Origin of the sequence: Segatella copri (genome assembly GCF_949820605.1) — a bacterium.
Taxonomy (GTDB): Bacteria; Bacteroidota; Bacteroidia; order Bacteroidales; family Bacteroidaceae; genus Prevotella.
This window is the reverse complement of sequence record NZ_CATKVU010000006.1, coordinates 1,198,529-1,429,214: the sequence shown is the minus strand read 5'-3', so window position 1 is coordinate 1,429,214 and position 230,686 is coordinate 1,198,529. Positions and strand designations below refer to the sequence as shown.

Annotated in this window: 203 protein-coding genes, 10 tRNA genes and 2 pseudogenes (2 of these 215 cut by a window edge); 104 read left to right on the top strand and 111 right to left on the bottom strand. The window is 44.5% G+C overall.

Going from position 1 to position 230,686, the window contains the following annotated elements; translation table 11 throughout:
- The 7 genes from ileS to RCO84_RS07125 form a co-directional block, all read left to right on the top strand.
- Positions 1-1,395, top strand: partial view of an isoleucine--tRNA ligase gene (gene ileS / locus RCO84_RS07155; protein ID WP_317584515.1) — the 3' end only. 2,217 nt of this gene lie to the left of the window's left edge; 1,395 of the gene's 3,612 nt are visible here — the last part of the coding sequence; its start codon lies beyond the left edge, outside the window; the stop codon is at positions 1,393-1,395.
- Between the two features lie 111 nt (positions 1,396-1,506).
- Positions 1,507-1,890, top strand: coding sequence for a TraR/DksA family transcriptional regulator (locus tag RCO84_RS07150; protein WP_022120972.1), 384 nt, complete (start codon positions 1,507-1,509; stop codon positions 1,888-1,890).
- A gap of 3 nt (positions 1,891-1,893) precedes the next feature.
- A complete protein-coding gene (locus tag RCO84_RS07145) occupies positions 1,894-2,610 on the top strand; it encodes a lipoprotein signal peptidase (protein WP_287805413.1) in 717 nt (238 codons plus the stop codon).
- Positions 2,611-2,612: 2 nt separating this feature from the next.
- Complete coding sequence (locus RCO84_RS07140; RefSeq protein ID WP_264907915.1) at positions 2,613-3,572, top strand: DUF4296 domain-containing protein; 960 nt, start codon at positions 2,613-2,615, stop codon at positions 3,570-3,572.
- A 16-nt stretch (positions 3,573-3,588) separates the two neighbouring features.
- On the top strand, positions 3,589-3,813 hold the full coding sequence (locus RCO84_RS07135) for a hypothetical protein (protein ID WP_117586629.1): 225 nt from the start codon (positions 3,589-3,591) through the stop codon (positions 3,811-3,813).
- Positions 3,814-3,830: 17 nt separating this feature from the next.
- Positions 3,831-4,682: a carboxylating nicotinate-nucleotide diphosphorylase gene (nadC, locus tag RCO84_RS07130; protein ID WP_089543435.1), complete on the top strand. Its 852-nt coding sequence runs from the start codon at positions 3,831-3,833 to the stop codon at positions 4,680-4,682.
- 24 nt (positions 4,683-4,706) lie between these two features.
- Complete coding sequence (locus RCO84_RS07125; protein WP_317584513.1) at positions 4,707-6,371, top strand: dipeptidase; 1,665 nt, start codon at positions 4,707-4,709, stop codon at positions 6,369-6,371.
- Positions 6,372-6,718: 347 nt separating this feature from the next.
- Here the strand turns inward: RCO84_RS07125 and RCO84_RS07120 are convergent, their stop codons facing one another.
- The 3 genes from RCO84_RS07120 to RCO84_RS07110 all read right to left on the bottom strand — a co-directional run bounded on the left by RCO84_RS07120 (position 6,719) and on the right by RCO84_RS07110 (position 9,424).
- Positions 6,719-7,744, bottom strand: coding sequence for an IS110 family transposase (locus RCO84_RS07120; protein WP_264957586.1), 1,026 nt, complete (start codon positions 7,742-7,744; stop codon positions 6,719-6,721).
- 287 nt (positions 7,745-8,031) lie between these two features.
- Positions 8,032-9,057, bottom strand: a complete 1,026-nt coding sequence (locus RCO84_RS07115) for an IS110 family transposase (RefSeq protein WP_287851789.1) — start codon at positions 9,055-9,057, stop codon at positions 8,032-8,034.
- 193 nt (positions 9,058-9,250) lie between these two features.
- Positions 9,251-9,424 carry a tyrosine-type recombinase/integrase gene (locus RCO84_RS07110; RefSeq protein WP_317584511.1) on the bottom strand — a complete coding sequence of 58 codons (174 nt, stop codon included), beginning with the start codon at positions 9,422-9,424 and terminating at the stop codon, positions 9,251-9,253.
- 287 nt (positions 9,425-9,711) lie between these two features.
- Here RCO84_RS07110 and RCO84_RS07105 point away from each other — a divergent pair, with 287 nt between their 5' ends.
- Genes RCO84_RS07105 through RCO84_RS07095 form a run of 3 tightly spaced genes read left to right on the top strand, consistent with a single transcriptional unit; the run spans position 9,712 to position 12,555 of the window.
- On the top strand, positions 9,712-10,941 hold the full coding sequence (locus tag RCO84_RS07105; protein WP_317584509.1) for a tyrosine-type recombinase/integrase: 1,230 nt from the start codon (positions 9,712-9,714) through the stop codon (positions 10,939-10,941).
- 31 nt (positions 10,942-10,972) lie between these two features.
- Complete coding sequence (locus RCO84_RS07100; protein WP_317584508.1) at positions 10,973-12,196, top strand: site-specific integrase; 1,224 nt, start codon at positions 10,973-10,975, stop codon at positions 12,194-12,196.
- Positions 12,193-12,555, top strand: a complete 363-nt coding sequence (locus RCO84_RS07095) for a hypothetical protein (protein ID WP_317584507.1) — start codon at positions 12,193-12,195, stop codon at positions 12,553-12,555. Before RCO84_RS07100 ends, RCO84_RS07095 begins: the two co-directional genes overlap by 4 nt.
- 237 nt (positions 12,556-12,792) lie before the next feature.
- On the opposite strand, the gene RCO84_RS07090 is transcribed toward RCO84_RS07095, so the two are convergent.
- Positions 12,793-13,101: a helix-turn-helix domain-containing protein gene (locus RCO84_RS07090; RefSeq protein WP_317584506.1), complete on the bottom strand. Its 309-nt coding sequence runs from the start codon at positions 13,099-13,101 to the stop codon at positions 12,793-12,795.
- An 82-nt stretch (positions 13,102-13,183) separates the two neighbouring features.
- Positions 13,184-13,495 carry a helix-turn-helix domain-containing protein gene (locus RCO84_RS07085; protein ID WP_317584505.1) on the bottom strand — a complete coding sequence of 104 codons (312 nt, stop codon included), beginning with the start codon at positions 13,493-13,495 and terminating at the stop codon, positions 13,184-13,186.
- 399 nt (positions 13,496-13,894) lie between these two features.
- Here RCO84_RS07085 and RCO84_RS07080 point away from each other — a divergent pair, with 399 nt between their 5' ends.
- From RCO84_RS07080 to RCO84_RS07070, 3 genes are all read left to right on the top strand, one after another.
- Complete coding sequence (locus RCO84_RS07080) at positions 13,895-14,374, top strand: DUF3408 domain-containing protein (RefSeq protein ID WP_317584504.1); 480 nt, start codon at positions 13,895-13,897, stop codon at positions 14,372-14,374.
- 343 nt (positions 14,375-14,717) lie between these two features.
- Positions 14,718-15,974 carry a C10 family peptidase gene (locus tag RCO84_RS07075; RefSeq protein ID WP_287829945.1) on the top strand — a complete coding sequence of 419 codons (1,257 nt, stop codon included), beginning with the start codon at positions 14,718-14,720 and terminating at the stop codon, positions 15,972-15,974.
- Between the two features lie 9 nt (positions 15,975-15,983).
- The gene (locus tag RCO84_RS07070; RefSeq protein WP_317584501.1) at positions 15,984-16,439 is read left to right on the top strand and encodes a hypothetical protein; all 456 of its coding nucleotides are present in this window, start codon (positions 15,984-15,986) and stop codon (positions 16,437-16,439) included.
- Positions 16,440-16,589: 150 nt separating this feature from the next.
- On the opposite strand, the gene RCO84_RS07065 is transcribed toward RCO84_RS07070, so the two are convergent.
- From RCO84_RS07065 to RCO84_RS07035, 7 genes are all read right to left on the bottom strand, one after another.
- Positions 16,590-17,300 (bottom strand): PD-(D/E)XK nuclease family transposase, encoded by a 711-nt coding sequence (locus RCO84_RS07065; RefSeq protein ID WP_317584500.1) that lies wholly within the window; start codon positions 17,298-17,300, stop codon positions 16,590-16,592.
- Positions 17,225-17,605 (bottom strand): PD-(D/E)XK nuclease family transposase, encoded by a 381-nt coding sequence (locus tag RCO84_RS07060; RefSeq protein WP_317584498.1) that lies wholly within the window; start codon positions 17,603-17,605, stop codon positions 17,225-17,227. Before RCO84_RS07060 ends, RCO84_RS07065 begins: the two co-directional genes overlap by 76 nt.
- Positions 17,606-18,025: 420 nt before the next feature.
- The gene (locus RCO84_RS07055) at positions 18,026-18,286 is read right to left on the bottom strand and encodes a hypothetical protein (protein ID WP_317584496.1); all 261 of its coding nucleotides are present in this window, start codon (positions 18,284-18,286) and stop codon (positions 18,026-18,028) included.
- A 167-nt stretch (positions 18,287-18,453) separates the two neighbouring features.
- The gene (locus tag RCO84_RS07050) at positions 18,454-19,014 is read right to left on the bottom strand and encodes an NADH peroxidase (RefSeq protein WP_153104058.1); all 561 of its coding nucleotides are present in this window, start codon (positions 19,012-19,014) and stop codon (positions 18,454-18,456) included.
- A 45-nt stretch (positions 19,015-19,059) separates the two neighbouring features.
- A complete protein-coding gene (locus RCO84_RS07045; RefSeq protein ID WP_264899461.1) occupies positions 19,060-19,509 on the bottom strand; it encodes a Fur family transcriptional regulator in 450 nt (149 codons plus the stop codon).
- A gap of 273 nt (positions 19,510-19,782) precedes the next feature.
- Positions 19,783-20,382, bottom strand: coding sequence for a LolA-like putative outer membrane lipoprotein chaperone (locus RCO84_RS07040; protein WP_144151441.1), 600 nt, complete (start codon positions 20,380-20,382; stop codon positions 19,783-19,785).
- Positions 20,383-20,560: 178 nt separating this feature from the next.
- Entirely contained in the window at positions 20,561-23,188 is a 2,628-nt protein-coding gene (locus RCO84_RS07035; RefSeq protein WP_317584493.1) for an FtsK/SpoIIIE family DNA translocase, read from the bottom strand.
- Positions 23,189-23,301: 113 nt separating this feature from the next.
- Here RCO84_RS07035 and RCO84_RS07030 point away from each other — a divergent pair, with 113 nt between their 5' ends.
- The 13 genes from RCO84_RS07030 (at position 23,302) to RCO84_RS06970 (ending at position 39,349) form a co-directional block, all read left to right on the top strand.
- Complete coding sequence (locus RCO84_RS07030) at positions 23,302-23,919, top strand: 3'-5' exonuclease (RefSeq protein WP_186292203.1); 618 nt, start codon at positions 23,302-23,304, stop codon at positions 23,917-23,919.
- A 56-nt stretch (positions 23,920-23,975) separates the two neighbouring features.
- On the top strand, positions 23,976-25,157 hold the full coding sequence (locus tag RCO84_RS07025) for a class I SAM-dependent rRNA methyltransferase (protein ID WP_317584491.1): 1,182 nt from the start codon (positions 23,976-23,978) through the stop codon (positions 25,155-25,157).
- Positions 25,158-25,178: 21 nt separating this feature from the next.
- The gene (locus RCO84_RS07020; protein WP_144151434.1) at positions 25,179-26,090 is read left to right on the top strand and encodes an ABC transporter substrate-binding protein; all 912 of its coding nucleotides are present in this window, start codon (positions 25,179-25,181) and stop codon (positions 26,088-26,090) included.
- A gap of 58 nt (positions 26,091-26,148) precedes the next feature.
- Entirely contained in the window at positions 26,149-28,569 is a 2,421-nt protein-coding gene (locus RCO84_RS07015) for a hypothetical protein (RefSeq protein ID WP_317584489.1), read from the top strand.
- Positions 28,570-28,571: 2 nt separating this feature from the next.
- Positions 28,572-30,071 (top strand): replicative DNA helicase, encoded by a 1,500-nt coding sequence (gene dnaB, locus RCO84_RS07010; protein ID WP_022120959.1) that lies wholly within the window; start codon positions 28,572-28,574, stop codon positions 30,069-30,071.
- 458 nt (positions 30,072-30,529) lie between these two features.
- Positions 30,530-32,032, top strand: a complete 1,503-nt coding sequence (locus RCO84_RS07005) for a 2-isopropylmalate synthase (RefSeq protein WP_200757576.1) — start codon at positions 30,530-30,532, stop codon at positions 32,030-32,032.
- Positions 32,033-32,057: 25 nt separating this feature from the next.
- The gene (leuC, locus tag RCO84_RS07000; RefSeq protein ID WP_317584487.1) at positions 32,058-33,452 is read left to right on the top strand and encodes a 3-isopropylmalate dehydratase large subunit; all 1,395 of its coding nucleotides are present in this window, start codon (positions 32,058-32,060) and stop codon (positions 33,450-33,452) included.
- 50 nt (positions 33,453-33,502) lie between these two features.
- Positions 33,503-34,093 carry a 3-isopropylmalate dehydratase small subunit gene (gene leuD, locus RCO84_RS06995; RefSeq protein ID WP_006846819.1) on the top strand — a complete coding sequence of 197 codons (591 nt, stop codon included), beginning with the start codon at positions 33,503-33,505 and terminating at the stop codon, positions 34,091-34,093.
- Positions 34,094-34,095: 2 nt separating this feature from the next.
- The gene (locus RCO84_RS06990) at positions 34,096-35,694 is read left to right on the top strand and encodes an alpha-isopropylmalate synthase regulatory domain-containing protein (RefSeq protein ID WP_317584486.1); all 1,599 of its coding nucleotides are present in this window, start codon (positions 34,096-34,098) and stop codon (positions 35,692-35,694) included.
- Between the two features lie 110 nt (positions 35,695-35,804).
- Complete coding sequence (gene leuB / locus RCO84_RS06985) at positions 35,805-36,866, top strand: 3-isopropylmalate dehydrogenase (protein WP_317584485.1); 1,062 nt, start codon at positions 35,805-35,807, stop codon at positions 36,864-36,866.
- 202 nt (positions 36,867-37,068) lie between these two features.
- Positions 37,069-37,782: a tetratricopeptide repeat protein gene (locus RCO84_RS06980; RefSeq protein ID WP_317584484.1), complete on the top strand. Its 714-nt coding sequence runs from the start codon at positions 37,069-37,071 to the stop codon at positions 37,780-37,782.
- Between the two features lie 45 nt (positions 37,783-37,827).
- Positions 37,828-38,643: a metallophosphoesterase family protein gene (locus RCO84_RS06975; RefSeq protein ID WP_317584483.1), complete on the top strand. Its 816-nt coding sequence runs from the start codon at positions 37,828-37,830 to the stop codon at positions 38,641-38,643.
- On the top strand, positions 38,624-39,349 hold the full coding sequence (locus RCO84_RS06970) for a hypothetical protein (RefSeq protein WP_287829126.1): 726 nt from the start codon (positions 38,624-38,626) through the stop codon (positions 39,347-39,349). The genes RCO84_RS06975 and RCO84_RS06970 overlap by 20 nt, the downstream gene beginning before the upstream one ends.
- On the opposite strand, the gene RCO84_RS06965 is transcribed toward RCO84_RS06970, so the two are convergent.
- The 5 genes from RCO84_RS06965 to RCO84_RS06945 form a co-directional block, all read right to left on the bottom strand.
- Complete coding sequence (locus RCO84_RS06965; RefSeq protein WP_317584482.1) at positions 39,346-40,509, bottom strand: DegT/DnrJ/EryC1/StrS family aminotransferase; 1,164 nt, start codon at positions 40,507-40,509, stop codon at positions 39,346-39,348. The two genes, RCO84_RS06970 and RCO84_RS06965, sit on opposite strands and share 4 nt — an antisense overlap.
- Positions 40,510-41,495: 986 nt before the next feature.
- The gene (locus RCO84_RS06960; protein ID WP_259297321.1) at positions 41,496-41,621 is read right to left on the bottom strand and encodes a hypothetical protein; all 126 of its coding nucleotides are present in this window, start codon (positions 41,619-41,621) and stop codon (positions 41,496-41,498) included.
- A 160-nt stretch (positions 41,622-41,781) separates the two neighbouring features.
- Positions 41,782-42,534: a DUF3800 domain-containing protein gene (locus RCO84_RS06955; protein WP_117726936.1), complete on the bottom strand. Its 753-nt coding sequence runs from the start codon at positions 42,532-42,534 to the stop codon at positions 41,782-41,784.
- A gap of 127 nt (positions 42,535-42,661) precedes the next feature.
- Positions 42,662-43,291 (bottom strand): sugar transferase, encoded by a 630-nt coding sequence (locus RCO84_RS06950; RefSeq protein ID WP_317584480.1) that lies wholly within the window; start codon positions 43,289-43,291, stop codon positions 42,662-42,664.
- Positions 43,288-44,391: an MraY family glycosyltransferase gene (locus tag RCO84_RS06945; RefSeq protein WP_317584479.1), complete on the bottom strand. Its 1,104-nt coding sequence runs from the start codon at positions 44,389-44,391 to the stop codon at positions 43,288-43,290. The genes RCO84_RS06950 and RCO84_RS06945 overlap by 4 nt, the downstream gene beginning before the upstream one ends.
- Before the next feature lie 116 nt (positions 44,392-44,507).
- Between RCO84_RS06945 and RCO84_RS06940 the strand changes: the two genes are divergently transcribed.
- The gene (locus tag RCO84_RS06940; RefSeq protein WP_317584478.1) at positions 44,508-45,683 is read left to right on the top strand and encodes an ATP-binding protein; all 1,176 of its coding nucleotides are present in this window, start codon (positions 44,508-44,510) and stop codon (positions 45,681-45,683) included.
- Between the two features lie 291 nt (positions 45,684-45,974).
- On the opposite strand, the gene RCO84_RS06935 is transcribed toward RCO84_RS06940, so the two are convergent.
- From RCO84_RS06935 to RCO84_RS06880, 12 genes are all read right to left on the bottom strand, one after another.
- A complete protein-coding gene (locus tag RCO84_RS06935; protein ID WP_317584476.1) occupies positions 45,975-47,105 on the bottom strand; it encodes a glycosyltransferase family 4 protein in 1,131 nt (376 codons plus the stop codon).
- Positions 47,106-47,129: 24 nt separating this feature from the next.
- The gene (locus RCO84_RS06930) at positions 47,130-48,239 is read right to left on the bottom strand and encodes a glycosyltransferase (RefSeq protein ID WP_317584474.1); all 1,110 of its coding nucleotides are present in this window, start codon (positions 48,237-48,239) and stop codon (positions 47,130-47,132) included.
- A 14-nt stretch (positions 48,240-48,253) separates the two neighbouring features.
- Entirely contained in the window at positions 48,254-49,129 is an 876-nt protein-coding gene (locus RCO84_RS06925; RefSeq protein ID WP_317584472.1) for a glycosyltransferase family 2 protein, read from the bottom strand.
- Entirely contained in the window at positions 49,126-50,037 is a 912-nt protein-coding gene (locus RCO84_RS06920; RefSeq protein ID WP_317584471.1) for a glycosyltransferase, read from the bottom strand. The genes RCO84_RS06925 and RCO84_RS06920 overlap by 4 nt, the downstream gene beginning before the upstream one ends.
- A 35-nt stretch (positions 50,038-50,072) precedes the next feature.
- A complete protein-coding gene (locus RCO84_RS06915; protein ID WP_317584469.1) occupies positions 50,073-51,251 on the bottom strand; it encodes an O-antigen polymerase in 1,179 nt (392 codons plus the stop codon).
- Positions 51,251-52,522, bottom strand: a complete 1,272-nt coding sequence (locus tag RCO84_RS06910) for an oligosaccharide flippase family protein (RefSeq protein ID WP_317584467.1) — start codon at positions 52,520-52,522, stop codon at positions 51,251-51,253. The genes RCO84_RS06915 and RCO84_RS06910 overlap by 1 nt, the downstream gene beginning before the upstream one ends.
- A complete protein-coding gene (locus tag RCO84_RS06905; RefSeq protein WP_317584465.1) occupies positions 52,503-53,567 on the bottom strand; it encodes a Wzz/FepE/Etk N-terminal domain-containing protein in 1,065 nt (354 codons plus the stop codon). The genes RCO84_RS06910 and RCO84_RS06905 overlap by 20 nt, the downstream gene beginning before the upstream one ends.
- Positions 53,568-53,645: 78 nt before the next feature.
- Positions 53,646-53,864, bottom strand: coding sequence for a hypothetical protein (locus tag RCO84_RS06900; protein ID WP_153085499.1), 219 nt, complete (start codon positions 53,862-53,864; stop codon positions 53,646-53,648).
- A gap of 200 nt (positions 53,865-54,064) precedes the next feature.
- Entirely contained in the window at positions 54,065-56,668 is a 2,604-nt protein-coding gene (locus tag RCO84_RS06895; protein WP_317584462.1) for an SLBB domain-containing protein, read from the bottom strand.
- A gap of 129 nt (positions 56,669-56,797) precedes the next feature.
- Positions 56,798-56,868: transfer RNA gene (locus tag RCO84_RS06890), tRNA-Gly, on the bottom strand.
- A 32-nt stretch (positions 56,869-56,900) separates the two neighbouring features.
- A tRNA-Thr gene (locus tag RCO84_RS06885) sits at positions 56,901-56,973 on the bottom strand.
- Between the two features lie 164 nt (positions 56,974-57,137).
- A complete protein-coding gene (locus RCO84_RS06880; RefSeq protein ID WP_317584461.1) occupies positions 57,138-59,816 on the bottom strand; it encodes an ATP-dependent Clp protease ATP-binding subunit in 2,679 nt (892 codons plus the stop codon).
- Positions 59,817-60,100: 284 nt separating this feature from the next.
- Here RCO84_RS06880 and gyrA point away from each other — a divergent pair, with 284 nt between their 5' ends.
- From gyrA to RCO84_RS06860, 4 genes are all read left to right on the top strand, one after another.
- Positions 60,101-62,737 carry a DNA gyrase subunit A gene (gene gyrA / locus RCO84_RS06875; protein WP_317584460.1) on the top strand — a complete coding sequence of 879 codons (2,637 nt, stop codon included), beginning with the start codon at positions 60,101-60,103 and terminating at the stop codon, positions 62,735-62,737.
- A gap of 54 nt (positions 62,738-62,791) precedes the next feature.
- The gene (locus RCO84_RS06870) at positions 62,792-64,000 is read left to right on the top strand and encodes a hypothetical protein (RefSeq protein ID WP_317584458.1); all 1,209 of its coding nucleotides are present in this window, start codon (positions 62,792-62,794) and stop codon (positions 63,998-64,000) included.
- Between the two features lie 704 nt (positions 64,001-64,704).
- Positions 64,705-64,884: a hypothetical protein gene (locus tag RCO84_RS06865; protein ID WP_287588292.1), complete on the top strand. Its 180-nt coding sequence runs from the start codon at positions 64,705-64,707 to the stop codon at positions 64,882-64,884.
- A gap of 175 nt (positions 64,885-65,059) precedes the next feature.
- Entirely contained in the window at positions 65,060-65,293 is a 234-nt protein-coding gene (locus tag RCO84_RS06860; RefSeq protein ID WP_317584454.1) for a DUF2442 domain-containing protein, read from the top strand.
- A gap of 98 nt (positions 65,294-65,391) precedes the next feature.
- Here the strand turns inward: RCO84_RS06860 and rpiB are convergent, their stop codons facing one another.
- The 21 genes from rpiB to RCO84_RS06755 form a co-directional block, all read right to left on the bottom strand.
- Positions 65,392-65,835 carry a ribose 5-phosphate isomerase B gene (rpiB, locus tag RCO84_RS06855; protein WP_006846783.1) on the bottom strand — a complete coding sequence of 148 codons (444 nt, stop codon included), beginning with the start codon at positions 65,833-65,835 and terminating at the stop codon, positions 65,392-65,394.
- Between the two features lie 156 nt (positions 65,836-65,991).
- The gene (locus tag RCO84_RS06850) at positions 65,992-68,013 is read right to left on the bottom strand and encodes a transketolase family protein (protein WP_317584452.1); all 2,022 of its coding nucleotides are present in this window, start codon (positions 68,011-68,013) and stop codon (positions 65,992-65,994) included.
- A gap of 106 nt (positions 68,014-68,119) precedes the next feature.
- Complete coding sequence (locus tag RCO84_RS06845; protein ID WP_317584450.1) at positions 68,120-69,694, bottom strand: alpha-N-arabinofuranosidase; 1,575 nt, start codon at positions 69,692-69,694, stop codon at positions 68,120-68,122.
- A gap of 79 nt (positions 69,695-69,773) precedes the next feature.
- Positions 69,774-71,366, bottom strand: coding sequence for a xylulokinase (locus RCO84_RS06840; RefSeq protein ID WP_119237337.1), 1,593 nt, complete (start codon positions 71,364-71,366; stop codon positions 69,774-69,776).
- Between the two features lie 81 nt (positions 71,367-71,447).
- Positions 71,448-72,989 (bottom strand): L-arabinose isomerase, encoded by a 1,542-nt coding sequence (gene araA / locus RCO84_RS06835; RefSeq protein WP_153121788.1) that lies wholly within the window; start codon positions 72,987-72,989, stop codon positions 71,448-71,450.
- A gap of 64 nt (positions 72,990-73,053) precedes the next feature.
- Entirely contained in the window at positions 73,054-73,752 is a 699-nt protein-coding gene (locus RCO84_RS06830; RefSeq protein WP_317584448.1) for an L-ribulose-5-phosphate 4-epimerase, read from the bottom strand.
- A 27-nt stretch (positions 73,753-73,779) separates the two neighbouring features.
- Complete coding sequence (locus tag RCO84_RS06825; RefSeq protein ID WP_117727018.1) at positions 73,780-74,460, bottom strand: NUDIX hydrolase; 681 nt, start codon at positions 74,458-74,460, stop codon at positions 73,780-73,782.
- Positions 74,461-74,664: 204 nt separating this feature from the next.
- Complete coding sequence (locus RCO84_RS06820) at positions 74,665-76,389, bottom strand: sodium:solute symporter (protein WP_117586870.1); 1,725 nt, start codon at positions 76,387-76,389, stop codon at positions 74,665-74,667.
- 129 nt (positions 76,390-76,518) lie between these two features.
- Positions 76,519-77,706, bottom strand: coding sequence for an aldose epimerase family protein (locus tag RCO84_RS06815; RefSeq protein ID WP_144151379.1), 1,188 nt, complete (start codon positions 77,704-77,706; stop codon positions 76,519-76,521).
- Between the two features lie 360 nt (positions 77,707-78,066).
- Positions 78,067-79,623 carry an IS1182 family transposase gene (locus RCO84_RS06810; protein ID WP_317583344.1) on the bottom strand — a complete coding sequence of 519 codons (1,557 nt, stop codon included), beginning with the start codon at positions 79,621-79,623 and terminating at the stop codon, positions 78,067-78,069.
- Positions 79,624-79,815: 192 nt separating this feature from the next.
- Entirely contained in the window at positions 79,816-80,976 is a 1,161-nt protein-coding gene (gene galK, locus RCO84_RS06805) for a galactokinase (RefSeq protein WP_144155166.1), read from the bottom strand.
- A 95-nt stretch (positions 80,977-81,071) separates the two neighbouring features.
- Positions 81,072-82,397 carry an MFS transporter gene (locus RCO84_RS06800; protein WP_264899543.1) on the bottom strand — a complete coding sequence of 442 codons (1,326 nt, stop codon included), beginning with the start codon at positions 82,395-82,397 and terminating at the stop codon, positions 81,072-81,074.
- A gap of 252 nt (positions 82,398-82,649) precedes the next feature.
- Positions 82,650-83,735 carry an aldose epimerase family protein gene (locus RCO84_RS06795; protein WP_264899545.1) on the bottom strand — a complete coding sequence of 362 codons (1,086 nt, stop codon included), beginning with the start codon at positions 83,733-83,735 and terminating at the stop codon, positions 82,650-82,652.
- A gap of 111 nt (positions 83,736-83,846) precedes the next feature.
- Positions 83,847-85,085, bottom strand: coding sequence for a bifunctional folylpolyglutamate synthase/dihydrofolate synthase (locus tag RCO84_RS06790; protein ID WP_317584446.1), 1,239 nt, complete (start codon positions 85,083-85,085; stop codon positions 83,847-83,849).
- Between the two features lie 100 nt (positions 85,086-85,185).
- Positions 85,186-86,349 carry a molecular chaperone DnaJ gene (dnaJ, locus tag RCO84_RS06785; protein WP_264899549.1) on the bottom strand — a complete coding sequence of 388 codons (1,164 nt, stop codon included), beginning with the start codon at positions 86,347-86,349 and terminating at the stop codon, positions 85,186-85,188.
- Between the two features lie 84 nt (positions 86,350-86,433).
- A complete protein-coding gene (locus tag RCO84_RS06780; protein WP_022122109.1) occupies positions 86,434-87,054 on the bottom strand; it encodes a nucleotide exchange factor GrpE in 621 nt (206 codons plus the stop codon).
- A gap of 142 nt (positions 87,055-87,196) precedes the next feature.
- Positions 87,197-88,813, bottom strand: coding sequence for an ABC-F family ATP-binding cassette domain-containing protein (locus RCO84_RS06775; RefSeq protein ID WP_317584443.1), 1,617 nt, complete (start codon positions 88,811-88,813; stop codon positions 87,197-87,199).
- A gap of 79 nt (positions 88,814-88,892) precedes the next feature.
- A complete protein-coding gene (locus RCO84_RS06770) occupies positions 88,893-89,597 on the bottom strand; it encodes a hypothetical protein (protein WP_317584441.1) in 705 nt (234 codons plus the stop codon).
- 102 nt (positions 89,598-89,699) lie between these two features.
- Positions 89,700-90,071, bottom strand: coding sequence for a hypothetical protein (locus RCO84_RS06765; protein ID WP_317584440.1), 372 nt, complete (start codon positions 90,069-90,071; stop codon positions 89,700-89,702).
- Positions 90,068-90,583 carry a hypothetical protein gene (locus RCO84_RS06760; RefSeq protein ID WP_317584439.1) on the bottom strand — a complete coding sequence of 172 codons (516 nt, stop codon included), beginning with the start codon at positions 90,581-90,583 and terminating at the stop codon, positions 90,068-90,070. The genes RCO84_RS06765 and RCO84_RS06760 overlap by 4 nt, the downstream gene beginning before the upstream one ends.
- Before the next feature lie 106 nt (positions 90,584-90,689).
- Positions 90,690-90,893, bottom strand: a complete 204-nt coding sequence (locus RCO84_RS06755; RefSeq protein WP_317584437.1) for a hypothetical protein — start codon at positions 90,891-90,893, stop codon at positions 90,690-90,692.
- Between the two features lie 1,013 nt (positions 90,894-91,906).
- Here RCO84_RS06755 and RCO84_RS06750 point away from each other — a divergent pair.
- Both RCO84_RS06750 and RCO84_RS06745 read left to right on the top strand, forming a co-directional pair.
- A complete protein-coding gene (locus RCO84_RS06750) occupies positions 91,907-92,767 on the top strand; it encodes an RluA family pseudouridine synthase (protein WP_317585504.1) in 861 nt (286 codons plus the stop codon).
- Positions 92,768-92,814: 47 nt separating this feature from the next.
- On the top strand, positions 92,815-92,964 hold the full coding sequence (locus RCO84_RS06745) for a sulfate transporter (RefSeq protein WP_117726909.1): 150 nt from the start codon (positions 92,815-92,817) through the stop codon (positions 92,962-92,964).
- A gap of 210 nt (positions 92,965-93,174) precedes the next feature.
- On the opposite strand, the gene RCO84_RS06740 is transcribed toward RCO84_RS06745, so the two are convergent.
- From RCO84_RS06740 to RCO84_RS06720, 5 genes are all read right to left on the bottom strand, one after another.
- A tRNA-Lys gene (locus tag RCO84_RS06740) sits at positions 93,175-93,247 on the bottom strand.
- Positions 93,248-93,257: 10 nt separating this feature from the next.
- A tRNA-Arg gene (locus RCO84_RS06735) sits at positions 93,258-93,334 on the bottom strand.
- Positions 93,335-93,370: 36 nt separating this feature from the next.
- A tRNA-Arg gene (locus RCO84_RS06730) sits at positions 93,371-93,444 on the bottom strand.
- A gap of 15 nt (positions 93,445-93,459) precedes the next feature.
- Positions 93,460-93,532: transfer RNA gene (locus RCO84_RS06725), tRNA-Lys, on the bottom strand.
- A 93-nt stretch (positions 93,533-93,625) separates the two neighbouring features.
- Positions 93,626-95,326, bottom strand: a complete 1,701-nt coding sequence (locus RCO84_RS06720) for a glycoside hydrolase family 10 protein (RefSeq protein ID WP_317584436.1) — start codon at positions 95,324-95,326, stop codon at positions 93,626-93,628.
- Between the two features lie 135 nt (positions 95,327-95,461).
- On the opposite strand from RCO84_RS06720, the gene RCO84_RS06715 reads away from it, so the two are divergent.
- From RCO84_RS06715 to RCO84_RS06665, 11 genes are all read left to right on the top strand, one after another.
- Complete coding sequence (locus RCO84_RS06715) at positions 95,462-96,994, top strand: carbon starvation CstA family protein (protein ID WP_118078939.1); 1,533 nt, start codon at positions 95,462-95,464, stop codon at positions 96,992-96,994.
- A gap of 38 nt (positions 96,995-97,032) precedes the next feature.
- Positions 97,033-97,524 (top strand): outer membrane beta-barrel protein, encoded by a 492-nt coding sequence (locus RCO84_RS06710; protein WP_117586879.1) that lies wholly within the window; start codon positions 97,033-97,035, stop codon positions 97,522-97,524.
- A 9-nt stretch (positions 97,525-97,533) separates the two neighbouring features.
- Positions 97,534-98,145 carry a recombination mediator RecR gene (gene recR, locus RCO84_RS06705; RefSeq protein WP_006846762.1) on the top strand — a complete coding sequence of 204 codons (612 nt, stop codon included), beginning with the start codon at positions 97,534-97,536 and terminating at the stop codon, positions 98,143-98,145.
- 14 nt (positions 98,146-98,159) lie between these two features.
- Positions 98,160-98,594 (top strand): hypothetical protein, encoded by a 435-nt coding sequence (locus RCO84_RS06700; RefSeq protein ID WP_144155377.1) that lies wholly within the window; start codon positions 98,160-98,162, stop codon positions 98,592-98,594.
- A gap of 30 nt (positions 98,595-98,624) precedes the next feature.
- Positions 98,625-99,737 (top strand): glycosyltransferase family 2 protein, encoded by a 1,113-nt coding sequence (locus tag RCO84_RS06695; RefSeq protein WP_118139539.1) that lies wholly within the window; start codon positions 98,625-98,627, stop codon positions 99,735-99,737.
- Positions 99,738-99,795: 58 nt separating this feature from the next.
- The gene (locus tag RCO84_RS06690; protein ID WP_117726905.1) at positions 99,796-100,305 is read left to right on the top strand and encodes a GNAT family N-acetyltransferase; all 510 of its coding nucleotides are present in this window, start codon (positions 99,796-99,798) and stop codon (positions 100,303-100,305) included.
- A gap of 99 nt (positions 100,306-100,404) precedes the next feature.
- A tRNA-Asp gene (locus tag RCO84_RS06685) sits at positions 100,405-100,478 on the top strand.
- A 35-nt stretch (positions 100,479-100,513) separates the two neighbouring features.
- Positions 100,514-100,587 (top strand) — tRNA-Asp (locus tag RCO84_RS06680).
- A gap of 41 nt (positions 100,588-100,628) precedes the next feature.
- A tRNA-Asp gene (locus RCO84_RS06675) sits at positions 100,629-100,702 on the top strand.
- Positions 100,703-100,760: 58 nt separating this feature from the next.
- Positions 100,761-102,197 (top strand): sodium:solute symporter, encoded by a 1,437-nt coding sequence (locus RCO84_RS06670; RefSeq protein ID WP_317584435.1) that lies wholly within the window; start codon positions 100,761-100,763, stop codon positions 102,195-102,197.
- On the top strand, positions 102,197-104,224 hold the full coding sequence (locus RCO84_RS06665; RefSeq protein WP_317584433.1) for a M13 family metallopeptidase: 2,028 nt from the start codon (positions 102,197-102,199) through the stop codon (positions 104,222-104,224). Before RCO84_RS06670 ends, RCO84_RS06665 begins: the two co-directional genes overlap by 1 nt.
- Before the next feature lie 54 nt (positions 104,225-104,278).
- Here the strand turns inward: RCO84_RS06665 and RCO84_RS06660 are convergent, their stop codons facing one another.
- Both RCO84_RS06660 and truA read right to left on the bottom strand, forming a co-directional pair.
- Complete coding sequence (locus tag RCO84_RS06660; protein WP_317584431.1) at positions 104,279-105,196, bottom strand: DMT family transporter; 918 nt, start codon at positions 105,194-105,196, stop codon at positions 104,279-104,281.
- A gap of 81 nt (positions 105,197-105,277) precedes the next feature.
- Entirely contained in the window at positions 105,278-106,021 is a 744-nt protein-coding gene (truA, locus tag RCO84_RS06655; RefSeq protein ID WP_317584428.1) for a tRNA pseudouridine(38-40) synthase TruA, read from the bottom strand.
- A gap of 224 nt (positions 106,022-106,245) precedes the next feature.
- Between truA and dapA the strand changes: the two genes are divergently transcribed.
- The 4 genes from dapA to RCO84_RS06635 all read left to right on the top strand — a co-directional run bounded on the left by dapA (position 106,246) and on the right by RCO84_RS06635 (position 111,014).
- Positions 106,246-107,133, top strand: coding sequence for a 4-hydroxy-tetrahydrodipicolinate synthase (gene dapA, locus RCO84_RS06650; protein ID WP_317584426.1), 888 nt, complete (start codon positions 106,246-106,248; stop codon positions 107,131-107,133).
- A 31-nt stretch (positions 107,134-107,164) separates the two neighbouring features.
- Positions 107,165-108,052 (top strand): AraC family transcriptional regulator, encoded by an 888-nt coding sequence (locus RCO84_RS06645; protein ID WP_144155099.1) that lies wholly within the window; start codon positions 107,165-107,167, stop codon positions 108,050-108,052.
- 136 nt (positions 108,053-108,188) lie between these two features.
- Complete coding sequence (uxaC, locus tag RCO84_RS06640) at positions 108,189-109,592, top strand: glucuronate isomerase (protein WP_117586887.1); 1,404 nt, start codon at positions 108,189-108,191, stop codon at positions 109,590-109,592.
- Positions 109,593-109,697: 105 nt separating this feature from the next.
- On the top strand, positions 109,698-111,014 hold the full coding sequence (locus tag RCO84_RS06635) for a YihY/virulence factor BrkB family protein (RefSeq protein WP_317584424.1): 1,317 nt from the start codon (positions 109,698-109,700) through the stop codon (positions 111,012-111,014).
- 62 nt (positions 111,015-111,076) lie between these two features.
- On the opposite strand, the gene RCO84_RS06630 is transcribed toward RCO84_RS06635, so the two are convergent.
- Positions 111,077-111,673: a phosphoribosyltransferase gene (locus RCO84_RS06630; RefSeq protein WP_317584422.1), complete on the bottom strand. Its 597-nt coding sequence runs from the start codon at positions 111,671-111,673 to the stop codon at positions 111,077-111,079.
- 181 nt (positions 111,674-111,854) lie between these two features.
- Between RCO84_RS06630 and RCO84_RS06625 the strand changes: the two genes are divergently transcribed.
- The 3 genes from RCO84_RS06625 (at position 111,855) to RCO84_RS06615 (ending at position 113,710) form a co-directional block, all read left to right on the top strand.
- Complete coding sequence (locus RCO84_RS06625; RefSeq protein WP_144155107.1) at positions 111,855-112,754, top strand: YitT family protein; 900 nt, start codon at positions 111,855-111,857, stop codon at positions 112,752-112,754.
- Positions 112,755-112,997: 243 nt separating this feature from the next.
- Positions 112,998-113,252 carry a hypothetical protein gene (locus RCO84_RS06620; protein WP_117586890.1) on the top strand — a complete coding sequence of 85 codons (255 nt, stop codon included), beginning with the start codon at positions 112,998-113,000 and terminating at the stop codon, positions 113,250-113,252.
- A complete protein-coding gene (locus RCO84_RS06615; protein WP_117586891.1) occupies positions 113,249-113,710 on the top strand; it encodes a hypothetical protein in 462 nt (153 codons plus the stop codon). Before RCO84_RS06620 ends, RCO84_RS06615 begins: the two co-directional genes overlap by 4 nt.
- A 113-nt stretch (positions 113,711-113,823) precedes the next feature.
- On the opposite strand, the gene RCO84_RS06610 is transcribed toward RCO84_RS06615, so the two are convergent.
- The 11 genes from RCO84_RS06610 to RCO84_RS06560 form a co-directional block, all read right to left on the bottom strand.
- Positions 113,824-114,261, bottom strand: a complete 438-nt coding sequence (locus RCO84_RS06610; RefSeq protein ID WP_317584420.1) for an N-acetylmuramoyl-L-alanine amidase — start codon at positions 114,259-114,261, stop codon at positions 113,824-113,826.
- Between the two features lie 15 nt (positions 114,262-114,276).
- On the bottom strand, positions 114,277-114,366 hold the full coding sequence (locus RCO84_RS06605) for a smalltalk protein (protein WP_022120265.1): 90 nt from the start codon (positions 114,364-114,366) through the stop codon (positions 114,277-114,279).
- Positions 114,367-114,652: 286 nt separating this feature from the next.
- Entirely contained in the window at positions 114,653-115,204 is a 552-nt protein-coding gene (locus tag RCO84_RS06600; protein ID WP_317584419.1) for an HU family DNA-binding protein, read from the bottom strand.
- Between the two features lie 422 nt (positions 115,205-115,626).
- A complete protein-coding gene (locus RCO84_RS06595) occupies positions 115,627-116,376 on the bottom strand; it encodes a hypothetical protein (RefSeq protein WP_317576609.1) in 750 nt (249 codons plus the stop codon).
- A 21-nt stretch (positions 116,377-116,397) separates the two neighbouring features.
- On the bottom strand, positions 116,398-116,640 hold the full coding sequence (locus tag RCO84_RS06590; protein ID WP_287820395.1) for an ankyrin repeat domain-containing protein: 243 nt from the start codon (positions 116,638-116,640) through the stop codon (positions 116,398-116,400).
- 12 nt (positions 116,641-116,652) lie between these two features.
- Entirely contained in the window at positions 116,653-117,315 is a 663-nt protein-coding gene (locus tag RCO84_RS06585; protein ID WP_287820393.1) for a hypothetical protein, read from the bottom strand.
- 21 nt (positions 117,316-117,336) lie between these two features.
- Positions 117,337-118,482 (bottom strand): PDDEXK nuclease domain-containing protein, encoded by a 1,146-nt coding sequence (locus RCO84_RS06580; protein WP_287829968.1) that lies wholly within the window; start codon positions 118,480-118,482, stop codon positions 117,337-117,339.
- A 493-nt stretch (positions 118,483-118,975) separates the two neighbouring features.
- The gene (locus RCO84_RS06575; protein ID WP_317584417.1) at positions 118,976-119,893 is read right to left on the bottom strand and encodes a hypothetical protein; all 918 of its coding nucleotides are present in this window, start codon (positions 119,891-119,893) and stop codon (positions 118,976-118,978) included.
- Positions 119,894-120,017: 124 nt separating this feature from the next.
- Entirely contained in the window at positions 120,018-122,078 is a 2,061-nt protein-coding gene (locus tag RCO84_RS06570) for a hypothetical protein (RefSeq protein WP_317584416.1), read from the bottom strand.
- A gap of 137 nt (positions 122,079-122,215) precedes the next feature.
- The gene (locus RCO84_RS06565; protein ID WP_144154832.1) at positions 122,216-122,905 is read right to left on the bottom strand and encodes a DUF4840 domain-containing protein; all 690 of its coding nucleotides are present in this window, start codon (positions 122,903-122,905) and stop codon (positions 122,216-122,218) included.
- Positions 122,859-123,278, bottom strand: coding sequence for an ORF6N domain-containing protein (locus RCO84_RS06560; protein ID WP_228113700.1), 420 nt, complete (start codon positions 123,276-123,278; stop codon positions 122,859-122,861). The genes RCO84_RS06565 and RCO84_RS06560 overlap by 47 nt, the downstream gene beginning before the upstream one ends.
- Positions 123,279-123,736: 458 nt before the next feature.
- Here RCO84_RS06560 and RCO84_RS06555 point away from each other — a divergent pair, with 458 nt between their 5' ends.
- A complete protein-coding gene (locus RCO84_RS06555; protein ID WP_317584415.1) occupies positions 123,737-124,885 on the top strand; it encodes a hypothetical protein in 1,149 nt (382 codons plus the stop codon).
- Positions 124,886-125,039: 154 nt separating this feature from the next.
- On the opposite strand, the pseudogene RCO84_RS06550 reads toward RCO84_RS06555, so the two are convergent.
- The 7 genes and pseudogenes from RCO84_RS06550 to RCO84_RS06520 all read right to left on the bottom strand — a co-directional run bounded on the left by RCO84_RS06550 (position 125,040) and on the right by RCO84_RS06520 (position 132,333).
- A pseudogene (locus tag RCO84_RS06550) lies at positions 125,040-126,025 on the bottom strand (IS982 family transposase).
- A gap of 1,332 nt (positions 126,026-127,357) precedes the next feature.
- A complete protein-coding gene (locus tag RCO84_RS06545) occupies positions 127,358-127,738 on the bottom strand; it encodes an ORF6N domain-containing protein (protein WP_317584414.1) in 381 nt (126 codons plus the stop codon).
- A gap of 513 nt (positions 127,739-128,251) precedes the next feature.
- Positions 128,252-128,683 (bottom strand): hypothetical protein, encoded by a 432-nt coding sequence (locus RCO84_RS06540; protein ID WP_317584413.1) that lies wholly within the window; start codon positions 128,681-128,683, stop codon positions 128,252-128,254.
- 3 nt (positions 128,684-128,686) lie between these two features.
- On the bottom strand, positions 128,687-129,031 hold the full coding sequence (locus tag RCO84_RS06535) for a hypothetical protein (RefSeq protein ID WP_144154822.1): 345 nt from the start codon (positions 129,029-129,031) through the stop codon (positions 128,687-128,689).
- Between the two features lie 181 nt (positions 129,032-129,212).
- The gene (locus tag RCO84_RS06530; protein WP_006846744.1) at positions 129,213-129,425 is read right to left on the bottom strand and encodes a DUF4248 domain-containing protein; all 213 of its coding nucleotides are present in this window, start codon (positions 129,423-129,425) and stop codon (positions 129,213-129,215) included.
- A 144-nt stretch (positions 129,426-129,569) separates the two neighbouring features.
- Positions 129,570-131,885: a BT4734/BF3469 family protein gene (locus tag RCO84_RS06525; protein ID WP_317584411.1), complete on the bottom strand. Its 2,316-nt coding sequence runs from the start codon at positions 131,883-131,885 to the stop codon at positions 129,570-129,572.
- Positions 131,886-131,898: 13 nt separating this feature from the next.
- Positions 131,899-132,333 carry a hypothetical protein gene (locus tag RCO84_RS06520; RefSeq protein ID WP_287838733.1) on the bottom strand — a complete coding sequence of 145 codons (435 nt, stop codon included), beginning with the start codon at positions 132,331-132,333 and terminating at the stop codon, positions 131,899-131,901.
- Between the two features lie 593 nt (positions 132,334-132,926).
- Here RCO84_RS06520 and RCO84_RS06515 point away from each other — a divergent pair.
- Positions 132,927-133,853 (top strand): Rpn family recombination-promoting nuclease/putative transposase, encoded by a 927-nt coding sequence (locus RCO84_RS06515; protein ID WP_445081695.1) that lies wholly within the window; start codon positions 132,927-132,929, stop codon positions 133,851-133,853.
- Between the two features lie 257 nt (positions 133,854-134,110).
- On the opposite strand, the gene RCO84_RS06510 is transcribed toward RCO84_RS06515, so the two are convergent.
- The gene (locus RCO84_RS06510) at positions 134,111-138,310 is read right to left on the bottom strand and encodes a translocation/assembly module TamB domain-containing protein (RefSeq protein ID WP_317584407.1); all 4,200 of its coding nucleotides are present in this window, start codon (positions 138,308-138,310) and stop codon (positions 134,111-134,113) included.
- Between the two features lie 353 nt (positions 138,311-138,663).
- Here RCO84_RS06510 and RCO84_RS06505 point away from each other — a divergent pair, with 353 nt between their 5' ends.
- The 8 genes from RCO84_RS06505 (at position 138,664) to RCO84_RS06470 (ending at position 146,575) form a co-directional block, all read left to right on the top strand.
- A complete protein-coding gene (locus tag RCO84_RS06505) occupies positions 138,664-140,019 on the top strand; it encodes a Na(+)-translocating NADH-quinone reductase subunit A (protein WP_317584406.1) in 1,356 nt (451 codons plus the stop codon).
- Positions 140,020-140,045: 26 nt separating this feature from the next.
- Positions 140,046-141,203, top strand: coding sequence for an NADH:ubiquinone reductase (Na(+)-transporting) subunit B (locus RCO84_RS06500; RefSeq protein WP_118152608.1), 1,158 nt, complete (start codon positions 140,046-140,048; stop codon positions 141,201-141,203).
- An 18-nt stretch (positions 141,204-141,221) separates the two neighbouring features.
- Entirely contained in the window at positions 141,222-141,824 is a 603-nt protein-coding gene (locus RCO84_RS06495; RefSeq protein WP_118190714.1) for an FMN-binding protein, read from the top strand.
- Positions 141,825-141,836: 12 nt separating this feature from the next.
- Entirely contained in the window at positions 141,837-142,463 is a 627-nt protein-coding gene (locus RCO84_RS06490; RefSeq protein ID WP_317584404.1) for an NADH:ubiquinone reductase (Na(+)-transporting) subunit D, read from the top strand.
- Position 142,464: 1 nt separating this feature from the next.
- Entirely contained in the window at positions 142,465-143,088 is a 624-nt protein-coding gene (gene nqrE, locus RCO84_RS06485; protein ID WP_117664010.1) for an NADH:ubiquinone reductase (Na(+)-transporting) subunit E, read from the top strand.
- 18 nt (positions 143,089-143,106) lie between these two features.
- Entirely contained in the window at positions 143,107-144,381 is a 1,275-nt protein-coding gene (gene nqrF, locus RCO84_RS06480; protein WP_317584403.1) for an NADH:ubiquinone reductase (Na(+)-transporting) subunit F, read from the top strand.
- 135 nt (positions 144,382-144,516) lie between these two features.
- Complete coding sequence (locus RCO84_RS06475; protein ID WP_317584401.1) at positions 144,517-146,106, top strand: capsule assembly Wzi family protein; 1,590 nt, start codon at positions 144,517-144,519, stop codon at positions 146,104-146,106.
- Positions 146,107-146,116: 10 nt separating this feature from the next.
- Positions 146,117-146,575 (top strand): lipocalin-like domain-containing protein, encoded by a 459-nt coding sequence (locus RCO84_RS06470; protein WP_117693612.1) that lies wholly within the window; start codon positions 146,117-146,119, stop codon positions 146,573-146,575.
- 54 nt (positions 146,576-146,629) lie between these two features.
- Here the strand turns inward: RCO84_RS06470 and RCO84_RS06465 are convergent, their stop codons facing one another.
- A complete protein-coding gene (locus RCO84_RS06465) occupies positions 146,630-148,618 on the bottom strand; it encodes a fructose-1,6-bisphosphatase (protein WP_287797622.1) in 1,989 nt (662 codons plus the stop codon).
- Between the two features lie 176 nt (positions 148,619-148,794).
- On the opposite strand from RCO84_RS06465, the gene galE reads away from it, so the two are divergent.
- The 10 genes from galE to RCO84_RS06415 all read left to right on the top strand — a co-directional run bounded on the left by galE (position 148,795) and on the right by RCO84_RS06415 (position 157,951).
- Positions 148,795-149,832 (top strand): UDP-glucose 4-epimerase GalE, encoded by a 1,038-nt coding sequence (galE, locus tag RCO84_RS06460; RefSeq protein WP_144150875.1) that lies wholly within the window; start codon positions 148,795-148,797, stop codon positions 149,830-149,832.
- Between the two features lie 199 nt (positions 149,833-150,031).
- Positions 150,032-150,313, top strand: coding sequence for a T9SS type A sorting domain-containing protein (locus RCO84_RS06455; protein WP_317584400.1), 282 nt, complete (start codon positions 150,032-150,034; stop codon positions 150,311-150,313).
- A gap of 114 nt (positions 150,314-150,427) precedes the next feature.
- Positions 150,428-151,888, top strand: a complete 1,461-nt coding sequence (locus tag RCO84_RS06450; protein ID WP_317584399.1) for a L,D-transpeptidase family protein — start codon at positions 150,428-150,430, stop codon at positions 151,886-151,888.
- Between the two features lie 20 nt (positions 151,889-151,908).
- Positions 151,909-152,451 (top strand): RNA polymerase sigma factor, encoded by a 543-nt coding sequence (locus tag RCO84_RS06445; RefSeq protein WP_317576617.1) that lies wholly within the window; start codon positions 151,909-151,911, stop codon positions 152,449-152,451.
- A 58-nt stretch (positions 152,452-152,509) separates the two neighbouring features.
- Positions 152,510-152,899, top strand: a complete 390-nt coding sequence (locus RCO84_RS06440; RefSeq protein WP_040553691.1) for a hypothetical protein — start codon at positions 152,510-152,512, stop codon at positions 152,897-152,899.
- Between the two features lie 52 nt (positions 152,900-152,951).
- Positions 152,952-153,401 carry a hypothetical protein gene (locus RCO84_RS06435; RefSeq protein ID WP_317584397.1) on the top strand — a complete coding sequence of 150 codons (450 nt, stop codon included), beginning with the start codon at positions 152,952-152,954 and terminating at the stop codon, positions 153,399-153,401.
- 171 nt (positions 153,402-153,572) lie between these two features.
- On the top strand, positions 153,573-155,333 hold the full coding sequence (gene aspS, locus RCO84_RS06430; protein WP_317584395.1) for an aspartate--tRNA ligase: 1,761 nt from the start codon (positions 153,573-153,575) through the stop codon (positions 155,331-155,333).
- Positions 155,334-155,602: 269 nt separating this feature from the next.
- Positions 155,603-155,899 (top strand): winged helix-turn-helix domain-containing protein, encoded by a 297-nt coding sequence (locus RCO84_RS06425; RefSeq protein ID WP_022121836.1) that lies wholly within the window; start codon positions 155,603-155,605, stop codon positions 155,897-155,899.
- Positions 155,900-156,004: 105 nt separating this feature from the next.
- Positions 156,005-156,358: a hypothetical protein gene (locus tag RCO84_RS06420; RefSeq protein WP_117586753.1), complete on the top strand. Its 354-nt coding sequence runs from the start codon at positions 156,005-156,007 to the stop codon at positions 156,356-156,358.
- Positions 156,359-156,463: 105 nt separating this feature from the next.
- Positions 156,464-157,951 (top strand): xylulokinase, encoded by a 1,488-nt coding sequence (locus RCO84_RS06415; protein ID WP_264910119.1) that lies wholly within the window; start codon positions 156,464-156,466, stop codon positions 157,949-157,951.
- A gap of 285 nt (positions 157,952-158,236) precedes the next feature.
- Here RCO84_RS06415 and RCO84_RS06410 read toward each other — a convergent pair whose 3' ends face one another.
- The 3 genes from RCO84_RS06410 to mltG all read right to left on the bottom strand — a co-directional run bounded on the left by RCO84_RS06410 (position 158,237) and on the right by mltG (position 161,089).
- Positions 158,237-159,601 (bottom strand): PFL family protein, encoded by a 1,365-nt coding sequence (locus RCO84_RS06410; protein WP_317584392.1) that lies wholly within the window; start codon positions 159,599-159,601, stop codon positions 158,237-158,239.
- Positions 159,602-159,613: 12 nt separating this feature from the next.
- Positions 159,614-159,886 (bottom strand): ACT domain-containing protein, encoded by a 273-nt coding sequence (locus tag RCO84_RS06405; RefSeq protein WP_144150866.1) that lies wholly within the window; start codon positions 159,884-159,886, stop codon positions 159,614-159,616.
- A 150-nt stretch (positions 159,887-160,036) separates the two neighbouring features.
- Positions 160,037-161,089, bottom strand: a complete 1,053-nt coding sequence (gene mltG, locus RCO84_RS06400; protein WP_264899948.1) for an endolytic transglycosylase MltG — start codon at positions 161,087-161,089, stop codon at positions 160,037-160,039.
- 150 nt (positions 161,090-161,239) lie between these two features.
- Between mltG and RCO84_RS06395 the strand changes: the two are divergent.
- Positions 161,240-161,932, top strand: a pseudogene (locus tag RCO84_RS06395) (carbohydrate-binding module family 20 domain-containing protein); the annotation flags it as partial.
- 102 nt (positions 161,933-162,034) lie between these two features.
- Positions 162,035-162,697, top strand: a complete 663-nt coding sequence (locus tag RCO84_RS06390; RefSeq protein ID WP_317585503.1) for an HAD family hydrolase — start codon at positions 162,035-162,037, stop codon at positions 162,695-162,697.
- A 31-nt stretch (positions 162,698-162,728) separates the two neighbouring features.
- On the opposite strand, the gene RCO84_RS06385 is transcribed toward RCO84_RS06390, so the two are convergent.
- Positions 162,729-163,436, bottom strand: coding sequence for a LytR/AlgR family response regulator transcription factor (locus tag RCO84_RS06385; RefSeq protein ID WP_144150861.1), 708 nt, complete (start codon positions 163,434-163,436; stop codon positions 162,729-162,731).
- Between the two features lie 272 nt (positions 163,437-163,708).
- Between RCO84_RS06385 and RCO84_RS06380 the strand changes: the two genes are divergently transcribed.
- From RCO84_RS06380 to RCO84_RS06335, 10 genes are all read left to right on the top strand, one after another.
- A complete protein-coding gene (locus RCO84_RS06380; RefSeq protein ID WP_264902644.1) occupies positions 163,709-164,788 on the top strand; it encodes a phosphatidylinositol-4-phosphate 5-kinase in 1,080 nt (359 codons plus the stop codon).
- Positions 164,789-164,974: 186 nt separating this feature from the next.
- Positions 164,975-165,418, top strand: coding sequence for a YhcH/YjgK/YiaL family protein (locus RCO84_RS06375; protein WP_317584391.1), 444 nt, complete (start codon positions 164,975-164,977; stop codon positions 165,416-165,418).
- Positions 165,419-165,483: 65 nt separating this feature from the next.
- Positions 165,484-167,583 carry an alpha amylase C-terminal domain-containing protein gene (locus tag RCO84_RS06370; RefSeq protein WP_022121827.1) on the top strand — a complete coding sequence of 700 codons (2,100 nt, stop codon included), beginning with the start codon at positions 165,484-165,486 and terminating at the stop codon, positions 167,581-167,583.
- 11 nt (positions 167,584-167,594) lie between these two features.
- Positions 167,595-168,704 (top strand): DUF6057 family protein, encoded by a 1,110-nt coding sequence (locus tag RCO84_RS06365; protein ID WP_317584390.1) that lies wholly within the window; start codon positions 167,595-167,597, stop codon positions 168,702-168,704.
- Positions 168,705-168,727: 23 nt separating this feature from the next.
- On the top strand, positions 168,728-169,954 hold the full coding sequence (locus RCO84_RS06360) for a tetratricopeptide repeat protein (protein WP_144150857.1): 1,227 nt from the start codon (positions 168,728-168,730) through the stop codon (positions 169,952-169,954).
- 76 nt (positions 169,955-170,030) lie between these two features.
- Positions 170,031-171,350 (top strand): DEAD/DEAH box helicase, encoded by a 1,320-nt coding sequence (locus tag RCO84_RS06355; protein WP_317584388.1) that lies wholly within the window; start codon positions 170,031-170,033, stop codon positions 171,348-171,350.
- Positions 171,351-171,636: 286 nt separating this feature from the next.
- A complete protein-coding gene (gene serC, locus RCO84_RS06350; RefSeq protein ID WP_117727969.1) occupies positions 171,637-172,707 on the top strand; it encodes a 3-phosphoserine/phosphohydroxythreonine transaminase in 1,071 nt (356 codons plus the stop codon).
- Between the two features lie 13 nt (positions 172,708-172,720).
- Complete coding sequence (locus RCO84_RS06345) at positions 172,721-173,638, top strand: NAD(P)-dependent oxidoreductase (RefSeq protein WP_117693652.1); 918 nt, start codon at positions 172,721-172,723, stop codon at positions 173,636-173,638.
- Positions 173,639-173,742: 104 nt separating this feature from the next.
- The gene (locus RCO84_RS06340; RefSeq protein ID WP_317584386.1) at positions 173,743-175,077 is read left to right on the top strand and encodes a DUF1015 domain-containing protein; all 1,335 of its coding nucleotides are present in this window, start codon (positions 173,743-173,745) and stop codon (positions 175,075-175,077) included.
- Positions 175,077-175,664 carry an IMPACT family protein gene (locus RCO84_RS06335; RefSeq protein ID WP_006849028.1) on the top strand — a complete coding sequence of 196 codons (588 nt, stop codon included), beginning with the start codon at positions 175,077-175,079 and terminating at the stop codon, positions 175,662-175,664. Before RCO84_RS06340 ends, RCO84_RS06335 begins: the two co-directional genes overlap by 1 nt.
- A gap of 101 nt (positions 175,665-175,765) precedes the next feature.
- On the opposite strand, the gene uvrB is transcribed toward RCO84_RS06335, so the two are convergent.
- The gene (gene uvrB, locus RCO84_RS06330; protein ID WP_117693657.1) at positions 175,766-177,811 is read right to left on the bottom strand and encodes an excinuclease ABC subunit UvrB; all 2,046 of its coding nucleotides are present in this window, start codon (positions 177,809-177,811) and stop codon (positions 175,766-175,768) included.
- Between the two features lie 158 nt (positions 177,812-177,969).
- Between uvrB and RCO84_RS06325 the strand changes: the two genes are divergently transcribed.
- The 5 genes from RCO84_RS06325 (at position 177,970) to RCO84_RS06305 (ending at position 181,968) form a co-directional block, all read left to right on the top strand.
- Positions 177,970-178,836, top strand: coding sequence for an outer membrane protein assembly factor BamD (locus RCO84_RS06325; RefSeq protein WP_287580501.1), 867 nt, complete (start codon positions 177,970-177,972; stop codon positions 178,834-178,836).
- A gap of 54 nt (positions 178,837-178,890) precedes the next feature.
- Positions 178,891-179,241 carry a DNA-directed RNA polymerase subunit omega gene (locus RCO84_RS06320; RefSeq protein WP_006849031.1) on the top strand — a complete coding sequence of 117 codons (351 nt, stop codon included), beginning with the start codon at positions 178,891-178,893 and terminating at the stop codon, positions 179,239-179,241.
- Positions 179,242-179,255: 14 nt separating this feature from the next.
- On the top strand, positions 179,256-179,723 hold the full coding sequence (locus tag RCO84_RS06315; RefSeq protein ID WP_117727967.1) for a DUF4293 domain-containing protein: 468 nt from the start codon (positions 179,256-179,258) through the stop codon (positions 179,721-179,723).
- A gap of 139 nt (positions 179,724-179,862) precedes the next feature.
- Positions 179,863-180,393, top strand: coding sequence for a 30S ribosomal protein S16 (locus RCO84_RS06310; RefSeq protein ID WP_022121818.1), 531 nt, complete (start codon positions 179,863-179,865; stop codon positions 180,391-180,393).
- 90 nt (positions 180,394-180,483) lie between these two features.
- Positions 180,484-181,968 carry a hypothetical protein gene (locus RCO84_RS06305; RefSeq protein WP_317584383.1) on the top strand — a complete coding sequence of 495 codons (1,485 nt, stop codon included), beginning with the start codon at positions 180,484-180,486 and terminating at the stop codon, positions 181,966-181,968.
- Positions 181,969-182,161: 193 nt separating this feature from the next.
- Here the strand turns inward: RCO84_RS06305 and RCO84_RS06300 are convergent, their stop codons facing one another.
- Positions 182,162-183,175 carry a GGGtGRT protein gene (locus RCO84_RS06300; protein ID WP_089543362.1) on the bottom strand — a complete coding sequence of 338 codons (1,014 nt, stop codon included), beginning with the start codon at positions 183,173-183,175 and terminating at the stop codon, positions 182,162-182,164.
- A 15-nt stretch (positions 183,176-183,190) separates the two neighbouring features.
- Positions 183,191-183,892: an iron-sulfur cluster assembly scaffold protein gene (locus RCO84_RS06295; RefSeq protein ID WP_006849036.1), complete on the bottom strand. Its 702-nt coding sequence runs from the start codon at positions 183,890-183,892 to the stop codon at positions 183,191-183,193.
- A gap of 241 nt (positions 183,893-184,133) precedes the next feature.
- Here RCO84_RS06295 and RCO84_RS06290 point away from each other — a divergent pair, with 241 nt between their 5' ends.
- The 10 genes from RCO84_RS06290 (at position 184,134) to RCO84_RS06245 (ending at position 191,995) form a co-directional block, all read left to right on the top strand.
- Positions 184,134-184,643, top strand: coding sequence for a DMP19 family protein (locus tag RCO84_RS06290; RefSeq protein ID WP_317584381.1), 510 nt, complete (start codon positions 184,134-184,136; stop codon positions 184,641-184,643).
- A 93-nt stretch (positions 184,644-184,736) separates the two neighbouring features.
- Positions 184,737-185,216, top strand: coding sequence for an SsrA-binding protein SmpB (gene smpB / locus RCO84_RS06285; protein WP_006849038.1), 480 nt, complete (start codon positions 184,737-184,739; stop codon positions 185,214-185,216).
- Positions 185,217-185,219: 3 nt separating this feature from the next.
- The gene (gene metH / locus RCO84_RS06280) at positions 185,220-188,003 is read left to right on the top strand and encodes a methionine synthase (protein ID WP_317584380.1); all 2,784 of its coding nucleotides are present in this window, start codon (positions 185,220-185,222) and stop codon (positions 188,001-188,003) included.
- 35 nt (positions 188,004-188,038) lie between these two features.
- The gene (locus RCO84_RS06275; protein WP_317584379.1) at positions 188,039-188,659 is read left to right on the top strand and encodes an HAD family hydrolase; all 621 of its coding nucleotides are present in this window, start codon (positions 188,039-188,041) and stop codon (positions 188,657-188,659) included.
- A 108-nt stretch (positions 188,660-188,767) separates the two neighbouring features.
- Positions 188,768-189,628, top strand: a complete 861-nt coding sequence (gene map, locus RCO84_RS06270) for a type I methionyl aminopeptidase (protein WP_006849041.1) — start codon at positions 188,768-188,770, stop codon at positions 189,626-189,628.
- Positions 189,629-189,644: 16 nt separating this feature from the next.
- Positions 189,645-190,670, top strand: coding sequence for a tRNA (adenosine(37)-N6)-threonylcarbamoyltransferase complex transferase subunit TsaD (gene tsaD, locus RCO84_RS06265; protein WP_117693676.1), 1,026 nt, complete (start codon positions 189,645-189,647; stop codon positions 190,668-190,670).
- A gap of 5 nt (positions 190,671-190,675) precedes the next feature.
- Positions 190,676-191,188, top strand: coding sequence for a CinA family protein (locus tag RCO84_RS06260; protein ID WP_118085826.1), 513 nt, complete (start codon positions 190,676-190,678; stop codon positions 191,186-191,188).
- Positions 191,189-191,335: 147 nt separating this feature from the next.
- Positions 191,336-191,599, top strand: coding sequence for a 50S ribosomal protein L28 (gene rpmB / locus RCO84_RS06255; protein WP_006849044.1), 264 nt, complete (start codon positions 191,336-191,338; stop codon positions 191,597-191,599).
- Positions 191,600-191,604: 5 nt separating this feature from the next.
- On the top strand, positions 191,605-191,793 hold the full coding sequence (rpmG, locus tag RCO84_RS06250; RefSeq protein WP_006849045.1) for a 50S ribosomal protein L33: 189 nt from the start codon (positions 191,605-191,607) through the stop codon (positions 191,791-191,793).
- A gap of 43 nt (positions 191,794-191,836) precedes the next feature.
- Complete coding sequence (locus RCO84_RS06245; RefSeq protein WP_006849046.1) at positions 191,837-191,995, top strand: DUF4295 domain-containing protein; 159 nt, start codon at positions 191,837-191,839, stop codon at positions 191,993-191,995.
- 206 nt (positions 191,996-192,201) lie between these two features.
- Here the strand turns inward: RCO84_RS06245 and hrpB are convergent, their stop codons facing one another.
- The 12 genes from hrpB to RCO84_RS06185 all read right to left on the bottom strand — a co-directional run bounded on the left by hrpB (position 192,202) and on the right by RCO84_RS06185 (position 205,118).
- Positions 192,202-194,778: an ATP-dependent helicase HrpB gene (hrpB, locus tag RCO84_RS06240; protein WP_317584377.1), complete on the bottom strand. Its 2,577-nt coding sequence runs from the start codon at positions 194,776-194,778 to the stop codon at positions 192,202-192,204.
- Positions 194,779-194,809: 31 nt separating this feature from the next.
- Entirely contained in the window at positions 194,810-195,583 is a 774-nt protein-coding gene (locus RCO84_RS06235; protein WP_006846455.1) for a hypothetical protein, read from the bottom strand.
- Between the two features lie 63 nt (positions 195,584-195,646).
- Complete coding sequence (locus RCO84_RS06230) at positions 195,647-196,789, bottom strand: glycosyltransferase family 2 protein (protein WP_317584375.1); 1,143 nt, start codon at positions 196,787-196,789, stop codon at positions 195,647-195,649.
- A gap of 68 nt (positions 196,790-196,857) precedes the next feature.
- On the bottom strand, positions 196,858-198,015 hold the full coding sequence (gene lysA / locus RCO84_RS06225) for a diaminopimelate decarboxylase (protein ID WP_264899900.1): 1,158 nt from the start codon (positions 198,013-198,015) through the stop codon (positions 196,858-196,860).
- Between the two features lie 139 nt (positions 198,016-198,154).
- Positions 198,155-199,477 (bottom strand): aspartate kinase, encoded by a 1,323-nt coding sequence (locus tag RCO84_RS06220; RefSeq protein ID WP_264899898.1) that lies wholly within the window; start codon positions 199,475-199,477, stop codon positions 198,155-198,157.
- A gap of 27 nt (positions 199,478-199,504) precedes the next feature.
- Positions 199,505-200,221 (bottom strand): cell division ATP-binding protein FtsE, encoded by a 717-nt coding sequence (locus RCO84_RS06215; protein ID WP_022121797.1) that lies wholly within the window; start codon positions 200,219-200,221, stop codon positions 199,505-199,507.
- A gap of 31 nt (positions 200,222-200,252) precedes the next feature.
- Positions 200,253-200,900 (bottom strand): bifunctional phosphoribosyl-AMP cyclohydrolase/phosphoribosyl-ATP diphosphatase HisIE, encoded by a 648-nt coding sequence (gene hisIE, locus RCO84_RS06210; RefSeq protein ID WP_006846460.1) that lies wholly within the window; start codon positions 200,898-200,900, stop codon positions 200,253-200,255.
- A 61-nt stretch (positions 200,901-200,961) separates the two neighbouring features.
- Positions 200,962-201,741: an imidazole glycerol phosphate synthase subunit HisF gene (hisF, locus tag RCO84_RS06205; RefSeq protein ID WP_317584372.1), complete on the bottom strand. Its 780-nt coding sequence runs from the start codon at positions 201,739-201,741 to the stop codon at positions 200,962-200,964.
- A 60-nt stretch (positions 201,742-201,801) separates the two neighbouring features.
- Positions 201,802-202,518: a 1-(5-phosphoribosyl)-5-[(5-phosphoribosylamino)methylideneamino]imidazole-4-carboxamide isomerase gene (gene hisA, locus RCO84_RS06200; protein ID WP_288574673.1), complete on the bottom strand. Its 717-nt coding sequence runs from the start codon at positions 202,516-202,518 to the stop codon at positions 201,802-201,804.
- Between the two features lie 16 nt (positions 202,519-202,534).
- Positions 202,535-203,173, bottom strand: coding sequence for an imidazole glycerol phosphate synthase subunit HisH (gene hisH, locus RCO84_RS06195; protein WP_317584369.1), 639 nt, complete (start codon positions 203,171-203,173; stop codon positions 202,535-202,537).
- Between the two features lie 229 nt (positions 203,174-203,402).
- Positions 203,403-203,939 (bottom strand): FHA domain-containing protein, encoded by a 537-nt coding sequence (locus tag RCO84_RS06190; protein WP_006846465.1) that lies wholly within the window; start codon positions 203,937-203,939, stop codon positions 203,403-203,405.
- A gap of 99 nt (positions 203,940-204,038) precedes the next feature.
- Complete coding sequence (locus RCO84_RS06185) at positions 204,039-205,118, bottom strand: SPOR domain-containing protein (RefSeq protein ID WP_445081694.1); 1,080 nt, start codon at positions 205,116-205,118, stop codon at positions 204,039-204,041.
- A gap of 178 nt (positions 205,119-205,296) precedes the next feature.
- Between RCO84_RS06185 and rfbC the strand changes: the two genes are divergently transcribed.
- Positions 205,297-205,851, top strand: coding sequence for a dTDP-4-dehydrorhamnose 3,5-epimerase (gene rfbC, locus RCO84_RS06180; protein ID WP_317584365.1), 555 nt, complete (start codon positions 205,297-205,299; stop codon positions 205,849-205,851).
- Between the two features lie 45 nt (positions 205,852-205,896).
- The gene (locus RCO84_RS06175) at positions 205,897-206,700 is read left to right on the top strand and encodes a DUF4738 domain-containing protein (RefSeq protein ID WP_317584363.1); all 804 of its coding nucleotides are present in this window, start codon (positions 205,897-205,899) and stop codon (positions 206,698-206,700) included.
- 118 nt (positions 206,701-206,818) lie between these two features.
- Here RCO84_RS06175 and RCO84_RS06170 read toward each other — a convergent pair whose 3' ends face one another.
- The 5 genes from RCO84_RS06170 to RCO84_RS06150 form a co-directional block, all read right to left on the bottom strand.
- Complete coding sequence (locus RCO84_RS06170) at positions 206,819-207,967, bottom strand: sodium ion-translocating decarboxylase subunit beta (RefSeq protein ID WP_022121790.1); 1,149 nt, start codon at positions 207,965-207,967, stop codon at positions 206,819-206,821.
- 92 nt (positions 207,968-208,059) lie between these two features.
- The gene (locus tag RCO84_RS06165; RefSeq protein ID WP_287818967.1) at positions 208,060-208,527 is read right to left on the bottom strand and encodes a biotin/lipoyl-containing protein; all 468 of its coding nucleotides are present in this window, start codon (positions 208,525-208,527) and stop codon (positions 208,060-208,062) included.
- A gap of 5 nt (positions 208,528-208,532) precedes the next feature.
- Complete coding sequence (locus RCO84_RS06160; RefSeq protein WP_317584361.1) at positions 208,533-209,561, bottom strand: OadG family protein; 1,029 nt, start codon at positions 209,559-209,561, stop codon at positions 208,533-208,535.
- Between the two features lie 222 nt (positions 209,562-209,783).
- Entirely contained in the window at positions 209,784-211,478 is a 1,695-nt protein-coding gene (locus RCO84_RS06155) for a putative transporter (RefSeq protein WP_264899875.1), read from the bottom strand.
- 242 nt (positions 211,479-211,720) lie between these two features.
- Positions 211,721-212,968, bottom strand: coding sequence for a phosphoglycerate kinase (locus tag RCO84_RS06150; RefSeq protein WP_144150806.1), 1,248 nt, complete (start codon positions 212,966-212,968; stop codon positions 211,721-211,723).
- A gap of 325 nt (positions 212,969-213,293) precedes the next feature.
- Here RCO84_RS06150 and radA point away from each other — a divergent pair, with 325 nt between their 5' ends.
- The 3 genes from radA to RCO84_RS06135 all read left to right on the top strand — a co-directional run bounded on the left by radA (position 213,294) and on the right by RCO84_RS06135 (position 216,677).
- Complete coding sequence (gene radA / locus RCO84_RS06145; protein ID WP_287850889.1) at positions 213,294-214,778, top strand: DNA repair protein RadA; 1,485 nt, start codon at positions 213,294-213,296, stop codon at positions 214,776-214,778.
- A gap of 45 nt (positions 214,779-214,823) precedes the next feature.
- Positions 214,824-215,477 (top strand): 7-cyano-7-deazaguanine synthase QueC, encoded by a 654-nt coding sequence (queC, locus tag RCO84_RS06140; protein ID WP_264899869.1) that lies wholly within the window; start codon positions 214,824-214,826, stop codon positions 215,475-215,477.
- A 75-nt stretch (positions 215,478-215,552) separates the two neighbouring features.
- Positions 215,553-216,677, top strand: coding sequence for a TlpA disulfide reductase family protein (locus RCO84_RS06135; protein ID WP_317576685.1), 1,125 nt, complete (start codon positions 215,553-215,555; stop codon positions 216,675-216,677).
- A 79-nt stretch (positions 216,678-216,756) separates the two neighbouring features.
- Here RCO84_RS06135 and RCO84_RS06130 read toward each other — a convergent pair whose 3' ends face one another.
- The 5 genes from RCO84_RS06130 to RCO84_RS06110 all read right to left on the bottom strand — a co-directional run bounded on the left by RCO84_RS06130 (position 216,757) and on the right by RCO84_RS06110 (position 224,244).
- Positions 216,757-218,160, bottom strand: a complete 1,404-nt coding sequence (locus RCO84_RS06130; RefSeq protein WP_144150800.1) for an HU family DNA-binding protein — start codon at positions 218,158-218,160, stop codon at positions 216,757-216,759.
- The gene (locus RCO84_RS06125; protein ID WP_006846479.1) at positions 218,157-218,447 is read right to left on the bottom strand and encodes an HU family DNA-binding protein; all 291 of its coding nucleotides are present in this window, start codon (positions 218,445-218,447) and stop codon (positions 218,157-218,159) included. Before RCO84_RS06125 ends, RCO84_RS06130 begins: the two co-directional genes overlap by 4 nt.
- 57 nt (positions 218,448-218,504) lie before the next feature.
- Complete coding sequence (gene rimO, locus RCO84_RS06120; RefSeq protein WP_144150798.1) at positions 218,505-219,806, bottom strand: 30S ribosomal protein S12 methylthiotransferase RimO; 1,302 nt, start codon at positions 219,804-219,806, stop codon at positions 218,505-218,507.
- A gap of 3 nt (positions 219,807-219,809) precedes the next feature.
- The gene (gene ftsY / locus RCO84_RS06115; protein WP_144150902.1) at positions 219,810-220,763 is read right to left on the bottom strand and encodes a signal recognition particle-docking protein FtsY; all 954 of its coding nucleotides are present in this window, start codon (positions 220,761-220,763) and stop codon (positions 219,810-219,812) included.
- A 247-nt stretch (positions 220,764-221,010) separates the two neighbouring features.
- A complete protein-coding gene (locus RCO84_RS06110; RefSeq protein WP_317584356.1) occupies positions 221,011-224,244 on the bottom strand; it encodes a S41 family peptidase in 3,234 nt (1,077 codons plus the stop codon).
- A gap of 241 nt (positions 224,245-224,485) precedes the next feature.
- Between RCO84_RS06110 and RCO84_RS06105 the strand changes: the two genes are divergently transcribed.
- A tRNA-Arg gene (locus RCO84_RS06105) sits at positions 224,486-224,560 on the top strand.
- A 208-nt stretch (positions 224,561-224,768) separates the two neighbouring features.
- Here the strand turns inward: RCO84_RS06105 and RCO84_RS06100 are convergent.
- From RCO84_RS06100 to RCO84_RS06085, 4 genes are all read right to left on the bottom strand, one after another.
- Positions 224,769-225,224, bottom strand: a complete 456-nt coding sequence (locus RCO84_RS06100; RefSeq protein ID WP_317584354.1) for a ribonuclease H — start codon at positions 225,222-225,224, stop codon at positions 224,769-224,771.
- A 73-nt stretch (positions 225,225-225,297) separates the two neighbouring features.
- Positions 225,298-225,507 carry a hypothetical protein gene (locus tag RCO84_RS06095; RefSeq protein ID WP_264899592.1) on the bottom strand — a complete coding sequence of 70 codons (210 nt, stop codon included), beginning with the start codon at positions 225,505-225,507 and terminating at the stop codon, positions 225,298-225,300.
- Between the two features lie 394 nt (positions 225,508-225,901).
- On the bottom strand, positions 225,902-229,300 hold the full coding sequence (locus RCO84_RS06090) for a polysaccharide deacetylase family protein (protein ID WP_317584351.1): 3,399 nt from the start codon (positions 229,298-229,300) through the stop codon (positions 225,902-225,904).
- A 42-nt stretch (positions 229,301-229,342) separates the two neighbouring features.
- On the bottom strand, positions 229,343-230,686 hold the 3' portion of the coding sequence (locus RCO84_RS06085; protein WP_144150791.1) for a KUP/HAK/KT family potassium transporter. 639 nt of this gene lie beyond the right edge of the window; 1,344 of the gene's 1,983 nt are visible here — the last part of the coding sequence; its start codon lies off the right edge, out of view — the gene reads right to left on this strand; it ends in the stop codon at positions 229,343-229,345.

Sequence of the window (230,686 nt, the reverse complement as noted above, 5' to 3'; positions counted from 1 at the left end):
AGCGTAGCCTTCAAGAACGTAATCTCTTCTGGTCTCGTTCTCGATGCCAAGGGTAACAAGATGAGTAAGCACGTGGGTAACGTGACTAACCCATTCGAGATGATTGACAAGTATGGTGCCGATCCTGTTCGTTTCTATATGATGACCAACAGCGAGCCTTGGGACAACCTCAAGTTCGACCCTAATGGTGTGGACGAGACCCGTCGTAAGTTCTTCGGTACCTTATATAATACCTACAGCTTCTTCGCCCTCTATGCTAATGTAGATGGTTTCGATGCAGAGGCTGCTCAGGTGCCATTCGAGAAGCGCCCAGAGATTGACCGCTGGATTCTCTCTTCACTCAATACCCTCATCAAGGGCGTTGACAGAGAGTTGGCTGGCTATGATCCAACCCGCGCAGGTCGTCTCATCGATGCTTTCGTCAATGATGACCTCTCTAACTGGTACGTTCGTCTGAACCGTAAACGTTTCTGGGGTAAGGAGATGAGCGAGGATAAGCTGAGTGCTTACCAGACTCTCTATACCTGCCTGATGACAGTGGCTAAGTTGTTGGCTCCATTCGCTCCATTCTATGCTGACGAGTTGTATCACGACTTGGGCGGCGAGTTGGAGAGCGTACACCTCGACAAGTTCCCTGTAGCTGATGAAGCTGCTATCGATGCCGACCTGGAGGAGCGTATGGCCATCGCCCAGAAGATTACTTCTATGGTATTGGCATTGCGCCGCAAGGTGAACATCAAGGTGCGTCAGCCACTGCAGCAGATCATGATTCCTGCAGTAGATGATGTACAGAAGGCACACATCGAGGCAGTAGCCGGACTGTTGAAGAACGAGGTGAACGTGAAGGAGGTTAACTTCATTGAGGGTCAGGGCATTCTCGTAAAGAAGGTGAAGTGTAACTTCAGAGTGATGGGTAAGAAGTTCGGCAAGTTGATGAAGGGTGTTGCTGCCCAGATGTCAGCGCTCGATCAGGACCAGATTGCAGCCTTCGAGAAGGCAGGCAACATCACATTGAATATCGACGGACAGGAAGCCGTGGTAGAGGTAGCCGACGTGGAGATTATCTCAGAGGATATTCCAGGATGGCTCGTATCTAACGAGGGCAATCTGACCGTAGCGCTTGAGGTAGAGTTGACCCCAGAATTGAAGAAGGAGGGAATGGCTCGTGAGTTGATCAACCGTATCCAGAACCTCCGCAAGGAGACTGGTCTGGAGATTACCGACCGCATCAACGTAACTGTGGCTCCTAATGAGGAGACTGACGCAGCCATCGAGGCATTCGCCGACTACATCAAGGGTCAGGTATTGGCAGACAGCATCGAAATCGGCGACAACGCAGGTGTTGAGACCGAGTTTGATGACTTTAAGTTGAACATTCTCGTAGAGAAGAATTAAATAGTTAGGAGTTAGGAGTTAGAAGTTAGGAGCATTTCCAAACTGCTTGCTTCTAACTTTCTAGCCCTTATTCCCTAAAAACATTAACAAATAACATAATAGATAACATCTATGGCTAACGAAAAACTACGTTATAGCGATCAGGAACTCGAGGAGTTCCGCGCTATCATTGATGAGAAATTGAAGGTGGCAAAGCAGACTTATCATGATTGTATGGCTCAGCTGAACCACTCAGACAGTAATGATGTGGTAGATACATCACCAACCTACAAGGCTCTTGAGGAGGGTAGTGAAGCACAAAGCAAGGAAGAAATCATCCAGATGGCTCAGCGTCAGCAGAAGTTCATTAAGGGATTGGAAGCAGCTTTGGTTCGTATCCAGAACAAGACCTATGGTATTGACCGCGAAACAGGCGAGTTGATTCCTAAGGAGCGTTTGCGTGCTGTACCTCATGCCACTTTGAGTGTAGCTTCTAAGGAGGCTAGAAAGAAGTAATAAATGGAGAAAACAAGTAAAATTAAATACGGATGGCTCGTCACGGCAATGGTGGTTGTGCTTCTTGTTATCGATCAGATTATCAAGGTGTACATCAAGACCCATTTTTGCCTTGGCGAGTCTGTTCGTGTTACTGATTGGTTTTATATCGAATTTGTTGAGAACAACGGAATGGCTTGGGGTATGTCGTTTATCGGCAAGTTCTGGCTAAGTCTGTTGCGCCTGGTAGCCATCTGTGCGTTGAGCATTTATCTGCATCGCATCATTAAGCGTGGTACCTATCGCTTGTTATACATCATTTTGGTGGCGCTGGTTCTGACGGGTGCAATCGGCAATATGATTGATTCAATCTTCTACGGACTTATCTTCACCGGTGCTTCACCTTATTATGTATCTTATCTTGTGCCTTTCGGCGAGGGGTATGCACCCGTGCTCATGGGCAAGGTGGTTGATATGTTCCGCTTTCCGTTCTTCACCTATACATGGCCTGAATGGTTCCCTTTCTGGGGTGGACAGCATGGTACATTCTTCGATCCTGTATTCAATTTTGCAGATTCCTGTGTATCAGTCGGCATCATTTCCCTCTTGCTTTTCTGTAGAAAAGAACTGGAAACTCTCGGAGGTGGTGATAAGGAGAAGAAGGTTAAAGATTCTTCTTTTATTGAAACTGCTGAAGAAAAGATAAAGTCTCAATCTCAAGAAAATAAGGAGGACAAGTAATCATGAAGAAAGCTTTTCTTTATCTCTGTTGGATAGTAACCTTTTGTGCAGCCTTTGCTTCTTGCAAGCCTTCGCTGCCAAAAGATGTGCTCTCTAAAGGAAAGATGACGGATATTCTCTTCGATTATCACATCGCTCTTGCTATGGCGCAGAGCGAAGACGGTGGTAGTGAGAAGAATAGTCTGGCTTATCGCGAGGCTGTACTGAAGAAACATGATGTCACCTCGGCAGACTTCGACAGTTCGATGGTTTATTATATGCGCCATACAGAATTGCTGCATGATGTGTATAAGGATTTGGCTGAAAGATTGGATAAAGAGGTGGTTGCATTGGGTGGAAACAGTGCAGGAAATAGTGATTTTGACAATCTTACTGCTGTTGGCGATACTGCCAATATCTGGAAGGATGCTACTTCGATGGTATTCTCGCCTGATGAGGGCTTCAACAGTCGCAGTTTTAAAATTGAAGCTGATACTGCTTTCCATAAGGGTGACCGGTTCCGTCTTGATTTCGAATCGCAGTTTATCTTCCAGGATGGTATGCGTGATGGTATCGCTTTGCTGGCTGTTCAGTTCAAGAACGATAGTGTGGCACAGACTGTAATTCATATTCAGAGTGCTCAGCACTATAGTGTGGAACTCGCTGATAATGACAGCCTTGGAGTCAAATGTATAAAGGGGTACTTTATGTTGAGTGAGGGTGGCTTCAGTTCTGATGCCGGTTCTTTGACGACTCTTAAACTGATGTTTGTCAATAAGATTCGTCTCATCCGTATGCATCCTAAAAAGGTAGCACCGGTTTCTTCTTCTGCAGCATCTTCTGATTCGGCAAAAGTAGATACTGCTCGTAAGACCCGTATACCAGGTCCGAGTGTTCCAGCACGTCCGGATGGAGCTTTGGCGCCTCCGACCAGTGCACCGGTTCCTATGCCTGATAAACCTATTCAGATGACGAGTAATTAGTCTGGATGTTTAAGATATGGCTGAAATGAGAAGATGCGGAGCCCATCAGGTGATATTGCCGGATGGCTCGATATTGCAGCAGGCTGTGGTAGAAATACAAGAGGGCAGGGTGGTGAACTACTTCGAGTTTCGCGAGGAGTTGCCGATGACCGAATGGTTAGGCGGCGAAATCCGGGTGGAACGCGATGAGGAAGGCATCCTCCGTGCCCTGTGGAACGGAAAAGTAATCAATAAACATTAAACATAAACATTAATAATATGTTAAGCGTAGATCAATTAGAAGACAAGTTGATAGACTTGGCATTTGCTGAGGATATCGGTGATGGCGACCACACAACTTTGTGTTGTATCCCAGAAGACGCCATGGGTAAGAGCCACTTGCTTATCAAGGAAGATGGTGTGTTGGCAGGTGTTGAAATGGCAAAGAAGGTATTTGCCCGTTTTGATCCTACCATGAAGGTAGAAGTGTTGCTTCAGGATGGAACCCATGTTAAGAAGGGTGACATTGCAATGATTGTAGAGGGTAAGACCCGTTCTTTGCTCCAGACAGAGCGTTTGATGCTCAATATCATGCAGCGTATGAGTGGCATTGCTACCATGACTGCTAAGTATGTAAAGCGTCTTGAGGGTACAAAGACTCATATCCTTGATACCCGTAAGACAACTCCAGGTCTTCGCATGTTGGAGAAGCAGGCTGTAAAGATTGGTGGTGGTATGAACCACCGTATCGGTCTTTTTGATATGATTCTCTTGAAAGATAACCATATCGATTTCGCCGGTGGCATCGACAATGCTATCGACCGTTGCCATGCTTATCTGAAGGAGAAGGGCCTCGACCTGAAGATTGAAATCGAGGTTCGCAGTTTCGATGAACTTGACCAGGTATTGAAGCATGGTGGTGTAAATCGTATCATGCTCGATAACTTCTCTGTGCCTGATACTAAGAAGGCAGTAGACATCATCGCAGGTAAGTATGAGACTGAGTCTTCTGGCGGTATCACTTACGATACCATCCGCGATTATGCAGAGCAGGGGGTTGATTTCATCTCAGTTGGTGCCTTGACACATAGTGTGAAGGGCTTGGATATGAGTTTCAAGGCTTGCGATTAATATAAATAAAGATATATATTTATTATGAATAAGATTTTCGCTTCAGCCCTGATGGCTGTGGCTATGTTGGGCAGTGTCTCAGAGGCTGAGGCCTGCAGTAACTTCATCGTGGGCAAGAAGGCATCAGTAGATGGTTCGGTGATGTGTTCTTACAGTGCCGACGATTATGGTATGTTCCAGTACCTCTGCCATTATCCTGCGGCTAAGCACGCCAAGGGCGAGATGCGTAAGATTTACGATTGGGATACCAATAAATATCATGGTGAGATTCCGGAGGCTGCCGAGACTTATAATGTGATTGGCAATATGAATGAATGGCAGGTTACCATCGGCGAGACTACCTATGGCGGTCGTGAGGAGATGGTGGATTCTACCGGTATCATGGACTACGGTTCACTCATCTATGTAGCTCTCCAGCGCAGTAAATCGGCACGCGAGGCTATCAAGGTGATGACCACCCTCGCCAATACCTATGGTTATAATTCAGAAGGCGAAACCTTTACCATCTGCGATCCTAAAGAGGCTTGGATCATGGAGATGATGGGTAAGGGTGCCGATTCCAAGGGTGCAGTATGGGTAGCACTCCGCATTCCGGATGATGCCATCTGTGCACATGCCAACCAGAGCCGCATCGGCAAGTTCAATATGAAGGACAAGAAGAATGTGATGTATGCCAAGGATGTGGTATCTTTTGCTCGCAGCAAGGGCTGGTTCAAGGGCAAGGATGCTGATTTCTCTTGGAAGATGGCGTATGCGAAGCCTGATTTCTCAGGTCGCCGTTTCTGCGATGCCCGTGCCTGGGCGATGCTGAACCACTTCTATGATATGAGTCCTTATCTGGATTGGGCACTCGGCAAGAATCCTGATGCGCAGGATATGCCTCTCTGGGTGGTTCCTAACAAGAAGGTGAGCGTACAGGATGTAGAGAATGTGATGCGCGACCATTACGAGGGTACTCCTCTTTCTGTAGCCGACGGTTCTGATATCGGCGGTGGTATCTGGGAGATGCCTTATCGTCCTACACCATTGATGTACAAGGTGGATGGCAAGCAGTATTTCAACGAGCGTCCTGTCAGCACTCAGCAGAGTGGTTTCGTATTCGTGAGCCAGATGCGTTCATGGTTGCCAAGAGAGATTGGTGGCGTGTTCTGGTTTGCCAACGATGATGCCAACATGGCTGCGTTCACTCCTGTATATTGCTCTATGACCGAGCGTCCTGAGTGCTATAATACTCCTGGTGTTGATGCCTTGCATTTCAGTAAGAAGAATGCTTACTGGGTTTGCAATATGACCAGCAACATGGTTTATCCTCGTTACAGCTTGATGTTCCCAACCTTGAAGGAGGTTCGTGATAGCTTGACCAACAGCTATTTCGCTGCTCAGGCAGGTGTAGAGAAGAAGGCTCAGGAGCTTTATGCCCAGAACCCACAGGCTGCCGTGAAGTATCTCAACGACTACAGTGTTGAGAAGGCTCAGCAGATGTTGGCTCGCTGGAACCAGCTTTTCGAGTTCATGGTGGTGAAGTACAATGATATGATTATCAAGCCAACCGATAAGAATGGTACCTTCAAGAAGACTCCATACGGTTTGGGTGCTACTCCAGTTCGTCCTGGTTATCCAGAGAAGTTTGCCAAGCAGCTTGTCAAGCAGAGTGGCGATAAGTTCCTGGTTCCAGAGGAGAAAAAATAAGTTTTTTTGATTCTTGAGAATCAAAGATACCGGAAAGTAAGAAGGGTCTATATGCCACCTGTTCATCGTGGCATATAGACCCTTGTCGTTTTCCCGATTCCTAAGACATAGCCAAATTTTTGAGCAATTTTTTGTGTTAATAAATATAAAAGAGGCGTTTTGAAGCATACAGGCACTAAAATATCGGTAGCAGAAATGGTCAAAAATGATTTTTCTGTTACAAATCAACACGGAACTCGTTCTTTTAATAGCGTGTGGCTAGATTCCTAATTAGTTATCCGTGTTTGTGTCTTTACAAGACTCTAAATGGCAGTAGCACAGACTGCTATAGTTCACTTGTTTCGGACTTATGATATTGCAAGTTTTTCATTGCTGCTCTTTGAATCCAACGGTTCCCATTTTCTGTTCTGCTTACCTATGGCGAACATTCTGAGAACAAGTTTGAACTTAACGGCATTCAATGCCTTGCGTTTAGTGTCTGAATCTTGCTTACCTCCTAATTTACGGTTATAAAATGATTGTAACTCTGCATCATATTGTACAGCAACTGTGGCCGCCATGGATAGATCCGCTTTCGCCTGACCATCACAGCGTGCTGAAGGTCGGGGACGCCATCTCACACTGGTGCCTGAAGTGTGGGAGTGCGGTGCCACGCCGACATAACTGGCATATTGCCTTGCTGTTTCAAATGCGGTAAAGTTTCGGGTAATGACAATGACATTTATGGCATTGACGAAGCCGACTCCTGGTATTGTCAGAAGATTCTTGTAAGTAGCCAAAAGGCTATCGTCTGTAGCCAGCAACTTCTGCTCTTCCAACTCGATGTTATCAATGTCACGGCTGAATTTCTTGATGTAGCCATCATATAACTGGGCATCTTCCTTTGTGGTGCACAGCTGTCTTCTGTTCATGAAGCATGTACGCTGTTCCACCAGGAACTTACGCTCATTCATCAGTGCCTTGAGTCTCTGCATGGTCTTGTCAGGCATTTTATAAGGCTTGACACATTCGGTACCATTATAGCGATAGAGAAAGTCTGCAATCTTGGCAGAGTCAATCTTGTCGCTCTTGTCCTTGGGTTCCATGGGATAATGCTTTACCACATGGGTGGAGAGCATGCAGAACTGATAGTTCCTGGCATTAAGAAACTTCTCCAGTTCCATGGAATAGCTGCCGGTGAACTCCATTCCAAAGAGACAGTTCGAGAGAACCACATGATTCTTCTTGAGCCATGTGCACATTTCGCCAAATCCCTTGCGGGAATTGTTGAATACATCGTGAGAAAAGTCCTTAATTGGGGCTTCTTCACAGAAAATTGATACGTCAATGACATTTTTTGAGATGTCGATGCCGATAAATGATTTATTTTTCATACCTTTGTACCGCATTTTGCAGGAAGGAGCTCTCTATGTCAGGGTAAGCCACATCTTTTAAAAGCTTCCACGGCTAATTCCCTAAACGGCACTTGACCTGGCATTTCAGGCTGGGGAGACTAGATCAGGGAAAGGTCTTTGTCTAAGACAAAATAGTTCACTACCCCCGTCCGGAGTTCCTTCCATTTCAGATGCTCCGGCAAAGGTAGTGAAAAAAACGCAGACAAAAGACTTAGTCGGGAAATAGTTATGCTCTAAGAAGTGCGATAGTTCACTTTTGCTGCATTTTAGTTCTTATATGCATCTGTCTCCACATATGGTGTTCCACGCTTTATCACGGCAAACATACGAAGGACTAGCTTGAACTTGATGGCATTGAGTACGATGCCACCGCATTTTTCCTTTCTCTTGCGTATCCAATAGTCTCTTATTGAAGGATTGTTCCTTATGGCGGAAAGGACAGCTATGGATAAGTCTGCCTTGGCTTCAGAAAAGCCTTTCTTGGAAACACCCGTTTTCTTTCTTACTGAGGTACCAGATTCCTTTTTAAAAGGGGCTATTCCTATGTAACAGGCATATTTGCGAGGATTGCTGATTGCAGTGAAATTTTCCGTCAATACAATGGTTTCCAACGCTATGATGCGACCAATGCCAGGAATGGAGGTCAGCAGATTGTAATTCTTTCTGATGCTTGTATCTTCATTCATGTAGCTGTCAATCTCCTTGTCTATTGCTTTCTGGTTTTCCTGCATGTTCTTCAGCAGGAGTTTCTTGCGTTCAACGGATAAGTCTGTGTCGTATGCGCAGATATCATGAAGCTGTTGCTTGTAAAGAACAGACTGTTTGGTGTTCTGCTTACGCTCAGCCAGCAATCTCTTCAACTTGAAATAGACAGATGAAGGAAGTTTGGAGGGATTGCGAAGAATCTTCTTGTGGTTCTGCTCACAATAGATTGCTATTCTGAAAGCATCCAGTTCATCAGTCTTGATACGGTCTAGAGAGCGCTGGTCATCATCCAAGTCTGGCTCGAAGCGATGCATTTTGCGAGGTTCCACCATACCATAGATATATTCTTTGGATTCCAGCCATAATCTGAAGTTTTGATTATAAAGTCCAGTATATTCCATACAGAACAAAAAGGTAGCAAAGTCTTTTCCTACCTTTGCAACCCAGGAGCCAATCTTTTTGAATCCAGCATCATCATTGCTCACCTGAATATGGGCATTCTTCCAATCGATGGCTTCACCATCATAATAAGCAAGGTCGAGAGTCTTCTTGGAGACATCTACGCCAAAATACAGTTCTTTATCCATATTATTAACATTTTAATATTAAATGGATACAAGAAAACATTTGGCTTGGCGAAGGACTGAGTCAAATGATAGTGATATTCTAGAGCATTTTATAGTTCACCTTAACACCCGTTAACCAATTCGTTTAAACTTGTTTCCGAGTGCAAAGGTAAAAGTGAAGTGCGGGTGACTATGTTTGCTATTATTCTTTTCTTTATGCCGCCATACCAGCAATCAGCCGGATGGCTTCCTGCTTTTTCTGCAGCAGGGAGTGAACATATACCTGGGTGGTGCTGATGTGGGTATGGCCCAGTAGTTGCGATATGGTATAGATATCTACTCCCATGGCAAGTGCCTGGGTGGCAAAGGTATGTCGGTTATTATGCACAATTTAAGCAAAAGCAACGGAAAGTGAATATGAGAGGAATGAACTGCAAGTGGTTGAGAATGAGCAATATTTCATAATTCTGCCAATTGTCTGCAAAGCAAAGCCGAGCAGGATATTGAGTTATTTCAGTTACCAAACCGTTAGCGGTCAGTTACCGAAACCAACACTGCTAACGAGGTGAAAAACAAATAGTTTGTCACCAGTGTTTGTTGCACTGTTCTGCACAACTTTCAATGACGGAGAATGCTTACTGATTGATTATTTTTGCAAACTAAAAAAGTAAGCAGATGAAAGTTGAAAAATTCAAGGTGCTGCTCTACCTCAAAAAGAGCGGATTGGACAAGAACGGTAAGGCTCCCATCATGGGACGCATCACCCTCAACCGAACAATGGCGCAGTTCGGTTGCAAGTTGTCATGTACGCCAAAGTTATGGAATCCACGTGAGAGCAGACTTGACGGCAAGAGCAAGGAGGCTGTGGAAGTGAACGCCAAGATTGACAAGCTGTTGCTGGCAATAAACTCAGCCTACGAGTCACTTGTGGAGCGCAAGACGGATTTTGACGCAAAGGCGATAAAGGATCTGTTTCAATGCAGTGCAGACACTCAGATGACCTTGTTGAAGCAGCTTGACGCCATCATTGCGGACATTGAGTCAAGAATCGGCATCGACTACAAGAAAGGCACGCTGCCAAACTACCAGTACACTCGCCTGACATTGGTATTGTTCGTCAAGAAGCGTTATGGAACTGACGATGTGGCATTCGGTGAGCTTGACGAGCAGTTTATCCGTGAGTACATGGGCTTTTGCTTGGACGAGAGAGGTCTTGCACTTGATACAGTCCGCCACTATCTCGCCATCTTGAAGAAGACCTGCCGAATAGCTTTCAAGGCAGGACACTCCGAGCGTTATCATTTCATGCACTTCAAGCTACCTCAAAAGAAAGAGAATCCACCAAAGGCATTGACACGTGAGGACTTCCTGAAAATTCGTGACCTCGAAATACCAGAGCGAAGAAAATCGTTGGCTTTGACCCGTGACCTTTTTCTTTTCGCTTGCTATACAGGCACGGCTTATGCCGATACGGTTTCCATCACGGAAGAAAACCTCTTTCGTGATGAGGAGGGCAGCCTTTGGCTGAAATACCATAGAAAGAAGAACAAGATGCTTGCACGTGTGAAGCTGCTGCCAGAGGCGCTTGCCATGTTGGAGAAATACAAAGACCCGACAAGACCTACTCTTTTACCGCCACAGGAATTTCGAGTGCTGAGAGGTAACATGAAAAGTCTCCGAGTACTATCTGGCATAAGTATGGATTTGGTCTATCATGTTGGACGGCACAGTTTCGCATCGCTCGTTACGCTCGAAGAAGGTGTTCCAATAGAGACTATCAGCAAAATGCTTGGTCACAACAACATTCAGACCACGCAAATCTATGCACGTGTCACCCCGAAAAAGCTATTTGAGGATATGGACAAGTTCATCGAAGCCAACAAGGACTTCAAGTTTGTCCTGTAATATTATCACAAAAAAAGAAAGGAACATAACAATGAGAAGTACATACAAGCAGTTTTATTATATCAACCGTGGCAGAGTAAAGGCAGACGGAACCACATCTATATTTTGCCGTATCACGATTGACGGCAAAGTGTCAGCCATAGCAACAGGTCTTTACTGTGCTCCCGAAGAATGGGACACGAAAAAAGGTGAAGCCAAGAATGCAAGAGTGAACGGACAACTGCAAGCGTTCAGACTAAGAATTGACGAAGCCTACGAGCAGGCAACAAAGGAAAAGGGCATCGTTACCGCCGAGATTCTGAAGAATGTTATTGTTGATGCAAATACTATCCCGATGACATTGCTTGCCACTGGCGAGGAGGAGCGTGAACGCCTTAGGCTGCGCTCTATCCGTATTAACTCAACATCTTCTTATCGCCAATCTAAGACATCGCAGCTAAACTTGCGAGAGTTCATCGGGTTACGAGGAATGAATGACATTGCATTTGAAGATTTGACTGAGGAATTTGGCAAATCTTATAAGTTGTTCTTGATTGGCAAAGGGTATAGTGCATCCAATACGAACCATAATCTTTGTTGGCTGCAACGCTTGGTTTATATCGCTGTTGACAGAGGTCTGCTGAAATTCAATCCCTTGGAAAATGTCGGATATGAAAAGAAAGGCTCACCAAAGCGTAGACATATATCCAGAAATGACTTGCTGCTCATTATGGAGACTCCTATGGAGGATAAGGCTTTAGAGTTGGCACGCAGAATGTTTGTTTTCTCCAGCCTTACAGGTTTGGCTTATGTCGATTTACGTAACCTGTATCCACACCATATCGGGATGACGGCAGACGGTAGAAAATACATCCGTGAGAAAAGAACAAAGACCAACAACGAAGCGTTCATTCCCTTGCATCCGATAGCTGAACAAATAATGTCGCTATACAATACAGCGGATGATAGCAAACCTGTTTTCCCTCTTTCTTCACGTGATTCCATGTGGTTTGAATTTCATTCACTCGGTGTGGCTTTGGGTATAAATGAGAACCTTACCGCACACGTTGCAAGACATACATTCGGAGTAAACATGGTTACTTCGGGCATATCAATGGAAAGCATCGCCAAGATGATGGGGCATTCCAACCTGCGAAGCACCCAGGTCTATGCCGTCGTCACCGATGACAAGATATCCAAGGACATGGACAAGCTGATGCAGCGCAGAGAAACAAAAGAAACTGACCAGAATAAAAATAAGGAGGACGGGAAATGAACAGAGGAGTTATAACTATCAGCGAGAGCGGAACGGTATCCATGCCGACCGATACAGTATGGATGACCATGCAGGAGATTGCCGACATGTATAATGTATTCGGCTACTATGTGCGCAAGGCTGTCAAGGCTGTATTCAAGGACGGCATTCTGAAAGAGCAGGGTGTACGCCGTCATGTCAGGAAGAACGTCCGCATCAGCTATGATGTGTATAGCCTTGAACTCGTCATTGCGGTAGCCTTCCGTATTGACAGCATTGAGAGCAGAGCCTTTCGGGAGTTCATCATGCAGTCCGTCATCGGCAGACAGACAAGCCGCACTAAACTGGTCTGTATCTTTACAGAGAATGCAATGGCATAGACCTGCCATAAAGCAACGTTCCTTGGAGGCTTTGCGCCTCCAGCCACTTGGGCGAACCACCGCAGTGTTTTAGCATGGTATTAGATTTTATACAGACCATAGGGAGAACACTCGGCAAACACGACCAACTCGGTATAGCCAATAAAACGAGGCGACAACCTATAACAACCACGCTCGGTAAGTTATACGTTGTCGCCTTGTTCATTTCACCCCACTCATCAAGGACATGTATTTCTCCTACAAGCCCTTCATTCTGTACGCCTCACGATAGTTAGCCATCAGAATCTTCTGAATGTCGGACTCGCGGTAGAGTATCTTTCCGCCAAGCTGGATATACGGGATAATACCATTGTTTCGGTAGTCCTGCAGGGTTCTTCGGCTCAGTTGCAGCCTGGCACAAAGCTCCTTGTCCGTCATGAACCGCTCACCGCCAAGCATGGGGCGGTAGTTCATCACGGCACGTTCAAAATTGTCAACCATTCGGTTGAGGTGGTTCACGATGTGGTTCATCCACTCGCTGTTTCTTGTCATTACTTCATTGCTCATAGTTGTCTCATTTTATTGTTGATACTTACGTTAATCGGTTTACTTGCTGCTTTGGATTAAGTGGCTGTTGTATATTGACAGCCTAACCTGTGCGCTTGCGAAAGCGCATGTCCTTTTTCTTGTCCTCCACTACAGCTACGATAGCCATCACGTCCTCCGGCTTGTAGTAGGTCTTGTGGCTGATTTGCGTATAAGCCAAAGTTCCGTTGTCCCGAAGCGTCTGCACTGTCCGTGGGCAGATGTTGAGCGTCTGACACACGTCCTGCGTGTCGAGCCACTTGTTCATGGTCTTGTCCTCACTGCGCTCAAGGATTCTGTCCATGCGCTTCACGAAGTTCTCCAACTGGGCATCAAGATAGTTGAATGCCTCTTCCTCAAATACGATGAATCCCATACTTTTCTTTTTTCTAAGTTAATACTATGTTATATGTCGCAAAGCTCCACGCATATGCAGTGCTCCACGTTTTTGTGAGTGCAAAGATAAGGCACGGCAATCTAAAAACAAGTGTTTTCAATTTCTGTGGCAGTATGTTGCCGGGGTTTGCCGACTTCAACGCCAAAAACAACAAGAAAAACTTGCACGACTGCAACGAATACATGAACTATGATGAGTTGAGAAATACGTTGAAGTTCTCACAACTATCTCGGTATGCAAATAAGCAAGCCACAACTAAATTGCCACGTTACACCCAATCAGTTGCATGGCTGCACTCAGTACACTTACTTTGCACCCGACAATCGGTCAATGGTGCAAACCGTGACCACTATACTAACAAATAAAACAGCATAAGCTATGGCAAGAACAAAAGAAACGAAAATGTCTCCTGAACAGCAGGAGAAAATGACACAGGAGGTGGTGGCTTCGCTTCAATCATCCACTTATGGTAAAGACTATGCCCAAGAACATAGCTCTTTCTTTGAAGAGGTGGAGAACTCCGATTTAGAAGTTGTGACAGAGAATGTGACTGCAACAACCTCCTGTATGGAGGACGAGCTAACGAACGAAGCTCTATCGCCATCGAATCCGCAGAAGCGCATCAGCGGCAAGCAGCGCAAGGCGACATTAGAGGAGTACCAGCAGACCTTTCTCCAAGTTCCAAGGATTGACGACCGCAAGCCAGTCTTCGTCAGTTCCGATGTACGAGACCGTCTTGATCGTGTCGTCCGCATCCTCGGAGGGAGGCGCATGAGCGTATCGGGCATCATCGAGAACATCGTGCACCACCACCTAAGCCTTTATGAAGAGGACTTCGAGGCTTGGCGCAAATTGTGAGAATTAAGGTCTGCGACCTTGGACGTGGATAGCTGAAAGGCAGTAGTTCCAACTAACGTGTTCTGAGAGGGAGCGAGGTTATGTTTTGGGAACCCCAAAACGCCTCGCTCCACCATGAGGGCGGAGAAGTTTTGCTCCCAACGGTCGCAGAAAGTGAGTGTACCAACTGTAAACAGTATATCAATTAACAAACTAATATTGCCGATTCACAGGGTGATATTTCCGTTTCACATTGGGCACTATTGTCATTTACTAAAAATGATTATATCTTTGCAACGTGATTAGTAGTAATGCTCTTCTTGTAAGGGCATTTAAGAGCCAATAAATAAAGTAATAAGTAGAAATGAAAAAGATTTTATCTTTGCTACTATTGGTCGTCGGGATGGCATCATGTAGCAACAATGAAGATTTGTTTGATTCAAATTCAAAAAAAACTGAATCAACTCAGGTGGAAACATTTAAGGTTTCTCCAGAAGAGGCAAAGGAAGAACTTGTTGGTTTTCTGAACAAGATGGGTACTTCTTCCCTAACACGAAGTACAACCAACAAGAATATTGGAGAGGTACAAGCTATTCGTAATAGTTTTATGGATGCTACAACACGTTCAATGTCTGAAGAAGGTGACATTGATACATTGATGTATGCAATTAATTTTGCAGATAACCAAGGTTTCGCTCTTGTTGCCGCAGACAAGAGAACCTCTCCTGTATTAGCTATAATAGATGAAGGGAGTTTTAATGTAGATAGTCTTTCCGAGGACAAGGATGAAGGATTCTTGGCATTTATAGATAATGCTATAAATATGGAAAAGGAAGATATTCAAAACTATTCTGCTCAAACACGTTCGATGCAAACTAATGGTTATGTGGTAAACACAATATATTCACCGATATTGCATACTAAATGGACACAACAGGATGTTTATGGTCAATATTGTCCAAATGGAATCGCTGGATGTACAGTTATAGCAACAGCTCAAATATTGTCATATTTTAAAAATATTGGACATGTAAATTGGGCTTACAATGGAACAATAGGCTCTTCAGACCTTCATTGGGACAAAATAATCTCAGATTGTGATTCTCACGATGGAAAATTGTTGAGTTCTTCTTGTTCCACATCTGCAAATGAAGTCGCTCATCTCGTTAGATATTTAGGAATTGCTTTTGGGGCAAAGTACAACAAAAAATCAACAAGTGTAGGAGAATCAAAAGCAATAGATTGGTTTAACAAATGGGGAGGTTTAAAGGCTAGTTCTTTAAAGGGATATAATGAGTCTGCTATAGTCTCAGCTATCAAAGCTGGAAATCCTGTGTATGCAAGAGGTAATTCTGGCAAGAAAAAAGTTTTTGGTATCCGTGTTGGTTGGAAAGGCGGTCATGCATGGATTTATGATGGAGCAATAATTGCTTCAAAGGATGGCAAATCAAATACTTTTGTACATTGTAACTGGGGATGGGGTGGCTACAAAAATGGCTATTACTTGAGTAACGCTTTTGATACAAAAGCAGGAGCTACGATGTATGATTCGTCAGACACTCAAACTGGAAATACTTCCAATTACAAATATAATCTGGAATATTCTATTATAACAAAATGAGAGTAAGAAATGAAATCTATATTTTTTTCAATTATGTGTTTGCTAACAATATGCTTGAGTTTAGCATCGTGTGGCAATGAGGATGAGAAATTTGAAAACGTCAGTCTTGAAACTAAAGGTGCAACACTTTTGCAACAAAAGGACAATTCTTATTATGCTGAGGTTTCACATTCCGGTGGAGATATTACATTTACTGCAACAGGAAAAAACAAGAGCAACGGATTTCTGTCGTCAATAAAGATAGGAAATGCATTCATTGAAGTTACAGATGCAAATAGGACTGAGCAACTTCCATATACAGTATGTAATGAAGCTTGGGGAAAAGTGGAAATCGTCTCACTTGCTCCACATACCACACACCTTTTACTTAACCCTAACACTTCCAACAATGACATTGATATACAATTCGTTTTCGGAGGAGGATATAAAACATCCAGGGTATTGATAAAACAGTTGGCAAAATAAAATCCTATGAAAGAAATAGGTGGTTTTGATTTTGTGCGAAAACCACCTATTTCTTGTTATCTATCCTTTCAAAACAAAAAAACTCCCTATAAGTTCAGGCGATTTATCACCTGGCTTATAGGGAGAACTTGTATATCGCTCCTTCAAACTTTACTTGGTGTCTAATGAGCTTTTCAATTTCTCAATATGCTCTAATGGCAACTGGGTGGCAGCTGATACCTGATCTGCAGATAAGCCCATAGCAAGAAGGCGTTGGGCTGTGGCAATATTAGCCTTGTTTTCACCCTCAGCTAATCCTTCAGCTCGTCCTTCGGCTCGTCCTTCAGCTCGTCCATTGGCAAGACCTTTGGCTTCACCTTTTGCAACACCTTCATCAATTCCATTCATGTAATAGCTCATTAAGACGCCATAGTAATCATCGGCAGCCTTCAAGCTCTCATCATATTTCTCTTGCTCCTCCTGACTCAGGCAGCGGGAATCCGCCAGTTCAGCAAGTCGCTTGAAAATCTTCTTCTGTGCCGTAAACGGCATTCTCTCTAATGCTTCCATATGCTTTAATACATAAATCCATTTGTCAAAATCACTTTCACATTCTTCTGCCTTCTTGTCAAAGAAAGGAAGAGATAAGTAGATGAAGTGAAGATTGTCGGAAAAGACATCTTGACTTCCTTTTTCATACAGACCAACATCGGTTCTGAATTTCGTCACCGAATTGTCCTTTGGCATGAAGTTCATCAGGCAGACTACATAGACGGGCATCAGGTGATAGAGAGCAGGTTTCTGCTCTATTGTTTTTTTACGCTGCCCGACAATAGCCTTGCTGGCATAATAGATGGAGCGATTGATAAAAATGGCACCCATCTGTTCTGCATCTCGACAATGAAATGATTTCCATTATCGGTTTCACAATAAATATCAAAGATGCAACCACGCAAATCTTTTGAATCTGCCAGTTGCTCTTTATCCTTGAAGGTGACATCCCTGATATGCATTTCGTCAACCAACAAGTCATTCAAGAAACTAATCAGCAAGTCCTTGCTGAATTCTTGTCCGAAGAGGCGTTTGAAGCCCCAATCGGTGAAGGGGTTAATATATTTACCCATGGCAAAATAGTGAGATAATTGATATCTGAGGGCAAATTTACGATTTTTCTCAGAAATCTCCAAGAAAAATAATGAGTTTTTTCAGAAAAACATCTAATGAAGTTCTTCTATACAGTAGCCTTATGTAAATATTGCTTCTCACTTTTCTGCATATCATCCCATCCCTCTTTTCCGCTCCGGATGATCTCTCAGTAAGTGATGACATGGAAAAGGGAGTAATCGACACTATAAAGATTGAAGGAGTTAAGGGCGAAGGTGCTTATAATTATGATCTTTCTGATAATAAATGGCATTTCTGCATCAACAGGCATTCTTTCAGCTATTGTTCGAATCCAATAAGGAACATGATATATAGTTTTAAATTCTCGTCTGAAAGACCGGGAGGCTGAGTAAGGTAATAACTTTCAAAACAAAAAAACTCCCTATAAGTCAGGCGATTTATCGCCTGACTTATAGGGAGAACTTGTATCTTAATAGAGGATGCTATGAAGTCAGCAGAGGCTGAAGCTTCGTGGCATCGAAGCAGGGACAGGCTTTCTGCATGCCCGTCAAATCGCGATGACTCTGAATGGTCTTGGTGCCCCGAAACTCACGGTGAAGGCGGAGGATGAGAAACTTCATCGCCTCCTTCTGGGCTGGCGTACGGGTATCAGAGATGCAACCGCTCGGCGACAAACCGCCCTCGTAACAGATACCGATCGTTCTGGGTATCCTGAGAAATAAGCCAAGGAACTTATTAAGCAAACAGGAGACAAGTTCCTGGTTCCTGAAACAAAGTAGCAATATTTATCATCGCATAAAGAAAGCCGATTCAAGTATATTACTATACAAGAATCGGCTTTCCTGTTTTCTTGACTTACGATACTAAATAATCGTATTATAATTTTTAAAGTTACGTCATTAAAAATCTATTACTTGAAGTATCTCTTGTAGAGACCTGCAAAACCTGCACAGTGGCGGGCTTCATCCTTAGCCATCTCATGAACGGTATCGTGGATAGCATCTGAACCCTGCTCCTTAGCAAGCTTGGCAATGCGGAACTTATCCTCACAAGCACCCTTCTCTGCTGCAATACGAGCCTCGAGATTGCTCTTGGTATCACCCAAAACCTCACCGAGAAGTTCTGCAAAACGAGAAGCGTGATCTGCCTCCTCATAGGCATAACGTTTGTAAGCCTCTGCAATTTCAGGATAGCCTTCACGATCTGCCTGACGTGCCATAGCAAGATACATACCTACCTCGCCACACTCACCATTGAAATGGTCCTTCAAACCCTTGATAACGTCTTCATTAACGCCATCTTTAAATGCCTGACCGAGAACGTGAACGGTAGCAAATGTCATATCGTCATCTACTGCATCTTCCATCTCTTTGAACTTGCTGGCTGGAGCCTTGCAGATAGGGCACTTCTCTGGTGCTTCTGTACCTTCGTAAATGTAACCGCAAACGGTGCAAATAAACTTTTTCTTCATAATGCTTTTGTTTTAAATGTTGTTGTATAATTATTGTTTTTTTAATTAGTGAACAGTCTCTGTGAGAGGTGACTTTACGCCTTTTTTAGCGCATTCTGCACAGATTCCTCTGTAGTAGAGCTGTTCTTCCAATACGATGTTTCCTTCAATTTCCTTTCCTGGTTCCACTGTTGGAGCAGGTTCGCCGAAAAAGTCAATTACCTTGCCACAATTCCTGCAATAGAAGTGAACGTGGCTTTTAATATTTCCATCATAACATACGCGATGTTCATCGATTGTGATCATCTGAGCTGCATTGTGCTCACTCAACATTCTGAGTGTGTTGTAAACAGTTGTCTTGCTCAATGTTGGAATGCTGTCGGCTAATCCTTTGTACACATCCTCGATAGTTGGATGAGTGGGATGCTTGATGAGCCAATCCATAATGGCAATGCGCTGGAGTGATGGTCGGATACCTTTTTCCACGAGTCTTTGATAGGCTTCTGTCTGCTTCATAATTACTTGTTTTTATATTTTGTTGATGCAAAGATAAGCAATTCTTTTGTATCCGCCAAATGTTTTTGCAAAAATTCCAAAGTATTTTTGAATATTTTACAATTGCATAGTTGTTTTAAGATTTGTTGTATTAAAAAGGTAGAGTCTATGATTTGCTTTTGGAAATTATTGATACTAGAACCCTTTTGGAAAAAGTAATTCCCCGTCACGCTACCGGAGTGTTGTGGCGGGGAATCTTATTTGAAAATAAACTTTATACGATATTTCAGGCGATTATCTCAGGTCGATGACTTCAGCTCCTGGACATTCCTTGCTGTTGAAATTGAATGTGCTGTTAGAAACACTCTTGGCTCTGAAGTTACTTACCGTGATGGTACTCCAGGTATTGCCCTGTCGCATCTTGACAACTGATGGAATATGTGTCTTTTTGTTGATGGTGATATACATTTCGGCTACAGAACGTTTCTGGTTATCGGCAACGAGATGTACTACATAGTTACTGCCTGCTGTATTGAGCGTTGACTTATAACCTGTCTTATATATATTAATAAAGGTATAAGGGTTCATGGACATCTGCTGAGCCTGTGTAGGGTTGCTGACATTCACCTCGTTGGTTTTCTTTAGATAAGTCCACTGGGTCTTGCCGTTGAACCAGACGATGGCTTGCGGGGTACGGGCGTTAAACTTGTTGCCTTTGATGGCAATACTGCCGCTTGCTGATCCATACTTAGAACTGCTCATCTTGAAGTTGGCGCTAGCTCCACCTTTGTTGCCAATAACGGCAGCGGTCTTATCAAGTACCTGTTGCGCAGTCTGCGCCATGGCTCCGATGCTCATCATTGCAACGAAAGCCAATGCTAAAATCTTTTTCATTTTTATCTTTTCCTTTCTTTTAAAATTCTATGTTATATTATATCTTCTAAAATTTCATACTTTATCATAAAGCCGTAAAAACGTCTTTTCTCTCTTAGACGTTTTAACGGCTTCAGGGTTTAATAATTTAACCTTTTCCAATATTATCTTCTTTCATACCCTTAGTTCTTTACTAAAATTAAGAGTTTCGAAGTGCCATTAACAGATTATTAAGCTGGTTTTCATCCTGTATCAGTACCTCACGAGGCTTGCTGCCCTGTGCTGCACCTACAATGCCTGCAGCTTCCATCTGGTCCATCAGTCGTCCTGCACGGTTATAGCCGATACTGAACCGGCGCTGGATCATGCTGGTAGAACCCTGCTGCGAAAGAACAATCGCATGGGCTGCCTCTTCGAAGAACGGATCCAGTTCGCGGGCACTGATGCTGCCGCTTCCACCTGCGCTTCCTTCATCATTAGCTGGTTCTGGCAACTCCATAGGTTCGATAGGACCAGGCTGTTCGCAGATATACTCGTTGATGCGCTCGATTTCAGGTGTATCAACAAAGGCGCACTGTACACGTACAGGTTCGTTGCCGCAGAGATAGAGCATATCACCACGACCAATCAGCTGGTTGGCTCCTGTACGGTCAAGAATGGTCTTTGAGTCGATGGCAGATGTAACCTTAAAGGCGATACGGCCAGGGAAGTTAGCCTTGATATTACCCGTGATGATGCTGGTTGTAGGACGCTGGGTGGCAATAATCATGTGGATACCCACGGCACGTGCCAGCTGGGCGATACGGGCGATAGGAAGTTCTACTTCCTTGCCGGCTGTCATGATCAGATCACCGAACTCATCTATAATCACCACGATGTATGGCATATACTCATGTCCATCAGTCAACTTCAACTTGTGGTTGATATACTTCTGGTTGTATTCTTTTATGTTACGGGCTCCTGCCTTTTTGAGCAAGTCGTAACGGCTATCCATCAGTACACACAGACTGTTCAGGGTTCTAACCACCTTGGTTACATCGGTTATGATAGGTTCTTCCTCGTCAGGAACCGCAGCCATAAACTTATTGGCAATACGGGAGTAGACGCTGAACTCTACCTTCTTAGGGTCGATGAGAACCAGTTTGAGTTCGTTTGGATGTTTCTTGTATAATAAAGAGGTGATGATGGCATTCAAACCTACAGATTTACCCTGTCCGGTAGCACCCGCAACAAGCAGGTGAGGAATCTTTGCCAAATCAACCATAAACACTTCGTTGGTAATGGTCTTACCCAAAGCGATAGGTAACTCCATCTTGGTTTCTTGGAATTTCTTTGAGTTTAAAGTACTTTCCATACTAACGATGTTCGCCTTTGCGTTAGGTACCTCAATACCGATGGTTCCCTTACCTGGGATAGGAGCGATGATACGGATGCCGAGAGCTGCCAGACTCAAGGCGATGTCATCTTCCAGATTCTTGATCTTAGAGATACGTACGCCTTCTGCAGGCTGGATTTCGTAGAGTGTGATGGTAGGACCAACCGTAGCACGGATGGTTTTGATCTGTACGCCAAAGTTGCCCAGCACCTCGATGATGCGGTTTTTGTTGGCGCGCTGCTCTTCCTCATCGATGGATACGCCGTCATCCTCATACTTCTTCAGAAGGTTGAGTACCGGATATTTATATCTGGTGAACGGCTCCTTCGGATTGATCGGAGTATTCAGTACTTCTGCATTGCTCAAGGTGTTGCCTGTAGCCTTCTCGTCGGCTGTGGCTACAGAGATGTCCATACCTATATGCTCAGAAGCTGCAGCAGCCTCGGCAGCTTGCTTTTCCAATGCTTCCTGTTCAGCCCGTTTTGTACGGAATTCGCGCTGACGTGCAATGAGTGACATATTCTTGTTCTGCGTGCCGTTGGCTATAGCGATGGTTTCATCTTTTTCTGTATCACTTTCTGTTCCTGTAGCTTCCTGTCTGTCTGCCTCTGGCTCAACAGACGTAGAAGGTATGTCTGGGTTTGCGAAAGTCTGGTCCGGATCCAGATTCAGGTCGATGACTTTGGCAGGTTCTTCTTCCTTATATTCTTCTTTCTCATCCTCTGTGCCAGCACCATATGCTGCGTTGGCGTATGCCTCGTCGATAGCTTCCGTATCTTTCCTGTTCTTTCCATGGTTAGTAATCTCAAATTTCACCTTATTTGATATATAACCGATAGGGTTGAGTGCTTTTCTGATTACCGTAATGGTTTCAGTGGTGAGATAGGTGAGGAATGCTACCGCCACGAAGAAAAGAATGGCCGTAAGTCCTGGAGGACCCATGATGTTCTCTAGATTCTGCACGACAAAGAGTCCGTGCTTTCCGCCCGGATTGAATATGAGGCTTGGCATGATAGGTGCGATGAACTTGGCAAAGGTTACCGACATCCATAGCATGACCACAATCATGCAGAAGAACCATTTCCACAGGTTCAGCTTGTAGGCATGCATCATCTGCAATCCTACCATAATAACAAAGAATGGGAGCATGAAGGCTGGAAATCCGAAATTGATGGCAATGAGCCAATAGGATACAATGGCTCCCCAGGATCCGCAGTAGTTCTGAAACTGTTTTTCCGTGTTGGTCCATTCGCCCGGCTTAAGATTTTCGAGCAAACTCTGGTCATTGGCTCCTGTGTTGAGAAAGGAGATCATAGCGATGATGATAACCACAGCAATGACTACCAAGGCTAATCCTATGAAAAAGTCGGTGATAGTATTGTTGAAAATATACTGTAAACCAATAGCTTCGCTAAAGGTTTTGGTCTTTTTTTCAGTTCTTTTTTTAGCCATTTTATATATTTTTGAATAATTTATCTGCAAAATTAGCGAAAATAATTGAGAAAACAATTCTTTTTCTCATCTTTTTTTTCTAATTTTGCAACTTGTAAAGAATAAAAAGCATAATGAAGATTATTTTCACTAGTTTCGACAAGGCGGCAATCACGAATTTGCCAAGAGTTTTGTTTCCTGGCAAAATCGTAGTCGTTGACAAGCCTGAAGATACAGAAACGGCTGTTAATGACCTACTTAGCCATTATATACTGGGTGTGGATACAGAAACGCGTCCATCATTCAAGCGTGGTCAGGCTTACCATGTTTCGTTGTTGCAGGTGAGTACACATGATACTTGTTATCTCTTCCGCCTGCATCATACGGGCATGACTCCTGCCATCATTCGCTTGCTCGAAGATACCACCGTGCCAAAAGTAGGACTTTCCTGGCACGATGACTTGCTGCAGCTCCATAAGCGAGCTGCTTTTAAGGCTGGCTACTTTATCGAGTTGCAGGATGTTGCAAAGAACTTTGGTATCGCAGACATGAGTCTGCAGAAACTGTATGCTAACCTGTTTCACCAGAAAATCAGCAAGGCGCAACGGTTGAGCAATTGGGAGGCTAGCGATTTGAAGGAATCGCAGGCTCTCTATGCAGCTACAGATGCCTGGTGCTGCATTAATCTGTATGAGGAATTCAAGCGTTTGTCCGCTACAGGCGATTACGAGCTCGATGAACTCAGGGCATGATATAAGGTGGTAAGGAATAGAAATTGATAATCGTAAGAAACTTCATATATTAAAATATGTATAAAAGCGTATATTTAAAGAAAGGTAAGGAAGAATCGCTCAAGCGTTTTCATCCATGGATCTTCTCGGGTGCTATCCAGGCAATGGATGAGGACATAGAGGAGGGCGACATTGTGAGAGTGTTTACCCGTAGTGGTGAATTCATTGCTATAGGTCATTATCAGATCGGTTCTATCGCTGTACGTGTTCTTTCTTTTAGAGATATTGAGATTGATGAGGAGTACTGGTGTGCCAGATTGGATTCGGCATATAAAATGAGACTCGCTTTGGGTATTGCCGGTAATTCATCCAATACTACTTATCGCTTGGTTCATGGTGAGGGTGATAACTTGCCGGGACTTGTTATCGACTGCTATGGTCCTACTGCTGTCATGCAGGCTCACAGTGTGGGTATGCATGTTTGCCGCATGGAGATAGCCAAAGCCTTGAAGAAGGTGATGGGCGAAGCACTGGAGAATATCTACTATAAGAGTGAGACAACCTTACCATATAAGGCTGACCTCAGACAGGAAAATGGCTTTATACTGGGAGGTGATGCTGACGATGTTGCTGTAGAGAATGGACTGAAATTCCATATCGACTGGTTGCGTGGTCAGAAAACGGGTTTCTTCGTAGATCAGCGTGAGAACCGTTCGCTTCTCGAGCATTATGCCAAGGGTAAGAGCGTGCTCAACATGTTCTGCTATACCGGCGGTTTTTCTGTTTATGCGATGAGAGGCGAGGCTAAGGCTGTTCACTCCGTAGACAGCAGTGCCAAGGCGATAGAATTGACCAATGAGAATATTGCGCTCAATTTCCCTGGAGATGCACGCCATGAGGCATTCTGCGAAGATGCCTTCAAGTATCTTGATGAACATGACCAGCAGTATGATCTGATTGTTCTTGATCCTCCTGCTTTTGCCAAGCACCGTGCGGCTTTGCGCAATGCGTTGAAGGGCTATACCCGCCTGAACGTAAAGGGCTTGCAGCGTATTAAGAAGGGCGGCATCCTTTTTACCTTCAGTTGCTCTCAGGTGGTTACGAAGGATCAGTTCCGCAATGCTGTGTTTACTGCTGCAGCGCAGGCTGGAAGAAAGGTTCGCATCTTGCACCAGTTGCACCAGCCTGCCGACCATCCTATCAATATTTATCATCCTGAAGGTGAATATTTGAAGGGATTGGTTCTCTATGTAGAATAACAAATGATTAAAGGATAGATAATGAATAAGTTCAAAACGTTTACAGCCTTGATGCTCTTGCTGGCTATAGGATTTGCAGGATGTGGCAAGTCGGAAGCAGAACGTCATCGCTTGAGCAAGAAGGAAAAGGCTAGATTGGATAGCCTAGACCGTGCTGCGCTGAAGATTGCGGTGATGCCAACAATGGACTGCCTGCCAATCTTTCTGGCATGTGATGACAGTATCTTCGAGCAGCAAGGTGTAGACGTACATTTGCGTAGATATACTGCACAAATGGATTGTGATACTGCTATCGAGCGCAAGCGCGTAGAGGGAGCCGTGACCGATCTGATTCGTGCACATCATATAGAGAAACGGGGTACTGCTTTGACGTACCCTATTTCTACCAATCTCTATTGGCAGTTTATCACCAATAAGCGTTCGCGTATATCCGAACTGAAACAACTGTCAGATAAGATGGTGGCAATGACCCGCTACTCTGCAACTGATTATCTGGCTACTTTAGCAATCGATAGCGGTAAGCCTAAATATGATGCTTATAAGGTTCAAATCAACGATTTGAACATCCGTCTGCGTATGTTGCTTAACAACGAGATGGATGCCATGTTGCTGCCAGAACCTCAAGCTACCAAAGCCCGACTTGAACAGCATGTAAAACTCTTTGACAGCAGAGATAAGAACTTGCAGTTAGGTGTTGTTGCTTTCCGCAAGAAAATACTTTCAGAGCCGCGCCGTAAAGACCAAGTTGCCAAGTTTATCAAGGCGTATAATATTGCTGTTGATAGCATAAACAGTCGTGGGGTACAGCATTATGCAAGTATCATCACAAAATATACGGGTGCCGATGCTAAAACCATCAGTAATCTTCCAAAACTTAAATATGAACATGCTATGGAACCAAGACGTCGTGACCTGGCTGTAGCACAAAAATAAGCGGCTTATGAAAAGAGAAGATTTTAGCTGGACAAAGTTTTCGCATGAAAATGTCACTATGATATCCAGAATAGAGGCAATTCGCAAGATAATTGACCAGGAAGTGGGTTTGGAGCCATGTCTGCCTGGAATAGCGGAAATTGAACAAAGATATGATGCTTTATATCATGATTATATAGATGGCAAACTTAAACATCGGGAACTTTATGATCTTGCTTCAGATTTGGATATGGATATAGACACGCTCTATAGTAAAATGCGCCACGAATGGATTTTGGCTAATGAGTCTACATTTGTTGCACTTTGCAAAAGAGCTCAGAATCTTACAAGTTTTGATGAGGTACAGGAAACCTTTGAAAAATTTGCTACAGATGAAGCTATGCTAAATTTGAGGGTAGACTTGTCTGAAGAACAGATAGACGAGGAAAGACAAAAGATACAAGAGCAGCTTAATGCCTATCGCAATATGGTGTTTTCTTATATTTTGACAACTGATGAATGGGATGAGGATTTTGTCAAGAATATTCTTGATATCATCGCTTCCGATTTGGTCGATCCATACACCATCAATATGATAGTTTCGGCTGTTTCATTGTCATGCTCTGTATTCATGGATGCCCCTAGACTTGCAGTCTTGATGCGCTTAATCAAGTCTGACGACAGTACTTGCAGTGTTCGCCAGCGAGCTTTGGTGGGTTTCGTTTTCTGTGCAATAACCAATTCGGGTGAAAAACAGAAATATTGGGATTCTGCTGCTGGCTTGATCATGGATGATGAATTTTTGGCAGCCTGTGTTGATCTCCAACGCCAGATGCGTCTATGTCTTACAAGTAAAAAGGATAGCAAGGAGATGATGCATTCCGTGGTGAAGACCATGTTCACTTCTTTTACTCAGGATTTGGCCGAAAAGATAGACCAAACGGGTGAATTGGGACTTAATTGCTTCTCAGCAGATGGGGAGAATCCTGATGATGCCCTTAAGGGAGCCTTCGACTATATGTTGAATTCAGAAGATATAGGAGTTGATGTCTATTATCATCAGTTTGCCAACCAGAAGAGCTTCGGTCATTTCCATTCACTCTATAATTGGTTTGTTCCTTTCTATGTCCGTAATTCTACGCTCAAGAATGTTCGGGCTACGATGAAACAGCATCGCAATTTCATCAACAATCTCTTGAGAGGCGCCTCTATGTGTGATACCGATCTGTATAGCATCATTCTTTCATTGAATAATACATCTAAGGAATTTATTGAATCATTGGATGTTACCCCGGAAAATATGGTGTCTGGTCCTGTTTTTTATGACGAAGAAGATGAGGTGGAAAAAGAGCAGAATACCGAAGAGCCAGTAGAGGATGAGACTGATTCTACAGAAGCAAAGGATTCTGAAAATGTCACACTGCTTGATTCGGTAATGGAACATGAAGAGAATCTCTCAGAAGAGGAAAAGAAGAAACGTGCAATCAGGGTTCGTCATCGCTATGTGCAGGACCTCTACCGATTCTATACTCTCTCTCCAATGAGGAAGGCATTTGATAATCCTTTCGAAGTGCAGAAGGAGATTCCTTTCTTTACTACGGGACTGTTTGCTAAACCGGAATATGACAAGTATCGCCTGTCGCTGGCCCGTTTCTCTGCTAAAAGAGGTGACTATGCCTTTGTTAGCAAGATTTTGCGTAATCTGGAAAAATATACCGACGAAGAGCATATGATGCTTGCATTGGCATACAAATCGGAGGAAAAATATGATGAAGCGCTTGAACATCTCTATGTGATTAAGAATACAAGCCCAACTTATAAGGCTGCCACGGAGTTGAAATTAGAAATAGAAGAGGAGATAAAAGACCCGGCGGCTTTAATATCATTGAATTGCCTGATTAAAGAAGAAGCAGATGAGAGTAAGCAATTTAAGCTCAAGCTGAAAAAGACCGATCTCTTATTGAAATTCCATCATTATAAAGAGGCTTTGGAATGGGCTTTCCAGATGGATGAACAGTATCCTAAGGAAGAACAGGTTGAATGCAGACTGGCTTTCTCTTTGCTCTTTACAGAATCGGAAGGCGATAAAAACATTGACCATGCAATGGCTTTAATAGAACCTTATCTGCAAAATAGTGATGATAATGAAATCAGGGAAATGTTGAATTCTGACATGACAGATATGGATAAGGATGATAAGAAACGCATGTTCATGAAAATGTTATCTGCGATGGTGAACAGAGTTTCCAAGCCACAAGACCACAAATGGGAGGCTATGAAATTTTTCTATTATGGACTCTGCGTTCTCGTGAAAAAGGGAGGAACTGCAGCTATCAGATTTTTGGATGAAGCATCTGGTCATGCAGCTTTTTCCCCTAAGGAAGATATAGATGCATTCGGTCTGCTCGAGATGGGAGATTGGCTCGATGATCGTGGTATTGCGCCTATAGAATTGGAATTTATAACAAAAAAAGTTTTCGAGGAAAGGAAAAAACAATAAAGATGGCGGAGAATAATAAAAATAAGAATAAGGTACAGATAGATCCAACCTACGCCCATTTGCAGCCGCAGGCTGTGAATGTGGAGCAGGCGGTACTGGGTGCCTTGATGATAGATTCTGATGCTTTTTCGGTGGTGTCGGAGTTGCTCAAGCCGGATACTTTTTATGACCCGCGTCATAAGAGAATATATCAGGCTATCCAGGTGATGAACATGGAGGAACGGCCTGTGGACATCATGACTCTTGCCGATCAGTTAGCCAAGACTGGCGAACTGGATAAGGTGGGAGGAGCACAATATCTCATGGATATTTCTGCAGGCATGGCTTCGGCTGCCCATGTAGAGTCGCATGCCCGTATCCTGGCGCAGAAATATATGCAGCGCCAGCTGATTCATTATGCCGGCGACATCGAGACGATGGCGTATGAAGAAGGTGTGGATGTGGATGAACTGATGCAGAAAGCTGAAGGTGAACTCTTCCAGCTTTCGCAGAACAATATGAAGCAGGATTATACACAGATTGATCCGGTTGTAAAGGAGGCCGTTGCCATCTTGCAGCGCGCTGCTCAGAACTCGGGTGGTCTTACCGGTATTCCTACAGGTTATCGTGGGTTGGATGATATGACATCAGGTTGGCAACCGTCCGACCTTGTGATTATCGCCGGTCGTCCTGCCATGGGTAAGACTTCCTTTGCATTGAGTATTGCCAAGAATGTGGCGGTAGATTATGATGTGCCTATCGGATTCTTCTCTCTGGAAATGAATAACGTTCAGTTGGTGAACCGACTCATCTCGAATGTTTGCGAGATTTCGGGTAAAAAAATACTGAACGGACAATTGGAACAGCCAGAATGGGAACGGTTGGATAAAAAACTGAGAAAACTTACAGGTGCACCTATTTATATTGATGATACGCCTGGTCTTTCTGTTTTCGAACTCCGTACCAAGGCGCGCCGACTGGTAAGGGAAAAGGGTGTTAAACTGTTGATGATTGACTATCTCCAGCTGATGAATGCCAATGGTATGAAGTTTGGCAGCCGTCAGGAGGAGGTATCTACCATCTCCCGTTCGCTCAAAGGTATTGCCAAAGAGCTGAATATTCCTGTGCTTGCTCTTTCGCAGCTCTCCCGTAATGTAGAGAACCGTGAGGGTTTGGAAGGAAAGCGACCTCAGTTGAGTGACCTCCGTGAATCCGGTGCCATCGAGCAGGATGCCGATATGGTTCTTTTCGTTCACCGCCCGGAATATTATCACATCTATCAGGATGAAAAGGGTAATGACCTTCATGGTATGGCACAGATTATCATTGCCAAGCACCGTAAGGGCTCTGTTGGAGATGTTCTCCTGAACTTCCGTGGAGAATTTACCCGATTCCAGGATCCGCAGGATGCTGCAGCAGCACCTGTCGAAGAAGGTGGTGAGATTGTAGGCTCTAGGATGAATGGCGGAGGGCAGGATGGTAGTCCGCTACCACCGCCGCCTGCAGAGAATCTGCCTTTCTAAGGTTAGAGTTTGTCATTTTTTTCACTCAAAAACTGGCTTTTTCGCCAAATTCTTGCACAGGATTAACGTTTTTAGGTAAAAAATCCATAAGATTATAGGAATTTGTTATCATTTCTATTAAAAAAGTTATAAATTGTTTGCTAGTATCAAATAAAAGTGTTACCTTTGCATGCGAATTTAAGAATATAACATAATAAGATAGATATGAGAACAACATTGTTGAACATTACAAGCATTATTATTCGACTTCGACTGCAGTTTGTGGGCGGAAGTGATAAGGTGTGCGTATAGTTCATCGCATAAGATATTAAAAGCCTTTCTACACTTCCGTCTATGGAGTGGGGGAAGGCTTTTTACTTTATCTGATGCTTCTGCACGGATTGCTATATAAACGTAGTGCGTTCTGAATGTGTAGCTCTTATATATATAATAAGGTGTAAATTTAAAATTTTAATGATATGAGTGACAGATTATACATTTTCGACACGACCCTCCGCGATGGCGAACAGGTTCCGGGATGTCAGTTGAACACAGTTGAGAAGATTCAGGTGGCAAAGCAACTGGAGCAGTTGGGCGTGGATGTAATTGAGGCTGGATTTCCAATATCAAGTCCGGGCGACTTCAATTCAGTGGTAGAAATCTCTAAGGCTGTAACCTGGCCTACTATTTGTGCACTTACCCGTGCCGTAGAAAAAGATATTGATTGTGCTGCTGAGGCTTTGCAGTATGCCAAGCATAAGAGAATCCATACCGGTATCGGTACCAGCGACAGTCATATCAAGTATAAGTTCAATTCTACCCGCGAGGAAATCATCGAACGTGCTGTAGCTGCTGTCAAGTATGCTAAAAAGTATGTTGAGGACGTTGAGTTCTATGCTGAGGATGCAGGCCGTACCGATAATGAGTATCTGGCTCGTGTCGTAGAGGCTGTTGTCAAGGCGGGTGCTACTGTAGTGAACATTCCTGATACTACAGGTTATTGTCTGCCTGATGAATATGGTGACAAAATCAAGTATCTCATGGAGCATGTTGATGGCATTGACAAGGCACGCCTTTCTACCCACTGTCATAACGACCTCGGTATGGCTACTGCCAATACCCTGCAGGGTGTTTTGAATGGTGCACGTCAGGTTGAGGTTACCATCAATGGTATCGGTGAGCGTGCAGGTAATACTTCGCTCGAAGAGATTGCCATGATTCTGAAGTGTCACAAGCATATCAATATTGATACCAACATCAATACCACCAAGATTATTCCTACCTCACGCATGGTGAGCAGCCTGATGAATATGCCTGTCCAGCCAAACAAGGCTATCGTGGGTCGCAATGCATTTGCTCATTCTTCCGGTATCCATCAGGATGGTGTCTTGAAGAATGTTCAGACTTACGAAATCATTGATCCTAAGGAAGTGGGATTGGATGACAATGCTATCGTATTGACAGCCCGTTCTGGTCGTGCTGCATTGAAGTACCGTCTCCATGTCAATGGTGTAGAGATTAATGATGAGGAGAAACTCGACAAGATTTACAAGAAGTTCCTCCAACTGGCTGACAAGAAGAAGGAAGTTACCGATGAGGATGTTTTGATGCTTGCCGGTGCTGATTCTGCTGATAAGCATGGTGTTCAGCTCGACTGGTTGCAGGTTACTACAGGTAAGGGCGTGAAGAGCGTGGCAAGTATCGGTCTTGATATTGCAGGTCAGAAGTTTGAGGCTGCATCATCTGGTAACGGTCCGGTAGATGCTGCTATCAATGCTCTCAAGAAGGTCATCACCAAGGAGATGAACCTCAAGGAGTTCACCATCCAGGCTATCGACAAGGGCTCTGATGATGTGGGCAAGGTTCACATGCAGGTGGAATACGATGGTCATGTATATTATGGCTTCGGTGCAGATACCGACATCGTTACGGCTTCTGTTGAGGCTTACATCGATTGTATCAACAAGTTTAAGATTAGATAAACATATATATATAACAAGAGATATTATGAATACATTATTCGACAAGATTTGGGACAAGCACGTTGTCCAGATTGTTCCGGACGGTCCTACACAGCTTTACATCGACCGTCTCTACTGTCACGAAGTAACATCACCTCAGGCATTCGCTGGTATGCGAGCACGCGGACTCAAGATGTTCCGTCCAGACCAGATTTTCTGTATGCCTGACCACAATACTCCTACTCACGATCAGGATAAGCCAATCGAGGATCCTATCTCAAAGAAGCAGGTAGATACCTTGGCAAAGAACACCGCTGATTTCGGCGTAACTCACTTTGCCATGAACACAAAAGATAATGGTATCATCCACGTAGTAGGTCCAGAGAAGGGTCTTTCTCTTCCTGGTATGACCATCGTCTGCGGCGACTCTCATACTTCTACTCATGGTGCAATGGGTGCCGTAGCTTTCGGTATCGGTACTTCTGAGGTCGAGATGGTGATGGCTTCACAGTGTATTCTCCAGAGTAAGCCAAAGTCTATGCGTATCAGCATCAACGGTAAGCTCAGCAAGGGCGTTACTGCCAAGGACGTTGCTCTCTATCTGATGAGCCAGCTCACTACTTCAGGTGCTACCGGTTACTTCGTTGAGTACAGTGGCGATGTAGTGAAGGATATGTCTATGGAAGGTCGTCTTACCCTCTGTAATCTCTCTATCGAGATGGGTGCCCGTGGTGGTTTCGTAGCTCCTGATGAGACAACATTCGAGTACATCAAGGGTCGTGAATATGCACCTAAGGGTGAAGACTGGGACAAGGCTGTGGCTTACTGGAAGACCTTGAAGAGTGGTGATGATGCAGTCTTCGACAAGGAGTTGACTTTCGAGGCAAAGGATATCGAACCACGCATCACCTACGGTACCAACCCAGGTATGGGTATCGGCATCACCGAAAGCATCCCAACGCTCGATGAGATTCCGGAGGAAGAGCAGGCTGGTTTCAAGAAGAGCCTCAACTACATGGGCTTCCAGCCAGGTGAGAAACTCGAGGGTCATCCTATCGATTATGTATTCTTGGGCGCATGTACCAATGGCCGTATTGAAGACTTCCGTGCTTTCGCTTCTCTTGTTAAAGGAAAAAAGAAGGCAGATGGCGTAACTGCTTGGCTTGTACCAGGCTCATGGTTGGTTGATAAACAAATACGTGAAGAGGGAATTGATAAGATTGTTGAGGCTGCCGGCTTCGAAATCCGTCAGCCTGGATGCTCTGCCTGCCTGGCAATGAACGATGATAAGATTCCTGCAGGCAAGTACTCTGTAAGTACATCCAACCGTAACTTCGAGGGTCGTCAGGGACCAGGTTCCCGCACCATCCTTGCCAGTCCATACGTAGCTGCTGCTGCCGCTATCACTGGTAAGATTACCAACCCAAGAGAGTTTATGTAATTTTAAATTAATAATGTACAATTAATAATGTACAATTGATAAGTACAGTTATGAAACAGAAATTCAATGTAATTACATCAAGCTGCATTCCTCTTCCTTTGGAGAATGTAGATACAGACCAGATCATCCCAGCCCGTTTCCTCAAGGCCATCGATAAGGAGGGTATGGGCGACAACCTCTTCCGCGACTGGCGCTACAATGCCGACGGAACTCCAAAGCCAGACTTCGTGATGAACGACCCATCTTACAGTGGTGTCATCCTCGTAGCTGGCAAAAACTTCGGTTCCGGTTCTTCCCGTGAGCACGCTGCCTGGGCTATCGCAGGTGCAGGCTTCCGTGTAGTCATCAGCTCTTTCTTTGCTGATATCCACAAGAACAACGAATTGAATAACCTCGTATTGCCAGTAGTAGTAAGCGAGGAATTCCTGAAAGAACTCTTCGAGAGCATCGACAAGGATCACAAGACAGAGGTGAAGGTAGATCTTCCTAATCAGACCGTGACCAATCTTGCTACCGGCAAGAGCGAGCACTTCGAAATCAACGGCTACAAGAAACACTGTTTGGAGAATGGTTTGGACGATGTAGACTTCCTCGTTCAGAACCGCGACAAGGTTGAGGCTTGGGAAGCTAAAAACAAGTAATTATGAACGTTAACGCAAAGAGAGATAATTCCCGCATCAAGGAGATTGAGATCATGGACTGCACGCTGCGCGACGGCGAGCAGACCAATGGTGTCAGTTTCCTTCCTCACGAGAAGTTGATGATAGCAAGAATGCTGTTGCACGACATCAATGTAGATCGCATTGAGGTGGCTTCAGCGCGTGTGTCAGAAGGTGAAAAGGATGCTGTCGCTCGAATTTGCCGTTATGCTAAGACTATAGGTAAACTGGATTCCGTTGAGGTATTGGGATTCGTGGATAACAACAAGAGTGTGGATTGGATTGCTGAATGCGGCGGTCATGTCATCAACCTCTTGGCTAAGGGTAGCTACAAGCATTGCACACAGCAACTCAAGATGTCGCCTGAGGAGCATCTCGCTCATATCAGGCAGACCATCGACTATGCTTTGAGCAAGGGATTCACCGTGAATCTCTACTTGGAGGACTGGTCGAGCGGTATGCGCGACAGCCGTGACTATCTCTTCATGATGATGGATGAGTTGGTAAAACTGCCTATCAAGCGCTTCCTGCTTCCTGATACTTTGGGTATTCTGAACCCATTGCAGTGTGTGGAATATATGCGCCAGATGGTGCGCCGTTATCCGAATTCTCACTTCGACTTCCATGCCCATAACGACTACGATCTGGCTGTGAGCAACTCGCTGGCTGCCGTATTGAGCGGCGCCAAGGGTCTTCACGTTACCGTGAATGGTCTGGGTGAGCGTTGTGGCAATGCACCATTGGCAAGTGTTCAGGTGATTCTGAAAGATATGTTCGAGGCAAAGACCAATATTAAGGAAGACCGTCTGAACGATATTTCCCGATTGGTTGAAGGATATAGTGGCATTGCCGTGGCTCCGAATACTCCGGTAGTAGGAGACAACGTCTTTACCCAGGTAGCTGGTGTGCATGCCGATGGTGACAACAAGGACAAGCTTTATTGCAACGACCTGGTACCTGAGCGTTTCGGCAGACATCGTGAGTATGCGTTGGGTAAGAACTCTGGCAAGGCGAATATCGTGCAGAACCTCAATGAACTGGGATTGGAACTGACGCCTGAGCAGACCAAGGCGGTGACCAAGCGAATCACAGAACTCGGTGACCGCAAGGAACTGGTAACCCAGGACGACCTGCCATACATCGTGAGTGATGTGTTGAAGCATGGAGCTCCAGAGGATAAGGTGAAACTGGTAAGTTACATGGTATCAACCTCATACGGTTTGAAGCCTATAGCCAGTGTAAAGGTAGAAATCGATGGCAAGGAGTATGAAGACCAGAGCTCCGGTGATGGTCAGTATGATGCTTTCGTGAAAGCCCTCCGCAATATCTACAAGGTGAAGCTCGGCAAGACCTTCCCTAAGCTCGACAACTATCAGGTAACTATCCCACCTGGTGGCCGTACCGATGCCCTCGTTCAGACAGTCATCACCTGGCGTGAAGGTGACCGTATCTGGCGTACCCGAGGCTTGGATGCCGACCAGACAGAAGCAGCTATCAAGGCAACGCTGAAGATGATTAATATGTACGAGGCAGATAAGAGCGACGAACAGGCTGTTTCGCCTCGAAATCTGGATATGGAATAATATCTCCGAAGATTACGAAATTATCTCCGAAGATTATGAAAATATCTCCGAAGATTACAGAATTATCTCCGAAGGTTATAAACAATTAAACAATTAAAAAATCAAATAAGATGAAATTAAACATTGCAGTTCTCGCCGGTGATGGTATCGGACCAGAGATTATGAAGCAGGGCGTAGCAGTTATGCAGGCCATTGCAGAGAAGTTCAACCACGAGTTTACTTACAGCGAGGCTATCTGCGGCGCTCACGCTATCGACGAGGTAGGTGATCCATTCCCAGAGGAGACCTTCAAGACTTGTATGGATGCTGATGCTGTACTCTTCGCAGCCGTTGGTGACCCACGTTTCGACAACAACCCTACAGCCAAGGTTCGTCCTGAGCAGGGCTTGCTCGCTATGCGTAAGAAGTTGGGCCTCTTCGCCAATGTTCGCCCAGTAGCTACATTCGATTGCCTGCTCCACAAGTCACCATTGAAGGATGAACTCCTGAAGGGTGCTGACTTCGTAGTTATCCGCGAGTTAACTGGCGGTATGTACTTCGGTGAGAAGTATCAGGATAACGATAAGGCATACGATACAGATATCTATACCCGTCCTGAGATTGAGCGCATCCTGAAGGTAGCTTTCGAGTTTGCCATGAAGCGCAACAAGCACTTGACAGTAGTAGATAAGGCAAACGTATTGGCATCTTCTCGTCTCTGGCGTCAGATTGCCAAGGAGATGGAGCCACAGTATCCTGAGGTAAACACCGATTATATGTTCATCGACAACGCTTCTATGCGCGTATTGACTGAGCCTACATTCTTCGATGTTATCGTTACAGAGAATACCTTCGGTGATATCCTGACCGATGAGACTTCTTGCATCACCGGTTCTATGGGCTTGCAGCCATCCAGCTCTCTCGGTGAGCACACACCATTGTTCGAGCCTGTTCATGGTTCATGGCCACAGGCAGCTGGCAAGAACCTGGCTAACCCGGTAGCTCAGATTCTTTCTGCAGCTATGTTGTTGGAGCACTTCGGTTTGAACGAGGAGGGTGCCTTGATTCGCAAGGCTGTAGATGCTTCTCTCGATGCCAATGTCCGCACACCTGAAATTCAGGTTGAGGGTGGTGCTCACTATGGCACAACTGAGGTTGGCGCATGGATCGTTAACTGGATTAAGAATGCTTAATCTGTAAATGGATTTTTCGGCGCTGGGTGAATTTTCTATCCAGATGCTTTCTTGATAAATGCCTTAAGAGGAGTGTTTCTTTCTCTTAAGGCTTTTCTTGTTGGTTGTCCTGTCTTTCTGAAATTTAGTTCTTTTTGTAAACTCAAATAAGTTTTATAGTTTTTTATTTGGCAGTTTGCAAAAGTCTTCTTAACTTTGCACCATGAAAAGTTTTTATACATTATTATTGGCATCGACGGTTTCTTTGTCTGTATCTGCGCAGAACGTAGATGCCGACAAGCCATGTGCTGCTCAGAATAAAACCTTGCGCGATTCACTCTCCAAGGCTACAGAAGTGCTTGCATATCATCCAGACAGTATCGATCTGCGACTGAAAAAGGCTGCTTGGAATATCCAGTTGGAGCAGTGGCAATATGCCAAGGATGATCTTGATAAGGTACTCTTTCTGAACAATACCAATATCGCCGGTTTGTTCTATCGTGCCTTTGTCAATGAGAAGTTGCTCCGTTATAACTTTGCGCGTCTCGATTATCAGAATCTTCTGGTACTTGTTCCTGGCAACTTTCAGGCGCAACTCGGTCTGGCTTTGCTCAATGAGAAAGATAAGCATTATACCGAGGCTTACGATGGCATTAACAGTCTGATAGAGCAATACCCTGACAGTGCGATGGCTTATGCTGCAAGAGGTGGCATGGAGAAGGAGAGGGGTATGCTTGAGCTGGCAGAGTTTGATTACGCCAAGGCGATGGAGTTGGATGCCGGTAATGAGGATTTTGCTTTCAATCATGTAGACATCCTGATTCTGCTTGGAAGAAAAGACGAAGCCTATCGTGATTTGAAGAAACTGCTCGATGCCGGTTGCCAGCCGGGCAGGTTGCAAGGTTTCTATGCAAGGTTGAAAAAGAAGAAAAAGTAGTATTTTGAGTTATAAAAAGGAGTTTTAAAGATTAATAAGACAAAAATGCATAAAATTATTCCCTATATCCTGGCAGTCTGTTGTCTCTGTATGGTGGCATCCTGCGATACCGTCTTCGATGTTCATCCGTATGATGTGCAAATCAACGGCGATAGAAATCTGAATGTTACCAATATTCAGAAAATTGAGGCTGCAGTAAAATCGAAAGATACAATCCGTTTTGCTATGATCAGCGATTCACACCAGTGGTTGGATGATTTGAAGAGTGAGGTTAATGATATCAATCGCCGCAGTGATTCCCTCGATTTCGTGATTCATTGTGGAGACCTTACCGACTTTGGTGCTACCCGTGAGTTTCAGTGGACCCGTGACCATCTTCAGAAGTTGAAGATACCTTTCGTGGCTCTGCTGGGTAATCATGACTGTTTGGGAACAGGTAACCAGTCTTATCAGAAAATCTTTGGTAATCCGGATTTCAGTTTCATCGCCGGTAAGGTAAAGTTTGTCTGTCTCAATACCAATGCCATAGAGTTTGACTATTCCCGCCCTGTACCTAATTTCGATTTCATGGAAGAGCAGGTTAAGGCAGATGCAGATGACTTTTCGCGTACCATTGTCTGTATGCATGCTGCCCCTTATTCAGAGCAGTTTAATAATAATGTAGCTAAGGTCTTCAATTTTTATACGCATCAGTTCCCAGGTTTGATGTTCTGCCTTTGCGGTCATGGTCATCATACCAAGCAAGAAGATATTTATGGCGATGGCACCATCTATTATCAGGTGGCCAATGCCGCTAAGCATCAATACTATATATTCACCATTACTCCAAAAGGTTATCGTTATGAAGTTATTGAGTTTTAAGCATATATTTATTCTGGGAGCTTTGTTTGCTGCAGGTTCTGTACAGGTTCATGCTGCCGGTGAGGTTACCGGGAAAAGTGAGGAGTTGGAACAGAAGGATAGTATCGTTCATGATACTCTGGTGTTGGCGGATGGCAAACTGACCCGATATGACCGCCGCGTCATGCGCTACCGTAAGCATTGGGATTTGCTGATACCTACTAGTGGCATCATTCAGACCTGTGGCAATATGGGTATCATTTCGCTGGGTATCGGATGGGAATATGGTAAGCGCCGCCAGTGGGAAACGCAGCTCTTGTTTGGCTACATCCCGAAGTTCAGTTCTGACGATGAGAAGTTAACTATGACGCTCAAGGAGAATTTCATTCCTTGGCGTCGCAATATCGGTAAGGGCTGGTGGTTTGAACCGCTGGAGTGCAGCCTGTATTTCAATACGGTGTTCGGACATGATTTCTGGACAAAGCAGCCTACCAAGTATGAAAGCGGCTACTATCCGTTTTCTACCCGCATCCGTCCTAATATAGCCTTGGGTGAGCGGTTTAAGTATGATATTCCGCACAATAAACGTAAGCGTATCAAGAGTATCACGTTTTTCTATGAGTTGGGTACAACGGATATCTACTTTATGCGTTTCTACCGTAATGGCAATGCCGGTTTCTGGGATGTCTTCGGCCTCTCTATCGGTGCCAAGGTGCAGTACCTTTAAACCAAGAACTGGTTGATGAGTTTGCTTACTCTGATGATATCTTCATCGTTGAGCGATGAGTTGCAAGGCAGACTCAGTTCTTCGTCAGCTATTCTCTTGGCTATCGGAAATTCCAGATGATTCATTTCCGGATAGCATGGCTGCAGATAGGGTGGGCGGAAGTAATGAATCTTTGTGCCGACCCCATTCTCAGCCAGGAAAGCTTTCAGTTGGTCTCGTTTCGGGGTAAGGAAAGGGAAGACGTGGAAAACATTTTCATGAGCAGGAGAGATGAGTTTCGCAGCGATACATCTGTCCCTGATGCTGTCATCCAGATGCTCCAGGTATAGCTGTACCTGTCTGTATCTCGCTTTCTGTTCGTTCTCAGGATATTGCAGTTTCACATTCAGTACCGCAGCCTGAATCTCATCCATGCGCGAGTTGACGCCCTGGTATCTGAAGATGCCGTCTTCTATCTTTCCATATTCGTGTAGTGACATAATGGCTTCCGCCAATTCCCTGTTATTGGTAGTTACAGCTCCCGCATCTCCCAATGCTCCCAGATTCTTGCTAGGATAAAAACTGTGGGCGGCAGCATCCGAAAGATTTCCGGTATATCTTCTTTTCGATGGTTTTTCAGAAGAATCAGATAGAGTAGTGGAGCATCCGAATCCCTGCGCATTGTCTTCGAAAAGCAAGAGATGATGCTTCTTGCAGATTTCAGCAATCTTCGGAGTCCATGCCAGTTTGCCATAGAGATGAACAATCATGATGGCTTTGGTCTTCGGTGTGATTCGGGCTTCTATCAGTTGGTCATCTATCTGTAATGTATCGATATTGGCATCCACCAATACAGGTGTCAGTCCTACGCTGCTGATGGCAAGTACGGTAGCGAAATAAGTGTTGGCAGGCACAATCACCTCATCACCTTTCTGCAACTTTCCGATAGCCAGTTCGCCCATCAGCATCAGTTTGAGCGCATCCGTCCCGTTAGCGCAGCTGATGCAGTATTCTGTACCGATAAACTGTGCATACGATTTCTCAAACCTTTTTACGGCTTCGCCTTGCAGATACCATCCGCTGTTGACCACCTTGTTGATAGCATCCTTTATCTCCTTCTCGTAAGGCTCATTGATAGCCTTCAGGTCGAGATAAGGAATCTTCTTAACTTCTGTTTCCATTGTTTCTTCTGTGATGATTTATACAAGTGATAAGACTTGTTTCTATAAATAAAAACGGATGTTTTGCGGTATTTATTATATGGGGAGCTATAAAAAAGACAAGAGCAGCTATCTTCTCAGACAACTGCTCTACATTCAATAGGTATTAGTTTTCTTTAAGGTAAAAAGATTGTATTCAGGATAACGTTTGCAAAGGTACTAAAAAAAAATGAAACAAAAAAATAAAATGGCAACAAAATTGCCATCAACTTAAAAAAAAGTTCTAAAACCCTTTGCGGAGTCTTTTCTATTTGTACGAGAAAATAGATTTTTATATAAATAATGCTAAATAAAAAGCTGTAAAATGGAAAAAATGTCACGAAACCGTCTTTTTCCCTTTCACAGCGTTCGATGTCTAAAATCTTTTGATTTGTACGGTTGAAATTACCCAACTGAGCCCTTTGGCCTGTTTCAACCATACAGTTCGCACCAATTTCTTCTGCAACTTTCGAGAATCGAATTTATTTTTCAGTCCTTATCGTTTAAAAGATTCTAAAAACCAATAATTATTATTTAAGAGTTCCCACTATGGGAACTCTCATTTATTCTATTTTTTGTATCTTTGCACCGTGTGACACAGATTAGAACCTTATTACCTACTTTGGAGGCGTCGCGACAAAAACAGTAATGTACGGATCTCTACTTCCGAAAGCCAACGGAGGCGGAGAGAGGAGAGATTATGCCCATAGCAAGAGAGCTATACAGCGCATTCTCAGCTCAGTGTTCACGGTGACAGGGTGACACGATGACACTAGTTTTTCAACATTTCGCCTCGCACGCGGGCAGGCAGGAAAAATCAGGCCGAAAGTTCCTGCCTGCCCGCGCGAGAGTAAATCTTCAGAAATCACTGTCACCAGTGTCATCCGTCATACTGAAGCTGGTTACTTACGATGTGAAAGTTAGTTGCTTACGATGCGAAAGTCAGTTACTTGCGATGCGAAAGTTAGTTACTTACGCCCCGTAATCCACTGGCTTACGATGCGAATTACAAGTGTTAACTCCTTTAAGATCAAACAAGCTATGGAGATAGAAGTTACATCAGGAGCAAACAGAGTCAGACCTGTTACCTTCATTTTTATGTTAATTCTTTAAAAAATCAATAAATAATCATCTATTTATTTGCATATATAAAAGAATTACCATATCTTTGCAATCGGATAAAGGCTTCTTTATTCAGGATTGGGGTGTCCCCGGTCGGGAAAGGGTTACTTCACAGTGACTCTTTTTTTTGTATTATTTTCCTTGTTCTTTTGGGAAAATCTTCATACCATATACCTTTCCGTTTAATTGGAAGATATTCTTTTTCAGTACATCAAAAGCAAGATTCACTCCATTAGGATTCAAAACATGTCGAGTTACCGGATAAGCTATCAAGTCAGCAATCTGAAGTCCAATTATATTTTCAGATTTCCATCTCATGTCGAACTTTTTAAAAACTTTTTTCATTCGATGACTATCCACCCAATATGTTCCTCTGTCTAACAGCTGATTATAATAATTAAGAAGGGATGCATCTTCCTTTTTGCCACGTTTTTCGATAATGGTACAAAGTTCTATGTCAGTCAAATCAAGAGAGTCTAAATAAAACACGACTCTTTCCATGATATACGATAAAGACAACCCATATACATCATTCAGTTTACCATACTGCCTGATATATGGTTCTTTTAATATCGAGCAGCAAACTACGACATATCCATTATCTCCAAGTATATCATTAACACCCTGGAAGAATCGTTTTTTGACATCAAGGTCAAACAAAACCTCGAATCCATTTTGACACTTTCTTATATCCCGACTATGAAAAATAATATTTATATTGTTCCAGATTTCCTTTTTAAGGACATTGATTCGTTCTGTCAACACTTTGTCCTGTTCCTCGGAGACAACAATACCACAAAGTGTAAATATAGGGAATTGTGGGTCAAAACTTGCTAAGTTTTGATCTCCGCATTCATCAAGATACAATATAAATTTATTCGCCATAATTTTTGCCTATTTAAAATGCAAAAATACAACTTTCTTTTCTATTTACAAAGTTTGCTGAGATAAAATAACTTAAAAGATCGCTATGAACAAGTATTCACCCCTTTATTGCATCAGTAGCTCATCATTAGAATATTTTGCCAAACAGGATGTTCATCATAGTTTTGAACAGAATCTTTGCATCAAACCACCAGGATCTGTGTTCCAGGTAGTAGAGGTCAAGACTCAGTCTTCTCAACATCTTCGGCATCGTATCCGTATATCCGTTATACAGGGTGGCATAAGAAGTAGCACCCGGTCGGATCTGATACAGATAAGTATATCGAGGGTCATGCTTGATGATTTGGTCGATATAGTATTTCCGTTCCGGGCGGGGACCGACCAACGACATGTCTCCCTTTAGAATATTCCATAACTGTGGAAGTTCATCTAAATGGTGTGTTCTTATGAATTTTCCTACACGTGTGAGTCGCGTGTCGCCTTCAATCTCTAGTAGATTTGGACCATCTTTTTCTGCATCAGCCTTCATAGATCTGAACTTATAGATGTTGAAAGGTTTCCCGTGCAAACCTATACGTTCTTGCTTGTAGATGATTGGTAATCCGTCTTCCCATTTGATAGCTAAGGAGATAATGACAAATAGGGGAGAGAATAGAACGAGACAAGGTACAGAAACAAGAATATCTGTAGAACGTTTTACGAAACGCTCCATTCTGTTGTTTCTATTCTTGGTTTCTGTTTTGTTTTGTATGGTCATTTCTCTACTTTTTTCTTTAGTTTGATTTTTTGATTGATACCGATGTGTAGCATCGTATAGAGGGCTATATCGATAAGTAAGATACCTGTTAATCCTATATTCATATTGCCAAGTATTACGTTGGTGCCAACGAAAGTTAGGGTTAGTAGGATGATAAAGAATAACGTATAGTGTTGGTTATATCCCATAGCCAATATCTTGTGATGTATGTGGCTTTTGTCTGCATCAAAGATTGGTTTTCTGTTTCTGATGCGATGTAACACTACTCGTACGACATCAAAAGTAGGTATGATGAGCAGACTATATGCTATCAGAACGCGTTTTGGAGACATTGGCATAATATTGGGATTTACGGCAATTGCTTTGACAAATAGGAATGCCAAGAAGAATCCCAACGTTAAGCTGCCCGAATCGCCCATGAATATCTTGGTTCCTTTTTCTACTTTCCCATACATGTTAAAATACAGATATACAACCAGAACGCCTAACAATCCTGCAATCATTACTTCATAAGCAATCAAATCGTATGGTATGAAGCAATAAAAGAAACCCAGCAGAGCTATGATGGAAAGACTTGTTGCCAAACCATCAATGCCGTCTATCAGATTGAGTGCATTATCTATGAACACAAATGTAAAGATTGTGAGAGAAATACCAATACTCGAAGGTATCTTGTAAATACCAAACAAACCATAGAGGTCGTTAATCTGGAGCCCACATATAGGCATGATGCTGGCAGCGAGAATTTGAGCGGCAAATTTCACTTTAGCATTAAGACCGATTAAATCGTCAATGATTCCTACAGAGTAGATAATCGACAGGCTCAAGATAAAACCTACGCTCCACATACTGAGAGAGATTTTGTCTTGAATATTATTTGTAGCTATGATAAGCAATACAGCCACAGCAGAAATCATCATGCTTGGTATGAATGCAATGCCACCCAATCGTGGTATAGGTGCGCTATGCACTTTTCTTAGGGTTGGAATATCATACAACTTTTTTTTCTTGCAGAATTTCAGCACTGATGGAATGAAAAATACACCACATGTCATGCTCAGTATGAATGCTCCTATGATTGGTAATATTTCTGTTAACATATTTATATCTTCATTTTATTATATAAACTGAAAAGGTACGTGAATATTGTATAAAACATAAAAATTGTTTGGCTGTTTCATATAAAAGGAGTATATTTGCAGAAAAATGAGACAAGATGACGCAACTGAATAGAAAATTGCCTTTAGGCATACAGGATTTTGAAGAGATGCGTAGAGATCATTATATCTATGCTGATAAGACTGATATGGTTTGGAAACTGGCTAATGGTACTAAATACAATTACCTGAGCCGTCCACGCCGTTTCGGTAAGTCTCTTTTGTGCTCTACCCTTAAATGTTATTTTGAGGGTAGAAAGGAACTCTTTGAAGGTCTCAAAATTATGGAACTTGAATCGGAGTGGGTAAAACGTCCTGTAATCTATTTCAGTATGAGTTTGGGTGGTTCTTCTGCACAGACGCTTACAGAATATTTGAACAATGTATTGGCTTCATACGAGAAGATATATGGCAGAAATCCGGATGAGCAGTCTTTAGGTAATCGTTTAAATGGTATTATCCAAAGAGCATACGAACAGGCGGGAGTACAGATAGCTATTATAGTAGATGAGTATGATGTTCCTTTGCAGCATACCTATGAAACCAATCATCATGATGCATGCTGTGAGATATATCGTAACTTCTTTACAGGGTTAAAAGACTATGGTTACTGCATCAAGTGCGTCTTTATTACTGGCATTACTAAGTTTACTCAGATAAGTTTGTTTAGTATGCTTAATACATTAACTAATGTCAGTTTTAGGAATGAGTATGCAACAATATGTGGTTTGACTAAAGATGAAATCCAGTTCTATTTTTCAGAACAGCTATCTGAATTGGCAGATAACTATGCTATCACGAAGAGTGCCCTTATGGATACAATGAGTTCTATCTATGATGGCTATCATTTCTCTCGTAGTCTCGTCGGTGTTTACAATCCTTTTAGTGTATGTAATGCCTTGGCTAATCTGCGCCTAAATTCTTATTGGATAGCTTCTGGTTCCAACGAAATGTTGCTCAAGGTCTTGCGTAAATTCATCAACGAGATTCCTGAGCTGGACAATTGTTTGATTGATTCTGATTATTTGGAAATGAGTGATGTCAATATGAATGATCCAAAACTCTTCCTTTATCAGTCCGGTTATCTTACAATCAAAAAGGTAGTAGGTAGCAGTTATATGTTAGGTTATCCTAACCGAGAAGTACGAAATGCGATGTTTGGTATGATTCTTCCGATAATGTTGCATAAGGAGTCTTCGCAAGTAAGCAATGCTATTAAGAATATAGTGAAGTAAAATGCTTTTAGGTAAAAATAATGATTTATTTTTGGACTAATGATCTGGTATTTTCTATCTATCGAACATGAATTGGTACCATCATAGCGCACCAATAGGTACAAAAAGATGTAAAGTTCTGCTTATGTATAATCATAACCGCCTATCTTTGCAGAAGAATGTGTGTCCTGAGACAGAATGAAGTCTGATATTGGCTATATTGGATAGATTTATTAGATTTCATTCTGTCTCAGGACACACTTACAACTGCAAAGATAAGCTAATATTATTAATTTTCATTCACGTTGGCGACTATTTATTTGTCATGAGGGCTTCATTCTGATGAATAATCTTTGTATATTTAGCTATTACTCTTTGGACATCAAATAGGTTTTCGGCTTTTTTACGGCTCTCATCTGAAAAGTCCTGTTTTTCTTGTGGAGAGAGTTGTAGAAATCTTAGCATGGCTTCCGCTAATGCATCAGCATTGCGGGCAGGTACAAGAAAGCCATTTTTGCCTTCAATCACAGCTTCACGACAGCCTGGTATATCTGAAGTAATAATAGGCTTGCCTGATGCGCACGCTTCCATTAGGGCACGATTCATACCTTCGCTATATGACGGCACAGTAATAACAATGCCTTTTCGTTGAAACACCTTGTCCATATCGTGTGTGAAACCGATATATTTTACTATTCCATCTTCTTCGTCTTTACGAAGGCGCTCTTCAGGTACGCTTTTCGGATATTTGGAGTCAAGAGAGCCTAATAACTCAAAGTTCACATTAGGATATAAAACTTTTACCTTGCGGGCTGCTTTCGTAAACTCATCATAACCCTTATCCCACAAAATTCTGCCGATAAACAAAAATGTTGTATCATTAGAGGCATTGTTATATTTCTTATAGTTGTCTATGTTGATGCCTTCACCGCCTTCTAAAAAAACAATTTTTTTAGGGGTACATAAATGCTTTTGTTCAATTAGCCGGCGATTATAGTCATTGAGCACTATTATATGTTCTGCAAATGAAAGTCCAAATTGATAGAAAACTCTTGCTGCACGTAGGACGATACTGTTATTTATGAAAATATATCCTAACCCAGCCATCATAGCAGTAGAGCGACATCCAGCTAGTCTTGCGGCAATTGATCCATATATGTTTGGCTTGATGGTGTATGTAAAAATGTAATCTGGTTTTTCTTTGCGGAAAATATGAAGCATCGTACGAAAGTATTTTATGTCCTTTATTGGGTTCAGAGAAGTGCGCTCCATTTTGATTGGAATGTAATGCACACCATCTGGAATGGTAGTTCTCATTTGTTTGTCTTCTTTTTCTGGAGCAACAAGTACAACTTCATGTCCTTCGCTTTTGAGATGTTTTATAACTTCGCCTCGAAAATTTACCAATCCCCATAAGGTATTATCGCAAAATATAATTTTCATAATTTGATGTTCTTTAGAATTGATTTATTGTTTATCTTTCTTTTGTTTTAGCAACTGTTTGTAGAAATCTACATATTGAGCCGCCATGTTCTTGATGTCAAATTTACTAGCCTGTTTTTGGCATTTTATTCCAATATCTTTGAGCATTTTCTTATCGTTATAAAACTGCAATATTTTTACGGCAAGCTCATGCTCGTCGTTTGGAGAAAATAATAGTTGTTTGTTACCAACAACTTCGGCAAGTCCAGGAACATTTGATGCAATGACAGGTTTGGCGTATGCCATACCTTCCACTGCAGCCAAGCCAAAACCTTCCCAGTGTGATGACATTACACCTAAGTCTGCTATACTCCATAGTTGTGCAATATCTTCTCGCATACCTAAAAAATGAGTTCGTTCAGATACACCTTCTTTCTCAGCTAATTGGCGACAGACTTCTTCACGTTTCCCATATCCGGCAAATAGTATATGAATATTGTCTGGTAGTAATTTCAGGGCGCGAATTAAGCAGTCTTGATTCTTTTGCGTAGAGAAACGTGCAACTTGTAATATTACGAAGTTGGTATCTGACAATTCGCTAACAATGTCTTTGCGATGAATATTCAAGTCTTTTTGACTGCTGACAGATGGTAATCGAACGCCATTTTCAATGACCTTGATAGTGACTTTATGGGGTGTACGTTTGCGCATAAAATCAGCTGTTGCTTCCGAAATACAGATAATGCCATCATACAAGCAATATATACATTTGTCAATTTGTGTAGTTAGCCAATACTTCGCACGTGTATTTGATGTACTGTGCTCTGTAGTTACTAGTATTCCTTTTTTGATGCCACAATGAGCTAGTGCAGCCCAGTATTGTGATGGAAACAAATGGGAGTGTACAACATCTGCATCTTTTATTAGTTGGTGGAGTTTGGCTATGAGGCAAATATTATACGCTTCATGTTTATGGTTGAGAGCAATCACTTCAATCCCATTTTGTTTCAGCTTCTTTTCAAAATTGCTGTTTGACGAATATAGTAGGATAACTTTTACGTCATGTTTCATTTGTTTGATTTCTGGCAAAGTTTCTACTAATAGTCTCTCTGCTCCTCCTATTTCAAGAGTGTTTATTATATGAATAATATTCATTTCTCGTTTTCTAATTATTTGATGATTTTTAAGTCCATTATATGAATAATATATCCGAAAGGTTTGATGATTTTTGACCATCGAGGTATTTTGAACAAATTGTCATATACTTCTTCTGACTTATGACAGGCATGAAAACGCCAAAAGTTGAGCCATGAACGCAACTTGATCTTAAAGGGTACAGAACTATTTGCAAGTTCAGAATAACACAAGCAAGTTCCTTTCCAACTATTCATTCTAATCTTGGTGATTTTTGCGGAGAGGCCATCAGTCAAGTATTCACACAAGTATACATTTTTATTAAAATAATGTGTCTTGTATTTTCTAGCTATACGATTAAACAGTAATGCTTCTGGGCAAAATCGCTCATCATCAAATTCAGGAAATGGATATTTCTTAATAACGGTTGTACGTATAGCTTCTGCAGCATCGCCTTTAATATGATATTTATATCTAAAATCAAGAGCAGAACAATCGATTTCTTTGAAATTTAAATTGCCTCCAACTCGTTCTCCATTTTTGTAAAATCTCATGCCACAGAGTACAGCAATATCTTTGTTGTCACTAATTTTTTTTGATTCTTTTATGATATTTTCTATACTGTGTTCTGGTAACTGGTCATCGCTGTCAACAATGAAGAACCATTCCCCAAGAGCTTTTTGTATCCCAAAGTTTATGGCAACATGTTTGCCATGGTTTTGAGTTTTAAAATAGTGAATGGGAAACAAATCAGAATTAAATCTATGGCATAGTTCCTCTGTATTGTCCGTAGAGCCATCATCAACAATAATCCATTCAAAATCTTGACAAGTCTGCTTTCGCAGGCTTTCATACAGCGCACCTAAGGTATAGGCGCGATTATATGTTGGTGTAAATATTGATATTTTCATACAAATTTTCTTAATAAAACTTTTATTGCCAATATAGAAGTTCGTCCATATAATTTATAGCCTTTTGCAAGTACATGAAAGAATCTTCGTATACGGCATTCTTTTTCAAAACGGAAATAGTCGGAAAATATTTTCTTGTTGTCATCAGAAATATACGTTTCATACTTTTGATACAAACTTTTTAATGCCTGATAGTGTTTGTGAGACATAACTGTTTTGTCCATATCAAAGAATGAATTGTATCTATCTGACAGTTTCTTAGCAGTAGGTCCAGTAACAGTAGATTGGTGTCTACGATATAGCATCAGCCTCTTGTTGAGATAAGATAATTCTCCTAGGGCAGCAGCACAAACTGTCAATACATGATCATGCATTGCTACTATGTCTGGTGCATTTTTACAAATGTCTCGCAGAGCTGCGTTAAACATTAGAGCACAACCCTGTATGCCACTGTTTAGAAACAATGCATCTTTTAGTTTTTTGGGAAAGCAAAGAGTAGCATAGCCGCTAATATCAGATGTTTCCGGTATATATACATAAGAATTAGAATATACAGCCTGTGGTATTGTATTATCTTTTGCTTCAATGAATCTAAGCATCAGTTCTAGTTTGTTCTCTAGCCAGATGTCATCTTGGTCGCAGAAAATACAGAATGGAGCTTTTGAAAATTTTAGAAGGTGCATGAAATTGAGCCCACTTTCATGAAATCTTATCCCGTCCTCAATTATATTGATTCTACTGTCCATTGCTTTCATTTCTTTTAAGATGCTCATGGTGTCATCAGAAGAACCATCGTCATGAATATATAATTTCCAATCGGTCAAAGTTTGGGCTTGTAACGACTGAATTTGAGTTCTTATGTAAGATGCTCCATTGTATGTTGCCATCAAAATATCAATGTTGTTCATTTCTTCAAAATTAAATATTTAAAACCGAATTAGTTTCAAGCCAAATTACCTTTTTGCTTGCTGAAAAGAAAAGGTAAAGAAGCAAAGAATACATACTGTATCGTAATGGAAAAATTTGTAAATATAAATTCTCCGATAAATTCCATCAATACAAATGTTAAAAAAATCGCGTAGAGTATCAATTCTAGTTTTCCTCCAGTTCTACTTTTTTTGTATAAGTACCCATAAAAGATGCCATATATTATTGAAAATAGAAATACTCCAGGAGTACCAAAATCTTCATAAAAGGGATACATATTTGTATATGTATTGGTAATATCTGGTATTGATACAAATTCAAGTATCGTGTCTGTTGGAGCTTCTGTAAGTCCGATAGCATGGCCTATTGCATAGATAATTCGGAATGTATGCATGCCTATTATAGGGGAAGAGCATGGAACTGCATAATAGTCGAATGCAACCATACTGCTGGATAAATAAAGTGCAAGGAAATTAGTAGCTTCCATGTCTTCTCCAACGGCACGCACAGATTGTAATACGAAACTAAATCCAATAAAAATTATCAATCCTATAATCAAATGCTTAACTTTGATTTTTCCTTGTTGAAAACAAAGGTATAACGATGAGAACATTACACCCAAGAAGGAAGTTTTTGCCATAGTTACTGTTGCCAATAAAAGATTCAGTAGAATTATGATGATTTTCATTGTTTTACTTTTGAAATAAAGCAAAGAAAAAAATATCATAACAAAGGAAAGTGATACAAAATAGAGTAATATGCCAAGTTTTGGCATCTCTATATTTTCATCTTGACCAGTGCTCATCATTCTCATGTATCGAAATATATTTTCTGGATCTTCCATAAATGCTTGTTTTATAATTACTGCACAAACTATGGGAATAGAAATACATGTTATGATAGAATAGACCAATAAAATATTCTGGTTCGGCTGTATTTCTTTTGAAATTTTTGAGGCTGGTGGTGCTATATAATCACATGCGATAGATGCAACAACAAATCCTACAATCCATACTGTAAGAATGAATGGAAAATTATTCTTGATAGGATAAAATGTATTTGGTAGGAAATAGTATATAAGTATAGCAATAGCCCATACACCTGGTACTGCTACGTATGGCGAAAATATATCATGCGATATATAATAGCCTATGCCTACTATTAAAATTGCTAAAAGAAAAGTTACAATCAACATTATTTCATATATTTTTTATAGTTATATATCATTAAGATAGCCACGGCAACTTCTGTTGTTGTTACAACAATACTAGCGCCAACGGCTTGAAGGGAAGGTATGAAAATTAACATCATGCAAATTGATGCAATCGCTGCTATGAAATATACATCACGAAAACGATGGCTAGTGTGCTCGTTCCCTAGAGCTATTAGCCCCATTTGCCCATAAACACCTCCAACTCCAATAGCAAATGGAGTAAGTGCGAAAATTTTCAAATAGATATCAAGACCGGAGTAGTCTTCACCAAGTACTGATGGTAGCCAAATACTACTAGTCCAGATTGCTACTCCTACAATTGCCATGACCATTAATACAAGTATGCGTACTTGTCCAAATAAGCGGCGTGCCTCACTGCAATTCTTTGCAGATACAGAACTGATCTTTGGAAAGAATACCTGGTTGAGTGGGGTGTAAACAAGAAAGCACACTGCTCGCATGATACGCTCTGCAGAAGAGTATTTGCCAATGATATCAGTTGTACAATAGAAGCCGAGTACAACAACGATTAGTTGTGTATATATGCTTGTTGAAGCCGATGAGAGAAATAGAGGAAAACTAGTATGTAGCTCACTTTGTATCCCAGTCCATATTGGTGGCACCCAATTTATAAGTCGTTTGTATATTATATATACATTAGAAATAATTGCAGTAAACAGAAATACTGCAGCTTGAAGAAATGCTGCTAGTACATAGTCATTAGGACTCTTCACGAAAATAAATATGAGTGGCAGAAGGGTAACCTTAGATATTGTGTTTATAATAGAAAATAAACGTATTTTACCTATTCCTTGAAAAAACCACATAAATGTAAATACCGAGCCTAGTAGCATTGGAAATGTAGCGATGATTGCTCTAGAGTAGAATTGAAAAGTGGGTACAGTGACAAGCAAAGTACCAAGTATAACTGCTGAAACAGTTAACAATACTGATTTGGCTGCAATTACATTCCAAAAAACACGACTCCGTTCAGCATAGTCATCTTTTACCATTGCTATATGTTTGGTTGCACTGAGATTAAATCCAAAATCAACAATGATAATCAGGTATTGTATAACAGACAGAGCAAATCCAACATAACCATAACCTGTGGCACCGAGTTTTATCATGAGATACGGCATCACAAAAATAGGAAGTAGCTGGTTGATACCTTGTAACATCATAAGATATAAGGTATCAACCAGATCTTGGCGGTTTGTTAAAAATTGTTGTTTAATATTCGTTGGTTGCATGTCCCATTTTTTGATTGAATATATCTTTGACCATATAGAAGGAAAAACTACAGAAAAAGGCTAAAAACGACATTAGAGCTATTGTTATTATTCGTTTTGGTCCAGATGGCTTAGATGGTATTGCTGCAGGTTGTATTGTAACGAATATTGGAGTTCGTTCTTGAAGTTTTGCCTGAGCAAGTTGCATCTGTTGCACTGATTGTTGATACATGTTGTATGCCATCTGCATCTCGTTCTCCAATCGGTCTCTAACCTGTGTAAAAGACATGAGACCAATATCTTCATTGGCATCGCAATAAGCTGAGTACTTTTGTTGTGCTTTAATGTATTGAGCTCTTGACTCAGCAACAATCTTTCTTGTATACTCTACGTCTTTACGAGATTTGTTTGTACGATACTGTGTGATGTATATTTGCAATCTTTTGCGGATCAAATCTGCAATTTGTGCAGAAACATCTGCATCAAGAGTTGTTACGCTTACCGAAATCATATCTGTTTTCTTATCCACACTGCAAAAAAACGAACCAAATAGAGCATCAACAATAGTCTGTTGCTGTTTGGATATATGTGTAGGATTTATATTTGACTTTATAATTTCCTTCTTTAAATTGAACAATTTGCCCCACCACGGTTTAATCTGACAATTTTCAAAATACTCAAAGATGCTTACCTTCTTATGAAGGCGAGATACGGTTATTTCTTGTTTGAGCAATTCGGTAAGGAATATAGTAGATCCTAATACTTTTGGATAAAACTCAGGGTAGATAGCATCTTCTGTTGAACCTGTATTCATTTTTATTCCAGCAATTGCTGCTATTGACCCAAGATTTCCTGATACCGAATTTGCTGATGATTCAGGCAAGAGTATCGTATCTGATTTCCACGTTCTTGGCAGACTGAAAATGTATATGCCAGTCAGTATCATCACACTAAAGGTAAATATTAGGATCGCTAAAAGTTTCTTTTTTAGTAAAGAAACCAGATGAACGAGATTAGCGGATGCTTGATCTGCTGTTTTATAACTATATTCTGTATTTTCACTCATTTTTCTATCTACTTTTATTTTTCTATGCAAAAGTACAACGATTACCCAGATTCTCCGAGTTTTTGGCAAAAAACTATTTTAGAATCTCGGCTTGCCTTTCTTAAAGATTTCTACATTAACTCGATAGCCATATTCGGATGGTTCATCAAGTTCATTAGACTCGTATTCGCGCTGGAGAAATTCTATTGCTTGTGCAATAGCTTCTTTTCTTGTATCACCATGCGTACTGCAAGAACTTGATGGTCTGTCGTTGCCCATCATTTCTAATCTAGCATTTATTAATGTATTTAAGTCCATTTTCTTTATTTTTATGTTATTTCTTGTAAAATTACAACTTTTCTTCGAATCTGCCAAACTTTTGGATGAGAATCTGTTATGCAGTTGTTACCAATTATTGTCTATTCTTTCAGCGAATTTGATACTTCAGTTTCAATTGTTGTTATCCATTCTTTGAAATGAGGACATTTGGTAAGAGTTTCAGTGCCGTCATACTTCACTTACTTACTCATATTGGCAATCGTAGCAATCATGGCGGCGATGCTGCTCATGCTGCTTCCCATACTCATCATTTCGGCGGTACTCATCTTGCGCTTCAGCTTAGTTGGGATGACAATCTCGCTGCCTGGCTGCACTTTGGCACCATGCGAGAGCTTGGCTACCTTACCATTCATATAGATGATGTATGCCTTGCTCTTTAATGCATCTGAGGCAAAACCACCTGCCTGATCGATATAGTAGCTTGCCTTCTTGCCCTTTTCGTAGGCTACTGTATTGGCAAGCATTACGGCACCATTGATCTTTACCGTACCATTGTACTGAGGAATGACCAGACGGTCGCCCTCTCGCAGGATGATGTCGGCATCACTGCCTGGGTTCGCCAGTGCTTCTGGAAGGTCGATACCTACAGGGTATTCGCTAGGTACGTTGAACTTCTCTATGTTGGTACGCTCTACATCCTTAGAGGTCTGCGAGATGGCACTGGCATTGTTGCTGCTCGCGGCAAGCTGCAGAAGGTTCTTCTGCATCTCTTCGCGCTGCATCTTCAATACTGCCTCCATGCGCTGCTTCTCTTGCTCGTTGGCTTTGCGGATGATGCGGGCTCCCTTGAGATATGCCTGGTCGGTAGCTCCACCTGCCTTCTTGAAGAGTTCACTCAGGCGGGCGTTGCGACGGTCTAATGTATAGAGACCGGCAAACATCACTTCACCGGTAATCGATACGTTCTGCTGCTCTACATAAGCCGGACTCTGACGGATCATTACTTCATCAAATGGCATCAGCTTGAAGCCAGGGGTGCCGTCGATAACGAAGCCGTCTTTGAGAGATAGGGTGTAGGTCTTGGCGATAACGCTATCTGGACGTAAAGCCTTGGCATCCGCTACTCTACGGCTTACCATTACATTAACGGTTGAAGCTTTGTCGGTCAAGCCGCCTGCCTGAAGAACGAAGTCTTCGAGGGTCTCATTGTCGGCATATTGATAGACGCCTGGATACTGCACTTCGCCACGGATGGTGAGGGTGCGCTCTACAATCTTTTCCTGTCGGGTAGGGATGAAGAGAACATCGTTTTCCTTCAATGGAATATCTGGAGTCTTGCCGTTCATGATGCCGGCAATGTCTACACTTACTACTTCGAGTGAGCGGTCAGACTTCATGCGGTGCATAACGGCACGGTTGGTGAAGGCTTCCTCTGTTAATCCTTCGGCATGCTCTACCAGGGTGCGTACGCTGTTGATCTGCTCGCCCAGATTGTACATGCCCGGACGGAATACGGCTCCTTTCACCTCTACGGTGTTGGCGTAGCGTGGCAGGATGCTGTCTACACTGATTGAGTCGCCGTCATCGATACGGAAACTGGAGAAGTCGAACTCTTCTATATTATATACGGCACGTTCTCTGCCGGTCTTGCGGTTCAGTCTTACTGATTTCTTGTAGGCATCACCTGTAAAACCGCCGGAATACTTCAGAAGGGAATTGACACTCTCGTTCTTCTTCATTTCGTAAATCATCGGGCGCTTTACCTTTCCGGCGATGGTGACGAGACAATCGTATGGACCTACTACGATGACATCGTTGTCGGCAAGGCGGACATTACCCGTCAGTTTGCCGTTCAGAATATAGTCGTAGATATCAACAACCGTTACCAGTTTGTTGTGTCTGTATACCTTGATGTTTCGCAATGTACCCAGATCGTTGGTTCCGCCAGCCATGTAGAGTGCATGGAATACGGTAGCGAAGGCTGAGAGGGTATAGGTGCCCGGAATCTTAACCTCGCCCATTACGTTTACCATGATGGTCTTGGTCTGTCCTACAGTGAGTTTGATGCGGCTTGAACGATATCTGCTGCCCACGGTATTGCGCAGGCGGGCATTAGCCTGAGCTACGGTTAAGCCTGAAACACTGACCGGTCCATAACCCTCGATGGTTACTTCACCATCTGGCGAAACGGTGCTCTCGATGGTTTTCTGAGAGGCGCCATAGATATCTATAATGACGGCATCGCCAGGCCCCAGACGATAGTTCTGTGGGGTAGCGATGTTCATATTTGGCTCGAAACTGAGGTCTTTGTTATTGAAGATGTCACGGCCGAAAACCTTACTGCGCTTCTGGTTGAGCTCAGCCTGCAGCTGTTTTACCATGGTAGCTGTATCGGGTACCAGGGCGTTCATTTCCTTGCTGAAATCATCATAATCTGGGTTGGTTTCATCATAAGATGAGTTGTAGCTGTCGTTCTGCTTGCTCTGGATGCGATAATTGCTATAGGTTGAAGCCTGCTTCTCTTTGTCCTTGTCCTGGTAATCTTCTCTTTGCTTACCATTGTTGGTCCGCATTCTCTTGTTGCCTGCATTTCCTGCAGCGGTTGTGTTGTAGAGCTCATTCTGCTGCGACATCTTCTGATACTTATTGCGTACACGTCGAATCTGGGAGATGTCTACGCCCTTCTGCATCAGTTTGGTAACAATCTGCGAATTGGCTGTGCCACGCTCATGTTCTTTCACCACAAAGCTCATGACCTGATCATCGGTCATGTGAGAACTCTGTGCGAAAAGTGGTCCTGAAGACAGGACGAGCGCCAGTACAAGTATGATATGTTTCTTCATTATTGTTCTATTATCTTAGTTATATTTATGTAATAACTCGAAAAAAGTGATTTTGTTGCTATAGAAGGCTGAAAAGATGTTAATAAAAACAAGAAACCCAGGGTTCAACCCTGGGTTACTGATGTTCTGAGCGAGATACGGGAGTCGAACCCGCCTCACAGGCTTGGGAAGCCCGTGCACTACCGATGTGCTAATCTCGCGAAGGAAAATACTAACTCCTTTCACAAGAAAGAGCCACGAGCGGGACTCGAACCCGCGACCCACGCATTACGAATGCGTTGCTCTACCAACTGAGCCATCATGGCTTTTTGCCCGAAAGCAGATGCAAAGGTAATGAATATTTTTTGAAATAAGAAATTATTGCCTAAACTTTTCTCGTAGTTAACTCTTATTAACTAAAGTTAGTTGGTTGCTATACCGGGTTCATAATAAAAGAGGGACTATCGCCAGTGGATAGTCCCTCTTCAGATTATAGTTTCTTGAATGTCAATTCTTCTTTTTTCGAATTTTTGCCTACCGAGATGGTGTCGCCTGGCTTCATTGTGCCATCGAGTAACATCTCGCAAACGGAATCTTCGATGTAGGTCTGGATGGCGCGGCGGAGTGGGCGGGCACCAAACTGCACATCGTATCCCTTCTTGGCTACCATCTCCTTTGCCTTTTCGGTAATCTGGAAATGGAATCCCAAGTCTTCTATTCTCTTGACCAGTCCTTCCAGGTCGAGGTCAATAATGCGCTTGATGGCATTGAGATCCAGCTGGTCGAAGGTGATGATGTCATCGAGACGGTTCAGAAACTCTGGAGCAAACTGCTTGCTCAGACTCTTCTGGACGATGCTGCGGGCATACTCCTTGTCTTTCTCATCCATCGCCAATCCGCCTTTTATACCTGCAGAAGTAAAGCCGACGCCTCTGCCGAAATCTTTCAGCTGGCGGGTTCCTGCATTAGAGGTCATGATGATGATGGTGTTGCGGAAGTCGATAAGTCGGCCGTTGCCATCGGTAAGTCTGCCTTCGTCGAGTACCTGTAAGAGCAGGTTGAATACCTTGCTGTTGGCTTTCTCGATTTCGTCGAGCAATACGATGCTGTATGGTTTGCGGCGTACCTTTTCGGTCAGCTGTCCACCTTCGTTATAGCCTACGTATCCTGGAGGTGCACCTACCAGACGTGAGGCGTTGAAACTCTCGGAGAATTCGCTCATGTCTATTCTGATGAGTGAATCTTTCGAACCAAACATTTCCTCGGCAAGTTTCTGGGCAAGATAGGTCTTACCTACACCTGTAGGACCCAGGAACATGAATACGCCAATAGGATGGTTAGGGTCGCGCAAGCCTACACGGTTCCTCAGAATGGTCTTTACCATCTTGTTGATGGCATTATCCTGAGCAATCACCTTGTGCTTCAGGTTGTGTTCCAGCTCTTTCAGACGTTTGCTTTCACCCTCTGCCATGCGTTGGGCCGGTACGCCGGTCATCATGCTGATAACGTTGGCAATGTCTTCGGCTGTCACCTCAACATATTCGCCAATCTCTCCCTGCTGCCATTGCGCCTTCATGTCCTCAATCTCTTTCTCAATCTTGGTCTGGGCATCTCTGCATGAGGCTGCCATCTCGAAGTTCTGGTTTGCTACAGCCTGCTGCTTCTTGCTGATTATCTTTTTCAGTTCTTTTTCCAGCTTGATATATGGAGCTGGAACACTTGCATTATTAATATGTACGCGCGAGCCGACTTCATCTATCACGTCGATAGCCTTGTCTGGGAAGTGGCGGTCGGTGATATAGCGCTCTGTCAGTTTGACACATGTCTCGAGAGCCTCGTCTGTATATCTCACACAGTGATGCTTCTCGTAATGTTCCTTGATGTTGTGCAGTATCAGCAGGGTCTCTTCGCGTGTAGTCGGTTCAACGATAACCTTCTGGAAACGGCGCTCCAAGGCTCCGTCCTTCTCAATGCTCTTACGATACTCATCGAGTGTGGTGGCACCGATACACTGGATGATACCTCTTGCCAGGGCTGGTTTCAGAATGTTGGCGGCATCCATGCTTCCTTCGCCGGAACCGGCGCCTATCATGGTGTGAATTTCATCTATGAAGATGATGATCTCCGGATGGTCCTCCAGTTCCTTGATGACATTCTTGATGCGCTCTTCAAACTGTCCGCGGAATTTGGTTCCTGCAACGATGGCAGTCAGGTCGAGACTAACCAGACGCTTGTTGAAGAACATAGGCGATGTTTCCTGGTTGTTGATGAGCTGTGCCAGTCCTTCTACGATGGCACTCTTTCCTACGCCCGGTTCACCTATTAATACTGGGTTGTTCTTCTTTCTGCGACCCAGAATCTCGAGCACGCGCTGAATCTCCTTCTCTCTGCCCACGACAGGATCCAGTTTTCCATCGGCTGCAGCCTTGGTCAGGTCGAAACTGAATTTGTCGATGGTAGGGGTGCTGCTCTTTTTGCGCGGAGTTCCATTTGAACGGGTAGACAGTCTCATCGGGTTCTGATCCTTTTCCATATCGAATGGCTCTTCGTCAGTTTCCATCATGTCGTTCTGCTCGTTGTAGTCATCTTCTGTTTCTATTCCACCAGCCATCTCCAGGTTCTCTGCTTCTTCCTGCCTGCCAGCATCAGGGGTTTCTGAATCTGGTGTTTGTGGTTCCATTTTGAAATCCTTCGGCTCTTCTGTCTTCTGCTCATCATCCTTGTCAGTAGGGTAGAGCATTTCGATGGCACGGTCGTAGCTTAAACCCAGTTGACTCAGCCAGTTGGCTACAGGGTTCTTGTCATTTCTCAAGATGGCAAGTAGCAGATGTCTTGGCTCTACAATTTTGGAGTGCTCGTAGTTGTTTGCCTCGCGGATAGAGTCTCTGATAATGCTGTCTGTTATCTGGCTGAATGGGATGTGGCTGTTCTCCTTCACGTTATCGGCAGGAGTTTCTTCCACACGCTTTTCCAGTTTGCTGTTAAGGACTCCGCTGAAAGCCATCGGACTGATGTCTGCGCCCTTCAGGAGCTTGTTGACATCGCTGTCGTTCTGGCTAATCAGACTCAGCATCAGATGCTCCACGCTGATTTCTCTTCCCAAGGTGCGTGCTGCTTCTTTGCTACTTCTGTTCAGTATGTCCTGTATATGTGAAAACGGATTTATCATATTTGCTTATATTTTTTAATATCTCAGTGCAAAAGTACACATTATTTTCAATAATAGCAAATGATATGCCAACTTTTTTGCATTGTTAAAATACAAATAATGCTAAAATAATGCGATTTTTCGCCTCTAAAGCGTTTTAGTATCATTTTTTTTTGTATCTTTGTCGGGAATTTCAAAAGGGTAAAACGGCTTAGAACGCAAGGAAATGCCCTTAAACGCGATTTCCGGATGGAAAACAGGCGTTTTGAAAGTAACGAATAAATAATAATACATTAATATAAGAAATGGACGAAAATCAGACAATGGATCATGATAGAATCATGAAGATCAACATTGAGGAGGAGATGAAGTCGAGCTACATCGATTATTCGATGTCTGTTATCGTGGCTCGTGCCCTCCCTGATGTACGCGATGGTTTCAAGCCTGTGCACCGCCGTATTCTTTACGGTATGCTCGGCATTGGAAACACCAGTGACAAACCTTATAAGAAATGTGCGCGTGTTGTTGGTGAGGTGCTCGGTAAGTATCACCCTCACGGCGACTTTTCTGTTTACGGCGCTCTGGTGCGTATGGGACAGGAGTGGAACATGCGTTATACCTTGATTGACGGACAGGGTAACTTCGGTTCTGTTGATGGTGACTCTCCTGCTGCCATGCGTTATACAGAGTGCCGCCTCTCCAAGATGGGTGAGCATATCATGGATGACCTTGACAAGGAAACGGTTGATATGACCAACAACTTCGATGATACCCTGCAGGAACCTACCGTGATGCCTACCAAGATTCCTAATCTTCTGGTAAATGGTGGTAACGGTATTGCAGTAGGTATGGCTACCAATATACCTACCCACAACCTGGGTGAGGTAATTGACGGTTGCTGTGCATATATCGATAATCCTGACATCGACACCGATGGATTGATGCAGTATATCCCTGCTCCTGACTTCCCAACTGGTGCTACCATCTATGGTATACAGGGTGTGAAGGATGCATACGAAACGGGTCGAGGCAGAATCGTGGTTCGTGCCACTGCCGAGATTGAAAGTAGTGAAAACCATGACAAGATTGTTATCACCGAGATTCCTTATGGTGTTAACAAGGAGCAGCTCGTGATGGCTATTGCTGACCTTGCCAAGGAAGGCAGAGTAGATGGCATCGCTAATGTAAACGATGAGTCTGGCCGTCAGGGTATGCGTATCGTTGTTGATGTGAAGCGTGATGCCAATGCTAATGTTCTTCTGAATAAACTCTTTAAGCTGACAGCTCTTCAGAGTTCATTCTCAGTGAATTGCATCGCACTTGTTAATGGCCGTCCACGTCTTTTGAGCTTGAAGGAGTGTGTGAAGTATTTTGTAGAGCATCGTCATGATGTTACGATCCGCCGCACCCAGTTCGAACTGAAGAAGGCTCAGGAGCGTGCTCATATTCTCGAGGGCTTGATCATTGCCTGCGACAACATTGATGAGGTGGTACATATTATCAGAGCCAGCAAGACTCCATCTGATGCCCAGCGCAACTTGGAGAAGCGTTTCGAACTCGATGAACTTCAGAGTAAGGCCATCGTGGATATGCGCCTCAGCCAGTTGACAGGCTTGCGTCTGGAGCAGTTGCACAATGAATTCAACGAGTTGATGAAGACCATCGACTACTTGAACCAGATTCTGAACGATCCTGAGCTCTGCAAGAAGGTAATGAAGGATGAACTCAACGAGGTGAAGGAGAAGTATGGTGACGCACGTCGTACCATGATTAAACCAGATGACCATGAGTTCAATCCAGAAGACTTCTATCCAAACGACCCAGTGGTTATCACCGTGAGTCATCTCGGATATATCAAGCGCACCCCATTGTCAGAGTTCCGTGAGCAGGCTCGTGGTGGAGTAGGTTCTAAGGGAGCCCGTACCCGTGATAAGGACTTCACCGAGTATATCTATCCTGCTACCATGCACCAGACCATGCTGTTCTTCACCAAGAAGGGCCGCTGCTACTGGTTGAAGTGTTACGAGATTCCTGAGGGCGACCGCAACTCCAAGGGCCGTGCCATCCAGAACCTCCTCAACATCGAGAGCGATGACCAGGTGAATGCATTCCTCCGCTTGAAGGGATTGAATGATGCAGAGTTCATCAACAACCATTATGTAGTCTTCGCTACCAAGAATGGTACCGTGAAGAAGACCTGTCTGGAGGCATATTCCCGTCCACGTGCCAACGGTGTGATTGCTATCAACATCGTAGAGGGCGATGAGGTGGTAGATGTTCGTCTGACAAACGGGCATAACGAACTGATTATTGCCAACCGCAATGGTCGTGCTGTCCGTTTCGACGAGAACGAGATTCGTACAATGGGCCGTACATCTACCGGTGTTCGTGGTATGCGTCTCGATGAGGGTGATGATGCCGTAGTAGGTATGATTGTTGTCAACGATCCTGAGAAGGAAACCGTGATGGTAGTGAGCGAGCAGGGTTATGGTAAGCGTTCTGACGTACTCGATTACCGCGTTACCAAGCGAGGCGGTAAGGGTGTGAAAACACTGAGTATTACCGATAAGACCGGTCGACTGGTAGCTATCAAGAACGTAACCGATGATAACGACCTCATGATTATCAACCAGAGTGGTATCGTAATCCGTCTTGCCGTAGCCGATTGCCGTGTCATGGGCCGTGCTACCCAGGGTGTCCGCCTCATCAACCTTGCCAAGAAGAATGATGTCATTGCCAGCGTATGCAAGGTGATGAGTTCTGACCTCGAGGCTTCTGTAGAAGAGGAGAGCCGTTCTGCCTGGGCTAAGAAGAGCGAGGAGATAGAGAATGATACCGTAGGTGCCAAGACTGCTGAAGAGGCTGCTGAGGCTGAGGCTCATCTCGCTGACGAAGCATCTGAAGCTGAGGATACCGATTCGGGCAACGTAAATTTCAAATAAAAGAAAAGACGCGTAAAAAATAAATAACAACAACTTTTAAACTCATTAAGAAAAATGAAAAAGTTTTTAGTAGCTGCAATGATGGTACTAGGTGCCACATCAGCATTCGCAGGCGACAGTGACGCTCTCAAGGCAGTCATGAAGGCTAAGACTTATGCCGAGGCTGAGGCTTTGGTTAAGCAGAATTTGGGTCAGATGGCTAACGATGCAGAGAAGGCCAAGGCTTACAACAAGCTCGTTGATCTCGCTATGAAGCAGTTCAATGACCAGCAGAGCATCCAGCAGACCAATCAGATCATGAAGAAGAACGACCCGGTTGACGAGGCTGCTATGTCTGAGGGCGCTTACAATGCATTGATCAATGCTATTGAGTGCTACAAGTACGACCAGCTTCCTAACGCTAAGGGTAAGGTTGCTCCTAAGTTTAACAACAACGCTAGCCGTGTATGGGGTGCTCGTGTTCAGCTCGTTAATGCGGGTCAGACAGCAGCCCAGAACAGTAAGGCTGATGAGGTATTGAAGTATTGGGGTGCATTCCTCGATACAGACAATGAGCCTCTCTTCGCTTCTGTAGACCAGAAGCAGAAGGATAGCGAGAAGGACTATATCGGTCAGGTTGCTCTCTTTGCAGCCCGTTATGCATACCAGGCTAAGGATGCTGCCCGTTGCGAGAAGTATTGCGACATCGCCATGAAGAGTGAGAAGGAGGCTAAGGATGCCCTCAACCTCAAGCTCTATGTAATGAAGGACGGCTTGAAGACTCACGAGGATTCTCTTGCCTATGTTAACAAGCTCAAGGATATCTTTGCAAAGGACGAGACCAATGAGGTTGTTCTCGATGGTTTGAACTCTATGTACTCTTCATTGAAGATGGAGAAGGAGCAGACTGAACTTTTGGACGCAGCTATTGCAAAGAACCCTAACAACTTTGTAGCTCTTGCCAACAAGGGTATGATGTATATCCAGAAGAACGATGCAGACAACGCTATCAAGTGTTTGAAGCAGGCTCTTGCTGCAAAGGAGGATAACGTAGTTGTTCTTACTTATCTGGGTGCTTGCTACAACAGCAAGGCTGGTAACTTGCAGGATCCTAACGGCCGCAAGGTTGTTTACCAGGAGGCTATCAAGGTTCTCGACAAGGCTAAGCAGCTCGATCCAGAGAAGGCTCAGGCTAATTGGGGTTACACCCGTTACCAGGCTTACTATGGCTACTATGGTCCTAATGCACCTGAGACCAAGAAGGCTGAGGAAGAGAGCAAGTAAAGATTGAACTTCAAATAAGTATTTGATTCTCATAGGGGGATGTCACCTAGTGTGGCATCCTTTTTTTGTTTCTTTGAGATAGGGTTGTTCCGGTAAGATAACAAATAGGAGTGTGTTTTTTGTGGCAAAATGATTGATAAAAACATCAGCGAGTAATGTTGGTTTGCTGTAGGCGCCCATCAGCTGGTCTACGCATGCACAACAGGTGTTGTGCGATCGCATATCAGCTGTTATGCAAGCGCACAACAGCTGTTGTGCGGCCTACGGAGTTAACTTCTCCGATAACCTATACTATCTTTTCCGACAACTTCATCTGTCTTTTCCGACAACTTCTTCCGTATTCTGCGATTGTATCTTACGCATTATCCTTTGGTATCATACGCTTGCGTGTATTTCTATTCCAAGTAGTTTCTGTTCCTCCACCAGGTTAGTGAGTGAACTGGTTGTGGCTAAAGCTCCAAATACTACATGGTCAGCGATGCTGATGATGTATTTGTTCCTAGCCAAAGCACTTTGCTTGGAGTTGCGGGGAAGATGGGAGAGGGAGATTCTGGCATATAAAGAATTTATATCTATAACGATGCAAAAATACGAATAATCCGCTGAAAATCAAAGGAAATACCAGCTTTTTTGTAGATTTGCCCGAAAATATTTGGTATTTTGAAAACTTCTGTGTATTTTTGCACAAAATAAATAGGATAGTTATGGAACCAAAATTAGGAGATATGATGAAGGCAAATCCTTCTTTAACAGGTTTGACCGATTGGATTGAGGGCCAGGTTATTGATGTAGAGCACAATCCTTTTATGGGATTGGTTATTTCCATCAAGGATAATTTGGGCAGAATATTCTTTGGACAGTCTAAATATTTTAAGATAGCATAATGTTTGCATTATTGATGTAACTAATAATAATCTCATTTTTCTTTGCGCTTTCCAAATAAAAGCGTAACTTTGCAAGCGTATTTACGATTTTAAAAGGGAAATATATGGGTGCAGTATATGTTATACAAGGTATATTGATTTATATTTATGCTTTTGACCATCAATAAATAAGGATATGATACTAACAGTTAAAGATGTAGATTATTTAGGAGATTATACTCTTCTTTGTACATTTAATGACGGAGTGGCGAAGAAGGTTGATTTGCAGCCTCTTTTGAAATATCCGGCATTTGCAGAATTGAAGGACAAGAAAAAGTTCGTTCAATTTGGACTAGACCAAACTATCTTCTGGTATAATGGAGCTGATATTGCTCCGGAATATCTCTATGATAATGGTGTTATGGCTTAAAGATTTCTTAGGTTGAAAGACAGTCAGCCTTTCCATAAAAATAGGCTGAGCCATCATGCGATGACTCAGCCTTAATTCTTTTTTATCCATTCAGAACTTTACTGCTGAACAGGAATCTTCTTGACGCGACGCTCGTGACGGCCACCCTCGAATGTTGTGGCAAAGAACTCGTCGAGAATAGCCTCGGCGGTCTTGTTGTCTACAAAACGACCTGGAAGTACCAATACGTTGGCATCGTTGTGCTGACGAACCAAATGAGCAATCTCCTTGCACCATGCCAATCCGGCACGTACACCCTGATGCTTATTCAATGTCATGGCGATACCTTCGCCGCTGCCGCAAATGCCGATACCTGGATATACTTCGCCGCTCTCAATGCCTTTAGCAAGAGCATGACCGAAGTCAGGATAGTCTACACTCGCATCGCTGTATGTACCATAATCCTTTACAGGATAACCCTTCTTTTCCAAATATTCCAATACAAATTGCTTCAATGGAAAACCTGCGTGATCGCATGCAATACCAACTGTCTTTACTTCCATAATACTTAAGTTTTTAAGTGAAGAAACCGGTGTAAACCCTTATCCTTCACAAGGTTAATGTTAAAAGAGTGAAAGGAGTCGGATGCCGGAAATGGAAATCTGCCATCCGGCAAAATCTCCAACTCCAGCTTCCAACTCCTGTTTAGTTTATGCTAATTAAGCCTCTGCCAAGAAAGCCTTTACCTGCTTGTAAACGTTCTCGCCTGTGTAACCGAGCTTCTCATCAAGTACCTTGTAAGGAGCTGAGAAACCGAAACTCTCCATACCCCAAACCTTACCATTAGCGCCTACGAGACCCTGGAGTGTTACAGGAAGACCGGCAGTCATACCGAAGATCTTAGCGTTCTTTGGCAATACGCTCTCCTGATATTCCTTGCTCTGACTGCGGAACAAGCCCTCTGATGGAGCACTTACCACGCGAACCTTGATGCCGTCGGCACGCAAAGCCTCGCAACCAGCCTCCAATGTAGAAACCTCAGAACCGCTAGCTACCAAGATAACGTCTGGATTCTCGTCGCTGCCTGCTACAATGTAAGCACCCTTGGCAGCCTGCTCGTAATCATTACCCTCTGGCAACTTAGCGATGCCCTGACGAGAGAAGATCAAAGCTGTAGGAGTCTCAACATTCTCCATAGCGAGCTTCCAGCAAACTGTAGTCTCGTCAGCATCAGCTGGACGGAATACGCGGACGCTGTCCTTACCTGCGTGGTTCTTTAACTTCTCCATGAGGCGGATCTGTGCCTCCTGTTCAACTGGCTCGTGAGTAGGTCCATCCTCACCAACGCGGAATGCATCGTGAGTCCAGATGAACTTCACTGGAACCTGCATCAGGGCTGCGAGACGTACAGCTGGCTTCATATAATCAGAGAATACGAAGAATGTACCCATTGCTGCAACAACACCACCGTGGAGCATCATACCGATACACATATCAGCCATTGTCAACTCAGCAACACCTGCCTGGAAGAATGCACCTGAGAAGTCACCGCGAACGATGCTCTTGGTTTTCTTCAAGAAACCGTCTGTCTTATCAGAGTTAGAAAGGTCAGCAGAAGCACAGATCATGTTAGGAACCTGCTCTGCCAAAACACCGAGACAAGCAGCAGATGCTGCACGTGTAGCTGAACCAGCCTTCTGCTCAACCTTGCTCCAGTCTACCTTAGGAGCCTTGCCGCTGAACCACTCATCCATCTGAGCAGCCTTCTCAGGGTTAGCCTTGCGCCATTCAGCCTCTGCAGCCTTGCGCTCAGCTACGATCTTCTTCAACTCCTCAGCACGCTTAGCGTAGATTTCCTTTACATCGTCGAAGATAACGAATGGATTCTCAGGATCACCACCGAGGTGCTTGATGGTATTAACGTAAGCGTCGCCACCGAGAGGAGCGCCGTGAGTATTGATGCAAGCCTCGTAGCTTGTGCCGTCTGCGCGGAGAGCACCCTTACCCATTACGGTCTTACCGATGATGAGGGTAGGGCGGTCCTGCTCCTTCTGGGCAGCATCGAGCGCCTCACGAATCTGAGCTACGTCGTTACCGTTGATCTTGATGACATTCCAGCCCCAAGCCTTGTACTTCATCTCTGTATCCTCGTTCATTACAACGCCACACTCTGTAGAGAGCTGGATGTCGTTAGAATCGTAGAACATGATGAGATTGTTCAGACCGAGGTTACCGGCGATACGACCAACACCCTGAGAAATCTCTTCCTCTACAGCACCATCAGAGATGTATGCGTAGATCTTGTGCTGCATCATGGTTGAACCCAGACGAGCCTCGAGGAACTTCTCTGCAACAGCTGCACCAGCTGCGAGGGCATGACCCTGACCGAGAGGACCAGATGAGTTCTCGATACCACGCTGAAGGTCGAGCTCTGGGTGACCAGGAGTTACAGAACCCCACTGGCGGAACTGCTTGAGGTCTTCCATAGAGAAGAAACCACGCAAAGCCAAACCAGCATAGAGCATAGGGCTCATGTGTCCTGGGTCGAGGAAGAAACGGTCACGACCTGTCCATGTTGGATCTGCTGGATCATAAACCAGGTACTCAGAGAAGAGCACGTTGATGAAGTCAGAACCACCCATAGCACCACCTGGGTGACCGGAATTTGCCTTTTCTACCATTGAAGCAGCCAAGATACGGATGTTATCAGCTGCATGATTCATTACTTTAATGTCGTTCATAATTTTATATTTGTTATTGTTGTTATTTCTGCTGAAATATTCTTGTTTTTCTAGCTCTGAAGGCTACTCAAAAGAAGGATACTTCCTTTTTTTGCCTTCAAAGATACTATTTTATTTTCAAAACTACGATAGATTTTGCAGGAATTTTTACCTTAAGGGTGTTTTTCTTTACTTTTGCATCCTTAAAAACTGCAGGCTTCACTACATCCGGGTGTGCAAAGTCGTTGTAATCGCTCACCTTGTTGCAGGAAATAATCTGTCCTGTTACAGTTTTTGGAGCAGCTGCACCATCCAGATTAAACTCTACCTGCTGAGCCTTGTCAAGACTGACATTGGCAAGAGCAACCACAATGGTTCCATCTACCTTCTTGGCAGCTGAAGTAGATACCAGTGGAATCTTTCTTCCATCTCTTGCGTGATCATCGCCGCGAACATCCATAGAGTCGCACTTTACATCCATTGGGAGATAGGTTGCCTCCTGGAAGTCCTTGTACATGTTGAATACATGATAGGTTGGAGTCAGAACCATGTGACCTGTTCCCTTTGTATCTGTCAGGATCATTGACTGGAGTACGTTGACAATCTGTGCGATATTGGTCATCTTCACACGCTCTGTATGGCGGTGGAATACATTCAGCGAGAGTGCAGCAACGAAGGCATCGCGCATACAGTTCTGCTGATAGAGGTGGCCCTTGATAGTGCCAGGCTCCTCATCCCACCAGGTTCCCCATTCGTCAACGAGGAGGGCTACCTGCTTCTTTGGATCAGCCTTGTCCATGATAGCCTCGTGCTTCTTGATGACATCTTCTATGCCGAGCGCCTTGCCCATGGTCCAGTAGTAATCCTCATTGTTGAACTTGGTGGCAGAACCCTTGCTGCCTGTCCAGCCTGTTACTGTATAATAATGTAGAGAGATGGCGTTGGCACGGTTGCCGATACGGTCCATCAATACCTTAGTCCAGTTATAATCGTAATCGCTCGCTCCAGATGCAATCTTATAGAGTTGGTTTCCGTCATAGTTGCGGCAATAAACAGAGTAGCGGCGGAAGAGATCTGAATAATACTCAGGACGCATGTTGCCACCGCAGCCCCAACTCTCGTTACCAACACCGAGGTATTTTACCTTCCAAGCCTTGTCGCGGCCGTTCTGTCGGCGGAGTTTTGCCATAGGAGTATCTCCATCGCTGGTCATATATTCCACCCACTTTGCTAATTCCTCAACAGTGCCTGAACCCACGTTACCGCTGATGTAAGGCTCGCAACCCAACATCTCGCAGAGATTCAGAAACTCGTGTGTACCGAAAGAGTTGTCCTCAATGGTTCCACCCCAGTTGTTGTTCTGCATCTTTGGTCGCTTCTCACGTGGACCGATACCATCCATCCAGTGATACTCGTCAGCGAAGCATCCTCCAGGCCATCTTAATACAGGCACTTTCAGGTCCTTGAGGGCTTGGAGCACGTCGTTGCGGTAGCCCTGAGTGTTAGGAATCTTAGAATGAGGACCTACCCAAAGACCACCATAGATACAACTTCCGAGATGCTCGGCAAACTGGCCATAAATCTCTTTATTGATTTTCTGTGTTCCCTGGTTGGCATGGATTGTTCCTGTTACATCCTGAGCTTGAACTGAGAATGCAACTGCTGTTGAAAGCAATGTGGTAGCGAAAAGTTTCTTCATCATTGTTCTTATTAATTGTTGTCGATTTTAAGTATAATACGTTTGTGGAGGAGGAATCCCCACAAACGTATTTATCGTTTATTTACTTTTTGTTCTCAACTGCTGCCTTTTCGATAGCAAGACCAGCCTTGTAGGTTTCAATATATTTATCAAAACCGGCTACGTCTTCGGCAGTAGGTGCAATTTCTACACCAGTATTGCCTGCAAATACCTTCTTGTCGAGATAATCTGCCAGGCTCAACTTCTCTTCGTTGTTAACGAGATAACCTGCGAGCAGGGCGATACCCCATGCACCACCTTCGCCTGCTGTCTCCATGACAGAGATAGGGGAGTTAATGGCTGCAGCGAGGATGCGCTGACCTACACCCTTGGTCTTGAACAAACCGCCATGACCTGTGATGCGATCTACCTGTACCTTCTCGTCCTTGAACAATACATCGTTACCAATCTTCAGTACAGCTACTGAAGCATAGAGGTTGGCACGCATGAAGTTGGCAAGGTTGAAGTGGTCGTTGGCAGAACGTACGAACATAGGGCGACCTTCTGCAAGACCTGTTACAGGCTCACCAGAGATATAGTTGTAAGCAATCAATCCTCCGCAATCAGCATCGCCTTCAAGAGCGTGGTTGTAGAGCTTGCCGAATACCTCGTTCATATCTACTGGAACACCGAGCAACTCCTGATATTGCTTGAACAAACCTACCCATGCATTGAGGTCGGAAGTACAGTTGTTGCAGTGAACCATTGCTACAGGGCTGCCGTCTGGAGTAGTTACCATATCAATGACTTCGTAAGGTTTGCTCAAGGCTTTCTCCAATACAATCATAGAGAAAGAAGATGTACCTGCACTGACGTTACCTGTGCGCTGACGTACAGCGTTGGTAGCTACCATACCAGTACCTGCATCACCTTCTGGAGGACAGAGTGGGGTGCCAGCCTGGAGTGTGCCTGATGGGTCGAGTTTCTTTGCACCTTCCTCGGTCAATACACCAGCATCTTCGCCTGCATTCAGTACCTCAGGGAGAATGTCGAGAATCTTCCAGCCCAGGTTCTTAGGCTCGATGAGCTTATCGAACTTAGCTACCATCTCGGCATCGTAGTTGTTGGTGTTAGAGTCGATAGGGAGCATACCTGATGCATCGCCTACGCCCAAAACCTTCTTGCCTGTGAGCTGCCAGTGGATATAACCGGCGAGAGTGGTAAGGAAGTCAATCTTGTTGATGTGGTCCTCACCATTCAGGATAGCCTGATATACGTGAGAGATACTCCAACGCAATGGGATGTTGAAGTGGAAGAGTTCTGAAAGTTCAGCTGCAGCCTTGGCTGTATTGGTGTTACGCCATGTGCGGAAAGGAACGAGAATGTTCTCATCCTTGCCGAAAGCCATGTAGCCGTGCATCATCGCAGAAATACCGATGGCAGCCAACTGCTTGATTTCGCAGTCGTACTCAGCCTTCACGTTCTTGCGGAGGTCGGCATAACAATCCTGCAAACCTTTCCAGATTGTGTCGATGCTGTAAGTCCAGAGACCATCAACCAACTGGTTTTCCCACTCAAAGCTACCCTGTGCGATAGGGTTGTTGTCGGTGTCGATCAAGACAGCCTTGATTCGGGTAGAGCCAAACTCGATACCGAGAATGGCCTTACCTGATTCTATAATAGTTTTTGCGCTCATTATTGATTCTTTCTTTAATGTAAGGAACAAAGAGAAAAGCAATGGAATTCTTCACTCTTCGTTCTTTACTCTTCACTTAAATTATCTCAACGCCTTGTTGAGCATGTAGTAAATCTCGTTGTTGCGGAGCTGCTGCTTGAAGCTGCTGATAGTTGTGTTCTTGTCGATGTTGACGAACTCAATACCGAGAATCTCGCAGAAGTCTTCCCAGTACTCAGCAGTGATATCGTAAGAGAATGCACTGTGGTGAGTACCACCAGCGAGGATCCAAGCACCTGCACCAATCTCGAAGGTTGGCTGTGGAACCCAGAGAGCTGAAGCTACAGGGAGCTTAGGCATTGCCTTTGGCTCGATGCACTCTACCTCACTTGCGATGAGACGGAAACGATTGCCGAGGTCAACTACAGTTGCCTTAACACCCTTACCAGTCTTAGATGTGAATACCAAACGGGCAGTCTGCTGCTTGCGGATACCGATGCCGAGGAAGTGAACCTCGAGCTTTGGCTTGTCTGAAGCAATCAATGGGCATACCTCGAGCATGTGGCTTTGGAGGCTAGATGTGCGGTCGGCAGCGAAGTTGAGTGTGTAGTCCTCGAGGAATGAGCAACCCTTCTCCAAGCCCTGGTTCATTACCCAGAGTGTGCGGTAGAGGCAAGCTGTCTTCCAGTCACCCTCAGCACCGAAACCATAACCCTCTGCCATCAGGCGCTGTGAAGCCAAACCAGGAATCTGGTCGAAACCGCAGAAGTTTGGATCATCGATGTCTGCATCGCCGAGGTCATCGAAGTTGGTTGTGAATGCTACTGCGTTCTCATCTTTCAATACGCGACGGAGAGCGATTTCAGCCTTAGCTGCGTTCTTCACCTTCTCCCAATATACTTCCTCGCCAGACTCATCAATCTTGATGGTGTACTCCTTCTTGTACTCCTCAACGAGAGCATCAGCTTCTGCATCAGTAACCTTCTTGTAGTACTCCATGAGTGAAGATACTGGGTAGTAATCTACATGGTAACCCAAGCGCTGCTCGAACTCTACACGGTCGCCATCTGTTACGGCAACGTTGTTCATGTTCATACCGAACATCAAGCAGCGTACGTTGTGAGCATCAGCAACACCTGCAGCTACGCGAGCCCATGTTGCAATCTGCTTCTGAGCCTCTTCGCTCTTCCAGTAACCTACAACTACCTTTCTAGGGATGCGCATACGGGTGCAGATGTGACCGAACTCGATGTCGCCGTGGGCTGACTGGTTGAGGTTCATGAAATCCATATCGATAGAATCCCAAGGGAGTTCTGCATTGTACTGAGTGTGGAAGTGGAGGAGAGGCTTCTCGAGAGCCTGCAAGCCCTTGATCCACATCTTAGCTGGAGAGAAGGTGTGCATCCATGTGATGATACCTACGCACTTCTCATCGTTGTTGGCAGCCTTCATCACAGCCTCTACTTCTGCAGAAGAGTTAGCTGTGCCCTTGTAAACTACCTTGATTGGGATGATGCCACTGTTGTTCAGACCATCTACCATGTCCTTTGAGTGACCATCAACTATCTTAACTGTTTCGCCTCCGTAAAGAAGCTGTGCACCAGTTACAAACCATACCTCTAAATTTTCAAATGCTTTAATCATGATTGTTTGTTGTATTAATTGTTATTGTTATGTGATTTATTATCTTTATTTGAAACACTGTTGATTAGTGCTTTTTCTGTCCGTAGTAAGCGTTAGGGCCGTGCTTGCGGTTGAAGTGCTTCTCTACGAGCAATGGGTTCATGGTGGTGTTTGGATTCACAGAGAATGAGATGAAAGCCATCTTTGCTACCTGTTCAGCTACTACTGCGTGATAAACAGCCTGGTCTGCATCCTTACCCCATGTAAAAGGACCATGGTTCTTAACCAATACGCCAGGAGTATGAACTGGGTTGATGTTATCTTTCTTGAAACGGTCAACGATGACAACACCTGTGTTGTGCTCATATTTTGCCATCATATCCTCTGTCATCGCATCAGTGCAAGGGATGCAATCGTGGAAGTAATCAGCATGAGTTGTACCAATGTTAGGGATGTCCAAGCCAGCCTGTGCCCAAGCGGTAGCATAAGTAGAGTGAGTATGAACTACGCCACCCAACTCTGGGAATGCGCGGTAGAGAACCAGGTGGGTTGGTGTATCAGATGATGGATTCAGATCGCCTTCTACTACCTTACCTGTTTCCAAGTCTACCACTACCATATCGCTAGCCTTCATGGTGTCATAATCGACGCCTGATGGTTTGATGACAACCAGACCTTTCTCGCGGTCGATGCCACTCACATTACCCCATGTAAAGAGCACGAGGTTGTGCTTAACGAGATCAAGGTTCGCCTTGAACACTTTTTCTTTTAATTCTTCTAACATAATATCTTTTGTTTTAAGTTGTTTATTCTATTTCAAGTTGAACGATGGGTCTTCCTCGTATGCTTTCTTGTTGAAGCGGTAGAGGGCGGCACCTCGTTTTGAGTTTACTTTATCGATGAGTTCTGTCTTCTCGATGAAGTCGATATCCTTCACGCGCTTGCGGAAGTTGCGCTTATCAATCTCTTCGCCTATTACTGCCTCGAATACATGCTGAAGCTGTGTCAGCGTAAAGAGGTCTGGGAGGAGTTTGAAGCTTAATGGCTCATGATTGATGCGGCGGCGTATCTGTGCGATAGCGTTGCGGATCATGAGTTTGTGGTCTGAGTAAAGTTCTGGAAGTTCGTTCAGACTAACCCATTCCAATCCGTGTTCTACACGGAGGCTGTCGTCATAGTCTTTCACATTGATGAGAGCACAATAGGCGATAGAGATAACTCGCTCACCTGGGTCACGGTCGATGCGCCCGAAAGCTCCTACTTGTCTTATATAGAGGTTTTTCATTCCAGTAAGTTCCAGGATGACTCTGTTGGCTGCATCTTCGAGATTTTCTGTTGCACCAACGAAACCACCATAGAGTGACCATTCGCCTCTTCCCGGGTCCATCTTGCGTTTGCCTATCAGTACCTGGAGGTTACTACCGTCGAAACCGAAAATGATACAATCGACGGATACTAATACTTTGGAGTATTCATTATAAAACTGGGTCATGGTCTTTCTGCTGTTTTGATGTAATGATTCAATGTATGTATTGTTGTGTTCTTTTGCTTGCTCTTCATAGAGCAGCTTCGAGAGGAAAATCAAGGAGTAAGAAGGAGAAGAGAGGATCGCGGATTTTTTCAACAGAAACAGTTTTGTCTGATCTTTGAGAAAATTCCAGACTCCTCGCTTCTTACTCCTGACGTGAATAAAATTTTACCAGAAGTATGCGTAGAATGCTGCGCAGAGGCCGATTACTACGAGGGTACCGATAATATCGAAGGCACCCCAGCTCTCACGGATAGACTTCTTGAAGTCGGATGTGAAGGTGATTGCCTCTACCTGCTCCTTGCTTGGAGCTGGGGTGAAGCAGCTTACTACTACCATGAAGATGATGAGGAATACGAGCAACCAGCACTCGAATACGAGCCAGTTGGTCTGCCAGAACCATGCGGTGTAATCCCAGAATGCACCATCCATTGTTGCCTTACCTGTGTCAGTAATGACGTTGGTAACGAGGCGGAGCATACCGATGAGGAAACCTGTAATCATGGTATATTCACCTGCCTTTGGAGTAATCTTCTTGAAGAAGATACCCATTGCAAATACGGCTACCATGGCTGGCGCCAAGAGTGACTGGATACCCTGGAGATAGTTGTACAAAGTATCCATCTTCATCATAATTGGCAACCATGCGAAACCCAGAACCACAACTACTACGGTAGCGATACGGCCAACGAGTACGTAGTGAGCCTCAGACATTCCCTTCTTCAATGGTTTGTAGAAGTCCTCGGTGAAGAGGGTAGCACAGCTATTGAAGAATGCTGCCAATGAAGCAACGAGTGCGCAGATGAAACCGATGGTTACGATACCCTTGATACCTGCAGGAAGAACGGTCTTTACCATGATGGCGAAGGCTGCATCAGTCTCATTCATCTGGATGGCACCCTTCTGAGCCAAGGCTGCTGCAATCATACCTGGGATGAGGAACATGAAGCAAGGGAGTACCTTGAAGAAACCAGCTGCGATAGTACCGCGGCGGGCACGCTTCATAACCTCTACGTTGCTCTCGCCAGGAACCTGACCCAATACACGCTGAACGATGTGCTGGTCAGTACACCAGTACCAGAAACCGATGATGGTTGCACCGATGAATACTACGAAACCAGGATACTCCTGATACATAGAGTCACCTGCCTCCCAGTGGAACATGTGGGTTGTACCGTAGCCGTTGTTCAACTTGCCGCAGTAATCCATCATGTCGGCCCAACCAGCAGCGATGCTGCCACCGCCAAGGGTAGAGAGACCGAGGAAGAGTACGAGGAAAGAACCGATGACGAGGATAGGAGTCTGGATAGTTGACAATGTCATCACACCCTTCATACCACCGAATACGGTGAAGATGGTGGTAAGGATGATCAAGCCGATGGCACCAACCCAGAAGTTCAAGCCCCAAAGATATTCGAAGAAGATACCACCTGTAAGGGCTGTAACGCTCACCTTAGTAAGGATGTAAGCTACGAGGGTGATGATAGAGAGCCATGAACCTGTGCGCTGGGTATAGCGGAACTTTAGGAAGTCTGGCATGGTGATGATCTTACCCATCTTGTTGATGAGCAACTGGTAGAAAGGTACGAACAGCCAACCCAAGATGAGGATCATCCAGCCCTGCATCTCCCAGTGTGCCATACCGACACCACTCTTGGCACCTGTACCAGCCAAACCAACGAGGTGCTCAGAACCAATGTTGGCAGCAAAGATAGCCATACCGATTACATACCATGGCTCACCCTTACCGAAGAGGTAGGCAGAAGAGTCTTCACCTTTCTGAGCCTTTCTGTCTTTCACGATTGCGTGCCAGACAGCCCAAATTACGCCGATAACACCAATGGCGAGTATAGCCCAATCAAGCCATACGAATTCTGTTGAATTCCAATTCATAATTACTATAAGATTGTTTGTTTATTATTATTTGTTTATTCTTTTCTTTTATTGGATGCTTTATTCCGTAGGCGTTCCGGCGGATTTGCTATCCGCCGGTAAGCAAGTTGTCATTAGCTTTGCCTTTCCTTATTTCTTTACGCTGAATTTGTAAGCGAGGTGAGAATAGTATTTCTCTCCTGGCTTCAATGTAGCGTCAGTCCAATCCTTTACGCCCTGAGCAATCTTGGTTGGAGAATCAGGATATTTCTGGCTCTCGAAGCAAACGCTTACGTGTTTAGGATACTTGATGCCATGCTTGCAGGCAATACCCGTGCCTTGGAAGTTACCGGTGTAAACCTGAATGCCTGGCTCGTTGGTAAATACTTCAAGAAGGATACCGCTCTTTGGTGAGTAGAGGCTTGCGCAAACTGTTTTGTCATCGCCCTTACCATTCTTATATGTGTTCAAACACCAGTTGTGGTCGTAACCTGTGGCATTCTTTATCTGATCAAAGTTATAATCAACCTTCTTGCCGATTTCTGCAGGTTTACGGAAATCCATAGGGGTTCCCTCGACACTCTTGATTTCACCAGTTGGGATGTAAAGTGAATCTGCAGGTGTGAACTTATCTGCATTGATGTACATTATCTGATCGAAACCTTCCTTAGATGGATCGCCATTCAAGTTGAAGTAACTGTGGTTGGTCATATTGACAACGGTCTCTTTGTCTGTTGTAGCGCCAAACTCGATGTCGAGTGTGTTGTCACTCTTGACAGTATATTTAGCTGTTGCTGTTACGTTGCCAGGGAAACCATTCTCGCCATCCTTCGCATTGATAGTGAAGGTAACGGATGAGTCGTTCTTCTCTGTAATGTCGTAAACCTGGTTCAACCATCCTGTAGCACCACCACCATGCAGGCAGTTGCCATTATCATTTGCCTTCAACTGGTATGTTGAACCAGCAAGTGAAAGTTTAGCATCCTTGATACGGTTGGCATAACGTCCTACAGAAGAACCATAATCTGAAGGAGAGTTAAGGGTGTCAGCATACTGATGGATATTATCGTAACCAAGAACCACATCTGTTGGCTTTCCGTCCTTGTCTGGAACGGAAATGGAAACGACACGTCCACCATAATTGGTGAGGCAAACTTCCATGCCGTTTGCATTCTTGAGAGTTACTAACTCAGTCTTCTTGCCCAATACTGTTGAATCGAAATCTGCTGGATTCAAACCAGATTGTGTGAGACTTGCATTGCTGCTTGTTGAACAAGCTGAGAGGGTAGCGATAGCCGCAAAACCAACTCCCATAAATAGGGTCTTAAATGTACTCATTTTTAGGCTGTTTTTTATTGTCTATTCATTTTGGGTGTAAAATTACAATTTTATTTCGAATCTGCAAGAGTTTTCCCTAACTTTTTTTCTTCTAAAGTGTCTTTTTAACACTATTTGTATGAAAACTCCTGTTTTTGACTTATTTGGGACAAAAAAAGAGGGTGTGTCATAAGTCTGTGACGCACCCTTTTTTTTGTGTGTTTCTGTATCTTCTAGTTGAATCGTAGTCTTTCTTCACAAAGGGAATCTTATTATATTGTATAGAAACTTTACTTTTCTTGTTTTATCGATAACAAAACAGCCCCAAAGCTCACAAAAGGGCATAATTGTCCCAGACGGTAAAACTGTCCAAATTGAGTTTTATCGTTTTATCCCCAAATATTTCTTCAAATTGAATCCTATACCGAACAACCCTATGTCCATGTAAACTTTGTCCTTTCCGAAATGCCTGAATCGCTTATAATGCATATCTGCCTTCATCTGCCCAAATACAGCTTCCGGCTCTATCGGTCGCTGGCTTCTGTGTTTCAAGCCCTCTTCAGACGTTAGTAGCAGGAAGGCTTCCTTTTTATATGCATTCAGTTTATGGTTGACATATATGGTTCTGTTGCCTTTGGATTTCTTGCAGAGACTTCCAAGCGGACATCCATCACATCGTTGTGCTCTATATAATGTAATGACAGACACATAGCCGGAGTCACTTTTCGTTTGCCGTTGTCCACAAGGTTCCATGTGTTGTCCCATGGGGCAGACATAATAGTCATCATCCCTGTTGTAGTAGAAGTTCGCTTGGTTGAAGGCATCCTCCTTGAAAGGCTTATGCTGTTCCTTGTGAAACCAGTTGTACTTTACATAACCCATCATCTCTTCCATCTCTAGGTACTCGTAGTTCTCCTCCGAACCATACCCTGAGTCTGCGGTGACGCTCTTGGATTGCTTTCCATATCTTTTCTTGTACTTATCCAAAAAAGGCTTGAAGGTCAGGGTGTCTGTTGGATTGGGATAAAGGGCGAAATTCGTCCAATATTGATTCTCTGTCGCAATTTGAAGGTTATAGGCAGGCTTTGTCTGCCCATTGTTCATGGCATCTTCCTTGAGGCGCATGAAGGTCGCATCGGGATCAGTCTTGGAGTAACTGTTTCTCTCGCCCAGTATATCCAGTGATTTTTCATACTCGCGCAGTTTGTCCGAGGCTTTGAACAAGTGATCTATCTGAGTATTTAGCTTTTGCTTCTCTCTTCCTGTAAGCTTTGCCTTAGGAAGGTTCTTAGCTTGCCTCTCACACAAACGTGCACTTCTCTCTACATCCTTGGCGGAAGTGGCTGGCTCGCTGTCTTCTTCCTTAATGTCACTCCCGCCATTCAGGCGAATTTGTTCTTTTATCTGAGCCAATGCAGCAGAGGTCTTTTCCAAGAGCTTAGCCCTGTTCTTTTCCACAGTCTTCTTCCATACAAACGTGTACTTGTTTGCTTTCGACTCTATCTTAGTGCCATCAACATATTGTTCCTCCAGACTAATCACGCCCTTTTCAGCCAATATGGAGACGACTGCATCAAAATAAAAGTCGATGCATTTAATCATATGATGGGATCTAAAGCGGTTGATTGTTGCGAAAGATAATTGCTTACCTCCACAAATCCACATATAGCGAACATCGTATTTAAGTGCGTCCGCTATGCCACGACAGGAATAAACGCCATTGATATAGGCAAAAACAACTAAACTTAGAAGCATCTTCGGACTGTAAGGAGGAGCACCAATCCCATCATAGGTATCCATGAGAGGGTTGATGTCCATACTGCGAACAATACGATCCACCATACGAACTTTGCTGTCTTTTGGCACATAATCATCGAAAGAGTTAGGAAAAAAGCTCAATTCGTGCCGAGTTTCAGATTTTATTTGTATCTTTGCCATACTTAAAGAAGTTTTCTGCAAAGATACAAATCTTTTGCGGAAAGGCAAAGCCCGAGCTTGTGAAAGTTTGGGCTTTGTTGTAAATAAAAATGTTTTTTAAAGATTTCGTATCTGTGAAAAGGCAAAAAATAAAAAGGGGTGCGCCACAGACTTATGACACACCCTCTCCTTATATTATATATAATGTATATATTAGCAAACCTTGTGAGAACCCTCAGAGATGATTACAGGGTAAATCTCTGGAGCATGACCATATTTAGCAGTGAACTTAGCTGTAACGTCCTCAACGAACTTGTCGTAGATATCGTCCTTTACCAAGTTGATGGTGCAGCCACCAAAGCCTCCACCCATGATTCGGCTACCAGTAACACCATTCTCCTTAGCCACTTCAGTCAAGAAGTCGAGTTCCTCGCAGCTTACCTCGTATTCCTTGCTCAAGCCGTGGTGAGTCTCGTACATCTTCTGACCTACAGTCTCGTAGTCACCCTTCACAAGAGCATCGCAGACAGCCAATACGCGGTCCTTCTCGCCCAATACGTAGTGAGCGCGGCTGTAATCCTCTTCGCCTATCTCAGCGCGAACCTCTTCCAACTGCTCCCATGTGCAATCACGGAGAGTTTCGAACTTTGCTTCTGGGTGCTTTGCTGCAATGTGCTTAACGACATTTTCGCAAGAGTTGCGGCGGTCGTTGTATGGAGAACCTGCCAACTCGTGCTTTACCTTAGAGTTTACCAGGCAGAGTTTATAGCCTTTAGGCTCGAATGGGAAGTATTCAAATTCGCGGCTGTTGCAATTGAGGCGCATCAACTTACCTTCCTTACCGAAAACAGAAGCGAACTGGTCCATGATACCGCAGTTAACACCTACATACTTGTGCTCAGTAGCCTGACCTGCAAGAACAAGATCCCATTTAGAAACCTTGTTGTCACCAAAGAGGTCGTTCAAAGCAAAAGCAAAACAGCTTTCAAGAGCAGCTGATGAAGACATACCAGCACCGAGAGGCACATCACCATAGAATGCTGCATTGAAACCCTTCACGTCAACGCCCAAAGCCTTCATCTCCTGGCAAACACCGTAGATGTAACGTGCCCATGAAGCGCGTGGACCTTCAGGATCATTAACCTTGAATTCTACACGGTCCTTCAAGTCGATAGAGTAGAGCATGACGGTATCTGTTCCGTTAGGACGGATTTCTGCCATGATACCCTTATCTACTGCACCTGGGAAAACAAATCCACCATTATAATCGGTATGCTCGCCAATCAAGTTAATACGACCAGGTGACATGTATATGTTACCTGTTTTACCATCGAAATGCTTGATGAAGCGGCTTCTTACTTTTTCTATATCCATAATTAGTTATGTTTTTGTTGTGTTGTTACTAAAGATTTATTATAAGATTTAGCCCCAAGACTATATATGCCTTAGGACTAATTTATTTCGTGTTATTAATCAACAGGAATATCCTTGTTGATGTTCTTGCAACCAGCTACAGCATAGAAGAACATGTATGCCATACAGATGAGAGGCACAATGTAGCTGGCCATATAGCCAGCGTTGTCTGCGATGAAGTTCTGTACCAATGGCATCAATCCGCCACCTACTACCATCATCATGAAGATACCTGAAGCCTGGGCTGTATACTTGCCAAGACCCTCAGTAGCAAGGTTGAAGATAGAAGACCACATGATAGAAGTGCAGAGACCGCAGAGTACCAGGAACATGGCAGCGATAGGCACTGTTACCATCTGGAATGATGTACCTGTAAACACAGGCATTTCTACTGTTGTTGACTTGCCGAGAAGTACGGCGAGGATGATAAAGACCATACCTGCACCATTGGCGATAATCATCATCATGCGGCTAGATACCTTGTCAGCAATAAAACTGGAGCAAAGACGACCAACAAGCATCAGAAGCCAGTATGTACCTGCAACGAAACCACCGATAGCTGCTGCATTTGCCAAGGCTGTACCATTGATGAAACCACCACCATTTGCTGTTGTATCAGAAATGTAGAAGTTCAATGTTCCAGGAATGCCTACCTCAACACCTACATAAACGAAGATTGCAATAACGCCGAGGTTGAAGTGGCGGAAAGCCCATGGTGAATGCTCGAATACAGTCTTGTCTGTAGTCTTACCCATCTCTGGATCCTGGATAGGGATGAAGTTCAAGATAACGAATGCTGCTGCGAATACGGCAAGGGCAATGTAAAGTACGAGATTCACATCTACCATTTTGGTATTAGCAGTAACTGTACCGATAAGGGCACCTACGAGCATTGGGGTTAAAGTTCCGGATAAACTGTTCAATGTACCACCGATGAGGTTCAACTGGTTACCGCGGTTACCACCACCACCGATGAGGTTCAACATTGGGTTTACAACAGTATTCAAAATACAAACTGCGAAACCTGAGATGAACGCACCGAAGAGGTAAACGGCGAAGCCTGAGATGTCGGCACCGAACTTACCGGAAAGGAACTGGATGAGCACGCCTACGAATCCGGTAGCGATACCGGTGAGGGCAGTCTTCTTGTAACCGATCTTGGTGAGCAACTTACCTGCAGGGATACCCATGAAGAGGTAAGCCAGGAAGTTCATGGCGTTACCCAACATACCGATCATGTTAGCACTTCCGCTGTCAGCGAATACATTTTTCCAAATGACTCCGATAGGAGCAGCCAAATTCGTTACGAACGAAATCATGGCGTAGAGGAACATCATCGTGATAATGGCGATGATATTGCCATTTTTACTTTGGTTTTCCATTTTTTTTGATAGTTGATATTGTTATTTGTTATTATTATTTGCGAAAAGCTTGTTTATACTCTTTTTGAAGAGGTTATTGATTCTCTTTTATGGTAAAGAGGTTGTTACTCTTTTCTTCTAAGAGGTTGTTTCTTCTTTAAAGACGTTAAGACTTCTCTTTAAGATTGTTGTCGCGCTGGATGGATTTTGTCATTCAAGCGCGAAAATGGAGCAAGTGCTGTTTAGAGTACCTGCTCCATGATTTATTCTGATTTATTTGTCAATTCCAAACTTATAGATAGTCTTCTGGGTGTATGTTTCACCCGGATTTAATCTACAACTTGGGAAATAGGTGTGATTTGGAGTGTCTGGGAACTTCTGTGCCTCGAAGCAGACAGCACTGCGACGTGGGAATGTTGCACCAAACTGTCCTGAGATACCTTCAAGGAAATTACCTGTGTACATCTGCAAACCTGGTTCTGTGGTATAAACCTCCATGGTACGGCAGCTTACAGGGTCTTTTATACGGGCAGCGAAACTCAACTCACCTTCTTCTGTCTTGTTCAATACAAAGTTGTGGTCATAGCCCTGACCATTCTTGATCTGCTCGTTGTCTGCATTGATGTCCTGACCAATTGGCTTTGGTGTACGGAAATCGAATGGTGTGCCCTCAACCTTCAAAATCTCACCTGTAGGGATAGAATACTCATCGATAGGGAGATAGTAGTTTGCGTTTACCTCACAGATGATATTGTCAACTGTTGGGGTAGGATTAGCAATACCCTGGATTGAGAAGAATGCGTGATGTGTCAGGTTGCAGATGGTTGTCTTGTTGGTTGTAGCCTGATACTTGATAACGAATTCATTGTTGTCGGTCAATGTGTAAGCTACCCAAACTGTCAACTCACCAGTGAAGCCTTCTTCACCATAAGGGCTCGTGTATTTCAACACGACAGCGTTATCACTCATGCGGGTTGCATCCCAAACTTTGGTGTGGAAACCTGTAGGTCCACCATGCAGGTGGTTGCGACCATTGTTGCATGCCAAGTGATACTCCTTGCCGTGAAGTATGAACTTGCCTTCTTTAATACGGTTGCCATAACGACCGATGAGCACACTCAAGAATGGCTCTGGTGAGTTGATGACGTCCTGTATGTTGTCATGACCCTGGATGAGGTTGGCATAGTTGCCATCCTTGTCAGGCATCATGATGGCTACGACTGCTCCACCATAGTTAGTCACTGCAACTTCGTTGCCTTGCTTGTTTCTTAACACGAAGAGATCAGTCTTCTTGCCATTCACTGTGGTCTGAAAATCTTCTCTTTTCAAACCACACTTATTTGCTGGTTCTGTATTCATAATATCTCATTTTTTTTAGTTACCTTACTTTGGTTTAAGTAATGTACTGCAAAGTAACTAAAAAAAAACGAGTATTACAAATATTTTATGAACTTTTTGATTTAAAAAATCCTAAAACGATTCTGATAGCAAATCGGCAACGACGTAACTTGATCCGCCAATAAAGATAAAATCATCTTTTTTCGCGTTTGCTTTTGCTTTGTTAAATGCCTGTGCGATAGTTTGATAGCATGTTCCGTTTAAGCCGTGCTTTTGTGCGTATCCGTATAATTTGTCTACAGGAATCGCTCTTTTGGTTGATGGCTGCGTCCAATAGAAAATCGTGCTTTCTTTTGGCAACTTTTCTAATAGTCCCATTACATGTTCTACATCTTTGTCGTCAACCATTCCGAAGACAATATGTTTCGTATCGGCTTTGGCGGATGCAATCTGAGGTTCCAGATACTCCCATCCGGCAAGGTTATGTCCCGTATCACAGATGGTGAGAGGATGCTCGTTGAGTTTTTCCCATCTGCCACGTAAGCCTGTCAGCTCGCATACATGTTCGAAGCCGTTCTTTATGTTTTCATCTTTGATTTCTATTCCTTCTTCCTTCAGGCATTCTACGGCTGCGGATATGGTGCAGAAGTTCTTTTTCTGATAGTTGCCTTTCAGTTCAAAGTTCATGTCTGCGTTAGTTGCATGTGCAAAATGGATAGAAGAATTCTGCTCATAGGCTTTCTTGATGAACACAGGTTGGGTCTCTTCGTTCCATTCGCCAATGACGACAGGAATCTGAGGTTTGATGATACCCGCCTTTTCGCCTGCAATCTCGCCGAGTGTATTCCCGAGGAATTGGGTGTGGTCAAAACTGATGTTCGTGATAACGGATAGGATAGGAGTGATGATGTTGGTACTGTCCAGTCTTCCTCCCAATCCAACTTCAATGACGGCAAAGTCTACCTTTTGTTCTGCAAAATACTGAAATGCCATCATGGTGGTCAGTTCAAAGAACGAAGGATGTAGCAGTTCGAAGAATTTCCGGTTGTTTTCTACAAAGTCGATTACATACTCTTCGCTTACCATCTCACCATTTACGCGAATGCGTTCTCTGAAATCTACAAGATGTGGAGATGTGAACAGGCCGACCTTATAGCCCTGGCTCTGCAGGATTGCAGCAAGGGTATGGGATGATGAACCTTTTCCGTTGGTTCCTGCAATGTGGATACATTTATATTGGTTATGAGGATGTCCAAAGTGTTCGTCCATTTTATACATCGTATCAAGCCCAGGTTTGTATGCCTTGGCTCCAATCTTTTCAAAAACCGGCGTGCTGGTGAAAAGATATTCAACAGTTTCTTGATAATTCATGTTATATGTTATACCTTATTATATATACAGATAATCCCCGAAAAGAGCGAACCGTTCTTTCGAAGATAGTTCGCCCTCTTCGGGGATTGCTCTTTACTGTTTATTTTTTAAAGAGATTCTTGAAACTTTCAAAGAGAGATTTCTTCTCTGCATTATCTGCTTTGAAATTATCACATTCCTTGAATTTCACAACAAGATTCTTTTCTTCTTTGGTCAGAGAGGTAGGGATGAAAACGGTAATATTGACGATAATATCACCACGACCATAACCATATCCCTTAATAGCCGGCATACCTTTGCCACGCAAACGGATCTGTTTGCCTGGTTGTGTGCCAGGTTCTATTTTGATCTTCGTCTTACCATCCAAGGTAGGGACTTCTACCTCGCCACCCAAAGTGGCAGTTGCAAAGTCAAGAACAAGATTATGGTATAAGTCCTGACCAACACGCTCGAAATCATTGTTCTTTTCTACGCTTACCATTACCTGTAGGTTTCCGTAGAGACCATTGTGCTTGCCTTGGTTACCCTTTCCTTCAACGGTAACAACCATATCGTTGTCGACACCTGCAGGGATATTGATTTCTACGAGTTCCTCGCCCTTCACGATTCCGTCGCCACCGCATTCCTTACATTTGTTCTTGATGATAGTTCCCTCACCGCCACACTTTGTACATGCAGCCTGAGTTTGCATCATGCCGAACATGCTGCGTACCGTTTTTAAGACATAGCCGCTTCCATGACATTCCGGACATGTTTCTGGCTGGGCACCACCTTCGCAACCTGTTCCGTGACATGCAGAGCAAGTTACATCCTTGCGAATCTTGAAGCGTTTGGTAACACCTGTTGCTGCTTCCTGAAGAGTCAGTTTTACTCTTACGCGAAGGTCGCCACCCTGGTAAACCCGCTTCTGTGAGCCGCCACCGAAACCGCCGCCACCAAAGCCGCTGAAACCGCCGTGTCCGCCAAAGATATCTCCAAACATAGAGAAGATGTCGTTCATGTCCATGCTGGCACCACCGCCGAATCCGCCGAATCCACCTTGTGGGCCGTCGAAACCAAACTGGTCATACTGCTGGCGCTTCTGGGCATCGTGGAGAACTTCGTAAGCTTCGGCAGCTTCCTTGAATTTCTCTTCCGCCTCTTTGTTGCCAGGGTTGCGGTCTGGATGATACTTGATGGCTATCTTTCGATACGCCTTCTTTATTTCGTCTTCTGATGCCGACTTGTCTACGCCCAGCACCTCATAATAGTCTCTCTTAGCCATTTGCTTATTTCAAATATTGAATTTTCTTGCAGAATTCTAATGGAATGTTCTGGATTTTGAAAAATAATTCTTGATATTTCTTTCTTACTGACCTACAGCTACCTTGGCATGGCGAATCACCTTGTCGTTCATCGTATAACCTGTCTGGACGCAGTCAATGATCTTTCCCTTCTTGTCATCGCCCATTCCCGGAACCATAGCAATAGCCTCGTGGAAATCTACATCGAAATCCTTGTCGTTGGTTTCAATCTTCTTTACGCCAAGACCTTCGAGTGTCTTTACGAACTTGTTGAAAATCATCTGGACACCTTCCTTGATAGCCTTAGGGTCTTCGCTCTTGTCAGCGATGGCACGCTCAAAGTCGTCGAGAATAGGCAGAATAGCAGCTACAGTCTTCTCGCCGCCATTCAAAATCAGTTCTGCTTTCTCTTTGAGGGTACGCTTGCGGTAATTCTCAAACTCAGCAGTCTTATAGAGCAACTGTTTCTTGAGTTCCTCTACCTCTTGCTGTGCTTTTGTTAAAGGATCAATCTCTTCTGCCTTCTTGTCAGCAGCGTCTGTATTGTTGTCACCTTCTTCTGCCTTGTTGTCAGTATTCTGATTTTCCTCAGTATTTTCATTTTGAGTTGTCTGCTCATTATTTTCATTCTGAACAGTCTCCTGAACGTTTCCGTCCTCTATATTGATTTCTTTTTCTTTTGACATAGTCTTAAATTTTTTAAACATGATAATTCTTGTTATTGGTTGTTTGACAAAAAGTGTGCCAACCCGATTCTCATCGAATTGGCACTATTAAATTATAAGATAATTTGTGGTTGCTGTTTAAAACAGCAGAATAACTTTCTGTTTAGAATCCGTACATCTTAGCCTTCTGCTCCTTGATAGCTTCATCGTAGATATACTCATCATAAGACATGAGCTTGTCGATGGTGCCTGATGGAGTGAGCTCGATGATACGGTTTGCCACGGTGTTGATGAATTCGTGGTCGTGGCTAGAGAAGAGGATATTGCCCTTGAAACCTACCAGGTTGTTGTTGAATGCCTGAATACTCTCCAGGTCCAAGTGGTTGGTTGGTGTATCAAGAATCAGGCAGTTGGCGTTCTGCAACTGCATGCGTGCAATCATACATCTCATTTTTTCACCTCCGGAGAGGACATTTACCTTCTTCAGTACTTCTTCGCCGCTGAAGAGCATTCTTCCGAGGTAGCCCTTCATGGCAACTTCGTTACCTGGACCATACTGGCTCAACCAGTCTACCAGGTTCTTGTCGCTCTGGAAGAATTCTGTATTATCGAGTGGGAGATAAGCTGTTGTGATAGTAACACCCCACTTGTAGTCACCTGCGTCAGCCTTTCGGTTGCCGTTGATGATTTCGAAGAGTGCTGTCATCGCCTTAGGGTTGTGAGAGAGGAATACTACCTTCTCGCCCTTTTCTATGTTGAAGTTTACATGGTCGAAGAGCACTGTTCCGTCTTCGTCGCATGCTTTCAGTCCCTCTACCTCCAGAATCTGGTTACCTGGCTCACGGTCCATCTGGAAGATGATGCCTGGGTATTTACGGCTTGATGGACGGATTTCTTCAACGTTCAGTTTCTCCAGCATCTTCTTGCGGGATGTAGTCTGCTTACTCTTGGCAACGTTAGCTGAGAATCGGCGGATGAATTCTTCCAACTGCTTCTTCTTCTCTTCAGCCTTCATCTTCTGGTTCTGAGCCTGGCGGAGAGCCAACTGAGAACTCTCGTACCAGAAAGAGTAGTTACCTGCAAACATCGTAATCTTACCGAAGTCGATATCTACGGTCTGGGTACTTACAGCATCGAGGAAGTGACGGTCGTGAGATACTACGAGTACGGTCTGTTCAATGTTGCTGAGATAGTCTTCCAACCACTCAACTGTGTCGAGGTCGAGGTCGTTGGTAGGCTCATCGAGAAGGAGGTTGTCTGGGTTGCCGAAGAGTGCCTTTGCCAGCATCACGCGCACCTTCTCTGTATTAGAGAGTTCTCCAACGAGTTTGTCGTGGCGTTCTTCCTTTACACCGAGGTTCTGCAGAAGTTGTGCGGCATTACTTTCTGCCTCCCAACCATTCATTTCTGCAAACTTGAGCTCCAGCTCAGCAGCGAGGTTACCATCTTCTTCTGTCATCTCTGGCTTAGCATAGAGGCGCTCGCGCTCCTTCATGTTTTCCCATAATGGCTGATGGCCCATCAGAACGGTATCCATCACGCGGAAATCGTCATATTTGAAGTGGTCCTGTTCCAAGACAGAAAGTCGCTCGCCTGGTCCCATTTCTACTGTACCCTTGTTTGGTTCAAGGTCGCCGCTGATAGCGCGGAGAAAAGTAGATTTTCCGGCACCGTTAGCACCGATGATACCATAAATATTACCATGAGTGAACTTGAGGTTTACATCCTTGTAAAGCACTCTCTTTCCGAATTGGATCGCAAGATTTTGTACTGTAATCATCTTAATTTTATAAGTCCCTTATTATCAATTATTTATAAATTCTTGTTTTCTGTTGCTTGCATATTGCTGACAAATGCGTTTAGTATAGCTTGTCGCCGTAAAGCGAACCCATGCCATCAATTTGGTTGTTTGAGTTGAACTCAACTTTACCGCATCTTACGGTATCGTAGTAGAATCCATTGCTCCTTATTACATAGAAGTAAAGCATTGGCTTCATATATACATAGTAGAATGTGGATGGAGTAGAGCTGGCTGCATCGCTTCTAGTGCATGATATTGTGTTGTATGTCAGGAATGTCTTGTTCCAGTGCTGACTTCCGTGACTAACTGAATACTGAGCATAGTATGACTTGCCGACCAAATCATTAGTCTTTGTGCATGGAGTGTCTTCTGATTTAGTGAAGCTCATTGTTTCCGTTTTCTTTCCTTCCCATCTGTCGTTATATGTAATGGTCATAGAAAGCTTGTTTGAGCTTAAGCTGTTCACTACATATTTCGTTTCGTTGCCGAAGTACTTGTTGCTTACGGTAATCGTGTCCCCTTTGATGCTGTAATCTCCTTCATCAAGAAACTTGTTTGAGATAAGAGAAGCGTTGTGCTTGTCAGACGAGAATGAAACGAAGTAGTAGTTGCCGCCTCTCCATACTCCGACAATATTATTGTCGTGGATCTTGTAGTTAGGCTGCTCTGCTCCTGGAGTTGTTCCGTCATCATCGCTACTGCTGCATGACGTGAATGATACTCCTGCAAGAAGTACCATTGCTGCTAGTAATGCCTTCTTCATAATCCTTATATATGTTACTGTAATCATATATACGTTATAACTGTCTGAATTCAATATTTTATTAATCTTAATTTCCGTTTGCTTGCGTATTGCTTGCAAAATTTATATTATTGTCACAACGTAAATCCCTGCGCAAAATCTTTCTGCGTAGAATTTGTTCTTTCTAAGCTCATCAACAAGTTTTCTGACGCAAGAGCTTTCTGTTTCTATTAAGGCAAAGCCTAAGCCGATATACCCCATCTTTTCTATTGCTATTCTAGAGTTTACAAGTTTGTTTACGGCCTCGTCACCTTGGTACATAAAGTATCCGTAGAAGTCTGCGTCTGGTCTTATGTCATCAAATTGTTTCCCGCTGATTATTAACTTGGAACTCGCTTCCGATTCTTCGAAAAAGCGCGCTACATCTTCGCAAGCTCTTGCTAGATCGAATCTATTGTAGATTTTCCCGTCAAGGATTTCTTTAGCTGTTTTCATATATCACTACTAATTTCTATTTTCTTGTTTTCTTTCTCTTCGTAGTTTGAGAAGTATTGCACCTGCATCTCATGCTTGATGTTGTCTATGCTTAGATATATAGACCTCTTCGAGCCTTTGGATGGGTTGTAGTGCCACATATACATATCAATTCCTTCCCATTTCATGTCCCCGTTTTCCCCTTCAGGGTACTTCTGTTTGTATTGCTTGAGAAGTGTGAAGTATGCGTCCTCCAGTTCGCTTTGAGTCCTATTTTCGAAAATGAACTTTACTTGCGTGATAGAGTCGTTGCTAGTGTCGTAATGCACTTCTTCTCTTACGTTAGTAAAACCCGCAAATTTTACCTTGAACTTTTTTACTCCAGAAACCGTTTCGTAAGGTTTGTATCCCCTTGTCGCAAGGAAAGCTGCGTATTTCTTGCTGGTTGTATATATGTCTCTTCCCATTACTACTTGCGAATAAGAAGCACTGGAGAATAATGCTGCTGTTAATATGATTAATATTCTCTTCATAATATCAACATTTATTGTCGTAATCATCTTAATTTTATAAGTCCTTTATTATCAATTATTCATAAATTCTTGTTTATTGTCGCTTGCATATTGCTCGCGAATGTACCTACGTTGTTCTGTAACGTGGGTCGTTTTCGTCAACTTCCTCCCAAGTCGTAGGTACACCATCAAACTTTTCTTTTTCTTTGTTTTCGGGTGCGTATTTTTCCCTTAGCGCATGAACGTCGTTTGTCATTCTCCATACCTTGAAGAACAATATGATGTTCAATATTGCGCACACGAACACTATTATATAAATAAAACCTTCCATAATCGTAATGTTTAAATATTATACTTATATTCCCCGTAGACCGCAAAAATCTTCTTAAGAAGATGAATCTCACTATCTTTGTTCTGAACCGTTGATGATTTGACGAGCAGGGCGTTCTTCTCTTTTTTAACGAAAGCTCTTCGCGCTCCTTTGCCCGTTCTGTTCCTGCAGTTCTGTTCTGGCTATTGTCTTCTACGTTTCCGGAGTTTATGAGCTGAGTCATTGGTAAACCGTGTTTAAGTACCTCTTTTATGGATTCTTCCAACTTTCGATGCGCTTCGTCACTAAGATGAACTACCATGTTTTCATTCATGCTTCCGTTCCCAAACTTCAGCCAGCTATAATTAACTCCAAGAGAATAACTTTGAAAAATCGAGTTGTTAGTCTAGACTTTTCAAGAAACGCTCACCCTGCGGAGTACGAAGCCAAATAGCAAACCCCAGTGCAGGTACCAATATAATGGAAAATATAATTGTTAAACCTTCTCCCATAATTTTATTTTTTTATTAATACCTTATTAGCAATATATGCAAAAAGCCAAGTAAGGAATAAACCAATAATTATACTGGTAATATTGAAGATTTTTAAATCGCCATCAGAATATATCGTGACGGCATTACCTGCAACCATGACCAAGAAACATGTCTTGGCAAGGTCGTAGAAAAACTTTCCGAGACATTCTCGGGCAGTTTTGTTTCTTTCTTTATCTTCTCTTTGCGTCATTGCAATTTCTGTAATTCAGCTGCAAAATTACAAAAAAATATTTGAAACACAATGATTTATTGGCAAAAGTTACTAATTTTTAGTTAAAAACATGGTGGCTTTTTGTTATTTTGCAGAAAAGTCTTACTTTTGTAGGCTGAAACGGAGAAAATGCAGCATTGATTCTGTGTTTTTCATGTTAAGAAAATGATATCGGTAACAATATGAGACAACAAAATAGAAAAGGAAATTTTAATAAGCATACCAATAATGCTTATGGCTACGGAAACCCAAATGAATATGAGCATTACATGGTAGAAAAACCTGCTCCGTTGCTGGAATGGCTGATGGAGAATGTGAAGGGACCTAGCAAGACTAAGGTGAAGCAGACTCTGCAGGGTAGGGGAATCAAGGTAAATGGCAAAACCATTACCCAGTTTGATTATGCCCTGAAACCAGGTATGAAGGTGAGTGTGAGCAAGACAAAGAAGAATCAGGAGGTATTTAAAAGCAGATACCTTAAGATTGTTTATGAAGACAGATATCTGATTGTTGTCGAGAAAAACATCGGTATATTGAGTATGGCTGCCGGTCATTCTACTCTGAATGTGAAAACGGTACTTGATGATTATTTTCATAAGACTCGCCAGAACTGCCAGGCGCATGTAGTACACCGACTTGACCGTGATACATCGGGCTTGATGATTTATGCCAAGGATAAGCAGACGGAACTGGCTTTGGAGGATGATTGGCATCATAATGTGTACGACCGCAGATATGTGGCTCTGGTTTCCGGAGAGATGGAAGATGATGAAGGTACCGTTGCTAATTGGCTGAAAGATAACAAGGCTTATATTACTTACAGTAGTGATACGGATAATGGCGGCAAGTATGCTGTTACCCATTTCCATACATTAGAGCGTACCACCGCTCATTCTCTGGTGGAGTTCAAACTCGAAACGGGCCGTAAGAATCAGATTCGTGTTCATACAGCTGATATGGGGCATCCGGTGTGTGGTGACATCAAGTATGGTAATGGTGATGATCCATGCCAGCGCTTGTGCCTGCATGCCTATGTGCTGTGTTTCTATCATCCCGTAACGCATCAGCCTATGGAATTTGAAACTCCGATACCGGCTGAATTCCGCAGGGCATTAAAGAATGATCGTTAATAGGGTGATGAATACTGATTGGTAGTTTATATATATAATAATGTGATATGAATGATTTTGGATATTATGCGCTGGCATTGGTAGTCCTTGTTGTAGGACTGTTTGTCTTAAAGAAGGTGGCTACCTGCATGATTAAAGCAATGGTAGCTGTTGTTATGATAGCCGTGCTGGCAGTTCTTTACTGGCTCTTCTGTTGATAGTAGAGTTGTGTAATGATGGCGGGATAAGATTTTAGATATTTTTGATTGGTAAATTGGTTGCGGTTGTCTGGGTGTAAACTTTGGATGGCTGCAACTTTTTTATTGTGATATTTAAAGAGATATAAAGTGATATTTAAAGGTGGTGTTAAATGGTAGGGAGAAATATAAAACAAAAAAGAGCATTTCTGTTAAGAAATGCTCTTTTTGTACACCCTTAGGGATTCGAACCCTAGACCCACTGATTAAGAGTCAGTTGCTCTACCAACTGAGCTAAGGGTGCAACTATTTGTTGGTGACTCCGCAAGGATTCAAACCTTGAACCTCTTGATCCGTAGTCAAGTGCTCTATTCAGTTGAGCTACGGAGCCAAAACCATTTGTTTCAGTGAAGCTTTGATAGGAGAGTGACTCCGCAAGGATTCAAACCTTGAACCTCTTGATCCGTAGTCAAGTGCTCTATTCAGTTGAGCTACGGAGCCAATTCTTATCTTTTGTACACCCTTAGGGATTCGAACCCTAGACCCACTGATTAAGAGTCAGTTGCTCTACCAACTGAGCTAAGGGTGCAACATTTAAAAGCCTCATTTCTGAATTGCGAGTGCAAAGGTACTACTATTTTTTGATTCCACCAAATTTTTTCGCAACTTTTTTCGAAAAAAATCAATTTTTCTTCATCTTGAAGGTTCCTAATGTATGTCTATACCCCTTCTTGTTGATGCTTACCACGCGGTAGATACCCTCCTTTAAGTTTCTAACATCTAGTGTGTTATCTTTTGTATGGAGGTACAGAATATCGCATCCTTGCAGGGTTTCGACCATCAGAACGTCAAAAACGAGATTTTTGGTGGTTTCTGCTAGATATACCTTCTTTCCGTCACATTCGAGTAATTTCGCAGCTCCTGTGCTTTGGGCAAAAAGTTGAATCTCTTCCTCTTTTTCTTGGGTTGGCTGGCTTTCGATGCCATATCCGTCCATTGAAGTTACGGCAACAAACAGACGTTTTGCATCAGGATTTTCTATTTTGAACGAATTTCCTATGATTCGTGCGGCAACCAGGTTGCGTGCATCGGTGATGTCAACCGGATATTTCTTGCTCGCGTATACATTATTATATATATAAGGGGTTGCGATTTTAGTGCTATCCGTATAGTTTGAAGGATTGCTCCAGGAAACTGATAACTTGTTGTCGGTGGTGATTACCGATAATTGCTGTGGCTGTTCCGGTTGGTTCTTGCTTGCCCAAGTCATCGGCGGAACCAATGAAGGGTATGGATTGAAACGTTGGGTAAAGTCGAGGATACCCTGTTTGTTGTCCAGGAGGAACTTGTTTCTGAAGAATGCATATCCCATTCCGAGGTTTCGGATGTGATACATTTCTGCCGTCACGTCATTGATGTTCCACTTTCCTTCTTTCGGATCGAGAAAGTAGATGCCCAGTCCTGGAACCACAATCTTGCCATGGCTCTGTTCCTGCCAGTCGATGGCAAACGGATAGAAGTGTTCGTTCTTGAAATACATCATAGGGAAGAGCTCGTCCATCAGACCGCTCTTGAGCCAGCCCTGTGCATCCTGGCAGACCTTCGTGTATGCATTCCAGCCAAAGCTCCGGTATCTGCTCAGGTCATCATACTTTCCTACAGGTGAGCAGCTCATTTTTACCCAAGGTTTTTCAGCCTTCACTGCATCGTGAATCTTTCTTACGATGTTGGTGATATACCGGCGTCCCTGTTCCCGGCTCACTTTGATGTTCCAGGTTTCAGGGTAACGGATGTAGTCGAGGTGAATACCGTCTACATTATATTTATGTGTAATTTCCCTGCAGATGTTTGCCAGATAATCACCTGTCCGGCTGTTTTCCGGATCCATGTATCCGTCTGCTCCAATCTTCTTGATGAGTTTCGGCATCTTCTGTCTGAGGGTTTTGCAGCCGAGTGCGTTCCATTTTCCTACAGGGATGGTTACCACCCAGGCATGCAGTTCCATACCGCGCTTATGGCATTCGTCGATGGCAAACTGCAGGGCATCATAGCCCGGACTTCTGCCCGGAAATCCTGACAGACATCCATCCCAAGGTTCGTATGCCGACGGATAAATCATGGTACCTCTTACGCGGGTCTGTATCAGTACGGTATTGATTTTAGCCTGCTGTAACCGGTCCAGTATATCCGCCAGTTCCTTTTTCTGCTTTTCGGCAGAATAAGAAGACTGGGCATAAGAGTGTGGCCAGTCGATACCTCCTATGGTTGTCAGCCATACAGCTCTTACTTCATGTTTCGGCACCTGGTTATTAAACACGATACTCTGGGCTTTTGCGGCCAAAACAGAGCATAAAACGATAAAAAATATCTTAAATCTCTTCATAATCTTACAATTTGGCAACAAAGATACCAATATTTTTTTTTATTTCAAATAAAAATATTACTTTTGCGGTTGAAATATTAAAATAAAGTGCATTTTGCACCGAAAAGAGAGAAAATTTTAAGCAATAAAAGCAAAATGGTCAGTTTCGTTATTAGTTTGGTCGCCCTTGTATTGGGTTACCTTCTTTATGGAAAGTTTGTGGCGCATGTGTTCGGTCCTGATGACCGCCCTACGCCTGCAGTGACCAAAGCCGATGGGGTCGACTTTATGGTACTGCCTAGTTGGAAAATCTTCATGATTCAGTTCCTCAACATTGCAGGAACGGGTCCTATCTTCGGTGCCATTATGGGTGCCTGGTACGGACCGGTGGCTTATCTGTGGATTATCTTCGGGTGTATCTTCGCAGGAGCCATGCATGATTACATGAGCGGTATGCTCAGTATCCGTAACGGTGGAGCTGGTTTGCCGGAATTGGTAGGTAAGTATTTGGGTGGACGCACCAAGAAAGTGATGTTGGTCTTTTCGGTACTTTTGCTGATGATGGTGGGAGCTGTGTTTGTATACAGTCCGGCTATCATTATGAGTGGCATTTGTAATACGGATGCATTCTGGGGCAGCCAGATGTTTTGGATTGTGGTGATTTTCGTTTATTACGTCATTGCTACATTACTGCCTATCGATAAGATTATCGGTAAGGTTTATCCGCTCTTTGCCTTCTCGCTTCTCTTTATGGCGGGTGCTCTGATGATAGGTCTCTTTGTGAAGTGGCCTTCATTGCCTGAACTTTGGAGCAATTTGCAGAGTTGCAATCTCAATGAGAATCCGGCTTGGTTGGGAACGGAGTCTTTTGTACAGAAGAGTCCGATTTTCCCTTGCCTCTTTATCACGATAGCCTGTGGCGCCATCAGTGGTTTCCATGCTACGCAGAGTCCGCTCATGGCCCGATGCATGAAGAATGAGAAGATGGGTCGCCCTATTTTCTATGGAGCCATGATTACAGAAGGTGTCGTTGCCTTGATATGGGCTACGGTTTCCATGTATTTCTTCTACTATGGTGGATGGCGTGAATGCGTAAGTCCTGAGGCGGCTCAGCAGTTTATAGCTCAGTTTGATGGCGGCAAGTCGCTTATCCAGAACTTCGATGCGCCTACCGTTGTGAAGATAGTATGTTCCAGCTGGTTGGGTGTGGCTGGTGGAATCCTGGCTCTGTTGGGTGTTGTTGCAGCGCCTATTACCAGTGGCGATACGGCTTTGAGAAGTGCCCGTCTGATTATCGCCGAGTTTATCGGTTTGGAGCAGCGCTCTATGCGCAAGCGTCTTTATATCTGCGTTCCGTTGTTTGCTCTTACGGTGGGCATTCTGGTTTGGCAGATGGAGAATCCTGATGGTTTCAATATCATCTGGCAGTATTTCGGCTGGGCTAACCAGACGCTTTCTGTGTTCACTCTCTGGACATTGACGGTTTATCTGGTACAGCAGAAGAAGCCTTTTGTGATGACGCTGGTTCCTGCCTTGTTTATGACCGTGATATGTTCAACCTTCCTGCTCATTTCGCCAACAGCTTTGGCTTTGGGTGAGAGCCTGGCTTATACGGGCAGTGTCATCATTCTGGTGATAGCCTTGGTATGGTTCCTGGGTTGGTATCGCAGTTATCAGAAGAAACAATAGATTTATATATAAGTATTAATCAATATACGTAAATTTATATGATGCGAATGAAAAAATTAGCTATTGCAGCATTGGCACTTGTCGTTTCGACAGCTGCCCATGCTCAGTTTGAAAGTGGAAAACAGTATATAGGTGCGTCGATGACGGGCTTAAACTTGAGTTATAATGGCTCTCAGGACCTCAATCTCGGTATTCAGGCTAAGGCTGGATACTTCGTAGAAGACGATTGGATGCTGTTGGGGCAGGTAGAATATAATCATTCTGGTCTTGAAGGCGTGAAGGATTATTTCTCTGTCGGTGCCCAGGCACGTTATTATATCGAGCAGAATGGTCTGTATCTGGGTGGCGGCGTAAAGTTGGCTCATTCCGGAGGTTATAATGATTTCATGCCAGGGGTAGAGGTAGGTTATGCTTTCTTCCTCGGCAAGTCGGTTACCCTCGAGCCAGCTATCTACTACGATCAGAGTTTCAAGAAGCATGTAGATTATTCTACCGTAGGTTTGAAACTGGGTATTGGTATTTATCTCTAAACTGCTAAGATGCAACAACAGTTTTCTTCGACTTTGTTGGAAAAGGCAGTGGCGGAGTTTTCTAAATTGCCAGGTATAGGGCGCAAAACAGCTTTGCGCCTTGTACTTTTTATGCTCAAGCGTAAGAGTGAGGATGTGGAACTCTTTGCTGATACCATTTCCAGGATGCGGCGTGAAGTGAAATACTGCAGAGTTTGTCATAATATCAGCGATACTGATGTCTGTCCGATCTGTTCTGATTCCCGGCGCGATGCTTCTACCATCTGTGTTGTCGAGAATGTGCAGGATGTACTGGCGATAGAAAACACGCAGCAGTTTCACGGACTCTATCATGTCTTGGGCGGCATCATTTCGCCGATGGATGGTATCGGTCCTTCGGATATAGAGATAGAATCGCTGGTTCAGCGTGTGGCTGAAGGTGGGGTGAAGGAGGTGATTTTTGCTCTCAGTAGTACGATGGAGGGTGATACTACCAACTTCTATATTTCCCGTAAACTTGCTGATTATCCTGTTAAACTCTCTGTTATCGCCCGTGGTATCTCGGTGGGTGATGAATTGGAGTATACAGATGAGGTTACCCTCGGACGGAGTATTCTGAACAGAACTCCATTTGGACAATAATAAAAGACAACAAAATGAAAATCAAACAAGTACAACGAATATTGATGACCAATTTCCTCTTTGTCCTGTTGGTAGGATTCCTGCTGGTCTTGCTCTATGAGACAGAAATTCTGGAACCTACTAATCTGGCAGGGGATGTCACGTTGGTCTATGTGATTACCGTAGCGATGGAGTTTCTTACCATTGCCGTTATTCCTTTGGCGCTCAAACTCTTCAGTTTCAAGGCTATTCACCGTCAGTTGGTAACCCGTAAGGGAGATGCACTTCTTCCTCTGGGCACAGCCCGTCTGAATATGCTCTGTTTGCCAATGCTGATTAATACGTTTATGTATTATCAGACGATGGCGCCTGCTTTTGGATATATGGCTATCATCCTTTTTCTCTGTCTCTTCTTTGTTTATCCTTCTGTCGGAAGATGTGAGGACGAAACAACAGAGGCGGAAGGTTAAACTCTCAGTATCTAATATTTGCTATTCGATATGAAACTTAGTGTTATCATAGTAAGCTATAATGTGAAGTACTATCTTGCCCAGTGTCTGCGTTCGGTAGAGAAAGCTATCGGCGTGTTGGAGTGTGGGCAGCAGGGTGATGCAAGTGGCGATACGGCAGAGATTATCGTGGTTGATAATCATTCTCAGGATGGAACGGTGGAATATCTCGAACAGTGTTTCCCGGCTTCCCGATATCCTAATCTCCATGTTGTAGCCTGTACGCATAATAACGGATTTGCCCGTGCCAACAATCTTGCTATCCGCAAGAGCGAGAGTGATCTGGTTCTTTTGCTGAATCCGGATACCATTATCGGCGAGCATGTTCTCAAGGATGCTGTCAGTTTTATGCGTTCTCATCCTGATGCCGGTGCTCTGGGTGTAAGGATGTTGGGAGCCAATGGCAAACCAGCTCCTGAGAGTAGGAGAGGATTGCCTTCTCCGATGGTGGCTTTCTATAAGATGATGGGGTTGTGCAGCCGGTTTCCTCAGCATCGCAGTTTCGGTCATTATTACATGGGTTATCTTCCATGGGATAAGCCGGCAAAGATAGAGGTTGTGAGCGGTGCTTTCTGTATGATTCGTCGTGAAGCCTTGCTGAAGGTGGGGTTACTGGATGAGGATTTCTTCATGTATGGCGAGGATATTGATCTTTCTTACCGTATCTTGAAGGGTGGTTATCAGAACTATTATCTGCCTGTAGATATCCTGCATTACAAAGGTGAAAGTACTCAGAAGTCGAGCTTCCGCTATGTTCATGTGTTTTACGAGGCGATGCTTATCTTCTTCCGTAAACATTATTCGGGTATGTCGCATCTTTTGAGTATTCCTATCAAATTTGCCATCTATGCCCGTGCCTCTGTAGCCTTTACGCAGATGATGACTGCGAGAATCAGAAAGAGTCTGGGATTCTTTTCTCCTTCTCATGTCGACCTGTCAAACCAGGTATTGTTTGATGCTGACGAGATGAGCTATGAAGAGATGCTGCATCAGCTTGCGCAGCGATCTGACGAGAATATCAAACTGGCTACCTATACGAAGGACATCGGTAAGGTGATTACGGATAGGGAGGTGATGGATAAGGATGAATTTGGTTATTTATAAGGATAGATTTATTTCTATATTATAAGGTACGCGCGTACATTATTATTAAGTGTAGTTTATGAAAGAACCGAATATTCGATTACGTGCTTTAGAGTTGGAAGATCTAGATTTTCTCTACCATATAGAGAATGATGATCGGCTTTGGGAACTGGGTGTTTCCAATGTTCCATATTCGCGCCGGGTGCTGCTCGACTATATAACCAGTGCTTCGGCAGATATTTATGTAGACAATCAGGTGCGCCTGATAGTAGAGAATGAGCAGAATGAGCAGGTGGGCATCCTGGATCTTACAGATTTTGATCCCCGTCATCACCGTGCCGAACTCGGAATTGTCATCAAAAAGGAGTTTCAGGGGCAGGGTTACGCGAAGGCTTCTGTGTCACGCTTGTTGCAATATGCTCGGAATATACTTCATCTTCAGCAGATTTATGCTATTGTAGGTATCAGAAACCAAAAAGCGGCTAAAATGCTGCAATCTGTTGGATTTGAGGGGAATAATGTCCTGAAACAATGGCTTTGTGGCCCAGTTGGATATGAGGATGCGATGTTTTTTCAATATTTTCTGTAAAAAAGTTGCATAAAAATTTGGTAGAACCAAAAAAAAGTAGTACCTTTGCACTCGCAAATGAAAAATGAGCGCTAAGCCATTCAATTTGATTTCATGATTGGTGCGTTAGTTCAGTTGGTTAGAATGCCTGCCTGTCACGCAGGAGGTCACGAGTTCGAGTCTCGTACGCACCGCTCAAAATCATCTTGCTGGTTTGCCAAAATAGTTTGGTGCGTTAGTTCAGTTGGTTAGAATGCCTGCCTGTCACGCAGGAGGTCACGAGTTCGAGTCTCGTACGCACCGCTAATTTCATTTTAACATTTCGACTCCTCCATAATAATAATGGTGCGTTAGTTCAGTTGGTTAGAATGCCTGCCTGTCACGCAGGAGGTCACGAGTTCGAGTCTCGTACGCACCGCAGAAACCTTCGAGAGTGATCTCGGAGGTTTTTTGTTTTTATATAAATTTAAAAGAATATGGCTATCGTTATCACAGTTCTGGCATACTTCTGTGTGCTTCTGCTCTTCAGTCATCTTACTGCCCGTAAAATGGCAAGTAATGAAACTTTCTATCGTGCCAACCGCCGTTCGCCTTGGTATATGGTTGCTTTCGGTATGGTGGGTGCGTCTATTTCGGGCATCACTTTCGTCAGTGTGCCGGGCATGGTGATGAGAACGGATATGACCTACCTTCAGATGTGCATCGGTTTCATCCTGGGTTATTTCCTGGTTGCCTTTCTTTTGCTTCCTATCTATTACCGCTATAATCTCACTACGATTTACGGTTATCTGCAGCAGCGGTTGGGGGAACGTTCGTATAAGACTGGAGCTTCGTTCTTCCTCTTGTCCAAGATGACGGGTGCGGCGGTCCGTTTCTTTGTCGTCTGTATCCTCTTGCAGCGTTTCGTGCTCGATGGGATTGGTGTTCCGTTCTGGGTTACGGTTCCTGTCATGGTACTGCTTATCTGGCTTTATACGCGCAAGGGTGGCATCAAGACGCTGGTGTGGACGGATACCTTTCAGACGCTCTGTATGTTTGCTGCGCTCATCCTCATTATCTGTCAGGTGATGTCGGCGTTGGGCATGACTCCTTCTGAAGCGATCACTGCGATTGCTAACGACAGTCATTCCCGTATTTTTGTCTTTGATGACTGGATGTCGAAACAGAATTTCTGGAAACAGTTCCTCAGCGGTGTCTTTGTAGTGATTGTGATGACCGGTCTTGATCAGGACATGATGCAGAAGAATCTTACCTGCAAGTCGCTCCGTGAGGCCCAGAAGGATGTTTGCAGCTATGGTTTTGCCTTTGTGCCTGCCAATCTGCTTTTCCTGAGTCTGGGTGTGTTGCTGGTGATGCTGGCTCAGAAACAGGGAGTGGCTTTGCCTGATGCTCCTGATGATCTGTTGCCGATGTTTGCGGCTTCGGGGGCGATGGGAAACCTGGTAGTGGTACTGTTCACCATCGGTATCGTGGCGGCGAGCTTTTCGAGTGCCGATTCTGCTTTGACCGCCATTACTACGAGTCTCTGTGTGGATATATTGGGCAGGAAAGAGGATATGAAGCTCCGCAAGCGTATGCATCTGCTGGTGGCTTTCGTCTTCATGCTCTTCATCATTGCTTTCAAGGCGATTAATTCTACGAGCGTGATAGATGCCATCTACATCCTCTGCTCTTATACTTACGGTCCGCTGTTGGGTTTGTTTACCTTCAGTCTGCTCACCAAGCGTCAGGTAAACGACCGCTGGTCGCCATGGGTCTGCATCGCCAGTCCGCTCATCTGCTTCGCCATCGATACCCTTACCTCGCAGTATGTGGGCTATAAGTTCGGTTATGAGCTTCTGATGCTGAATGGCGCTCTGACATTTGCAGGTCTCGCCCTTATAAAAAAAGAAACAGTTAAATACAAACAATAATGAGAACAAAAGTATTATTCGCAGCATTGTTGCTCAGTGCAACAACTGCTTTTGCCCAGCAGGAGAAGTTGGGCTCCGGTATTGACAAGACCAACATGGACTTGACCATCAAGCCGGGTAATGATTTCTATCGCTATGCCGCAGGCAACTGGATGAAGAATCATCCACTCGATGCCGAGCATACCGACAATGGTGCTTTCACCGACCTCTTTGAGCAGAACCAGAAGCGCATCCAGGACATCATCCTTGAATATGCTTCCAAGCCACAGCAGAAGGGGTCACTCGGACAGAAGATCGGTTCGCTCTACAACCTCCGTATGGACAGTGTTCGCCTGAACAAGGAGGGATGGGCACCTATCAAGCCAACTCTCGACCGCATTGCAGCCATCAAGGACCGCAGAGAGTATCAGCTCGTTACCGCTCAGCTCGATTTCCGTGGCGAGAGTACCATGATGTATGGCATCGGTGTGGGCGCCGACCTTCGTGATGCCGCCAACAACCTCGTTGAGGTAGACCAGAGTGGTCTTGGTCTTGGTGTACGCGATTACTATGTAAACGATGACGAGCAGACCAAGAAGATTCGTGATGCATACAAGGCTTATATGAAGAAGCTCTTCCAGATGGTAGGCAACGACGAGGCTACCGCCCAGAAGAAGATGGAGGCTGTGATGGCTATCGAGACCCGCATTGCTAAGGCAAGCTATAGCCAGGTACAGCTCCGCGACATCGACAAGAACTATCACAAGATGACCTACAACCAGCTCGTGCTCGATTATCCTGGCATCGACTGGGGCAATGTGTTCCTGGCATCCGGTTTCCCTGCTTTCAAGGAAATTTGCGTGGGTCAGCCTGAACCAATCCACGAGGTTGAGAAGATTCTCGCAGAGACCTCTCTGGATGATCTGAAGACATACGCAGAGATCAAGGTGATTTCTGGTGCAACCAGCGTATTGAGCGATGATTTCCGTGCCGTATCCTTTGAGTTGAGCAAGGTAATGAGCGGTGTTCAGCAGGACCGTCCTCGCTGGAAGCGTGCCGTAAGTACCGTGAGCGGAGTGTTGGGCGAGGCTATCGGAAAGATTTACGTAGAGAAGTACTTCCCGGAGAGTAGCAAGAAGCGTATGCTCGACCTGGTTCACAATCTCCAGACTGCGCTTTCACAGCGCATCGACGAGGCTACATGGATGAGTGCTGCTACCAAGGCACAGGCTAAGGATAAGTTGGAGAACTTCATCATCAAGATCGGCTATCCTGACAAGTGGAAGGACTATAGCGGATTGCAGGTAGATGACAGCCTTTCTCTCTACGAGAATATGGCAAATATCTCTGAGTTCTTTACAAAGGATGAAATCGCCCGCAAGGTGAACAAGCCGGTAGATAAGACTGAGTGGGGAATGACTCCTCAGACTATCAATGCTTATTATAACCCAACTACCAACGAGATCTGCTTCCCTGCAGCTATTCTCCAGCCTCCATTCTTCGACCCAACAGCCGATGATGCGATGAACTATGGTGGTATCGGTGGTGTAATCGGTCATGAGATGAGTCATGGCTTTGACGATCAGGGCAGCCAGTTTGACAAGACCGGTAACCAGCACAACTGGTGGACTGTTGCTGACAAGAAGAACTTCGAGTCTCGCACCAAGATCCTGGTTGACCATTTCAACAAGATTGAGTTGGCTGGCAAGAAGGTAAACGGCCAGATGACCCTGGGTGAGAACATCGGTGACAATGGTGGTTTGAACATCGCTTTCCGTGCACTTCAGAATGTGATGAAGACAGAGAAGTTGGGTGTGAAGGATGGATTTACTCCAGAACAGCGCTTCTTCCTGGCATGGGCACGTGTATGGGCAGGCAATGCCCGTCCTGAGTACCTGCAGTATCTGATGACCGTGGATGTTCACTCTCCAAACGAGGCTCGTGTAAACGGTGCCCTCCCAATGGTGGATTCATGGTATAAGGCATTCGACATCAAGAAGGGCGACAAGCTCTTTGTTCCTAAGAACAAGCGTGCACATATCTGGTAAAAAAATAAAAAAGTCTTGCAGGCACATTGGCTTGCAAGACTTTTTTTATGACGATTATTTTGTTCCGAAATAGAGGAAGAGCATTCCGAGTAAGACGAGGAGCAGATCTACGAACTTCGCCTTGAGATTCTTCTCATGGAAGATGGCTGCACCGAAGAGGAAGCTGACGATAACCGAACCGCGGCGAATCATGCTCACGATACTGATCATGGCGCCAGGCAGACTCAGAGCGTAGAAATAAACGAAGTCGGCTGCCGAAAGGAAGATACTGATGAAGATGATACTCCAGTGCCAGTGGAATGGGGTAGAATTCTTCTTGGTAGGCCACCATATCATCAGCAGCATGGCTCCCATGAGAAAACACTGGTAGATGTTGTACCAGCTCTGCACAATCATTCTGTCTAATCCTACACCACCATTCTCTGGTGGAGCCATCAGATACTTGTCGTAGAGACCGCTTATTGCACCGAGAACGGCAGCCAGCACGATGAAGTAAATCCATTTGTTGTGCTTGAAGTCGATACCCTCTTTCTTGCCGCTGCGCGAAAGCATGGCAAAGGAGATGATGGCAAGTATGACACCAATCCACTGATACGGATTCAGTACCTCGCCATAAACCAGCAGGGCACCCACGAGTGTCATTACCGGTCGGGTGGCGTTGATAGGTCCCACGATGGTGAGCGGCAGGTGTTTCATGCCGAAATAGCCGAAGATCCAGCTGCTCAATACGATGAAACTCTTGAGCACGATGTACTTGTGAACTTCCCATCCGCCTTCTGCTACATGAAACATCGTTCCATCCAGCGAATTTCCTGTATAGCTCATCACGATGAACGGCAGGAAGATGAGCGATGAGAAGAGCGTGTTCAGAAAGAGCACGGGAATCACTGCGTTACCTGAAAGCGCCTTCTTCTTGAAGGCATCATAAAATCCCAGCAGCGCTGCTGAGAGAAATGCTAATACTAACCACATTTTTATGAATGTTAAATGTTGAATGTTAAATGTTGAATGTTGAATGTTGAATGAGGCTCGCGCCCTTGTGTTTCTAATCATTTAATCTTTGAAATCATACCCTACCTCTTCCAGGAACAATGCGTTACCCGGCATGCTTTCGCCTGCATCGCTGCGGCTTCCGTTGTGCAGGATATCGAGAAACTGTTCCATCGATATCTTTTCTCTGCCTACATCGATGAGTGTTCCCACTACGGCTCTCACCATGTTTCTCAGGAAACGGTTGGCGGTAATCTCAAAATACCAGGTGGTAGGAGAGGTCTGTATCCATCGGGCGGCTGTTACATGGCAGATGGTGGTCTTGTTGTCGCCACCCGCCTTGCAGAACGCCGCATAGTCTTCGTGATGCAGAAAATGCTGAGCCGCCTCGTTCATCTTCTCGAAATTCAGTGGATAGTTCATCTGTAGTGAATAATGGCGCTCAAACGGATCTTTCTGCGTATGTATATAATAATGGTATGTGCGCGAGATGGCAGAGAAGCGGGCATGCAGCTCCGGGGCTACCTCCCTTAATTCGTATACGGCGATGTCGCGGGGCAGGATGCGGTTCAGGCGGTATACCAGCTGGTCGGGTTCCATCGGAATCCTGTCGGTATCGAAGTGGGCTGCCATGTGTCGGGCATGTACGCCGGTATCGGTCCTTCCTGCTCCCACCACCTCCATTTCCTTTCTCATAAGTATGGAGAGGGCGCGCTGCAACTCCTGCTGCACCGAATTGGCATTGGGCTGAATCTGCCAGCCGTGGTAGTTGGTGCCGTCGTAACCGAAGAATATGAAATATCTCATGATGATCTTTGAACTTTTTTGTTTTTTTGCTATGAACTTTGAGCTTTGATTTGTTCTACGTTCTTTGCTTAATTCGGGTGCAAAGTTACTAAAAAAACGTGAAATATGGTATAATAATACAGATTTTTTTCAAAAATGGTACAATCTTGAAAGAAAAGTTCATTTTTATTTTGCAAATTGACAATAATTATGTACTTTTGCCAACGTTTTTGATATTATAGATTATGGCACAGAACATATTCAAGGGTTTAGGTGTTGCCCTTATTACTCCTTTCAACACCGATGGCTCGGTTGATTATCAGTCGCTCAAGCGATTGGTAGAGTTTCAAATTGACAATGGTGCAGACTTCCTTTGCATCCTTGCCACAACTGGTGAGGCTCCATGTCTTACACAGGAAGAGAAAGATAAAATCACAGAATTGGTGAAAGACGTGAACAAGGGTCGCATCAAGATATTGAAATATTGTGGCGGTAATAATACTGCTGCTGTCGTTGAAGAAATCAAGAACACCGACTGGAGTGGCATCGATGGCATCCTCAGTATCTGTCCTTACTACAACAAACCTTCTCAGGAAGGTCTCTATCAGCACTTCAAGGCCATCGCCCAGGTTAGTCCGCTGCCTATCGTGCTCTACAATGTTCCTGGCAGAACCGGTATCAACATGAAGCCTGAAACAACCTGCCGTATCGCCCGCGACTTCCCTAATGTGGTAGCCGTGAAGGAGGCTAGTGGCAGCCTGGAGCAGGTAGATGAGATTATCAAGAACAAGCCTGATAATTTTGATGTTATCAGCGGCGATGATGCGCTTACCTTCTCAATGATTGTCAGTGGTGCTGCCGGCGTTATCTCTGTTATCGGCAATGCCCTGCCTAAGGCTTTCAGCCGTATGATCCGTCTCGAGTTCCGTGGCGAATATGAACCAGCGCGTAAGATTCATCATTCTTTTACCGAGCTCTACAGTCTGCTCTTCGTTGACGGTAACCCTGCCGGCGTAAAGGCGCTCCTCAATGATATGGGCTTCATCGAGAATGAGCTCCGTCTGCCTCTGGTTCCTACCCGTATTGCAACCAAGCAGAAGATGAGCGATATTCTGAAGACTTTGAATATCTAAAATAGTGATTAGTTGTTAATCATTTAGTACCATGGTAGATGATAGAAGAATCATACACGAGATAACACCGCTGATGGGTAAGGATGTGCTCTATATTGCAGACCGACACAAGAAGGAGTTTACTTATCCTATCCATAACCATTCGGTGTACGAGTTGAACTTTGTTGAGAATGCAAAGGGAGTAAGAAGAATCGTTGGAGATTCGCAGGAGGTGATAGGCGACTATGATCTCTGTCTCATCACATCGCCCGATCTGGAGCATGTATGGGAGCAGAACGAATGCCACAGCGATGACATCCGTGAGATTACCGTCCAGTTTGATTTCTCCATGAGTGATGAAACGCTCTTCGGAAGAAATCCCTACGCCAGTATTACCCGTATGATGCAGGAAGCGAAGAAGGGACTCTCATTCCCGATGCAGGCAATCATGAAGGTATACGGAATGCTCGATACTTTAAGTTCCGTAAAAGACGGTTTCTATGCCGTACAGCAGTTCCTGACCATTCTCTACGAACTGTCACGCTGCGAAAATGCCCGCACCCTGGCTTCAAGCAGTTATGCCAAGGTAACGGTAGAAGACGATAGCCGGCGCATTCTGAAGGTGAAGAATTTCATCTCCAAGAACTATATGGATGAACTCCGTCTGCCGGAGCTTGCCTCGCTGGCAGGCATGAGCAGCAGTGCGTTCAGCCGTTTCTTCAAGCTTCATACCGGCAGAAATATCTCTGAGTATATCATCGACCTGCGTCTGGGGTATGCTGCCCGCATGCTGGTAGATACCGCCAAGAGTATCAGCGAGATAGGCTTTGATTGCGGATTCAACAATCTCAGCAACTTCAACCGCATCTTCAAGAAAAAGAAAGGATGCTCGCCAAGCGAGTTCCGTGAAAGCTATCATAAGACAAGAATCATTGTATAATACAGCCAACGTAATCGTTTAAGTGAAATTATCAAAAATATTTCGCTTAAACGATTCTTTTTTCCGATATTTGTTGTATCTTTGCGCTACAATTCATAGTGAATAAATAAACATTTAAAAACTACGATAACGAATTATGAAGCAATTTATGGATGAAAACTTCCTGCTCGACACTAAGACTGCACAGGATCTTTTCCACAATCATGCGGCTAAAATGCCAATTATCGATTATCACTGCCACCTCATCCCTGAGATGGTAGCCAATGATCACAAGTTTAAGAGTATTACAGAACTTTGGCTCGGCGGCGACCACTACAAGTGGCGTGCTATGCGTACCAACGGTGTAGATGAGCGCTTCTGCACAGGTACTGATACCAGCGACTGGGAGAAGTTCGAGAAGTGGGCTGAAACAGTGCCTTATACTTTCCGTAACCCTCTCTATCACTGGACTCATCTGGAGCTCAAGACTGCTTTCGGTATTGATAAGCAGCTCAGCCCTAAGACTGCCCGTGAAATCTACGATGAGTGTAACGAGAAGTTGCAGTTGCCTGAGTTCAGCGCTCGTGGTTTGATGCGTCATTATAACGTAGAGTGCGTTTGTACTACAGACGACCCAATCGATGACCTGCGTTACCACAAGCAGACACGTGAGAGCGGTTTCGAAATCAAGATGATTCCTGCTTGGCGTCCTGACAAGGCTATGAACATCGAGAAGCCAGATTTCGCTGACTATATGAACAAGCTCGGTGAGGTAGCAGGTGTTAACCTCGTTACATTCCAGGATATGGTTGATGCTTTGCAGAAGCGTCACGACTTCTTTACTGAGAACGGCTGTAAGTTGAGCGACCACGGTATCGAGGAGTTCTACGATGAGCCATACACAGATTCTCAGATTGAGACTATCTTCGCCAAGGCTATGCGTGGCCAGCAGCTTTCTGCTCTCGAAATCCGTCAGTACAAGCATGCATTCCTCAAGGTTTGCGCTGAGATGGATCACGCTGCCGACTGGACACAGCAGTACCACTATGGTGCTATCCGCGACAACAATACGCTGATGTACAACAAGCTCGGTGCTGATACCGGTTTCGATTCTATCGGTGAGTTCACTACAGCCAAGGCTATGAGCAGCTTCCTCAATGAGCTCAACATGGAGGGTAAGCTCACACGTACTATCCTCTATACATTGAACCCATGTGCCAACGAGGTAATCGCTACTATGCTCGGTAACTTCCAGGATGGTTCTTGCCCAGGTAAGATTCAGTTTGGTTCTGGCTGGTGGTTCAACGATCAGCTCGATGGTATGACCCGCCAGATGAACGCACTCTCTGTATTGGGTCTCCTGAGCCGTTTCGTAGGTATGTTGACCGACTCACGTTCATTCCTCAGCTACCCACGTCACGAGTACTTCCGTCGTTTGCTCTGCAACCTTCTCGGCAATGATGTTGAGAAGGGCTTGCTTCCTAACGACATGGAGAGCCTCTCTCGTATGGTAGAGGATATCTCTTACAACAATGCTCGCAACTACTTCAAGTTCTATTAATCCATAGAACTGTAGCAATTTATACTAAGACAAATCCCTTCACGGCATCCCGGTGGTGTTGTGGAGGGATTTGATGTTTTATCGTGAAACCAATACTTTAAACTTATGGGGGTAATAAACAGAATACTAGGTTTTTACGAAGATATCAGAGAGTTCAATTCTTCTAATATCAAAGACTTTCGGGGCAGACTCAAGTCTTGGATCAAGATGGGTATGCTTGCCGGTCGCATCTTCTATCTCAAGGATATGTGGGCGAGGGATGTGGCAGCTTTGACTTTTGCCTCCTTCATGGCTCTGATACCTTTCATGGCTATGATGTTTGTCATAGCCCGTGGTTTCGGCTATGCCTCTCTGCTCGAATCCTGGCTCTCTACCACCTTCGAGGCACAGCCCGTTGTAGCGCAGACCATCGTTAACTTCGTTCACAATTATATCGAGAATACGCAGAGCAACTATATCATCGGTACGGGTATCGTAATGTTTCTCTATACCATCGTTTCGCTGATGCAGAAGATAGAGCTTACCTTCGATGACATCTGGCATACGGGCGAGCGTTCGTGGAAGCAGATTGTTACCGAATATCCTACCATTCTGTTTGGTCTGGGACTGCTGATACTCTTTGCTTCGAGCATCAATGTATGGACGGTGAATATGGTGGATAATGTAGACAGGATAGCGGATATCGGTGATACCATTCCTTCGTTCATCCTTCATCTGGCGGCTTTTGTTCCGATGTTCCTGTTCTTCGTGTTCTGCTATTATGTCATCCCGAATACCTATATCCGGGTTCGCAGTACCCTGGTTCCATCGTTCCTGGCGGGTGTCTGCATGACGGCACTTCAGTATGGATATATCTATCTGCAGGTTTTCCTTTCTAGCTACAATGTCATCTATGGTTCGCTGGCAGCCATTCCGCTTTTCCTGTTATGGCTTCAGATTTCGTGGGCTATCGTAGTGTTTGGCGCCTTGCTTTGTCATACCAACCAGAACATCCATTATTATGATGGTGATTTGCAGTACGATCATCTGAAACTGGTGCAGCGCATCAAGGTTTGTGGGGTAGTAATGCATCTGGTATGTCGTCGGTTCAATCAGGGCGAACAGGCGTATACTCCGAAAGAAATTCATGATTTAACGAAGATACCTCAACAGATTGTCAACCAGTCGGTTAAGGAGTTGTTATGTGCCCGTTTGCTGGTAGAAATCCGGAATGGTAAGAAAAGCAGTTTTGAGGAATCGGTGGTTCTTCATCCGATAGAGAAGATAGAGCATCTTACCTATGGTGTGATGATAGAGCGCCTCTTCAGTTATGGCGAGGATATCTCAAGCCTTGCCGCATTGGAGTCGGATATGGCGATGTGGAAGGATATCGACATCGTGAATGCAGAGTTCATAGAAAAGGGAAAGCAAATCGCTTTCTGATGAAAAACGGTGTTTTTTAGGCACGGTAATACGTGCCTAAAAAACTATTAATTTATAGTATCTTATTTCTGGTCATAGCCGTCAGAAATCTTTTTTCCCAGTGCTAGCGCCAGTTCAACCTTGGCACCATATCCTTCCAGCTGGTCGGCAAACTTGGCTACCGAATTGCCGGATGCGATGATGTCATCAAAGAGAATAATCTTTTTGCCCTGGAAGAAAGCCTCGTCAATATGGAGTTCATCTACAGGATCGCCATCTTCATCTACATCATGTGTGTAGCTGAAGGCAGGGTAGGCGTTGGTCATGCCCGTAGCCTTGCATATCTCCTCGCTGAACTCCTTGAAACGGCGCTTGGTATGCGCCTCAAGAGCAGCAGGAATGCAGACCAGGGTAAACTGTGCTGCCTCTTTGCCCAAAAGACTCTTCAGCTTGTCTGATACCATTTTGATAGCCTTCTTCAGGGCTTCCTGATGGTCCATCTCCGTAGTGAGCTCAGAGTTACCTTTAAAGTTGGCGATAAGGTCACGTTTTTCCCATTCCTCTGCTGTGAGTTCAAAAGTACCGAAGGCGCTGAATGCAGCGTAGTCGACAAGCCATTTGTAGTGCAGTCCGTTTTTCAGGACTGGCCACGAGTTGATTTCATTTTCGTAATTAGCCATAGACTAGAATTTTTTGATAATTAATAATGCATAGTTTCTGCAAAAATAGGAAATCTTTTCGAATTAAGGTGCCGGTTTCATAAAAAAGATTTGTTTTTTAAGTAATATTTCACGTAGCTGTTCTTTTTTTACTTATTTTTTAGTACCTTTGCACCGCATTTTAAGAAATACTTATATTTATATGACGAGAAAAACAAAACTTCATGAAATCCGCGACTACGTTATCATTGCCCTGGCGATGATAGAAGGTAGTATCGGTTTGAACATCTTCCTGCTTCCCAATCATATCACGATGGGTGGTGTAGGAGGTATCGCTTCTATCCTTTACTGGGGATTTGGCATCCCGGCATCTGTATCTTATCTGGCGCTCAATGTGTTCCTGCTTCTCATCGCATTCCGCATTCTGGGCTATAAGTTCTGTCTGAAGACCATCTATGGTGTTGGTATCTTTGCCTTAACTACCCGTCTGATAGAGACGCATACGGTAGGCATGACGCCGCTGCTTCACGACCAGCCGTTCATGGCAACGGTCATCGGTGCGTTCTTCATGGGCAGCAGTGCCGGTCTGGGTCTTTCCTGCAATGGTTCTACGGGTGGTTCTGATACCGTAGCGGCGATGATCAACAAGTACTGGAACATTTCCCTGGGTCATGCCATCATGATTTGCGACCTGTGTATCATCACCAGTTCTTATCTGGTATTGCGCAATTGGGAGATGGTGATTTACGGTTATGTCTGCCTTTTTGTGCAGTCGCTCTGTGTAGATCATGTGGTGAATGCGTTGCGCCGTTCGGTTCAGTTCTTCATCATCAGCGACAAATATCTGGAGCTCAGTGCAGCCATCAATACCGCCGCCGACCGAGGTTGTACGGTGATGGATGGTCATGGCTGTTACAGTGGCAAGGATGTCCACATGCTGTTTGTATTGGCGCGTCAGCGTGAGTCTCAGAAGATATTCCGTCTTATCGACGAGATAGATCCTACCGCCTTTGTCAGCCAGAGTGCCGTCATCGGTGTTTATGGCGAAGGTTTCGACCGTTTCAAGGTAGGCAAGAAGATAGGTTTGCCGAAGAAGAAATAGATAAACAGAAAAAGGGTGTGTCATAACTGCATGACACACCCTTTTTTGGTAATTTTCTATGAATAACACTTATTTTTCTTCTGTCGTTGCGTATATTTGAGAGATTTGTACGATTAGCAGGGATTCGGGAAAAATTCCGTTATATGAGGAAAAAAAGTAAAATAATGCATTTTTTTTCAAATTCATTTGGCACTTTCAATAAAAAAATGTAGTTTTGCAATTGCTAAATAGAAAAAGATTATTATGGCAACAATTACATTAAGACCAGATGTATATGACAAAGCGGCAATCTTTGCAAGAAAAGATAAACTTAATATTGAGGATTGGGTAAATAAAATCCTGCAAAAAATTGTTGTTGATATATCTGAAAAGGAAGATATGAAAGCTCCTGCTGAGTCAAAAATGTTCAGTTGGGAAGAAATGGGCGGCATGTTCGCTTCAGATAAAAGTGATAAAGAACTGCGTGATGAGTATCTGGAAGAAAAATATGGGATATGAAAATCTTTTGTGATACCAATATTATAACGGAATTTTTAGAAAAAAGACTTCTGTTTGATGCTGTGGCTAAAATTCTTACCTTGGCATCTACTAGTCATACTTTGTTCTTGTCTGAAGGAGGATTCTACACCATCACTTTTCTCGTGGATAAACAATTACGAAGAATGAGTATCTACAATCCTGAACGTTTAGTACAGGAAAGGAAAATTCTGCTCCGCATTCTTGACACTTTCCAAATTTCGTCTGCTTCAAGATTTGGACTGAAACAAGGAGTAGAGGATGAAAACTTTAGAGATTTAGAAGATAGTTATCAATATCAGGCGGCTATTAATTGTGGTGCTGACATTTTGTTGACTATCAATGTTAAAGACTTCGTTGGTGTCTCAGATAATAAACGAATCAAAATAATGACTCCCCAGTCTTTTGTTGATGAGTTTCTTTCTAATACGCCTAGCTGACTTACGAGTCTGCGTTTATGTTCTTAAAACAGAAAAAGGGTGTGTCATAACTGCATGACACACCCTTTTTTAGTAATTTTCTAAGTATAGACATCTATATCCTCTGGCTTCGGCTAGATGTGGAAATCTACCTGCTTCAGCCATCGCTTGACATCAAACGACGGACAGTCTTTGTGAACGTTCGGCAAATCGCGGTGGCCCAGTATCTCTGCATCAGGATAGGAGAGGCAGAGGCTCTCCAGAAGCGAATACAGAGCCTGATTCTGGGCTGGAGTGCGCGTATCGGCAGACTTGCCGTTCTTGTCGAGACCTCCCTCATAACAGATGCCGATGCTGTGGGCATTGTAATGACGGGCATGGGCTCCTACCTCTGATTCCGGGCGACCCGGATATACCACACCATCCTTCGTGATGTAATAATGATATCCGATACTCTTGAAACCGCGGGCAAGATGGCAGGCCTCCAACTGCTCGAATGTGAAATCCTGTGTCACTCTCGTGGCAGAACAGTGAATCACGATGAGTGAAATGCTACGATGTTTCTGTGTCATGGCAACCTCCCTTTTTTAGCAGTTCTGTACACAGAATGAGCTGGCTACAGCTGTTAATACCGTGATGAGGAAATTGATGATGGTTTTCCAATTTACTTTTTTCATTTTGCTTTGTTTTTTAATGATTAATACTAAGTGGATAATGATAGTCACATGCTTGTTTTAGTGGTTGGAATTTAGTTTCAGTAAGCGTTTCTGGAAGAAGAAGGGCGGGGGAGTAACTGCCAGCCCGGATACCCGTAAAAGGCAGGTTCTTGGGTCATTATGATTTGCTGTTTATCCGTAATCGTCAGGATGAAAACCAGCCGCTTTGTGCCTTCGGAATATCCCTGTCGCCGGTCAGTTCACTCCTTCCTTCTTCTGTCGTTTCGCATATTTGAGAGACGGATCACTACTCCAGACCGTCTCCGTTGTCGCCTGTTCCGTCGGTGCTGCCGCCTTGTGATGTACCGCCTTGTGATGTTCCGCCGCCCGCAGTGGTTCCGCCGCCCTGTGTGGTATCGCCAGTGGTGGTGTCGCCTGCAGCGCTCTCGCTAGAGTTGAGGAGATCCATGGCGTTCTTGGCGTTGGCATCGAGAGAGAGCTGGGTGTTGCTGAGCTTGCCGGTAGCACGGGCTCTGAGGCGGTAGCCTTCTACAAACTTGGCGAGGCTCCACTCCTTGATGCTGGCGGCTCCCATCTTGTTGATGATGCCGATGGAGAAGATGGCGAGGTTGTCTATCTTCACAGCCTTGTTCTGGAGCACGAGCTCCTTCACGCAGCTCACCATATCGGTGAGAAGGCCCTTGATGGCACCCTTCGAGAACGGGGTGTTGTGGCTCGCCATGTGTTCGGCGAGTTCATCGATACCGATGGTTTCTGTTACTACTGGTCGCGCATAATACTTGCCATACGCTTCCTTGATAGTCTTGTTCTTGTTCTTCGCTAATTTGATGAGAATCATACTTTTAAAAATTTAGTTTTAGTAAAAAGCAGTCTGTGTCTCCGCTGAGACCGTTGCTGCATCAACCTCTCTGATTGACGATACAAAGGTACAACATTCCCGAACCCCCAACTATGCGATTTGTGCGATTTGCAGGGATTCGGGAAAAAAAGGTTGAAAAAAGTGGTATTTTTTATAGAAAATTACGCTAAAATCTGCAGAATAGCTTAAAATGAGCGATTTATGAGTGTTTCACCTCAATGGAGTTAATGATTTGGCAACAGTGCTATTTTCTGCAATGTGCATAGGATTGCTTGTCAAACAACTCTTATCGTTTGCAAAACTACTAATAAAATTTGGATTATTCTATAAATCCATATAATTTTTTTTTGCTATCCCCTAAATATAATGATTTTTTGGGGCTCTTTTTCTGTTTCTTCTAACTATTTCATGTGCCTTTCTGAATAGGGAGTGAATTGTAATGCAAAGCGTTTATGTGCTGCTTTAAGATATGAGTCGTAGACATGGTTAGAATGGTTATATTTATAAGGTACAATTTTCCCTTTTCTTAAGCGGACAATACGCCCTTGTTCGTCTATTCGATAGAAGAAAGTATGATAGTAGTTGTCCAAGCATGGATTTTTGTCTTCGTCAAGCCAAGAATTTTCTTCAAATACCTCTAATTTAAGAAGATTACTTTGCTCGTTATATACCCATTTACTTCTTTGAATATCCTCTGTAGGAATATGCCGTTTGCTATTGAAACTGAACTTTATAAATGTGGGGGTAATTTCGTTTATGCCTAAATATAATGCATCTGCAATTTTTCCATCATGCCCATAAGTAACAAGAAATGTTTCATTTGTTTTCCATTCAAAACCAATGCTCTTTATGTTAAAGGCACAGACAAGAACTTGGGCGTATGGTTGACTAACACCTACAAGCCTAACCTCTCGATTTTGTGCTTCCTTATGATGATAGAAAATGTCTCCGAGAAGTTCTTTTGCTAGAGTGTCTTTTAGTAGGACACCACTGTCTGGCGAAGCTTGTTGTAAAGTGTAGAAATAAGAATTTATGCTATCTATTTTTTCTACAAGATTCAAAAAACTTACATACCTTGGTTGACACAGACAAGAGGATAGCCCCATTGTTATGACCAAGACTATAACGATATTCAATAAGGAATGTCTCATAATAACTTTTTACTTTGATATTTAGAACTTAGATTTTTTATCTGTAAGAATATTAATCATTTCCATATCTTTAATTTGCTTTGCGAAATCTAAAGGAGTCATCTCCTTTTTATCTTGATGATCAATATCAATGCCTTTATTCACTAAATCAATAGCAATTGCATTTTCACAAGATACAATAGCTTCTTGTAGAAGATTTCTACCATACGCATTGCTATAATTTATATTTCTTTCAAGTATATTTTTTCGTTCATAGATTCTCATTTCAAGAACATTTTATTTATGATAAATCTGTATGCTTTTAACATCTGCGATACCCTCAAACATAATGGTTTCGTCATCGACTTTATTGATTTTATTTACGTATTGTCTTCCATTTATGTCATTGAGATATAAGGAATCATTTTGCAAACAATAGGTATATCTGTATAGGGTATCAGCTTGTGAGTATAATTCCACCGTACTATCATTGAAAAATTCAATCTCAGGATAATTGATCTGTCTTTCTCCACCATTCAAAGTCCAATGACCAACCAAATCCTCATTAGTGCAAAATTCGGTATTGTCTATTTTCGGAGCACTGATTGTACTAATTGAAAATAACAACCTAAGAATTAATATTGGTACTATCGGACATAGATAATAAAGCCAAGTTGCTCTTAAGTTCTTTGAAAGTTGAAACATAAATCTCAACAAAGGGAACAAGTAGATAGGATACAAGCAGATGGTTATAAGCATACCATAACGACATATTTTGTCTACATCAGAGCGAACAGGGGCATCAAAGAAGAATATAGAAACATAGCATCCCAAGGGCCATAATATCAGCGAAAATGCCATAAGTATAAAGAACACCTTCTGTAAAATAGTGGGTGTTCCTCCTAATATGCGAGCTATCAGCCCATCATTAGGTTCTTGTTTTATTTCTTCTTTGTTCATGCAAAAACAGTTCCGTTACTTTTAGTTATCTTTCAACCCCTTTTCCAATTCCTCGATAGTCGGCATAGATGATTTGAAGTCTTTCGGGAAGAGTTTGGAGAGCTGATATTCCGATATACCCATTGGTTCCTTGTATGACTCCAAGGCATATTTAGCCACTACGTTGTCCTTGTCCTTACAGATAAGCAAGCCAATGGTAGGATTGTCTATGTCGGTCTTGAACTGATGGTTGATGGCCGACACATAGAAACTTAGTTGTCCCAAGAATGATGGATGGAACGACTGGGCTTTTAGCTCTATGACTACATAGGCATGGAGGTGGGCATTGTAAAACAGCAAGTCTGGGAAGAACTCCTGCTGACCTACCTCCAAACGAAACTGTCTGCCCATATAAGAGAATCCCTTTCCTAGTTCCAAAAGAAAACGTGTTACATTATTCACCAATTCTTCCTCAATGTCATGCTCGTCATATTTCTCCCTTAAGTTAAGGAAATCCAACTGATAAGGGTCTTTGGTTATCTGTTGCGCCAAGTCGCTTTGTATAGCAGGAAGCGTAGCCTGGAAGTTGGTGATAGCCTTGCCGTCACGCTCATAAAGGTCTGTGTCAAGCCAGTTGAGCAGAACGTCACGCCCCCAATTGTTCTCCCAAGTCTTTCTTACAAAGAACAAAGCCTTATCCATATTGCCCTTGCACTTATCTATGATACGACGATGGTGGTCCCAAGGAATAAGAAAAAGCAATTTGAAATCGTCCGCAGTTTGCGGACGATTTTTACTTTGTGCTACAACTCGCTGAATATCTGTAACATACAAGTCCTCTATAAAATTGTCCGCAAGCTGCGGACAATTTGCCTGTAATGGTGCATAGAGCTTATAAAAGTAGCTCATGTACTTCAAGTTAGTTGGTGAGAATCCTTTCACCCCTGACATTTCGTTCTTCAAATCCTGACTGAGATTTTTGTAAAATCCAGAGCCATAAGTATTAGTATATTGCTTAGCTTCAATGTCTCGTCCCAACTTCCAATAGAAGTCCAACAAGTAGCCATTGGTGGCACATGACGCTTTGAGGCGATGGCTGTAGAATCGTTCCTTGAGTTCCACAAGCCAGTCCTTGTAGTCGCAATCATCATGAAGGACTACTGCTAAGTCTATATTTTTCTTTGCCATAATTCTAAAACCATTTAACGCTACAAATATAAAATTTTATCGTGATAATCGGTTAAAAATAAATGATTTTTTGAGATAAGTGGCATCTATTTAGACAAATTAAAATTTGTTTGAAGATATTTTACGTTAACCTATATTATATCACTAATATCTATATGCCTCGATTTTCCATCTTCATTAATTTATAAAATCCATCCTTTATTCTATAATAGAGCACAAGACTTTATCCTTTAGTAATTTCTCGTATAACACAGATATGGTGTTTTCATATATTGAATAATCACTTTTACATTGTGCTTTAGAATTAATGCAAAAACACAATGTTAATATAAATAGTATTTTCATTTTCATCTTCGTATTCTTGAAATGTTGCGTATTGATTACTCTCTATTGATTCTTTCCACCAATTCTATAGTTGCATTTGTGACATCTTATATATTCTGCGGCACAGGAGAAATGATGTAGATTCAATTATAATAGAAGAACATGCCCATTATTGTTTTTCCAGCCATTTTTTAACACACCTTATAGCTCTGATTTGTTCGCTTTCGCTAAACTTAGAATCGTCTTTCGGTTCATTTCCTTGCAGAACAGCTTCATAAAGAACAAGAAAATAAAAATCGGAAGAGTTTATCATTCGTTCCATAATTAGTGGAACTATTTGTTTTCCCATTGATTTGAGAGGAATGAACTCAGGCAATTTTGCATATGAATGTATGCTTGCACTGTATAGTGTCTTAGGATTATGGTCTATTGCAAAATTCCATTTATCCACTAAATTTGCAAAACGATTTCTTATGCTGTCTGGAACTTGTGAAGCCAATTCTTTTATTTTCTCTTTCTCTGTATTTGTTAGAAAGTCTCTCGTTGATAGGCTGTCTTGTTTGTTGTCAGCATTGGAATTCCAAATACTCTCTGGTTCATGTACAGTTTGCAATGGTACTTTAACAATAGAGTCAGAAGCCACTTTCTCATAGTCATTTGGTGAGTGATTGGTTTGCTCTACAAAGGTTTTAAATAGAAAATTTCTTCCCCAACCATTACCAAATATAACATCTAATGGTTCCCCTGTATCTTTCCATATTCTGACTCTTGCTGCAAATCCAAAATCAAATTTAACGGCAGTACTATCATATGTAAAAGTTACAGTATAGAACTTTCTTCCTATCTGTTTTCTTATTTGAGGGCGGCTGTCTCCGTAATCCTCCTTTTTGAAAACTTGAACATCCGATACGTTAGCCTCTTTAAAAAATGGAACATACGCAGGACCAAAGGTCAAAGCCACGTTTCTTGCGCTATTTACAAGAGTACTATTGTCTAAGACCTCTGGTCGCTTGCATGAACTCAAGAATAGTGTACATAATACCGCTATTCCCCAAACTACAATCATTATAGATGGTATTTTTTTCATAATTCGTAATTTTTAATACTTATATATGTGTGAAAATATAATTATAATTGACTGTTTGAATGCAATTTTTAATATGCATTTCGCATGAACATGTTACCAATGACTTGATTATGTCTTTGCCTTCCTATTTTAAGATTGCACTTTCACTATTTTGATGTTTGTAATCTGGTGACTTTGATGTCTTCTTGCCATAGTCAAAACTATAAACAATTTTCAGATTTGCATACTGATTATAACTACGACTTTGATCTATTTGTTTGAAAGAATAATATGATGCAGATAATTCATTTACAATGTTATTCTTCATCATGAATAAATTGTTTGCATTAGCTTCGATAGCCCAATTCCCATGATTCCACATTGCCGATAGTTGATACCGCCAAAATGTCTTTCTTTTAATTTGGCTGTCTATCAAATCTCTTGACGGTGACGCTATGGATGCACTAAAAGAAAAATCCCGAACATAGTAGTTTATCATAGCAGTCCCAGAGAATGCGGACAAATTACGATGCTCTGCTCCTCCTCGAACAAAATGTTTAACCCATTGACCGGATAACTTCATATTAAGTGTACCAGAAGGTTTATAGGTTATAGACATATCTGCACTGGGACGATGATAGATACAGTCATCTCTAAAAGTGCTAATAAGATGCCCGTCTCGAATATAGTAATCCGAAATAATCGAATGATTCTGGTAAAAGTATGACACTCCCGTTTGTAAAGCGAATTTGTTAAGGTTCAAGGTATGGCTTAATCGTGGATTCAAAAGAATGGAATTATCCATGTTAGAATTACCTTTGAGAATGATGATAGGATCTATCTGCTGTTCTACATTGTTAATCGTATTTATTCTCGGATAGGTGTTTCCCAAAGCGAACATAAATTGAAGTTGCTGTACTTTATCTATCCTATAAGTAGCTCTTGCTTGAAGTCTAGGAGTAAGATGATTGATTGACTTCATCCCCTCCAAACGATATGTTAGAAATGACAGTCCTGGATTAATATCAAAGAAAAAACTCCCTAAACGTTGGGAATAGTCTGCAAAAAGGATGGTTTCGGACGAATGCAAATTTTGATTATATGCAGAAGTCCCAACGTATTCGGAATCACTAATTCTCATGAACTCGTATAAACTGAAAGCCAATCTATTTCTATGACTGAACGCCATAGAATAATTTGCATTCGCTTTGATGTAATAATAATCTTCCTTGACAAGTGAACGAAAAGACACATTATCATCGTTATAGAGACGGTCATAATCGTTTCGAGAATAATATCCATCAAAAACATAATCCAACGATTTTGTGTTAGAAAATGTGTGCAATCCGTAAAAATAGACACTTGGACGATAAGATTTGTTTCTAGTGTTAATGTCCAAAATGCTACCGTTCTTGATTGCAGCAGCAGTTTTCCAATACTCCGTCATTCCATTATTGACACCGTTTTTTGAGGCATTCCATGCCATACCACCTCTAAGCATCCAAATATATTTTCTTCCTCGGTTGCTGATTGATGCCTGTACATATTCTTCCATTTGCCTATTGTCAGCATTATTGTAATGCTGCAGTCTATTCAATTGATAATCAGGGAAAATAAAAGTCTCATTCTCGTCCATAGACGATTTTGGATTTTCCAAAGAATATCCAGCCCAAAGGTTAAAACTTTTGGTTCCTGTGACAAATTTCGAAATAAGATTGTAATCACCATAGAGATAGCCTACATTCTGAGACGCATCAAGTTGCGTGTAGCCACCATTGTTGAGTGGTTTCATTATTATGTTTATAGCATATGCATCTTTTGCATATTTACCATTCGGCACATCAAAATATTCCACTCGAGAAACGTCCTTCGGTCTTAAAGACTGTACCTCTCGAAAATCAACTTCACGCCCATCTATATAGAGAGTCGCAGCCCCATTGGGAGTTGTCACACTTCCAGTCGAACGCTCAACAGACACTCCCGGAATCATGAGATTGCTCAACAGGTCATAACCAGTTACAGCATGTTTACGTTGCTCTTTTGTAGGAATAGCAAGGATATGATCACCTTCTCTTGTAAGATAAGATGACTTTACAACAACTTCACCAAGTTCTTTGCCTTGAATAAAAGTTTTAGTTGTATCTGGTTTTTGTGCATAAGTTACGTGTAGGCACAAACTCATTATGATGACTAACAATGCTTTCATCTATTAATTTTTTATTGTTTTTATACTTATAATCAATATGCCTTCTTCTGTACTTAAAAGACAATACCTTTAACTCTTTAACAACTATTACCAAAACTTTTGCATGAAAATAACGTAACAGACAACGTTCGTCTCATTCATTTCGAGATTGGATCTGTTTTGCCCATAATACTAAGAAAGCACTCTCCCCCTAAATAGCCATCAATTTCTTGGACAATTACATTGTCAACAATAATTGATTTGAGTTCCAGTTGGATCCTTCCTGGAGAGATAGGACGCTTGTCTGCATCAAAAACAAATTGCGAAGGACATTTAAAGTTGAAAAGCACAAGATGCTGCTTTCCGCCATAGTTCAGTGTCACAGGTACTTTGCTATCGCTATATATGATTTTCCCCATTTTGCTCGCTTCTCCTGTTTCTTCGTCTGAGCTTGCAAAAGAATAAGGTATCGAAATATCATAATCGGGCAACAGCTTGACTGCTTCTGCCAATTTAGTATCTTTTATAACAAAACTTATCCAGCTGATTGGGACTTGCTGTAAGGTGACAGTCCGGTTTTCGTACCCTCCAAAAGTGTAGTGGATGATAGGTTGACCATTTTCTGTGACCTCACCCTTCCATAAACTTTTATAATCCAACTGTTCTTGCGATGCATTATAGATTACAGGAATGAATATACTGCTGTATTGTCCTTTAAGCTCATTACTCAGCTCCTCAATTACACTTTGACGCTGGAAGTAAGAATCCACATAAGTAGGATCCTCATGACATCCGCTTAAACTAATCATGGCTGAAATAGCCACAATGACCATTGATATCTTTTTCATTGCTATTGTTTTTATTATATAACGGCGAGACTATATTGTTATGTATGATAGCTAAAAATGATTCGGTAACACTTTCAATGCGCTTGTCTGTTTCTTGCAAGTGTTGTTGCATTTCCAGTTGATGGTACTCCATTGTTGAAAGACGTTGGAAAACTTCTGCATTTGTCACCATGAAACGTCTCATTGCAACAAATGCATCCATAATTCGTATGCTTACACGAATTGCGGTTTCACTTCTAAGAACAGTGGAGAGCATAGCCACTCCCTGCTCCGTGAAAGCATATGAACGAACTGTTGAGTGCTTCAAACTATTGAACCGGTCGCAATTTGCGACCAGTTCTCCTTTATCTTGATGTTCTATATTATCCGCCATATTTCTATCTTTATTTTTAAGGTCGCAAATTGTGACCTTAAACGTGTTGTTACTTATTATTGTATTCAAAGGTAATGCTTTTAGCCTTTAAGCCACTATTGCACAACCCCTTTCTTTGGAAAGAACGTAAAATTAATAGTTTTATTGCTGTGATTGCATTTTTAGTAATCGCTTAACTCGTTGTACCGTACTTACTCCTTTACCACTCAACTTCGCCACATACCTAATGGCTATGTCGTTAATCCTACCCTTACCCCCTGTTTTAGGGTGCATGGGTAGTTTTTTTAAAAAAAAGGAGAAGAGTATGGCTGATACTGCAAGAGAAACGGTTTGACTATGTTAAACTTGGGTTAACTTTAAAGTTTTTTTTAGGAACTTGGCTTTTTTTACAAAAAAAATCGTAAATTTGCAGCGAGAAAATAAAAACTTGAAGAATAAACAACATAAAAAATGAACTTATGAAGAAATTCTCGTTGATAGTGATGAGCTGCATAATAGCTTGCGGACTGCTCGCCAACCACAGCATCGTGAAGGGCGGAGAAATGTCGCCTAAGGTAGAAGACACGGTATCGATTGCCAAGAAAATCACTGATAGTCAATGGCTATCGAACAACTCCGACACGTTGGAAGTGGACACAGCTGGCGAAGACTCGGTGGTGAATGTGGTGGCCTACTTCTGCAAGGGCGACACCTGCGAATACTGGATATATGAGAATGAGTGGAAGGTGGACGGCAAGGACACGGTGAAGACGCTCGGCGTATCCACCCAGGTGCGCCTCGTGGTAAACGATTCCACCAGCAAGGGCTATAAGATGAGCTACACCTTCCTGGACGTAAAGGCCGATTCGGTGGGCGACAACTTCCGGGACAAGATGATGGCCATGGTAGCGGAGCGCACCGCCAAGAGCGTGATAGGCACCACCGTCAACTTTGAGACCGATGAATATGGTAGCATCACCAAGATTACCAATCTCTCGCAAATCAAGAAGCAGGCAAAGGCTCTCTTCAAGGCGAGCATGAAGGACATCGCCTCCATGCCCATCATGCAAGAAATGAAGAAGGCGATAGGTCTTGACTTCATGAAGATAGGCAACCAGGCTAACACCGACGAGGTGGTGGAGGGCTACCTGGAGGAGCTGAAACTGCTCTTCGCCTGCCACGGAAGCCAATATGCCGTGGGCGAACATCACGAGCACGAGGATGCCACCAAGGATAGCTACGCCAACGACACTTATATCAATGCCAGCCTAGAGAAGAATGGCAACTACACAATCTCCTGCGAGGTGGTCAGCGTGATACCAAAGGAGACCGTGAAGAAGGTGATGGGCGGACTGATGGGGGCCATCACGGAAGGACTGAAGGGCAAGAAGACCGAGGACGGCAAGGAACATGATGGCGACATCAAGGACTTGGACGACGAGTTTAAGAAGGAGATAGAAAAGGCAGTTGACCAAGATGTCCAGACCTCGGAGTATCTCAGTGTGACCTGCTTCGAGGATGGCTGGCCTAGCAGCGTGTTGAAGCAAAATAAATCTGTGATGGCTGGCCGTGGCAAGCTGAAGCAGAAACTCATCGAGGCTTGCCGATTCGCACAGCGCGAGAAATGATGAACTATTTCGACCTGTACAGATTGAATACAAGGTGAAGGATGCCATCTTTATTGTATTAACAGACTCTGTTGGTAATGAGCCAGAGGGTGAGACCGCAAAATTTTATGTGTTGAAAAGTGAAAAATATACGACTTATAACCCGTTGGCGGAATTAATTTAGCGCATACTTAACCCTGCCAATCGGTCTGTTGTTTACATAATTAATATATTGCAAGACTGTAAATGCGCTAATTTTCCCGATGATTCGGGTAAACAGTCCTGGTGTTTGCTTAGCATAGTTTCGGAAGAGCATGAAGTGATCACAAAGTTGAGAGAAATTTGTCTCGATTCTCTTCCTCGCCTTAGCATAAGGCTTAAATGTTGGTCGCCAATTCTTCATGTTCAAGCGATATGGAACTTCCAACTTGATGCCTACAGAAGAAAACAAGTCTTGCTGTAGTTCCGCACTGAGGTAAGCACGATCGCCAAGAATGCAACAGTCATGGAATTGAAACTTTACATCTTTAAGAAAATGAATGTCATGAACATTAGCTGGACTCAGGTCATACGAGTGGATAACTCCACTTAACCCACAGACAGCGTGGAGTTTATAACCAAAGTAGTATATCTTCTGAGTAGCGCAATAGCCAAATGCAGGAGAGTTTGTTACGTCTGTTCCTTTCATCTTGCAACGCAAGCCTCTGGACAAGCGACACACCTCTATTGGTTTAGAATCTATGCAGAAATATTCTTCTGCACCATCCATCTTTGACGCTATGCGCTTACGAATCTTCTCACATAGTTCCGCAGTGAGCTTTCGCCTGTCATTGAACTGGCGTCGAGAAATCAGATTTGGCATATCTGCCTTATACTCCTTCAGCCTATCGAACAAGTTGTTTTCACTGTCGATGCTAAGATGCTCGGCTGTCAAGCTCAAAGCAACAACTTCGAGGTCTGAAAAACGTGGTACGACTCCTGGGCGAGGAATATTTCCTAGCTCATTAACTAAATTTTTGGAGAATTCCTTGCATATCTCAAGAATTTTTACGAAATTTGCATACAAGTTGTGCATAGCGTGAAATATATAACTTTATAATTGGACACTACAAAGTTACTAAAAATCAACGAGATGCACAACTTTTTTCTCCATAAAAATATACTAATTTTCAGGCGGTTTTTTAATTCCGCCAACAGGTACGACTTATAAAAAACGTGGATAGCGTTTTTGCTACTCACGTTTTTTATAAGTCACAACATATTACACTTTTGATTATTTATTCAAAAATTCTAAACAAACCATACATTATAGACGCAAAACCAGCAACATATCCGTTAAGATAATTAATATAGTTTATTGTAAAACTCGGTGGGAAATTACGCCTGTCTTTGTATGTGATATTTAGGAATGTAATACCAAAGGATATTGCACAAATACTATCATATCTTTTAAATAAGATGGTTGTTATTCCTAAGCATATCATCAAAATTGAAAAAATCAAGTAAGTGCCATTTTTTATGGCACTTACCGACTTTTTGTGCTTAATAACAGAAAACATTATTGCAATTCCTGTTATAGACGCTAATATTCCCCAAAGACAAATATAGTTCATATTGTTTTGATTTTATGTTATAACTAAAAAACGACTGGATATTGAATTTATTGCATAGAATTGTAGTATTAATCAAAAAACGCACAATAATATGTCTATCAATGTTTTTCCATTGTCTCACCAAGTAGGGACTATTGGGCGACACACATGTTCAAGTCGTACATGCTTTTCCGCCAAAGGTGCGTCTCTGCAATCCTGCTCTCCATCCTGCTTCTGTCGCGCCATTCAAATAGGCCGATTACTATGGTACATCCTACTACGATGGTGGCTATCGTTATGCCCAACGCCATCCATCGGCAGATATGCCCGGTCTGTTTCCTGCGTTCCATGTTGTTACTATTTTTGAAATTACTGATTCATTTTAATACTGTTTTACACGTTTGAGCCGACAAGGATAAGGCGCAGAACACCACAATAAAGAATTTGTGCAGTATTTATAACAACTTTTATGTTATATGGATACTTGGCTAATAGGACTGACTAATTCTTTACTTGTTTTTTTGCATAAACTTTGTGTTGATTTTTTAATACTGTCAAAAACAAAAAGGGCTGACTCCCTAAAGTGAAATCAGCCCCAATTTTACACAATATGCCATTTGGAATAGGCATAACATTATGTTCTACAAACTTAATAAACCATATAAGAGAAAACCGATACCTGCTACGTATCCTTGAAGTGATGATATATAGGCATTAGTCCTCTTTGAAACTGGATTCTGTTTGTTATCATAATAGGTGTAGCAAGAGCAGATAATACCTAAATATATTGAAGTATAGGCATCATATTTCTGAAACACAATGTTCAATATCCCCAATGTTATACCACACAAAATCCATACATGGCAAAAATACCAAAATACGTTTCTATTTCTACTTTTTTTTAGGAGAAAGAGAATAAATGTACAACTAATAAGAAGTACACACCCCCACAATAAATGTACCATACATTATTCATTTTTATTCTGACTTTTGTTATTTTCTTGCTCTTTTTTTCTATAACTATATCAGTTAGCCTTTCTATACCTGATTGTTTCAGTTTACGTCCTTGGTCAATTGAAACATGAAATCGTTTAATATTACGTTTTACTTGCTCATTAAGACGCTTTGTTTCAACGCCATAAAGTGTGGCAAGGTCACGGTCAAGCATAACTTGTTGTCCTCTAATGATTTTTATTAGAGGCTCTATATTGTCAACAACAACCACCTGGTCACGATTTGTGACCAGTTCGCCGTTTCCTGTCTTTTCCGTTATGTCTGCCATATTTCTATCTTTATTTTTGAGGTCACAATATTGTGACCTTAAACGTGTTGTTACTTATTATTGCATTCGAAGGTAGTGCTTTTAGCCTTTAAGCCACTATTGCACAACCCCTTTCTTTGAAAAGAACGTAAAATTAATAGTTTTATTGCTGTGATTGTAGTTTTATTAACTTTAATCATAATCTTAAATTTTTAAAAATTAATAATGTGTAAGAACTCTTTGCTCTCCTCGGACTCTTTGCCTCTGCAGCGACTTTTTATCTCACTGCAAAGGTAGGCATAATATGGACAAGATTTTTGATATGGAAAGTATGGACTGTGGTATGGAAAAAATAAGGAAGCCTTGTCGGGGCTTCCTTATATGGAGAGTGCTGTATGTGTCTGTATGACTGGTTGTTGATGAATTATTCTTTGTTGTCCAACAGCTCGCTGATTCCTTTGTAGAAAGATGATTTTTGGAAACAGCGTTTCACTCATTAAAAGTTTCTTCTATAAATGGTAGTTCTACAATTATTTAATCACATTTGACATAATAGATTGCACCATCATGCCTAATCATAATAAATATAGTCATATTCTTGGGAAATACTATTATATTATCGGCGCTAGGAAACCATATATCACTAAAATAATTATATAAATCTATTGTACGGAATACATCTATTGTTTTAAACTCATCCCAATTAATACAGATAACATCACAACATAAATTCAAATCTGCAAATAATTCTAATAATGAAAAGTGGTCTTCAAGTGCATTATACTTTTCTATAAAAGAACCATTTGATTGAAAATTATCAAAAACAGACTCATGTAAATCATATACTTTAATATTCTTTCGAAAATGTTGGTAGCATATATTACAGTCTGTTTGATTCAATTTTTGAAACGAGGGAAATAACTCTCCCGTTTCTTTTTCAAATAAATCAATTTTAAAGTTTTCCATATTTTATTTCTTTATAAGCTCAGCACCACTAATACCACCTGCATTTCGTTTGCCTTTTGTGAAATCCCAAGTCTCACTACCTGCATACTGGGTGCGGCGTGGGTCAGAACCGTAAGAGGCGAAGTCACCAATTATCTTGACATTGGCAAGCTGGAATTTTTTACCAGTGTCTGTGCCGTATGTATTGGTATGCGCCATCTGTCCGCCAGCCTTGCGACGCTGTGGGTCGTAGGTGTAGCAGGTCTCAGCACCGTTGCAATACTTCAAAGAAGCAAAATGTGAATATTTTTTGCCTCTTCCTGTTGATTTTACAGGAGGTTTATATCCTTGTCTTGATGATACATACATATGTTCTTATTTTGGTGTTATAATTAAAAGAACGAAGATTGATAAAGTTTATTGCTTAGGATTACATCATTTTACAAATGAAAACACTATATGCTTGTGTCGGAAAGGTATATATTCATTAAACTCACCCTGGAAGGGATATGCATAGTGTGTTGTATGCATTCCCTTCCAGGGTGATTTTTTATGGTTCATCCAGAAATTCGATGATTTCTGCTACTTGTTGCCGGGTGTAGAAGTGGGAAAACTTGCCGGCGTAGCCCGAACAGAGGCTCTGCTTGAGCTCGGGACACCGGTTGATCCATCTCACCAGCCGGTTGAGCGCTACCCTGGGGGTAGCGGTGGGAAAGTAGAGCATGGCGAGCTCCGCCTTCCCGTAACTTCTGTCTTCTATCATATTTTGTTCTTTTTAGTCTGTTTTTGTCAGTTGCTTCTTTCTTCTGCCTGGTAGAATAAAATCTCTCCGAATCATAAGAAAATCCCTCCGAAAGATACGGAAATCTCTCCGAAAGATAAAAAAATATCTCCGAAGCAGAAATTCCTAAAATGGGAGATCCCCGGGCGGAATATTCTCGCTGCCATCCATCTTCTGGTTGTTCTCTATCTCGTCAGGACGCATCTCTATCACCTTCCAGCCGTTGCCCGTCTTGCGGTGAATCTTCTTGAATCCCAGTGCCTCCATGAACATCGAAATATCCTTGTTCGACATCGACTGGCGGAAGGCTGGGTTCGTGCAGATGCGCTCCATCACGTCACTCGCCGTAACAAACTTGCAGAACTCGGACAGCGTATCGGCATCAGGAACACGGTAGAACTTGTTGATGCGCTCGGCTATGTAGTTGTTTACACGGAAATAAAGATTGTGGTGCTGTATCTCCTCGTTCTCCTCCTTCGTAAACCAGTAAACCCAGTCGCAAGGCTCACCCCTCCGGCGCTTCTCTATCACCTCCTGAGCCAGTGCCACTGCCTGGGAGTAGATGCCCTCGTAATTGAAGGGGAAGTCGATGGGACTCTTGATCTTCTCGATTCGCCAGATGAGGAAACGGCGGTTCTCGTCATCATCTATGATATGAATCTCATTGCTCGTGGCACAGAACCCCGCATTGTTCTGCAGAATGCAGTCCCACTCGGCATAAGGGATTCGCATGCTGATGTTGCGCTTCGTGATGTTGCTCTTGAAGGAATCCAGGTTCTTGCCGCGCAGACAGCTGAACTCATCGAGACATACTATCGCCTTGCTGGCACACATCTGCAGGAAATCCTTGTTCTTGTAGTCGCCCGTAGAATCGTTGGCGAAATACTTGCGCAGATGGGGCGGCAGGAGATGGTCGAAAAACGTGGTCTTGAAGATGCCGCCCTTGCCTACGAAAACCATGATAGACTGGTTGGTGACATCGGGCCGCACCCAGCAAACCACCATGTTGACCAGCCATTTCCTGAAGGCATAGGCAAAATCCTCCTCCGTATGGCGGTAACCGCCTGTCTGCATCACGGTTACCCGATGGGCTAATTCTGCGATATGGTCAGTCTTTCGGTCCCATTTCGGCAGACTCTTCAGATATTCCTCCATGGGGTTGAATTCGGGACTGAAGTTACTTCTGATTACCGTATCCAGCTTTTTCTGGGTGGTGCAGATGTTATCCAGTTCCATCTTCACGAACAGGGAATTGCTCACCCGGGTATCCACTTCGGTCCAGTCGAGATAGAGTTTTTCTCCGGTGTTGATGGCGCGCACTTCATACTGGTTGCTCAGCGTGTTGTGGTGCATTTCATATCGGGCTCCCAGCCATCCCAGCAGTGCTCTCATGCTGGTATAGCGTTTCTGCTCATCATCTCCCTGCTGTCTTATCTTCCAGGTTCCAAGCCGCTCGGTATGCTTGTAAATCTCCCGTGCCACCCGCTCGGTATCGGCATATTCGCCGCCAAACTTATCAGCCATGTGTTTCACAGCCTCCTCCTTTTCGGCTCCGAAACAGAGGCAGAATGTGGCGTATCTCACTACGTAGCTGTTGTGATGATGCTCCTCAAACCGCTCTTCCCAGCTCTCAGCCAGTTTGTCTACATACTGCAGAATCTCTTCGGTGGTGAGCGTCTTCGGTGGCGCCTCGTCTTCCTGTTTGCGCGGGCTTTTCTTTCTGGGTTTTTCAGCCTCCGTCTGTCTTTTCCTGTTCTGTTCCTCCTGTTGCTTTGTGGCTTTTTCGAAGTTCTCCACCTCCTCCCGGGTGATGGGGAGAACTTCGGCATTCCAGTTGAAGTAAGCCTCGGGGTCGTAAGCCAGTCCGCAGCTTCTCACCATGTCCTGGCATTGCTTGTCGCTGCTGATACCCAGCAGTTTATCGTACATGCTCATGGCTTTCCTGATGGCGAGCAGGTGGAGTTCGGTGGCAGTGAGATTGCATCCTTCAGGACGCATATATCTGAGCAGGATGCGGAATCCCTTGCCCGAGACGGTGATGTAGAAGACCATGGTGAAGCGCTGTTTCAGGGCTTTTTTCTTAAGATCTGCGATGTCTTCGGGGGGCACGTCATCATAATCGAGCATCAGCCAGAAGGTTTCCTTCCTGAAGTCGGTCAGCTTCTTGGCATTACCTTTGAACTGCACGCTGGGTGTGATGCAGGGTAGCCGGTGCTTGATGTCCTCTGCCGTTCTCTTGTCCACCTTCATCATCGCCCTGTAGCCTTCGGTATTGGCTTTTACCGGTGCCGAATGCATGATGTTGTACTCCAGCACCGCTCTGTTAGGGAGCGGGTTGCTGGCAGAGGAAAACAGGTTAGTGAAAAATGAGGGCAAGGCCTCTTTCTCCTCTTCTGTTTCCGGGTTCTTTCCGGTCTCGTTTGTGGGTTTAATCTTTTTCATTTCTTTTTGGATTTTATGAGTTTGAATCTTTTAATAATTTTCCAAGTTTTTTAGTTATTTTCTTGTAGGAAAGGGTTTCTCTCCAGTAGCTCCATGCTCTGTTATGTTCGCTCCAGTATACCGAACCTTTGTTCTGTTCCCATATGCCCACTTCATCGCAATAATACTGGAATCTTGTTTTATGATGGACATTTTCTTCATGAACCCAGGTTTTACCTTCGAAGGCATCATCATCATCTTTTTTCATGAGAATGGTTTTGATGGCTCTATCCATAGCGAATATGTACTCTGGTATGAGCGTCATGTTATCAATCCTCTTATCGATATTGGACTTTCCACCAGTTTCTTTACGAATCATAGTTGGTGATACGCCACATGTCTTTGCGATAGCCAGCTTAAATCTGACTTCATCTTCAAGTTCTGTCATAAATTTCTGCAAATCTTTCATTGTTTTATTCTTTGTTGTTAATATGTTGCGAAGGTAAACAAAATGTTTTATTTAGGCGGAGAGCTCTATAGAGCTCGCTTTTTACAAAGAATAACCTAGGTTAAAGTTTTTAACGCAGCATTTTTGCGCCCCTTTTTGGGGGTATTTTGAAGATGATGTTTGGTTTTGTATTGCCTGGCGGAAGAAAAAGCTGAAAAATGACGAGGTGAAGGGTGAAGGGTATATTTTAAACTCTATATTATATTCTTTATTTTATGGATTTTGCGATTTTTGACCCTAGGGTCTTTTTTTCGGTTTTTACCCTTACCCTTCACGCGTATATATATAAAAGAGTTTTCAACCCTTCACCCTTCACCTTTTTGCTTAATATTTTGTGGGTCAGTGAGTTAAGGGTGAAGGGTGGTGAAGGGAGGTGAAGGGAAAAGTAAAAAGACTTTCCACTCCTCAATGTAAAAAACAGCCCTAAAAATTTGGAAGTTACAAATATTCAGCGTATCTTTGCAGAAGATTGTGCGGCGCTCGGCAATCAGAAAGCAAGCTTTCATTGCGCTCGCTGGCATAATCTTTGCAGTACAAATAAAAACATAATGCGTATGAAACAGGTAGAAGAAAGATACATCAGCTTGCTGACCGACTTCGGTTTCAAGCGAATTTTTGGAACAGCAATGAACAAGGATTTGCTCATTTGCTTCCTCAACAGCTTGTTTAATGGCAGACAGGTTGTGAAGGACGTATCGTATCTGAACCCGGAGCACGTGGGAGATGTCTATACCGACCGCAGAGCCATCTTTGATGTATATTGCGAGGGAGAAAACGGCGAGAAGTTCATCGTAGAAATGCAGAATGCCTACCAGACGTATTTCAAGAATCGCGCCCTTTTCTACTCAACCTTTCCTATCCGTGAACAGGCACTAAAGGGGAGTGAATGGGATTTCAGACTCAATCATGTCTATACCGTAGCCCTGCTCAACTTCAGCATGAACGAGGACGCCTTCGACAAGGAGAAAATCCGCCATCATGTGCAGTTGTGCGACACAGCTACCCACAAAGTGTTTTACGACAAGCTCGAATATATTTATGTAGAGATTTCCAAGTTCAACAAACCCCTGGAAGAACTGGATACGCTCTACGAGAAGTGGCTCTATGCACTGAAGAATCTCTATAAGCTTACCCAGCGCCCGAAGGAGCTGTGCGACAAGGTTTTCGACCGCCTCTTCGAGGAAGCCGAGATTGCCAAGTTTACTCCGCAGGAAATGAGGGAGTACGAGACCAGCAAGATGGCATATCGTGACATCAAGAATTCCGTAGACACTGCCAAGCGTGAAGGTATAGCTGAGGGTATGGAAAAGGGAATGAAGGAAGGTATGGAAAAAGGTCTTGCGGAAGGTATGGAAAAGGGGATGAACCAGAAAGCCCTGGAAATAGCTAAGAATATGCTGGCAATGGGACTTTCTGCCGAACAGGTTGCCAAGGCTACCCAGCTGCCTTTAGATATCATCAAGAATCTGAGCAATTCATAAAAAACAGAAAGCGGAGATGTAGATTACGAATATCACCATATAATCAAGGGTCTATATGCCACCTTTTCATCGTGGCATATAGACCACTCAACATTCAAAATCTCTAACATTATCGGAATTTCTATATTCTGTTTCCTGATTTTGGAAAAGTGTACGAGTTCGTACACAATCTTAACTGGACTCATATTAGGCGACTGCTATCTGAAAATAAAAAGAGGGTGAGTCATCTGGTTATGCCCCACCCTCTTTTTGGCTTTTTATTTCTTTTTCTTCTTCTTCTTTTTGATGCCGAAGAAATCGCGGAGGCCGTTGAAGTCTTTCTTCATGATGAGGCCGAGACCCTGCGTGTTCAGACTGTTGCGCGTAAAATAGCGGTCGTTGGTCTGATTGTACATGCGTATGGCGAGGTTGCCGTTAGGGAAGATGAGGTAGCGGAGGTCAAAATCACCGATGAAACTCTGCGTGGCATTCGGATTGTCGCGATAACCGAACTGGCCATTGAAGAGTAACCGGTTATTGAGCAGCTTGCCGCTCAGAATGCCCTCATATTCGGCATTGTTGAAACCTTCATCGCCCGTAGATATGTTGGCACCGAAATTCCAGTTGTTGCTCTTCACCACGTTAGAAAGTACGGTGTTCAGCTGCTGCGAGATGGTGCCGCTCAGCAGGCTCTGCATCGCCAGCGAAGTCTGACTCTGCTGTTCACCGTCCTCGCTCACCTGGTTGTTGTTGGTCTGGGCGTAGAACCGGCCGATGCCCAAGAGATAGAGCACCTGCTGGTTCATCTCTTCCTGCGAATTGATGATAGAGTAGATCATCTGCTTCGCATCGCTGTTAACCGTAGGCAGGTCCATAGAGAAATCTACCTTAGGCGATTGAGGCGTGCCGGTGATGTCCATCAGGCAGTCTACGCGGATGTTGTTGCCCGAGAACGAACGGCCTATGCGCAGGTCGCTCAGCGGCACTCCGTTTACGGTATATTTAGCCCGCAGATTGAGTGGGGCGTTGTATGGATTGCCACCGAAGGCGATGGTGCCGCCCGGCATAAACTCGAACTCCTTCTTGATGAGATTCTGGATGGTGAGCTTGTAGGTGCCGTGGTCTACCACATAGTTGCCAAACATGTCGAACGAGCCCTTGTTGAAGTAGTTGGCGCGAATTACGCCATCTCCGTTCAGGGTGATGTAATCGCCCGACTGCTCGTCCATGATCAGCTTGAGCGTGAGGTTCTGGTTGGTGTTTACGAGGAAGTTGATGCGCATATCCGATTCGAAATCGATGTCATCCTCTCTCTGTTTCGTAGTTGGAGCCCCGTTCAGGCTGTCCATGATATCCGGCACAATCTCATGCCAGTGGATAAAGCTCTTGTCGCTGATGGCGTCCGGACTTGCCACATTATATACAAAGATGCTGCCCGGTTCGGGCTCGGCGTTGATATCGATGACGGTTTCGCCGCTCTTGCCGTGGATGCCTACCTCGCCCGTGGCATAGATGGTGCCATAGAAGGTGTTGTCGCCAAACTCGCGGGTATCGAAGCCCAGGAAGTTGTGCGCCTTGATATCGAGGTCGTAGCTCAGCCTGGTGAGGTGCTGGTGGTGGATGCCTCCGCTCAGGATGGCTATGTTGCGGTTGCGGTCGAAGATGGTATCATTCTCTATGAGGATATCATCTGGGATAGCGTGGGCACGGAGCGCATCGAAGGTATAATCGGTGTTGAGCTGCTTGAGGTGCACCTTGCCGTGAGCGGTAAGGTCGCCCACGAGATTGATGTTTTTCAAATCGCCCACCACATTGAGATGGCCATCGCCCCAGGCTTCTACCTGGTTCATGAAACTGCCGCAGAAATTCTCGAGGAATTTCATGCTGGTGCCCTGGGCATCGATACCCAGGTCGATATAGTTGCGCTTAGGCGAGACGTATCCGTTGATGAGCGTCTGATGCTCCGGACCATCATCGGCAACTGCATGAATATCAATCTGTTCGAGCTCCTTGTTGAAGTTGACACCAGCATGGAGCACACCGAGCGGTCCGTTTTCGAAGGTAAACTCCTTCACGTCTAGCTGGGCGTAGGCATCAGGGTCGTTGAAGAGGCTCTTGATGATAGCCTTGCCCGAAGCCTTGCCGGTGAAATCTACCGAATGGAAATTGATGAGGTTCAGCACGTATGCCACATCCACATCCTTCAGGTCGGCAACGATAGAATCGGTCTTCTCGGGTGTAGCAAGACCGGAAACGATGACGTGCTGCTGGTCGTGGCTCACGGCGAAATGGTCTACCAGCAGGCGGTTCTTGCTGTAGATGATGTCGGCAGGATGAACCTCCCACGGCGTGCCGTCGATTCTGATTTCAGACGGGTGTATGGTTACGTGGGCGGTAGAAACATGATCTTCGTTCTTGAAGAACTGCGCCCTCGTATCGATGATGCCCTGGATAGGGAGCTTAGCCGAATGGTTGTTGTAGAAGAGCTTGGCGAAGAGCTGGTTGTCGGCAGCGGCTGCCTTTACGTGGATGGCCGGTCCGTTATCGCCCCATTTGCCCTGTCTGATCTGCGCATCTACCTTGAGCGAATCGTTGATGGTATGCAGTCGCACTTTGGCTCCATGATAGTCTTTGCCGCCATAGCTGAAGTCAGGCACGCTGGCATAGATATTGACGGTTTTCTCGGCATCGTTCATGAATCCATCGGCAAAGACGGGCTGCTCTATCTTCAGCGGAATGCCCAGCATGCGCTGCAGTATCTCGGTAGAGGTGATTTCTGCCTGGAAGGTGAAATGGTTCTTCGCACTCCTGTCTACCTTGCCGATGCCCGGAAGGGTAGGCAGTTTGCTGGCTACCAGATTGGTGAAGCTCTTGGTGAGAGTAGCGTAATCGTACTCTCCGTCAACATGGATGCTGGCGAACGGGGCTTCGAGGTCGAAATAGCTGTCCTTGCCCTGGTTCTTGGCACTTACGGTGATGCCATCGAGACTGTAGGTCTTGTCGGCTACCTTCAGCCCCAGGATGGTTGGCAGCAGATGCTGTACATGGGCAGTAGCTGCATACTGTTTGTGCGGGATGGAGTAGGAGCCTTCTACCTGGATGTTGGCGTTAGGGTCGGCGATGGATGCAAGTCCTTCGAGCAATCCCCGGTTATAGCTGCCGTCTATCTGAATGTTGCGGTAGCTGTACTTGTTGAAATCGAAGCGCGGAATGCTGCCCTTGGCATAGAAATGCTGCTTGTTGCCGTGAGCCGAAAGCGATGCTGCCAGGATGCCGAACTGCCCGTTGTCGAGGATGCGGCCCAGGTTGATGCCCTGGGTGTTGATGCTAGCCTTGAGCTCGGAGCCAGCCTTTTCGGCATTGATGGCTACTTCGCCCACACCGGTCTTCAGCTGGCCGCGGGTGCCTACGTTCTTGCCTGCACCATATACTTCACCTATATAATATATGTCGCCCAGGCGCAGCACTTCTTTCGGAATGCTGATGCGTTTGCCCAGATTTCTGGAAACCTCTCCGATGCCATCGCCTGATATCTTGAGGGCTGAGATGTTTGCCTTCCAGCGCAGAAGGCGGTCCCAATCGCTCACACGGCCGTTAGCCTTGAGCAGCAGACTGCCGCTCTGAGTCTTGAATTCGAGGTTATGGATGCGGGCAGATGTACTGGTGCCCGAAAACTGGAGATGAAGCTGCAGGGCATCCTTGAACTTGCGGAGTTCAGGTACGAAGCAGGCAATATCGGCAAGCGTGATGACGGACGGCTTGATGCCGCCCTGAAACTGGAGTGTAGGCTTTACGATATGCTTGTTCTCGATGCGGTAGGTAGCGCGCAGGTCATCAAACTGCAATTGCGAATGAGGGAGCTCGATGCTGAAGTCTCTGAGCAGGGCTTGCTGCTGGTCGGCATCGAGTTTGAATCTCAGATTTCTGAGTTGAAGTCCTGATTTATCTTTCAGCGCTATCTTCTTGACAGCCAAATGGATATCCTTGTCGGTGAGATGGCCCAGGATAATGTGGGCAGAGAGGTCGGTGATGCCTAGATGCTGCGGCGAAAAGACGCCCGGCTTAGGCGCAATATCGCGCTGGCTGTAGGCAACGGCACCATGACGGATAATCAGGCTTCCGATGTGCAGGTCGAGCGGAGTATGGCGGGTGGTATCTTTCGAAGCCAGCGAATCGAGCACGAACTGGATGTTCATCGGGCTCTTGGCATCCTGCTTGTAGATGTTGGCGTTGAGACCGAATAGCTGGGCAGATGAAACCGAAATCTTGCCATCCTTCAAAGGCAGGAAATCGAGCTTTGCCGATACGCGCGAAGCACAGATCATGCTGTCGCCCTTCTGGTCGAGCATCATCACGTCATCTATGATAATGCGGTTGAAGAAGCCCAGATTCACCTTTCCGATACTTACCTGAGTGCCGAATTTCTGAGCCAGTGCACCGGCTACTTCAGAGCCGATGAAGGCCTGTACTGGTGGCACGTGCAACAGTACGACAAGCAAGAAATAGACAGCAGCCAGCGTCCATATAATGCTATTGATGATATGTTTTAAATGTTTCAGAGTTGCTTTCTCTAGTTTACAAAAATGTTACTAATTTGAATTTTGCGACAAAATTACTGAAAAATCGGCATAAAATCGAATAATTCACACAATTTTTCTTTTTTATATCACTTTTTTTCACTATTTTTGCAGCACGTTTAGAAGTTTCAGCATAGAAGTAGATAAAATATATGTTTTATGGCAGATGGCCAGTATAGCGTCTTGATGAGGGCGCTGAAGCATGTATCTTGAAGTGATTAATAAGTTTATATATAATATTTTTTAATGTAGTTATGGCAAATGTAATTAAGTTACGTAAAGGCTTGGACATTAACCTTACGGGTAAGGCTTCCAAGGATGTAACGCTCCAGGTGGCTCAGGCTGGCGAATATGCGCTGGTTCCTGCGGCTTTCGTGGGTGTGACTCCTAAGGTAGTGGTACGCGAGGGCGATCATGTCAATGCCGGAGATGCCTTGTTTGTGAACAAGGCTTGCCCGGAGGTGAAGTTTGCCTCGCCAGTGAGCGGAGAAGTAACCGCCATTGAGAGAGGTGAGCGCCGAAAGGTGCTCTGCGTGAAGGTGAAGGCCGACGCAGTACAGACCTCTACGGATTTTGGTAAGAAAAACGTTGATGCGTTAGACGGTGAGGCTGTCAAGCAGGCGCTGCTTGAGGCTGGTCTCTTCGGATACATCAACCAGTTGCCTTATGCTGTGTCCACAACTCCCGACACCAAGCCTAAGGCAATTTTCGTTTCTGCCCTCCGCGACATGCCGCTTGCAGCCGACTTTGAGGTAGAACTCGAAGGCAACGAAGAGGCTTTCCAGACGGGTTTGACAGCCTTGAGCAAGATTGCGAAAACTTATCTTGGTGTTGGCGTTGACCAGCACAGCAATGCGCTCGGCGAGGCTAAGAACGTAGAACTCAATGTATTCGACGGTCCTTGTCCGGCAGGTAATGTAGGCGTACAGGTGAACAACATCGACCCTGTAAACAAAGGCGAGGTGGTTTGGACAGTAGATCCAGCATCGGTTATCTTCTTCGGAAGACTCTTCCTGACAGGTAAGGTTGATTTGCACAAGACTGTAGCTGTGGCTGGTAGTGAAATCAAGACTCCTGGCTATGCTGAAGTATTGGTAGGTACACCTTTGAGCAGTTTTGTAGCCAATCAGCTGAAAGCTGCTGATCATGTGCGACTTATCAATGGTAATCCTCTTACCGGCGTGAAGACGACTACAGCCGATTTTGTAGGTGGTCATACATCAGAGATTACAGCCATCCCAGAGGGTGATGACAACGACGAGATGCTGGGTTGGATTCTTCCACGTACCGATCAGTTCTCTACATCGCGTTCATATCTCTCCTGGCTCTTCGGCAAGAAGAAGGAGTATAATCTCGATGCCCGCGTGAAGGGTGGCGAGCGCCACATGATCATGAGCGGCGAGTATGACAAGGTGCTCCCGATGGACATCTATGGTGAGTATCTCATCAAGGCAATCATCGCCGGCGATATCGACAAGCAGGAGCAGCTCGGTATCTACGAGGTAAGTCCTGAAGATTTTGCTGTGGCTGAGTTCGTGGATTCATCTAAGCTCGAATTGCAGAAGATTGTACGCGAGGGCTTGAATACCCTGCGCAAGGAGAACGCTTAGTTTTAGTACTATTAATTATTTAAATAATGAGTGCATTAAGAAATTATCTCAATAAGATAAAGCCTAACTTCCAGAAGGGAGGTAAGCTGCATGCCTTCGAGAGCGTGTTTGACGGTTTTGAGAGCTTCCTGTACGTGCCAAATACGACAGCGAAGAGCGGAGCCAGCATCCACGATTCCATCGACTCGAAGCGCATCATGAGCTTTGTGGTAATCGCCCTGATTCCTGCTTTGCTCTTCGGTATGTATAATGTGGGATACCAGAATTTCAAGGCTGCAGGTACACTGGATACTGCCAGCTTCATCGAGGTCTTCGGCTTCGGATTCCTGGCTGTCCTCCCTAAGTTGCTGGTTAGCTACATCGTGGGTCTCGGCATCGAGTTTGCCTGGGCTCAGTGGAAGCACGAGGAAATCCAGGAGGGTTACCTCGTCAGCGGTATCATCATCCCGTTGATTATTCCTATCTCTACACCGCTGTGGATGCTCGCCCTGGCGTGCGCCTTCGCAGTTATCTTCTGCAAGGAGATCTTCGGTGGTACCGGTATGAACATCTTCAATGTGGCTGTGGGTGCCCGTATGTTCCTCTTCTTCTCATATCCATTGGCTATGAGTGGTGATAAGGTCTGGGTGGCTAAGGATGCTATCTTCGGTCTGGGTAACACCCTGCCTGATGGCTTCACTGCTGCTACTCCTCTCGGTCAGCTGGCTCAGGGCAGCATGCCTTCAGCTAGTCTCTGCGATTCTATCATCGGTTTCATTCCTGGCTGTATCGGTGAGACTTCAGTCATCGCCATCGCCATCGGTGCCATCATCCTTCTCTGGACAGGCATCGCATCCTGGAAGACCATGGGCTCAGTATTCGCAGGCGGCATCGTGATGGCGCTTATCTTCCAGGCTCTCGGCATGACACCTATCGCCTGGTATGAGCACATCGTTCTCGGTGGTTTCTGCTTCGGTGCCGTATTCATGGCTACCGACCCTGTAACCTCTGCCCGTACTGAGAAGGGTAAGTACTTCTACGGATTCTTCATCGGTGCCATCGCCGTTATCGTACGTGTGATGAACCCAGGTTATCCAGAGGGTATGATGCTCGCTATCTTCTTCGGCAACATGTTTGCTCCACTCATCGACTATTGTGTAGTTCAGGGCAACATCTCACGCCGTGCTAAACGTGCTATTAAATAATGTAGGAGGAATGTAGATATGAAGACAAATTCAAATAGCTATACTATTATCTATTCGGTTATCATCGTGGTAATCGTGGCATTCCTGCTCGCATTCGTGTCTTCTTCGCTGAAGACAAAACAGGATGCCAACGTGGCTCTTGATACTCAGAAGCAGATTCTGAACTCTCTGAACCTGCGCGACCTTGACAACGCTACTGCGGCTGCCAAATATAAAGAGGTGGTGAAGGACGAGAAGGAGAAGGACGGCATGAAGTATTACGAGTGCGAGATTGATGGTCAGAAGAAGACTGTTTACTCTGTAAAGGGTATGGGTCTCTGGGGCGGCATTTCAGGCTTCATCGCCGTGGATGCCGACAACAACACCATCTATGGCGTATATTTCAACCACGAAGGCGAGACAGCCGGACTGGGTGCTGAAATCAAGGACAACCTGAAGTGGCAGCAGAAATTCCAGGGCAAGAAGATTCACAAGGATGGAGTAGAGGGCATCGCTCTGGGCGTTGAGAAAGACGCTCCTGCCAGCGACCCTAACAATGTGGATGCCGTTACCGGTGCTACATTGACATCTAATGGTGTGGATGCAATGCTCAAGGAAGGTCTTGCTAAATTCATTAAATAATTAAGCGATATTATGGCATTATTTAGTAAACAAAATAAGGAGGCATTCATCAAGCCACTGAACGGCGACAACCCTATTCTCGTCCAGGTGCTTGGTATCTGTAGTTCCCTGGCTGTTACTTCCCAGCTGAAGCCAGCCATTGTGATGGGACTTGCCGTTACTATCATCACGGCATTCTCTAACGTGATTATTTCCATCATCCGCAACACCATCCCTCAGCGCATCCGTATCATCGTCCAGCTGGTGGTAGTTGCTGCCCTGGTTACCATCGTGAGCCAGGTGCTGAAGGCTTTCGCCTACGACGTGAGCGTGCAGCTCTCAGTGTACGTGGGTCTGATCATTACCAACTGTATCCTGATGGGTCGCTTGGAGGCGTTCGCCATGATGAATAAGCCTTGGCCTTCATTCCTCGATGGTGTAGGTAATGGTTTGGGTTACGCCCTCATCCTCGTGATTATGGGTGCTGTTCGTGAGTTCCTGGGCCGTGGCTCATTGCTCGGTTTCCAGCTGATTCCAGAGGGAGCTTACAACTTCGGATATGTTAACAACGGTATGATGACCATGCCAGCCATGGCATTGATTCTCGTTGGATGTGTAATCTGGGTACATCGTGCCTATATTTATAAGGAGGAGAAGTAAGATGGAGCACGCAATAAGTTTGTTTTTCCGTTCGATTTTTGTCGATAACATGATCTTCGCCTATTTCCTGGGTATGTGTTCATACTTGGCAGTATCCAAGAACGTGAAGACCTCTTTGGGCCTGGGTTTGGCAGTAACCTTCGTGTTGCTCATCACCGTGCCTGTAGATTACCTGTTGCAGACCAAGGTGCTCAGCGCCGATGGAATCCTGGGTGTTGACCTCACTTACCTGAGCTTCATCCTCTTCATCGCCGTCATCGCCGGTATCGTGCAGCTGGTAGAGATGATTGTAGAGAAGTTCTCACCATCGCTCTATGCAGCGCTGGGTATCTTCCTGCCATTGATTGCCGTAAACTGTGCCATCATGGGTGCATCGCTCTTCATGCAGCAGCGCATCCTGATGGATCCTGCCAATACTCAGGCTATCACCTCAGTATGGGATAGCATCGTTTATGCCGTAGGTTCCGGTCTGGGTTGGACTCTCGCCATCGTGCTGATGGGAGCCATCCGCGAGAAGATGCAGTATTGCGACGTGCCAAAGCCATTGCAGGGACTCGGCATCACATTTATCACAGTAGGCCTCATGGCAATGGCTATGCTTTGCTTCTCAGGCTTGAAAATCTAAAATAGGAGGACTATAGATATGGGTAATACATCATTTATATTGGCTAGTATCGGAGTTTTCCTCGTGGTGATTCTCCTGCTGGTTATCATCCTGCTCGTGGCTAAGAAGTATCTGAGCCCTAGCGGAAATGTAAATATCGAAATCAATGGCGACAATACCATCAACGTGCCTCAGGGCAGCAGTTTGATGACTACGCTGAATGAGAACGGCATCTTCCTGCCTTCTGCCTGCGGTGGTAAGGCAAGCTGTGGCCAGTGTAAGGTTCAGGTGCTAGAGGGTGGCGGCGAGATTCTCGATTCTGAGAAGCCTCACTTCACCCGCAAGCAGATTAAGGACCACTGGCGCCTGGGATGCCAGTGCAAGGTGAAGGGCGAACTGAAGATTAAGGTGCCTGAGAGTGTGATGGGCGTGAAAGAGTGGGAGTGCGAGGTTATCTCCAACAAGAACGTTTCATCATTTATCAAGGAGTTCAAGGTGGCTTTGCCTCCAGGCGAGCACATGGACTTCATTCCGGGTTCTTACGCTCAGATCAAGATTCCTGCATACGACTGCATCGATTACGACAAGGACTTCGACAAGGCTCTCATTGGCGAGGAGTACATCGGAGCATGGAAGAAGTTCAACATCTTCTCTCTCAAGGCTCACAATCCAGAGCCTACCGTTCGTGCTTACTCTATGGCGAACTATCCTGACGAGGGTGACATCATCACCCTGACCGTACGTATCGCCACAACACCATTCCTGCCACGTCCACAGGTAGGTTTCCAGAACGTACCAACAGGTATCGCTTCTTCTTACATCTTCTCTCTGAAACCAGGCGACAAGGTAATGATGAGTGGTCCTTACGGAGACTTCCATCCTAACTTCACATCAGGCAAGGAGATGATCTGGATTGGTGGTGGTGCCGGTATGGCTCCATTGCGTGCGCAGATTATGCACATGACCAAGACTTTACACACTACAGATCGTGAGCTTCACTTCTTCTATGGAGCGCGTGCATTGGGTGAGGCATTCTTCCTTGAGGACTTCTGGGAGCTTGAGAAGGAATTCCCTAACTTCCACTTCCATCTTTCATTGGACCGCAAGGACCCAGTGGCAGATGCTCAGGGCGTGAAGTACTACGAGGGATTTGCTGTTAACTGCATCCGTGATACCTACTTGAAGAATCATGAGGCACCAGAGGATTGCGAGTACTATCTCTGCGGACCTCCAATGCTGATCAAGACGGTAACAGATTATCTGGATTCTCTCGGAGTAGATCCTGAGAGCATCATGTACGATAACTTCGGATAAAACGATAATTCAATCAAAAGAGCAATGCTTGTTCTCAAAAAATGAGAGGCAAGTGTTGCTCTTTTTTTATTTTTCTGAATATATACAATATAATAGAGATAATTACGTTTTTATCTTGAAAGTATAGATTTAATTATGAATAAGATAAAAGTAGGTGTATGTTTTGCCCTTTGCAGTCTGGCAGCCCCATCTATGGCACAGTATATGTGGCAGGAGGGGGATGGCACGGAGAAGATAAATCTTCGGGAAGATATACAATATGGTGTTGAGATGCAGGGGTCGTTTTCGAAAGGTAAAACCCCATTGTGGCTTAACGCAAACAAACATGGATTAAGTTCTTTAGAGAAGAATAACGGCTATCTCAGAGGTAGTCTGGTTCGTCCGCTTTCTGCAGATTCTGCCCGCCGCTGGGCTGTAGGATATGGAGTAGATGTGGCAGTACCGGTAAACTATACCAGCCATGTAGTGGTGCAGCAGGCTTATGTGGAGGCCCGCTGGCTTTATGGTGTGCTGACTGCAGGTGCCAAGGAATATCCGATGGAGCTAAAAAACCAGTCGCTCTCCAGTGGTAGCCAGTGTCTGGGTATCAATGCCCGTCCGATACCTCAGGTTCGTCTGGCGCTTCCTGAATATTGGACGCTTCCGTTTGGTAGAGGCTGGCTGCAACTGAAAGGTCATCTGGCTTATGGTATGACTACGGATGATGGCTGGCAGCATGATTTTACGAAACGGCAGACTAAATATTGTGATCACATGCTCTATCACAGCAAAGCAGGTTTCCTGCGTATCGGAAACGAGAATGCTTTCTGTCCGCTCAGCATAGAAATGGGTTTGGAAATGGTTGCTCAGTTTGGTGGCAATGCATATCGTCCAATAGGTGACAGTATGGTACAGATTCCTACCGAGAAAAATCTGAAAGGCTTCTGGCATGCGCTGTCGGCAACGGGCTCTGATGCAGGTGAAGGGGCTTATGCCAATGTTGCCGGCAACCAGTTGGGCAGTTGGCTGATGCGTATCAATTATGACACTGACAGTTGGAAAGCTGCCATCTATGCCGATCATTATTTCGAAGATCACAGCCAGATGTTTCTCCTTGACTATAATGGATATGGTGAGGGCGCAGACTGGAATAAGAAAGTAAAACGCCGTTTCTTCATGTATTCGCTGAAGGACATCATGCTAGGCTTCGAACTGAATCTGAAGTATTCGCGCTGGCTGAAAAATGTGGTGCTGGAGTATCTCTATACCAAATATCAGAGTGGTCCGTACAATCATGACCGTACATCGGGTATCGCAGACCATATAGCGGGTACTGATGATTATTACAACCACAGCATCTATCCTGGATGGCAGCATTGGGGCCAGGTGATAGGAAATCCACTCTACCGTTCGCCTATTTATAATAACGACGGATGTATTGATATCAGAAACAACCGTTTCATAGCTTATCATCTGGGTTTTGATGGTCAGCCTACACAGCGGTTGGGCTATCGTATATTAGGCACCTATCAGAAAGGTTGGGGTACATATAGCAACCCGTTTACAAAAAAGCATCATAATGTAAGTTTTCTGGTAGAGGGTCATTACGATTTTCCACATCAATGGCAGTTGAAGGCAGGCTATGCGATGGATTTCGGTAGCGAAAAGATGCTGGGACATAATGCCGGTATGCAGATAACCATCAGTAAAAGAGGTTTGCTGACGAAAAGAAATAACAATCGATAAGATAGAAAATATGAAAAAGATAATAGGGGTGCTTTCCCTTGCTGTTATGATGCTCACTCTAAGCTCATGTGAGGTAGAAACAAGCCAGAATGGTGATTTGGATGGTTTCTGGCATCTGGAGCAAGTAGATACTTTAGCTACAGGGGGTACTTGTAACTTTGCAGATAAACGCGTGTTCTGGGGCTGCCAGTATAAGTTGATTCAGGTTGCTGATTATGATCGCTTCGAGGCTGGTAGAGGATTTTATCTGCGTTTTGAGCAAACCTCCGACAGTTTGCTGATTACATCTGTTTATCGTAATAAATGGCATGAAGATTATGGAGGCGATGTACTTTTAACAGAAATGAATGATTCTTTGCGTAGCTGTGGCATCAATCATCTGAATGAGCATTTTGCCAAGGAGGTAATGACCGGAGGTAAGATGCAACTGAAGAGTAAGACCCTGAGATTGCGGTTCAGAAAATTCTAAAAAAAAGCCCTCGATGCATGTAGCACCGGGGGCTTTTGGGGTATGCTCGGTTTCTTACTTCTTCCTTTCTGATTCCTTGATGAAACCATGTCGGTAAGCATAGAGAAGCTCCTTCAGGTCTTCTATCTGCTTACGGAGTTCGCAACCTATATCTGTGTCGGCTACCAGCATTCGGCGGTTCGACATTTCTACAATCTGTGTGGTACTCTTGATGTCGGTACCTTGCTTGATGGCATCTTCCATACTCGTAAATGGCTCGTGCTGGACCAGCTGAAATCCGCGGGAGTGATATACTAAGGTGTAGCCGGCAATGCCAGTCTCGTTGTGGTAGGCTTTAGAGAAACCTCCATCGATAACCATCAGCTTGCCGTTTGCCTTGATAGGGTTCTCGCCCTTGGTTGTGCGAACGGGCACGTGTCCATTGATGATATGGCGGTTAGGACCGGTTACCCCAAACTCATCCATAATATGGTCGATAACCTGTTCGTTATCGCGCAACAGGAAGTAGTATCCCTTCTCTTCTTTATGAGTCTCCTTATCGGTAATGAAATAGCGCTCGAAGGTGGCCATCTTACTCTTGTCGAAGAGCGGACTGTCGGGACCGCACCATAGGTAGATGAAATAATCGATGGCATATTCCTTTTCATTCGGATCAGAATCTGATTGGAAAGCTGTACGTATCTGCATGCCTGTATGATGCATTAAGGCTCTGCCGCTGAATTTCTTGCCAGGATATATTTCTACCTCTTTTAATGAACCATCTTCGTTGAGCGGACAGGAAGCATGGAAAAGCAGGTTGTAGTTGAAGATAGCGTACATGCAACCATGCTGCAGCATAACCTTGATATGCTTGTGCAGCTTCTCGCAGACCATAAACGAATGATGCAGTTTCTGGATCAGAATTTCCTCTTCTTCAGATAGTTTGTCTGGATTGTCCGGATCGATGGTAGGGAAGTGGCATGAGGTCATGTCATACTCTTTTCCGTCAATCTCTACCTTGCCTTTCCTGTAATCGATATGGTCAAAAAGACAACGGTCTTTCATCTTCCATTCCGGATGCTTCTTGAAAAGCTGGCTCTCTAATTTAAACTGGATGACAGCTATAGCCTTGTGCATCTGAGAGGTGAGCCGCTGGGTCTTTTCATCCATTGCTGCTGCACCTCCGCTGAGCTTAGGCAGAAATTCTTTGCAATCATCCTCCTTGTAGGTTTCCATCGCAAAAGTAGCGAGTGGTACGAGGTTGATGCCATAGCCTTCTTCCAATGTCGAGAGGTTGGCGTATCGCAGGGAGAGACGGATCACATTACAGATGCAGGCATCATTGCCGGCAGCTGCTCCCATCCATAGTACATCGTGATTACCCCACTGGATGTCCCAACTGTGGTAGCGGCACATCTTGTCCAAGATGATGTGGGCTCCTGGACCTCTATCGTAGATATCGCCCAGAATATGGAGCTGGTCGATAGCCAGGCGCTGGATGACGTTGGCTATAGCGATGATGAAATCATCGGCTCTGCCTGTGCTGATAATCGTATCAACAATAACATTGACATAGGCTGTTTTGTCATGATCTTCGGTGTGCTCGTGCAAAAGCTCCTGGATAATATACGAGAAATCGCATGGCAGCGATTTGCGCACTTTGCTTCGGGTATATTTGCTGGAAACATCACGGCATACAGCCACCAACTGGTGCAGGGTGATGTGATACCAGTCGTTGATGTCAGGTTCGTTCTGCTTGACGAGTTCCAGTTTCTGCTCAGGATAGTAAATAAGAGAGCAGAGTTCTCGCTTATCCTGTTCGCGAAGGGTATTGCCAAAGAGTTCGTTCACCTTACGCTTGATATTTCCTGATGCATTTTTCAGTACATGCAGGAAGGCCTCATACTCACCATGGATGTCGGCAAGGAAATGTTCGGTACCCTTTGGCAGGTTGAGGATGGCTTGCAGGTTGATAATCTCGGTGCTCGCCTCTGCTATAGTAGGGAACGACTGAGAGAGCAATTGCAAATATCTCATGTCTTGTTCTATATTATAATATTTCATGTTTTTTTCCATTTTCTTAGAGCCTTTTTACTATTTATCTTTTGCAAAGATAGTATAAATAATAGATAAAACAAAGGAAAAAGTGTTTTTTTTGAAAAATCTTTCTGTTTTTTCAGATTTTTGCAGTACTTTTGCAGAAGAAATAAAATAATTCTTCAAACTAACTATATTTGATTATGAAACAAACTATTCTTGTTACTGGTGGTACAGGCTTCATAGGTAGCCATACTACAGTAGAGTTGCAGCAGGCAGGCTACAATGTTGTTATCGTAGATGACCTCTCAAACTCAAAGATTGAAGTACTCGATGGTATCGAAAAGATTACTGGTATCCGCCCTGCTTTTGAACAGGTTGACTTGCGCGACAAGGCTGCTACCGAGGCTGTATTCCAGAAATATCCTGATATTGAGGGTATCATTCACTTTGCTGCAAGCAAGGCAGTAGGCGAGAGCGTACAGAAACCATTGTTGTATTATCGTAACAATATCGTATCGCTCATCAATCTCCTGGAACTTATGCCAAAGTATCAGGTAAAGGGTATCATCTTCTCTTCTTCTTGTACCGTTTATGGTCAGCCGAAGCCTGAGAATTTACCTGTAACAGAAGAGGCTCCTCATCAGAAGGCTACTTCACCTTATGGCAATACTAAGGAGATTAATGAGCAGATCATAGCTGATTATATCCATAGTGGTGCAGCCATCAAGAGCATTGTATTGAGATATTTCAATCCTATAGGTGCACATCCTTCTGCTGAGATTGGTGAGTTGCCAAATGGTGTGCCAAACAATCTGATTCCATACGTTACTCAGACAGCTATGGGTATCCGCAAGGAACTCACTATCTTTGGTAATGATTATGATACTCCTGATGGAACCTGTATCCGCGACTATATTTATGTTGTAGATTTGGCTAAGGCACATGTAGCTGCTATGGCACGTGTTCTTGATAAGGAGACTGAGCCTATCGAATATTTCAATATCGGTACAGGTAATGGAAACTCAACTCTCGAAATTGTTGAAACTTTTGAAAAAGCTACAGGTGTGAAACTGAATTGGAAGTATGGTCCACGAAGAGAGGGCGATATTGAGAAAATTTGGGGTGATTGCACCAAGGCGAACAAGGTACTCGGCTGGAAGGCTGAGGCTAAGCTTGAAGATGTGTTGGCTTCTGCTTGGAAATGGCAGCAGAAACTTCGCGCTGATGGCATCATGTAAAGTGTTGGTTGTTTTAGAAAATAATGTGAATTGGCTTCTTTTTTCCTCTGAAAGGTTAAAAAAGCTAATTTTTGGGAAACTTATCGTCGGGAAGACGGTAAGTTTCCTTTTTTTTATATATCTTTGCAGAAAGAACTATTGGTTTAACGAAACTTGAAAATATATGAAACGGACTTTACTTTCAATATTAACAATTGCAATGTTAGCACTTTCTGTTCCTTCGGATGCTATGGCCAACGAGGGAAACATAGAATGGGCAGACCTTGATGTGGCAGATATCAACTTGAACTATGCTGGGGGCGTGATGCATATCACAGGCGCTAGCGGGCAAGTGGTGAGAATATATAATGTGGCAGGTATTACTATCAAGACCTTCCGCGTAGAAGGTAATGACAAGCGCGTAAACTTGCCATTGGCTGATGGTATCTATATTGTAAAGGTGGGGAATACCTTTACGCGCAAAATTTGCGTAAAGCATTAATAGTACCATAGAGGGCTTAGAATGCCGTTTAACTTTAATCAGAAAGTGAAAGTCTTTCATTTTTCGTTACTTATTATTTCTTGCTGTTTGATGTTCTGTTCTTGCCACGACAGGGTGCCAAACAGCAATTTCCAATTATCGTTAGATGATTATCAGGACTTACGTTCTTCTGCCTATGCTATCAATTCGAGGGCGGTAAGGAATCTGATAGACAGCATCATGCGAAATGATAAAGACCGACATGCTGCTGATTTGCATACCCGTCGATATTACCAGAATAAAGGTAGTCTGCTTTGGATTACACGTCATGGGGTAAATAGTCAGGCTGACTCCCTGGTGACTTGCCTGCGTACTGTAGCGGATATGGGATTTGATAAACGTCGGTTCTATGTGGATGCTATTGCCCGAGATATTGACAGGTTACGAGATTTAAATCTAGATTCAGCTGATAATCAGATAAATCAAGTGATAGCCCGACTGGAGTATCGCTTGACCAAAGCTTACTTCAGATATACGATGGGGCAGAATTTTGGATTTATGAATCCTAGTTTTGTTTTCAATCGTTTAGATACTCTTGCTCCCAATCCTTATGATAGTAGCAAGAGACTCGTTAGGTTCAGAGGTCTGTTTGATGTAAAAATGGCTCATGCAGATGATGCGTTCTATCAGAAGGCTATGCAAATGGTTAGATGCGACTCGGTGGCTTCCTTCCTGAAAGAAGTACAGCCAAAGAATCCTTTCTATTATCAACTGCTGGAAAAATTGAAGGCTGGAGGACTGAGCAAGGCGATGAGAATCAAAATCCTCTGCAACATGGAACGTTGCCGCTGGAGACAGTATGATAGTCCCTGGCAACACGAAAAATATGTGGTTGTCAATATACCATCGTTCCATCTGATGGCTATTGATCATCAGGATACGCTCTCGATGCGCATAGGATGTGGAGCCAGTAAAACCAAAACCCCGATATTGAACAGTCATATCAAACGTATGGAGTTGAATCCTCAATGGTTTGTTCCCCGTAGTATCGTTCTCCATGATATGATACACCGGGTGGGGAATCATGGCTACTTTCGCGCGCGTAACTACTATGTAAGGGAAGTGGCAACAGGTAAGGAGGTTGACTTAAACAGAGTAACTCGATCTATGCTTATTTCTGGTGCTTATGGCATCGCCCAGCGGGGCGGAAAGGGGAATGCTCTGGGAAGAATCATCTTCCGTTTTGATAATAATTTCTCGGTCTTCCTGCATGATACTAACAGTAAGGGCGTGTTTGGACAAGAGGATAGAGGAGTATCGCATGGATGTATCAGAATAGAAAAACCATACGATTTCGCTGTCTTTCTATTGGCTGACAAAAACGAGAAACTGAAGGAAAAGATATACTATTCGATGACAGCAGATTCGCTAGCCAATAAAAAACTTGTTGTGAATAACGTAAAGGTTAATCCTCAAGTTCCTCTCTTCATAACCTATTATACACTCTATCCGTTAGCAGGAGGCAGAATAGCTGATTATTCTGATGTGTATGGATTTGATGCGGTAATATTCGATATGTTGAGAAAATATCTATAAACAACACATTTGTAAAAGCAATGATAAACGATAAAGAACTCTTGGCGATGATTAGGGATCCTAAGACCCAACGCGAAGGCTTTGCTGTACTGGTAAGTCAGTATAGCGAGCCGTTGTATTGGAAGGTTCGCCATATTGTTTTAGATCATGATGATGCTGATGATGTGTTGCAGAATACCTTTGTTAAGGCTTGGACCAATCTGGATTCGTTTCAGGGAAAGTCTTCGCTCTCAACATGGCTTTACCGTATAGCAATTAACGAAGCGCTTGATTTCTTGAGACGCAAGAAGCAGATGGTAAATGTCAGTACCGAAGACGAGCCGGGCTTGGCTTCACGTCTTCTTGCTGATGACTATTTTGATGGTGACCAGATTCAGGCAGAACTGCAAGAGGCTGTAGCCCTACTGCCTGATGTTCAGCGCACAGTTTTCACTCTAAAATATTATGATAATATGAAATATTCAGAGATGAGTAAGGTGCTGTCAACAAGTGAAGGAGCTTTGAAGGCATCCTATCATCTTGCTGTGAAAAAAATAACCGATTTTTTCAATCGTAAGGATTAAACCTTTTCGGTTAGTTTTCGTCTATATTAATAAAGTATAAAAGAAAGGAATGAGGAATATGTTAAAAGAAGACAATATATTGAATAGCCGTTTTGGTAAGAAAAACCATTTCCAGGTGCCGGCTGGTTATTTCGACCAGCTGACGGATAGGGTGATGGCAAATTTGCCGGAGCAGGAACCCCGCATCATTCACATGCAGCCTAGCTTATGGCAGCGTATGCCGATTCGAAAGATTGCGGCGGCTGTTGCTGTTTTGGCTGTGATGGGAGGTGGCTCGGTACTGGCGCTGAAATATACGGGAAGCAGTAAGCCTGCTATGGCACATGTGGACCATATGGTTCAGAAAGCTGCTGTGAATAATAATGAAGATGCTACTTTTAATGAGATGGCCGATTATACGATGATGGATAATGAAACTATCTATGCATCGCTGATTGCAGAAAATTAATGGTTGGTATTTCTTTTTGTCTACAGATAAAGATTTTAAAAAAAAATAGGGTATGAGAAAGATAATGCAACATAGGTTTCTTGCGCTTTTAGCTATGCTGATGATTAGCCTAGTTTCACTTGCTTCACAGCCTCAGGGTAGAAAATATCATGATGGATTTGATCCTGAAAGGTTTCAGGCAGAACTAGAACAGTTTATTACGACTAATGCCTGTCTTACGCCGAGAGAAGCTGCTAAATTCTTTCCGGTATATAGACAGATGGGTAAGAAAATGCGTATGATATTCGATGAAATGCGCCGATTCCGTCATGTGAATCCGAATGATAATGAGGCATGTGCCGAAGCAATCAGAAGACAGGATGAGTTGGATATTCAGCTGAAACAGTTGCAGCAAGAGTATCATTCTAGATTTATGACCATCTTACCACCTAATAAGGTGTTCAGTGTCATCAAGGCAGAGGAACGGTTCCATCGGCAGGCATTCAGACGGATGAAGAAATAAATCTCTAAAAAAGTAGAGATAAAACTATTTAATATGTATTTATGTGACTTTTGGTCACATTAATAGGGTCGCGAAGATATTTTTAATAATATTTTCGTGATTTTATTTTGTCCTTTCCGTTATTTATTGTACTTTTGCACTTTGGAAAATAATAATATAATATAATAAGGTATGTACAGAAGTAATACGTGTGGAGAGTTACGTCTCTCTGATGCCGGCAAAGAAGTGACACTTGCCGGTTGGGTACAGCGCTCAAGAAAGATGGGTGGTATGACATTCGTCGATTTGCGCGACCGTTATGGTATCACACAGTTGGTCTTCAATGAGGCTGATAACAAAGACTTGTGTGATGCAGCTAACAAGCTAGGTCGTGAATTCTGCATTCAAATAAAGGGTGTAGTAAGTGAACGACAGAGCAAGAATCCTAAAATGGATACTGGTGACATAGAAATCCTGGTGAAGGAACTCAATGTCCTCTCTCAGAGTCAGACCCCTCCTTTCACTATCGAAGATAATACTGATGGTGGTGATGATATCCGTATGAAGTATCGTTATCTTGATTTGCGTCGTCCTGCAGTGCGCAAAAATCTGGAGTTGCGTCATCGTATGTGCATCTTGATTCGTAACTTCCTCGATGCACAGAACTTCATGGAGGTTGAAACTCCTGTTCTTATTGGTAGTACACCAGAGGGAGCCCGCGACTTTGTTGTTCCTTCCCGTATGAATCCAGGTCAGTTCTACGCTCTTCCACAGAGTCCTCAGACTTTAAAGCAGCTCTTGATGGTTGCTGGCTTCGACCGCTATTTCCAGATTGCCAAGTGCTTCCGTGATGAGGATCTTCGTGCTGACCGTCAGCCAGAGTTTACACAGATTGACTGTGAAATGAGTTTTGTTGACCAGGATGATGTCATCAACCTTTTCGAGGAAATGGCTCGCCATTTGTTTAAGGAGATTCGTGGTGTAGAACTTCCTAAGTTGGAGCAGATGACCTGGCACGATGCTATGCGCCGTTTCGGTAGTGATAAGCCAGACTTGCGCTTCGGTATGGAATTTGTTGAGTTGAAAGATGCTTTCACAGGTAAGGGTAATTTCTCTGTATTCGATGAGGCTAAGTATATTGGTGGTATCTGTGTTCCAGGTTGTGCTGATTATAGCCGTAAGCAGTTGAACGAATTGACCGATTTTGTTAAGCGTCCTCAGGTCGGTGCCAAAGGATTGGTTTATATTAAGTACAATGTAGATGGTACCGTGAAGAGTAGCATAGATAAGTTCTATTCTCCAGAGGAACTTGCTGAAATCAAGGCCGTAATGGGAGCCAAGGATGGTGACCTCGTTTTGATTTTGAGCGGTGATAATGCTAACAAGACACGCATTCAGCTTTGCTCTTTGCGTTTGGAAATGGGTGACCGTCTTGGTCTTCGTGATAAGAACGTATTCAAGTGTCTTTGGATTATCGACTTCCCTCTCTTTGAGTGGAGCGATGAGGAACAGCGCCTGATGGCTACGCACCATCCATTCACTATGCCAAATCCTGATGACATCCCATTGCTCGATGAGCATCCTGAGCAGGTTCGTGCCAAGGCATACGACTTTGTTTGCAATGGTATCGAAGTAGGTGGAGGTTCTCTCCGTATCCATGATACTCAGTTGCAGGAGAAGATGTTCGAGGTTCTCGGCTTTACTCCAGAGCGTGCTGAGGTCCAGTTCGGTTTCTTGATGAATGCTTTCAAGTATGGTGCACCACCTCACGCAGGTCTTGCTTTCGGTTTGGACCGTTTCGTCAGCATTATGGCTGGTCTCGACAGTATTCGCGATTGTATCGCCTTCCCAAAGAACAACTCCGGTCGAGATGTTATGCTCGATGCTCCTTCTGAACTTGACCCTAAGCAGTTGGATGAATTGGAAATCAAACTTGATTTGAAGGCTGAATAAAAATAGAGAAACGAAGGTATTAACTCCATAAAAGAGTATGCGTAAAATGCCTTGAGAAAAATTCAATGATTTATAATAAGTAATTGATTTTTAGTAAATAAAGTGCTGCGCTTCTTGACGTAAATCAAGAAATGCAGCACTTTTGTTTATAAGTAGTAGTTTTTTCTATTTTTCTAACACTATTTCGAAATAAAAGTTATAAATTTGCAGCAGATATTAAGGTTGAGCTGACGAAATGAGGCTCAATAGAATCATAAAATTCTTAAAACATGGTAGAAAAGAAAGCGACAACTAAGACTGCTGCAAAGAAGCCAGCAGCAAAGAAGGCTCCAGTAGCAAAGAAGGCTCCTGCAGCAAAGAAGGACGTTCTTTACTTGAACGCAGAGAACGCAGGTTTTAGAGCTGGTGATGTATATCAGGCATTGGCAGCTTCAGAAAAGGCTCTCACAGTAGCAGAAATTGCTAAGGCTGCTAAGATCAGTACAGAGGATGTAATCCTTGGTATCGGTTGGCTCTTCAAAGAGGGTAAGATTAAGGATGAGGACAACAAGGTTGCTCTCGCTTAAATAAGGTTTATTTTTCAAAGAGCCGCGGTTGCTTGTAAGTGAGTAACCGCGGTTTTTTCTTTTGTGTCTTCTCTCTTGAAAGAGGACGAATGTTATGATTATTATATGAAACTTGATCAGGAGATATTCAATGTTCTTTTGGCTGCGGGTGCAAAAGGGTTGAAAGTAGAAAAAATAGCTCGCCATGTATATAATTCCTGTAATTCGATTTTTACACCTCTGAATTACAAGGATGTTCATAGCTATGTTACGCAATATCTCACCAGATGCGCTAAAGACCCACAATCGCTTATAGAAAAAGGTAAAGGGTATGGTGTATATCATGTTAATTTTGATTCAAAGGCCGTACAGCAACTGATGCTCAATTTTTCTTCTTCTGTATTAGAAAATAGTAATGAAGAAGAGAGTAAGGCTGATGATAGTGCTCCTCAAAGTCTTTTTGATGAGAATATGTTCTAAATTATTTTTTTTTGTGAGGGGAATGTTGTAGTATGTTCGTATAATATATATAGACTTTATAAAAACTGATAAAAGTTAAACAATAAACATATAAACGAATAAACTATGGCTAGTAGATATTTATTAGGTTTTGACGTAGGCTCAAGTTCTGTAAAGGCTTCGCTTACTGATGTTGACAATGGAGAAATCGTAGCTGCTGCATTCTATCCGGATCATGAAGCACCCATTATGGCTGTAAAGACCGGTTGGGCAGAGCAGGATCCTCAGATGTGGTGGGATAATGCTAAGCTGGCGCTCAGGAAAATCATGGCAGAATCTGGTGCCAAGGGTGAAGATATCCTTGCTATTGGTATCTCGTACCAGATGCATGGCTTGGTTTGTGTTGATAAGAATCAGCAAGTTTTGCGTCCTAGTATCATCTGGTGCGACTCTCGTGCCGTACCTTATGGCGAGAAGGCTTTTCATGATTTAGGTGAGGACTTCTGCTTGCGTAATCTGCTCAATTCTCCTGGAAACTTTACTGCATCTAAACTTGCTTGGGTAAAGGATAATGAACCGGAACTGTTTGATAAGATTGATAAGATTATGCTTCCTGGTGATTATCTGGCAATGAAACTTTCAGGTGAAGTTAAGACTACTATCAGTGGTCTTTCTGAAGGTATGATGTGGGACTTCAACCAGAAAAAGCCTGCTAAATTCCTGCTTGATTACTTTGGCTTCGATGAAAGCATTCTGGCTGATATTGTTCCTACATTCTCTGTACAGAGTGTAGTAAGTAAAGCGGCAGCTGAAGAACTTGGTCTGAAAGAAGGTACACCAATATCTTATCGTGCGGGTGACCAGCCAAATAATGCTGTGAGTCTGAATGTGTTCAATCCGGGTGAAATTGCAAGTACTGCAGGTACATCAGGAGTTGTATATGGTGTATTGGGTGATGTTAACTATGATCCAAAGAGCCGTGTCAATACTTTTGCTCATGCTAATTATACTACAGACCTTGACCGTCTTGGTGTATTGTTGTGTATCAATGGAACTGGTATCTTGAATGCGTGGGTTCATCGAAATTTCACTCCAGATGTAAGCTATGCGGATATGAATGATCTTGCAGCTTCTGTGCCAATAGGTAGTGATGGTGTTAAGATTATCCCATTTGGTAATGGAGCTGAGCGTGTATTAGAGAATAAGGAAGTTGGGTGTTCTATTCGTGGCATCAGTTTTAATAAGCATAATCGTGCTCATGTTGTTCGTGCAGCACAAGAGGGTATCGTCTTCAGTTTCTGCTATGGAATGGAAATCATGCAGCAGATGGGTATGGATATCAAGAATATTCATGCAGGTAAGGCTAATATGTTCCTCAGTCCGTTGTTCCGAGATACCTTGGCGGGTGTGAGTGGTGCTACTATCGAACTTTATGAGACAGATGGTAGTGCAGGTGCTGCTAAGGGTGCTGGTATTGGTGCCGGTATCTATAAGGATCATAATGAGGCTTTTGCTTCATTGAAGAAACTTGCAGTCATAGATCCTGATGAGGCTAACCGTTCTGCTTATCTCGAGGCTTATTCTGCATGGAAAGAAGAGATGAAAAAACTTTAAACGTTTGTAATTTACTTTAGACAATTTTTTTTATAATATCAGATAAAGGGTGAGAGAAGTCTCACCCTTTATTATTTTTCCCGATTCTTTTGACTTTTGGGGGAGCTTCCGCTTATTTAAGGACTGGATTTAAATATCTGTAGTTGATTTTTTTGAGTATCTATCCACCTATGTTTTGCCATGATGAACCGCTTTAGAAGATAGATAAGTGATTATACAATGAAAAAATCCCCCAGCCCGCTTGAGAATGCAGGATGGGGGATTGGTATTTTGAATCAAAACAGTTTAATTCTTGAAACTGTGGATTGGAGCCGGAATACGACCAGCACGGTTTACGAATGCCTCGCAACTGAATGGGTTTACCGGCATGATTGGAGCATGACCGAGCAAACCGCCAAAATCTACATTGTCGCCTATCTTCATGCCCACAACTGGGATGATACGTACGGCAGTAGTCTTCTGGTTAACCATACCGATGGCAGCCTCGTCGGCAATGACACCGGAAATGGTGGTGGCTGGAGTATCGCCAGGGATGGCAATCATATCCAAACCTACTGAGCAGACACAAGTCATCGCCTCAAGCTTCTCGATGGTCAGCGCACCAGCCTCTACAGCGTTGATCATGCCCTGGTCTTCGCTGACAGGGATGAAGGCACCGCTCAAACCACCTACATAAGAAGAAGCCATGATACCGCCCTTCTTAACCTGGTCGTTCAGGAGTGCAAGAGCTGCTGTGGTACCAGGAGCACCGGCATGTTCAAGACCTATGAGCTCTAGAATATCGGCTACACTATCACCGATAGCTGGGGTAGGAGCCAATGAAAGGTCGATGATGCCGAAAGGTACGTTCAGACGGTGTGAAGCCTCCTTGGCTACCAACTGACCTACACGGGTAATCTTGAAGGCGGTGCGCTTGATGGTTTCGCAAAGAACCTCGAAGCTCTCGCCCTTTACCTTCTCCAATGCATACTTTACAACGCCAGGACCGCTGACACCGACACTCACTACCGCATCGGCCTCTGAAACACCATGGAAGGCACCAGCCATGAACGGATTGTCGTCTGGCGCATTGCAGAGAACAACGAGCTTGGCGCAACCCAGAGAACCTCTGTCCTTGGTTGCCTCGGCTGTATCCTTTACGATTTCGCCCATCAGTCGGACTGCATCCATGTTGATACCGGTCTTGGTAGAACTCACATTAACTGAGCTGCAGACGAAATCGGTTTGTGCCATCGCCTGAGGGATAGAACGGATAAGGAGCTCATCGCTCTTGCTCATACCCTTGCTTACGATGGCAGAATAGCCGCCCAGGAAGTTGATGCCGAGTTCCTTGGCACACTGGTCGAGGGTCTTGGCAATCTTCACGTAATCGTCGGTAGTCTTGCAGGTAGAACCGCCTACCAGCGAGATAGGAGTGATGGAGATACGCTTGTTGACGATAGGCACACCAAACTCCTTGGAGATTTCTTCGCCGGTCTTCACCAGGTTCTTTGCCAGACGTGTAATCTTATTATGAATGTTCTGACAGAGCTCATCGAGATCAGTAGATGCGCAATCCAAAAGGTTGATACCCATGGTGATGGTACGCACATCGAAATTCTCCTGCTCTATCATCTTATTGGTTTCGATAACCTCAGATATATTGATCATATTGTTTGCTTTTTAAATTCTGTGCATCATATTGAAAATTTCCTCGCGCTGGCATTTGATCTGCACGCCCATAGCCTTACCAACATTGGTGAGTTCATCGGCTACTTCCTCGAAAGTTTTCTGCATCTTGCTCATGTCTACGATCATCATCATGTTGAAATACTCCTGTACGATGGTCTGAGAGATATCCAAGATGTTGATACTGTTCTCTGCCAAATAGGTACATACCTTGGCGATGATACCAACGGTATCCTTGCCCACTACTGTAATAATCGTTCTGTTCATGTATTTATTCCTTATTTTAAATTGGTAAGTTTCCGGCTGCAAATTTACAACTATTTTGTTAGACTGCCAAATAAAAAGTCAGAAAACTTGTAAAATCACTAACGCTTTGCAAGTTTTCTGACACATTTTTACCTTTCTTGTTTCCTTATCTTACTTGATACCTCTTTCGTTGAGTGCCTTGGAATATTTGGCTGCATTCTGCAGGTGCTCATCGTAAGTGCGGGCAAAATTATGAGTGCCGCTGAAATCCTCCTTGGCACACATGTAGAGGTAATCGTGATGCACATGGTTGAGGACGGCATCGATACCTGCTACGCTCGGAATACGGATAGGACCCGGTGGCAAACCTGGGTTCTTGTAGGTATTATACGGGCTCTTGATAGACAGGAGGTTGTTGTAGATGCGCTTGAGGTCGAATCGCTGCCAGGCATATTTAATGGTAGGATCGGCCTGCAATGGCATTCCCTCTGGATATTCGGCATTGCGAAGCATCAGACGGTTATAATACATGCCGGCTATCATCGGTTTTTCGCCGTTGTTGGCTGTTTCTTCGTCCACGATGCTGGCAAGGGTGATGATCTCAATCGGTGTCAGCTTCATAGCCTTTGCCTTTTCAGTGCGCTCAAAGTTCCAGAACTTGTCGCTTTCTTTCTTCATGCGCTCCAGAAATTTATCTACTGAGATGTTCCAGTAGAGATCGTAGGTGTTAGGTATGAACATGCAGGCGATGGTGGCTGTATCGTAACCATATTTCTGGCAGACACTCTCGTCGCGCAGGGCATGGTAGAGGTCGTTGCTGCCAAACATCATCTTCTTGCCAATCTCATCAGAGAGTTTGTCGAGCGTGCGTACCGATGGGATGGTGAGGCTTACCGGTTCCTGCAAACCGTTCTTCATGTGGCGCCATGTCTTGAGGGCACCGTCGCCTGGAGCAATGGCGTATCTACCTGTGCGGATATGATCGGCATAGCCGGAATGGAGGGTCAGGGTCTTGAATGCCTGGAACGGAATGCTCTTGGCAAATGGGCGGAGCTTGTTGTATACAGAGTCAATGTTATCATCGCTGTCGATGTAAACATACTCGGTCTTGCTGCTCTTCGAGAAGGAAGAGAAACAGTAGATGTAGCCTACGATGGCGATGACTGCGATGCAGCCTATAGCACCATACAGATAGAGCTTAGAAAATGATTTTTTCTTTTTCATATTCTTCTTGTTTGTTATTTTTCGGGTGCAAAAGTACAGTAAAAATAGGAAATAGCAAAGTATAGAAATTTAAAATAGGTTAATTGTCATCTTTCTTTATCCGTTGTGTCTGCTTTTTTGTTACCTTTGCACTTAACATTGAGAATCAACATGTGTATCGGTGCTTTCGGGCACATTATTATAAAAAGAATTATGAAAATGAAGTTTTCGATATCGTATGCAGCCAAGTGGGGTCATGCCCTGCATGTAGAATTAACTTTTGCCGCCGCTGATGGATATCAAGATACGATGGACTTGCCGATGAACACCCGCGACGGGTATCACTGGGAGGTGGAAATGGCGTCAAGGCAGAACCGCCATCACCCTTTCGTAGCTGTGGCTTACTGCTACTGCGTGAAAGATGCTGAGGGAAAGGTGCTGCGTAGGGAATCGCTCGCTTCTGCTCGCCAATATGTTTTTGATGAGAGTAAGAATTTCTATTTTCAGGACTATTGGCTGGAGGAGGACAATCCTTACGTGGAAAAAAATGCCTTCGTATTGCAGCAGGTAAAGTTTACTGATGTCAAGCCAGCGCGTCTGCCTCTCTTCGACCGTACTATCATCTTCAAGATTCATGCCCCGAAACTCTATGAGGGTGAGGCTGTAGCTCTATTGGGAAATCATCCTACGCTGGGCAAATGGAATCCGGCTCATTTCCTGAAGATGCAGAACAATCATGGCAAGGACTGGGAAATATCTGTGAATGTGCAGGCTATCGATGAGCCGATAGAATATAAATATGTGGTGATTGATGCACAGACCCAGAAACTGAAGAGATGGGAATTTGGGGATAACAGAATCTTTGGCATTTCGGGTAATGAACAGGCTGGTGGACAGGGAATTCCTCAGGGTGAAATCCGCGTATACCATCAGGATGTTTATGTGTTACACGGCGGTGACTTCCGTATCAAGAGGGTTCCGGTTCATGCCCAGTTCAATTTCGATACCTATATCTTCGATCTTGACGGAACCCTGATTTCTTCTCTCCACGACCTGGCTGCAAGCTGCAATTATGCGCTGAAGCTGAACGGAATGCCTGAACGTACGCTGGAGGAAGTACGCATGTTTGTAGGAAACGGGGTGAAGAAACTGATGGAACGTGCCGTGCCGGGAGGATTGGAGAATGAGAAGTTTGAGAAAACCCTGCAGGATTTCCGCAAGCATTATATGGTGCACAATATGGATAATACGAAACCTTATCCGGACGTAATGGAGATGCTGGAGGAACTGAAGAATAGGGGAAAGAACATTGCGGTGGTAAGCAATAAGTTTTATGCAGCTACCCAGGAAATCTGCCGCCATTTCTTCGGCGACCTGATAGATGTGGCGATAGGAGAGCGGGAGAATATCAAGAAAAAACCGGCTCCAGATACCGTAAATGAAGCCTTGCGACAGCTGCATGCGGATAGAGAAAGGGCGGTATATATCGGCGACAGCGACGTGGATGTGATGACGGCAAAGAACAGTGGAATGCCTTGTATCTCTGTTCTTTGGGGATTCAGAGATCACGATTTTCTGTTGGCACATGGAGCTTCTATCCTAGTATCATCACCCTTGCAGATATTGTAAGAAAGGTAGGATAAAACTATCTGGAAGACTATCATAGAGAATGGTCTTCCAGATATTTCTTGATAAATTCAAAGTAGGTTTCTGATATCGGAATGCTCTGGTCGCCATAGGTAATGTGCTGCTGGTCTACCGTATCAAACTTTGTCATGTTGGCAAGGAACGAACGGTGTACACGCTTGAATTTCTCTCTTGGTAGCCTTTCTTCCAACTGTTTGAGGTTGCCCAGGGTTCTGATGTTAGGCCTGCCCTCAAGATGGAAACGGATGTAGTCTTTGTCGCAGTCAACAAACAGAATATCATCTATCGGGATTCTTACGCATTTGTAATCTCGTTTTACCACTAGAAAACCGTCGCGCTTGATAGGGTTGTAGTTATCGTCCTGCATGTAGCTTTCGAAGACTTTCTGGCATGATCCCATAAAGTCATCGTAGGTGATGGGCTTGAGCAGATAGTCGAATGCATTCACTTTGTAGGCTTCGATGGCATACTCCTTGAATGCGGTGGTGAAGACAATCTTCACGTTCTTGGGTACAACCTTTGCAAATTCCAGACCGCTGATCTGCTGCATGTGGATGGCGAGAAAAAGTATGTCGAGATGGTTGTGATGGATGCCGTCTACAGCATCTATCGCACTTTTGTAGGCTCCGATCAAATGTAGGGTCGGAGTTTTCTCTATATACTGTTCCAGGAGTTGCATAGCTTCCGAATCTTCATCTATGATGGCGCAATTTAAAATCATAATTTTACTGTTTTAGTGATTTTATTCTCGATTTTCGTAAAAACGAAAATTGTGTTTGTTTATTGTGTCAAGCTGCAGATTTTTTCAGATAAAAAACTATTTTCATGATTTTACCTTAAATTTGTTTAATCTATTTGGCTATTTGAGGAAAAAGCGCTAACTTTGGAGATTGATAAGTCAGACTATAACTGTAGAATATGAAATACAATAAGAAACAACATACCAAATTGTCCTGTCGGAGCAAGTGTTTTTTCCTTGCCTTGACTTTGGCTATGGCATCGGTTGATGCCTCAGCCCAGAAGATTTCGCTAGGCTCTTGCATCACCCGTGACGGAGGTCAGTTTAAAGGCGAAATGGTGAGCGGAAAGCCGCAGGGAAAAGGTACTACCATCTATAAGAATGGGGATACCTACGAAGGCTCTTATATGAAAGGTAAGCGCGAAGGTTATGGCGTTTATACCTTCAGTGATGGCGAAAAGTATGAGGGACAGTGGATGCAGGACCAGCAGCATGGTAAAGGCACCTACTATTTTCAGAACAACAACAAATATGTAGGTCTCTGGTTCCGCGATTACCAGCATGGTCATGGCGTCATGTTCTATTATAATGGTGATAAATATGACGGCGACTGGTATAAGGACAAGCGTCAAGGACGCGGCGTTTATACTTATGCCAATGGCGCACAGTATAAAGGCCAGTGGATGAACGATATGAAGAATGGAAACGGCTTCTTCAACTGGGGAGACGGAACTACTTATGACGGTCAGTGGCTAGACAACCAGCGCTCTGGAAAAGGTACTTTCAAATATGCTGATGGCGATGTGTATATCGGAGACTGGAAGGATGATATCCAGGACGGAAAGGGTATATATAAATTTCATAATGGCGACATTTATGAAGGCGATTATGTGCAGGGAGAACGCACGGGTATAGGCATCTTCCGCTCTGCAAAGGGCGACAAGTATAACGGACAGTTTAAGGATGGCCTGCGTACCGGTCAGGGTACCTTCATCTGGAAGAATGGCGATATCTATGTAGGCGACTGGATGGATGATCTGCAGAACGGCAGGGGCAAACTGACCAAGAAGAACGGCGACGTGTTTGAAGGTGAATTCAAGAACGGTCTGGTTGATGGTAATGTCGTGATTCATTATGCTGATGGCAGAAGATTCAAGGGTGCCTATCACAAAGGTAAGCGTCAGGGACCTTGCATAGAAGAAGATAAAAACGGTAAGCGTTTCGAAGGAACCTACCGTAACGACGTGCGTGACGGAAGATTTGTAGAAAAAGACCGCAACGGACAGGTTACAGCCAAGGGAACCTACGAAAACGGCAAACGATTTGAAGACTAATCTCTTCAGAAAATTAGATAAATACAAAGAAATTATAAATAACGAGATAGAGAACCTTTATATTTTAAATAATGAGAAAAAGAACATATTATATATTATAATGTTGAATATTGAATGTTCAATGTTCTGTTTTCAAATCTCAAAGTTAAAAGTAAATGTTCAAATCTCAAAGCTTAAACTAGAATTATGGTAGTAGATACTTTAGACAATCTGGAGAAATACGTTTCTCTCAATCCGCTCTTCGCTGATGTAGTGAAGTTTATCAAGGAAAATGACCTCTCTAAATTGGAGGACGGTAAGCATTTTATCAAGGAGAGTAACCTCTTTGTTAACATAACGACAGCTCACGGAAAAAACGAGGAAGATGCTGTTTTTGAAACACATCGCAAGATGATAGATATTCAGATACCTCTTGACAACGAGGAGACTTATGGCTATACTCCTCTTGCTGATCTTCCTGAAGTGGAATATAACGAGGCTAAGGATGTAACCAAGTATCCTGGTGTGAAAGCGCAGATGCTCGTTACCTGCAAGCCAGGTCAGTTTGCTATCTTCTGGCCACAAGATGGTCATCAGCCATGCATCTGTAGTGGTGATATCCACAAGGCTATCTTCAAGATTAAGAATTAAAGAAGAAATCTTCAAGATAAAATTAAAGAAGAATAATATAGAGTAACCATCTAAAATCATGATATATGGCAACAGAAAAGAAAACTACAGCCCAGAAGGCTGCAACTAAAAAGGCAACTGCAAAGAAACCAGTTGCAAAAAAGGCAGCGAAGGCTGTGGTAAAGCATATCGGACTCGTGAAGAACGACCCATATCTGGCAGACTATGAGGATGCCATCAAGGGTCGACACGACCATGCACTCTGGAAACTCGGTCAGCTGACTAATAACGGCAAACAGACATTGAGCGATTTTGCCAATGGATACGAGTATTTCGGACTGCATAAGACTGCCCGTGGATGGGTGTTCCGTGAGTGGGCACCTAATGCTACAGACATCTATCTGATCGGTGACTTCAACAACTGGCAAGAAACCGAAAAGTATCGTGCCAAAAGAATAAAGAATACCGGCAACTGGGAACTCAAACTTCCGGAGAAAGCGATGAAACATGGCGATCTCTTCAAGATGAAAGTTCATTGGGAAGGTGGTGAAGGTGAGCGTATTCCAGCATGGGCACAGCGCGTAGTACAGGACGACCAGACCAAGATTTTCTCTGCTCAGGTTTGGAATCCGGAACCATATAAATGGAAGAAGAAAACCTTCAGACCAAATGTGGCACCTCTGCTCATCTATGAATGTCATATCGGTATGGCACAGGATGCTGAGAAGGTTGGCACTTACACAGAATTTAAGGAGAATGTGTTGCCACGTATCATCAAGGATGGTTACAACTGCATTCAGATTATGGCTATCCAGGAGCATCCGTATTATGGCTCCTTCGGCTATCATGTAAGCAGTTTCTTTGCTGCAAGTAGCCGCTTCGGAACTCCTGAAGAGTTGAAGGATCTCATTGATACAGCTCACCAGAATGGTATTGCCGTCATCATGGACATCGTTCACTCTCATGCCGTAAAGAACGAGGTGGAAGGACTGGGTAATCTCGCTGGCGATCCTAACCAGTATTTCTATCCTGGCGACCGTCATGAGCATCCGGCTTGGGACAGTCTCTGCTTCGACTATGGAAAGGATGAAGTCATCCATTTCCTGTTGAGCAACTGCAAGTATTGGCTCAATGAGTTCCATTTTGACGGATTCCGTTTTGATGGTGTAACATCCATGCTCTATTACAGTCATGGTCTGGGTGAGGCATTCTGCAACTACGGCGATTATTTCAATGGTCACGAGGATGATAATGCCATCTGCTATCTTACCCTTGCCAACTGTCTGATTCATGAGGTTAACAAGCATGCCATTACGATTGCCGAAGAGGTGAGCGGAATGCCGGGACTGGCAGCCAAATTTGAGGATGGCGGTTATGGTTTCGATTATCGCATGGCGATGAATATTCCAGATTATTGGATCAAGACCATCAAGGAACTGAAGGATGAGGACTGGAAACCATCCAGCATCTTCTGGGAGGTAAAGAACCGCCGTTCGGATGAGAAGACCATCTCTTACTGTGAGAGTCATGACCAGGCATTGGTGGGCGATAAAACCATCATCTTCCGTCTGATAGATGCCGATATGTACTGGCATTTCAAGAAGGGCGATGAAAACGAAATGGCTCATCGTGGTATTGCTCTGCATAAGATGATCCGTCTGGTTACCGCCTCTACAATCAATGGCGGTTATCTCAACTTCATGGGTAATGAGTTCGGTCACCCAGAGTGGATCGATTTCCCTCGCGAGGGTAATGGCTGGAGCCATAAATATGCCCGCAGACAGTGGAATCTGGTAGATAATCATGAACTCTGCTACCACTATCTTGGAGATTTCGACCGAGAAATGCTCAAGACAATTACAAGCGAAAAGAATTTTAACAAGACACCAGTTGTAGAAATCTGGCATAATGATGGCGATCAGGTTCTCGCCTTTATGCGTGGCGATCTGCTCTTCGTGTTTAACTTCTCGCCAACCCGCTCTTTCACCGACTATGGCTTCCTGGTTCCAACCGGTTCCTACAGCGTAGTGCTTGATTCTGACAGCAAGGATTTCGGCGGTAATGGCTTGAATGATGACACGATGACGCATCTGACTAATTACGATCCACTTTATGTGAAAGACCGTAAGGAGTGGCTGAAACTTTATCTGCCAGCTCGTACAGCTTTGGTGCTGAAGAAAAATTAATAGATTGATTTATGAAAAATAAAAGGAGTAGTACTGCGAAGATGCAAATCGCCTGTGCTATCATCTTTATCACATTTACCTACGTCTACCTGGCATTTTACCAGGCAGACGTACTGGCAGTGGCTCAGCATGTTTTCTCAGGTGGTTTGACCAACTACAGTTACACGCTGGCTCCACTGCTTATCACGCTCGTACTCTATCTGCTGCAAGTGGGAGTGTACGCGGTAACCCGTGTGAAACGCCGTTTCCACGGGCTTACTTATTTCCCTTCGTTCCTCATCCTGACGATGATTACCGATATCCCCGTTGATATCGACCGTTATCATTCGCTGGGGGCGTGGTGGATTATCCTGCCACTCTGTCTGATTCTCTGGGGCGGATTGATATGGATAGCCCGCCAGTTGGAGCCGATAGAAACAGAGCCTCACAGTAACGGCTGGTTCTCCCGCTATATGTGGGTGAATCTGCTCCAGATGCTGGTGATGATATTGCTTGTCAACTTTGTTGCTAGCAATGATCGGCTGTTTCATGAACGTATGCGCATGGAACATCTGATGAAAGAAAAACAGTATGAAAAAGCTTTGGAAGTAGGTGAAAAATCTCTGAAAACAGATTCTTCGCTGACGATGCTCCGTATAGCCTGTCTCAACGAAACAGGCGAGCTGGGCAGCCGTCTCTTTACTTATCCGCTGGTAGGTGGAAGTAAGGCGATGATGCCGGATAGCGTAACCGTGAAGGCTATGATGTGGAAGGCGCCAAAATGGATGCAGAAACCTTCGGCATGGATGGTTAAACATCATCTCAAGTATCGTCTGCCTGTTGACTATCAGCTTTGTGCACTCTTGCTGGACAAGCAACTAGACAAGTTCGTAGCAGAGGTGCAGAAACATTACAAAGTAACTTCGGGGAAACTGCCTGTTCATTATAAGGAAGCGTTGGTTCTTTATACGCATCGCCGCAGTAATCCAAGTATCGTTTATCACGATAATGTGATGGATACAGACTTTGATGATTTCCAGCAGATGGATCACAAATATGCTAATGAGACAGAAAAGCAGAATGCTCTTCGGGATACTTATGGAAATACCTACTGGTATTATTATGAGTATGGAAACAAGTGAAAGTTTTAATTTAGGAGGTTAATATGAAAATACAGATATTCAGAAACTTATGGGTTTTACAGATAGCTTTTCTTCTGTTGGCGCCATTAGGGTTGCAGGCACAGAAGAAGGAGATTTCTGCAGCCAAAGATCTGGTAAAGGCTGGCAAGGATTTGGCGAAGGCCGAATCCAGTATGCGCAAACTCCTGACGGATTCTGCCAACCGGAATAACAAGAAAATTTGGAATATTCTCTTCGATGCTGTGAAGAAGCAGTATGAACAGGGTAATGAGAAACTCTACCTCAAACAGGCGTATGATACAGCCCAACTCTTCAATGCAACCCGACAGCTCTTCGTTATAGCCCAAGGACTTGATTCCGTTGAGATGATTCCTAACAAGAAAGGAAAATGTGAGTTTGATTTCCGCAAGTCTCATTCTGAATATTTGAACAGGATACGTCCGAACCTCTATAACGGAGGAACCTGGTTTATCAGGAAGCAGAAATACAAGGAGGCTTATCAGTTCTTTGACCAGTACATAGAGTGCAGTACTGCACCGATGTTCCAATCTTATAAGTATGCTCAGAAAGACAAATATATTTCTTCGGCAGCTTATTGGGCTGTATATGCCGGATATAAGATGAAAGATACCAAAGCTACGCTTCATCATTCTTATGAGGCGCTGAAAGATACGGCTCATTATAACTATATGTTACAGTATCTGGCAGAGACTTACAAACTGGAGAAGGATACTGCGCGCTATCTCTCTACCTTGAAGGAAGGTTTTGAACGGGATCCGAAATTCCCGTTCTTCTTCCCGCGTCTGGTAGAGTATTATTCGCAGGAAAACCAACTCGATTCTGCACTCGCCGTAGCAGATAAGGCGCTGGCGATAGCTCCCGACAATGATATCTATCTCTTTACCAAGGGAACCGTTCTCCTGAATATGGGTGATTTCAAGCAATGCATCGAAGTGAGCAAAAAGGCACTTGCTGTGAACGATTCTTTGGCTGGTGCTTATTATAATATAGGTTTGGCTTATTTCAATCAGGCTGTTGAAATGGATAAGAATTCGCAGCAATCCCGCAAAACTCATCAGGAGATAGACGGACTTTACAAGAGTGCGATGCCTTATCTGCAGAAGTACAGAACGATGGCGCCTGATATGCAGGACCAGTGGGCTTTGCCGCTATATACCATCTATCTGAACCTGAATATGGGTAAGGAGTTTGATGAGATTGACAAACTGCTCAATCAGAAAAAGAAATAATGCCTCATGATGAGAAATTTATGAAAACTTCTCTTGAAAAGAAAACTTCTCTTTAGAAATTGATTATTAGAAATTTATGATAGACAGAATTTTAGATAAACTGGGCATTGAGCTCAATGATATGCAGCAGGATTCCATGCAGGCAATCTTGCACGGGAACAAGGATGTGGTGATACTTTCGCCAACAGGTAGTGGCAAGACACTGGCTTATCTTTTGCCTCTTACCCAACTTATAGATGCTACTGATGACGAGGCACAGGCGGTGGTGGTAACTCCTGGTCGGGAACTCGCTTTGCAGTCGGCTAACGTATTGAAGAATATGGGCAGCGGTTTGCGTGCGATGGCTTGCTATGGTGGTCGTGCTACGATGGATGAGCATCGCGTGATGAAACAGGTTCGTCCTCAGATTGTATTTGGAACTCCAGGTCGTCTCAATGATCATCTGGATAAGGGAAATCTTTCTCCATATCACATCAAATACCTGATTATTGATGAGTTTGACAAGTGTCTGGAGATGGGTTTCCAGGACGAAATGAGCCGACTGATCAAGTCTTTGCCTGGCTTGCGTCGACATTTCCTGCTTTCTGCTACCGAGGCAGAGGAGATTCCTCATTTCGTACACATGGGTAGGGTAGAAAAGATAGATTACCGTGTGGATGAAGATCAGGTTCCTGACCGTGTACATATTTATAAGGTGGAAAGTCCGGTAAAGGATAAACTGGAGAGCCTGGCACTTTTGCTTCGTAGCCTGGGCGACCAGAGTACTATTGTTTTCCTCAATTACCGTGATAGTGTAGAGCGTACCAACAAATATCTGGTAGAACAAGGTTTTTCTACATCTTTCTTCCATGGTGGATTGGAACAGAAGGAGCGAGAGGCTTCTCTCTACCGTTTTAGCAACGGAAGTGCCAATATTCTGGTGAGTACGGATCTGGCTTCGCGCGGACTTGATATTCCAGATATAGATAATATCATCCATTATCACATGCCGGAGAGCGAAGATGGTTATATCCATCGTGTAGGACGTACGGCACGATGGGAAGCCCAGGGAAAGGCTTTCTTCCTGTTAGGTCCTGAAGAGCATATTCCGGAATATGTGGATGCTGAAATTGAGGATTACGAGATGCCTGCTGCTGATCAGCTTCCTGCGCCAGCTAAACCTAAGATGGCTACTATATATATAGGTAAAGGCAAAAAGGATAAAATCAGCAAGGGTGACATCTTAGGCTTCCTTTGCAAGAAGGGTGGGCTGCAGTCGGCTGAAATCGGTAAGATTGATGTTAATGACCGTTATGCTTATGCTGCCATTTCCCGAACGAAGTTGCGCAGCGTACTGAATAATGTAAAGGACGAAAAGATAAAAGGCGTCAAAACGATAGTGGAAGAGGTAAGGTAGTTGACAAACTGCTATTATCTTTTCTCTGTTGCTTGCTAATGTATAATAAATGTAAAAATAGACATAAATATGCAGTTATTATACTAAAATGACTAACAAAATGAAAGAAATCTGCGCAAAACGCTAAAAATGTGCAGAAAAGTTTGGTAGTTTCAAATAAAAAGTGTAATTTCGCAGTCGTAAATACAATCCAAAGGTTTACTATGTATCCTATATGGGTGTATTGTGCACTTATTTTTCCTACTAACAGGATTATATCGTATAAAACTTAAATAATTATACAAAGATGAAGAAGTACAATTTTAACGCAGGTCCATCAATGCTTCCACGCGAAGTGATTGAGAACACAGCAAAGCAGATTTTGGATTTTAATGGTTCAGGTCTTTCATTGATGGAAATCAGCCACCGTGCTAAGGATTTCCAGCCAGTAGTTGATGAGGCAGTCTCCTTATTCAAGGAGCTTCTTGACATTCCTGAGGGTTATTCCGTAATCTTCCTTGGTGGTGGTGCGTCATTGCAGTTTATGCAGATTCCAGCAAACTTCCTCATCAAGAAGGCTGCCTACATTAATTCTGGCACTTGGGCTAAGAAGGCAATGAAAGAGGCGAAGCATTTTGGTGAGGTCGTGGAGATCGCATCATCGTCCGACGCCAATTTCACTTTCTATCCACAGGTTCCTAACACAGTACCAGCCGATTGTGATTACTTGCATTTGACAAGCAACAATACTATATATGGTACTGAACTCCGTGTAGATCCTGATGTAAACGTACCATTGATTTCTGATATGTCTTCAGATATCATGAGCCGTCCAGTAGATGTTTCTAAGTATACTGCCATCTATGCAGGTGCTCAGAAGAATCTTTCTATGGCAGGTGTTACCGTTATCATCGTAAAGGATGATATGCTCGGCAAGGCTCCTCGCGAGCTTCCTACAATGCTCGATTATCGTACTCACGTAGAGAAGGGCAGTATGTTTAATACTCCTCCTGTTGTTCCTATCTATACTTTGATGGAGAATCTCCGCTGGTTGAAGGCTAACGGTGGTGTTGAGGCAGCTGATAAGCGTGCTCACGAACGTGCTGAAGTTCTTTATGCTGAAATCGACCGCAACAAACTCTTCAAGGGTACTGTTGAAGAAGCATCCCGTTCTTTGATGAACATCTGCTTCGTGATGAACGATGAGTACAAGGAGTTGGAGAAGCCATTCCTCGACTTCGCTACAGAGCGTGGCATGGTAGGTATCAAGGGTCACCGCTCAGTGGGTGGTTTCCGTGCCAGCTGCTACAATGCACAGACCATGGAGGGTGTTCAGGCACTCGTCAAGGCCATGCAGGATTTTGAAGCACAACATTAATTTTTGAATTTGTATGAAAGTATTAGTTGCAACAGAAAAACCATTTGCAGCAGCTGCTGTAGATGGAATCAAAAAAGAAATAGAAGGAGCGGGCAACGAACTTGTCTTGCTCGAAAAGTATACAGAGAAAGCTCAGCTTCTCGATGCAGTGAAGGATGTGGACGCGATGATTATCCGCTCTGACAAGGCTGATGCCGAGGTGCTCGATGCAGCAAAGAACTTGAAGATTATCGTTCGTGCTGGTGCAGGTTATGATAACATCGACCTTGCTGCTGCTACTGCTCATAATGTAGTGGCTGAGAATACTCCTGGTCAGAACTCTAACGCAGTAGCTGAGTTGGTATTCGGTCTGCTGGTTTTCACCGTTCGTAATTTCTACAACGGCAAGGCTGGTTCTGAGTTGAAGGGTAAGAAATTGGGTATTCTTGCTTTCGGTAATGTTGGTCGAAATGTGGCTCGCATTGCCAAGGGATTTGGCATGGAAGTAGCTGCTTACGATGCATTCTGCCCAGCTGATGTTATCGAGGCTGCCGGTGTGCATGCTGTAAAGTCACAGGATGAGTTGTTCCAGACTTGTGACATCGTTTCTCTTCATATCCCTGCTACTCCAGAGACTATCAAGAGCATCGACTACAAGACTGTAAACCAGTTGCCTAAGGGTGGCATCCTCATCAATACAGCGCGTAAGGAGGTTATCAATGAGCCTGAGCTCCTGAAACTTCTTGCTGAGCGAGAGGACTTGAAGTTCATCACTGATATCAAGCCTGATGCCGATGCAGACTTTGCCAAGTTCGAGGGTCGCTACTTCTCAACTCCTAAGAAGATGGGTGCACAGACTGCTGAAGCAAATATCAATGCCGGTATTGCAGCAGCTAAGCAGATTAATGCGTTCTTTAAGGATGGATGCACTAAGTTCCAGGTAAATAAGTAATTATTCTTCCCATACATATAGCTCATGAAGGGTGCTTTTTCACAGAAGCACTCTTGATGGGCTTTTCATGTTTTTATTAAACTAGTCAATTTAAACAAAATATTATGGCAATAGTAAAACCTTTTAAGGGAGTAAGACCTCCTAAAAATCTCGTCGAGCAGGTTGAGTCTCGTCCTTACGATGTTCTCAATTCAGAGGAAGCACGTGCCGAGGCAGGCGATAACGAGAAGAGCCTTTATCATATTATTAAACCTGAAATCAATTTCGAACCAGGTACTTCTGAGTACGATCCTCGCGTTTATGAAAGCGCTGCAGAGAACTTCAGAAAGTTCCAGGAGAATGGCTGGTTAAAACAGGATGATAAGGAACAGTATTATATCTATGCACAGACGATGAACGGCAAGACTCAGTATGGTCTTGTGGTAGGTGCGTATGTAAACGACTATATGACGGGTGTCATCAAGAAACATGAGCTGACACGCCGCGATAAGGAAGAAGATCGTATGAAGCATGTGCGTGTATGCAATGCCAATATCGAACCAGTATTCTTCGCTTGTCCTGATAATGAGGTGCTTAACGAACTTCTGATGCGTTATGCAGCAACAACACCGGAATATGATTTCATTGCTCCAATTGATGGTTTCCGTCATCAGTTCTGGGTTGTAAGCGATGATCAGGATATTGCCACAATTACAACGGAATTTGCCAAGATGCCTAGCCTTTATATTGCTGACGGTCATCACCGTTCTGCAGCTGCAGCTCAGGTAGGTGCAGAAAAAGCTAAGCAGAATCCTAATCATACAGGTAAGGAGGAATATAACTACTTTATGGCAGTTTGTTTCCAGGCAAGTCAGCTTACCATTCTCGATTATAACCGAGTTGTGAAGGATTTGAACGGTCTGACTTCTGATCAGTTCCTCGATGCTCTGACAAAGAATTTCGAGGTGATAGATATTGATGCAATCAATGTGAATGTATCTGGTGATGATGAGGGTATACCTTGCTATGAAAAGATGGCTATTGATGATGCTATCAGCCAGTTTGGCTTGGATATTCTGAAACCAGCTGCTCTCCATTCTTTTCTCCTCTATCTGGATGGTAAATGGTACGGTTTGTTTGCCAAGCCAGGAACCTATGATGATGCTGATCCAATCGGCGTGCTCGATGTGGATATTTCATCTCGCCTGATTCTTGATGAAATTCTGGGTATCAAGGATTTACGTTCTGATAAGCGCATCGACTTTGTTGGTGGTCTTCGCGGTCTCGGTGAGTTGAAACGTCGTGTGGATAGCGGTGAGATGAAGATGGCACTTGCTTTGCATCCGGTTTCTATGCAGCAGATTATGGACATCGCTGACAGTGGTAAGATTATGCCACCTAAGGCAACATGGTTTGAACCTAAGTTGCGTAGCGGTTTGATTATTCACAAATTGGATTAATGATAGACGAATTTAAGACTATATCAGATACGATAGGCGAGGGATATTACACCGAGAAAAGGAGTAAGTTTCTCGCCTTTGCTCACCATGTTACAACTGTTGACGAGGTGAAGGAAATTGTTGCCGGGTACCGTAAGAAATATTACGATGCCCGACATTGTTGTTATGCATATATGCTAGGTCCTGAACGGACAGAGTTCCGTGCCAATGATGATGGCGAACCTTCTTCTACGGCAGGAAAACCAATCCTTGGTCAAATCACGAAATCAGAATTGACGGATATTTTAATTGTCGTCATCCGATATTTCGGAGGCGTGAAATTGGGAACCAGCGGACTCATTGTTGCCTATCGTGAAGCTGCCATTGATGCTTTGGCTCATTGTGAGGAGGTTACGCAACAGATAGAGGAAATCGTAACCTATGATTTTACTTATCCGATGATGAATGATGTGATGAGGATAGTCAAAGATATGAATCCGCGTATCCTGGATCAGACTTTCGATAATACTTGCAGCATCAAACTTTCTATCAGAAAGAGCGAGGCTGAGCAGTTGCGTTCCCGTCTGAAAAAGCTGTCGTTTGAATAGCAGATAACTGACAGACAGATGAATAACTGCTGGGTAAATAAAAAGAGGGTGAATCATTAATTTATGATACACCCTCTTTTTGATGGTTATTTCTTTTGAATTTATCCCTTTTCTTCCAATTCCTTCTGCAATCGGATGATTTCATCGCGATATTGGGCAGCTTGCATGAAGTCGAGGTCTTTGGCAGCTTGCTTCATCAATGCCGTAGTATTGGCAATGCTCTTCTCCAATTCTTCCTTGCTCATACTGCGAACAATAGGGTCGGCAACGAAGGCTGCACTTTCCGGTTCCACGTAGACGCGAGGCTTAGAACCCTCTGCTCCCATCGGAACAATCTTTGCTCCTTCTTCCTTGCTGGTAGGCAGAGCTGAGGTTATTGCTTTCACAATCTGTTTTGGAGTAATGCCATGGTCGGCATTGTATTTCAACTGGATGCTTCGGCGGCGGGCTGTTTCATCTATCGTTTTCTGCATGCTGTCTGTGATGTTGTCTGCATACATGATTACCTTGCCGTTCACATTTCGGGCTGCACGGCCTGCCGTCTGGGTCAGAGAACGGTGACTGCGCAGGAAACCTTCCTTATCTGCATCGAGAATAGCTACGAGCGAAACTTCCGGCAAGTCGAGTCCTTCTCGTAACAGGTTGACACCCACCAGTACATCGTATACTCCTGCACGGAGATCGTTCATGATCTTTACTCGGTCTAAGGTTGCCACATCACTGTGGATATAGGCAGCCTTTACGTTGTGGTTGAGCAGGAACTCGGTGAGTTCTTCTGCCATACGCTTTGTAAGAGTCGTAATCAGAACTCGCTCGTTGCGGTGTGTTCTTGTTAATATTTCGTCCAGAAGATCATCTATCTGATTCTCACTTGGACGGACTTCGATTTCCGGGTCCAGGAGTCCTGTAGGACGAATCAACTGTTCTACAACCACGCCTTCGGCTTCTCTCAATTCATAGTCTGCCGGAGTTGCACTTACGTAGATGGCCTGCGGAATGAGATCGTGAAATTCCTCGAATTTCAGCGGACGGTTATCGAAGGCTGCAGGCAAACGGAAGCCATATTCTACCAGGTTCTTCTTTCGTGCCCGGTCGCCTCCATACATGGCTCCAATCTGCGGGATGCTCACATGGCTCTCGTCAACCACCAGCAGGAAATCTTTAGGGAAGAAATCGAGCAGGCAATATGGGCGTTCGCCTTCGTGTCTGCCATCAAAATATCGGGAATAGTTCTCGATGCCCGAACAGTGGCCCAATTCCTTGATCATTTCCATATCATATTCTACACGTTCCTTGATGCGCTGTGCCTTGATTCCATCTCCAATACTCTTGAAGAATTCTACCTGTTTAACCAGGTCGTCCTGAATTCTGCGAATGGCACTTTCCTGCTGTTCTTTTGTTGTTACGAAAAGGTTGGCTGGATAAATCTCGTAATCTTCGAACGAGGCAAGGCGGTGATAAGTGAGCGAATCCACTTCTTCGATACTGTCAATCTCATCGTCCCACCATGTTACGCGCAAAACATGATCGCTGTAAGCCATAAAGATGTCAACCGTTTCGCCTTTCACTCTAAAGTTGCCACGTTGCAGTTCTATGTCATTTCTAACGTAAAGTGCATCAACGAGTTTTCTCAGAAATTCATTTCTGTCGAGTCGCTGCCCGCGATGAATCTTGATGATGTTCTCCTGCATCGCCACAGGTCCGCCCATACCATAGATGCACGATACGGATGAGACAACGATGACATCCTTTCTGCCCGAGAGAAGGGCAGAAACAGCACCGAGTCGCAACTTGTCTATTTCATCATTGATGGCGAGGTCTTTTTCTATATATGTATCAGTCGTTGGCAGATAAGCTTCCGGCTGATAATAGTCGTAGTATGAAACATAATATTCTACAGCGTTCTCAGGGAAGAAACCCTTCATCTCCTGATACAGTTGGGCGGCAAGAGTCTTGTTGTGGCTCAAGATGAGCGTAGGCTTCCCCACGTTGGCAATCACGTTTGCCACCGTAAAGGTTTTACCCGAGCCGGTTACACCCAACAACACCTGTGCAGGGTCTCCTTCAAGCACCCCCTCTGTGAGTTGCCTGATGGCTTGCGGCTGGTCGCCAGTTGGCTTATATTTTGATGTAATCTTAAAATCCATTTTCTTCCTGATTTCTTCTCAAAAGTTCTGTTTCAAGGTGCAAAATTACAAAAAAAACGCCATTAATCGTTATAAAGATTAATTTTTTACGAAAAAATGTATCTTTTCTTTTGATAATAAGTAAATTATGAGTAACTTTGCAGTTCAAAATGAGAATTATGAAGAAATTGACTCTTATTGCATCGTGTGTTGCATTGCTCTTTTCGAGCTGTGCCCACGAATATAACCAGGTATTGAAATCAGGCGATTATACTTATAAGTATGAGTACGCCAAGCAGAGCTATGCCCAGGGCAAGTATTCCCGTGCCATTCCTCTTCTGCAGGAACTGGTAACGATGAAGAAAGGTTCTACCGAGGGTGAGGAATGTTTGTACATGCTGGCTATGGCCGAGTATGGTATGAAGGATTATGAGACTGCTGCAGAGTATTTCAAGAAGTATTACTCTTCTTATCCTAAAGGTAAGTTTGCTGAAAATGCAAAGTACTTTGTGGGAGAGAGTCTGTATCAGAATGCTCCAGAGCCTCGTCTTGACCAGAGTACCACGATTACAGCCATCGCAGCCTTTCAGGAGTTCCTGGATCTTTATCCGGATGCCCGACTCAAGCAGCAGGCTACAAACCGCCTTTTTGCTCTTCAGGACCTCTTGGTTGAGAAGGAGTATAAGAGTGCCAAGCTCTATTTTGATATGGGCACCTATTTCGGCAACTGTACCAGCGGAGGCAATAATTATGAGGCTTGTATCGTAACTGCACAAAATGCGCTTAAGGATTATCCTTACAGCAACCGACGCGAGGAGTTTGCATCGCTCATCATGAAAGGCAAATATGAACTGGCAAAGATGAGTGTCGAGAAAAAGCAGCTGGAGCGCTATCAGGATGCGGAGGATGAGTGTTATGGCTTTATCAACGAATATCCTGATTCAAAGGACCGTGCACTTGCCGAGAAGTATATTGAGAAGTGCAAGCAGTACGAGAAAGAGCATCCGGAGTCAGCTCTCGACCAGCTTGGCAATAATGCCAATTAAAAAAGCATATATATAATAAGGTAAAAACAATATAATAATAATAGTACTATAATTATGGATTTCAAAAAATCAAAGGCACCAGTAAACACAGTAACTCGCAACATTATGGATCTCTGCGATGATACCCATAATATCTACGAGAGCGTAGCTATCATTGCAAAGCGCGCTAATCAGATTTCTATCGAAATCAAGCAGGAGTTGAGTAAGAAACTTCAGGAGTTTGCTTCTTACAACGATTCTTTGGAGGAAGTTTTTGAGAACCGCGAACAGATTGAAATCTCTCGCTACTACGAGAAGTTGCCAAAGCCAACTTTGCTCGCTACAGAAGAGTTTATTGAGAATAATATTTATTGGCGCGATCCTACCAAGACATCTGCACCAATGGTTCACGAGAGCGAAATTTAATATTCCAGAGCTATATGATACAGCGTAAACAGACATTATTTCTGCTCTTTGCTGTCATCGCCATTGCTATCTGTCTTTTCCTTCCTGTCGCCAGCATCGCAGCTAAGACGATGGGAGGAGACACTATGGTTTATAATCTCGGAGTGGTAGGGGAGGCAGGAATGCAGATTTCAACTACTTGCGTTCCTCTGTTCCTTCTGCTCGCCGTTTCAGCCATCATAGCATTGGTAAACATCTTTTTGTACAAGAATCTGAAGCTTCAGAAATCACTCTGTTCACTTGCCATGCTTTTTGCAGGTTTATGGTATGTAGATTATATCGTGATGTTCATGGGCTTGATTCCTGTTCCTGAAGCAGAAGGAACGATGAAGTTTCAGTTTGCCGCTTGCCTTCCTTTGGTAGCAATCATATTCGAATGGATGGCAATGAAAGGTGTGAACGATGACATCAAACTCTTGAGAGCAGCAGACCGAATCAGATAAAAAATGCTAAAAAAGCATTTGAATATCGATAAAAGTTTGCTCAATTCAAATAAAAGTAGTAATTTTGCACCCGCTGTCACGAGATGGCAGCATAAAATTCAAACCTCATTATAAATTAAATTAAAATTAAGATTTAAAAATGGCAACAAAAATCAGATTGCAGCGCGGCGGTCGTAAAAGCTATGCTTTCTACAGCATCGTAATCGCTGACGTTAGAGCACCACGTGATGGTAAATTTACTGAGAAGATTGGTACTTTCAACCCTAATACCAATCCAGCTACTGTAGATTTGAATTTCGAGCGCGCACTCTACTGGGTAGAGACTGGTGCACAGCCAACAGACACAGTTCGCAACATCCTCAAGGGCGAGGGCGTTTACTTGATGAAGCACCTCAAGGGTGGCGTTAAGAAGGGCGCATTCGACGATGCTGAGGCTCAGAAGCGTTTCGACGCTTGGAAGAATAGCAAGGACGCTAAGATTTCTGCTGTTCGCGAGGGCGATGCTAAGGCAAAGAAGGAAGCTGCTGCTAAGGAGCTCGAGGCTGAAAAGAAGATGAACGAAGCAATCGCTAAGAAGGTAGCTGATAAGAAGGCTGCTGCAGCTGCTGCTGAGGCAGAGGCTAAGGCTGCTGAGGAAGCTCCTGCAGAGGAGGCTCCAGCTGAGGCTTAATCTTCGACAGAATCTTCTTTTGAGATTTTAAAGTATAAAGGTTGAATTTCTCTTTCAGGAAATCCAACCTTTTTTTTGTTTCTTTTGATTATGGGTGATAAAAAGGAAAACAGTTATTCGCATATTCTGAAATATACAGGATTGTTTGGCAGTGTGCAAGGATTGGGAATTCTTGTAGGAGTTTTGCGCAATAAATTTACGGCGCTCTTCCTCGGACCTTCTGGAATGGGACTGCTGTCTCTTTTTAGCTCAACGATTTCTGTTCTCAGTTCTGCATGTAATTTCGGCATTCCCACAAGTGGTGTTACATTTATTTCTGAAAAGGAACATACTGCAGATGAATCGCAGTCCGAAAAGGCTGATATCGCCGGGGCGGTTCTTCTTGTCCGCACCTATAGTCTGCTTGCTGCATTTTTCGGAGCCATCATCTGTGTGCTGCTGGGTCCGTTACTCAATGGGTTTACTTTTTCCTGGGGCAATCATACGCTACATTTCATTCTTCTGGCACCAACCATTTTCTTCACGATTCTGGCTGGAGGTGAAACAGCCATTCTGAAAGCTACCGGACAGTTGCGTGCGTTGGCGATGCAGGCAAGTCTTCTGGCTATTCTTCTGCTTTTGGTTTCGGTTCCAGTTTATTGGATATTTGGTGAGAGAGGTATTCTGCCCGTTCTGTTCATTTTGGCATTTATGCAATGGGCTCTGAATTTTCGATATTCCCTACGAGTTGTACGGTGGGGCGTAAATATGCGAAAAATGACGCTAGTTGCAGGTTTCCCACTTTTGCGGCTTGGCGGGGCATTTGTACTTTCGGGTTTGATGAATAGCGGATGCGAATTTCTGATTCGTGCCTTTTTGAACCAACAAGGCGATCTGGAAATTGTCGGACTTTTCAATGCCGGTATAACGATTGTCTTTGTTTATGCGGGAATGGTGTTCTCGGTCATGGATCAGGATTTTTATCCCCGTCTCTCTGGCATTTCGGGTTCCAGAAAAAACGAGGAGTCTGTAAAAGAACGCAATCTCTGTGTGAACCGCCAGCTTGAAATGAATGTCCTGTTGCTGGGGCCTATCGTTGCAGCTATCATTTTAGGTCTGCCTCTCATTATTCCGATATTATACAATGCCCAGTTTATGGGGATGCTTCAGATGACTCAGCTTGCTTCTGTTGCCATGTTGTTCAAGGCGGTTTATCTTCCGATAGAATATCTCCCGCTGTCAAGGGGAGATTCCAAACTATTTCTCATTCAGGAAAGTTTTTGTGTTATCTTGCTGATAATCTGTGAAATAGCTGGTTATCAGTTAGATGGATTGAGAGGAGTAGGAGGGGGTATTGCCGTGGCTTATGCCATAGAGACCATTGCCGTCTTGATTTTCAGCAGAGCCGTTTATGGTTATTGTTTATCCGCTCTTGGTTTCAGATTCTGTATCTTTCAACTTCTGATTCTGATCCTGGTGTTGTTCCTGGTTTTCATGATCAGTTATCGTGATTGGCTTTATTGGCTGATTGGCGTTATCATTGTACTCATGAGTACATCGTTTAGTTTTAGGAAAATTAGAAAACTGATTAGATAAGAATAGAAATACTGTAGGATAAATTATTTTCTCCGAAAGATAGAAGAATATCTCCGAAAGATAAAAAAATATCTTTCGGAGATAATTTTTTATTCCAGTAGGATATAGGATTATTCCAGTAGGATAAATAAAGAAAAAGCCTTGAGAATCAGTTGATTCTCAAGGCTTTTATATGTTTTGTATCTCAAAGAAATTACTTCTTGTTGATAGCGAGGTCGATAGCTACAGCGATAGCAACAGTAGCACCTACCATAGGGTTGTTACCCATACCGAGGAAGCCCATCATCTCTACGTGAGCAGGAACTGAAGAAGAACCTGCGAACTGAGCGTCTGAGTGCATACGACCCATTGTATCAGTCATACCGTAAGAAGCAGGACCTGCAGCCATGTTATCTGGGTGCAAAGTACGACCTGTACCACCACCAGAAGCTACTGAGAAGTATGGCTTACCAGCAGCAATACGCTCCTTCTTGTATGTACCAGCTACTGGGTGCTGGAAACGTGTAGGGTTTGTAGAGTTACCTGTGATTGATACGTCTACATCCTCGCTCCAGTTGATAGCAACACCCTCGCGAACGTCGTCAGCGCCATAGCAGTTAACCTTAGCACGTGGACCGTCGCTGTAAGCGATGCGGTTAACAACCTTCAACTCACCTGTATAGTAGTCGAACTTTGTCTGTACGTATGTGAAACCGTTGATGCGGCTGATGATCTGAGCAGCATCCTTACCAAGACCGTTCAAGATAACGCGCAATGGGTTCTTGCGAACCTTGTTAGCCATCTCAGCAATCTTGATAGCACCCTCAGCAGCAGCGAAAGACTCGTGACCAGCCAAGAAAGCGAAGCACTGAGTCTCCTCACGGAGCAAACGAGCAGCCAAGTTACCGTGACCGAGACCAACCTTACGGTCGTCAGCTACAGAACCAGGGATGCAGAAAGCCTGCAAACCGATACCGATAGCCTCAGCTGCGTCAGCAGCAGTCTTAGCACCTTTCTTGATAGCGATAGCAGCACCAGCTACATACGCCCACTTAGCGTTCTCGAAGCAGATACGCTGAGTATCTTCACACATCTGATAAGGGTCAACACCTGCGTCTTCGCAGATTTGATTAGCCTCTTCCAAGCTCTGAATACCGTTAGCATTAAGAGCAGCAAGAACCTGCTTCTCGCGACGTTCCTGACTTTCGTAACTTACTTTTCTAATCATATCTGTATCTCCTTATTATTCTTTACGTGGATCAATTGCTTTAACAACACCCTGCTCAGCAGTTGTACGACCGTAGCTACCTGTGAACTTCTTGACAGCCTCGTTAGCGTCCATACCGTTCTTGATAGCTTCCATCATCTTGCCGAGGTGAACATACTCATAACCACAAACCTGGCTGTCCTTATCGAGGAACTGCTTTGTGATGTAACCCTCTGTCAACTCGAGGTAACGTGTACCCTTAGCTACAGTACCATAGAGAGTACCAGTCTGTGAACGAAGACCCTTACCCAAGTCCTCAAGACCTGCACCGATAACGAGACCGCCCTCAGAGAAAGCGCTCTGGCTACGACCGTAAACAATCTGGAGGAAGAGCTCGCGCATAGCTGTATTGATAGCATCGCATACGAGGTCAGTGTTCAAAGCCTCAAGAATAGTCTTGCCTGGGAGAATCTCAGAAGCCATAGCAGCTGAGTGAGTCATACCAGTACAACCGATAGTCTCAACAAGAGCCTCCTGAATAACGCCTTCCTTGATGTTCAAAGAGAGCTTGCAAGCACCCTGCTGAGGAGCACACCAACCCACACCGTGAGTATAACCAGAGATGTCTTTGATCTCTTTTGCCTGAATCCATTTTCCCTCTTCAGGAATTGGAGCTGGTCCGTGGTTAGGACCCTTAGCGACAACGCACATGTTGTCTACTTCTTTAGAATAGATCATATTCGCTAAATTTTATATTAATGAATATTATAAGTATAAAGTTCTGTACTTAATTCATATTGTTTTGCTGAAACATCGGTGCCATCACCTCAATTCCGAGCACAAAAGTACAAAAAAAATCCGGAAAATACCTAAAATTGGGTATTCTTTTTAACTCTTTAACCTAATATTTAGATTTTTTCTTGGGTTTATGCACAATTTCATGTATCTTTGCAAACTGAAAATTGCAATTTTGTAGATTATGATCGAAGTAAAGATAAACGATGCCAAGCTTCAGCATGCTGCCGAGGCGGGCATGGATGAATTTGTAAAGGCTTTCGTGGACGCTATCCGCGAAGCGATTGGTGGTGAACTGACTGCCGAAACCATGGCGCAGCTCAACAGCGACCAGATTACTCTTCTGGCTTGGAATATCCTGCATGAGGAGATGATGGATGGCGGAATGGTTCAGCTCATACATAACGGTTACGGTGCTTTCCTCTGGAAGAACCCTACCGACAAGGCGTTTAAAAACTGGGGATTGACAGATCTCGCCAAACTCATCAAGAAGAGTCATTTCCTGTATAAGACAAATCATGAGGAGATTGAGCGCGATCTGACCGATGAGGAGTTTATGGCGCTCTACGAAAAATTTCCTGAGTTTGATGATTTTGACGATGAGTTCGTTGAGAACGAAGAAGAGTGGACCAGCAAGGTTGCCTTCTACATCGATGATCATATCGACAATTTCTGCGAAATTGTCAAAAGTTAATAGTTGATAGTTAATAGCGGCTTCGCCGTATAGCAGGCTTGCCCTATAAACTATAAACTTTAAACTATAAACTTATAATACATTATTATATATATGAACAAGCAAGAACAGGAACTCCGTAAGAAGAGTCCGATACAGATACGCAACAAGAAGGCTTCGTTCGAGTACTTCTTCGTTGATACTTATACCGCAGGCATTGTGCTTACGGGAACAGAGATAAAGTCTATCCGTGGCGGAAAGGCTTCGCTGGTAGATTGTTATTGCGATTTCTATCAGGGCGAACTTTGGGTCAAGGGAATGAACATCTCTCCTTATTTCTATGGTTCTTTCAGCAATCATGAGGCTCGCCGCGACCGCAAGCTTCTTCTCACCAAGCGCGAATTGCGCCGTCTTGAAGAGGACAGCAAGCAGCCTGGTTTCACCATTGTTCCCACCCTCATCTTTATCGATAATCACGGTAGAGCCAAGGTGGATATAGCCCTCTGTAAGGGAAAGAAGGAGTATGACAAGCGCCAGACTCTGAAAGAAAAGGAAGACAGAAGGGAGATGGATAGAGCAATCAAGCACTTTTAGACAATGAAGAATTTAAGAGAGATTGTAAAGGAGAAGATTCTGATTCTCGATGGTGCCATGGGTACTGAGATTCAGAAGTATAATCTTACAGAAGAAGACTTCAGAGGAGAGCGGTTCCGCGATTTGCCGGGTATGATGAAAGGCAACAACGACATGCTCAACATCACTCGTCCTGATGTGATATCTGATATTTACCGACGCTACCTGGAGGCTGGCGCCGATATTATTACCGCGAATACTTTTTCGTGCCAGCGCATTTCGCAGACTGATTATCACCTGGAGAACTGCGCCCGCGAAATGGCATTCGAGGGTGCCCGACTGGCACGTATCGAATGCGATAAGTTTTCTACGCCTGATAAACCACGCTTCGTTGCAGGAGATGTGGGACCAACCAACAAGACTTGCTCCATGAGTCCGGACGTCAGCAATCCTGCCGCCCGCGAGATTACCTACGATGAGCTTTTCACCGATGTATGCGAACAGGTGGACGGACTTATCGAAGGCGGTGCTGACGTGATTCTCATCGAAACCATCTTTGATACACTCAACTGCAAGGCGATGATAGATGCGGCGCTCACCATGATGAAGAAACATGGAGTAGAGTTGCCTGTCATGATCAGTCTTACGGTGAGTGATCTGGCGGGCAGAACGCTCAGTGGCCAGACTGTAGATGCTTTCCTTGCTTCGCTTTCTCCTTATCCTATCTTCTCTGTCGGCATGAACTGTGCCTTTGGTGCTCCTCAGATGAAACCTTTCATCGAGCACATGGCTCAGGTTGCACCTTATTATATTAGTGCGCATCCTAATGCCGGTTTGCCTAACGAAATGGGCGAATATGACGAGACAGCCGAATCGATGGCTCCGCAAATAGCCGAATTCATCGATGAAGGCATCGTGAACATCATAGGCGGATGCTGCGGTACAAGTCCTGAATTCATCGCTCATTACGCCCGTATCGCTGAGGGTAAGAAACCGCATCAAGTGGTGGAGAAACCTAAGTATATGTGGCTCTCGGGATTAGACCTTCTGCAGGTCGATGACTCCGTACATTTGCCGGTTGACGCCAGTCGGTTTGTCAATGTGGGCGAACGCTGTAACGTAGCTGGTAGCAGGAAGTTCCTGCGCTTGATTAACGAAAAGAATTATGAAGAAGCCATCGGTATTGCCAGAAAGCAAGTGGCTGATGGAGCAGCTGTCGTTGACGTGAATATGGACGATGGTTTGCTCGATGCGAAAGCCGAGATGGTTAATTTCCTGAATATGATTGCAGCCGAACCAGACATTGCGAAGGTTCCGGTGATGATCGACTCTTCCAAATGGGACGTCATAGTGGCTGGCTTGAAGTGCTGCCAGGGCAAGTGTATTGTCAATTCCATCAGTTTGAAGGAGGGTGAGGAAGTATTCCTTTCTCATGCCCGCGATGTGTTGCGCTATGGTGCAGCCGTTGTTGTGATGTGTTTTGATGAGGTTGGTCAGGCTACCACTTTCGAGCGCCGCATCGAGATAGCAGAACGTGCTTATCATCTTCTGGTAAACAAGTTGGGCATGAATCCGCTCGATATCATCTTCGACCCGAACGTACTTGCCATAGCTACCGGTATGGAGGAGCATGATAATTATGCTGTTGAGTTCATCCGTGCAACGGAGTGGATTCATCAGAATCTGCCTGGCGCACATGTCAGCGGAGGTGTCAGTAACCTCTCGTTCTCATTCCGTGGCAATACTTATATCCGTGAGGCTATCCATTGTGTTTTCCTGCATCATGCCCAGCAGGTAGGTATGGACTTTGGTATTGTAAATGCCAAAGCCAGAATGGATTACAATAAAATTCCTGAAGAACAGCTTCAGCTCATCGAGGATGTGGTGCTGAATAGGAGAAAAGGTGCAGCTGATGAACTTATCGAGCTTGCGGCAGAGATAAAAGCCCAGGCTGATGCTGCCAAGGCTGCAGCTAAGGCAGGCGGTGTTGCTCCCAAGAAATCGGCTGCTCCTGAATGGCGAAAGGAGAGTGTGGAAGAACGTCTGAAGTATGCGCTGAGAAAAGGAATCACCGATTTCCTGCAGCAGGATATTGACGAAGCACTTGCCAAATATCCTCATGCAGTAAACGTGATTGAGGGTCCTCTGATGGACGGCATGAACCTGGTAGGCGAACTTTTTGGAAAAGGCGAAATGTTCTTGCCGCAGGTTGTCAAGACGGCTCGCACGATGAAATCGGCAGTTTCTATCCTTCAGCCTCATATCGAGGCAGAAAAACAGGGTGGAGCAACAACTGCCGGCAAGATTCTGATGGCAACCGTGAAGGGCGATGTTCATGATATCGGAAAGAACATCGTCTGCGTGGTTATGTCATGTAACAATTACGAAATCATCGACTTAGGTGTGATGGTTCCAGCCGAACAGATTGTACAGAAAGCTATCGATGAAAAGGTAGATGCAATCGGTTTGAGCGGACTTATCACCCCTTCGCTTGAAGAAATGGTTCATGTGGCCCGAGAAATGCAGAAGGCTGGTTTGCGCATTCCTATCATGGTAGGTGGGGCAACGACGAGCGAACTGCATGTGGCTCTGAAGATTGCGCCTGAATATGACGGACCGGTCATCTGGGTGAAGGACGCATCGCTCAATGCCGGAATCTGTGCCCGATTCCTCAACGAGGTAGAAGGTCCTAAGTTTGAGACGGAACTGAAGGAGCGCTACGAGAAACTTCGCCAGGACTATCACGAAGAGCAGGCTAAGATAGCCTCGCTCTCAGAGGCTAGAAAGAACAAGCTGGAGCTGTTCTGACAAGATAAAGAATACAACGTTTTTAGGATACTTATATGATTAAAACTGTGATTTTTGATATGGGTGGTGTCATCATCACCCTCGACGAGAATGAGGCAGGCAAACGTTTCATTGAGTTGGGTATGAAGGAGTTTGCGAAGAAGATGGACCCTTATAAACAGGTTGGCTTAAACGGTCAGCTGGAAGAGGGCAAGATTTCCGAGGAGGAATATCGTCGGGAAGTGTGCAAGAAGATTGGCCGCGAGGTAACCTTCGAGGAACTGCAGCATTGCTGGCTGGGCTACATGAAGGAAATTCCAGAACGCAATCTGGTTACTCTCCGCAATCTTAAGAAGCAGGGCTACCATGTAATCTTGCTCAGCAATACCAACCCTTATGTATCAGCCTGGGTAGACAGCGAGGCGTTCTCCGGCGACGGTCATCCTATCGGCGATTATTTCGATGCGATGTACCGTTCTTATGAGGTGAAGTATATGAAGCCGGATGAGAATTTCTTCCGTTATGTCCTTTCTCAGGAGCAGATCATGCCAGAGGAGTGTCTGTTTATTGATGATGGCCCCCGTAACTGCTGTGCAGCCTCAGAACTGGGACTGTTTACTTATTGTCCACAGAATGGAGAAGACTGGTGCGATAAGATTTACGAGCATTTGAAGTAATTATTTGTGGTGATTATTTGCACTAAAATGCAAATAATTGCCATTTTATTTTGTGCTCTGCAATAAAAAATGTACTTTTGCAGTCGCAAATATTAAATACATAATACAATGATTAAGAAGAAAAGATGGCATTGCTTGCCAGGTCAGCCTCTTACAGAGCTCGATAAGCAGGTAATGTTTTGGGAAAACAAGGGTAAACTTGTTCCTACCCGTGACTTGATTAAAACTCCAGAACAGATAGAAGGCATCCGCAAGAGTGGTGTCGTAAACACCGGTTGTCTTGATGCGGTAGCCGAGATGATCCGTCCGGGAATCAACACCCAGGAGATTGATGATCTCTGCATGCAGTATTGCAAGGATCATAATGCCATTCCTGCGTGTCTCAATTACGAAGGCTATCCTAAGAGCGTTTGTACCTCTATCAACGAAGTGGTTTGCCATGGTATTCCTAAGGAAGAGGATGTGCTCGAAGAGGGCGATATCATCAATGTGGACATGACAACCATCGTAGATGGCTATTACGCTGACGCCAGCCGTATGTTCATCGTTGGCGGCAAGACTACTCCTGAAAAGGAGCAGCTGGTTCGCGTAGCCAAGGAATGCCTGGAAATCGGTATGGAGGTTGCCAAGCCATACTCGTTCGTAGGTGATATCGGTCATGCTATCGAGAAGCATTGCAAGAAGTATGGTTATGGTGTGGTTCGCGATCTTTGCGGTCATGGCGTAGGTTGCCAGTTCCATGAAGAGCCTGAGGTTCTTCACTATGGTCATAGAGGCACTGGCATGCTGCTCGTTCCGGGCATGGTATTCACCATCGAGCCAATGATCAACATGGGCACCTGGCAGGTATTCCTCGATGCGGACGATCCGTACGGTTGGGAAGTAATCACCGGTGATGAGAAGCCATCTGCGCAGTGGGAGCACACGCTTGTGATGACAGAGACAGGTGTGGAGGTTTTGACATATTAACGTTAAATGTTAAGAAATGAAGGATATATATATATTAGGTATAGAGAGCAGCTGCGACGATACCTCTGCAGCAGTGCTCAAGAATGGTGTGCTGCTGAGCAATGTAACCGCCTCCCAGGAGGTTCACAAGGCTTATGGCGGTGTTGTTCCGGAGTTGGCTTCCCGTGCCCACCAGCAGAATGTGGTTCCGGTCGTTGACCAGGCCATCGCGCGTGCCGGCATCAAGAAGGAAGATCTTTCTGCCGTAGCCTTCACCCGTGGTCCGGGTCTGATGGGCTCGCTTCTCGTGGGTGTAAGCTTTGCCAAGGGATTCGCCCGTTCGCTCAATATTCCGATGATAGATGTAAACCATCTGCAGGGTCATGTGATGGCTCATTTCATCAAGGAGAGCGATGATGACCAGAGTGCACCTCCATTCCCGTTCATCTGTCTTCTCGTGAGCGGTGGAAATTCGCAGATCGTAAAGGTGAATGCCTACAACGATATGGAGGTACTGGGACAGACCATCGACGATGCGGCTGGCGAGGCTATTGACAAGTGCGCCAAGGTGCTGGAGTGGGGGTATCCTGGTGGTCCTGTCGTAGATAAGTATGCACGCCAGGGCAATCCGAAGGCATTCAGTTTCTCTGAGCCTCATATTCCGGGATTGAACTACAGTTTCTCCGGTTTTAAGACCAGTTTCCTCTACAGCTTGCGCAAATGGGTGGCTGCTGATCCTGATTTTGTTGAGAAGAACAAGTACGATCTGGCTGCCAGCATAGAGTTTACCATCGTTGATATTCTGATGAAGAAACTCCGCATGGCTGTCAAGCAGACCGGCATCAAGCATGTGGCTGTAGCTGGAGGTGTGAGTGCCAATAATGGTTTGCGCAACGCTTTCCGCGATCATGCCAAGCGCTTCGGTTGGACTATCTACATCCCTAAGTTCAGCTATACTACCGATAATGCGGCGATGATAGGCTGCGTGGGAACCTTCAAGTATCGTGATGGCGAGTTTGCAACCATCGACTTGCCTGCCTATAGTAAAGTAACATTTAAGTAAGAAATATGGAATTTGAAACAAAGATATTAAGCAAGGGCATCCAGGAGATGCTCTACAACAGTGACAAGACAGTAGGCACAGCAGAGAGCTGCACAGGCGGTCGTATCGCCGAGGCGCTGATTTCTGTGCCAGGTGCCAGCAATTACTTCAAGGGTGGTGTAGTAAGCTACACCAACGAGGTAAAGGAGAATCTTTTGGGCGTGAGCCATGAGGTTCTGGAGGAGCAGACTGCCGTTTGCGAAGAAGTGGCTAGGGAGATGGTGCTCGGCACAATCAAGACCCTGAATGTAGACTTCGCCATTTCAGCAACGGGTGTGGCTGGTCCGACGGGTGGAACTCCAGCCATTCCTGTGGGCACAATCTATGTAGGTTATGGCGATAAGAACGATGTTCGCGTAGTAAAACTCACCGAAGATTTCGGACGCGACATCAACCTTGCAATTGCCACAAATACAGCGCTTAAAGGCATGCTCGAATTCTTGAAAGAACATGCTGAAGAACTTAAAAAAGAGGCTTAAATTGCTAATTTAAGGCTATCAAATATTAATAATCCTTAAAAGACAGCGTTCTTTTAGGGATTATTTTGTTATTACCAAATTATTTTGTAATTTTGCACTCTGTTTGGAATAGGTATCAATTAACGAATTACAAAATTAAAGATAGAAATGTCTAAGATTTGTCAAATTACAGGTAAGAAGGCACAGTTAGGTTGCAATGTGTCTCACTCAAAGCACCGTACAAAGAGAAGCTTTGATGTTAACCTCTTCAGCAAGAAATTCTACTATGTAGAAGAGGGTTGCTGGATCAGCCTCAAGATCAGTGCTGCTGGTCTTCGTCTTATTAATAAGGTAGGTCTCGATGCTGCTTTGAATCAGGCAGTAAAGAAGGGTTACGTAGATTGGAAGGACATTAAAGTTATAGGAGAATAAATATCATGGCAAAGAAAGCAAAAGGTAATAGAGTACAGGTTATCCTCGAGTGCACTGAACACAAGAACAGTGGTATGCCAGGTACAAGCCGTTACGTGACTACAAAGAATCGTAAGAACACTCCTGAGCGTCTTGAGTTGATGAAGTACAACCCAATCCTTAAGAAGATGACTCTTCACAAGGAGATTAAGTAAGCTTAGCTTACAAGTTTAATAATTTTATCAATTTAAATAGACTATGGCAAAGAAAGCGGTCGCTACCCTCCACGAAGGTAACATGGATGGTCGCGCATATACAAAGGTTATCAAGATGGTTAAGAGCCCTAAGACTGGTGCATACGTTTTCGATGAGAAGATGGTACCAAACGAGGCTGTTAAGGATTTCTTCAAGGATTAATTTCCTTGCAGATGATGCATCGTTGAATTAAGATTACATCAAAATTCAAATATAAAGATAAAGGTCGCTACCCAGATAGGAGAGCGACCTTTTTTTTCTTCTTTTTCTTTTCTAAGGTCAAGAAAACAGCTTTTGGCCTTTTACAATACTACTTGAAGCTTCTTTTATCGTCTCTTACGAATCTTCTTAGCGTTTGCTTCCTCTTATCATCGTTTGACACCTCTCACGGCCTGGCTCTCTAACGGGTTTTCAGGCCAGAAATGCTTAGGGTATCGGCGCTTCAGTTCTTTGCGGACTTCGAAGTAAGTGCCTTGCCAAAAACTTGCGAGATCCTGAGTAAGCTGAACGGGCTTGAAACCGGGAGATAACAACTCAAGTAGAAGGGGCTGTCTGCCAGCATCGACAGTTGGTGTTGATGTCATTCCGAAACACTCCTGAAGCCGAACACTCAGAACCGGAGCTTCGGTTCCCTGGCGGTAATCGATGCGGATATTGCTGCCCGATGGCACACGGATGTGGGTGGGAGCAAGGCGGTCTATCTCCTGCTGAAGCTCATAAGGAAGGATGTTCCATAAGATTTCGCACAGGTTGAGTTTCTTCAGCTCAGTAACAGAAGTCTTCATCTTACCACCTTCTTCGAGATAGAAAGGGAGCCACGCTCGGGCTGTTGGCAGGAGATGCTCCGTTGACAGGTCGGGAATCTCCAGTTCCGGATGCCATTCAGCTACTTGCGCCACGCGCTGTTGCAGACGATGAACCGATTCGTTCCAATCGAACATGCTGAGTCCGTCTTTTCTGGCAGCTTCGCAGATAATATTAGAAACAGTCTCTCGGTTGGCATTTTGTATCGGCTTGCTGTCTATGATGAGCGCTCCTATCCGTGTTTCCTGCTGCATCTTTACCTCCAGCGTTTTACTGTTCCAGGAAATATTTTCACAGGTTTGTGCCGGCAAGTTCTTCCAGTTGACGGGGGCTGAGAGAAATACCCTTCCTTTCCGTCCCTGCCCAGAATTGGATGATGAGGTTGAAGCGAGGTTGAGTGATGCGATGGCAAGCCATTCGTTTGCTGCCATGCTGTCGCACGGGTCGATGAAAATCGTGTTGCCATTCGACATCTTGAAGTTACCCGCATGGTCGGTGGCATGGGCGATGCGCTCAGGGTAGGCTAGGGCGATGAGATGGCCCACTTCCTCTGCATCAATTGGCTCGTTGTCTTCCCTGATACGCAGCATCTTCCTGTATTCCTGTGCAATCTGAGCGATACGTGCCCAGCGCCCCAGATTCTTCTTGCAGCGTGCGGAGCGGAGGAGTGAAAGGCGGAGCGTCATGTCTGAATCTTCATTTTCGCCCATCGGGTCTTTCTCTTCCAGCAGAGCAGCAATGTCGCAGGCAAGGGCTTGGCTCGCCGGAGAATCGCTGCTGATCATCATCTTGGCAATGCGCGGATGACAAGGAAGTTGAGCTATTCTGCTGCCTTCTGCAGTGATGCTGCCACTGAGAGCGTGAGCATCATGATCTGGAGTGAGGGCATTGAGCGACATAAGAAGTTGCTGTGCCAATACGAGGTTGCCCTTGGGAGGAAGGGTGAGCCAAGGCAGCAGTTCCGGTTTGTTTTCGCCGAAAGCTGCAATGTCGAGAACCATGGAAGAGAGATCTGCATCCAGTATTTCGGGCAGCCGTTGTTCTGGCATCAGATGTTCCGAGGTCTGTGTCCAAAGCCGGTAACATACGCCTGATGTTATTCTGCCCGCACGCCCCCTTCGTTGCGTAGCCATGTCCTGACTAATACGAACGGTTTCGAGATGGCTCAAGCCTGTACGGGCATCATATACCAGTTTTCGGCATAGTCCGGAATCCACAACGATTCGTACCCCCTCGATGGTGAGAGAAGTTTCGGCGATAGGGGTGGCCAATACGATTTTCCGTTCACCTGGTTTGGAAGGAGCGATTGCGAGTCGCTGCTTTTCAGGCGAGAGGTTACCGTATAGCGGGTAAAGAGTGGCTGAGGGCAGGACAGAGCAAAGCAGTTCTTCGCATTTCATGATTTCTCCCTGTCCCGGCAGAAAGGCAAGAATGTCGCCTTCCTGGTTTCTGAAAGCCTGACAGATAGTGGCTGCCATTTCCTGCGCTACCTGATATCTGTCGATGTCGTGGTCTGCATAAATGGTTTCTATCGGAAACATTCTGCCTTTACTCTCGATAAGCGGAGCCTGAAGTGCCTGGCAGATGATAGAAGCATCGATTGTTGCTGACATGATAATGAGCTTCAGGTCGGGGCGGATGATTTCCTGTGTTTGTCGGGCCAGCGCTAACGCCAGATCGGAATTGATGCTGCGCTCATGAAACTCATCAAAGATGAGGCACGAAACGCCTTCGAGTGTAGCATCATTGACCAGCATTCGGGTGAGAATGCCCTCGGTAAGGACTTCGATGCGTGTATCATCCGAAACCTTGCTTTCGAATCTTACCCGATAGCCGATGGTTTTTCCCACGGGTTCTCCCAGAATCTGTGCCATCCGTTCGGCTATCTGGCGAGCAGCCAGGCGGCGCGGTTCGAGCATCAGAATCTTACCCTGATTTTTAAGATGATTATGGATGAAACCTTCCAATGCCTGATCACTCATGCCCCGCAGAATGGTGAGCGGGAGGAGGGTAGATTTACCGGCTCCAGGAGGAGCTGTAATAACAAGGTTAGCCGACTCCATCAATGCTTCATTGACAGAGTCGGCTATCTGGTAAGCTGGCAGATGACCAGCCTGCTGTTCTATTCTATCTAAGTTCATTTCTTCTTATTTCACAAACTTCAGATTTCTTTTATTTCACAAATTTCAGAATCTCTTTACTCTTTCTGCCCTTTTTGGCAGGAATCGGCATGAAGCCTTCTGTGAGTCCTGTTTTATCTGTCATGGTCTGGAAAACGGAGGCGGCATAGGAAGAGAGTTTCTTCTCTGCCAGTTCTTGCTTGATAGCATCCTCATCATAATCATCAGCATAGAGCAGAGTGTGTAAATCGTCAAGATATTTTTGCGGAATATTCTGATGCGGCATGCGGCTTTTTATCTGCATAATCTGTGCGATGATAGCCTGTTTGGTTTGGGCAGCGATGGCTTCTGCCTTTTGCTGCTCGAAGACTGCCAGCGTCTCCTCATCCGTCTCCTGCCAGTTTTGCATCATGGCTTCAGTGTTGGTAAGATGACTGTAGCCTGCATAGCGAATCAGGGCGATGCGCTTGTTCCAACCTTTCTTTTCCAGATAGTTTTTCTCCATAGGGGTAGTAGCTACTATGAGGTTGGCTTTGGCGTACATGGCTTTCTGATACATAGACTGTTGCAGTGAACGCTTCAAGTAAGGGTTCTTGCAGTTTCTCTCAGAAATATCGCCTAGTGGACAAACGATGTAGGGAATGTCCATCTGCTTTGCTTTCTTTGCTATCTGGGCTCCCTGCCATGTCCATGCTCCTATAATCAACACAATGTCGGCATCAACCAGACTGTTGGTGATGTCGAGCTGCTTATTCAAGGCTTCGATGTATGGAAGATACATCTTCAGCAACTTCTTATGGTTGGAAATGAACAAATATACTTTCATCGTTCTGTCGGTTATTTTTAACTGTTATTATTCTGATAGACTGTTACTTCCTTTTTACTCTGTTTAGAGTTTATGAGAAGTGAAATCGTTTTTGTCAGCCCGCCAATAGCGCAATTTGGTAGCCAGATTTCTCCAGATGATTCCATATTCGAAGAATGGCAGTTTGAACATTGCTATTCCGTCATCAAAGTGTCTGATGGCCTTGTTGGCTATCAGCATTCTCAAGATGAACAGCAGGAGGAAACTGAAACCTGCGCATCCTGTAAGAATCCAATTCTTCATGAGGATAGAGTAGGCTGCAACGGCCAGTGTTGCTATCAGACTGAGATGTGGCATGAGATGGTCGAAGAACATGAGGGTACGCATGGAACCGGCTCTTTCCAGACTCTTGCGTGAAGCCTGCAGATAGAGGTGGGCATTGTGCCAGCTCTTGCTCGATGGTGCTTCACGGATGAGCCATGCATCGCAATCCAGTTCTGTAGCAGTATCTCCGCAAAGTGCATACTTGTTGACGAGAAAATCGTATTCGCCGCGAACATATTCCAGGTTGCCCTGATAGCCCTGTTCCTTCATGAAGTCGCTCTTGCGAAAAGCTACATTTGGCATGTGACTGCGATAGCCGTAGGTCTGTTGGGCACGGCGCAAAACATAGTAAGCCTTGCGGATGCTGTCGAAACGGCGTACGCTCTTGGTTTCCTCATCAAGGGCTACATATCCCAATACCAGATGGTTTGGGTCCTGACATTGACGGGCCATGGTTTGCAGCCACTTGTCGTTGCTTGGGCGGCAATTAGGTTCTGTCAAAATAATCCATTCATGTTTGGCTGCCTTCACACCCAGTGTAATCTGCAATTTCTTGCGGCTCATGTAGCGTGAACTCTCAGGAATGTAAGTATAATACAGATGAGGGTTCTCGGCTGCTGTTCGCTTCAGAAAATCCTGTGTCTCGCCATCTGTACTCTGGCAGACTACGATTACCTGATAGTCGGCAGCGTACTGCTGGCGCAGGAACATAGGGAGATTCCTCTCCAATTCAGTAAGATTATCGTGTGCGGTAATGAGTATACTGACAGGAGGTTGATTCTCTGCCGTTTCTGTCTTTTGAAAGCGCAACGAGCGCAGAAATGGATTTATCAGCGATCCGAGAACCGCCAATAAAACCACCACTGCGCCTGCTATTATAGTAGTTGTACTAATGATCATCATTTTCTTTTTCTCGTAATATAGAAAGCTAGAGAAAGGAGAATCCTATAAACTCTTAACTTTCAACTATATTAAAAGTCTTCTGTAATATAACCCTTTGGTAACAGGCGACAGTTATACTGGCTCGCCATGATCTCACCATAGGCTCCGGCTGAGCGGAGGGCGATGAGGTCGCCACGATGGGCTTTGTTGATGTCGACAGCCTTGCCGAAGACATCGCTTGATTCGCAGATAGGACCTACTACGTCGTAAGTTTCTATAGGTTCATCGCTTGAGATGTTCTCAATCTTATGGTAAGCCTGATAGAGAGCTGGACGGATAAGGTCGGTCATTCCTGCATCCACAATGGCAAACTGCTTGGCTGTGCCCTGCTTGATGTAGAGTGTCTTGGTGATGAGAGAACCCATCTGACCCACTACAGCGCGACCCAACTCGAAGTGAAGCTTCTGACCATTGCGCAACTTCAGTTTCTTTGCGTATGTATCGAAATAATCCTTGAAATTAGGGATTGGCTGGCGGTTTGGATGATTGTAATCAATGCCCAGTCCGCCGCCCACATTGATGTTCTTCACAACGATGTGATGTGCTTCAAGCTGGTTCTGAAGTTCGTTGATACGGTTGCAGAGTGCCTCGAAATCACCCATATCGAGAATCTGGCTTCCGATGTGGAAGTGCAGTCCGAGGAACTGGATGTTCTTCATCTTGGCAGCCTCTTCGATTACGGCTTCCATGTCGCGCATGGCAATTCCGAACTTGTTTTCTGCCAGACCTGTTGTGATGTTAGCGTGCGTATGGGCGCCGACATCCGGATTGATGCGGAAACAAACCTGCGCTATCTTATTCTGTTTTTCAGCCAGCTCATTGATGATTTCCAACTCCGGAATGCTTTCTACATTGAAGCAGAAGATGCCTTTCTCCAATCCGAGGTTGATTTCCCAATCGCTTTTGCCTACACCAGCATAAACAATCTTGCTGGCTGGAAAACCGGCTTTGATGGCTGCCTGAATCTCTCCTCCGCTCACACAGTCGGCTCCTAAACCAGCCTGACAGATGATATTGAGCACCTTAGGGTTGGCATTTGCCTTTACGGCATAGTGCACTTCAAATCCCTCGTGCTTGCCAGCCTCTTCATTGATGGTTTTCAATGTCTGGCGCAACACATTGGTGTCGTAATAGTAGAACGGAGTCTGTATCTCCTGAAACTTATCTATCGGAAATGTACCTTTCATTTCACTTAATCTTAAATTAATACCTTATTATAGTTAAATCAGAATATCCAATTTATTGTAAATCAGAATATCCAACGAAGAGTGGATAGGAAGCATTACATACGAATTCTTCACTTTTCACTCTTCGTTTTCATTTGCATTACTTCTTCTCGAACAATACGTTGCTCAAGTTCTGCAATGCCTGCTTCTTATCTTTCTCTCTGATGAGGAATGAGATGTTGTAGTTAGACCCACCATAAGAAATCATGCGTACAGGAATGTTCTTCATCGCATCGGTAGCGATGGTCTCGAAGCCAACGTTGCTCCAGTCCAAATCACCTACAACGCAGATGATGCACATATCAGAATCTACAGTTACTGTACCATATTTCTTCAGCTCGTTTACGATGTCGTTAAGATGAGAATCGTTATCAATACTCATGCTGACACCCACCTCAGAAGTGGCAATCATATCAATTGGAGTCTGATAGCTCTCGAAGATTTCGAATACCTTGCGTAGGAAACCTGTAGCGAGCAACATGCGGCTACTCTTGATTTTGATGGCTGTGATGTTGTCCTTGGCAGCAACAGCCTTGATCTTGCCGCGTACGATGACATTGTCGATGATTGTACCGTCGGCCTTAGGATCCATGGTGTTCTTCAAGCGTACAGGGATGCCTGCATACTTAGCTGGCTGAACACAGGTAGGGTGGAGAATCTTGGCACCGAAGTAAGCCAACTCAGCAGCCTCCTCGAAGTTCAACTGGCGGACAGCTTCAGTGTGCTCTACGACACGAGGGTCGTTGTTGTGCATTCCGTCGATATCGGTCCAGATCTGAATTTCGTCAGCTGTGAGAGCTGCACCGATAAGAGATGCGGTGTAGTCGCTACCGCCACGCTGCAGATTGTCAACCTCGCCGTATGCGTTGCGGCAGATGAATCCCTGAGTGATGTAAATCTGATAGCCCTGGTTCTGCTCCATGATAGCAGCCAACTTTTCCTTGATGTACTGAGGATCCGGTTCTGCGTTCTTGTCAGTGCGCATAAAGTCTAATGCATTGAGCAATACGGCCTTTACACCCTGTTCCTTCAAGTAGTTTACAACCATGTTGGTGCTCATCATCTCGCCCTGAGCCACGATGCTCTTCTCCTCGAAAGAAGTGAAGAGGTCTTTGGTGAATGAGCGGAGATAGTTGAATTCGCCCTGCAAGAACTCACGAGTCGTATTTTTCATCTCCTCGGTAGAGTAGAGTTCTTCTACATGCTGCATGTATTTTTTCTCCAAGTTGTTGATTACCTCGTTGGCACCCTCTGGATTCTTTTTGTAAAGATAGTCAGAGATCTCAACGAGAGAGTTTGTTGTACCGCTCATCGCAGACAATACGATGAAAGTTGGTTCACCTGATTCTGTAACCAATGAGGCTACTCCCTTCATGCGCTCTGGTGAGCCTACAGAAGTACCTCCGAATTTCATTACCTTCATAGTCGTAATTTTATTTAATTATTTCACTTAATTATCTTCTCCATCCTCTGTGAGGTCGATGTGGTTGTACTCGTTGGTTACGTCGTAGAGCACACCTTCCTTACAGCGGTAAACGATGCCTGGGAATTTGTCGAGCATCGGGATGTTATGGGTTGTCATCACAACAGCTGTGCCTTGTTTGGTGATGTCTTTCAGCAGACTCACGATGTTGCTGGCAGTCTCTGGGTCGAGATTGCCTGTAGGCTCATCGGCGATGATGATTTTTGGATTATTGAGAATGGCGCGGGCGATGGCTACACGCTGCTGCTCACCACCTGAGAGCTCATGAGGCATCTTGTCGATTTTATCAATCATGCCTACTTCGTTGAGCACCTCTTCGATACGCTTTTCTCGGTCTTTTTTGTTTTTCCAGCCTGTTGCCTTGAGTACGAATTCAAAGTTCTTGCGAACGGTGCGGTCGTGTAGCAGCTGGAAATCCTGAAAGATGATTCCCAATTCCTTACGCAGAGCCGGAATCTCCTTTCGCCTGATAGTTTTGAGGTCTCTGCCGAGAATTTCTGCTTTTTCGGTTTCGCCCTCTACAAGGTCTAGTTCGCAATAAAGTGTCTTTAATAGCGAACTTTTACCAGAGCCGACTTTTCCAATAAGGTAGGCGAATTCTCCTTCGTCAATATGGAAATTGATGTTTTGGAGCACGCACTTGTCGGCCTGATATATGCTGACGTTCTGATAATCTATTAACATCTTCTATTTTTTTCTCCTTAATGTTAGTTTGTTATTTCATTTCGCCCTTGCTCTTGGCAACGCGGCGTTTCTTATCCCATTCCGGATCGTGACGCATCTGAAGTTCTTTCACTACATCTTCTATTCTCAAGCCTTTGCTTGTGAGCAGTACGATGAGGTGATAGAGAAGGTCTGAACTCTCGTAAATGAGTTTCTCGTTGTTGCCGTTTGTGGCTTCGATAATGGTTTCAACAGCTTCTTCTCCAACCTTTTGTGCCATTTTATTAACGCCTTTCTTGAAGAGGCTGGTAGTGTAACTTCCCTCTGGCATTTCTTCGTGGCGCTTGTTGATGAAGTCCTGAAGCTCTGAGAGGAAGAGGATAGGGTTGAGTGTATTCTCTTCTGCCCAGCAGGTGTCTGTACCTTTGTGGCAGGTTGGACCGTCTGGGTGAACCTTAACCAGCAAGGTGTCGTTATCGCAGTCGTTCTGAATGCTAACGAGATTCAGGAAGTTGCCTGATGTTTCACCTTTTGTCCAGAGGCAGTTGCGTGAACGGCTCCAGAATGTTACCTTTTTGGTTGCTATTGTCTTATCGTATGCTTCCTGGTTCATGAAACCAAGCATCAAGACGTTCTTTGTAACTGCGTCTTGGATGATGGCAGGAACCAGTCCGCCTAATTTTTCGAAATCTATTTCCATTTTATCTTGTTTTTATTTTCTTACATTATTATATTCACGTGTCTCAGTATCCTTACGTGTTCTATATTCTCACGTTGATTCCTTCTTCTCTCAGGTATTTCTTGAGGTCAGGAATGGCAATCTCGCCAAAGTGGAACACGCTGGCTGCCAGGGCAGCATCTGCCTTGCCTTGGGTGAACGCATCGCGGAAATGCTCCATCTTTCCAGCACCTCCTGAGGCGATGACAGGAATGCTTACTTCTTCGGCAAGACGGGCGAGGGCCTCGTTTGCGAATCCCTGTTTCACACCGTCATGATCCATACTGGTAAAGAGAATTTCACCGGCACCCCGGTCGGCTACTTCCTTAGCCCAGTCAAACAATCCTAGTTCCACCCGTTCTCTTCCGCCTTTTACATAACAGTGCCAGCCGTCAGAATCGAGACGTGCATCAATGGCGCATACGCAAACCTGTGAGCCATAATGGTTGGCAATTTCATCGATGAGCTCCGGATGTCGGATGGCAGCACTGTTGATGCTTACCTTGTCTGCTCCTGCGTTGAGCAGGCGGTCAACATCCTTGAGTTCGTTGATTCCACCTCCCACAGTAAATGGGATATTGATTTCGGCAGCCACACGGGTTACCATATCCGTAAAGGTTTTGCGCTCTTCGAAACTCGCTGTAATATCGAGGAATACGAGCTCATCGGCTCCAGCATCGCTATAAGCTTTTCCCAGTTCTACCGGGTCACCAGCGCTGCGAAGGTTTACGAAATTGGTTCCCTTTACCGTCTCGCCGTTCTTTACATCAAGACAAGGAACGATTCGTTTAGCTAATCCTTTGTTACTTTGAACTTTGACCATTGAACTTTGAACTTTATGATTACTTAACTCCTAACTATAAACTTTTTGACTGTCAACTATTTAACTATTAACTAGTTTCTTAACATCGATTTTCCCTTCGTAGAAAGCTTTTCCAAATACTACGGCAGGAATTCCTGCAGTTTCCAATGCTTCGATGTCTTCGTTGCAACTCACTCCGCCTGAGGCGATAAGATGCAGTTGAGGATAGGCAGCCATTACTTCTTTGTAGAGTTCTATGGCAGGTCCCTGCAGCGTTCCGTCTTTGCTGATTTCTGTGCAGAGAACATAGCGTACTCCTTTATCGATGTACTTTTTCAGGAAAGGAAGGAGATCTTCAGAAGAATCTTCTTTCCATCCGTTGATAGAAATCTTTCCGTTTCTTACGTCGGCTCCCAGAATCAGGCGGTCAGCTCCATACTTGTCCAACCATTGCATGAAGAGATCCGGATTAGTGACGGCAATGCTGCCCACTGTAACCATGCTTGCTCCCGCAGCAAAAGCTTTCTCAATATCTTCTTCGGTCTTGATTCCGCCACCGAAATCAACCACGAGAGAGGTTTCTGTGGTGATGGCCTTCAACACCGCATCATTTACGATGTGCTTTGACTTGGCTCCATCGAGGTCTACTACATGAAGGCGTTTGAAGCCCATCTGCTCAAACAGTTTTGCAACATCGGCAGGATTGTCATTGTAAACCTTCTTCTGGTCGTAATCGCCTTTGGTAAGACGAACACACTGGCCATTTATCAAGTCGATAGCTGGAATTAATTCTATCATATTAGTATTTCCTCTTTTATTTTATCTCTAAAAAGTTCTTTAAAATCTGTTCTCCCACCTTTCCGCTCTTTTCCGGATGGAACTGGCAGGTATAGAAATTATCTTTGTGGAGCGATGCACTATAAGGAAGAATGTATTCTGCCTTGGCAATGGTCTCCTCGCAGAGTGGCACATAATAACTATGTACGAAATAGGAGTAGGGATGAAGCAGCGCATCAGCGGTAGACTTGTCTGAGTCAGAATCTATTCTGTTTCCGAACCCCTTATAAAGGTCAGTCTTCAAATCATAGATTTCATTCCATCCCATAGCAGGCACCTTGTCTTCGTGTTTCTGAGGCTGGAATCGCTTTACATCTACATCAAAGATTCCGATGCAATCTACGTCACCTTCTTCCGAATGGCGGCACAAGAGTTGCTGTCCTACACAAATGCCCAGGACGGGTTGCTTCAAGTTCTTGATTACTTGATCAAGCTGATGAGCCTTCAGATATTCCATTGCTTCTCTTGCCTGGCCTTGTCCTGGGAAAAGGACGCAGTCAGCCTTCTGGAGCATTTCTGCATCATCTGTAAGTACAGGTTCGATGCCTAAACGCTTCATGGCGTTGACTACGGAATAGATATTTCCGGCATTATATTTTACGATTGCTACATCCATAACCTAACGTAATTCATTTCTATTTCTTATTTTTCGATGCAAAGGTACACATTTTCTTTTAATTTAAAGAAAATAAAAACAAAAAGATTACGAAATATAGTAGATTTCTTTCAGAAAGTTAGAAATATGGCGTGTTTTTACGTTTTCGTTAAGTGAAAAAGGAGCAATTGGATGTAAACCAACATCCAATTGCTCCTTTTGGAGTGTTTATTTTGATAATCGAAACTTCTTAGTTTTCTTCTTCACTGTCTGCTGTGCGTAGAATGATAGAAGTTGCTCCGATGGTGAACAGGGTTCCGTCTTCGATAACGCGGCGTTCTCTGTCGCCCAGAATTTCATTGTCAACGAAAGTTCCTGTATAACTTGGTCCATCACGGAGTACATATTTCAATTTGCCTTTCTTGTCGCGGCTAACGTTAATTACGCAATGGTTCATGTCAACGCTTGGGTCTACGGTTTCGATAGGGCAGTTGATTCCGCTGTTCTTCATGTAGCGGCCGATGATGTTGTCGCCTAACTGGAGCGGGATGACCTGTTTGTAAGCGAATACGTTCTCGATGACAACGATAGAACCGTATCCCTTCTCGTTGGCATTCTCGTCAAGTTTTTCCTCCTTTCGGGTTTCGCGGAGCTTGGAAACTCCCATTCGGATGCCAAACTGCTTATTGCAATTAGGACAAACGAAAACGAGACTCTGACCTGCCTGATACTTGGTCTCATCGAAGGTGATAAAATTATCGCATTTAGGACAACGTACTCTTTTCATATTCTTTTTCTTACTTTTCTGTCTTTATTATAATAATGTGTTGTAGAAGTTTCCGATACTCCTTGCTCTTTGTTCTAGCTATAAACTCTTAACTATCAACTATTCTTTCACTTTCGTAATCCAGCCGTCAGTAAAAGCATCATAGTTGTGTAAACGGTTGAGAGCAGTATAAGCTTCGCCCTCGGTAGAGTATGTTCCATATATAACTTTCACATTATTATCCGTAATCAACACCCTAGCTTCCTTGAATCCTTTGTTTTGGAGGAGTTCAGCATAGCAGGCAGCATTGCGCTTGGTAACACGACTTGCCAAAACGATGCTGTAGTAAGAAGAAACTGTTTGCAATTCGTTGTCCTGAGCCATGTTGACAGACTTGGCAGGAATGCTCTCTTCTGCCTGTGATTCTGTACTAAGAACCAGTTCTTGAGGTTGCGCAACCTTATTAATCTCCTTAGGCATGATGCGGTTCAGCATGCCTGTGTCGATTTGGCTCTTCTGAACGGTTGGGGTTCCCAATGGAGAAGAGTAGGTGAAGAATACAATGAGAGCGATGCAGGCTGCTGCAATATTGCGCAACCAGCTCTTCTTGATGCTGATGAATTCGGCATTTGATTCTTCTTCTTCTTCGTTAACGAACACAGAATTGTTGACAGAGAGTCCACTCTCCATCTTCTGGTTACTATCCTGATTCTTGACTTCGCTTTCTGTACGATTGTTTTCTACTGTCTTTGCTGGCATTTCAATGATTGAAGCAGCAGAATCTTCAGTCTTCTGAACCTCTTCTGCAGAAATCTGCGCGAGTGGGAGCATGTTTAAGCCGCCCAAGCCATACAACTCAGGGGTAAGAATGCCCGCCTCGCATGGTTCGAAGGTATAATTTCCGTCTTCGTTCAATATGATGGTGCCAATATCATTCAGTTCAAATTTTCCTGAATTCTCCAGAGACTGGCGCATCTCTGTTACCTCGTCAGCAATGCAGTTCAAAGCTTCCGGATAGCTGATGTCGTATGCTTCAACATACGAAAGTGCAAGGAGAGAATCGTTCATCTGGAGCTGTGGGTTAAAGCCAATAGTTCTCAGCGGTGGCAAAAACATGCTGTCTCTGCCATCGTAACGCGCATCTACATGATGAGCCATGAAGCCACCAAATCCTGGGACAATCACGCAATCGTTGCTCAAAAGTAGGATCTCTATATGTCTTTCTAGTCTATTCACGTTTGCAAAGGTAGTGATTTTTTCGGAAATGACCAACAGAAAATAGAGAAAATTTTCGATGAAATCATAAAAAGTCTAATTTGTTTTGTCGTTTCGGGAAAAAGTATTACCTTTGTGCCTAAAATAAATAAGGTATAAATCTATGAAATATACAGAGACAGAAATTGAAGGAGTCTGGCTGATAGAACCTCGGGTATTTGATGATGCTCGCGGCTATTTCTTTGAAGCATGGAAGCAGGCTGACTTTGATGCTCACGTTGGAGGGCATGTGGAGTTTGTGCAAGACAATGAATCGATGTCGGCTCGTGGTGTGCTCAGAGGTTTGCATTATCAGAAAGGTGAATTCTCGCAGGCTAAGTTGGTGCGTGTCATCAAAGGCCGCGTGCTGGATGTAGCTGTTGACTTGAGAAAGGGCAGTAAGACTTTCGGTAAATATGTAATGGTTGAACTGAGTGGAGAGAACAAACGTCAGTTTTTCATTCCTCGCGGTTTTGCCCATGGTTTCCTGGTACTGAGTGACGAAGCCATCTTTACTTATAAAGTAGATAATGTTTATGCTCCTGATTACGAAACCAGTATTCATTGGGATGATCCTACTATCGGAATAAAATGGCCTATTGAAGGAGTTGAGGTGCTTACGTCAGAAAAAGACAGAACCAAGGCAAAGTCTTTCGAGGAGGCTGATTATTTCGAGTAGAATTGGCATCAGCTTTTACCGATTAATTTATTTAAAGAACTCATCATGAAAAAGATAGTTAATTTATGGCTGCTCAGTTGTATCTTGACTCTTGTTGCTTGTGGGCATAAGGCCGAAAAGCAACAGGAAGTGAAGGAAGATACTGCGGCTAAGAAGATGTTGCAAGGCATTTGGCTGAACGATGACGATGAGGATGATGTGGCGTTCCGCGTAAAAGGCGATACGATTTATTATCCTGATTCAACCAGTCAGCCTGTCTACTTCTACATTGCTGGCGATACGCTTGTAATGAAGGGTGCTAATATGGCAAAATATCCGATCGTAAAACAGGCTGAGCATATTTTCCAGTTTAAGGTGCAGAATGGGGATGTGGTTAAGCTGGTTAAGACGGAAGATAAGTCTTATTTGCAGCAGTTCATCCACAACCATGTTTCCGTGGCGCTGAATCAGAATACGCTGATTAAACGTGATACGGTTGTTGTAAGGGGCGATGGGAAATATCATCTCTACGTACAGGTTAACCCAACAAGTTATAAGGTCTACAAGAGTTCTTATAATGATGATGGTGTTGAGGTAGACAATGTTTATTATGATAATATTGTGAACTTGCATGTTTATCATGGTGCCAACTGTCTGTTCTCTCGTGATTTTCATAAGAAGGATTTCGATAAGCAGGTTCCTTCTTCTTTTCTGGACCAGTCTATACTGAGCGACATCGTATTCAATAAGATAGATGAATCTGGCATTCATTATCTTGCTGTTCTGGCAATGCCTGACAGCAGTTTGAGTTATCAGGTTGAGGTTATCATTTCCTTTGAAGGAAAAATGAGAATGCGGGTTAAGAGCTAAAAAAGAAATAAAAAAGTCGCCCTGAAAGGGAAAGCATTGGATGTAAGATGCTTTTGTCCTTTCAGGGCGATTCTTTTTTATGTGCTTATCCTGGAGGGATAGCTTGGTGGCTCAACTTTTAATTGAAGAATCCCAGCAAAGCTCCGGCTGCAACGGCAGAACCGATGACTCCCGCAACGTTTGGTCCCATGGCGTGCATGAGAAGGAAGTTGTGGCGGTCGTATTCCAGACCTAGGTTGTTTGAGATGCGTGCACTCATTGGTACGGCACTCACTCCGGCGTTTCCAATAAGTGGGTTCAGTTTCTTGCCTTTTGGCAAGAAGAGATTCATCAGCTTGACGAATAAGATTCCGCTTGCCGATGCGATGATGAAAGCAAGAGCACCGAGAGCAAAGATTTTGATGGTGTTTAATGTCAGAAACTCTGAAGCCTGGGTAGAACAGCCTACGGTCAGGCCGAGGAGGATAACGACAATATCATTCAAGCTGCTGCTTGCTGTCTTGGCGAGTCGGGTTGTCTTTCCACTCTCTTTCAGAAGATTTCCGAAGAACAGCATTCCTAATAATGGCAAACCAGATGGAACGATGAAGGTGGTGAGAAGCAGACCGATGATAGGGAAGAGAATCTTTTCGGTCTGTGAAACCTGACGTGCCGGTTTCATCTTGATGACGCGCTCTTTCTTGGTTGTAAGCAGTCGCATCAAAGGTGGCTGGATTACAGGCACCAGTGCCATGTAAGAGTAGGCGCAAACCGCAATGGCTCCCATGAGGTTCGGACTCAGTTTGCTGCTCAGGAAGATGGCGGTTGGTCCGTCTGCTCCTCCTATAATGGCAATGCCAGCTGCCTGGTTAGGTTCGAATCCCAGAGCCAGTGCAATCATGTAGGCGCCGAAGATTCCAAATTGGGCAGCGGCTCCAATCAGGATGAGCTTCGGGTTGGAAATGAGCGCAGAGAAGTCGGTCATGGCTCCAATGCCCAGGAATACGAGTGGCGGGTACCAGCCCTGTTTCACTCCCTGGTAGAAGATGTTCAGAACGGAGTTGTCTTCGTATAAACCGATTTCGAGTCCTGCATCGGCACGGAATGGGATGTTTCCAAGAATGATTCCCAATCCGATAGGAACCAGGAGCAGCGGCTCAAAATCTTTCTTGATGGCGAGCCAGATAAAGAGTGCTCCCACCAGAATCATGATGAGGTTTCCTGCCGAGGCGTTGGCAAAGCCCGTAAAGGTAAGAAACTCATTGAAGTTTTGTATGATGAAATCCATAATTTACTTTGAACTTTGAAAGTTGAACATTGAACTTTATGATTAGTCTTTTGATTGGAAGAGTAATCATTAGCTTTTGTCTAAACAGTTTATTACGCGATTGTAACAAGCGTGTCTCCTTCCATTACTGCGTCTCCCTTGTTCACGTTGATGCTGGTAATGGTTCCTGAAGTTTCTGCATCGATGTTGTTCTGCATCTTCATGGCTTCTAGAACGACAACAGTATCGCCTGTGTTCACCTTGTCACCGACTTTCACCTTGATTTCGTTGATAGTACCAGGCAGAGGGGCTACCACTGGCTTGCCAGAGGCAGCGGCTGCCGCTGGTTTGTTGGTTGTTGAGAAACTTGCATTTGTTGCAGAAGAAGAACTGTCGAATTCTTCACTCTTCACTCTTCGCTCTTCACTTAACTTAACTTTCTGCTTACTGCTCTTAACCGGCTGTTTCATTTCCACTTCGAATGGAATTCCATTCACGGTTACATTGGCGATATTGCCTTCAATATCCTGTATTTCAACGACGTAATCTACGCCTTTAACCTTATATTCGTACTTTGCCATAGTTTCTATATTTTAACGTTGTTATTGTTGTTGTTGAATTTCGGAGCATTCCATCTGGTCTGTTTTGGCTTGATGGTGATAATGCCTGATTCTACATCGTGAACATCTTCCAGATATTCCTGTAGTGCAAGGGAGATGACTGCCATGTAAATCTCCTTATCAATACCCTTGGTTTCTAAACCATCTTTTAGAATCACGTTAGTCTTATGACTGAGGTCTTGAGTAACCTCGATGGTCTTCTTTCCTGTCTTATATAATAAGGTGGCGTGCTTCTCAGTAGCACGGGCGATGCGCTGTTTATGTTTCATGTAGGCTCCGAAAACCCAGAACACGATGAAGAGGAGAGTAAGGCAGGCAAATACGATTCCCATTGAAAGTACGGCGATTCCTATTCCGTATGGGTCGCTTTTCTTCAATTGCTGGGCTTTACTCAAACCTGTGTTTTGAGGCAGATAGCCTGGAGTTACTGATCCGGCAATGGCTTTCTCCCATGTCTTGAAGTCTTTACTCAGTTCAAAACTCTCATCGGCAGCCAACACTGGCACACTTACGGAGTCTATCAGGTCAACGGCATTTCCGTCATAGAGTGCTATCCAGTTGGGCATCTTTTCCTGTAGAATAAGATTGAGATGAAAAGGTCCCGAGTTGGAAGAATTCTTTGCCTTCCAATGTTGTCCGTTCCTGCCATCCTGGTACCAGGAACTGCTGTCGAAGATAACGATGCTCTTCTTGCCTCCCAGTGTGGTTCGTGGTTCATTGTTAGGCAATGGACACATCAGCTGTCGGCGAGCTTCAGGCGACATTTTCTTGTCGAGAACCCTTCGGTCGGTGGTTAGGAACATACCACGCACATTATACGTGGTAAAGGAGGAATTGCTCAATTCCACCCATGGTTTGTGCTGCCCGTACTCATCTACAAGATTGGTACGGTTGTAGGTCATCACCTCCGTAATACGGATACTTTTGGCTCCTTGACTCCAAGCGGGCAAGGACGTGATGACTAGCATGGTTATCAGAAATCCCAATTTCTTCATACGCTTACTAACGTTTATAGGGTTATTGTTTCATATTTCGAAAAAATCTGCATCATATAGGAACGATAGCTGTTCCTAGTAGATTCATTAGGTTTGTTTCTTGTGTTCAAAGGTACGAAGAATTTCTGAAAAGACAACAAAAAGGTGCACAAATTTTTATCTTTGTGCACCTCTTTTGTAATTTATAACTATTTTCAGTAGTTTTGTTAACTTTTGTAAACCTTACGCTCCGCAGAAGAACAGCACCACTATCTGGGCTGTAAAGATACGGAGGAACATGCTCAATGGATAAACCGTAGAGTATCCTACAGCTGGAGCCTCCTTTGAGCAAGAAGCATTTGCATAAGCCAATGCAGGAGGGTCTGTGTAAGTACCGGCGAGCATACCCATGATGGTGAAGTAGTTGAACTTAAACTTCAGGCGGGCAATCGTACCGATGCTGAGGATAGGAATAATGGTGATGAGGAAACCGCATCCCACATATTTCAAACCGTCACCCTGTACTACTGTGTCCCAGAATCCGGCTCCAGCCTTGATTCCCACACTCGCCAGGAAGAGTACAAGTCCTATTTCTCGCAGCATCATATTAGCTGAAGTCGTCGTATAAGTTACCAGTTTCATGCGATAGCCGAAACGGCCGATGAGGATGGCGATGATAAGCGGACCTCCGGCAATACCCAACTTCAAAGGCACCGGCATTCCCGGAATGGCAAATGGGAGAGAACCGAAGATAATACCTACCATAATGCCTACGAAGATAGTGGCAATGTTAGGCGCATTGAGGCGCTTTACAGAGTTACCCATGATTTCAGCCACACGGTTCACATTCTCTTCAGGACCTACAACCAGAATCTTATCACCTACGTGGAAGTGGTGGTTTCTGCCTGCAAAGATGTCCATTCCCTGACGGGAAATACGGGTTACGTTAACGCCGTATACGCTGGAGAAGTGCATCTTACCCAAGGTCTTACCGTTCATTTCCGGACGGGTAACGATAATACGGCGAGAAACAAAATGCTGTACTTCATCCTTCTCGCGGTCCCATTCAGCTTCAACCTCTGGTCCGATAAAAGCCTTGATGGCTTCAGCATCAGCCTCTGCACATACAACGAGCAATTCGTCTCCAACCTCAAACTTAGTCTTGCTGTTAGGAATGCTCACCTCGCCATTGTGGAGCAGTCGTGAACATACAATGTCACGGTTCAAGAACTCAGAAACTTCTCTCAGCGTTCTGCCTGTAATATAAGCATTTTCCACGCGCAAGTGCATGTTATGGGCCTTAGCGTGTGGGTTGGCAGCATCTTCTTCGTTAAGCTGTGCTTCCTCATCAGCAGTATTAATCTTACAGATGTACTTGATAAGGATAGTAGCACCAATAATGCCCACCACACCAAGAGGATAAGCACAAGCATAACCATTGGCAATACTTGGAGCACCATTAGGGAAGACGCTGAGCAAAGCCTCGTTGGCAGCACCAAGACCCGGAGTATTGGTAACTGCACCATAGAGTGTACCTACCATCATAGGCAGGTTGTTAGGGTTGCTCGTATCAAAGAAGAGATAATAGCAACCAAACATCACGAGGATGTTGAGTAAAATAGCGCTAGCCGAAAGCATGTTGAGCGTAACACCACCTTTCTTGAAACTCTCGAAGAAGCCAGGTCCTACCTGGAGACCAATCATGAAGACGAAGAGGATCAAGCCGAAGTCTTGCACGAATGTGAGAATTTCCTTTGGACCGGTGAAGCCAACGTGGCCAGCCAAAATACCTGCGAAGAGAACGAAGGTGACACCTAACGAAATGCCGCCAATCTTTATCTTTCCGAGGTAAACACCAATAGCTATCACGATAGCGTAGAGTAGGGCGATGTGAGCCACCGACTCGGTATTGGTGAAGAGATTAACAATCCAATCCATGTATTCGTTTTAAAATCAGAAAATTATATTCCTGTAGTTTACCAAATTATTTTAGAATTTATGTTTTCTGTTGCTTGTTTTAAATGAAAGATACAGTTCTGTTTATAGAGAGAATCTGTAGATTATTAGGGGATTCAGTTAAAACTGAAAATTGGAGGACATCACATAGGATGCCCTCCAACCTATTTTTTCTTGTAAAAAATCAAGCTCTTTTTGCAAATGGCTTTCTTTTAAACATGAGATTACTTCTCGATAGCTGCTACACCTGGCAATACCTTACCCTCGATAGCCTCAAGGAGAGCACCACCACCTGTAGAGATGTAAGAAACCTGATCAGCCAAACCGAACTTGTTGATGCAAGCTACAGAGTCACCACCACCGATGAGTGAGAATGCACCTTCCTTAGTAGCCTCAGCGATTGCGTCAGCAATAGCCTTAGAACCACCAGCGAAGTTGTCGAACTCGAATACACCTGCCGGACCGTTCCAGAGGATAGTCTTAGCTCCCTTGATGGCAGCTGCGAAAGCCTTGCGAGTCTCAGGACCTGCGTCCATACCCTCCCAACCGTCAGGGATGTTGTTAGATGGGCAAACCTGAGTATTGCAGTCGTTCTTGAAGTCATCACCGCAGATAGAGTCTGTGCCGAGTACGAGGTTTACACCGTTCTCCTTAGCCTTCTTGATTACGTCGAGAGCAACGTCGAGCTTGTCATCCTCGCAGATAGACATACCGATCTTTCCACCGAGAGCCTTAGAGAAGGTATAAGTCATACCACCGCAGAGAATCAGGTTGTCAACCTTAGTCAACAGGTTCTCGATGATACCGATCTTAGTAGAAACCTTAGAACCACCCATGATAGCTGTGAATGGGCGCTTGATGTTGCTGAGAACTGCGTCAACAGCCTTAACTTCCTTCTCCATCAAGAAGCCGAGCATCTTGTGATCCTTGTCGAAAGAATCAGCGATGACAGCTGTAGAAGCGTGCTTGCGGTGAGCTGTACCGAATGCGTCCATTACATATACGTCAGCGTAAGAAGCCAACTTAGCAGCGAACTTCTTCTGACGCTCCTTCATCTCAGCCTTAGCAGCATCGAATTCTGGAGTACCCTTCTCAACGCCAACTGGCTTGCCTTCCTCTTCAGGATAGAAGCGGAGGTTCTCGAGCAAGAGAGCCTCACCTGGCTTCAAGGCAGCTGCCTCAGCATCAGCGTTACCGCAGTCCTTAGCGAACTTAACGTCTACACCGAGAGCGTCTGATACGTTCTTAACAATCTGAGAGAGAGAAAGCTCTGGTTTAACCTTGCCCTTTGGCTTACCCATGTGGCTCATCATGATGAGCGCACCGCCGTCTGCAAGTACCTTCTTCAATGTAGGAAGGGCACCGCGGATACGAGTGTCGTCTGTTACATTACCATTTTCATCCAATGGCACGTTGAAGTCAACGCGCACGATTGCCTTGTGACCGGCAAAGTTAAAATCTTCAATTTTCATTTTACCTAAATTTTATTTAGTTTATGTACTAATTTTATTGTTCTAAACCTTTCTGCTGGTTTCAAAAACCGAAGGCAAAGATACAAATTATATTTGAATCAGCAAAATATAGTAGCGGTTTTTATGATTTTTAGTAGATGAAATCGCCTGTTTGCTATATCGGGTTTGCAAAATTCGTGTTTTGTGCTTTCTTCTGCTAGATTTGTTAAACAAAATGGAGAGAAATGAAATATATTCTTAACAAAATACTTTTTTTTTGGATTTCTCGATAATAAATAGTACCTTTGTGCGCAGTTAAAACGTTATTACATATAAATGAGATAAAATGGCGAAAGATAAGATTGCTTTTGTGTGCAGCAATTGCGGACAGGAAAGTGCCAAATGGATGGGCAAATGTCCTAGCTGCGGACAATGGAATACATTTAAGGAGATTCGTATTGCTGCCGATTCCGGATCGCAGGCTGCGAAGAATGCCGGAATGACCATGCGTCATGGTGGAGCTGCCACGATGTTTGGTGGGCAGCACAGCGAGCATGATGCTGCGCCGATGAAGCTTCGCGATATTTCTGCGATTGATGAACCGCGCATCGATATGAGGGACGAAGAGCTGAACCGTGTGCTGGGTGGCGGAATGGTTCCTGGCAGCATTACGCTCTTGGGCGGTGAACCGGGAATCGGTAAGAGTACGCTCACCTTGCAGACTATTCTGAACATGACTGACCGCCGCATCCTGTATGTGAGCGGAGAGGAGAGTGCCCATCAAATCAAGCTCCGTGCCGACCGGTTGGCTAAAGGACAGGCGATGCTCAGAGAAGGTTCTTCTGCTGACACACAGAAAACGGCTTCTCTTTCATCAGAAGGAGCCTTTGATCATATTACGGTTCTCTGCGAAACGCAGTTGGAGAAAATCTTCAGTCATATCCAGGAAGTGGCTCCACAGCTGATAGTTATAGATTCTATACAAACTATCGCTACAGAAGAAGTAGACAGTTCGCCGGGTTCTGTTTCCCAAGTTCGTGAGTGTGCAGCCTCCCTGCTCCGATTTGCCAAGACGAGTGGCATTCCGGTTATTCTGATAGGACATATTAATAAGGAGGGAACGCTTGCCGGACCAAAAATTCTGGAGCACATCGTAGATACGGTGATTCAGTTTGAGGGCGACCAGCATTATATGTACCGCATCTTGAGAAGCATCAAAAACCGATTCGGAAGTACTTCTGAGTTGGGAATCTACGAGATGATGCAAGGCGGACTCCGACAGGTGAGCAATCCTTCAGAGTTGCTTCTTACCGAAGATCATGACGGGCTTTCGGGTGTTGCCATCAGCGCAGCCATCGAGGGAGTCCGTCCGTTCCTGGTAGAGACGCAGGCTTTGGTTTCAACAGCTGCCTATGGAACTCCGCAGCGTTCGGCAACGGGTTTTGACCAGCGCCGTTTGAACATGCTTCTGGCGGTTCTAGAGAAACGAGTGGGCTTCAAGCTGATGGCGAAAGATGTGTTCCTGAACATTGCGGGAGGCTTGCGAGTGACGGACCCTGCGATGGATCTGAGTGTACTGGCTGCGGTATTGAGCAGCAATGTGGATACAGCGATAGAGCAGGGCTGGTGTATGTGTGGGGAGGTAGGTCTGAGCGGTGAAGTCCGTCCGGTGAGTCGCATCGAGCAGCGTATTGCTGAGGCCGAGAAACTCGGATTCCAGCACATCATCATCCCGAAATACAACAATCATGGTTTCGACCATAAGAAATATAAGATAGAAATTCATCCCGTTAGGAAGGTGGAAGAAGCATTCCGCTGCCTGTTCGGGTGAAGTAAAAAGTAATCATACAGTTCAAAGTTCAAAATTCAAAGTAAAATGAAGGATTCAGTAATCATTGTGAGTGGCGGCATGGATAGCATCACGCTGCTCTACGATAAGAAAGACGAGATTGCACTCGGCATTAGTTTTAACTATGGAAGTAATCATAACGAGCGTGAAATTCCTTTCGCCAAGATACATTGTGAGCGTTTGGGAATCAAGCATATTACGATAGATTTGGGTTTCATGCATCAGTATTTCAAGAGTTCTCTTCTTGAAGGTGCCGATGCAATTCCTGAGGGTCATTATGCTGATGATAATATGAAGAGTACGGTGGTTCCTTTCCGTAATGGAATCATGCTGAGCATTGCCATCGGCATTGCTGAGAGTAATAATCTGAAGAAAGTTTTCATCGCGAACCATGGTGGCGATCATACGATTTATCCAGACTGCCGTCCGGAGTTTATCAAGGCGATAGATGAGGCTGCTGAAGCAGGAACGTTCGTTGATGTGCGCGTTGTGGCTCCTTATACGAATATTACCAAAGGGCAGATTGCGGAGATAGGTAAGAAGTTGGGCATTGACTATGCTGAAACCTGGAGCTGCTATAAGGGCGGTGAAAAGCATTGTGGCAAATGCGGAACCTGCGTTGAGCGCAAGGAGGCTTTGGCCGAGGCGGGTATTGAGGATACTACTGAGTATGAAGAATAAGGATGAAGATGAATCAGACGTTCTTCGTCCCTAGATATAATAAGGTGTAATCAGAATAAATATAATAAAAGAAAAATGAAAACAGCGATTTTATCTGCGGCGTTGATGCTTGCATCAACTGTTGCGATGGCTCAGAAGAGCAACTTCCAGTTGAAGGTGGATTTGAAGAATTTCAATTCCGATTCTGTACTTGTTTACAAGGGCAGAAATGTTAAGATGGATACGGTTTTGGTGAAGAATGGCAAGTTTACCTATTCTGCAAACCTTGATAAGGCTGCCGGATACGTTTTCCTTTCACCTGAAGCTTATCGTGGTGCAGGTCAATTTATGTTCAACCTGCCTTGTGTTCCTGGAGAGAAGGCTGAAGTTAAGGGCGATGCAAAGACCCGCTTTGATATTTCGGGTTCTAAGTTCTATCAGCAGTATCATGAAGTAGATGTTCTGCTGGAGAATGCTAATAAGGAGTTGAGAGATTACGAAGCTTCCCTGAACCAGAGAATCAAGAATGGTGAGCCCCAGCAGACCATCATGACAGAGTATGAGCAGAAGGCTCCTGCCCTGCAAAAGGCAAAGGACGATAAGATTTTCGATTTCGTAAAACAACATCCTGATTATGAGGCTTGTGCTACTATTTTCGAGCAGTTTGATGATGTCAGCAAGATGGAGAAACTGCAGAGCTTGCTCTCTGAGAATGTGAAGAACGGCAGAATGAAGGCTTTCTACCAGCCAATGATTGATATGGCTAAGAAGCGTGCTGAGGCTGAGGAGAAGGCTAAGAAGGTGCAGGCTGCCGGTGTTGAGGCTCCTGACTTCACGCTGAAGGATATTAAAGGAAATGATTTCAAACTTTCCAGCCTTCGTGGTAAGATTGTAGTTCTCGACTTCTGGGGTTCATGGTGCGGATGGTGCATCAAGGGAATGCCTAAGATGAAGGAGTATTACGAGAAGTACAAGGGTAAGTTTGAAATTCTTGGTGTAGATTGTAATGATACAGAGGCTAAGTGGAAGGCTGCTGTTGAGAAGCACCAGTTGCCATGGATTCATGTTTACAATCCGAAGGACAGTAAGGTTCTCAGCGATTACGCTGTTCAGGGTTTCCCTACAAAAATTGTGATTGATGCTAACGGTAAGATAATCAAGACCATCGTTGGTGAGGATCCTGCTTTCTATACTTTGCTTGATGAAGTGTTGGGCAAGTAATGTTACATAAAACAATGTCGCCCTGTAAGTGCAAAATTACATTTGCTCTTACAGGGCGATTTTTTGTTTGTTCAGTATTTTATTTCTTTTTCTTCTTCAATTCCAGTTTCGGAATCTTGATTTTCTGTCCGGCCTTTACGGTGCTTGTACCATTCAGGGCTTCTACGTAGCATTCCATTCCGGAACCTAAATAGCGGGTGCTGATCTGTTCGAGGGTCTGACCGGCGCCAACCGTAACGGTCTGGGCAACTCCTGTGATTCGGTAAGCTCCCGTGCGTACGCGAGCATCCTTATCATACTGGGATGATGCTATTTTCGAAGTAGCCTTTTCTTCGGCTTTATCTTTAGCCTTTTCTTTCGCTTCAGCCTTAGCTTTTACTTCAGTCTGCTTAGCTTTTTCAGCGCTAGCACTTTCCTCATCCGAATTTTCAGCCAGTTTTACTGCTTCTGCAGTTTTAGCCATACGGATGCTGTCTTCCATCGCTTTCTGGCGGAGTTTCTGTTTCTGAGAGAGTGGGGCGGCAGCTGGTTTGGCTGGGACTTTCTTGGCTGGAGCCTGGTGATACTGGTTTAGCTGCATGGCTAGATGATCACGCTGGGCAGTCATCTGACCATAGTTGAAGGCAAACCATCCCATTCCGCCAATCAAAGCTACTACGATGAGACAGACTGCAACGACCAGATAGCGAGGAATAACAATATGATGAGAATTGGAAGATACTTCTTCCTCCTCTTCTTCTTCAGATTCATCTGATGCAGGTACTGCAGGTTCAACAACTGCTTTCAGGGCTTGCTGTTGCTGGGCTAATTCAAGTTTCTCTTGCTCCAGTCTTTCTTGCTCCAGCCTTTCTTGCTCCAGTCTTTCCTGCTCCAGCCTTTCCTGTTCCAGCCTTTCCTGCTCTTGCTTTTCTTTTTCAAGCTTTTCTTTCTGTATTCTTTCCTGCTCCAGTTGGGCTTGTTTTAATTTTTCCAGTTTAGCTTGTTCTATAGCAATTTGCTTTGCCAGTTCGTCTTCGGCTTCTTTTTCCTTTTCAGATCCGATTACGACAACCTCCGGATTTGGAGTTGCAGTTTTTTCTTCGTCCAGAAAATCGATTACTTGTGCAGGAGCTTCGTCTGTCTGTTCTTCTCCAAACTTCTCATCTATTTCATCGAAATCTACGCCGTCATTTACCACCACCGTTTCAAATTGGGCGAATGGCTTGTTCACGATTTCTTTCAGGATGTTGTCAGGCGTGAAGGTGAGTTTGTCTCTGCCTTCAATGGTGAAGCGTTCGCCCGTGTTCACATTGATGCTTTCACGGTCTCTCGTGGCCTGTACCTTAAAGGTGCCCAGCCATTTTATCTTCACCTGCTTGTCGGCATCGAGTCCCTGGTTGCACACATCAAACATCTTCCGGATGAAGAGTTCTGCTTCCACCTGGCTCAGCCCGCTCTTATCAGCCAGCAGTGTTCCGAGTGTATTTAAACTGAATTTGCTCATTGCTCATCCCCTCCATTCTTTAGTTTTTCCTTGACCGAGGCAACCGGTCGGAAACCCAACACCAACTTAGGCGGCACCAGCTGGCGCTTCTTGGTAGTAGGATTAACCACCACTCGCTCCATGCGCTTCTTCACTTCGAAGGTGCCAAAATTGGGGATAGAGACAGCTTCTCCATCCTCAAACTCGGCAATCATAGCGTCTATCGCCTTGCGCACCAACTTCTGGGTGTCTTCCTGCGAATAGCCGGTTTGCTGAGCCAGTTCAGCGATGTATTCCTTATTGTTCATATTTATTTAATATGTAGTCAAAATTTCTAAAACTCCAGGCTATGGGGGAGAGAATGATTATTTCACCACCTTGCCATAGAGGTCAAATTCCTCGCTTGCAGTAATTTCTACCTGATAGAAACTACCCACGCGCAGACGCTTCTCATCGGCACGGATCAGAACCTCTGGGTCTACTTCAGGAGAACAGAACTCTGTTCGTCCGATGTAGTAATCGCCTTCCTTGCGGTCGATGATAACGGTCATGGTTTTGCCCACCTTATCAGCCTCAACCTCAGAGCTGATGTCTTGCTGCAGAATCATCAGTTCGTCCAGTCGGCGCTGTTTTACTTCGGCAGGCACATTGTCTTCGTAGTGGGTGGCACTGTAGGTTCCTTCTTCCTCAGAGTAGGAAAAGGCGCCCATGCGCTCAAATCTCTGTTCGCGTACGAAGTCAAGGAGCTCGTGGAAATCCTCATCTGTCTCACCTGGGAAACCAACCATCAGCGTAGTGCGAATGTGAATGCCTGGCACGCGTTCGCGGATGACCTTCAGCAGATTGATGGTTTCCTGCTTCGTTACGTGGCGATGCATGCTGGTGAGCATGTGGTCGCTGATGTGCTGGAGGGCAATGTCGAGATATTTGCATACGTTTGGCTTCTCGCGCATCACGTCCAGAAGATCCATAGGGAACTGATTTGGATAAGCATAATGCAGGCGAATCCATTTCACGCCCGGAATATCAGCCATCTCGCTGATGAGTTCGGTAATATGATGCTTGCCGTCAATATCTACACCGTAGTAGGTGAGTTCCTGAGCGATAATCTGAAACTCCTTCACGCCTTCTGCCACCAGTTCGCGCACCTCCTGCAGAATCTCTTCCTTAGGACGGGAAACGTGCTTGCCGGTGATGATAGGAATGGCGCAGTAGGCACAGTGGCGGTTGCAGCCCTCAGCTATCTTGATGTAGGCATAATGGCGCGGAGTGGTGAGATGACGCTGGCCGTTGCAGGATGAAACTTCCGCCTTGCCGAGTTCCTGCAGAAGCTGCTTGTAGTTGAATTTGCCGTAGAACTTATCCACTTCGGGCATTTCTTCTTCCAGTTCCTTCTGATAGCGCTGCGAGAGGCAGCCCATTACGTAGAGTTTTCTGAGTCGGCCTTCTTCCTTAGCCTGGATAAACTCCAGGATGGTGTCGATGCTTTCCTGCTTTGCATCCTCGATGAATCCGCACGTATTGATGACGGCTATCTCGCCCTGAGGGCGCTTGGAATCGTGAACGCAATGGTAGCCGTTTGCCTCAAACTGCTTCATCAGCAACTCGCTGTCTACGAGATTCTTCGAGCAGCCCAGGGTAATAATATCTATCTGATTTTTCTTCATTTTCTAATTTTTAAAGAGCGAGTCTACGAATTCAGTCTTGTTGAAGAGCTGCAGATCTTCCATACCTTCGCCCAGTCCGATGTATTTTACAGGCACCTTGAGCTGGTCGCTGATGCCGATGACAACGCCGCCCTTAGCGGTTCCGTCGAGCTTGGTGATGGCGAGCGAGGAGATGTTGGTAACGGCAGAGAACTGCTTAGCCTGCTCGAATGCATTCTGTCCGGTACTTCCGTCGAGCACGAGCATTACCTCGTCTGGTGCTTCAGGCATTACCTTCTTCATCACTTCCTTTATTTTCTTGAGCTCATTCATCAGGTTCACCTTGTTGTGCAGTCGGCCTGCCGTATCGATGAGCACCACGTCGGCGCCGTTTGCCTTGGCGCTCTGCAGGGTGTCGAACGCCACGCTTGCCGGGTCGCTTCCCATCTGCTGTTTCACTACAGGCACACCCACGCGCTCGCCCCAGATGCAAATCTGCTCTACGGCAGCGGCACGGAAGGTGTCGGCAGCTCCCAGCATAACCTTCTTGCCAGCCTTCTTAAACTGGTAAGCCAGCTTGCCGATGGTGGTTGTCTTGCCCACGCCGTTTACGCCTACTACGAGGATAACGTAAGGCTTATGGTCGGCAGGGAGATCCCAGTCTGCCAGGTCATCGCTGTGATTCTCGGAGAGGAGAATGGCGATTTCCTCGCGCAGAATGCGGTTGAGCTCGTTGGTTGAAACATATTTATCGCGGGCCACACGTTCTTCGATGCGGCGGATAATCTTGACAGTGGTTTCTACACCTACATCTGAGGTGATGAGTACCTCTTCGAGATCGTCGAGCACATCATCGTCGACGGTAGACTTTCCGGCAACGGCGCGCGCCAGTTTGCCAAACACACTCTCCTTGGTTTTTTCAAGTCCCTTATCGAGAGTTTCCTTCTTTTTGTTGCTGAATAATCCGAATAATCCCATAATCTTGTTTTTTATCTTCTGCAAAGATACTCATTTTTTTTTATTTTATGGCTTTTTCACTTGCTTTTTCGTCCTTTTCAAGAAAAAAAGTAAAGATTTAGAGGGTTTTTATGTCATGACAGAAGGGTTTTCGCCGATATTGTGGGGGTTAATAAGGTTTAATAAATAATGTTGTCAGATACAAAAACAATTCGCCCTGCAAAGGACAAAAGCGGTTCTGCTTTTGGACCCTTGCAGGGCGTTCTGTTTATTTCTTCATCATTTCCTTTACAGCTCTTTCGAGCTGGGTATCATGGCCATTGATGAAATCTTCCGGACTGTTGTAAACCTCGATGTCTGGGTTCAGCTGGGTGTTCTCGCCGAACACGCCACGCATGTCGCGGCAGCCTACCTGAGGAATACCGAATACCAGCGTGTTGTCCATCAGCGTTTCCCACCATACGGCTGTCATGGTTCCTGCTACAGGAGCACCGATCAGCTTGCCGATTCCGAGTTCCTTGTAAACCCATGGGAAACCGTGGCCGTTGCTGTAATCGTTCTCGCAGATCATAACGCAAGATGGCTTCACCCATTTGTTGAACGGATCGCGGCCAACTACCTTACCGTGAGGCACAAACTCCTGATACTGCTTGCCGTTGAGCAGGGTGCATAGATCATCGTGTAACCAGCCGCCACCATTATGGCGCTCGTCTACGATTACAGCGTCTCTGTTTCGATTCTTGTCGCTCAGCAGTTCGCTGTAAACGGTGCGGAAACTCTCCGAATCCATCGCCTTAACGTGAACATAAGCGATGCGTCCGCCCGAAATGCTGTCAACGAAAGCGCGGTTGCGGTCTACCCATCGCTTGTAGAGCAGGTTGTTGAGTTTGCCCTGAGAGATAGCCTTCACTGTAACCTCCATCTTCTTGCCCTTGGCGTTTCTGATGCCGAGGCGTACATTCTTGCCAACCTTTCCGTCGAGCAATGGGAAGTAGTCCATTCCGGCTTTAATCTCCTCGCCGTCGATGCTCTCGATGATGCTGCCGGCTGTAACGCCCGTATTCTTCACATCGAAAGGACCACGCTTGATAATCTCCTGAATCTTCAGGCCGTCGCCCTGGTACTGAGGGTCGAAGAATACTCCCAGGTTGGCGGTGGCAAGCGCACTGTTGCCTGCGTAGTAGCGGGCTCCTGTATGCGAAGCGTTCAGCTCGCCAAGCATTTCGCTCAACATCTCCTGAAAGTCGAAATTGTTGTTGATGTAAGGCAGGAACTTCTCATAGGTTTTGCGGTAACCTTCCCAGTCAACACCATGAAGCTTAGGGTCGTAGAACTTGTCTTTCACCTGTCGCCATATGTGGTCGAAGAGATACTGGCGCTCCTCGGCTGGCTTATAGTTGAAGTTAGCCTCAAAGCTGATGTCCTTGGTGCTGAATCCGCTCAGATCCACCTTCTTGATGCTGCTTCCGTTGCAGATAAAGAGGTTCTTCACATCCTTGTCGGTCTGCAGGTTGCCCTGTCCTACGCCCTTCATCACGAGCTTGGTAGAGCCATCCTTCAGGTCGTGCTGCCAGAGGTCGTAATCATCCTCGAAGGCTGCCTGGTAGTAGAGCTTGTCGCCGTCTTTAGAGAGCACAGCATCGCCCATGTGCGAAGAGTTTGCGGTGAGGCGTACGATTCTGTCGCGGCAGTTTTCGATGTCCAGCTCCAGTGGCTTCACTTTTTCCACCTCTATCTTTCCGGTCTTTTTCTGCTTTTCGTCAGCCTTCTTTTTAGCCTCTTCCTTCTTCTCGTCTTCCTTCTTCTCCTTTTCGTCCTTGTTGGCGTCAGCCAGTTCTATTTCTTCCTTGCTCATGTTGAAGCGGTTGTAGGCGTCCAGGTCGAAGAACATGATGTAGGCATCGTCTTCAGCTCCCCAGCTTCCATGACTGCGGTAGCCGGCTCTGTCGCTCTGGAAGAGCATTGCCTTGCCGTCGAGCACCCATTTGCCGTTGCTGTCGCTGTAGCCGGAATTGGTCAGGTTGTGAACCTCTTTGCCGTCAGCCTTTACCAGCGCAATATCCTGGTTGTTCCAGCCGCCGTTGCCGATATAGGTTGAAAGGAGCCATTTGCTGTCTGGCGACCATTCGAAAGCGATGTCTCCATCGCTGTAAGAGTAGACGTATTTGCCGTCGAGCACGGTGCGGATTTCCTTCGATTTCAGATTGACGATGCGGAGTGCAGCGCGGTCTTCGAAGAAAGCCACTTCCATGCCGTCAGGAGAGTATTGGGGATACTGCGATGTAATGCCTGTTTTCACCAGCTGCTCTTCCTCGATGTCGGTAGCGTAGGTGAAGTTCTTCTCTTTCTCGTTCTTGATCTTAGACTGGTAAATCTGCCATACGCCGTTGCGCTCGGCTGCATAGACCAGGGCTCTGCCGTCTGGCGAGAAACTCAGGTTGCGCTCCTGCTGCGGTGTGTCGGTAATGCGCTTGGTAGTGGTGTATTCTACTGAAGTTACGTATACGTCGCCATGCATCACGAAAGCCACTTCCTTGGCGTCTGGCGAAACGGAAATCTCTGTAGCTCCCCAGCTTTTAATCTGACGTACGAGGCTTGGAGTGTCATTATCTGTTGTAATGGAGATGTTCACCTTCTGAGGCTCTCCACCTTCTTTCACGGTGTAGATTTCGCCATCATATCCGTAGCAGAGCAGGTCGGCGCTGGATGCAGTGAGGAATCTTACCGGATTGCCTTTGTGGTGGGTAATCTGCTTGTCGCTTGAACTGTTGAGGCTGCGGCGGTAGATATTGAATGTGCCGTCCTGCTCGCTCAGATAGAAGAATGATTTCTCGTCTGATGTCCATACTGGCGAGCGGTCTTCGCCGGCAAAGGTAGTCTGCTTGGCAAACTTACCGTTGCTCTTCAGCCAGATGTCGCGTGCGATAGGTGATTTCTGGTGTTTGCGCCAAGGGTCTTCGTATCCCTTTTTGTCGTGGTAGAGAATGTCGCCGTTCTTGGCGATGCTGATATCCTCCATGGTGAGGGTAGAGAAGAGTTCCGGTCTTCCGCCCTTGGTGCTTACCTTATATACTTGTGGAAATGTGTTGTCGCCGAAGATGATGCTCTGGGCTGTAGGCTGCAGACTGGCTGAGTAGAGCACATGGTCGTTGTCTGCAAAGGCGATAGGTGTTTCGCTGCCGCTATTAGTGGTGAGTCGGGTAGGAGCACCGCCTTTTGCATCGATTACGAAGATGTCGAGACTTCCTTCGCGGTTAGACTGGAAGGCAATTTTCTTGCTGTCAGGGCTCCATACAGGGTGCGAATCGAAGGCTGCATGAGTTGTGAGCTGTCGTGCTTCACCGCCGTTGACAGAAACACTGTAGAGGTCGCCTTTATAAGCGAAGGCAATGGCAGTGCCATCGGGCGAGATGGCTGGGTAGCGCATCCAGAGCGGATGTTCTTCTGCGCTGGCAGAGAGTGCTGCTGAGAGCAGGGCTGCTGAAAAGATTAACTTTTTCATTTGCGTATGTTTTATGTTTGAATATGCGTTATAAAAATCTCTTCTCTTTCGGGGTCAGAATGCTGTTTCTTGCTCCTAACGGATGCAAAGGTAGTTATTTTTTGTGATATTTAAGCATAAAAAAAGAAAAAAGTGAGAAAAAGTTTGGTGTATTCAAAAAATATATGTACCTTTGCAGCCGCAAATAAGAAAAGTGGCTGATTGCGTTATTGGTTAGCTGGTTTGCGATTTGAAAAGTGTTGGTTCCGTAGCTCAGTTGGATTAGAGCAACAGCCTTCTAAGCTGTGGGTCTTGGGTTCGAACCCCAACGGAATCACTATAAAAGCAAAATGAAACTTATTTGTACAAAATTAGCATGGGAGAACAATGGTAGTAAGTTGCTTATTTATAGGCACTTACCTCTGTTGTTCTATTTTGTTTTTAAATATATTTTATCACTTATTCCTCTTTTATGTACTCTTTTTGTAAATAGCTGTTAATCAATATGTTATGAATTTGACGTGTTGAGAAATCATCCATGTGTGTTACAAATGTGTTATCAATTTGTTTTTCTGATGAAACTCCTTCCTTGTCTTAGCCATTGCTTCTGTAGCCCTATCGTGGGTCTCTATCAGCAGTGGACTCTTGTGATATTGCACGATTTTGACTCCAACTGAGTTGTGCCTTTTCTTTTCCTTGATGCATTGGACAATCAAGTCCGGATTTGCTGATTTAGCCGTTGGAGCCTTGTCAAAGTTCTGAATATAGGCGGCATTGGTCAGGAAGAGAATGTCGGAACTTTCCGGTATTTCCTGCATAACCTTCACCATAAGGGTTAGCATCATGCGGAACTCAGTGGTGTGTAGGTCGCTGATTACATCACAGCTGATGATGTTGCCGTTATGCTCAATCACAACAGCAGCACCACCAGCTCGCTCTTTATGGCCATAATCACATGAGCCACCTATCCAAACGTAATATGTATATGTATCTTGTGTCATAATTATTTATCATCCAATCTCTATATACATCTCGAATTATAGAGATAATCCCATACTTCTTGAGCAGGTCTTTTCAATCTGATGATGGGATCAATGAAAAATAACTTTCCATTTCGTCGCAAAGAACATTGTCACTAAGATTCGAAATATCCGTTATTGCCAAATATTCATTACCATAGAAATACTTGCCTTCCTTAGTTAATCCCAATTCATTTCGGAGATAGTCGTCTATCATTTTGGGGGTAGGAACTCTAAACATAGATGATATGTTCTTTTGCTGCAAGACGATTCTGATTCCTTTGATATCTTCTGAAATTCCGATGAACCTGTACTGGTACCAGGAAATAACATGTTGTGTATCAGATGCTCGTGGATAATATCCTCCGGATGAGATTGTTCTAAAGGAGCCTTGGAAAATGGAGATTTCATCTTTGTGAAGACACTTCCGTCCTTGCTCAAAAAGACAATACTTTCCCCTGTTGGAATCATCCGTCGATTGCCGAATTTATCCCAATCTGCCATATTTCATCTCCACGCCCTCCTTATCATACTGCTAGCGCTTGCCGGTTGGTGGCTCAGTAAATGTGATGCGAACTACAGCCGTGCGTGAAAGGGAACGTGCGATGCTCTGGTCGAAAGCATGGCTAGGATCCCTGTAAGAGTGATTTTTGGCTGTTTCATATTTTTACATTTCCCGTTCTCTTCAGTACGCCCCACTGCTGCAGTTCTCCCTTGATGGCCTTGAAATAACTCTTGAAAATCACATAGTACATGATCCAGCGATAGAAGAAGCGCTGCGGTATAATCCATAACAACGTCCACAACGATTCCCTTTCCACGATGAAGGCCATGATGGATACGCTTGCATCTACAATCAGGAAAATCAGATAGTAGATAAATATCTGCCAGGCATTGCCCGAGAACAGTCCTGCCAGCATCAGAACGTCGGCTATCGGCGAGAACGTAGGGATGATGTACTGGAACACGAGCATATTTGGCAAAGCCCACAAGCCGAATCCTTTATAACGGCTGCGGAAGAGGTTGCGACGATGTTTCCAGAAAGTCTGCATCACACCGAAACACCAGCGGGTGCGCTGCTTTACAAACTGTCTGATATTTTCGGGTGCTTCGGTCATCGCTACAGCATGGTTTTCGTTCTCGATAACATAGCCTGCCTCGATGATGCGCATCGTCAGGTCGCAGTCTTCAGCAAGAGTGTCGGTTGTGAAATATCCGGCTTTCTCCATGGCTTCCTTGCGGAACGCTCCGATGGCACCAGGCACCACGGTGATGGCGTTGATGGCAGAGTAGGCCATTCTGTCGAAGTTCTGAGAGGTGATATACTCTATTGCCTGCCAGTTGGTGAGCATGTTGCGGCAGTTGCCCACCTTCACGTTGCCGGCAACGGCTCCCACACGTTTCTCCTTGTCGGCAGCAAAGTGTCTCATCAGCTTGCTCAGGGCATCATGGCGCAGTTGCGTATCAGCATCTATACATACTACGAAGTCGGCATCTGTGTGGCTCAATCCGAAGTTCAGGGCTGCCGCCTTGCCTCCATTAGGCTTGGTGAAGATTGCCACCTTCGGATGATTGCCGAATTTCTCTTTTAGTCTTGCAAGAGTATGGTCTTTGCTTCCATCGTCCACGGCTACGATATCGAACAACGGGTAATCTTGCTCAATCAGATTGTAAATCGTGTTTACTACGTTTACCTCCTCGTTATAGGCTGGTACAATAATGGAAACCTTAGGCATGTTCTCCTTGCCGAGATTATCATAATTGCGTCTGCGTTCTATTCGTTTTTCCTTGATGACAAGACCATACATGAATATGAGTCGCATAAATCCGAGGACGAGGAATACGAGGAAGAGTGCGGTGATGAAATCGCTCAGATGGTAGATGAATTCTGCCAGTGTGAGGTTCATCTGCATTGCATAGTAAGCCTTTCCTTTCTGTATCGTAGGCATCAGCGTCTCGCGTTTCATCCCCAGATATTCCTCCAGCGAGATGAAGCGATAGCCTTCTTTCTGCAGGGTGGTGATGATGCGCGGCAGGGCCTGTATGGTTGCCTTGCGGGTGACACCGCCAGCATCGTGGAGCAGGATGATGTGACCGTCTTCATGGTGTACGCCATCGGTAACACGCTGGTAAATCTGGTCGGCTGTTACGCCCGGCTTCCAATCGTTAGGGTCGATGCTTTCGCCAACCATCAGGTAGTTGCGGCGTGAAGCAAGAATCATCGGCTCTATTTCCTCATGCTGGGTTGGGTCGCTGTCGGCGTTGTATGGGGCACGAAACAGAATGGTGCTATGCCCGGTTATGCTCTCTATCAGCATTCGCGTGAGCTTCAGCTCTGCATAGGTGCGGTCGTCGGAGTTCTCTATCACGTTGTGATGGGTAAAGGTGTGGTTGCCGATGGTGTGCCCGGCTTCATACACCTTCCTCACAAGGGGCAGGTTCTTCTCCATCTGCAGACCTACCATGAAGAATGCTGCAGGTACGTGGTGTTCCTTCAGAATACTGAGCACCTGGGGAGTCCATTTGCTGTCGGGACCATCATCGAAGGTGATAACGAGGTCTTTGGCGTGGCAGCGACCGATTTTTGTTACAGTATAATTGGATGGCAGTTTGCGGTATATTTCATTGGCAACAAGTCCGTCATCCTTGTCTTTCACGATGGATATATAGCCCGGCTGCGGTTCCGACTCCACCTGCAGCACCTCTCCGTTGCCCACGAAATTCACATCGTCCAGACTTCTTATCTGGAGCAGTTTCTGCAGGTTCCAGTTGGATGTGTTTTCGTAACTCATGTCCTTGCCGTAGAAGTTCCATATACGGGAATCTTCTGTGCCCAGTCGCCACACGCTGAATCCGGCAAGATGGTATTCTGCCCCAAAGCGCATGATATTATAGGAGGTGGCAGCATCAGTGAGATAAACCTGATGGAGCTTGTTGTTGTCATCTATATATGAGAAGTTCAGATTGTATGAATCTTCGTTGAAGTCTATCGGAGCACCAGCGTTCAAAGCAGAGGCTACGGCTTGGTTGAAGGTTACGGTTTCTCCCTGTTTGTCCTCGCACCAGTCGTAGCCATAGGCTGCCAGTCCCAGAACGAGTTTATCGTTGGGAATATTGCGTGCCGCCCAGTCGGTGGCACGTTCTACAAACTGCTGCGAGCATACATCGCCCGGCTTGCTTGCTGAGTTGTGCTCGTCGTACGCCATCAGGAAGAGATAGTCGTTGCACTTGGCGAGCTGCTCCATGTCGTAGTCTTCATTGAATGGAGCTACATCCTGAGTAACATAGAGTCCTTCCTTATGGAAGACTGCCGACAGTTCGCTCACAAAGGTGGTGAGCAGGGCGTTGTCGTTTATCTGCAGGTCTTCCAGGTCGATGTTGATTCCGCAAAAATTGTACTTACGGCAGGCATTGAGAAGTTTTTCCGTAAACAGTTTTCTCCTGCCTGCATCCTTCATGATACTGCCGATGGCTTCGCTTCTGAAGTCTTCGCCATAGTTGTTGGTAAGCATCGCCATTACGGGCACGCCTGCCTTCTGCGCCAGGCGAAGGGCTTTCTTATCTACCTGAGTATTGAGCACTCCGGTTTTCGGATTGATGAACAGCCATTCGCCCATGAGCAGGTTGATGTGACTGATGTTGCGCTTCAGTGAAAGCAGTGATCGCTTGTCCCAGTTTACATACCATGCAGCTCGGATTCCCATGCGCGGATCGTTCCACTCTCTGAAATATTTCTCGGTGAGTTGGTCCCTTTTTCCTGTAAAACGGGTCTTTCTTATCGAGGCCTCGGCATAGTTGTTGTGCATCTTCTTCTCATGGAAGAAGCGGCGGAACGACTTGTATTCCTTTGCCGTCTCATTGTTGCGCATGAGTGGCTTTTCTGCGGTCATCACCTTGTGATAGTCGTGCACGAAAGGAATCTTCGGACTGCCTTCCAATGCGAATAAAGTTAGAAATACGATGATGAACAATACGATGATTGCCCCGATAACTCTCATGCTCCACTGGAACTTTTTCCAGCGAGAACGTGAGTCTGTTTGAAAAATCTGCTTATCCATATCCTGAATATATTTTGAAACATTCTGTCCTTTTGTTTTATGCTATAAATCCATTATCTGGTCATCCGTCTTCTGGACGATACGTCTGCTGCTTCTGTTACGATGGTTGATGATGAGCGGCACACGTTCCACTGCTACCATAGATGTGTCGAGACCCAATGCCTTCGGCTCGTCAATGCCAATCTTGCTGATGAGAGCGTAGATGCTCATCAGTAAATTCTGTTGACGGTTACAAGAACTCTCCGGGTAATAAACGCGGTGGATAATGATGAATCGGAAGTCACCAGAAATTCCGTTTTTCCGCAGAGAAGGATATGTACTTCTCAAATCTACCTTACCATCGGCCACCAGGTCTTCCACAACTTGTCGCAAATAGAGACTTACCCGAGGTTCTATGCGGAAACCTATGTGCATAGTTACACTGTAGAGAGTGTCAGGCACCAGGGTTTCGCAACTGTATTCCAGCGTGTCAGGAGTGTCCACAAACTCCATGTTTATAAGCCAGTAATGGTCAGCTCGTTTCGGCTGCTTGTTGATGATGGAGTAGAGCAGTTTATCATCCACGGTGCCTTCCTTATCGGCATGATTTACGTAGACAAGATTGGATGCGTATTTAGGGATGCTCTCGTCGGTCTTGATGTCGGAGATAATCTTGTAATACTCATCCAGCGGTTTAGAGCTGATGTATTGGCGGCGTATCTTCATGGCGCGAACCCACACATACATCATCAGAAACAGGATTCCGCCTATAAGCATCGTACACCATCCTCCTGCGAGAAACTTTGATAGATTGGCTGCAAGGAAGACTCCTTCGATGGAGCAGTATGCGCCCATAAACATCAGCGTGAAGAGGCGAGCTACCCCCTTGGTTCTCAGGTAGAAACCAAGCAGCAGGGTAGTCATCAGCATCGTGATGGTAATGGCGAGACCATAGGCTGCCTCCATGTGCGAGGAGTCGCGAAACAGCAGGATGATGAGAACCACACCGATGTACATGGCAAGGTTAATCATCGGGATAAACAGCTGTCCCTTTACATGGGTAGGGTGCTTGATTCGCATGCGCGGCCAGAAATGCAGGTTCATAGCTTCGCTCAGTATGGAGAAAGTTCCACTGATGAGTGCCTGACTCGCCACGATGGCTGCACCCGTGGCCATGATGACGGCGAAAATCAGCATGCTCTGCGGCATGATGGAGTAGAACGGATTGACTGACAAAGCTTTATCCACATGGTTCAGTATCCATGCTCCCTGTCCCAGATAGTTGAGAATGAGCATGGTCTTTACAAACGCCCAGCTGATAGTGATGTTCTTTCTGCCACAGTGACCCAGGTCGGAATAAAGCGCCTCTGCACCAGTAGTACAGAGGAAAACCGCTCCTAGAATCAA

Coding starts and splice junctions, on each gene's coding strand:
- RCO84_RS06715 (WP_118078939.1), top strand. CDS start 95,462: ATGGTCAGTTTCGTTATTAGTTTGGTCGCCCTTGTATTGGGTTACCTT.
- RCO84_RS06630 (WP_317584422.1), bottom strand. CDS start 111,673: ATGGCTAATTACGAAAATGAAATCAACTCGTGGCCAGTCCTGAAAAAC.
- RCO84_RS06750 (WP_317585504.1), top strand. CDS start 91,907: ATGGTAGAAAAACCTGCTCCGTTGCTGGAATGGCTGATGGAGAATGTG.
- RCO84_RS06865 (WP_287588292.1), top strand. CDS start 64,705: ATGGAACCAAAATTAGGAGATATGATGAAGGCAAATCCTTCTTTAACA.
- RCO84_RS06505 (WP_317584406.1), top strand. CDS start 138,664: ATGGCAAATGTAATTAAGTTACGTAAAGGCTTGGACATTAACCTTACG.
- RCO84_RS07065 (WP_317584500.1), bottom strand. CDS start 17,300: ATGGGTGCCATTTTTATCAATCGCTCCATCTATTATGCCAGCAAGGCT.
- RCO84_RS06440 (WP_040553691.1), top strand. CDS start 152,510: ATGTTAAAAGAAGACAATATATTGAATAGCCGTTTTGGTAAGAAAAAC.
- RCO84_RS06220 (WP_264899898.1), bottom strand. CDS start 199,477: ATGAAGGTAATGAAATTCGGAGGTACTTCTGTAGGCTCACCAGAGCGC.
- RCO84_RS06540 (WP_317584413.1), bottom strand. CDS start 128,683: ATGGAAAACTTTAAAATTGATTTATTTGAAAAAGAAACGGGAGAGTTA.
- RCO84_RS06980 (WP_317584484.1), top strand. CDS start 37,069: ATGAAAAGTTTTTATACATTATTATTGGCATCGACGGTTTCTTTGTCT.
- RCO84_RS06810 (WP_317583344.1), bottom strand. CDS start 79,623: ATGGCAAAGATACAAATAAAATCTGAAACTCGGCACGAATTGAGCTTT.
- RCO84_RS06820 (WP_117586870.1), bottom strand. CDS start 76,389: ATGAATTGGAATTCAACAGAATTCGTATGGCTTGATTGGGCTATACTC.
- araA (WP_153121788.1), bottom strand. CDS start 72,989: ATGATTAAAGCATTTGAAAATTTAGAGGTATGGTTTGTAACTGGTGCA.
- rimO (WP_144150798.1), bottom strand. CDS start 219,806: ATGAAGAAAAATCAGATAGATATTATTACCCTGGGCTGCTCGAAGAAT.
- RCO84_RS06950 (WP_317584480.1), bottom strand. CDS start 43,291: ATGACCATACAAAACAAAACAGAAACCAAGAATAGAAACAACAGAATG.
- RCO84_RS07140 (WP_264907915.1), top strand. CDS start 2,613: ATGAAGAAAGCTTTTCTTTATCTCTGTTGGATAGTAACCTTTTGTGCA.
- RCO84_RS06155 (WP_264899875.1), bottom strand. CDS start 211,478: ATGGATTGGATTGTTAATCTCTTCACCAATACCGAGTCGGTGGCTCAC.
- RCO84_RS06825 (WP_117727018.1), bottom strand. CDS start 74,460: ATGACCCAGTTTTATAATGAATACTCCAAAGTATTAGTATCCGTCGAT.
- RCO84_RS06775 (WP_317584443.1), bottom strand. CDS start 88,813: ATGATTACAGTACAAAATCTTGCGATCCAATTCGGAAAGAGAGTGCTT.
- rpiB (WP_006846783.1), bottom strand. CDS start 65,835: ATGGAAGTAAAGACAGTTGGTATTGCATGCGATCACGCAGGTTTTCCA.
- hisH (WP_317584369.1), bottom strand. CDS start 203,173: ATGGATGTAGCAATCGTAAAATATAATGCCGGAAATATCTATTCCGTA.
- leuD (WP_006846819.1), top strand. CDS start 33,503: ATGAAACAGAAATTCAATGTAATTACATCAAGCTGCATTCCTCTTCCT.
- RCO84_RS06860 (WP_317584454.1), top strand. CDS start 65,060: ATGATACTAACAGTTAAAGATGTAGATTATTTAGGAGATTATACTCTT.
- serC (WP_117727969.1), top strand. CDS start 171,637: ATGAAGAAGTACAATTTTAACGCAGGTCCATCAATGCTTCCACGCGAA.
- RCO84_RS06625 (WP_144155107.1), top strand. CDS start 111,855: ATGACGAGAAAAACAAAACTTCATGAAATCCGCGACTACGTTATCATT.
- RCO84_RS07100 (WP_317584508.1), top strand. CDS start 10,973: ATGAGAAGTACATACAAGCAGTTTTATTATATCAACCGTGGCAGAGTA.
- RCO84_RS06975 (WP_317584483.1), top strand. CDS start 37,828: ATGCATAAAATTATTCCCTATATCCTGGCAGTCTGTTGTCTCTGTATG.
- RCO84_RS06710 (WP_117586879.1), top strand. CDS start 97,033: ATGATGCGAATGAAAAAATTAGCTATTGCAGCATTGGCACTTGTCGTT.
- RCO84_RS06960 (WP_259297321.1), bottom strand. CDS start 41,621: ATGAAGGTAACAGGTCTGACTCTGTTTGCTCCTGATGTAACTTCTATC.
- RCO84_RS06555 (WP_317584415.1), top strand. CDS start 123,737: ATGAAGAAATTCTCGTTGATAGTGATGAGCTGCATAATAGCTTGCGGA.
- RCO84_RS07090 (WP_317584506.1), bottom strand. CDS start 13,101: ATGAGCAATGAAGTAATGACAAGAAACAGCGAGTGGATGAACCACATC.
- ftsY (WP_144150902.1), bottom strand. CDS start 220,763: ATGGGATTATTCGGATTATTCAGCAACAAAAAGAAGGAAACTCTCGAT.
- RCO84_RS06415 (WP_264910119.1), top strand. CDS start 156,464: ATGGCTAGTAGATATTTATTAGGTTTTGACGTAGGCTCAAGTTCTGTA.
- mltG (WP_264899948.1), bottom strand. CDS start 161,089: ATGAAAAAGAAAAAATCATTTTCTAAGCTCTATCTGTATGGTGCTATA.
- gyrA (WP_317584460.1), top strand. CDS start 60,101: ATGGACGAAAATCAGACAATGGATCATGATAGAATCATGAAGATCAAC.
- RCO84_RS06260 (WP_118085826.1), top strand. CDS start 190,676: ATGGAATTTGAAACAAAGATATTAAGCAAGGGCATCCAGGAGATGCTC.
- rpmB (WP_006849044.1), top strand. CDS start 191,336: ATGTCTAAGATTTGTCAAATTACAGGTAAGAAGGCACAGTTAGGTTGC.
- radA (WP_287850889.1), top strand. CDS start 213,294: ATGGCGAAAGATAAGATTGCTTTTGTGTGCAGCAATTGCGGACAGGAA.
- RCO84_RS06615 (WP_117586891.1), top strand. CDS start 113,249: ATGAAAATCTTTTGTGATACCAATATTATAACGGAATTTTTAGAAAAA.
- RCO84_RS06905 (WP_317584465.1), bottom strand. CDS start 53,567: ATGAGTGAAAATACAGAATATAGTTATAAAACAGCAGATCAAGCATCC.
- RCO84_RS06215 (WP_022121797.1), bottom strand. CDS start 200,221: ATGTTAATAGATTATCAGAACGTCAGCATATATCAGGCCGACAAGTGC.
- RCO84_RS06570 (WP_317584416.1), bottom strand. CDS start 122,078: ATGAAAGCATTGTTAGTCATCATAATGAGTTTGTGCCTACACGTAACT.
- RCO84_RS06410 (WP_317584392.1), bottom strand. CDS start 159,601: ATGATCAATATATCTGAGGTTATCGAAACCAATAAGATGATAGAGCAG.
- RCO84_RS06130 (WP_144150800.1), bottom strand. CDS start 218,160: ATGAGCAAATTCAGTTTAAATACACTCGGAACACTGCTGGCTGATAAG.
- RCO84_RS06580 (WP_287829968.1), bottom strand. CDS start 118,482: ATGGCAAAGAAAAATATAGACTTAGCAGTAGTCCTTCATGATGATTGC.
- RCO84_RS06385 (WP_144150861.1), bottom strand. CDS start 163,436: ATGATTTTAAATTGCGCCATCATAGATGAAGATTCGGAAGCTATGCAA.
- RCO84_RS07075 (WP_287829945.1), top strand. CDS start 14,718: ATGAAAAAGATTTTATCTTTGCTACTATTGGTCGTCGGGATGGCATCA.
- RCO84_RS06915 (WP_317584469.1), bottom strand. CDS start 51,251: ATGTTGATTGTAACTTTTCTTTTAGCAATTTTAATAGTAGGCATAGGC.
- nadC (WP_089543435.1), top strand. CDS start 3,831: ATGTTAAGCGTAGATCAATTAGAAGACAAGTTGATAGACTTGGCATTT.
- smpB (WP_006849038.1), top strand. CDS start 184,737: ATGAACAAGCAAGAACAGGAACTCCGTAAGAAGAGTCCGATACAGATA.
- hisA (WP_288574673.1), bottom strand. CDS start 202,518: ATGATAGAATTAATTCCAGCTATCGACTTGATAAATGGCCAGTGTGTT.
- RCO84_RS06310 (WP_022121818.1), top strand. CDS start 179,863: ATGGCAACAAAAATCAGATTGCAGCGCGGCGGTCGTAAAAGCTATGCT.
- galK (WP_144155166.1), bottom strand. CDS start 80,976: ATGGATATAGAAAAAGTAAGAAGCCGCTTCATCAAGCATTTCGATGGT.
- RCO84_RS07115 (WP_287851789.1), bottom strand. CDS start 9,057: ATGGATAAAGAACTGTATTTTGGCGTAGATGTCTCCAAGAAGACTCTC.
- RCO84_RS06770 (WP_317584441.1), bottom strand. CDS start 89,597: ATGAAGAAGGCATTACTAGCAGCAATGGTACTTCTTGCAGGAGTATCA.
- RCO84_RS07080 (WP_317584504.1), top strand. CDS start 13,895: ATGGCAAGAACAAAAGAAACGAAAATGTCTCCTGAACAGCAGGAGAAA.
- RCO84_RS06295 (WP_006849036.1), bottom strand. CDS start 183,892: ATGATCTATTCTAAAGAAGTAGACAACATGTGCGTTGTCGCTAAGGGT.
- RCO84_RS06940 (WP_317584478.1), top strand. CDS start 44,508: ATGACGCAACTGAATAGAAAATTGCCTTTAGGCATACAGGATTTTGAA.
- galE (WP_144150875.1), top strand. CDS start 148,795: ATGAAACAAACTATTCTTGTTACTGGTGGTACAGGCTTCATAGGTAGC.
- RCO84_RS06160 (WP_317584361.1), bottom strand. CDS start 209,561: ATGAAGAAATTGGGATTTCTGATAACCATGCTAGTCATCACGTCCTTG.
- RCO84_RS06525 (WP_317584411.1), bottom strand. CDS start 131,885: ATGAAAAAGATTAAACCCACAAACGAGACCGGAAAGAACCCGGAAACA.
- RCO84_RS06920 (WP_317584471.1), bottom strand. CDS start 50,037: ATGAACAACATTGATATTTTGATGGCAACATACAATGGAGCATCTTAC.
- lysA (WP_264899900.1), bottom strand. CDS start 198,015: ATGAAAGGTACATTTCCGATAGATAAGTTTCAGGAGATACAGACTCCG.
- RCO84_RS06325 (WP_287580501.1), top strand. CDS start 177,970: ATGAAGAAATTGACTCTTATTGCATCGTGTGTTGCATTGCTCTTTTCG.
- RCO84_RS06165 (WP_287818967.1), bottom strand. CDS start 208,527: ATGGCAAAGTACGAATATAAGGTTAAAGGCGTAGATTACGTCGTTGAA.
- hrpB (WP_317584377.1), bottom strand. CDS start 194,778: ATGAACTTAGATAGAATAGAACAGCAGGCTGGTCATCTGCCAGCTTAC.
- RCO84_RS06690 (WP_117726905.1), top strand. CDS start 99,796: ATGAAAGAACCGAATATTCGATTACGTGCTTTAGAGTTGGAAGATCTA.
- RCO84_RS06515 (WP_445081695.1), top strand. CDS start 132,927: ATGAAACAGGTAGAAGAAAGATACATCAGCTTGCTGACCGACTTCGGT.
- truA (WP_317584428.1), bottom strand. CDS start 106,021: ATGAGATATTTCATATTCTTCGGTTACGACGGCACCAACTACCACGGC.
- RCO84_RS06425 (WP_022121836.1), top strand. CDS start 155,603: ATGGTAGAAAAGAAAGCGACAACTAAGACTGCTGCAAAGAAGCCAGCA.
- map (WP_006849041.1), top strand. CDS start 188,768: ATGATTAAGAAGAAAAGATGGCATTGCTTGCCAGGTCAGCCTCTTACA.
- dnaJ (WP_264899549.1), bottom strand. CDS start 86,349: ATGGCTAAGAGAGACTATTATGAGGTGCTGGGCGTAGACAAGTCGGCA.
- RCO84_RS06990 (WP_317584486.1), top strand. CDS start 34,096: ATGAACGTTAACGCAAAGAGAGATAATTCCCGCATCAAGGAGATTGAG.
- RCO84_RS06445 (WP_317576617.1), top strand. CDS start 151,909: ATGATAAACGATAAAGAACTCTTGGCGATGATTAGGGATCCTAAGACC.
- RCO84_RS06765 (WP_317584440.1), bottom strand. CDS start 90,071: ATGAAAACAGCTAAAGAAATCCTTGACGGGAAAATCTACAATAGATTC.
- RCO84_RS06800 (WP_264899543.1), bottom strand. CDS start 82,397: ATGGAAAACCAAAGTAAAAATGGCAATATCATCGCCATTATCACGATG.
- RCO84_RS06780 (WP_022122109.1), bottom strand. CDS start 87,054: ATGTCAAAAGAAAAAGAAATCAATATAGAGGACGGAAACGTTCAGGAG.
- RCO84_RS06815 (WP_144151379.1), bottom strand. CDS start 77,706: ATGAGTACATTTAAGACCCTATTTATGGGAGTTGGTTTTGCGGCTATC.
- RCO84_RS06605 (WP_022120265.1), bottom strand. CDS start 114,366: ATGAAAAAAGTAAATTGGAAAACCATCATCAATTTCCTCATCACGGTA.
- RCO84_RS06110 (WP_317584356.1), bottom strand. CDS start 224,244: ATGAAAAAGTTAATCTTTTCAGCAGCCCTGCTCTCAGCAGCACTCTCT.
- RCO84_RS06355 (WP_317584388.1), top strand. CDS start 170,031: ATGATAGACAGAATTTTAGATAAACTGGGCATTGAGCTCAATGATATG.
- RCO84_RS07120 (WP_264957586.1), bottom strand. CDS start 7,744: ATGAAAAATAAATCATTTATCGGCATCGACATCTCAAAAAATGTCATT.
- RCO84_RS06590 (WP_287820395.1), bottom strand. CDS start 116,640: ATGAGAATCTATGAACGAAAAAATATACTTGAAAGAAATATAAATTAT.
- uvrB (WP_117693657.1), bottom strand. CDS start 177,811: ATGGATTTTAAGATTACATCAAAATATAAGCCAACTGGCGACCAGCCG.
- dnaB (WP_022120959.1), top strand. CDS start 28,572: ATGGCGGAGAATAATAAAAATAAGAATAAGGTACAGATAGATCCAACC.
- RCO84_RS06935 (WP_317584476.1), bottom strand. CDS start 47,105: ATGAAAATTATATTTTGCGATAATACCTTATGGGGATTGGTAAATTTT.
- RCO84_RS07030 (WP_186292203.1), top strand. CDS start 23,302: ATGAAGATTATTTTCACTAGTTTCGACAAGGCGGCAATCACGAATTTG.
- nqrE (WP_117664010.1), top strand. CDS start 142,465: ATGGAGCACGCAATAAGTTTGTTTTTCCGTTCGATTTTTGTCGATAAC.
- RCO84_RS07040 (WP_144151441.1), bottom strand. CDS start 20,382: ATGAAAAAGATTTTAGCATTGGCTTTCGTTGCAATGATGAGCATCGGA.
- RCO84_RS06275 (WP_317584379.1), top strand. CDS start 188,039: ATGATTAAAACTGTGATTTTTGATATGGGTGGTGTCATCATCACCCTC.
- leuC (WP_317584487.1), top strand. CDS start 32,058: ATGAATACATTATTCGACAAGATTTGGGACAAGCACGTTGTCCAGATT.
- RCO84_RS07045 (WP_264899461.1), bottom strand. CDS start 19,509: ATGAAGCAGACAGAAGCCTATCAAAGACTCGTGGAAAAAGGTATCCGA.
- RCO84_RS06190 (WP_006846465.1), bottom strand. CDS start 203,939: ATGAAAAGAGTACGTTGTCCTAAATGCGATAATTTTATCACCTTCGAT.
- RCO84_RS07050 (WP_153104058.1), bottom strand. CDS start 19,014: ATGAAGAAAAAGTTTATTTGCACCGTTTGCGGTTACATTTACGAAGGT.
- RCO84_RS06305 (WP_317584383.1), top strand. CDS start 180,484: ATGGGTGATAAAAAGGAAAACAGTTATTCGCATATTCTGAAATATACA.
- rpmG (WP_006849045.1), top strand. CDS start 191,605: ATGGCAAAGAAAGCAAAAGGTAATAGAGTACAGGTTATCCTCGAGTGC.
- RCO84_RS07070 (WP_317584501.1), top strand. CDS start 15,984: ATGAAATCTATATTTTTTTCAATTATGTGTTTGCTAACAATATGCTTG.
- RCO84_RS06475 (WP_317584401.1), top strand. CDS start 144,517: ATGAATAAGATAAAAGTAGGTGTATGTTTTGCCCTTTGCAGTCTGGCA.
- RCO84_RS06455 (WP_317584400.1), top strand. CDS start 150,032: ATGTTAGCACTTTCTGTTCCTTCGGATGCTATGGCCAACGAGGGAAAC.
- RCO84_RS06910 (WP_317584467.1), bottom strand. CDS start 52,522: ATGCAACCAACGAATATTAAACAACAATTTTTAACAAACCGCCAAGAT.
- RCO84_RS06695 (WP_118139539.1), top strand. CDS start 98,625: ATGAAACTTAGTGTTATCATAGTAAGCTATAATGTGAAGTACTATCTT.
- RCO84_RS06635 (WP_317584424.1), top strand. CDS start 109,698: ATGGGGGTAATAAACAGAATACTAGGTTTTTACGAAGATATCAGAGAG.
- RCO84_RS06965 (WP_317584482.1), bottom strand. CDS start 40,509: ATGGAAACAGAAGTTAAGAAGATTCCTTATCTCGACCTGAAGGCTATC.
- RCO84_RS06720 (WP_317584436.1), bottom strand. CDS start 95,326: ATGAAGAGATTTAAGATATTTTTTATCGTTTTATGCTCTGTTTTGGCC.
- queC (WP_264899869.1), top strand. CDS start 214,824: ATGAAGGATTCAGTAATCATTGTGAGTGGCGGCATGGATAGCATCACG.
- RCO84_RS06610 (WP_317584420.1), bottom strand. CDS start 114,261: ATGACACAGAAACATCGTAGCATTTCACTCATCGTGATTCACTGTTCT.
- RCO84_RS06230 (WP_317584375.1), bottom strand. CDS start 196,789: ATGATGATCATTAGTACAACTACTATAATAGCAGGCGCAGTGGTGGTT.
- RCO84_RS06435 (WP_317584397.1), top strand. CDS start 152,952: ATGAGAAAGATAATGCAACATAGGTTTCTTGCGCTTTTAGCTATGCTG.
- RCO84_RS06340 (WP_317584386.1), top strand. CDS start 173,743: ATGGCAATAGTAAAACCTTTTAAGGGAGTAAGACCTCCTAAAAATCTC.
- RCO84_RS06090 (WP_317584351.1), bottom strand. CDS start 229,300: ATGGATAAGCAGATTTTTCAAACAGACTCACGTTCTCGCTGGAAAAAG.
- rfbC (WP_317584365.1), top strand. CDS start 205,297: ATGAAATATACAGAGACAGAAATTGAAGGAGTCTGGCTGATAGAACCT.
- RCO84_RS06925 (WP_317584472.1), bottom strand. CDS start 49,129: ATGAAAATATCAATATTTACACCAACATATAATCGCGCCTATACCTTA.
- metH (WP_317584380.1), top strand. CDS start 185,220: ATGAAGAATTTAAGAGAGATTGTAAAGGAGAAGATTCTGATTCTCGAT.
- RCO84_RS06535 (WP_144154822.1), bottom strand. CDS start 129,031: ATGTATGTATCATCAAGACAAGGATATAAACCTCCTGTAAAATCAACA.
- nqrF (WP_317584403.1), top strand. CDS start 143,107: ATGGGTAATACATCATTTATATTGGCTAGTATCGGAGTTTTCCTCGTG.
- RCO84_RS06365 (WP_317584390.1), top strand. CDS start 167,595: ATGAAAAATAAAAGGAGTAGTACTGCGAAGATGCAAATCGCCTGTGCT.
- RCO84_RS06790 (WP_317584446.1), bottom strand. CDS start 85,085: ATGAATTATCAAGAAACTGTTGAATATCTTTTCACCAGCACGCCGGTT.
- RCO84_RS06575 (WP_317584417.1), bottom strand. CDS start 119,893: ATGAAAAAAATACCATCTATAATGATTGTAGTTTGGGGAATAGCGGTA.
- RCO84_RS06930 (WP_317584474.1), bottom strand. CDS start 48,239: ATGAATATTATTCATATAATAAACACTCTTGAAATAGGAGGAGCAGAG.
- RCO84_RS06660 (WP_317584431.1), bottom strand. CDS start 105,196: ATGTGGTTAGTATTAGCATTTCTCTCAGCAGCGCTGCTGGGATTTTAT.
- hisIE (WP_006846460.1), bottom strand. CDS start 200,900: ATGGAAATAGATTTCGAAAAATTAGGCGGACTGGTTCCTGCCATCATC.
- hisF (WP_317584372.1), bottom strand. CDS start 201,741: ATGGTCAAAGTTCAAAGTAACAAAGGATTAGCTAAACGAATCGTTCCT.
- RCO84_RS06335 (WP_006849028.1), top strand. CDS start 175,077: ATGATAGACGAATTTAAGACTATATCAGATACGATAGGCGAGGGATAT.
- RCO84_RS06530 (WP_006846744.1), bottom strand. CDS start 129,425: ATGATAGAAGACAGAAGTTACGGGAAGGCGGAGCTCGCCATGCTCTAC.
- leuB (WP_317584485.1), top strand. CDS start 35,805: ATGAAATTAAACATTGCAGTTCTCGCCGGTGATGGTATCGGACCAGAG.
- RCO84_RS06315 (WP_117727967.1), top strand. CDS start 179,256: ATGATACAGCGTAAACAGACATTATTTCTGCTCTTTGCTGTCATCGCC.
- RCO84_RS06490 (WP_317584404.1), top strand. CDS start 141,837: ATGGCATTATTTAGTAAACAAAATAAGGAGGCATTCATCAAGCCACTG.
- RCO84_RS06345 (WP_117693652.1), top strand. CDS start 172,721: ATGAAAGTATTAGTTGCAACAGAAAAACCATTTGCAGCAGCTGCTGTA.
- RCO84_RS06645 (WP_144155099.1), top strand. CDS start 107,165: ATGGTAGATGATAGAAGAATCATACACGAGATAACACCGCTGATGGGT.
- dapA (WP_317584426.1), top strand. CDS start 106,246: ATGGCACAGAACATATTCAAGGGTTTAGGTGTTGCCCTTATTACTCCT.
- RCO84_RS06380 (WP_264902644.1), top strand. CDS start 163,709: ATGGCATCGGTTGATGCCTCAGCCCAGAAGATTTCGCTAGGCTCTTGC.
- RCO84_RS06245 (WP_006849046.1), top strand. CDS start 191,837: ATGGCAAAGAAAGCGGTCGCTACCCTCCACGAAGGTAACATGGATGGT.
- RCO84_RS06560 (WP_228113700.1), bottom strand. CDS start 123,278: ATGGCGGATAATATAGAACATCAAGATAAAGGAGAACTGGTCGCAAAT.
- RCO84_RS06745 (WP_117726909.1), top strand. CDS start 92,815: ATGAATGATTTTGGATATTATGCGCTGGCATTGGTAGTCCTTGTTGTA.
- RCO84_RS06585 (WP_287820393.1), bottom strand. CDS start 117,315: ATGAACAAAGAAGAAATAAAACAAGAACCTAATGATGGGCTGATAGCT.
- RCO84_RS06300 (WP_089543362.1), bottom strand. CDS start 183,175: ATGATTAGAAAAGTAAGTTACGAAAGTCAGGAACGTCGCGAGAAGCAG.
- RCO84_RS06755 (WP_317584437.1), bottom strand. CDS start 90,893: ATGGAAGGTTTTATTTATATAATAGTGTTCGTGTGCGCAATATTGAAC.
- RCO84_RS06955 (WP_117726936.1), bottom strand. CDS start 42,534: ATGGCGAATAAATTTATATTGTATCTTGATGAATGCGGAGATCAAAAC.
- RCO84_RS06665 (WP_317584433.1), top strand. CDS start 102,197: ATGAGAACAAAAGTATTATTCGCAGCATTGTTGCTCAGTGCAACAACT.
- RCO84_RS06135 (WP_317576685.1), top strand. CDS start 215,553: ATGAAAACAGCGATTTTATCTGCGGCGTTGATGCTTGCATCAACTGTT.
- RCO84_RS07015 (WP_317584489.1), top strand. CDS start 26,149: ATGATATCCAGAATAGAGGCAATTCGCAAGATAATTGACCAGGAAGTG.
- RCO84_RS06600 (WP_317584419.1), bottom strand. CDS start 115,204: ATGATTCTCATCAAATTAGCGAAGAACAAGAACAAGACTATCAAGGAA.
- RCO84_RS06595 (WP_317576609.1), bottom strand. CDS start 116,376: ATGAGACATTCCTTATTGAATATCGTTATAGTCTTGGTCATAACAATG.
- RCO84_RS06545 (WP_317584414.1), bottom strand. CDS start 127,738: ATGGCAGACATAACGGAAAAGACAGGAAACGGCGAACTGGTCACAAAT.
- RCO84_RS06900 (WP_153085499.1), bottom strand. CDS start 53,864: ATGGACTTAAATACATTAATAAATGCTAGATTAGAAATGATGGGCAAC.
- RCO84_RS06290 (WP_317584381.1), top strand. CDS start 184,134: ATGATCGAAGTAAAGATAAACGATGCCAAGCTTCAGCATGCTGCCGAG.
- RCO84_RS07035 (WP_317584493.1), bottom strand. CDS start 23,188: ATGGCTAAAAAAAGAACTGAAAAAAAGACCAAAACCTTTAGCGAAGCT.
- recR (WP_006846762.1), top strand. CDS start 97,534: ATGCAACAACAGTTTTCTTCGACTTTGTTGGAAAAGGCAGTGGCGGAG.
- RCO84_RS06970 (WP_287829126.1), top strand. CDS start 38,624: ATGAAGTTATTGAGTTTTAAGCATATATTTATTCTGGGAGCTTTGTTT.
- RCO84_RS06945 (WP_317584479.1), bottom strand. CDS start 44,391: ATGTTAACAGAAATATTACCAATCATAGGAGCATTCATACTGAGCATG.
- RCO84_RS06870 (WP_317584458.1), top strand. CDS start 62,792: ATGAAAAAGTTTTTAGTAGCTGCAATGATGGTACTAGGTGCCACATCA.
- RCO84_RS07025 (WP_317584491.1), top strand. CDS start 23,976: ATGTATAAAAGCGTATATTTAAAGAAAGGTAAGGAAGAATCGCTCAAG.
- RCO84_RS06100 (WP_317584354.1), bottom strand. CDS start 225,224: ATGACACAAGATACATATACATATTACGTTTGGATAGGTGGCTCATGT.
- RCO84_RS07145 (WP_287805413.1), top strand. CDS start 1,894: ATGGAGAAAACAAGTAAAATTAAATACGGATGGCTCGTCACGGCAATG.
- RCO84_RS06830 (WP_317584448.1), bottom strand. CDS start 73,752: ATGTTAGAAGAATTAAAAGAAAAAGTGTTCAAGGCGAACCTTGATCTC.
- RCO84_RS06670 (WP_317584435.1), top strand. CDS start 100,761: ATGGCTATCGTTATCACAGTTCTGGCATACTTCTGTGTGCTTCTGCTC.
- RCO84_RS06470 (WP_117693612.1), top strand. CDS start 146,117: ATGAAAAAGATAATAGGGGTGCTTTCCCTTGCTGTTATGATGCTCACT.
- RCO84_RS06360 (WP_144150857.1), top strand. CDS start 168,728: ATGAAAATACAGATATTCAGAAACTTATGGGTTTTACAGATAGCTTTT.
- RCO84_RS06880 (WP_317584461.1), bottom strand. CDS start 59,816: ATGATAAATCCGTTTTCACATATACAGGACATACTGAACAGAAGTAGC.
- RCO84_RS06320 (WP_006849031.1), top strand. CDS start 178,891: ATGGATTTCAAAAAATCAAAGGCACCAGTAAACACAGTAACTCGCAAC.
- RCO84_RS06760 (WP_317584439.1), bottom strand. CDS start 90,583: ATGAAGAGAATATTAATCATATTAACAGCAGCATTATTCTCCAGTGCT.
- RCO84_RS06700 (WP_144155377.1), top strand. CDS start 98,160: ATGAAAATCAAACAAGTACAACGAATATTGATGACCAATTTCCTCTTT.
- RCO84_RS06175 (WP_317584363.1), top strand. CDS start 205,897: ATGAAAAAGATAGTTAATTTATGGCTGCTCAGTTGTATCTTGACTCTT.
- RCO84_RS06840 (WP_119237337.1), bottom strand. CDS start 71,366: ATGAGCGCAAAAACTATTATAGAATCAGGTAAGGCCATTCTCGGTATC.
- uxaC (WP_117586887.1), top strand. CDS start 108,189: ATGAAGCAATTTATGGATGAAAACTTCCTGCTCGACACTAAGACTGCA.
- RCO84_RS06500 (WP_118152608.1), top strand. CDS start 140,046: ATGAGTGCATTAAGAAATTATCTCAATAAGATAAAGCCTAACTTCCAG.
- RCO84_RS06125 (WP_006846479.1), bottom strand. CDS start 218,447: ATGAACAATAAGGAATACATCGCTGAACTGGCTCAGCAAACCGGCTAT.
- RCO84_RS07135 (WP_117586629.1), top strand. CDS start 3,589: ATGGCTGAAATGAGAAGATGCGGAGCCCATCAGGTGATATTGCCGGAT.
- RCO84_RS06795 (WP_264899545.1), bottom strand. CDS start 83,735: ATGAATACAGAACCAGCAAATAAGTGTGGTTTGAAAAGAGAAGATTTT.
- RCO84_RS06465 (WP_287797622.1), bottom strand. CDS start 148,618: ATGAAATATTATAATATAGAACAAGACATGAGATATTTGCAATTGCTC.
- RCO84_RS06520 (WP_287838733.1), bottom strand. CDS start 132,333: ATGAAAGATTTGCAGAAATTTATGACAGAACTTGAAGATGAAGTCAGA.
- RCO84_RS07085 (WP_317584505.1), bottom strand. CDS start 13,495: ATGGGATTCATCGTATTTGAGGAAGAGGCATTCAACTATCTTGATGCC.
- RCO84_RS07005 (WP_200757576.1), top strand. CDS start 30,530: ATGAGTGACAGATTATACATTTTCGACACGACCCTCCGCGATGGCGAA.
- tsaD (WP_117693676.1), top strand. CDS start 189,645: ATGAAGGATATATATATATTAGGTATAGAGAGCAGCTGCGACGATACC.
- RCO84_RS07095 (WP_317584507.1), top strand. CDS start 12,193: ATGAACAGAGGAGTTATAACTATCAGCGAGAGCGGAACGGTATCCATG.
- RCO84_RS07020 (WP_144151434.1), top strand. CDS start 25,179: ATGAATAAGTTCAAAACGTTTACAGCCTTGATGCTCTTGCTGGCTATA.
- RCO84_RS06850 (WP_317584452.1), bottom strand. CDS start 68,013: ATGAACGACATTAAAGTAATGAATCATGCAGCTGATAACATCCGTATC.
- RCO84_RS06895 (WP_317584462.1), bottom strand. CDS start 56,668: ATGAAGAAACATATCATACTTGTACTGGCGCTCGTCCTGTCTTCAGGA.
- RCO84_RS07105 (WP_317584509.1), top strand. CDS start 9,712: ATGAAAGTTGAAAAATTCAAGGTGCTGCTCTACCTCAAAAAGAGCGGA.
- RCO84_RS07150 (WP_022120972.1), top strand. CDS start 1,507: ATGGCTAACGAAAAACTACGTTATAGCGATCAGGAACTCGAGGAGTTC.
- RCO84_RS06170 (WP_022121790.1), bottom strand. CDS start 207,967: ATGGATTTCATCATACAAAACTTCAATGAGTTTCTTACCTTTACGGGC.
- RCO84_RS06405 (WP_144150866.1), bottom strand. CDS start 159,886: ATGAACAGAACGATTATTACAGTAGTGGGCAAGGATACCGTTGGTATC.
- RCO84_RS06150 (WP_144150806.1), bottom strand. CDS start 212,968: ATGAAAATTGAAGATTTTAACTTTGCCGGTCACAAGGCAATCGTGCGC.
- aspS (WP_317584395.1), top strand. CDS start 153,573: ATGTACAGAAGTAATACGTGTGGAGAGTTACGTCTCTCTGATGCCGGC.
- RCO84_RS06620 (WP_117586890.1), top strand. CDS start 112,998: ATGGCAACAATTACATTAAGACCAGATGTATATGACAAAGCGGCAATC.
- RCO84_RS06235 (WP_006846455.1), bottom strand. CDS start 195,583: ATGAAAGTATATTTGTTCATTTCCAACCATAAGAAGTTGCTGAAGATG.
- RCO84_RS06845 (WP_317584450.1), bottom strand. CDS start 69,694: ATGATGAAGAAACTTTTCGCTACCACATTGCTTTCAACAGCAGTTGCA.
- RCO84_RS06420 (WP_117586753.1), top strand. CDS start 156,005: ATGAAACTTGATCAGGAGATATTCAATGTTCTTTTGGCTGCGGGTGCA.
- RCO84_RS07125 (WP_317584513.1), top strand. CDS start 4,707: ATGAATAAGATTTTCGCTTCAGCCCTGATGGCTGTGGCTATGTTGGGC.
- RCO84_RS06375 (WP_317584391.1), top strand. CDS start 164,975: ATGGTAGTAGATACTTTAGACAATCTGGAGAAATACGTTTCTCTCAAT.
- RCO84_RS06370 (WP_022121827.1), top strand. CDS start 165,484: ATGGCAACAGAAAAGAAAACTACAGCCCAGAAGGCTGCAACTAAAAAG.
- RCO84_RS06495 (WP_118190714.1), top strand. CDS start 141,222: ATGAAGACAAATTCAAATAGCTATACTATTATCTATTCGGTTATCATC.
- RCO84_RS06565 (WP_144154832.1), bottom strand. CDS start 122,905: ATGAAAAAGATATCAATGGTCATTGTGGCTATTTCAGCCATGATTAGT.